Here is a 230686-nt window from a genome sequence, read left to right as displayed (position 1 = left end):
ATATGAATTTGAAAGGAAGTAAGTCCATCAAAGTCATCGGTATATATACGGAAGGTAAAAAAGCTACGCTGAGCAGTAAAGTGAAATGGACAACATCGAATGCTTCCGTAGCGATCGTAAAAGGCTCTTCCATTAAAGCCGTTGGAATTGGAAACGCAACGATTACGGGCACATATCAGGATAAGTCGTTTAACGTTGAGATCAAGGTCACACCTAAGCTGCTCAAACTGGTATTGAGCAATAAAAACCTGAAGCTACCTAAAGGTTCCTCTCAAGTGCTTAGTGTGAATGCAGTTTATGATTCAGGTGCAACTACCGATGTGACAAGCTCAGCGGTATGGACATCTTCCAAACCGTCGATCGTACAGGTTACTGGCGGTCAGGTGAAGGCGATTGATACCGGAAGTTCCAGTATCAAAGTAGTTTATGGTGGTAAGACTGTAGCGACATCGGCTAGAGTGTTAAAATAGTCTACGCATATTGCCACATCCACTTATATAAAATAACCCCCGGTCCAAAGACCGGGGGTTATTTTCAGCTTATTCTACGCCGTCCTGATAATGATTTTTCCAGTGCTTATCGCCTTTGTGTGCGAAGTCTTCAACTGTCTTTTCCAAAGTAGCTACCAGTTGGGCTTTAATCTCAGAAATTGTGTCTCGGAACAGTCTTTCTTCTGTACCATTGATTTTTTCACCATATAGAGCCTGAGCGGCTACAAATTGACGATGTTGCTCCACAAAACTGTCAATCGAATGCAATGCATGCTCCACGTATTGGGAAATGCTATGATGCTCGTTAGGCAGTTGCAATTTTAATTCATGAACTCTGTTTAATAATGCCATGATGATCACCTCGTGCGTTTTGTTATGTCAATAATTATACATCATTTTCGGAAAATTTTCATTAAATTTTGATTAAAATGTGACTTTTATTATGTCATGATTGCATTTTCACTGGTGATCAGGCATAATTTTCGGAATTATTTCGTTATTCCCTTTGTGTCGTGATTTTAAAATTTAATATATATGATACGAAGATGATATAAGAGCAAGCTGCGACAGCTGTCTTTCTGACATGTTATAATGGGGAAAAAGCCCAGTCGGAAAGGTTGTCAGTAAGGTATGAAGCTTTTTAAAGGTTTATTTTGGGGGATTCTGATCAGTCTTCTCCTGTGGTGTGCTTTGTTCGGGCTTGTCCACTGGATGTCTCATTAAGTCGCTCCCTGTATCTTATACAATAACTCTTGCGACCGTATCCACGTCATTAACGGAAATCGTATATACGTGTTCGTCATCGTAGAGCTTGAATTGCTGAGTTTCTTGGTCAGATAGGAGCTTAGGCCAGCCAATTAAGGTACTTCCATTCAGTAACCGGACTACAACGGCTTGCATTTGGCTCACGGCCAGTTTGATCTCATCGTTCATTCGTACAACCTCCTCTCTATACTATTTGTCGTCGAATATTCAACCTTTTTTTATAGTCAGTAAGGGGTTACAAAAAATAAAATCCGGGGATTACCTTAGTTGAAGGTATCTACTGGAATAGCTTGAAGGGAAGAGGGAAATTGAAGAAAAAATTGCTAAGTTTTATAGCTTTAGTGCTGTTAGCTGCGGGCGCGTACTGGTTTGAAGGAGGCAATCTTCTTACGAAAATGACAGGAGAAAACCCGCCTTCATCGGCTCAGGTTACGCTGCAATTCCCGTCAGGTCGTTACCCTGAAACGGCGCAGCATATTAAGGAAGCCATTCAGGCGGGAAAATCACCGGTATGCACAATTGACCGTGAAGGAGCCGAGCAAAATCGCAAGCATTCGCTTGCAGGTGTTCCCACTCGTAAAGGATACGATCGTGACGAATGGCCGATGGCTATGTGCTCAGAAGGTGGCAAAGGTGCAAATATCAAATACATAGCCCCTAAGGATAATCGTGGGGCAGGATCATGGGTCAGTCACCAATTGGATGAGTATGAGGATGGAACTCGTGTGAAATTTGTTGTGAAATAGTGCTATTACTTTTTATTACCTTGGGCTGTTTCCTGTCTGGCCTTAATCAACGCCAGAAAATCAAAAAAATCACCTAGTGTATTGAAGCCGGCACCTAAAATGGCCAAGTCTTCAGCGGATAGTTGGTCAAACCATTCCATTTGCTTAGCATCAAACATATTATCACCGCCAACCATTGATAATGTATAGTATGTACTGACGGCAACGAAGGTCAGGGCTCTGGCATACCATTTAAGTATGCCTGTTTTTTGTGCAGAGGATGTGTAGAACGCATGTTTAAATTTAATTTTTATACTAAAATCGTCTCCATCGTTATCGTATTGCTCATACCTGTGCTGATCCTATATGTCTATTCTAATCAGACAACGACAGGTGTATTACGTGAGGAGCTGAATCAATCTAATTATAACCAGCTGACTTTTTTTCAAAACCAGGTGAATACGAATATTGAAATGATTTCCTCCTGGCCGCATCTGCTGATTCATGATCCCGATGTAGCCAGTTTTCAAGCGATTTTTTTGAAGGACAAGGTTCTCAATTTGGATGGAATTAACCTGGTCAAACGGATTCAAACCAAGCTTGGGCTTCAGGAAAGCTCTTCTAATTGGAGAACAGGGCTGAGTATCTATTCTCCTTCGCTTGGACGAGTTGTATCGGAGAATGGAGCAGGTTTATATGACCAGAAAAAACTAAATCAGCTGATAAAAGACGGCTGGCAGGTATCCAAAAAAAGATCATACGGGAAAGACCAATTTATATTTTCATTGTATACATTATCCCCGTTTTCTTCGCTTGGTAATCCAGAAACCGCTAACACGATTATTAAAGTTGAATTTGACAGCAGTAATATTCAGGATATGCTTGACCGCTTCAAAGGTGATGGTCGAAAGGAGCCTTTTTATTATAAAAAAGGCGTAGGAGCGATCTATAATCGTACTGCCAATGAAGAGCTGTCTGGACAGCTGATTTCAAAATTAGAAAAAATGGGGCTCCATGAAGTTGATAATCTGACTGTGAAAATTGGAGAAGAAAGCTACCTGGTTCATGCCGTTCTTTCGCAAACGACGGGGTGGTATTTGATTGATTATATGCCTTTGTCCGATATGATGTCTCCGATTTACTCATCGAATCGCCTGTTTTATATAACTGTTGTTGGCTCGCTGCTGGTAGGCTTGATTGGCGCTTACTTGCTTCATTCACAGGTACAAGTGCCGATTCTTCAGCTTGTGCGGGCATTTCGGAGACTAAAGGATGGAGACTATGCTGTTCGATTAAGTCTAAGGGGGAGTCACGAGTTTGCTTTCCTGTCTAGTCAATTTAATCTGATGGTCGAACAGATTCAGGAGCTGTTTGAGAAGGTGTATGTTGAGCAGCTACATGTCAAGGAAGCGCGACTAAAGCAGCTCCAGTCACAAATCAATCCGCATTTTTTTTATAATTGTTTTTCGTTTATTACAAGTATGGCGAAGTTGCGCAATCATGAGGCGGTCGTGGCCATGGCCCATAATTTATCCAGGTATTATCGATATACAACCAGACAGGAGCGGGATTTGGTTCCATTGTCAGAGGAAGTCGAATTTGTTCAATATTATTTGAACATACAGCAGATGCGTATGCCAAGGCTAACGTTCTTAATTCAGGTTTCTTCACAGGCTAGCAGTCTGCTGATTCCGCCGCTTGTAGTGCAGCCACTGGTGGAAAATGCGGTGCTGCATGGGATAGAGCCTCAAGCGGAGGATGGTGTAATCCATATTTTAACCGAGCGTGTTGGCTCGTATATGTACCTGATTGTGGATGATAACGGACTCGGTTTGAGTAGAGAGGCTATAACTGCCCTGACATCAACGCTTGACAAGCCAGTGGAAGAGGAACATGGATATGGTCTATGGAATGTGCATCAACGCATGCGATTACATTTTGGGGAAGATGCAGGACTGGAATTCTCTTTGTCTCCATTGGGAGGATTGCGTGCAGTTTTAAAATGGTCGATCTCAACAGAAGGAGAGCATGCGAATGGTTTAATTGAGCCTTCGCCAAATTCGAATATAGTTAAAACGGAGGGACCAGATGGTTCAGATATTACTAGTAGATGATGAGAGTTATGTAACAGAAAGTCTGGCAGCTACCATCCCGTGGGAGACGCTAGGCATCGAGAGGGTTCATCAAGCGGCTTCCGCATTAGCAGCAGTGGATGTGCTGGAAGCGTACGATATTGATATTCTGGTTACGGATATTCGTATGCCTGGTATGACGGGACTGGAGTTGATTGTTGAAGTAAACGAGCGATGGCCACATATCCGGAGTTTGTTACTGACAGGCTATGCCGATTTTGAATATGCTAAAAAAGCGCTTCAGCTTAAGGCTTTTGATTACATTTTAAAGCCGGTGGATGATGAAGAGTTTATCAAATGTGTGTCAGCCGCCATGGATTCGCTAAAGGAAGAATGGGAAGCATTTGACAAGGTTCATCAATTACAATATAGCCGCAGAAACGATTTTGGTGTACTGCGGACCCATTTGATGCATGATTTGCTACTCGGGCGTGATTTACCAGTACCCAAAATAGAGAGCAAAATGTCCGAGTACGAAATCAAGCTACGCACGGGACATCCTGCCAGTATGCTGCTTATTCAGCTAGGAAAGCATTTTTCTGATATGGACTATCATTCAGTCTCCTTAATTGAGTATGCGATTGGAAATATTGCCGAAGAAGTGTTCGCACCTGATTTTCACGTTTGGCATTGCAAAGCGCCGCATGACTGCTTAATTGTATTAATAGAAGGGAATTGCAATTCATTTCCTGAACGGAGCGCGGATGAGCAGAATCGTTTTTTGAGTGCGGCGATTGAGACCTTTCGAAAAAATGTGAGCAATTACTTGAAAGGAGAAATTTACGTTGCATTAACTGGATGGTTTAATTTTCCAGAGGAGCTACCTAAGCAATATCAGACAGCAATTAGATCCTTATACTGGAACCATCAGGAGGAGACGGATACACTGCTATTCATAGAAGAACAGACAGAACAGCCACACAGTTCAGTTAAGTCACTGGAGGGGCTTTATATGCACCCTACGCTTACTCATCTGCTTGAATCCAGGCAATGGGATGAGGCCGAAGCGAAAGTGAGCCGTGTATTTGGAAAAATGGAAGAGGTAGGATATACACGCGAGCATTTATATGAGCTGTTTATTTCGGTGACGAGCGCCTTTATGTATACAGCGCACAAACAAGGACGTTTCATTACACAGATGGATCAAGTAGGCTTCGATCCGTTACATGCGCAGAAAATGGTTCATTCGTTCCCCAACCTCAAAGAGTGGATATTTTCCATGATGAACAAACTTAAATCTGAATGGTCCGCAAGCGAGCAAAGCGCTAAAAGCTATGTGGTCAAGCAGGTTCAGGAGCTCATCTCCCAGGATAAAGGCCAGGAGCTGTCTGTTAAGACGATTGCTGATCAGGTTTATCTTCATCCAGTCTATCTGTCTAAAATTTATAAAGCTGAAACCGGAGAAGGTCTGGGTGACTATATTATCCGAATGAGAATGGAGCGGGCTCTTTATTTGCTCAAATATTCCAACAAAAAAATATACGAAATTACGACAGAACTAGGCTACCAGAATCCCCAATATTTCAGTAAGATGTTCAAAAAGCATTACGGAATGACTCCGCATGAATTTCGGGACCAGTAAAGATGGGACCAGTAAGGACGAAACCAGCAAAGATCAGTTGGGAAAGGTGCAGAAATATTTATTTTGTGACATAGGCTGTGAAGAAAAGCCCTCTTATAATAAAAGAGTAGATAATGATTTTTAGAGGGGGAACAATATGCGAGTTCATTCGAAGAAAAAGCTGTTGTCGTTGCTCGCCGCAACTATGGTATTAGGAGTGGGCCTTGTGGGCTGCTCAGGTACGGGGAATGATGGAAATGCGGACAGCACAGCTAAAACTGAAAACGTATACAAAGAAAAATACAATCCAGAAGTCACAATTTCCACGGTATGGGGTGTAGATCCCGCCTTAAAATTTAAAAATGGTGAATCTATCGAAAATAACATTGCGACCAAATGGGCTAAAGAGAAATTCGGTATTAATATCAAATCACTCTGGTCCGTCACGGATACGAATGGCGCATTTGCTACGAAGCTGCGTTTGGCTATGTCCTCCGGTCAGGAGATGCCGGACGTCGTTGTACTGGGGACGGAGAATGAGCAACTGGCACAAGACATGATCGATTCTGGTATGTTTGCAGAGGTAGGCCCGTTGTTTGACAAGTACGCTTCGGATTCCTGGAAGCAGGCGATGAATCAGGATACAAACGTATGGAATCAGTATAGCCGAGATGGCAAAAAAATGGGTATTCCTGTGCTTGATTTTGCCTATAACCATGATTATGTATTGTGGGTACGACAAGATTGGTTGGATAAGCTGGGTATGAAGGCTCCAGAGACGATGGATGATCTGGAAAAAGTGATGGATGCCTTTAAAAATAAAAATCCGGACGGACTGGCTCCGAACAAAGTGATTCCGCTCAGCATCGGTTTTAAAACATCCATGAACACTTGGATGGGTGACCCATCCTGGATTTTCGGGGCATACGGCACTCTACCTCAGCAGTGGAACAAAGGCACGAATGGCAGTTTGGAATATGGCTCCGTGCAGCCTGGCATGAAGCCGGGTTTGCAAAAGCTGAGCGAGTGGCTCAAAAAGGGATATATTCCTCAGGAAGCAGCATTGTGGGATGAAAATAAAACGGCAGAACCTACAGTCGCAGGAACAGCCGGTATGATTCCTGGACCATATTGGATGAGCGGCTGGCCGCTTCAGGATACAGTCAAAAATGCGCCGGGTGCCGTGTGGAAGCCGATCAAGATTCCAGCGGGTCCTGACAACAAAGCGATGCGTCACGGAACGCAATACACCAATGGTGTCGTATTAATCAACAAACAAATGCAGCATCCTGAAGCTTTTTTCACTTATCAAAATTATTTGTTTGACCATTATGCTAATGCCAAACCGGACGGCGATTTGTCGAATGGGCTGTTTAAAGGCTACGATTATGATTTGGATGCGGACGGCAAGCTAATGTCTATCGATAAAATACCAGGCGGTTATGTAAACTCTATTCGTTATTTGCTGGTTCGTGATGGTGCGCGTATACCTGATGCCCAAATGAAGGCTTTGTTAAGTTTGGCTAACGGCGCAGAACCGAAGACCCGTCTGGAGAAAGATGTAATGGTGAACTACGGGAAAGATACTCCCGCAGCTGCCAAAGTGCTTATGGAACAGAAAGATATCTCCATGAAAGATCAGTTCACGGGCCCTACTACGCCAACTATGAAGGCTAAAAAGGACTATCTGGATAAGATTGAAAGTCAGACCTTCAATGAAATTATTTATGGCAAGCAGCCGATCTCTGCTTTTGATACCTTTGTGCAGACGTGGAAAACAGCTGGTGGCGAACAAATTACAAATGAAGTAAACGAATGGTATAAAAGCGTCGAAAAGTAAAAACCAATGATGTTGTAACAGAGTAGGAGGGCTGTCCCGAGGTGGGCAGCCTTTTTACTACAGCTTTACCCGTATCGAGTAGAAATGAATGCGCTATCATGGTGTATTTGAAAAAAAGTTTTATTCGTTTGGCGAGCTTAAAAAAATGATTGCTTTTGTGCCATGTATGTTGGTTTTTTGAACTGTTGGGACCGCGAAAACGCTTTTATAATTGAAGTATACCATGAGAGTTACAGGAGGAACTGCAATGAGAAGTCTGCAACGTACGTGGCCATTTCATATCATGCTGCTGCCAGCCATCATTTTTTTAATTGTATTCAGCTACATTCCGATGGGCGGCATCGTGATGGCCTTTCAAAATTACAAACCTTGGCTAGGCATAACTGGTTCCGAGTGGGTTGGACTGGATAACTTCCGTTTTTTGTTTCAACGGGAGGACAGTCTTCAAGTCGTCTGGAATACGCTAATTATTGCTGTGTTAAAGATGTTTTTCAATCTGGTGGTTCCGTTTGTTTTTGCTATACTGCTGAATGAAATTCGCAAGGTTGGACTTCAGCGATCCATTCAAACACTGGTTTATCTGCCACACTTTCTGTCGTGGGTCATCTTGGGCGGAATTCTGATTGACCTGTTGGCTACAGATGGATTTATGAACCGTATTCTCGGTAGTTTCGGGATTCAGCCTATCTTTTTTCTAGGAGATAATAACTGGTTTCGGTTTACTGTCATTGTATCGGATATATGGAAGGAGTTCGGATACAACACCATCGTATTTCTTGCTGCACTGGCGGGTATTAATCCTTCGTTGTATGAGGCTTCTGAAATGGATGGAGCAAGCCGCTGGAGACAGACGCTACACATCACTGTACCTTCGTTAATTCCGATGGTAGTCGTTGTTGGAACGCTTGCACTTGGCAATGTACTGAACGCCGGTTTTGACCAGATTTTCAACCTTTATAATCCGCTGGTTTACCAAAAAGGCGATATTATTGATACATTCGTCTACCGGACAGCGTTAATCAATGGGGAAATGGGCTTTGCCACTGCTATCGGGTTGTTCAAATCCGTTATCAGTATGATTCTCATTCTGATATCTTATCGACTTGCTTACAAATGGGCAGGTTACCGCATATTTTGATTCCACGAGGCTGAAAGAGGGAGAGTCATGTATCATAAAACAACGCCATACCGCATCTTTAATGTGTTTAATATTTGCTTGCTTGTGATTTTGTCCATCATGTGTATCGTTCCGCTGATTCATGTGTTAGCGGTATCATTTAGTGCTAAATCAGCTGCAGATGCCAATCTGGTTGGACTGTGGCCGGTACAATTTTCATTAGAAGCCTATAAGAAGACGATGAATAACCCGATTTTTCTGCACTCCATCTGGATTTCTGTCTGTCGGACTGTATTGGGAACCGGCTTAACACTGCTTATTACCTTTTTAGCTGCTTATCCACTTTCAAAGGAAACATCTGTGTTCCGTAGCCGAAACGTATATTCATGGTTGTTCGTATTCAGCATGATTTTTAACGGTGGTCTGGTTCCATTCTATATGGTTATTCAAAAGATCCACCTCATGGACAGTTTCTGGGTACTTGTTTTGCCAGGAGCGGTCAACACATTTCTGGTCATCCTTATGTTGAACTTTTTTAGAGGAATTCCCAAAGAGATGGAAGAGGCCGCATTGATCGACGGAGCAGGACATTTTCGGACATTGTTTAGTATCTTTTTACCGATATCCATGCCTTCCATTGCGACGATTGCGCTGTTTAGTATGGTATTTCATTGGAACTCCTGGTTTGACGGTCTGCTCTATTTGAGCAATGCAAAGGATTATCCGCTGGCGACGTTCCTGCAAACTGTAATTATTCAGAAGGACATGAGTTCCATGAGCATGAGTCCCAAAGAGATGGAATTACTTTCTCAAACGACGGTTAATGCTGCGCAAATTTTCATTGGTGCAGCGCCTATTCTAATTGTATATCCATTTTTACAAAAGTATTTTGTTAAAGGTATGACGCTAGGCTCCGTCAAAGAGTAACAGAAATTAAATTAATAGAAGGAGATGATTTGTAGTGACGAATCAAAACATAATCAAGTACCATCCCATTAGTGAGCGAGTTCCACGTATGCTGCATGGAGCGGACTATAACCCGGAGCAATGGCAGCATTACCCTGAGGTGTTAGCGGAGGATATCCGTCTAATGAAACTAGCCAAATGTAACGTGATGTCTGTCGGCATTTTCTCATGGGTTTCATTGGAGCCTGAGGAAGGTGTATTTACATTTGAGTGGCTGGACCGTATTCTGGATTCGTTTGCTGAGAACGGAATTTATGCGTTTTTGGCCACTCCGAGTGGAGCAAGACCAGCCTGGATGTCACAAAAATATCCTGAGGTGCTGCGTGTGGAGGCTAACCGTGTCCGTAATCTGCATGGGTTTCGCCATAATCACTGTTCTACGTCACCTGTTTACCGGGAAAAAGTGCGTATCATGAACACGAAGCTGGCTGAGCGTTATGCTAACCATCCTGCTGTTATTGGCTGGCACATTTCCAATGAATTTGGTGGAGATTGCCACTGTGATTATTGTCAGGAGGCATTTCGCGCTTGGGTCCAGGATAAATACGGTACGCTGGACAAACTCAATCACGCATGGTGGACGACCTTTTGGAGTCATACAGTTACAGATTGGAGCCAAATTGAGTCTCCGGCACCTCATGGTGAGACACAGGTCCATGCTATGAATTTGGACTGGAGACGGTTTGTGACCGATCAGACCGCAGATTTTATCAAACATGAGATTGTGCCGCTCAAGGCTGCCAATCCAGCTATTCCAGTCACAACCAATTTAATGGAGTTTTTTGAAGGATTGAATTACTGGAAGTTTGCTGATCTGCTCGATGTTATATCCTGGGATAGTTACCCGACGTGGCATGACCGTGAGGGAGATGATAGCCGTCAAGCTGCGAAAGTGGCTATGATGCACGATATTATTCGTTCAATCAAGGGAGGCAAGCCTTGGATGCTCATGGAGAGTACGCCGAGTTTGACGAACTGGCAAGACGTTAGCAAGCTGAAGCGGCCGGGAATGCATCTGCTATCGTCTTTACAGGCTGTGGCACACGGGTCAGACACCGTTCAATATTTTCAGTGGCGGAAAAGCCGGGGTTCGAGTGAAAAGCTGCATGGTGCGGTTGTCGATCATGTCGGACATGAGCACACTCGGGTATTCGGGGATGTGACCCATGTCGGTAATGCGCTGGAAAAACTGGAGGAGGTTATCGGTACAACTGTACCGGCGGAGGCCGCAGTCATTTTTGACTGGGAGAACCGTTGGGGAATCAACGATTCACAGGGACCGCGGAACAAAGGTGTGAAATATGAGGAGACAGCTGAAGCGCATTATTTGGCACTTTGGGAGCAGGGTGTGCCTGTAGATGTCATTCATATGGATGCAGATTTCTCCAAATACAAACTTTTGGTAGCTCCGATGTTGTATATGGTCCGCAGTGGTGTGGGGGAGCGTATACAGAAATTTGTTGAAAATGGCGGCGTTTTCGTAGCAACCTATTGGTCTGGTATCGTAGATGAACATGATTTGTGCTTCCTTGGAGGCTTTCCGGGCCCGCTTCGTAAGACGCTGGGGATCTGGTCGGAAGAGATTGACGGATTGCATGATCATGATCGTAATCACATTTTGCCGGTTGAAGGCAATGAGCTGGATCTGCATGGGGAGTATGAAGCTGTAGAATTGTGTGATCTCATTCATACGGAGGGTGCAGAGGTACTGGCTGTGTACGGCTCAGACTTTTATGCAGGACGTCCGGCTTTGACGGTGAACCGTTTGGGACAGGGAAAGGCTTATTACATCGCATCACGCAACATCGGACTATTCCACAGTCATTTTTACAGAAGTTTAATTGATGATGCAGGAATCAGTAAAGCGCTCAATGTGAAGTTGCCTCATGGAGTGAATACGGCGATTCGTACCGATGGGGTTCATGATTATATTTTTATACTGAATTTCACGCATGAGCCGCAAAAGATTACGTTGGATGGACGAACTTATGCGGATATGCTTGAAAATCCTGCGATAGAAGACGGTAGCGTTCAATTGGATGCCTACGCTGTTAAGGTTTTAAAGACAGAGCGCAATAAATAGAACATGATATTAAAGTGTGATCTCTATCGTTTTCCCGAGTGAGGGAGCTGGTAGATTGGTCAGAGGCAATGAGGAGTATACAATTTGAATGGAGGATGTACTTATGAAAACAGGTAACCGCATTATGGTATTTGCGATGTTGATCTTGTTATCCAGCTTATTGTATCCGTTGGGCTTTGTGGGGTTGGGTGCGGCTTCGGCCGCCCCTGCTTTCGCCAAAGGAGCAGATATAAGCTGGGTAGCAGGAATGGAAGCGCAAGGTATGACTTGGAAGGATAAAAAGGGTGTTCGTCGGGATATACTGCAAATTTTGCGGGATGACTATCAGATCAACTCGGTACGTATCCGTGTGTGGGTAAACCCTGACATGAAAGATTATGCAAGCGGATACATGAATGCCGAAAAGGCAGCAGAACTGGCACAGCGAGCTAAAAAATTGGGCATGAGCGTTATGCTGACTCTACATTATAGTGATTCCTGGGCAGATCCAGGGCAACAGAACAAACCTTATGCGTGGCGCAATTTCACATTTACACAACTTATGGATGCAGTCTGGTCTCATACGGTCTATGTTATGAACACGATGAAAAGCAAGGGGGTAACACCGGACTGGGTGCAGATCGGTAATGAGACGAACAATGGAATGCTCTGGGAAGACGGCAAAGCTTCGGTGAACATGAAAAACTATGCCTGGCTCGTCAATACAGGTAATAATGCTGTAAAATCGGTTAGCAGCAGTACTAAAACGATCGTACATTTAGCCAACGGGGATAACGGTTCCGTGTTGAACTGGAATATCGGTGGGCTGATTGATAATGGAGCTCAGTTTGATCTCATCGGGCTGTCTCTGTATCCGTCTCCTTCTGACTGGCAGGGTAAGGTGGACCAGACGATTACCAATGCCAATAACCTCATTGCCAAATACGGCAAAGGCATTGTCATCAGTGAAATCGGAATGGAATATAACGAACCTGCTGCTTCCAAGGCATTTATTTCTGCAATCAAAACAAAGGTTCGTAACATTGGAGGCGGCAAGGGTACAGGGGTATTTTATTGGGAGCCGGCTGCAACTCCAGGTTACAATCAAGGTTATAACAAAGGTGCTTGGCAGGCTGACGGTAAACCAACCTCAGCTTTGGAAGGATTTATAAATTAAGAAGTATGTAAGAGTAGATCAAAGAACCTCTAGTTCGCATTCTATGCAGACTAGAGGTTCTTTATTGTTATCTTGAGTTACTTGGAGTTATAAAATTAGGCTTCCCGGTTCACCTTGAAGAACGAAATGAGCTCTTCCAGCTCCCCAGACATCAATGTGAGTTTGTCAGAAGCTTGGACAATAGAAGCCATAGACTCAGCCTGTTCTCCAATGGTATGCTCGATTTGTTTGCTGCTGTCGACTGTTTTGCTAACTGTCGAAGACAGCTCGTCAGAGGTAGCTGACATTTCCTGCGTGCTGGCCGAGATCTGCTCCGTTGCGCTGGATACCTCTTGAATTTGTGACGACACTTTATTAGACGCATCTAAAATTTCAGAGAACATTTCGCCTGTTTGCTTCGTAACTTCTAGCCCAATGTGAACTTCTTTTGTACCAAGGCTGATGCCTTTTACAGTCTGCTCAATTTCTTTTTGGATTTCTTCAATAAGCTCTGCAATCTGTTTGGCAGACTCTTGAGACTGTTCAGCCAAATTACGCACTTCTCCCGCTACTACTGCAAAACCTTTACCTTCTTCACCGACTCTGGCAGCTTCAATAGAAGCGTTCAGTGCAAGCAGATTCGTTTGACTGGCAATGCCTGTAATGATGCTGACGATATTGCTGATTTCGTTAGAACGGTTCTGCAGCGCATTAACGGAATCAGCTGTACTTTCCATTGTAGTGGAGATGGAGTCCATTTGAGCGGAAAGCTTTTGGGCTACCTGGTTGCCTTCAACGGAGCGTTTTTCCATAGAATAAGCTTGATCGGCTACGGAAGAGGAGCTTTCGGCAATCGTTTGGATGACTGTCGACATTTCATTCATAGCTCTGGAGCTTTCATGTGCTGCGTGATCCTGAGCTTCAAGCCCCTGGGTTATTTCCTGAATATTGCTATTAATGACGTTCGTATTCGTACTGTTTTTCTCGCTAATACTTAACAATTCCTGGGCAGATCCCGTAACTTCTTGTGTCGTATCCTGTACTTTCACCATGGTATCGTTAAGGCGTTTGATCATAGAATTAAATTTTTGATTAATAATGCCAAGGTCGTCCTCGCCTGTCTTAATTTTTACATTCAGATTCCCCTCGCTGACTTCTTCAATGCCCTTCATCAAGCTACGAATCGGGGAGAGGGTACGTTTTACCAGTAAATATTGGACCGTTAAGAAGATCGCAAGGAACAGAATGAGCAATGAAACACCATATACAAGCAATTTATGAAGTCCGTTAGGTACAGAGCTCGCGTCTACGTCAAAGTATATCGCACTTGTGATTTTACCGCTTTCATCTGTAATTGGGTAAACAATGGTCGTCCATGTACCAAAATCGTCAGTATAAAAGCTGCTAAACGCTGAGTCTTTAGATTGAAGCATTTTATTTACACCTTGTACATTTTCGTCTGGAAGAGTGTACATATCCCCAATATTCATCTTCGAGTCTTGGAAAGCTTGGACTAAATTTGTAGGAACGCCAATAATGGAGGTTTGATTTCCTTCTGTTAGTTCTGTGCCAAATATGTAAGCTTGGGCAACATTAGGATAAAATGTGTGGATAGAATCTAGGAATTTGCGTAAATCCTGTTGAGCAGAACCGTTATAATCTTTTTCGCTTAATGCTTGTTGTACTTTTGTTTTGTCAACATCTTCTGCCCATTTTTTAGTCAATACTTTAACTTGGTCTTGCAGCTGCGTGGTGAGAATGTTCTTTTGAAGTATATAGCTGGATGTGATGAGAATAGCACCTATTAATACGATGTTAAGAAAAGAGATTAATAGATTTTTACCAAAAAAGGACATAGTTCTCCACTTCAAGTTTTTCACGTTTTCTTCTCCTTTGAATTAGCAATTTAGTTTCATATACAACCTACCCCATATATATTTCGACAATTTGCTTTCTAAATGTTAGGTATTTATTAAAAGGGAGAGTAGAAGGTTATTCAAAAAGAACGGCGGCCCCTAGTGAATGAAACGATGGGACCGCCGCTTGTCGGCAAAACTGGATTTTATGTTGTTTTTCCAACTCAATTCTTACTAAATCACTTTATTGTTCAAACAATATTTAAAAAATAAGATAAATGAGAGCAAACGGGTATGCTTTATACCTATAAATACCTGGATTGCATTAAGGGTTCTTAAGTTTCTGTCCCTATAAAAGAAGTGAAATGAGTAAGGGTAGTGAAATGAGCGATAAGACTGAGCTAATAACAAATGCAGATGCAGCTTCCGTTTCCAGTGTTTCATAACGGGTAGCAATCATAGCGGCCACAGCCGAGCCGGGAAAAGCGACAAGCAGTACGGCTTTGGTTACATCTTCATGGGATAGTCCTATTAGAACAGCAATACCGAGCATAACAATAGGCATCACGATGGCTTTCAGCACAGCGATGCTAAGTGCTTTTGGACTGAACGTAATCTTTTTGATACCAATGGTTACCCCGATGGCAAATAGGGCTGTACCAGCAGTAATATTGCCGATTTGATCAAACATGGATTGCAAAAGTTTCGGAGCGTGGAATCCACATAGAGTCAATACGACACCAAACAAGGGTACGCAGGCAAGCGGCTCGCTGAGTCCATGAAGGACTGATTTCATAGTGACTTTAAATAAGTTGCCTTTAGTGCCGTCGGATTCTGTTGTTTTGCGCTGACCGACCGTTCCCAAAATACTTGCAAGCGGATCAAGAATGGCATTAACGACGATCCCAGTAATCGCAATCGGGATGGCGACTGCCGCACTTCCGAACAAGCTGCCCAGAACCGGAATTCCCATGAATGCAAAAGAAGGCTGTGTTGAATTCAATGCGAACATGGAGGATTCAGTCAGGCCTTTTTTGGCAATTAAGCGATAAACAATGAGCAATACAATATAAAAGCCGATTACACCAAGTAGCAAAGCCACAAGAAAGGGCCACTTTTGAATCAACGTCTCTCTGGGTGTCGTCGTGATACCAATAAACAAGTGTGCAGGTAGAGCAAACTTCGTCACGAGTGTATTTAATCCCTTAGAAGAAGCAGGGTTAAAAGCCTTAAACAATCCTGCGAAATAACCAATTAAAATGACAAAGAAAATAGGAATTAAGATAATAAAAATATGACCTGTAGCCATGATGTCGCCTCCAATGAAGATGTCCGCCAAAAATGGCGGACATCAGTTAAATAATCACTTTGCATATGCAAGTACACATTTGATGTTGTTCGCTATTTTTTAAACCAGGACGGCTTCCTGACCATATTGTTTGATGGGTTTATATTTGCAGTCCCACATCGCATCTCGAACCGCTTGTGCGATATCGTCCGGTTGATGACGTGCTACTCCATCCTGAACTGCTGCCTTAGCTACAGCCACGGCTACCGCTTCAGATACTTCTCGTAGCTCGTTAATTTTTGGCAGCAGGGAAGCACCAGGCTGCGACAAATCAACCATTTGAGCTACTGCATGGGCAGCTGCTGCAAACATGCTATCTGTTATAATTTTGGATTTTACCACGATTGCGCCGAGACCCAGACCCGGGAATACGAAAGCATTGTTGGATTGCCCAATTTCAAACTTAATATTGTTATAGATCACTGGCTCGAAAGGACTTCCTGTTGCAATGAGGGCTTTTCCTTCGGTCCAGTGGATCAAATCTTGCGGAGTTGCTTCTGCAAGTGGAGTCGGGTTGGACATAGGCATAATAATAGGACGCTCTGTATGTTTGGCCATTTCTTTAACGATTTCCTCACTAAATGCCCCAGTAACACCGGAAGTACCGATCATAATCGTCGGTTTTACGCGGCGAATGACTTCAAGCAAAGGGATTTTGCCATCCTCAGCATGTTCCCAGTCACGGCATTCTGCAACATCACGCACATAAGGGACCTGGAATGGAAAAAGTCCTTCTGTTTCGTTGGTAAGCAGTCCACGGTAATCATAAGCCCAGAAGTTACGTCTTGCTTCTGCTTCTGACAGTCCTTCCAGCATCATGGCGGCGCTAATTTGGTCTGCATTGCCGATTCCAGCAGCTCCTGGACCAAAGACTAGGACCCGATGCTTGCTCAGTGGGATTCCGGACAATTGAACACCAGACATCACACCTGCGAGCGTAACCGCTCCAGTACCTTGAATATCGTCATTAAAAGTCAGAATACTATTTCCGTATTTATTGATAATGTTCCGTGCGTTGACATTGCCCAGATCTTCCCAGTGCAGCAGGGCATTCGGGAAAAAGGAAAGTGCAGCTTGAACATAAGTGTCAATAAATTGGTCATATTGTTCTCCACGTACACGTTTATGACGATTCCCCATGTATAAAGGATCTTCCAATAGCTTCTCGTTGTTTGTACCTGCATCAAGAACAACTGCCAGCACCCGGCTAGGATCTATACCAGCAGCAGCTGTATACACAGCAAGCTTACCAATAGAGATATTAATACCTCCGACTCCCCAGTCCCCGATTCCCAAAATACTCTCGGAATCTGTGGCTACGATCAGGTCGATATCATCAGGGTCTAGGTTCAAATTCTTAAAAGCCTCTCCAATACCCGCAAGATTATCGATAGATAAATACATACCACCAGGCTTGTGATATTCATGACTGTATTCCTGTATAGCCTGGCCTACTGTTGGTGTATAAACAATCGGGAGCATTTCGCTTAGGTGCTCAGAGAGCAAACGATAATAAAGAACGGTATTCCGATTAAAAAGATCATTTAACGCAACATTTTTACGCAAATTATCCGGTTGGCTCTGAAATTGCTCGTAAACCCGCTGAACCTGCTCCTCAATAGTTAATATCGTAGGAGGAAGGAGACCATCAAGTCCAAGCTGTTTCCGTTCTTCCAGGGTAAAAGCCACTCCTTTATTCAGCAGGGGGTTGGCAAGTAGATCTTTTCCGGTTAATTTAGTTTCGATAGATCCGTCTTCCGTAAAATGAAAAGCACGCATTTTCAATTCCTTCTTTCTAAAAAATTACATTTTGTTAATCCTTGAACAATTCGTGAACAAGTATACGCCTTATTTTAAACCAAGTGAACAAGTATGTTGTGTGAAAAATGGTTATATAAGTGTTTACATAAGAAAAATTATGAAAATGAAAGCGATTTTCAATGTTTTTCGAATGAAAATTTCATTTAATTTTCATAATATTTTCGAAAAATATTTATTTAATGTGATAATTATCATAGTTTTTATAGGTGTGATTCGATTGAGTGCGCATGAAAAATAGCTTAACTTCATTTTATATAAACGAAGTTAAGCTATTTTTTTGACTATAGGGATGGTTGAGGGACAATTCAATGCTTCGCAGCTCTATGTTTAATGAACATCAGATATTTAATTCTCCGATGCGATTGACGGCTTCATCAGTAACTGTATCAGAGCGTCGCATCCAGCTGTTACGCCATTTCAATTGCATTATGATGACGAGGGTAAAGGCACAGAATGTGATCAGGCTCAGACAGATAAAGCCTGGCATATAGGAACCTGTTGATTTGTATAGATGACCCAGTATAAGGGGAAGAAAGTACCCGCCTATGCCACCAGCAGCGCCGACGATACCGGTCATGAGCCCGATTTCGTTGCCGAACCGCTGCGGAACGAGCTGGAATACGGAGCCGTTGCCAGCGCCAAGGCACATCATGCCTACGAACAGCAGCACGACTACCACGGCAAGTGGCGGTAAAAACGCAATGCCGGCGAGCATAATCCCGGCTCCTGCATACAAGTACATTAACATAGTTGAACCACCAATCCGGTCGGACAAAAAGCCACCTACAGGACGAAAGAAGCTTCCGGCAATCACACAAATGGTCGCAAAATCGGCGGCATGTACCGCGGAGAGGCCATATTGGGTATTAAAGAAAATAGTCAAATAATTAGAAAGGCCAACGAATCCGCCAAACGTCACGCAGTAAAAGGCACAGAATACCCAGGCATCCCTCTGTTTGAGCACCGAAGCATATTGCGACAGACTTTTTGGTGCTGGGCGGTGAGGGCTGTTGCGGGCAAAAATACTGAACAGAACGAAGACGGTTAAGATGGGGAGGATGGCCAATCCGAAAACGGCTTCCCAACTGCCAAAATGTTGAGCAATGCGGTTGGCGAACAATGTCGCAAGGACGGTACCGCTATTCCCGGCACCGGCAATTCCCATAGCCAAGCCTTGATGCTCTTTGGGGTACCATTGACTGGCCAACGGCAGCGCAGCTGCAAATGATGCTCCAGCTACGCCCAGGAGCAGGGCAACAACGTACATGTGCTCTAGCGAATCAACCCACAGCCAGCCGAGCAAGAGAGGGATTATCGTGACAAGCATACCAATCTGTCCCGTGAGCTTCGGACCGATATAATCTGACATGAATCCGAGCACGAGCCGCAGCAGGGAACCACCAAGTATAGGTAGGGCGACAAGATTGGCTTTTTGTACAGGGTCCATTGGATAATCATTAGCAATTACAACGGCTAATGGTCCGATCATTCCCCAGATCATAAAACTGATATCAAAATACAGAAAGGAGCCAAATAGGGTGGGCTTGTGTCCGCTTTTCCAGAAACTTTTTTTGTTCATTCTCCATCTCTCCTGTTCTAATTGTTGTTCTTTGTCTGCAAAATGTAATTTGAACATGAAAAAGCCGCAAATCGCCCCTACATGGTATCTAGGAAACGGTTTGCGGCCTCATTGCCGTGGTTGACACACCTCATTGTGAGTCGACTTGGTATGATCACGTTGGAGTGATTTTAATCAAATTATAAAAAAGGATCTGTTTTATGTCAATATACATAACACAAAATCACAAAAAATTAAATATGAGGTGAAAAAATGCAGTTTTCATGTATTGAATATTGACATGACATTCACAATTCAGTAATCTTAGATACATATCGGCACAACGATGTGCCGACATTTACGGCAACGGTGCCCTTTTCCATGGAATGGAGAAGGGCTTTTTCTGTCTTATTTTATTCGGAGAATGGGGCTGGTTTAATATGATGAAAAAACTGGTCGTCGTCGGTAACGGTATGGCAGGCATTAAATGTGTGGAGGAAATACTTGATCTGGAGCCAGAGCGGTTCCAAATCACGATATTTGGTGCAGAGCCCCGTCCCGGGTACAACCGAGTGCTCCTGTCCAAAATGCTTCAGGAGGAGAGCTCATTTAAGCACATCGTTACCCATGACTGGGACTGGTATGAAGAGAACGGGGTAAAGTTGTACGCGGGTGAACGCGTCTGTCGTATTGATGTTGCAGCCGGGATGGTGGTAACGGAATCCGGCATCAAAGAACCTTATGACATGCTCATATTGGCAACGGGCTCATTGCCTTTCATGCCGCCCATTCCCGGAGCTCGAAAACAGGGGGTAATCGCTTTTCGTGATGTGAATGATTGTAAAACTATGGCAAGATATGCCAAAACATACCGTAAGGCGACAGTTATCGGAGGGGGGCTGTTAGGACTTGAAGCCGCTCAAGGCTTGCTGAATCTAGGGATGGAAACTGAGGTTGTTCATAATGCGCAGTATCTTATGAACCGTCAGCTTGATCGGACGGCGGCTGTGCTTCTGCAGCGAAAGCTGGAACAACAGGGCATGAGGTTTCATTTGGCGAAGGAAACGGTCAACATCATAGGCCGAAACAGGGCGCAAGGATTAATATTTGCGGACGGGAACAGGTTGGAAACGGATTTGGTTGTGCTGGCGGTTGGTATCCGACCGAATATCGAATTAGCTCAGGACAGCGGTCTGACCGTAAACCGTGCCATTGTCGTGGATGATTATATGCGCACGAGTATTCCCGGTATTTATGCCGTCGGCGAATGTGCTGAGCATCGCGGGATTTCATACGGGCTAGTGGCGCCGCTATATGAGCAGGGCAAAGTGCTGGCAAAAGTTATTTGTGGTCGTGAAACGGCTCCCTATGAAGGGACGGTTCCGTATGCGCAGCTCAAGGTAGCGGGGATTCATCTGTTTTCCGTAGGAGACATTCGCGAAGAGGGAAGCGAGATAGCGGTCATGGAGTATAACGGGATGCAGGAGGTTTACAAAAAAGTGATGATGCATGCCGGTGCTGTCACTGGTGCCATTTTATTCGGAGATACGGCGGAAAGTAACTCCCTGCTCGGTATGGTACGGCGCGGCGCGTCGGCTACAGAGCTTGCATCCCAGGATAACAGCGAGAGCAGAGCAGAGGATGCGGTAGCCGCACTGCCGGAAGAGGAGATGATATGTGCATGCAACGGCGTAAGTAAGGGGGCTATTTTGCGAGCGATTGCTACGGATAAGCTGAAGACGGTGGAAGAAGTGAAAAGCCGGACCAAAGCATCCGGTTCCTGTGGGGGCTGTCGGCCGCTGGTGGCTGCACTGGTCAAAAATAGTTTGTCCCGATCGACAGTTTCCGGGCCTGTAGTTACTCCGACCGCCCAAGAAGTTGTCCCTGTGTGTGGATGTACGCACTACGATCATGATTCGCTTAAGACAGCTATGGTGGACGCAGCCTGTCAGACACCAAAGGAAGTAGTGTCCCGTCTCGGTTGGACCAGACAGCAGGGGTGTGAATTATGTCGTCCAGCTGTACTTTATTATTTGGAATCTCTCGGATTGCGCGACAGATCTGCGACAAATCCATTAAGTTCTGGTGTTGCGGTTCAGGTTGCCGAGCGGTGCGGAGGAGAAGCGCCCTCTGCGGGTCTGCGCTTTACGAACCTAAATGCCGAGAATCAGGCTTTTGTTAAGTCGGACCTGATGGATCAGGCATTTGTAGAAGTAGCCTGGCTAAGAGAACGGTTGGCAACTTTATGGGGAAGTCTTGCATTGCCCTCGTTGGTTACAGTTTCTGTTTGTCCTGGATCGGAGTATCCCGGAGGTGTATTTGTCCACGATATTGGAATATCCCGATCTCCAGCAGGCTGGGAGGTTTATGCCGGTGGTCATGCAGAGCATCCGGTTCGCCAGGGGCAGCTGCTTGGATTGGAGGAGGACCCGACAGGAGCGGTCCTGCTGGCTGCAGTTTGCTTGCGAATATACCGACATAGTGCCCGGTACGGGGAGAAAATGTGGGAGTGGATTGAAAGGACTGGCGTTATGGCGCTACGGGAAAGTGTGCTTGATGCTGCTCTTCGAAGTGAACTGGCGGGCAGCCTACGGACCACAATGCTGACAGGATGACGGGTTGAGTTGGAGTTGTGGCGATATATCTAGCGTGTGCAGACAATAAAATCACGAAAAATGGCGAAGGGGAGGTGACTTTGATGTGTCAGTCAGGAGAAAGCAAACCGGAAGCTGGGCTACATGTATCGTCAGTAATGGATACGCAGTGCCCGTTTTGCAGCGTGCAATGTAAGATGACCGTTAGCACGGGTACAGAGACACTCGCGGGTATCATCCGTACAGTGTATAAGGCGGAAGGGAAGCCTAATGCAGCCTCGCAGGGTAGGTTGTGCATCAAGGGAATGAATGCGCATCAGCATGCGACTCATGCGGAAAGGCTGGTACAGCCTCTCATACGCAAAGAGGGCAAACTTGTTCCCGTCAAGTGGGAGGAGGCATTGGATACTATAGCTAGCAGTTTCTCTACGCTACTGTCCACACAGGGTGCCGATGCAATCGGAATTTACGGTGGAGGTTCACTCTCCAATGAAACGGCCTATTTACTCGGTAAATTTGCAAGAGTGGCTGTAGGTACGCGATATATCGATTATAACGGGCGCTTCTGCATGTCGGCAGCGGCATCCGCTGGTAGTAAAGTGTTTGGCGTTGATCGCGGACTGACCTGCAGATTGGCTGATATTCCATTAGCTCGTTGTATTGTACTCGCAGGTACAAATATCGCTGAATGCCAGCCGACGTTAATGCCTTATTTTCACGAGGCGAAGGAAAACGGCGCGTTTATCATCGTGATTGACCCGCGCGCGACACCAACGGCGGCGGCCGCCGATTTGCACCTGCAAATCAAGCCGGGTACGGATGCTGTGCTGGCCAATGCCATGCTAAAGGTCATTGTGGATGAAGGATTTGCGAATGAAGAGTTTATCCGCAAGCGGACCAACGCCTATGACCAGCTGTTGACTCATTTGAAGGGTGTGGATCTGAGCGAATCGGCTGCGTTGTGCGGAATTGAGGTAGAAATGATCCGGCAGGCAGCACGTGCCTTTGGCGGTGTGGAGACTGGCATCGTTTTTACGGCCAGAGGTGTCGAACAGCAGACAGATGGACATATGGCGGTGCGTGCATTTCTTAATCTGGTGCTGGCCACTGGCAAGATAGGAAGGGAAGGATGCGGTTATGGGGCTATCACAGGACAAGGAAACGGGCAAGGGGGGAGAGAGCACGGCCAAAAGGCTGACCAGCTTCCTGGCTACAGATCGATTGAGAATGAAGAAGATCGATTCTATGTGGCGTCCGTGTGGGGAGTTGAACCAAGCAGTTTGCCGGGAAAAGGGGTGTCCGCCTATGAAATGATGGAGCTTGTTCATCAGCGAGAAATCCAAGCTCTGTTCGTGATGGGCTCTAATCCTGTTGTATCTAACCCGAATGTCCGGCTGGTGGAGGAAGCCCTCAAAAAGCTGAATCTGCTGGTTGTGGCGGATATGTTTCTCACTGAAACCGCACGGATGGCCGACGTTGTTTTACCTGTGACGTCTTATTTGGAGAATACGGGGACGATGACCAATCTGGAGGGCCGCGTTCTGCTGCGGGAAGCGGCGAGGCCCGCACCGGGCGAGGCTAGAGATGACTGGAACATTTTGTGTCAGTTGGCTGCAAAGCTAAACAAGGGCAGCTATTTCTCTTACAGGGATGCTGAGCATATCTTTGAAGAACTGCGGCTCGCCAGCCGGGGCGGTCCTGCCGATTATTATGGGATCACATATGACAGGCTGCGTCGTGAAGAAGGAGTATATTGGCCATGCCCGTCTACGGACAGAGCCGGTATGGATATGATGTTTCGGGAAACCTTTGCCCATTCCGATCAAAAGGCTGTTTTTACGGTGGTTGAAAGCTGTGGAGCAGGAGAGGAGATATCAGAGGAGTACCCGCTTATTTTGACGAACGGCCGTGTACTGGCTCATTATTTGACCGGTGCACAAACGCGCAGAAGTCCGTCGCTGGCCGCGCGAGAGATTGAAAATTATGTGGAAATTCATCCGCGGACAGCGCGACGCTGGCATATCAGGGACGGGGAGTGGGTAGAAATAGCATCACAGCGCGGCAACTTCACTGTCCGCAGCCGAATCAAACCACATATCCGCGAAGACACGCTCTTCGTACCCATGCATTGGGGTGGGATACAAAATGTAAATCGGGCGACCCGACCCGATCTTGATCCGTTCTGCCGGATGCCTGGCTTCAAAACGGCAGCTGTACGTATTCGTCCCCTTCACCTAGCCGCAGCAGCAAGCAGTGCAGATAATGGGGAGTGGTCTGAGTTCTAGAGCAGGATGGAGTAAGTGACTTTTTCTTTGCATAAAAGACCAGCCCTCATTGTATGAATGAGGGCTGGTCTTTTTGGGTTGGACAGTTAATGGCCTGCAATCACAGACCGCGTGAGGCCGATATTATAATTGCAATCGGGTTTCGGATATGTTTGCTCCCGTTTTTATTTCTGTTCTGAGCATAGCTTCCCGCCAGTGTTTATACAAATTCCAGGCGTCCCCGTTTTCTAGCAGCGGTTTGCAGGTATACAAACCTTCCTCTATGGAGTCGACTCGTCCTGCAACGAACAGTCGGACCGCACTGTTGAGTAACACTTGATTCGAAAAGGCTATAGAAGCTGTACCTTGTAGCACTTCCTCCGTAATGCGCAGTTGTTCAGCGGGGGTCCAGTTATGCTCTGGTACCACCGAATCCAGCCCGTACATTTCTGGATCAATAACCTGTAGTGACACCTCGCCGTTAGCAAGCAGGTAAGTCCGGGTCGGCCGATCGATGAACAGGTCCTCCGATCCTTCGCTCCCCTGGACGATCAGAGCCCTGCGGTAATTGAGATTTTGCATGAGTTTCGCCGTCTTCTCGAACACAGTATTGTGGAAAACGCCGAATACAATATAGGGGGAAGAACCGTAATCAACCAGTTTCTCGGCAGTATTCAGCACCGTGCGAAGCCCCAGCTCTTCGCGAATGGACCGCAGATCTCGCAGGGGCGCGCACCACTGTTCGGAGGCTATGAATAGTACACCAGCCAGCTTCGCGGCATGAATGGCGGTTTCGCGTGTCATGTTCCCGGACGTAACCCCCATTTCCTGCAGTAAAAGCGGTAACGTAACCCCCCATTTGGGAGGGAGAGGTGCGCTGCCATGCATCGTTACAGGTATTCCGCATGAGGCGAGTACGAAGGCTGTTGCGAAGGTGGCGATAAACGATGACTTCCTGCCATCGTACGGACCGGCAAAATCAATACCTTCCTGCATCGGGAAGCGATGGGTATATTTACGGCAGACGTTTACGAATGCTTCCAGCTCGGCAACGCTCTCCATTTTAATGCGCTCCGCGGCAAAGAAAGCTCCGATTTGAGCAGGGGTTGCTGACTGGGTCATAATAAGTTCGGCAGCAGCTTCGGCTTCGGCGTAATTCAGATCCCGGGCGCCCCTTTTGCCACGACCCACTTCTTTTAATATTTCAATGATATTCATGTTCAGGCCCCTTTCAGATTTATGCTTTTAGCATTTGCTGTGCCTTGACGATGGAGATGGCCACATCAACGATACGTTTGCGTTCGTTCATTGCTTTTTTGCGTAGCACATCATATGCTTCCGCTTCCGGGATACCGTTTACTTCCCCCAGTATTCCTTTGGCCATATCAATCCATTTGCGTTCTTCCAGTCGAGCGGTCAGTTGCTTGCGTTCACTTTGCCAATGCTGGCGTTCAAAAAAGCGTTTGGCACTAAAATGAAGAGCCCAATTCAGTTCATGGGCTGCCATTGAAGGGGTTAGAATGCCATCGACAGTGACATCAGCTTCACAAGCCTCTGTCGATGATAGCGCTGATTCTGCGCTGCACCACCAGAGCAATGGGACCGCTTTGGCTTGCTCCAGCCTGTCACTCCATATGCTGATAGTGCCAACAGGTATGTTTAGTACCGCCGCATCTGCATTAAGGATTAGCTGTTTGATTTCGGATTCATTGCGGCAGGGCAGAGTTAGGTATCCGTTGGACTCTAAAAGGTACTCAGGTCCTGCTTGGCATGAGGAAACGGCGTGTGTCTGCTCAGATACATGGTCAGAATGTAAGTGAATTACCAACAAGGAACGCAAGCGGGCTCCTCCTCTCTGTAACATGAAGGGTGGTTAGGGATGAGATAGTATTCATTGATAACAAATATGACATGAAATTTTATCTGTCTGCTTATTTTTTTCACCATCATCAAATTAAAACGGACTTTTAAACCATTTTGGCGTGTTTTGGTCTGAAAATCAATCCTAATTTTGTAGGAGAGTGATATTTTATACGTCATAGATATGTTACATGGTGATAAAATATAATTTTTTATAAGATATTGCGTAAGGAATGTTGACATATCATTTGAACCATTATATATTAGCTACAGTACTTTTTAATTCCATACTCTGATGGATACAACGGCGTATTCGATGAAACGGCAATGGAGCCTGTTTTCTCATGTGAGGGATATTATGAATCCCCATATGTGAAGCAGGCTTTTTATGTTTTAAGGATACAAATGGAAGGGGAGTGACCTGATGAACGATATCCAAAAGTTAGTGTTGATCGGCAACGGAATGGCGGGAATACGCACTCTCGAACATTTGCTGAAGCTTGCACCAGGTAGCTATGAAATTACGGTATTCGGGGCCGAGCCCCATCCAAACTATAACCGGATCATGCTGTCCTCCGTTCTGGCGGGAGGGGCTGGTTTGCAGGATATTGTCATCAACGACTGGAGTTGGTATGAAGACAACAATATTCGATTGTATACCGATGATCCTGTCACAGCTATCGATACGGAAAAGCAGCAGGTGACGTCGCGCTCCGGCGTATGCATCTCTTATGATTTGTTGTTGTTGGCAACAGGTTCTAAAGCCTTTATTCTGCCGCTTCCAGGAGCCGACAAGGAAGGTGTTATCGGTTTTCGGGATATTCGTGACTGTGAAACGATGATGGAGACGGCAAAGACGCACAAAAAAGCAGCCGTCATCGGCGGCGGATTGCTTGGGCTAGAGGCAGCTAGGGGGCTGCTTAACTTGGGAATGGACGTCACCGTTATTCATATTAACGGATATATTATGGATCGACAGCTGGATGAGGCTGCTTCCCTTATGCTACGGCGTGAGCTGGAGGAGCAGGGAATGACTTTTCTGGTCAATAAGCGGACGGCGGCTATTACGGGGCGTCGCCGCGTGGAAGGGTTGAAATTTGCCGATGGCAGCGAGCTGGAAGCAGATCTGATCGTTATGGCGGTAGGCATCAAACCAGACATTGAACTGGCGGTGTCGGCGGGAATCCCTGTAAACCGCGGCATCATCGTAAATGATTACATGGAAACGAATATCCCCGGAATCTACGCCGTTGGAGAATGCGCAGAACACCGGGGAATCACTTACGGGCTGGTTGCTCCATTATATGAGCAAGGTGGTGTACTGGCTCAGCGGCTCGCGGGAATGGAGACTCCCGGCTACAGTGGTTCTGTTACCTCGACAAGGTTGAAGGTATCGGGTGTCGACGTGTTTTCAGCAGGGGATTACAAGGATGAACCGGGAACACGTTCCCTGCGGTATCAGGATGATATTGGCGGCGTCTACAAAAAAATCGTGATCAAGGAAGAAAAACTTATCGGAGCTGTTCTGTTTGGGGATACGTCTGACGGAGCCATGCTGTTTTCTTTGATCAAAAGTGGCGAGTCGGTGGTTGGCCGAGAGAAAGAGTTATTACTTGGCTTCAATCCCGGTCAACCTGAAGCTAGTGGCGCCATGATGCTAGAGCAGATGCCTGATGACGAAATTGTATGCGGATGTAATGGTGTATCCAAGGGTGACATTGGAGAGGCGGTTGCGGCTGGCTGCCGGAGTGTCGGGGAGATTAAGGCATGCACAAAGGCATCGGCATCATGTGGCGGCTGCAAGCCATTAGTGGAGGGACTCTTACAGCTATACGCAGGCGCAGAAGCCGGAGAAACGCTGAAAGAGGGAATTTGTAGTTGTACGACGCTTGACCGGGAAGCGATCATTGATGGCATTCGGGAGATGGGATTGAAGAGCGTCAAAGAAGTGATGAATGTGCTGGGCTGGAACGAACCGGAAGGTTGCACTAAATGTCGACCGGCCCTCAATTATTATCTAGGTATGCTATGGCCGCTGGATTATGAGGATGAGAAGGAATCCAGATTCACGAATGAACGGTACCATGCCAATATACAGAAAGATGGCACCTATTCTGTCGTGCCCCGCATTTATGGAGGAGTTACTTCACCTGCCGACTTGAAGAAAATTGCTGCTGTCGCAGAGAAATACAATGTGCCTCTGGTGAAATTTACGGGGGGCCAACGCCTTGACCTGCTTGGTGTGAAGAAGGAGGATTTGCCGGGGATCTGGGCTGAGTTGGATATGCCGTCTGGATATGCCTATGGAAAGACGCTGCGAACGGTTAAGACGTGCGTAGGTAACATCTTTTGTCGCTTTGGCACTCAGGATGCTATGGGTATGGGCATCCGGTTGGAAAAGGCATTTGAACGTCTGAATGCGCCATCCAAAGTCAAACTGGCTGTATCTGGTTGCCCGCGTAACTGCGCTGAAGCGACGATCAAGGATTTGGGCGTCGTTGCTATTGACGGTGGATGGGGGATCTACGTTGGAGGTAACGGCGGTATTAAGGTTCGGGCAGCTGAACTGCTTTGTACCGTTAAAACTGAGGATGAAGTGATGGAATGGACCGGTGCCTATCTGCAGTATTATCGCGAGCAGGCCAATTGGAACGAACGCACAGCCCATTGGGTGGAACGGGTCGGAGTTGAATCCATCAAACAGGCACTCGCGAATGCAGAGACGAGGAAGCAACTGGTGACCAGAATTGAGGAGACGTTAAGCACGACGACTGATCCGTGGCACGAAATTATTCACAACGAAGAGCTGCGCAAAAATTTTGTGCAACTGCCGGAACTTAAGCCAGTAATGGAATAGGGGGCTGACAAAATGGAGACTAATACGACAACCAACAGAATCAGAATAGCTGATCTGAACGAAATTGACCGACGTGGAGCAAGGACAGTTCGCATTCATAATACAGAGATAGCTGTATTCCGTCTGAGCGATGGCAGCGTGCATGCGCTTGAGAATCGTTGTCCGCACAAAGGGGGACGGTTATCTGAAGGAATGATATGTGGCTCAGCGATCCATTGTCCGCTCCATGACTGGAAAGTTGACCTTTCCACTGGCCAGGTGCAAGAGCCGGATACTGGATGTGTGACTGCTTACCCCACGGAGATTGACAGTGAGAGCGGGGAGGTTTATATCGTAATCTAAGAGTTCTATGCGTATTGTGCTGGAGGTTCTGCTTTTTTTCTTCTATATAATAGAAGGATCAATGTGAAAGGCTTTGTTGAAGAAGTAGGCATCATTTTGATTGAAAAATAGGTTATTGACTAAATTTTGGTCAATAACCTATTTTCTTTTCACAGGATAACTGGATTTATCTCGAGACAAACAAAAAAGCCTTGAGTATCAAGGCTTTTGACGAATAGGACGGATGGGGATCGAACCCATGACCCTTACCCTGTCAAGATAATGCTCTCCCGCTGAGCTACCGTCCTGCGGTTACTAGATAATATCATGTATTAACCATATATGTAAAGTGGAAAAATAGAAGTCAGCCTGTACTTCATGAGCATTTATATATATAATTCGAATTTAGTGAGTTTGCAATCTGGAATTAATGATAGGGGGAACAGATGATGGCCGCAGAAATTATAAGTGTAACAACAGAGGAGCAGCTACAGGAGGCAATATCGATCCGTACCAAAGTGTTTGTCGAAGAGCAAAAAGTTCCTCTCGATTTAGAAGTTGATCATTATGACAAGCTGGGAGATACGGCCCATCATTTGCTAATTTGTGAACATGGTGAAATGGTGGCCACTGGTCGGTTGACATACTATGAGGAAGATACAGCTAAAATGCAACGTATTGCCGTCCTCAAGGAGCATCGTGCCGCAGGCTATGGACGTGTATTACTACTAGCACTGGAGGAACGTGCACGTGAATTGGGGCTAAGATACTCGCTGCTAGATGCCCAATGTCAAGCCGAGAAGTTTTACGAAAAGCTCGGTTATGAGACGATCTCCGATGAACCTTTTGACGATGCGGGAATACCGCATGTACGTATGCGTAAAAAGTTGTAGTCGACAGCGTAAGGTGCATACAAATCTGTACAATGTGCATGCTAGTAAAAGTTCCTCCACTATACTATGGATAAGGAGCGATACAGCATGGCTAATACAGAACGGGAGCAAATTACAGCAGTACGTAAAAACGGAGATGGCGACCTTACGTCTTTTCAGACATCTACCGGTCGGATTTTAGATTATAGCCAAGCATTGAATGAGATTGAGGCAGGCTCAATTGCAGGCGTTAACGTGTTCAAGGCCAAGGATGGAAGCAAACGAATTCGGGGAGATGCCGATGGAGATCCTTCTAATAACCTGGATCAACTGCCATTGTTCTGACCTTAACTCGCAACATTAGAATGCAAGTTCATCATTATATTCAAGAACAGCAAGCCGCCTGGCTATCCTTTGTAGGAAAGCCAGGCGGCTTTTTGTTAATTGTTCAAGCTGTATTTAGTATGCTACTCTGCTACTCTGCACGTTCCAACTCTGTAAGTTGATATACTCGTTGCTGCTCCAGAAAGGACATGACCCCTGCCTTCTCCCTGAACTGTTCCATATCATCACTATAGTGCATTAGATGAATCCGTTCTTGAAGAGATGGCGCCAAGCTTAGCAGCTCGTCCAATGTCGTATGGACTTCTCCAGCGCCTTGTAATTGAACCTCATGGAGAATACTCCGACATCCTCGTTCATGCACCAGATGATGAAGCAAATTAGGGTCAAAAACCATATCTGCACTATAAAAAAGGCGGTCATTAATGAATATGGAATAACTGTTTTTACCAGGAATATGCCTTGTAGGGATTAGCTCCACCTGAATACCGGATACTAATGTAGTGGGTACACCAGGCGTTATTACGTTTACCTCGAATACATCTTCAAGCTTGTCAATCATACCCTGCTGTGACATTCCGCCCTTGAGTGTATGCTCCCATAAAGGGTAGATTAGTGGTTCGGCAATATAAAGTAGAGGCTTGCGACGATGGAGAATGTTCATTTGAAAACCGAATTCCTCCAAACCTCCGACATGATCTGCGTGAATATGTGTGATTAAAATTGCGTCAATATCAGGCAAAGGGACGTCCATTTGGTGTAATGCTAAAGAAGCGGTTGTACCGCAATCGATCAGCAGTTTGCCTTCTCCGCTGTCCAGCAGTGCGTTGTTGTTGTAATAATGCTTGGCAAAGGCACTGCCTGTGCCAAGCATTTGTATCGTTAGGCTCATTATGGATTTATCCTCCAGACTTTGTGTACTAGGACTTCTACAGTCGTATTTTATCACCTATGCTACCGGAACTAAAGATTTGGCTCCTTATGTAAAAACTTTGGACAATTTGTGAAACACAGCGCAACTTGTGCGGCTGAGCTAGGTATAAATGTACGACAGAAGGTTTTAAACAGATGACGATGGAGGGATTAGTAGTTATGAAATGGAGAAGAGTGATGGCCCTGATGATGGCCTTTTCAATAATGGGAGGGACCGCCATTTCGGCGGAATCCGCCAAGGACCAAGTGCAGTTGATTATTAATGGAGAAGTGTCAAAAGATGGTGCAGTTGTCATTGATGGGAAAACTTATGTGCCCATCCGTGATTTTAACGGACTTGTCAATTTTGATCCATCCGGTGGAAAAGTTGTTTTCGACCAGCCTAATGTGCATATGTTCCTGTTCAAGGGAGATACTGTGTTTGGTAACGTGAATAAAGGCAATAAAGTGAAATTTAATGTATTTAGTCAAATTGATACCTTGAAAACAGATATCTCCGGAGTGAAGGTAGCGATCACCGACCCTTCGGGCAACGTGAAGGATATTCAGTCTCAAGATATCAAAGGAGCGCAAAAGGATAACTTCTGGTTCCGTACGAACGACTTTACGTATGATTTCAAAACAGCAGGGAATTACCGGGTTGGTTTCTATATTAAAGAGAGCAAAGACGGCAGCTATACCTTGGTGTCCGAAAAAGTCATTACAGCGATAAATTAGGCATACCACAAATTGACCTGCACCCTTGATCATGTTACGATACGGGGGAAAATAAAACAATTTGAAGGTAGGTATTTCCATGAGTGATCACAAACATGAACACGGTGAAGCCTGCAACCACGATCATGACCACGAACATGAAGAAATGGTTCTTACGCTAACTGATGAAAATGGTAAAGATGTAGAAATGGTGCTGGTAGAGACCTTTGACGTAGAAGATCACATTTATGCTCTTCTGCTTGAGCGAGGCAATCCTGAAGCGGATGGCATTATTCTTCGTATGGAAGAAGAAAACGAAGAAATGGTGCTTTACAATATTGAGGACGAAGATGAGTGGAAACGTGTAGAAGCCGCATATAGCGAGCTTGTTGCCCAATACGAATAGAATTGGATGCAGCAGCTGTATAGCTCTTCAAGAAAAAAAGCCCCCGAATGGGGGCTTTTTTTCTTGACTATCAACATGTTTTTTAAGCATGTGTTGACAGTTCAATATTATGAAATAGCGTCAGTTTCGACGATAACCTTCACCTGATGTACTGTTCGGTCCTCAGGTCCTTTAACAGGCAGGCCTACTTCTACATGATCAACAATATAATCAATATTGTCCTGCGAAATAACTTCTCCTGGCAATAAGATTGGAATACCAGGTGGATACACATAGATGAATTCTGCAATAATACGACCTGCAGATTCTTTGAAAGGCACGATTTCCGTATCTCCATAAAAAGCGTCTCTTGGAATGAGGGAGAGCTGAGGGATATCCGGTATCTTTACAACTAGCTCATGCTCCTGACCTGTGGAATAGTGCAGAGAAGCCAGCTCACGCAGAGCTTTCAACAAAATTTCAATTTCCTCTTTGGTATCACCAGGGGTCACCAAACAGAGAATATTGTACATATCGCTAAGCTCAACCTCGATATTGTAGTGATCTCTCAGCCAATTCTCCACATCGTATCCGGTAAGGCCCAAATGGCGGATATGAACCGTAATTTTGGTTGGATCATAATCATAGGTAGCTTCCGTGCCAAGAATTTCGCTGCCAAAGCAATATAGCCCTTCAATCTTGTTGACCTCTGAACGACAATATTCAGCCAATTCCAGAGCGCGTTGTGCTATTTCATGACCGTTAAGGGCCAGATTACGTCGGGATGTGTCCAACGAAGCCAGCAGAATATACGAAGTCGACGTTGTTGTCAGCATACTGAAAATCGTTTGTACACGCTGTGGGTTAACGTATCCGTTTTTCGTATTTACATTCAGAATTGAGCTTTGAGTCAAGGAACCACCCAGCTTGTGAACGCTTGTAGCTGACATGTCTGCTCCCGCCTCCATGGCGGACATCGGTAGATCAGAGTGAAAATGAATCAGTACTCCATGAGCCTCATCGACCAGGACCGGCACATTATAGCTGTGAGCGAGATCTACAATTTCCTTCAAATCGGCGCACACACCGTAATATGTCGGGTTGATAACAAGGACGCCCTTGGCGTCAGGGTGACGTTCCAATGCCCGACGTACGGACTTGGTTGTAACCCCGTGGTGAATACCGAGATTCTCATCACTGACTGGAGAAATAAATACCGGCTTTGCACCAGCAAAGATAATGGCAGACATTATAGATTTGTGTATGTTTCGGGGTACAATAATTTTATCACCAGGTATGCAAATCGACATAATCATGGTGATGATGGCTCCGCTTGTCCCCTGTACACTGTAATACGTATAATCAGCTCCGAAGGCCTCTGCTGCAAGCTTTTGAGCTTCTTCGATGACGCCTGATGGCTGATGCAGATCGTCCAATGGAGCGATGTTGATCATATCTATGGAAAAGGCATTATCCCCCATAAATTCGCGAAATTCCGAATCAGCTCCCACTCCCTTTTTATGGCCTGGGATGTGAAATTGAACCGGGTTGCTCTGAGCATGCTTTTTCAAAGCAGTAAAAAGCGGGGTGTTGCTTTGATTCATTAGTGTTGTCACAACCTTTCGTGCAGGATTTCGACAATCCTGTGCAAGTGATAATAGAACAAAATTGAGTATAGCAGTTTGAAGTAGGAATGCAAGCGATTGAGGGCGCATTTATTTGCGAAAGAGTGGAGTAGGCTGATAACCCGGTCTATACAGCCAAAAAACGAAGGTGGAGGAAGTGGATTAGATGAGGCAAAATGGACGAAAAAAAGCTCCGAAGCGGCTGTGGACTCCTTTTTTTAGCAAATTGTGGGTTTTGGTATTTCTGGTCGAATTTATGAAAGGATCTCTTCTGGTATCCATCCTGCCGGTATATATGGGAGAAACGCTTGGTTTGTCGGCCGGGATTATTGGTTTGGCCTTTTCGCTTCAGTATTTTGGAGACAATGCGTTTCGGGCACCGGCGGGTTGGATGGCTGAACGGCTCGGCTACCGCGGAACGATGTCGACCGCACTGTTGTTTACGCTTGTAGCGATTATTATGCTGAGCGTATTGACAGAGCCCGTGTGGCTCGTCGTTGCGTGTCTGCTGCTCGGTCTGGGTACTTCTCCGCTCTGGCCTTGTGTTATGACCGGAACGACCGAAATGTCCGGGCCTAATAACAGCAATGGCGCGGCGATGGGCACACTGGAAATTGCGTCTATGGGTGGAACGGGATTGGGGCCGCTCATTATGAACTTTGCCATATCCCACTATGGGCATTCTTACGGCATGGTGTTCATGATTTTGATAGGATGCAGTATTGTACTGTTGTTGGTTGCTCTTATGCTGCCAGGACCGAAAAGGTCTCCTGATAAAGGTGACCTCAAACAGAGCGCTCTAGTGTCGTCTGATGGGTACACAAAGCAGAAACAGCAAATTCTGAAAGGAATCCAGGAGACGATCGGCGTGCTCAAAACAAAGCTTAACGTCAATCCGTTAATTTACCCGGCGCTGTTTTTGCAGTCTTTTGTTATCGGTTTAATCAGCCCGGTACTGACGCTATACGCTCGGACGGACCTCGGGATTTCACCAAACCTGTACAGCGTGCTTCTGATTGCAGGCGGTGGGGTGACTGTGCTGGCACTGATCCCTTGTGGCAAGTTGGTCGACAGACTTGGAACGGAGTATTTTCTACATGTTGGCTTTTTGCTAGCCGGAATTACGCTGTTTTTCTTCTCAATCGTTCGATCTATTCCGCTGGTGTTTGTATCCGTGGCGCTTATTGGTTTGGGATATGCGCTCATTTTGCCTGCATGGAACACCTTTCTTGCCCGATTGATTCCGGAAAGCGAGCGAGCAACGGTGTGGGGCTTTTTTTTAACACTTCAAGGCTCCGGCATGGTTATAGGCCCGCTCGTTTCAGGAGTGCTATGGGACCGTGCCGGACACACAGCTCCATTTATCATCAGTGGGGTCGTGATGCTGCTCATGTTTGGCTGCCACCTGGCTCTGGCGCGCAATCCACGCAGGAAGACTGTAGAGGCCTGAACAGCGCCTTGAAAAGCGGCGAGGGCTACTCTTTCGAGAAAGACATTCGGTACAGCGGCAGCAAATGCTCAAAGGTAGAACGCACTGCCTGTAATAATGCAGCCCCGTCGCTGGCAAGTGGATCTTCTCGGTCAATACGGATTCCACACATGACCTCCGCTTTTTTTACCTGTTGCAGCTTGCGGATGATCGTTTGAAAATCTTCATTATCCATATGTTGTTGTTCTGTGCCTTCCGGAGCCATATGATCCATGGACCAGTAAAAATGATCAGGCAGGTTAGAGCGCACATCGCTCAGATTGGCTTCGAGTGCCTGGGCAAATGTAGCTTTGTTAGGACTTTCATAAATAATTGCAAAAATAACGAATAGGTGGGAAGCGAACATACCTACCTCAAAATGCGGCAGCGCCTTGTACCCGCGCTTATTTGCCGCCCAGGCTACCCAAGTATCTTTGGGGGGATTGACTTTGCGTCGTGCATGCTTGGCGACGTGAACGTGCATAGGCTCTCCACATAAGTCCGTCAGAAATGGGGCTAATTCCTCGCCAATTGCCTCCAGCTTGGGCCGAACCTGCTGAATCAGCACTTCCATACGAGGCTCCAATCCCGGTATTTCAAAAACATCGAAGTCCTTTGCAGTAAATCCACTAAATGTCATTCCTTTTCCTCCTGTAACTGGGTTAAGCCATAACGTGTGGCGTAATATGTCCAATTATAGCATAATGCCGCCGGGCTTGGCCGACTTTAGACTAGGTTTGAAACAAGCATATAAGGCAAAAGTAGGATTGTTCGCTGTTACTCATAAAAATAGGTCAAATAACCAAGTACCCTTACATAAAATGAAGTATAAAATAGAGCAAGGGAAGATCAAGCGGGAAAGCCGCAGGCTTGCTGTAGCCGGACTTCTTGAATCGGACTTGAAAAAGGAGGGAATGCCGTGAACAAGGGCTGTGAGGTAGAATATTGCAATCTAGAGCTCCGGTTTAGCCGTCGGCATATCCATAATCTGATCAAGGATTTGATATCGGAAGGGTATTCGCTGTACTGGAGCGAGGATGAGTCGTACCTGGTTTTGTCGGTGAGAACCGGGCGTAAGCTGGTGAAGCTCCGTTTTCAACAGCTGCGCACAGGACACTACAAGTTGGCTGGAGATTATGTAATCCGCGATGCCAAGCTGGCTGAGTGGTTGGAGAAGCTGATTGGAAGTACCCGAGGTCATGCCATTGTCAAAAGAGTCAAGGATCATCATATTTTGGTAGAAAATATTTTGTTTGGTGAGGTCATTCGTCTGGTCGAGGTTACAGGCTTTAAGCAGCGTGTCATTTATCAGAAGGGACCGGTGCTGTCCGCACAGGAAATGGAGGATATGTACGCTTCCAATGAAGGAGAAACCCGACTGCTGCTGCTAAAAATGGAAGTGGACGATGAACTGGAGAAGCTGTTTATAGCGATGACAGACGGAGATAAGGTTAAAATCGGGAATTGCCATGAACGCCTGCAAACGCTATCCCACCAACTGCTGATGATGGAAGCGTAGTACATCTGAACACCTCATGTAAATGGGGTGTTTTGATCTGTGAATAGACAGGGGTTCACTTCTTACATCAAAAACGTTAAAATAGAAGTGCACGTGTTCCGATTCACATAAAGTGTAATGCGGTAAAGCGGCGATATAGAAGACAAAATATGTTGCAAAGGATGAGGAACCAGATGGCAAAACAGCAAATTGGTGTGATCGGCCTGGCGGTAATGGGTAAGAATTTAGCCCTTAACATTGAGAGCAGAGGCTTCACCGTCTCGGTTTTTAACCGCTCTCCAGAAAAAACGCACGATCTTATCAAAGAAGCAGAAGGTAAAAAACTGACGGGTACTTTCTCTATTGAAGAATTTGTGAACTCATTGGAATCCCCCCGTAAAATCCTGATCATGGTTCAAGCTGGTAAAGCAACAGATGCCACGATTGAACAGCTTGTGCCTCATCTGGACAAGGGCGACATTATTATAGACGGAGGCAATGCCTACTTCCCTGATACACAGCGCCGCAGCAAGGAGCTGGAGGAAAAAGGACTTCGCTTTATTGGTACAGGCGTATCCGGTGGTGAAGAAGGTGCCTTGAATGGTCCTGCTATCATGCCGGGTGGACAAGAAAGTGCCTATAAACTGGTAGAGCCGATTCTAACGGCAATCTCTGCTAAAGTGGAAGGCGACCCTTGCTGTACATATATCGGTCCTGACGGTGCTGGTCACTATGTAAAAATGGTGCATAACGGTATCGAGTACGGCGACATGCAATTGATCGGTGAAGCGTATCACTTGTTGAAATCAGTCCTGAATGTGAATGCGGAAGAGCTTCATGAAATCTTCACGGAATGGAATAAAGGGGAACTGGACAGCTACCTGATCGAAATTACAGCTGACATTTTCTCTCAGTACGATGCTGAAACAGGCAAGCCAATGGTAGACGTTATCTTGGATGCTGCTGGTCAAAAAGGTACAGGTAAATGGACGAGCCAAAGCGCGCTGGATCTGGGTGTGCCATTGTCCATGATCACCGAATCCGTATTCTCCCGCTTCTTGTCTGCTATGAAAGACGAGCGCATTGCGGCAAGTAAAGTGCTGAGCGGTCCTAATGCTGAGTCCTTCAGCGGCGACAAAAAAGAATTTATCGAAAGTGTACGTAAAGCACTGTTTGCAAGTAAAATCGTGTCCTATGCTCAAGGTTTCGCTCAAATGCGTGCAGCTTCCGATGAATATGATTGGGATTTGAAATACGGAAAAATCGCTATGATCTTCCGCGGCGGTTGCATTATCCGCTCGCAATTCCTGCAAAACATCAAGGATGCATATGACCGCGATCCTGCCTTGAAAAACCTGTTGCTGGATTCTTACTTCAAAAATGTAGTTGAAACGTATCAAGATGCATGGCGTCAAGTGATTTCCGTGGCTGTATCCCAAGGTATTCCAGTGCCTGGCTTCTCCAGCGCGCTTGCATACTATGACAGCTACCGCACTGAGCGTTTGCCAGCAAATCTGCTGCAAGCACAACGTGACTACTTCGGTGCCCATACGTTCAAACGTGTGGACAAAGAAGGCGTATTCCATCATCAATGGTTCTAATGAACGGACGGATATGCATGAATAGCATTATGTAATACAACGGAAGCTTTTTTGCCCTATGGGTAGAAGAAGCTTCCGTTTTTTAATTTATAATTATGGATACGATTATGATGGCAGTAGAGGATTGTGTAATCTTTTGGCGCTATGGTATGATAGGGACAAAAGATTTTAATGCATTACCGCGTCTAAGCTTTGAGTCAAAACAAAAAAGACGAGAAGGTTCCCGTCTCTTTTGTTAAGTAGGTTTTCTATTGCTCTTGTGACCATTGCAGCATGCCGCCAGTCATGTTAGTACAGCCTTCATAACCTAGCTGCTGTAGATATTCGCAGGCTCGTTCACTGCGGTAACCGCTCCGGCAAATAAAGATAATTTCACCGGTGCGTTCAATTTCTTCAAGACGCCCCGGAAGCTGTCCGAGCGGAATGTGCTTGGCACCTTCAATCATGCCTTCCGCTACTTCTTCCGCTTCGCGGACGTCGATTAATTGCAATTGCTCTCCTGCTTGCAGACGTGCGCGCAACTCAGAAGGTTCAATCAGGGCGATTTGCGTCATGGCCGGACCTCTTTTCTGATATATATTGGGTGCTACGTATGTTTTTGACGTGTGCAAAATGTCACACACACTCTATGTATGATAGCTAAGCTATCTCTAGGCTGTCAATCCGCTTAATCCTAAAGGCAGATAAAGATTAATTAACCGACGGAATTCAACTTGGGGGACTTAGATTAATATTTCTTATTTTTTGGGTGGAGAAATGAATGCTACAACTTGTATAATTAACGTAAAATAGGATGGTTTGAACCGAAAAGGAGCATGTACATTATGGATGTTATCGTTAGACCTACCCCTTCCTTGCAAGGAGAGATTGGGGCCCTGTCCTCCAAAAACTACACTACTCGTTATCTGCTCACTGCGGCACTTGCTGAAGGACAAAGTACCATTTATTATCCAGCCCATAGTGAAGACAGTGATGCTATGCGTCGTTGTATCGCCGATCTGGGTGCAGTACTGGAAGAGGATGATGAAAAAATAGTGATTACAGGTTTTGGTAGCCATCCTCAAGCTGTGAAGGAATTGAATGTGGGAAACGCAGGAGCGGTTCTCCGTTTTTTGATGGGTATTGCATCTCTATGTCCGGATGTTACATTTGTTAATACATACCCCGACTCATTGGGCAAGAGACCCCATGATGATTTAATCGATGCACTGGGGCAACTGGGCGTGAAAGTAGATCATCGTGAAGGTAAGTTGCCAATTCGTATTCAGGGTGGTCAGGCGAAGGGCGGTAAAATTCAGGTGTCCGGCTCGGTTAGCTCACAATATTTGAGCGCCCTGCTATTCCTTACGCCTTTACTGGAGGAAGACAGTGAAATCGAAGTGCTGCATGATTTGAAATCCAAGGTGGTCATTGGGCAGACCCTGGAGGTATTACAAGAGGCTGGTATTATCATTCATGCAAGCGATGATTACATGTCTTTCCGTGTCCCGGGGCGGCAATCCTATCAGCCACGTACGTATACAGTACAGGGAGACTATCCAGGGAGTGCAGCGGTGCTGGCGGCGGCTGCAGTAACGAATTCCGATGTTACCATCCATCGTCTTAAAGAGCAGAGCAAACAGGGAGAACGCGCTATTGTAGATGTGCTGCGTATGATGGAAGTGCCACTGACACATGAGAACGATACCGTCGTTGTGAAGGGCAATGGCCGATTGAAAGCTGTTGAGTTTGACGGTGATGCTGCAACAGACGCTGTGCTTGCAATGGTGGCTGCGGCTGTATTTGCTGAAGGCACGTCCCGTTTTTATAACGTGGAGAATTTACGGTATAAGGAATGTGACCGCATTACCGATTATTTGAATGAGCTGACCAAGGCTGGTGCTCGGGTAGAAGAACGTCAAGCAGAAATTATCGTACATGGCAGACCGGAGGGTGTCGAAGGTGGCGTGGAAATTAACGCGCACTTTGATCACCGTGTTATTATGGCCTTGACGATTGTAGGTTTGCGCGCACAGAAGCCGCTAGTAATCAAGGATGCACATCATGTCGCCAAATCGTATCCGCAGTATTTTGACCAACTAACGACGCTTGGTGCTTCTGTAGAATGGGTAAAATAAAAACAAACGAAGATGCGAATAGGAGGGAACAGAATGGCTTTTGAAAATCCGTCGAGAGAAGAGATTAAAAGCATTTTGGAACAAGTAGGCAATATTGCGGTTGTTGGTTTGTCTGATAAATCGGACCGTACTTCATACATGGTTTCTTATGCCATGCAGAAGCGGGGATACCGGATTATTCCGGTTAACCCTGCGGCGGCAGGGCAAACGATTCTTGGGGAGACTTGTTATGCCAGTCTTGCTGAAGTACCTGAGCCTGTGGAGCTGGTCAATGTATTCCGCCGCAGTGAATACTGTGCAGAGGTTGCGCGTGAAGCAGCTGCTATTGGAGCTAAGATTTTGTGGCTTCAACAGGGAATTATAAGCCAGGAAGCCGCTGACATTGCGCAGGAGCATGGAATGACGGTTATTATGGATCGTTGCATTAAGGTGGAGGACTCAGTGACCCAAGCTGTACGTAAAGGATAAACATGGATCAGTGATCTGTGCTATACGCAGATGAATAAAAACCTTCTTCCCTTGCTTCACAGGGTTGAAGGTTTTTGGTGCGAAACGAGGAATATGGTACAGTATATTATACTCTCAGGAATCCATATAATGTATGTATGTCTTGATGATGAAATAGCTCTAAACGGATTCATAGTGTTATCTGTTGTGATGATAAAGTTTTTGACCTGTAGTAGCGTAAATAAATATTTTTGCAGATGGAATCATTGCTTTGACAAAATTATTTATTCGGCTTACCATCAGGGATAGAAAGGAGAGGAATGCCATGAATTGGCTCGGATCCTTACAACAGCTCGGTCGTGCTGTCATGCTCCCGACGATGGTGCTACCAGCCGCTGCAATATTGCTAAGTCTCGGCAGCCTTCCTTGGTCCACATGGGGATTCCCTATGGTGTCTGATATGGCAAATGCGGCTGGACACGGGGTTTTTTATTTTTTGCCATATTTATTTGCGGTTGGTGTTGCCCTAGGTATGTCGAATCAGGCAGGTCAGGCGGGACTGGCAGCATTGGCTGGTATGGCTATATACGATCAGGTCACATTGAGATTTGGAAACGGACTCATTCAACCGGCGACGCTCATTGGTATCATTTTGGGGGTCATTTCAGGGGTGGCCTATAATCGCTTCAAAAGCATCAAATTGCCCGAGGTGCTTCAATTTTTTGGAGGTACCCGATTTGTTCTGCTGCTTATTGGCCTCTTCTCGGCTGTGTTTGCAGGACTCATGCTAATTATTGCCCCACTCATACAGAGAGGGCTGCAATTTATAGTAGGTCTGGAATCAAGCTTGGGCGGCTTTGGACTGTTTATCTACGGTATTCTATACCGGTTGCTGGCGGCCTTTGGTCTGCACCATCTGCTTAATAATATTTTTTGGTTTCAACTGGGTACATATAAAACGCCGTCTGGCAACGTTGTACAGGGCGATTTACCCCGGTTTTTTGCTGGCGATCCGACAGCGGGCTATTTCATGTCCGGGTTGTTCCCCATTATGATGTTTGCCATCCCTGCCATTGCGCTGGCGATCATTCAGGAAGCGCGTGAAGATTTGAAGCCAAAGGTGCAAAAAACATTTTTGACAGCTGCGCTTGTTTGCTTTTTTACTGGAGTGTCGGAACAGATTGAGTTTGCCTTTTTGTTTGCTGCTCCTTATTTGTTCCTCGTTCATGCAGTTATGTCTGGGCTGGCCATGTGGCTTACCTTTGAGCTGGATATTCATCACGGATTTTCCTATTCGGCGGGTTTTATAGATTATGTCCTTAATTTTCATCTCTCACATAACGCCTGGTTGTTAATTCCAGTGGGGGTGGCGTACGGGCTTGTGTATTATGTACTGTTTCGATGGGCTATCCGGCGGTTCCGTATTCCAACTCCTGGGCGCGAGGAAGGTTCGGTTCTGGAGGATTGGGCCGGCAATATTCCTTATAGTGCTCCGCTTATTTTGGAAGCACTTGGCGGGAAGGAAAATATTGTGCAGGTAGAGGCCTGCATCACACGTTTGCGGCTGACCGTCCACAATGACAGGCTGATTGATACCGGAGCGATGAAGGCTTTGGGATCGGCCGGGCTTATCAATCTGGGTGGGGGTAATTTGCAGGTTGTATTCGGAACGTATTCAGAACTGATTCGTGAGGAAATCGCGAAGCTGATGGAGCGTGATCTCCCTCAAATTTTGTTCAACGCTCCTGTACATGGAAAAATGCTACCGATTCATGAAGTGCCTGACAAAATTTTTGCGACGAAGCTGGTCGGGGACGGTGTTGCTTTTGTTCCCGAACGTGGTGAACTTGTGTCTCCAGTGTATGGTACTGTGATGCACTTGTATCCGACCATGCACGCTTTAGGCATCTCCACACGAGAGGGACTTGAGGTTCTGCTTCACATAGGGATTGATACTTCACAGCTAAAAGGGAATTTTACTGCTATGGTAGAAGCAGGCGATACGGTGGAACCGGGGCAATTGCTGATCAAATTTGATTTGCAGGCGCTGCGAGAGCAAGCTCCATCGCTGGTGACTCCTATGGTCATCACGAATCCAGATCGCGTCAAGTCGTGGAGCTTTGCTCCGTTTAAAACAGTGAAAAAAGGTCAGGCCTCGGTAATGTCCGTTGTGCTGCATGACAGGAATGTTGGAGGGGTAGAAACATGATAGAAGGCATCGGCGCCGCAGCAGGTGTGGCAATCGGGAAGGCATTTGTCCTGCCGAGCTGGGAGTGGGATTTACCTGATCAAAAAATGGATGCGGTAGATCTTGCAAAGGAATTTGAACGTTTGTATGAAGGGATACGCACATCCAAAAGTGAAATCCAGTTTATTAAGGATGAGTTTCGAGAGATGGTGGGGCCAGAAGAATCCAGCATCTTTGATGCTCATCTTGCGATATTGGAAGATCCGGAATTCATGAATGAAATTCGTGGAATTATTGAGCGTCAGTACAAGGCGGCCGAGGTGGCCGTGAAGGAAGCCATTGATCATTTTGTGACAATGTTTGATTTACTGGACGATGAATATATGAAGGAACGGGCAATCGATATCAAAGATGTGGGGAACCGGTTGCTCAAGCATTTGCTAGGTGCACCGGAGGTGACTCTTCCCAAGGACACACAGCCCTATATTCTGGTAGCCAAGGAGCTCTCACCCTCCCAATCGGCACACTTGAATCCTAGCTATGTTTTAGGGATTGTAACTATGAATGGTGGTAAAACTTCGCATTCTGCGATCATGGCCCGTGCACTTGGTATTCCACTTGTTTCAGGACTAGAGAGCAATCTGAATTTGCCCGTTCAAACGGGAGACATGATGGTTGTGGACGGAGACCTGGGCAAAGTTTATGTGAATCCGGAAAAAACGGTAACTGATCATTATAAAATTTTGCGCGACGAGCAGCGACGCAGAAAAGAGCAGCTTCAGGTACTTGCTTCTGTAGATGCCGTGACCAAGGATGGAACCACCCTGAGGCTGGCGGCCAATATTAGTTCGATTAAAGAGCTGGAGGCAGCTTTGAAGCATGGCGCTCAAGGTGTAGGACTGTTCCGCACGGAATTTTTATACATGGATCGCAAATCTGCTCCAGATGAAGAGGAACAGTATGAAGTATATCGGCTGATAGCGGAAAAGGCAGGAAACCACTCCGTAGTCATCCGTACATTGGATATCGGTGGAGATAAGCCGTTGGACTATCTTCAACTACCAGAGGAAGAAAATCCTTTTCTAGGTTACCGTGCTATACGGATCAGTCTGGATTGGAAGGAATTATTTAAAACCCAGTTGACTGCAATTTTGCGAGCCAGTGCAATGGGAAATATCAAGGTAATGTATCCGATGATTTCATCCGTGGAGGAGGTCCGCCAGGCAGATGCTCTTTTGAAGGAGGCTATGGCGGATTTGGATGCAAGAGGGCTTGCCTATAATCCGAACATTCAGCGAGGAATTATGATTGAGGTACCGGCTGCGGCGATGATCGCTGATCTATTGGCAGCTGAAACAGATTTTTTTAGTATCGGAACGAATGATCTGGTTCAGTATGTGCTGGCTGTAGACCGTATGAATGAGCAGATTGCACATATGTACCATCCATACCATCCAGCTGTACTTCGAATGCTGCGCATGACTGCACAAGCGGCACATCAAGCAGGAATTGATGTGAGTGTATGTGGTGAGATGGCTGGAGATGAACGGTCCGTTCCTCTTTGGCTGGAACTGGGGATACATCAACTCAGCATGTCTCCCCAATCTTTATTGCGGGTCAAGCATCGTGTGCTGAATACGACTGCATCTGAGGCAACGACAGTCGCTCAGGTTTGCTTCGGCATGTCCACTGGTGCAGCGATCGAAGACAAGCTCACTGCAGCTAATGTCAGCTGCACTCCGGCCGGGCCTGGACGGCAGTAATATGTAATGTCCGTGTACAGCTTCAGGAGGAGCCGAACTCCGTACTGTTAGGTTTGTCGTAGCAAACCTTAATGGCGTAGCATGGTTTAGACGAAAAAGAACCTTCAAAACCACTTTATTCATGGTTTTGAAGGTTCTTTTTTTCATCTTGTTGACAACCTCTTGTGATTATGGAAAATTCATAATTAGCAATTATCCTGATTCCATTAGATTGGGTTATTCAAGTTCTGAGTGTCAGGACTTATTCTGTTATTTCCGCGTGTTATCTGCTAACAAATCGCAGAACGCTTTTCCGTAAGGTGGAAGATCAGGCGGCCGACGAGCAGATACAATATGTCCATCCGTTACAACTGCCTCATCCTTCCAAATAGCTCCTGCATTCTCCATATCATCACGAATACCTGGTGTGGAGGTTACCGTAACACCATCCAAAATTTTAGCAGAGATCAGTACCCAGCCTGCATGGCAGATTTGTCCAATCGGCTTATGAGCAGCATGAAACTCCTGAACGAGTTGAATTACTTTAGGATAGCGGCGCAGTTTATCAGGTGCCCAACCGCCAGGGACGAGAATCCCGTCATAATCGCTGCTATTCAGTTCCTCAAAGGCATATTCCGCTTCAGCAGGTACGCCATATTTTCCAATATATTTTTTACCCTTTTCCGCACCGGCTAAATGCACTTCTGCGCCTTCTTCACGAACACGGTAAATCGGATACCACAGCTCCAGATCCTCGAATTCCTCATCCACTAGGGCGATAACCTTTTTTCCGGCAAGTCTTGACATCCAACCATCCTTTCGTGCGTCACATGATGACACCTCTGTTTTGTAATCTGTACTTTTACATCTTAAGAAAAAGAACGCCCGAAGTCCATTCCTTCGCAGATTCTTATCTTAGTAGTCTGCTCTTTGACAGCAATTGTCGTCATTTTCTGACCCGCCAAAGCTTTGGTAATTTGTTCATAGCTGCAATCTGTGGAAGGATTTGAGGTCCCAAAGTCGAAATAAAACAAGGTATGATAGATTTAATGGAGTTAACAAATATTTATTAGACTAGTAGATAGATATATTTGGATTCTGACGAGATCCTCGTATAGTTTGATCCTACGTAATGAGGTGGTTAAATGCATAAGCAATGTCAATGTGGCAAACCGATGGGACTGGAACTGCGAAAGGTAATCTATGCGGGCAAGGTTGAAATTTTGCACGTCCCTGTATTCTCATGCTCGTCATGCTTTTCCAGTGAGGTTTTGCAGCATGTGACGAAAGACATTAAAGCACTATTACAAAGTCTAGGGAGCAAACCTACGGCACGGAGAATATCTTTTGCTCGCAATAATGAACTGGCAGAAATCATTCGCAAGCTTGTACTGGAGGAAGCGGACAATCCCAATGTGGATTGGCAATCTGCTTTGGAGGAGCGGATGGAGCTTCGAATTAATCTCTTATTGGATCTTTATCGTTATGCGAGAAGTCTGGGAGACGAAGATTGGATGAATGATGTAGAGAGAAAATTGGTTCAATTATCCGGTTTTACCAGTAAATCGGTATTTACGAATACAAAAAACTAAAAAATATGAAAATTTTCATGGTCACCATTGGATTTTACATGTTCTTTTTGTTACGATGAGAATAGGCCATACGACAAGACACAGAAAGGAATGTATATCCAATGGCGACGATGACAAAAATGACTACTGTTCAACAATTAAATACGGCTCTGGAAGCGTCATCAGACAAGCCGTTGCTTCTCTTTAAACATAGCACACGTTGTCCGATAAGTGCAGGCGCATATCAGGAAGTGGAGTCCTATTTGCATGGCGCTCCCAACGAAAATATTGAATACGGTATCATTTATGTAGTAGAAGATCGGCCGGTGTCCAATGAAACCGCGGACAGGCTTCAGGTGAAGCATGAATCCCCGCAGGCCATTTTAATCAAGGACGGAGAGGCTGTTTGGCATACATCCCATTCGAATATTACAGCCCGTGCACTCCACGATCATCTCACATAGATAAATGTGTGCTGTCGTTGCATAAAGTAGTATTTTGTCGTATCATGGTTCTAATTAGTTGATCTAGGATTCGGTTGAAAATTTATTGGCAATGGAGAGAAGGAATGTGACGGTAACGATCTATGATGTAGCTCGCGAAGCTGGTGTCTCAATGGCCACAGTGTCCCGCGTAGTTAACAATAATCCTAATGTGAAACCTCAGACCCGCAAGAAAGTGTACGAAGCGATTGAACAATTGGGATATCGTCCAAATGCGGTCGCTAGAGGTCTGGCCAGCAAGAAGACAACGACCGTCGGCGTGGTTATACCGGATATATCGAACTCAATTTTTGCAGAAATTGCGCGCGGTATTGAAGATATAGCGAATATGTATCACTATAATATTATTTTGTGTAATGCCGACAAGCGAAAAGAAAAAGAGATTCGTGTCATCAACACATTGCTTGAAAAGCAAGTGGATGGTCTTCTGTTCATGGGTGGTACAGTAACGGACGAGCATATTCAGGCGTTCCATACAGCTGCGGTCCCTATTGTTCTATGTGCAACGAGTGATGAAAAAGGAAGCTATCCTTCGGTCGATATCGACCATGAAGCCGCTGCTTATGATGCAGTAAACACGTTGATCCGCCATGGACACCGTCAAATCGCAATGATCAGTGGTACGCTTCAAGACCCTGCAAACGGCTATGCACGTTTCCAAGGTTACAAGAGAGCACTGGAAACAGCCGGAATTGATTATCAGGAGGATCTCGTGCGAATCGGGAACTACCGTTATGAATCCGGTGTCGAGGCAATGAAATATTTTCTCGGCCTAAAGAAGAAGCCAAGTGCGATTTTTGCTGCTACGGATGAGATGGCAATTGGTGCAATCCACAGTATTCAGGATGAGGGATTGAAAGTTCCTGATGATTTTTCAGTAATCAGTGTCGACAATATTCGTATGGCCTCTATGGTTCGTCCTCAGCTGACAACCGTCGCGCAACCGATGTACGATTTGGGTGCGGTAGCGATGCGTTTGCTGACCAAGCTGATGAAAAAGGAAAACGTGGAGAACCCTCGCGTTATTTTGCCGCATGAAACTATTTTGCGGTTGTCAGTTAATTATTTAGACTAGACGCAGTGCTGAATAGGATATACCTTCGTTGAAAGCTCCTTTGATGGAGCTTTTTTCGCGGATATAAAGCTTCTTATGGACATCATCATCAAACCAAGAATAGAGGGATGCGTAATGAGCCGACTTTACGGATTAATGGGTGCTATGGATGAAGAAATTGAATTGCTGCTGGCAGCGATGACGGAAGCAAGCAAGACGGTCAAGGCTGGAATCACGTACACTACAGGAATCATTCACGGGCAAAGAGTCGTTGTCTGCAAATCCGGTGTAGGCAAGGTTAATGCTGCGGTAACAACACAAATCCTGATTGATCATTTTGGTGTAGAACAGATTATATTTACGGGAGTGGCAGGGGCAGTTCATCCCGATTTAAACATTGGGGATATTGTCATCTCATCAACATGTATGCAGCATGATATGGATGTAACGCCTTTGGGTTATGCCAGAGGGGTCATTCCTTATCAGGACACCTCAGAGTTTGTGGCTGATCCCGAGCTTGTAAGTCTAGCTGAGCAAGCCTGCAAATCATTTGGCGATCGTTATATTGTCGGCAAGGTACTTTCTGGCGATCAATTTGTTGCAAGTCGTGAGTTAGTGACTGCATTGCATCAGGAAATGGACGGTGCTTGTACCGAAATGGAAGGTGCAGCTGTGGCTCAGACAGCTCATATGAACGCTGTGCCTTATGTTGTCCTACGGTCTATGTCAGATAAGGCTGATGGATCGGCTCACGTTAATTATGCTGAATTTACGGTAGAAGCTTCACATCGTTCGCATCGTATTGTAGAGTTCATGCTCAAGCATTTGGGCTAATGGTATAATTTTTTAATACATGAATCTTCGGACAAACCGGATATGGTCAAACTGCTCCTGTGATGCAAGGGGCACATCCTTTCCCATTCGTACCATCAGACAGTTAGCAGGATGTGAACATATTTCAGGATCATCCGTGGCGTACCAGACCATATCTACAGTTTTCATCAGACGTTCCATCATGCGGCGGTATTCCCATACGGAGAGACCGCTGCCTTTTAAATCCCAATGCCAATAGTATTCGGTCGTAAAAATAATATAGGATTCAAGCTGGCCGTCCTCAAAGGCAATCCGAATCATTCGGCTACCCAGGCCCAGACCACGATAGTCATCGGCTACCTCAACAGCTCCAAGTTCCAGTAAATCCTTCATGCCAGCTTCCGACCAGCGCTCCATCTCATCTGGGTAATGAAAAGTAACATATCCCAGGAGAGTTTCCCCGTTGTGGGCAATGATAATTCTGCCTTCTGGCAGTTCCGAAATATCCACTAATGCATCGAACTGTTCCTTTGGTTTGCGAAAGGCATCTAATTGCTTGTGCATTTGAAATGAACGCAGTTGATCCGCGGATACGGGGCCTTCTACATAGATTGTTTGTCCGTTATGATCCAGCGTATCCAAGTGGTACAGTTTTAAATGCTGCATGCGTACGCCCTCCTTGTTCGCCATAAGCTCGTTCCTCATATCCCCTACTTATAGCAAAAAAACAATTAAATGAAAAGGATGGTCGTCACATCCTGACCTATGATATACTGTTTTAGACATAAAATGTTCACAATTTAAATCAATCAGTAAACCAAAGGGCTTCATCTGCTTTATTGATTTTGTAAGCGTTATCTTGTTCTGTGTGATTCTCATTAATCTATTGTGAGGAGGCTGAACGTATGAAGTTTGAAGAACTCCAGACTGTAGTTCCCACATCCAACATGGGCCCGTATGAACAAGCTTACAACAATTTTCAGTGGGAAGATGCAGAGCGTCATTTTACGTGGTATGAAACAGGCAAGGTAAATATGGCACATGAAGCCATTGATCGACATGTACAGGAAGGACGAGGGGAGAAAGCGGCACTATTGTATTGTGACGCAAACCGTCATGAAACCTACACCTTCTCTCAGCTTCGTGCTAGCTCTAACAGGTTCGGAAATGTGCTTCGCAAATACGGTATTGGTAAAGGGGAGCGGGTGTTTATTTTCATGCCGCGTTCACCCGAGCTGGTTATTAGTTTACTTGGTGTTCTAAAGGTAGGGGCTGTTGTCGGTCCATTGTTTGAGGCGTTTATGGAAACTGCGGTTAAGGATCGATTGGAGGATAGTGGGGCAGTAGCATTAGTGACCACACCTGCGCTTCTGTCACGGGTAAAACGTGAGGAGCTTCCTGAGCTGCGACATATTTTTGTGGTTGGTGATATGGATGAACGCGAGCAGGGAATTATCGATTTTGAGACAGAAATGCTCACATCCTCAGAGGAACTTGAGCCAGAATGGTTGAATCGTGAAGATGGATTAATTATTCACTATACATCAGGCTCAACAGGCAAGCCCAAAGGCGTGTATCATGTGCAAAATGCAATGATTCAGCATTACTATACTGGGAAAATGGTGCTGGATTTGCGAGAAGATGATGTGTATTGGTGTACTGCTGATCCTGGCTGGGTCACGGGAACATCATACGGTATTTTTGCTCCATGGCTAAATGGAGCGACGAATGTCATTCGTGGGGGGCGTTTCAGCCCGGAAGACTGGTACCGCACGATTGAGCGTCACGAAGTGACCATATGGTATAGTGCTCCTACAGCGTTTCGGATGCTGATGAGCGCAGGGGAGCAGGTTGTTTCCAAATATGATCTTAGCAGTCTGCGGCATGTTTTATCCGTTGGGGAACCGCTGAATCCAGAAGTGGTGCGATGGGGATGGCAAGTGTATACACAACGCATTCATGATACTTGGTGGATGACAGAAACAGGAGCACAGTTGATCTGTAATTACCCTGAGCTGCCGATTAAGCCAGGTTCGATGGGAAAGCCACTCCCAGGTATCCAGGCTGCTATTTTGGACGACAGAGGGCAGGTGTTGCCTCCTAACCGGATGGGCCACTTGGCGATCCGTACACCATGGCCATCCATGATGAATCGTATATGGAACAATCCGAACAAGTTTCAGGAATATTTCCGCTTTCCCGGTTGGTATGTATCGGGTGATTCAGCTTACATGGATGAGGACGGATATTTCTGGTTTCAGGGTAGGATTGATGATGTCATTAACTCCTCCGGGGAGCGCATCGGCCCTTTTGAGGTGGAGAGCAAGCTTCTGGAGCATCCTGCTGTAGCGGAAGCCGGAGTTATTGGAAAACCAGATACCGTGCGGGGAGAGATTATCAAAGCTTTTGTTGCACTGCGTGAAGGCTATGCACCGTCTGAAGCTTTAAAGCAGGACATCTATCGCTTCGTTAAGGAAGGGCTGTCTGCTCATGCTGCTCCACGCGAAATTGAGTTTAAGGAAAAGTTACCCAAAACCCGTTCCGGTAAAATTATGAGACGCGTGTTGAAAGCCTGGGAGCTTAACCTTCCTACAGGTGACTTATCCACCATAGAGGATTGAAGTGCTCTGCATATTAGAATTAAAAAAGGGAGTCTCCAAAGCCTTAATGGCTAAGGGGACTCCCTTTTTGTTAGGGCGAATCTCATTTCACCCAACCTATCACTTTCTGCTTTTGTTTTCAGTTATGGACGGACGGCTCCGGAAGGAGCCGATTCCCCCATGGCATTCATGGAAGTGACACGAAACCAACCTTTTAGCTTTTTCCCTGACTTATATTCAAAGCTGGTAGATGCGGTAGAGCCTATGTTTGTAAAAGGCTCCGCACCGTTTTCGCTGTAATACACGTTATAGCCTGTAATAGCGTCCGCAGATTTACCTGCGCTCCATTGGAGCGCTACGGATGAGCCAGCGGCTTTAGCTTGAGGCTGTCCAGGGGCAGTAGGAACCTCTGTAGGCTGCGCACCTGTTCCATCTCCCTCGCCCGGAACGTTTGGAGACTCAGAATCTGCAGGTGGCACCACAGGTGCTGCGCTTGCTTTCGTGCTTGGCCCGGACTCATGACCGCCCACATCAACGGCAGTCACGTAGTAGCTGGAGCTGCTGCCTCCAGGGCTGTCAGAGAACACCTTGGAGCTGTCAGCCATAACGACCTTGCCAAGCCGTTGGAAGCTACCCCCATCTGTAGAACGATACAGACGGTATCCTACGACGTCGCTGTTTCCGCTTGGGCTAAAGCTGATTATGGCTTTACCGTCACTATAGCTTACGTTGACGCTAGATGGAGCGTTAGGAGCTGCTCCATCGTCCTTGCGTGGATCAATCTGAGTAGGAGCTTCCTTATCTGCATCCTGAGGTAGATAGTAGGACAACGAATTATGTCGTCTCATCACCTTAAAGGCTTGCTGAAGCTCTTTAATCAATTCTGAGATTGACTTTTCCCGTTTCCTAACGGTCCGTTCATATAACATATCATCCGGTGTACCATCGCGTGGAATATAATTCACACCTTGGTAGGTAATATATTTCGCACGGCTCACACCATTTTCACTGTTTTTAGGTGGATACTTACTGTTATAAATGTCCGAACCATACGCGGATGCTGTACGGCTTACAATGCCGTCAGGTCTCTTGAAGCTGTCCGTTTGGAACAGCTGAGCATCTTTAGCTGTTACTTCATTCATGATTAGAGCCCATAAGCGGCGAGCCCGCTCTTTTTGGACTTTCGTTTCAAGCTTATTGACAGGTTGCTTGTAACCAACCCATACACCCAGTGTGACGTCAGGCGTAAAGCCCTCGAACCAAACATCAGTGTAGGATTGCGTAGTGCCTGTCTTGCCGGCAATCGGAATCTTACCGGATTGATCAAAGTTCCGCTTCACCAGTCTGCCTGTGCCTTCCGACACGGCTGTACGCAACATATCTGTCATCAGGTAGGCGGTTTGCGGTGAGAAGGCCTGCACAGGATTAGGCTGATGCTTATATACAATATTGCCTTGCGAATCCACAATCTTTTCGATCATATAGGCATCATTAAACACACCGCCATTTGGAATGGCTCCATATGCATTCGTGAGTTCCTCGACGGTCACCCCGTGGGCTAAGCCGCCAAGTACACCCGTTTGGGCGTTGTTATCACTAGACTCCAAGGTGGTAATACCCAGTTTTTTAGCAAAAGCCCAAGCATTGCTAATCCCTACTTTTTCGTTAAACAGCTTGAGTGCTATCGTATTTAGCGATTGATTCAGTGCATAACGCGCCGTGACCAATCCTTGATAGCGGTTGTTAGAATTTTTCGGAATGTGATATCCATTACTGCCATCTTTCAAAATAATAGGGGCATCATCCACGATACTACCAGGCTGCACAAGACCGCTGTCCAATGCAGGGAGATAGGCAGCAATCGGTTTCATTGCCGAACCCGGCTGACGTACCATCTGGGTGGCATAATTCATCTGCTCCTTTTGGAAGTCCCGACCTTCCATCATTCCAAGAATGGCGCCTGTTTTATGCTGAATCAGAATAGCCGCTGCTTGTTCGTCACCCTTGGTTTTACTAGTGGCAGAGAAGTTGTTTTTATTTTCTGCAATTTGACGCATAGATTTGTATACGCTCTTATCAATGGTGGTGTACACCATATAACCGCCTGTGCGAAGCTGCTGTTCGGCTTCCTTGAGTAAATCGTTATCATCCTTGGTCTTGGTATCTGCACTGGCATTAGCTGCTTGACCCGGATTGGTGACAGACATGAGTGCCTGCGCAGCTTGTCGTTCTGTTTCCATCATAAGGTATGGATAGGTGTTATAAGCTTTAACAGTGCGTGGTGCGAGAGATTTTTTGATATCAAAAGCCATCGCTTCATCATACTGTGCTTTATTGATTTTGTTTTCCTCCAGCATTCGACTGAGTACTAGGTGCTGGCGATTGATGGCTCTTTTAAAGCCAGCTTCATTAAACTCACCCTTACCGTTGAAAGCAGAATAAGAAGAAGGAAGCTGTGGCAAACCTGCTAGATAGGCAGCCTGGGCTATATTAAGCTCGTTCAGATCATTCTCATTAAAGATACCTTTAGCCGCTGCTTTAATGCCAAAGACGTTGTAACCGCTTGAACCGTTACCAAAAGGTACTTTATTGAGATAGGCCGTAATAATTTGTTGCTTGCTTAGGAAGCGCTCAAGGCGCAGAGACAGCAAAATTTCTTTGACCTTGCGGTCATCCGTGCGATCGAGATTTAGAAAGACACGACGCGCAAGCTGCTGGGTGAGGGTACTACCCCCGGTTTGTACGGATTCATGCAGCGCCTTTTGCTTCACAGCACGCAGCGTTCCCGACAGATCGACACCTTTATGCTCGTAAAAATGATTATCTTCAATGGCAATGACTGCGTCAATGACGAGTTGTGGAATCTCCTTAAACGTGACAGGTCTTCGATCTTCTTCTGTCCGAAGTTGTCCGATGGGAGAGCCATCATTGAAATAAGCGAAGCCTGTGATTGCATTCTTATCTACTTCCTGTAGGATCATGGATCTGGAACGCACGGGTTCGCTTTTTACAATAGAAGCAACATAGCCGGCGGCGGCTCCTCCTGCAAATAGTGCCCCCATAAAACCGATGATGACGACCCACTTTATGACACGGCCGAGCCTTCGCATGGTTGTCCGCAAGCGGGAAGGCTTTGGCTCTGATACATTGTTTTTTTCTTCAACCATTAAGTCTTCCTCCTTTATAACAGCCATTATTATAGCATAAAATTACAAAATGAACCCATATGCTAAAAAGCCTGTCTTTTGGTGTCGTTGACTACATAAAAGCAGTGTGTTATAAATAGGTCAAAGTAAATATCGTGAAAAGCAGAGAAAGACTTCAGTAGAAGGCGGATTCACGTTGTACAGAGAGCCGATGGGTGGTGTGAATCGGTAGCGTCCCTCCTTTGAATTACCGTCTGGAGCTGTCTGGATGAATGGAAAGCATTTGCAGGTTTGCGAAGCTATCATAGTAATCCAGTACCGGGTGTAGGCCCGTTATAGGAATGAAGTGAAAGAAATGTATGTCTTTGACATGCGTTTCTTTAATTAGGGTGGTAACGCGAGCAGCTCCTTCTCGTCCCTTGGGATGAAAGGGGCTTTTTGGTTTGTCTAATATGTAATATTTTGGATGAAAAATAGGAGGTATACAGGATGAAGTGGGAAGAATTGAAGCCGGAGCAACAGGTAGAGGTCGAGCGACAGCTAGAGGTGATACGTCGTGGAGTAGCGGAAATTGTACCTGAGGATGAGCTGAAGCGTAAGGTTATTAAATCGGTCGTTAGCGGCGAGCCACTCAAAATTAAGCTGGGTCTTGATCCATCTGCGCCTGACATTCACATCGGACATACGGTTGTTATGCACAAACTGCGCCAGTTCCAGGAATTAGGCCATCAAGTGCAACTGATTATCGGAGATTTTACAGGCAGAATTGGTGATCCGACAGGTAAATCGGAGACTCGCAAGCAACTGACTGAGGAAGATGTACAGCGTAATGCACAAACGTACAAGGAACAAATTTTTAAAATTCTCGATCCTGAAAAAACAAAGGTATTCTACAATTCCGAATGGTTAGGGCCAATGTCTTTTGCTGATGTAGTAACCCTGTCGGCCAAAGTAACGGTTGCCCGTATGTTGGAACGGGATGATTTTACAAAAAGGTACCAAAACGGATTGCCGATCAGCATCCATGAGTTCTTTTACCCGCTGATGCAAGGCATGGATTCCGTGGCTCTCCAAAGCGATATTGAATTGGGGGGGACGGATCAGAAGTTTAATCTGCTAATGGGCAGAACCCTGCAAAAAGAATACGGAGTTGAGCCGCAGGCTACGATTACATTACCATTGCTTGAAGGGCTGGATGGCGTCCAGAAGATGAGCAAAAGTTTGGGGAACTACATTGGTGTTGATGAGGAGCCGAACGAAATATACGGGAAGTCCATGTCCGTTCCTGACGAGCTGATGCTGAAATATTTTGAGCTTGCAACGGATATCAACAACGAGGAGCTGGCAGAGCTGGCGAAAGGTGTTAAGGACGGCTCAGTGCATCCACGTGATGCCAAAATGAAGCTGGCTGGAACGTTAGTGCGCATGTACCATGGTGAAGAAGCAGAGGAAGCAGCGAAGCAACATTTTGTGACCGTATTCCAGCAACGTGCGCTGCCTGACGATATTGAAGAGTTCACCTTGACGGCTGATCAGTTAGAAGAAGGTGGCATTCGTGTGATCCAGTTGCTGACTCATCTGGGCTTTGCAGCATCTAACGGTGAAGCCAAGCGCAGTATTCAGCAGGGTTCGGTCAAAATTAACGAAGAGAAATGGACCGATGTGAACGAAGCATACACGCCGAAGGAAGGCGACATTGTGCAGGTAGGTAAACGGAAATTTGCTAAAATCAAGCTTGGATAATGAAAATATATTCAAAAGCAGCGCTGAGATTGTATCGATCTCAGCGCTGCTTTTTTATTTCTGCAAAGTGAAAAGTCATGGTAAACTTAGCACAAATAATCAAACATGTAGGTAAAGAGTTATACATAATGAAAACGTGGGTTGCACAATTTGGGTGTAGGATCGATAACCAAAACAATTACAAGTGCGGGGAAGGATTATATGGACTACTTTAAACGAATTCAGTGTGCGATTGAGTTTATTGAATTGAATCTCCGGGAGGATCTAAAAATTGCCGATATTGCTTCACAGGCATGCTTTTCAGCTTTTCATTTCCAGCGGGTTTTTCAGGCCATTTCGGGTTTTACGGTTCAACAATATATAAGAAGGAGAAGATTGTCCGAGGCGGCTGAACAGCTAAAACAATCCAATCAAAAAGTGTTGGACGTTGCGATTGAGTATCAGTACAACTCACAAGAGGCTTTTACCCGCGCTTTTGAAAAGAATTTTGGGATCACCCCTGGGAAGTATCGTAACGGTGATATTGAGCTTCCTGAGCAAAGTAAAATCAATTTTCTGGATTACCAAAAAAATACGATGGGGGATTTGGATGTGAATAAGCCGGTGATATTGCAGCTCGAAACGGTCAAAATTGTAGGATATGAATATAAAACAAACCTGAATAATGAGCAGCACTATAAAGAAATCCCAGGATTTTATGGACACTTTGGAGCAAATGAATATTTTATGTGTATCCCGAACAAAATTGCACCGGGAATGTCATATGGGGTTGCCTGTCGATTTGAAGACAACGGTGCGTTTTCATTTGTGGTGGGCGAGGCAGTTGAAAAAGAGTCAGAAGAACTGGCAGAGGGTTTCATATATATGGAGATTCCAGCAGGGAAGTATGCTGAGTTTGACGCTTCGGGTTCAGATGGACGGGTTCAGAATATACGAGACTTTATCTATGGCACATGGCTTCCTAATTCTAATTTTGAACGGAGGGAGGGGCCGGATTTTGAAATTACAGACGTGATGAATTCCTGCTATCCAGATCATTTGAGTATGAAGGTATACATCCCCATTGAATAAAACCCTCAGGCTCGATGCATAGAGAATATAAAAAAGCACCCGAATAAATTCGGGTGCTTTTTGGTGCTAATGCAAGGATTAGCGGTTGTAGAATTCGACGATTTGTTTTTCATCGATATCTTGGGACAATTCGCCACGCTCAGGCAAACGAATGAATTTACCTTCCAGAGCTGCGTCATTGTACTCCAGGTAAGCTACCAAGTGGTTGCGGTTTTCCAAAGCTTCTTTGATGGAAGACAGGGAACGACTTCTTTCACGAAGACCGATCACGTCGCCAGGGCTTACTTGGTAAGAAGCGATGTCAACTTTTTTACCGTTCACAGTAACGTGACCGTGAGCTACCAATTGACGTGCGCCTGCACGGGAATTAGCAAAGCCAAGACGGAATACAAGGTTGTCCAGACGGCTTTCCAGCAAGAACATAAAGTTTTCACCAGCGATACCGTGCATGTGTTGAGCTTTGTTGAACAGGGTACGGAATTGTTTTTCACCCAAGCCGTACATGTGACGCAGCTTTTGTTTCTCTTGAAGCTGCATACCGTAGTTGCTGATTTTTCTCCGTTGGTTTGCACCATGTTGTCCCGGAGGGAAAGGGCGTTTCAATTCTTTACCTGTGCCGCTCAGGGAAATACCGAGACGACGGCTCAATTTAAATTTAGGACCAGTGTAACGTGCCATTATAGAGTTAACTCCTTCATAATTAAAATTTGAGTTGGGGCTCTCTTTGCGCTCCAATTTGTTCGGCGCTACCTATTAAGGTAAGACGCACTACTGACAGAAAAGTTCAGCCGCTGTCCTGTCAGCAACAAAAAAGATGAGGGTGACACAAACTGTTACGCCCAAAATTTAAGATCCGCACAGTAGATAGTTCTGCCGTACAGTCTTTTTCAATAATATATACTATATGTAAGAGTAGGTCAATGTCAAGAAGAGAAAAAGAATGAAAACGTCAAAATTTGTCGATAGGGCTTTAGAACTAAAAAAGTGGGACGAATTTCTGAAAAATGGATGCAAATTTCTAAAGTTGAGAGTAAAATAGATCATATTATGAGCTATAGTGGTGTATAGCCGCTGTCTTGGTACAGCTAACTTTGCTGTGAAGGAGCGCCTTAATATGTCGGAATTTTCAACAACGGATCAGCAAATGCTTGACAGTAAAACAGTCCAGGCTAGCGGTGCTCCGCTGTTTGATGATAAAGGATATACGTCTTTTGCCTGGCTCCAGAACATGGATATGACACCCTATGATTTCCCCTATATTAATCAGCTTCTTGTCCAAGGATATCGGAGTTGGTTACAGCAGAGCAATGGTATATCTTGGATTAACGAAGAGTATACTGCTGTTTTTAATTTTATAGGTGTTCGTGTTGCTGGTAGGGAAGAAGATGATGACGAGGATTTGGATTTGGTCGAACGTTGTTGCATATCTAGAGAGATGGAAGTGAGCCAGCGCAAACTTCGTGATGGAAGCCTTGCGTTTGTGTATATGGTTCCCATACTATGCCGTAATTATAAGAGGGAGCCCTTTGCCGCTCTTCGTTTTACACAGCCTGTTCAACATTCTGTCTCAAATCAGGACACATTGTTAGTAGCTGCTTTACATTTTAAATCCTGCTTTTACTCGAAGTTTGAGTACATATTTATGGAAGATATCCTTGGGATGCAGAATCGAAGCGATCGTGAAGGTAGACGCCGTTCTATTTTATTTCAGATTGTAAAACGGATGCATGACAAAATTGACGTGGAAGGCGTGCTGGATGAGGTATTCGGGAGCATCGCCTATTTGTTTCCCCATGTAGATATCACCTTGTACATGAGTCAGGATCGACACAGTCGCAATCCGCAGGTCAAACCTTTGCTGCTGCATGAACGGGATGAAGATGTATGTGTCCGTGCATTTATGAAAGGGCAAATGGCTGTGAACGAGCCTGTCGGTACACAAGATGAAATAACTGAAATCGCCATCCCATTACGTGGCAAGCAGGGTGTATACGGTGTTTTCCATATGATTCTTCCATCGGGTGCGGATAGTATGAAAAAAGTGGATGTAGAGCTGATTGCCATGATGGCGGATACGGCTGGTACTGCATTTGAAAATGCGAAGCTGCTTGAGCAATCGAATGTACTTATCCATGAATTGCGTCTCATTAATGAACTGGTTCAGCGCTTGAATCAGAGCCTGAAGTTAAATGAAATATTTGAATTTGCCGTGCAGGAGTTATTAAAAATGTTCATGGCGGACTTTTGTTGTATTGTACAGCTTGATCAGGATGGAAATTGTTTTAAAGTCATGTCGAGTAATGTGGAAAGCTTAAGACTGGAAAGTTACCCTCTTGAAGATGGATTTGCTGGGCTGATACGCTTAACAGGAGAACCAGTGATTGTGTCGGACTATAGAAAGGATGGAAAGATATCCTCTCATTTTATGGATGCGACAGACTCCCAGTCTTTGATGGCTGTACCTATGAAGACCAGCGATACTCCTAAAGGGGTTATACTATTGTCCAGCAAGCTTCCACACTTTTTCTCTTACGATAATTACAAAATGCTGCAAATGCTAGCCCCTCATATCGGATTGGCGGTAACTAATGCTATGCTGCACGCTGAAGTGCGGCGATTGGCTAATATGGATATGTTAACAGGTCTGTATGTACGTCACTATGTGGACCAAATCATTCAGCAACATCAGGAAAAGGATTTCTGTGGATCTCTTATTTTGGTAGATATTGATCAATTCAAACAGGTGAATGATACGCATGGGCATCAGACGGGTGACGAAATTTTGATAAGCGTCAGCAATATCGTTCGTTCGGCGACTCGCGATGAGGATGTATGTGCAAGATGGGGCGGCGAGGAGCTTGCCATTTATTTACCGCAGCTGGGGGTTCAGCAGGCGCTCGAATATGCAGAAAAAATACGTTACCGTGTGCAGCATGAAACCGAGCCTCAGGTGACTGTTTCTTGTGGGATTGCTGAATGGAACTGGCTGGATGAGCAGATCAGTATTGAATCTTTATTTTATAGGGCTGATATGGCCTTGTACGAAGCGAAAAATGAAGGACGCAATCGAATAGTTGTTGATCATGTAGCCAATGTGTAGAGAATATTCCATAGGGAATGTTCTCTTTTTGTCTTGCATAACCCATTGCAGACAGGTAATCCTAAACGTAGCTATACCGTGTGTATGATTGAATTATAGGGAAAACACGATAAAGTGAACCAGGTAGCATAACTGCCTTGAAGCAGGCTTATTGCTCATGAGTACAGTTATGTTCAGGATAGGACGGATGATGGATGCATTGGAGAAAGCAATGGGTGATGCAGGTTTGTGTGTTCCTTGTAATAGGTGTGTTAAGTGGTTGTGCACTGGATCGACAATATACTCCTGAGCAGATTTTTAAGAGAGCTGTTGCAGGAATGGCCGGCAAAGAGATGGTAACGTTTACTGGACGGACTGCAATTAGAGCTGACAGTGGTCTGCCGACGAATAAGCAGTTTGAATATCGCGGTAGACTAAGAAATCACGATGAATTGACCATGCACTGGGGCTCTGCAGTGGCTTTTCGTAAGCAAGTTGGCTACGCAGCTCTGAAACAAGGTAAGTCCGAGCATGATGTTACACAAGAACGTTTTCTTCGTCAGAGTGGAAAATGGGTTGCACTGACATCCGGTTATCCCCCTCTGGTTGGAAATGGTATGTTAAATCGCTTCAATCCGATTCAGGAGCTTGAGGAATTAAATACACTGAATAAGAGCATTCGTATGGAAACGGGAGCTGCCCGGGGAACTTGGGTGTTGAGGATTGAACCGGAATCTGCTTCGGCAAAGCGCTGGTTGAAAGATCGTTTAATAAAAGAAATGAATACTTTAAACCCTCAAAACGGGATATTAAAAACGCAGCATACAGGAACGAATCGAGAACTGCAAAAGAAGTTGAGCCAAATATGGGCACAAAGTTGTGAGGATATGAGCAACCAGCTGGAGCAATCCATTGTGCGTACTGTGTATCATCTGACCATAGATCGCCAAACAGGTTTACCCTTAAAGCTTTCATCGGAATGCAGGATTTCCCGACAGGGAGCGAATGAAGAGCTGCATCAAGAGGCTTTGATAACCAGAGTTACTTTTAAGGACTACAAGTAACGTGGCGGGCGTGATACAATGAATTTTGAATTAACCATTGTTCAAAAAGAATGAAATAGAGAAGGAGAGACACTACATGAAAGATCCTAGAATACTTAAGCTGGCGGAAAATCTGGTCGGTTACTCTGTTGAAGTGCAGCCTGGAGAAAATGTATTGATCGAAATGATTGGTACAGAGCGCGACTTGCTTAACGCCATCATTCATGAAGTTGGTAAAAAAGGTGGAAATGTTTTTGTACAACTTACAGACCGTAAGGTACAGAGCGCCATGCTTCGTCACGCGACAAAGGAGATGCTGGAGACCTGGGCTGAGATTGACCTTAACCGGATGAAGCAAATGCATTGCTACATCGGAATTCGTGCAGGTGAAAATGTAAATGACCTGTCAGATGTGCCGGAAGATAAAATGAAAATGTATAATTCCATTTATCAGCATGCGGTACATAGCGAACAACGGGTGAAACACACTAAATGGGTAGTGCTGCGTTATCCGAATGACAGCATGGCTCAATTGGCGAATATCAGCACAGAAGCGTTCGAAGATTTTTATTTCGATGTGTGTAATCTGGATTATGCAAAAATGGACAAAGCTCAAGATGCATTGGCAGACCTGATGAATCGGACGGACAAGGTACGGATCAGCGGACCGGGTACGGATTTGAATTTCTCTATTAAGCAAATCGGAGCTATCAAGTGTTCAGGTCAATGTAATATCCCGGATGGCGAAGTATACAGCGCGCCTGTACGTGATTCCGTTAACGGAACTATCAGCTATAATGCACAAACCCTGTATAATGGTATTACTTTTGAAAATGTTAAATTCCGTTTTGAAAATGGTAAGATCGTGGAAGCGACGAGTAACGATACGAAGCGGCTAAATGATATTCTCGATTCTGACGAGGGAGCACGTTATATTGGCGAGTTTGCCATCGGGTTTAATCCGCACATTTTACACCCGATGAAGGATATTTTGTTTGACGAGAAAATCGCCGGCAGCTTGCATTTTACACCGGGTCAAGCTTATGAAACAGCGGATAACGGTAATCGTTCATCGATCCACTGGGATTTGGTGTTGATTCAGCGTCCAGAATATGGCGGTGGTGAAATTTATTTTGACGATGTTTTGATTCGTAAAGACGGTATCTTTGTACTGCCTGAGCTGGAGCCATTAAACCCTGAGAATTTAAAATAACGATATCCGTTCTTGCTGAGAAAGCGATTTCAATGTATTATTATGGGTGAGTAACGATACATGACAATTCAGTAAAGCGAGGGATCTCTATGTCCAATAATAACGCGGCGGTTGTTGAAATTGCACAGACGGCGAGCAAGTTCACCTCTTCCATCGTCCTTCATTCCGAAAATAAGTATATTGATGTGAAAAGTATACTGGGCTTGTTTACGACCCTAGTCAGCAGCCATAGCTATGAACTACACGTTCATGGGCCAGATGCGGAGGAAGCTAAGAAAGCGATCATCGAGGTATTCAAGAAGCACGGACTTCATATTTCAGTAGCCAGCTAACTTTATTCTTGAAGCAAAAGCATCCCTACCTGTAACTGTAGGGATGCTTTTTTTGTCAGGTTCTTGTATTAGCCTGCAATTTGGTCTAATATTAAGGATAGGACGTCTTGTGCGACATTGAGACATAGGGGGGAAGAATCCATGACTTCATCTGATTTGCAGGAACAATTGAATATCAAGGCTATTAATCTGCTTCAGGAAGATGCAGATAAAATAAAGAAGCTTATTGAAGTACAGATGGAGAATCTGGCAACCCGTTATTGCCCTCTCTATGAGGAAGTGCTGGATACTCAGATGTACGGATTTTCCAAGGAAGTGGATTTTGCGGTTCGCGCTGGACTTCTTCCAGAAATGGTAGGTAAACAGCTGGTCAGTGAGCTGGAACGCAATCTGGCTATTCTATATGAGGCCATGAATAATAAGGCCAATTAGGAAGACGGTTGAATTGATGAGAGCATGCGGAGTTTGAGAGCATGCTTTTTTTGATGCCTTTTTTTAAAAAAATGTTCCTTTAGGATGGCAAAAGCGCCTCGCCCTTCCACCATCCTAATGCACATTTTAAAACCTTAAAAGCTACACAAGGAAGAAGGATACACCTAACAATACATACACTACCAGTAGCATGAGTCCCTCATACCAGTTGGTTGAGCCGTCCTGGGTGATGGATTTGGCGATAAATACAGCGACAGCAATGGCGACCAGCTCAATAGTGGTGAAAACAATATTCATCGTGTTTCCCATAAAGTAACTGACAAAAATCAGCACAGGGGCAACAAATAGTGCAATTTGCAAACTGCTGCCGACAGCTATTTCGACCGATGCACCAATTTTGTTTTTCATCGCCAGTAAAATAGCAGCGCTATGTTCTGCTGCATTACCAATAATAGCGACGAGGAAGGCACCTACGAACAATTCGCTGAGCCCAAATTGGGTCGTAAACACCTCCAGTGTACCTACCAGCCATTCGCTGACAAAAGCGACCATGACGGTAGCGAGTACCAAATAGGCAATGGATTTGTTTCTGGACCACACAGGGGCATGCTCATGTGGCAATTCTTCATCTTTTTGTTCGGTCACGTCAGCTAAATAGTCCTTATGCGTAATCATAGAGAAAATAAGCCACGCAATATACGCGACAATGAGCGTGCCTGCGACAATCAGGCTGAGCGTATCTGATTCGTTATCCGTGATAACGTGTGTGTTCAGAAAGACAGCTGGAACGAACAAGGCAATAACAGCCACAATCATCAGAGAACCACTTAATCCAGCCAGCGATATATTGAAATTTTGCACTTTGTACTTCAAACCGCCTGCGAACAGACTTGCTCCGAGCACCAGCAGCAGATTACCGATGATGGAACCGGTAAGACTGGCCTTTACCATATCGTAAAGACCTTCTTTAACGAGAAAGATGGCGATGATCAGTTCGGCTGCGTTACCAAAGGTGGCATTTAAGAACCCACCTAGACGTTGGCCAGCATAATGCGCGACACTTTCGGTCGCCCTGCCGAGAAAACCGGCTACGAATACAACAGAAATTGCACAAATGACAAATTGGGCTATAGCATTCCAATGGGTGTAATGAGCGACTGCGCTAAGAGCAAATGTCGCTATGAGCAAAGCGGGAGATAACCATTTTTTCAATGAAGAGCACCTCGATATCAATAGATGTGTACAAGTTTGGCGAAAGCTGTCACTTGTATGGATTTTCTAAATTAATATACCCAAAATGATATAGGTTGTAAACGAAAGTTGTTTTTCATACGTAGGGTTTGCATTTGGAGTGGCTGAGGCTTTACAATACAAATAAAGGATGGATGAAGGGGGACATAGGTCATGGCAGAGCAAATTCAACAACTGGAAGCAGGAAACATCAAGATTTCCAACGATGTCGTAGGTAAAATTGCCGGGATGGCCGCATTAGAGACACCGGGCATTGCTGCAATGTCAGGCGGTTTATCGGAAGGCTGGGCCAAAAGGCTGAGCGGTAAAAATGTACAAAAAGGCGTATCAGTGGAGGTTGGACAGCTGGAAGCTGCCATTGATCTACGTATTGTCGTGCTCTACGAAACACCTATTCATGAGGTGTCCCGAATTCTTCAGCAAAATGTGCGAGAAGCCGTCGAAAGTATGACGGGTTTGCGGGTTGTGGAAGTGAACGTAAAAGTGGAAGGTGTCGCGTTCAAGGACGACGCAGTGTAAAAGAATCAGGAACCGACAAATTGACGTTTTTAACCAATTGTATACATGTCGGGAAATTCCGTGGGATAACCCGAATAAAAACACGAAAACTGGTGGTTATAGAATCGCCAGTTTTCGTTTTGTGAATCAACAGTATAGCCATTTTGCAGAGGGCTCTCGTATTTTATACATAACCAAAAGAACTTCCAAAGCCACCGTTGTAAGTGGTCCTTGGAAGTTCTTTTTTTAGCGAAAACGGTTGGTTCTACGAGTTTGAAAGCGATTGGGTACTTCATTACGGACAGCTACCCCTGTGGTGCGTTCCTGCACCGCTTGTTTGGTGTTCTCACGAGAAATACTGAGCATAATACCCATGGAAAACATCATGACAAGTAGGGAGGAGCCACCAAAGCTGATAAATGGAAGCGTTACGCCAGTGATTGGAATCGTTTGGGTTACACCGCCGATATTAATGAAGGCCTGAATGGCGATCAAACCCATGATGCCGGTGCCTACCAACGTTCCGAACGGATCATGGCAACGAAGAGCAATGATCATGCCTCGCCAAATGAAATACAAATATAGCATCAGGAATATGGCTGTTCCGATAAATCCGAATTCTTCACCGATTACGGAAAAGATAAAATCATTAAATGAATTAGGAAGATAGTGAAGCTTGATAATACCTTTACCAAAGCCTGACCCGTTTAAGCCGCCTTCACCTATAGCTTGTAAGGACTGTACCAGATTGTATCCCGTTCCTTGTCTATATTTCTCGGGATTAAGAAAGGCTTGAAAGCGCCCGATTTTATAATCTTGCTGGGCAGCAGCTTGTCCCTCTGTGGTTCCAGAATCTCCTCCAAACAACGACCCAATACCAAACACGATGGAAGCACCTAGCACGAGCAGGACGATTGATGCTGTAATATGCTTGACACTGGCTCCCCCGGCATAAATAATCAGACCACTGGTGGCAACCAAAATGAAGCAGGAGCCTAAATCAGGTTGAAGCATGATGAGTCCTGCAACACAGCCTACAATGACTGTTACAGGTATGTAGCCAGTCCGCAGATCTCTAAAGCGATCACCTTTTTTGACGATGAGTGCGGATAAGTAAAGAATGATGGAAATTTTCGCAAGCTCCGTTGGCTGGAAGCCAACACTACCAAACCTGAGCCAGCTTTTTGCGCCGTTAAGTGAGCCTGTAAAAAGAACGATGATTAGCAGTAATATAGTTATGAAAAATAAAGGTACAAAAAGCTTTTTATATTTTTCCATCTTAATATTCATAGCTACCAACATAATAAAAAGTCCAAGTACAGCAAATGCAGATTGGCGCTTCACAAAATATAAAGAGTCAAAATTATATTCTTTATTCAGCAGAGCTACGCTGGAGCTGGAGCTAAATACCATAATTACACCGAATCCAACCAGTAACAAAGTGAGGATCAGCAATTGGAAATCCGGTGTGCCTCTTCTTCGAGTCTCCGGCTTCGTATTTCTCATATCAGCTTCCCCCGGTATTCGCCACAAGGTATATTCCTCGCAGACGGTTATCATTTTATCGTTTATCCATTTTATCATATTATGTTTGATGGGCTTCTGCAAGCTCCCTGGAGCAACAGATATCGCAACAATTCCATATCTGCTACAATAGGATAAAAATGAAGACTTGAGAGCAGCGGTGCATACGTGGTGACGCTGCATGTTTAATCGGGAACTTGCCCGATGCTTTAAAAGGAGAGGTGGAGCAGAATGACACAACATGTGATAGACGAGACCTGGTTTGATCGTTTGCAAGAAAACATGGTGGAATGGCGTAGACATTTACATAAGAATCCCGAAATTTCCTTTCAAGAAAGCAAAACTGCAGCTTTTGTAGCGGATAAGTTGGAGAGTTGGGGAATCGAGATTCGCCGTCAGGTAGGGGGACACGGTGTTGTAGGTACCATTCGTGGTGCTAAACCTGGGCCTGTCGTCTTACTGCGTGCCGATATGGATGCTCTTCCTATTCAGGATGAAAAGGAATGTGAATATCGCTCCAGCGTGGACGGAGCCATGCATGCTTGCGGCCATGACGGACATACATCCGCGTTGCTTGGAACGGCTTACTATTTTAGTCTGAACCGGGACGAGCTGCAAGGAGAAATTCGGTTGTTGTTCCAACCTGCGGAGGAACTGCTGCCTGGCGGAGCGGTCAGTGTAATAAAGTATGGTGTATTGGAAGGTGTGGATGTCATTTATGGCATCCATTTATGGACACCTTTTACGGTCGGGACGGCCGCGAGTTGCGCAGGGCCGCTGATGGCGGCGGCAGACGATTTTTATATTGAAATCACAGGTAAGGGTGGGCATGGTGGCATGCCTCAGTCCACTAATGATAGTGTGGTGGCGGGTTCAGCTCTTGTTATGCAACTGCAAAGTGTCGTAAGCCGTTCAGTCGACCCTTTGCGACCTGCTGTGCTGACGGTGGGAACCATCCAAGGGGGCTCTGCGCAAAATGTGATCGCAGAAACGTGTCGCTTGAGTGGGACGATTCGTACGTTTGATGAGGAGACACGAACGGTAATGAAGGAGCGACTGCATGAGGTGACAGAGCTTACAGCCGCAACATACGGTACAACAGCACAGGTTCGCTATATTATGGGATACCCACCAGTTGTCAATGACGCACATGAAGCATCTCGTTTCTTTAATGAAGCAAAATCTGTTTTTGGCGAGGAGAATGTACAGGAAGCGTCGAAACTGATGCCTGCTGAAGATTTTGCGTATTATTTGGAACGTGTGCCAGGTTGCTTCATGTTCGTAGGAGCGGGTAACCCAGTTAAAGGAGCAGTTTATCCACACCATCATCCGAAATTTGATTTTGATGAGGATGCTATGATTAACGCGGTTCGTTTGTTTATTGCGATGTCTACGGGATACGCTGCGGAACGAAAAGCAGGGGCAATTAAGGGCTAAAATGAGTTGAATTAGGAACGGTTCAATCTGGAGTATGAGCTGAATGAAATGGGGTACCCTACTCTTGAAAAGGAGGGAGTACCCATGAAAAAAGTTCAGGAAGTTATGACTAAAAAATGCGTAACGGTTACCCCGCAGGACAATATTTATGAAATTGCGGTCAAAATGAAGGACAATGATACTGGTTTTATTCCGGTTGTGGAAAGCGAAGGCAGTGATAAGTTGATCGGTGTAGTAACGGACCGTGATCTTGTCGTTCGCGGCTATGCGGCTAAAAATTCGGGTTCGGGTTCGGTCGATACAGTTATGACGACAGGTATTCGTACAGCTAGTGCGGACATGTCGGTGGACCAAGCAGCTGAGCTGATGGCAGAGCAGCAAATCCGTCGTTTGCCCGTGACGGAAGGAGACCGTCTGATCGGGATTGTCTCGATCGGGGATTTGGCTGTTCGTAATATTTTTGCAGACAACGCTGGAGAGGCGCTTAGCCATATTTCCGAGCAGGTCCACTAGAAGAATAATTAAGGTAGCATTAGTTTAGGGAGATCTTTACCCCGAGCTTCTAATCAGGAGTTCAACCCGAATATGGGTTGAACTCCTTGCTGTTCTGGTTGATATGCGAATAAACGGATAAGCTATTTATTATATAACTTTAAAATGATGTATGGTTAGATTATCAGGAGGTAGTTATGAATCCAGAACATCCTTGTATTGTACAACGTGATTTTACCGTTCTGCTGGAAATGGGCTTGCCCGGTTCAGAATGGGCTCGTTCACAGTTGCAGATTTATGCGGAGCTGGTTAAAAGCCCGTCCGCTTTTCATACATATCACCTCACCCCACTGTCTTTGTGGAACGCAGCTGCCCTCGGATGGAGTGCTGAGGACATTCAAAATAGTTTGAACTCCATGTCCCGTTGGGATATTCCACGTGATTTGTTGAAGGATATTGAACAGCTCGTTTCTCGTTATGGGACGTTGACGCTTTCAAGGGAGGGTACGGAAGAAGAGCGAACTTATAGCACAGATACGATTGGCGCATACCGTGCTGAACATGAGCCAGACGGAGGTATAAAGACAGGGAAAGCCAACAGCTATACAATAGGTGATCGCTTGATCTTGGGAGCAGAGACCCCCGCTTTACTGGATGAGCTACTGACCAAGCAAGAGCTAAAACAGCTTGGTTTACTTCGCGTTGACGAGGTAAGCACATCGGTCCCGCCCGAAAATCGGGGCTTGCTCAAGCAGGAATTAACGCGCTTGGGATATCCCGTTGTGGATACGGCAGGCTATCTTGAAGGGAATCAGCTTAGTTTTACCTTGGGAAAGGGACAAACGAAGTTGCAGCTTCGTGATTATCAAGTAAAGGCCGCTGATGCGTTTGAAGGGGCGGACGGCTTAGGGGGTAGTGGTGTACTGGTGCTTCCATGCGGAGCCGGAAAAACAGTGATAGGTATGGCCGTAATGAATCGGTTTCAGTGCGAGGTGCTTATTCTAACATCCAATACCACTTCTGTACGGCAATGGGTAGAAGAGTTAAAGCAAAAGACGGATATTCCTGCCGATTCCATCGGGGAGTATAGTGGTCAGAAAAAAGAGGTGCGTCCGATTACGGTGGCAACTTACCAGATTTTGACACACCGTCGTACCAAAGATGGGGATTTTGAGCATATGAAACTGCTGAGTGAGCGGAAGTGGGGACTCATTATATATGATGAGGTTCATTTGCTACCCGCGCCAGTATTTCGGGCGACGGCTGACATTCAGGCTACCCGTCGTTTGGGGTTAACGGCCACGCTGGTTCGAGAGGATGGTTGTGAACGGGATGTGTTCTCTTTAATTGGACCCAAACGATACGATATGCCGTGGAAGGAGCTGGAGCAGCAGGGCTGGATCGCTCAGGTCGATTGTGTGGAGCTACGGCTTCCAATGACAGCTGAACTCTTGGAGCGCAGTATGCGTGCGGAGGGCAGACAGCAGTACCGAATTGCAGCCGAAAATCCGGTCAAACTGGAGGCGGTGCGTAGCCTGATGCAGCAGCACAGCGGCTTGCCCACGCTTATTATTGGTCAATATTTGGACCAATTGCGAATATTGGCTCAGGAGCTGGGCGTCCCACTGATTACGGGTTCAATGAGCCAGACCGAGCGGGTGCGCTGGTTCGATGCGTTCCGCAAGGGTACAATTCAGACTCTATTGGTGTCCAAGGTTGCAAACTTTGCGGTGGATTTGCCAGATGCGGCAGTAGCCATAGAGGTATCGGGTAGCTTTGGCTCTCGCCAGGAAGAAGCGCAGCGACTGGGCCGTATTTTGCGACCAAAGTCGGGCGAGAATAAAGCTTATTTTTATGCGCTAGTGACGGAGAATAGCAAGGAGACGGATTTTGCAGCTCGTCGTCAGCTGTTTCTGATCGAGCAAGGCTATGAATATGCGGTTCGCAGATTTAGTGTGACAGAGGCTAACGGAGGCCGGAATGCTAAGCCTGATCGTGGGAAGAAAAAGGAGGCCTAATTAAGAATGGGCGTAACGAACACGCAAGACAGCTGGAATGAGCTTTCATCGGATGAGCTACTGGTGCTTAGACGATGCTTTATCTGGTACGCGGGACAGCCCATGAAGGAAGAAGAACCTATACAGCTTACCCGGGGAGTGTTAAGCGGAGTCGAAACGAAACTGGCACTACGTGGATTACGTGCCCGAGGCTGGCTGGAGGCTGTTACCAAATCGTGGGGCGAACGAATTTTATATATTCCGGTTCATCGGCTACCGGATCTGTACGATATGTTGTTAGAGCAAAATCCAATGAACATGATGCATTCGGATCATCCGATAACGGTACATGAATCAATGACAGGCCTGGAGTCGGAATTACTGCATGCGTTGTCACGTATTGCGGTACAAGGTGTCCCTTTGACGGCCAAAGGAACCATACATAAGCGATCATTGCAAAAATTGAATGAACTGACTCCCTTTCGCCCAGATAACCTGATGGGTCTTGGGTTGCATTATGCGCATGCAGAGCTGTATCCAGTGCAAACAGTGGTAATGATGGATTTGCTACTCAGTTTGGGGCTGTTAGTGAAAGAAACTGTGTCTTTTCGCATTCAGGAAACGGAACTGGCAACTTGGATTCGTTTGTCTGCTTGGCAAATGCGCAAGCATATTTTTGCTACACTCATGGAAAGATACGGCAAGGCCGAAGCGTCTATGCAGCATTTTCGCTATATGCTGTGTGCCGTCTCCCAGTATGTAGGAACAGAAGGGTGGATATCTATCAAGTTTCTGCTGCAATGGATGCTTCAGGTAGGCCTAATCCAGCATGAGAGTACGAGCAGAGCGGATTCCAAGAATGGTGCCCTTTTAGACCTTGTTCCTATAATCTCAAATCCGGAAGGGTTTGCGGGAGAAACGGGTTCTGATTTTAATTTCAATGAACCTTTCATGGAGGAATTGAAGGGTTGGCTGAAGGCTCTGACTGCTTTTGGAATGGGTGATTGGGGCCAGACTGTATTGGGCGAACTGTGTTTTCGCTGGAATGTATCTGTGATAGATATGCTTCGTCCCAATAATTATGAGGATACACATCCAGAGCAAGGTACTTTTTATGTACAACCTGATTTTGAAATATTGGTTCCACCAGATGTGGCATATGATGTGCGCTGGCGACTGGAATGCTGCTGTGAACGTGTGACAGGAGATCGGATGGTAGTATACCGGATCACCAGAGAAAGTGTTACAGAGGCAATCGAGTTAGGGATGGAAGCCAAAGCAATTCCTGCTCTTCTGGATAAATACAGCCGAACAGGTGTGCCTGATCATGTACGTATGACGGTAGAACAGTGGGCAGGTGATGTCGGACGGACCGCTTTTGCAAAGGTAACACTTTTGCGATGTGGCACACAGGAGGATGCAGACATAGTTGCACGCCATCCCGCGCTGGAAGGATTACTGGAACGGCTGGGCGATAGGGACTTTATTATTCCGGCAAGCTCTGCTGTCAAAATACGAAAAACGCTTGCTGCAATTGGATTAGGCCCACGTCGTGAACCGGAAGGTGTGGACGAGCCAACTCATCATTACCCATTGATTTCGGAAACAGAGAACATAAGTTCAGGCAGTCCCAACAGTGAAATGGAGTCCGACCCGATTCAGGCCCGTCCTATATTTTCCCAAGAGGGAAGAGCAGGTTTGGTTTATACAGGGCGCACGCTGCATTTTTACGAACAAGAGCACATGTTGCCTGATCCGTCTGACTATTTTCCGGAAAGATCTACAGTCCCCTCCTCATGGACAAAAGAATGGAGGAGTTACCATACTTCCACTGCCCGGCAGTTGATCGAGCAAGCGATACGTTGGCAGGCCGCTGTGGGACTGCGAATCGGTGGGAAAGAGGTTAAATGGATACCGGAGGCGGTGGTTCCCGGTGCACCATGGAGTGTCACAGGCTGGTATGCCTCAGGAATGGATGACGAAACACCTTCTCAAGCGAGCTTACAGCCAAGTGAATGGTCAGACATGCGGCTGCTGGTTCCTTTTACATAGTAGAGCCAGGAAGTGCATGAAACTCCTTCTTCTCAAAAGAAGGATGTGGTATGATAAATGAGTCTACTTTTACTGGGTAGAACTTTATATAAAGTGAGATGAACATTCATGAGCGTAGCCGAATTGAATACGGTCAATATGGCAGAAGTGCTTATTAACGCCTATGAATTGGGCGATATGGTCAACCGATCCTTTGAGGTATCGGATTATTTATATTGGAAACAGCGTGTGGAATTGAATCCGTCTATTCAGGCGTGTGTACGCAAGCTGGATGCCAAAAAGGAGCTATTCGCGGAAACGGAGCGTTTTGGGCATTTTCATCCGAACTATCATGAAGCGAAGGATGCAGTGCAGGTCGTCGAGCTGGAATTGGAACAATTCGTGGAGGTTAAGGAGTTCAAACGAGCCGAAAAGGCGCTGGATGATATGCTTCATGCCATGTCTGAAACGATTGCATATTCCGTGTCCGAGACCATTAAGGTGCCGAGCAATGATCCGAATGTGAAAAAGGGCGGATGTGGCAGCGGAGGGAAATGCTCCTGTGGATAGGTCATAGGAATGATACCGAGTGGAGGGGAGATGAAGCGAATGTTTGCCGAGCGGACAGGGTACATCATTTGGGTAAGCGATATCAAGGCTGCCCGCAATCTGGAGAAATACGGAAATGTCCACTTTATTTCAAAGCGTATGCATTATGTAGTTATATATATGAATGCGGATCGGGCAGAAGACACCGTTAAAAATATTCGCAGACTTTCCTATGTGCGTAAGGTCGAGCGTTCTTTTCGAAATGAGATTAGGACGGAGTACAACGACGATAAGGAAAAGATGAAAGAATATGAAATATAAGTTTCTAATATCTATATATTGTAAAATATTCTTAAAAGGTCAGCCTACGGGCTGGCTTTTTTTTGTAAAGTCAGGACTTTTGCATAATGGTCTTAATGCTGTTAGACCTAAAAAATCTTTAAAAACCGCCCATAAACTTCAATTTTGTAACTTGTAGTCCCGGGTCTGTTGAGGTAACATATGAATATATTGGTAGATATAAAGACCTATCTGGTGGGGAGAGTGATCCCGTGCGTGACAAAGCAATGCAGCGATGGAGTACATACGAACCGTTCTACGTGGAGATGGGCGATAAAAAAGTCGCCGATATCGTGATTACAAATCATGCGAAAACTCGCTACTTAGATCGGATAGAGCAGAAACAGTCCGAGACGAATCATATCGCCGCCTGGCTTTGGGAATGCCTGAAGCAAAACAGGATGGAGTCCTACTATCATAACGAAGAGGATGTATATTTAATTGATGGTGATCTGGTCGTCGTGGCCGAATTTGGAGAGTTGCCCGGCGAGATGGATATTGCGGGGAATCCGCTTCACAAGATGATTGTCATTACCTTTTTGGGTCGAATGTCGGAGACCATTGAATTAAGGGATTTGAAGTCATACTATTCATGGCTACGCCATTCGCGACGCATGACACTGATGAAAAGCACTCGTAAGCAAAAATAGACGGTGATTGGGCGGTCGGCTCTAGATGAAAAAATCTCCGAACTTATGATTACCGTCAATTTTGAGTAGAAAGTATGCAGTTATCAGCTGCATGCTTTTTTTATTTCCAGCAATAAAACTCCCCCAATTCAGTAAGTTTACTTGGAAATGCTTCGACAGATGTTTTTCTTATGGTAAAATAGAGAGATCAGAGGGGAGAGGGCTGTCAGTATGAACTTTCATCAGTTGCACATTTTTTATACCGTAGCGGAGCGTGGGAGCTTTTCGGCGGCGGCACAAGCGCTGCATATGACACAACCTGCGGTGACGATGCAAATTCAGTCTTTGGAAGATTATTTCGGCACGAAGCTGCTGCAACGTTCGACTAAAAAAATCGAGCTTTCAGAGGCGGGAGCGACACTACTACCTTTTGCGAAAAAAAGCATGCAACTGATTAGGGAAGCTGACGAGGCGATGTCTGCTTTTACTCACATGCTGGAGGGAAGATTGCATATTGGCGCCAGCCTAACAATTGGTGAGTATATTGTACCAAGAATGTTGGGGCCGTTTGGCCAGGAATACCCTCATATACGCATGGCAATGAATGTGATGAATACGACTCAAATTATGGATGATATACTAAAACATCAGTTGAATTTAGGACTGATTGAGGCCCCAGTCCAGCATCCGGATATCGTGGTAGAACCTGTAATGCAGGACGAACTGAAACTGATTGTGCCTTCAGGACATGCGCTGGCCAAGGCTAAAAAAGTGGTTCTGGAAGATGTGTTTAAGCATCCCTTTGTAGCCAGAGAAAAGGGATCGGGTACACGTCAAGTGATAGAAGATGAGCTGAAAAGTCGTGGTGTGGATGCCTCTCGACTTGGTATTGTAATGGAGATGGGGAGCACTGGAGCGGTTAAATCGGCGGTGGAGGCTGGACTGGGTATTACCATGCTATCACCTTCTTCGGTGAAGCATGAAGTTGCGCTCGGTTTGTTGAAAATTGTGAACATTTCAGATATCACGTTCAAACGAGAATTTTATGCAATTCATTTGAAGTCGGCGTTGTTACCGATTCCGGTAGTCACCTTCCTGTCTTACTTGCGTCGTCATGATCAGGGAACGGACGTGCTGAGGGACTCGCAGGACGAGCTGGCAAAGGTGAAAGAGAAGGAGGATGTATAATGAAGGAGCAGATTAACGTAAAACGATATGATTTACATACACACACCCAAGCATCTGACGGCATGCAGCCACCCGCAGATAATGTGCGCTGGGCCAAGGAAAAAGGACTGGCAGGTGTGGCCATTACAGATCATGATACGGTAGCTGGTCTGGAGGAAGCTCTGAAGGAGGGAAAACGCATAGGAATTACTGTGGTGCCAGGAGTGGAAATTAGTACTCGAGCTGGCGGTAAGGATATTCATATACTCGGTTATTTTATGGATTACAGCAATAAAGTGTTTTTGGAGCGGTTGGAAAAGCTTCGCCAGGCGCGGGATACCCGTAATGATTTGATTTTGAGTCAATTGCGTAGTCTGGGCGTGGAAATCACACTGGATGAAGTGGTGGCTACGATGGGCAGACCGCTGGCACCAGATGAAAGCATTGGACGTCCACATATGGCAGATACGCTGGTTCAAAAGGGATATGCGAAGGATATGCGGGATGCGTTTGACCGTTACTTGGCGGAAGGAGCACCCGGATATGTGTCTGTACCCCGTGTAGAGCCTGCGGAGGCCATAAACTGGATTCGTGAAGCAGGAGGGGTACCTGTGGTGGCCCACCCTGGCTTATACGGAAATGATGAGCTGGTTCGCTCTATTATAGAGGAGGCGAAGCCTGTGGGCTTGGAGGTGCGACATTCGGACCATGATGCTGAGGCTGAGAGCCGATATACTGCGATGGCGGCACAATATGGGCTCATTGCAACTGGCGGCTCGGATTTTCACGGTGCACGCCAAGGTGTTATTTTCCACGGTGATCTGGGTAGCCGTAGTGTGGAAGATCGGGTTGTCGAGGAATTGAGGAAGGCTGCTGTTGGACAAAAGTAAATAGAAAGCCCCTTGCCTTATGCATGGAACACAAGAAGTGTATCGTGCAAAGAACAAAGGGCTTTTTTTGTGGATTCAATAGGCTGGTGAGACTTAGCCGTTTTTGATGCGATTCGGCAGCTTTTTGACTAGTTCCTCATCGGGTGTAATGAAGAGCGTACGCTGATGGTCGTAGATGACAAAGCCGGGCTTGGCTCCGCTGGGCTTACGTACATGTCGAATCAGGGTGGCGTCCACAGGCACACTGCTGGACTGCTTGGCCTGGCTAAAGTAGGCAGCGAGTTGAGCTGCTTCCTCCAGCGTCGTATCCCCGAATTGCTCAGCACGAATAACGACGTGTGACCCCGGAATATCCTTTGTGTGCAGCCAGGTGTCATTTGGTCCGGCCAGTCGATTTGTCACATATTCATTTTGCAAGTTGTTTTTGCCGACCAGTAACTCGATACCTTCGGATGATGTATAGACGTGCAGGGTTGGACGGTTGTTTTTCTTCTTTTTCTTTCCTTTTTTGACCCGATCTCTGAGATAGCCCTGCTGAACCAGTTCTTCACGTATTTCCTCAATGTCATTCATAGAGGCGTGGGCTAGCTGCTGAAGAAGATTGTCCATATAACGGATTTCTTCGTGCGTTTTCTCCAGTTGTTCGTCAATGACAGCCAAGCTGTTTTTATATTTGTTGTATTTTTTAAAATACCGTTGTGCATTATCCGATGGGTTGAGTAGCGGGTCCAGTGGGATGGTCATTGGACGCTGTTCCTCATCATAAAAGTTGGTGAGCGTCACTTCTTTGTCCCCTTTTTTCACCTCATGCAGCGAAGCGAATAGCAGCTCTCCATAAATGCGAAATTGATCCGCATCTTCCGCCTCGGCCAAATCCTGATGGAGATAGTCGAGTTTTTTTACGTTTTTACTCCGCTCGTTTTGCAGAAACCGCAGTAGGTCACTGACCTTTTGCTTAACCGTATCCCGTTCTGCTTTTTCTCCGAAGAAGTCCTCCATACACTCACTGATAGTAGCGTACTCCTTACGTTCTTCTTGGATCAACGTCAGTGGAATGGCTGAGAATATCACTTTATCTTGTGCGTTTAGTCCAGATACTGGCTGAAAACGATGATTCCGCACGTCATCCATGATGTGACTGAATGTACTCCATAGTGAACGATCACTATCACCAGATACTTCATTAGTTACTCGAGTTAGTATCTCTTCAGCAACGAGGGGACTGAGTCCAGTAAAAGTGTTCACGATCCAGCGTTTGGGAGCTTCTTCGGCCTCGATCGCAGTTTGATACGAGGATATGAAGGCTGCCTCTTCCGTTTCTAATGGATTCAGCTTGTTTTGTGCAGGAGGCTCCGTGTATTGAAAGCCGGGCATAATGACCCGATAGCTGCTGATAGACGGTGTGACATGATGAATGCCATCCAGCATCACGCCTGTTTCCGGGTCAAGCAAAATAATGTTGCTGTGTCTACCCATCAGTTCAATGATAATTCGTTTGAGTGAAATATCTCCCAGTTCATCACGTTGACGTATATCCATGTGAATAATACGCTCCATGCCCACCTGCGTGATTTTCTCAATAACGCCTCCTTCGCAATGCTTGCGAAGGAGCATACAAAACATAGGGGCTTCTGTCGGATTAAGAAAGCTTTGTTCTGTAAAATGTACACGCGGAAAGGTCGGATTAGCCGACAGCAGCAGCTTTACGCTTCCGCCTTGTGCCCGCAGATTCAGCACGATATCGCGATCATTTGGCTGATGTATTTTATTAATGCGCCCGCCCCGGATTCCTTGCAGTTCGTGTACGATAGCGCGGGTTACGATTCCGTCCAATGCCATAATTATGTTCTCCTTTGAAGCAAATGTATTTTCGCCTTCCTTCTATGATACATAACTTTGGGACAAAACTTAAGCGGCTTTGTGATATTTCAGGTCCTGTCCGAATAGATTGAATCTAGAAAGTCTGTCCAGCTTATCAGCAATCGCGGCACAAAAATATAATAACGGGCAGCCATCCTACGCACAACCGACGGAAACGGACTATCTGACCGGGAGGGAATTGGGGAGAATGGAACAAGCACACTGGCACCAATTAAGCAATGAACAGCTTTCAACAAGTCTGGAAGTCGACCCGAAGCAGGGTCTTTCGGAGGAACAGCTTGCGGAACGAAGAGAAAGGTCAGGATGGAATGAGCTGAGCGAGGGGAAGCGAGTTTCGGCAATCTTGCTGCTGCTCAATCAGTTCAAGGATTTTATGATGCTTGTATTGATGGGAGCGACCCTGATATCCGGACTGCTTGGCGAATATTTGGACGCGATTACCATTATTGCTATTGTTGTACTGAATGGAATTCTCGGCTTTGTACAAGAATTCAGAGCTGAGCGTTCATTGCGAGCTTTGAGACAACTGTCGGCCCCAACCGCCAAAGTGTTGCGGGGCGGCAAACGAATTCAAGTTCAGGCCAGAGAACTGGTGCCGGGTGATATTGTGCTGCTGGAAAGTGGTGATCGCATTCCCGCAGATGTAAGGTGGTTGAGTACGAACGGCTGTGATGTAGAGGAGTCCGCCCTGACAGGTGAATCAGTTCCGGTGAGTAAGCATTGCCGCCCTATTCATGCCGCCGAAGTACCACTCGGGGATCAAAAAAACATCGGTTTTATGGGCACGATGATGACCAGAGGAACCGCACAAGGAATGGTTATACGTACAGGTATGAGTACCGAAATGGGTAAGATCGCAGACTTGATTGAAAATACGGAGTCGCAGGAGACACCGTTGCAGCACAGATTGGAGCAATTGGGCAAAATTTTGATTATCGTAGCGTTGGCGCTAACGGTGCTCGTTGTCGTAGCAGGCATTTTACATGGACAGCCAGCCATGAGCATGTTCTTGGCTGGAGTGAGCTTGGCTGTGGCGGCTATACCGGAAGGGTTGCCAGCTATTGTGACGATTGCGCTCGCATTGGGTGTGCAGCGTATGATTAAACGAAAGGCGATTGTGCGTAAGCTGCCTTCTGTTGAAACGCTCGGCTGTGCATCTGTCATTTGTTCCGACAAAACGGGTACCCTGACCCAAAATAAAATGACAGTCACCAAGCTATGGCTGGACGGTCGTTTCTGGGGAGTTACGGGAGAGGGCTATGACCCACACGGGCATATTATGGATAGAGACCTTCCTGCCGATCTTAAAAACGGACAATCTCTGCGTAGACTGTTGCAAGCCAGTGTGCTTTGCAACAATGCGGAAATTGTTCAAGCCGATACAGAGGAGCTACGTTCGAAAAAGAAAACCAAAGAGCCGACGCCGTCCGCCGTTTGGGAGCTGAAGGGTGATCCGACGGAAGGAGCGCTGATCACGTTAGCTGCCAAGGGCGGAGTCACGCGACAAGGGCTATATGAGCTGTACACAAGGGAGCGAGAATTTCCCTTTGACTCGGATCGGAAGCGAATGTCGGTACTCGTACGCCACCAGGGAGGACACATTGTCTTTGCCAAAGGTGCCCCGGATGTACTGCTGGGTCAGTGTTCCTACATTTTATGGGAAGGAAATGTCGTTCCATTAACGGGTACGTTGCGCCAAAAGGTACTGGCGGCTAACGAAGGAATGGCCTCGGAGGCGCTACGTGTACTTGGTGTCGCTTACCGCGATATTCGCTCGCATGAGCGTGTCTCCACGGTTGAGGAGGCTGAAGCACAGCTGATCTTTATTGGGCTGACAGGCATGATTGATCCGCCACGTCGTGAGGTTCGCGAAGCCATTGGCAAGTGCCGTCGTGCTGGCATTCGCACTGTGATGATTACCGGAGATCACGGTACAACTGCAGAGGCCATTGCACAGCAGCTTGGCATTCTTCAGCGCGGATCCCATGTGTTGACAGGACAGGAATTGTCTGCGATGGATGATGCGGCGCTGGACAAAGCCGTTGATACCGTCTCTGTGTATGCACGAGTTTCGCCGGAGCACAAGCTACGGATCGTTAAATCGCTGCAAAGACGCGGACATGTCGTAGCCATGACCGGAGATGGTGTCAATGACGCTCCAGCGATAAAGGCGTCGGACATCGGTATTGCCATGGGCATTACGGGGACGGACGTGACCAAAGAAGCGGCTGCGCTTGTTCTGAGTGATGATAATTTCTCAACCATTGTAGCCGCAATTGAGGAAGGACGGAATATTTACGAGAATATCCGTAAATTTATCCGTTATCTACTCGCCTCCAATGTTGGTGAGATTTTGACGATGTTCTTTGCCATGATGGCCGGGCTGCCATTACCTTTGTTACCGATCCAGATTTTATGGGTGAATCTGGTGACAGATGGCCTACCAGCGATGGCTCTGGGGGTGGACCAGCCAGAAAAGGATCTCATGGAGCACAAACCTCGTGGCGCAAAGGAAAATATTTTTGCTCGTCGATTAGGCTGGAAAATCATTAGTCGTGGCTTGTTGATTGGTTTATGTACGCTAGCGGCCTTCTGGCTGACATTACGTATTGCACCGGATGACGCAGGACAATTGATCAAAGCACAGTCTGTTGCCTTTGCTACGCTAGTCTTGGCACAGTTAATTCATGTATTTGATTGCCGCAGTTCCCGTTCTATTTTCCATCGTAATCCGTTTCAAAATAGTTATCTCGTGCTTGCCGTGCTCTCCTCCGTAGTGCTAATGCTGGTGGTTATGTACGTGCCTGTGCTGCAACCTATTTTCAAAACGGTACCGCTTGGATTGCGTGAGTGGGCGCTATCCATTGTGGCAGCCGGGATTCCTACGTTTCTTATGGGAGCGGGAAGTGTATGGGGCGGTCGACGCAACCGTCGTCGCGGCGGAAATACACACTTTTCAGCAGGACGTACGAAGTTTTCAGCCTAGTAATCGGGTCATGCATACCGCATCGCTTTCCCACTATTGCCCTGTATGATATCATGGGATCAAAGCTTCATGAGGAACATGATATCATCAGCAACGGCGGAGGTAAGCTATGGAATTCACAAAAATGAACGGTCTAGGTAATGATTTTATCGTTTGGTTTGGGCATCAGGATTTGCCGTCTGACGCCTCGGAATTAGCTGTTCGGCTATGTGATCGACATTTTGGTGTTGGCGCCGATGGGTTGGTATATATATTGCCGTCAGAAAAAGCGGATTTCTGCATGCGCATCATTAACTCGGACGGCTCGGAGGCCGAGCAATGTGGTAATGCTATCCGTTGTGCTGCCAAATACGTATATGACCGTAAACATATCAACCGTGAACAGATTACGATCGAGACCCTGGGCGCAGGTGTGCAGCAGGTGGAACTAACTGTAGAGAACGGACTTGTTTGTATGGTGAAGGTAGATATGGGAGAGCCGATTCTTGAGGGTTTGAAAATTCCAACTACACTAGAGCGGACTAGCGTAATTAACGAGCCTATTGAAGCTGGAGGAAGTGGTTTTCGCTTTACGGCTGTATCTATGGGGAATCCGCACTGTGTCATTTATGTGGAGGATGCGCCAAGCTTTGATCTGGAAGCCTGGGGGCCGAAGCTGGAATGCCATCCGTTGTTCCCTAAAAAAACAAATGTTGAGTTCGCCACGGTACGTAGCCGGAAGCATATAGATATGAGAGTATGGGAGAGGGGAGCCGGACCAACGCTAGCTTGTGGAACCGGAGCCTGTGCTACGCTTGTTGCTTCTGTACTAAACGGATACAGCGACCGTCACGCCATTGTAAGTCTAAAGGGCGGCGATCTGGATATCGAATGGAACGAGGAAGATAATCACATATATATGACGGGCCCGGCTGAGATCGTGTACGAAGGTCGTCTGTTCTGAATCATGTGAATTATAAAGATAGCGTGTAACTGGCCTATGAATCGTATAGAAGTGAGTGAAAAGAAGACCTTAGAGGTCTTCTCAGAGTGTCGAGAAAGTCCAGAGGACTTTTCGACACTTCTATTTTTATATGGGGAGACGCATCTTTTAAAACAAAAATCGATTTAAAACGATCTGAGGACCCTAGTTTTTAGACCACTAAGACAGTTTTAAACCCCCTGCAAAAAAACAGGGGGTTTCTCGACAATCTGAGAAGACCTTAGAGGTCTTCTTTTTTTGGACTTACATGCCCCTGTATACAAGGAATACGATGAAGAAGGCAATATTCTGTCTTTTTTTGGCGCCTGAACGATGTATAATATAGAAAATGAAAAAACAATAAGGAGGCCGTTCATAGTGCGGAAATTTCGTTGGATTTCAGCAGTTGCAGTCCTCATATTTGTAGCCACCGCGCTTCCGGTTCAGGCGGCGACCATTCCTGCTGCCGCGGAAACGACGGACAAGCAGGTTGGCTCGCTAACTCCGACAGTGGTAAGCCGTTTAGAAAAAGCGGTGCAAGAACTCATTGGTTCAAAGACAGCATTTCAATTTGACGATGTGACAGATATGGGGAAAACCTGGATTGTAGAGGGCGAACTGGAAGACGGAACTGCTACGTTGCAGACAGAATATAATAAAGAAAAAAACAGAGTGGATTCTACAACCATACGATATAAAATAAGCAGCTTGGGAAAGGCGATGAACGCACCACTCAAGACGAAAGTGCTAAACAGCGCCAAAGCGTTTGACAGCAAGCGTCCTCTGCAATTTGAAGCATTTTGGCGGGTCAAATCCCCTTATCAGTCCAACAAGCCTTCAAATTACTGGGTGTTTTGGGGTGCAGGAGAACAAGCTTCCTCGTTGTATGTGGATGTGGATCGAGGTAACGCTATTACCATCAACGCAGACTATGCCCTGAAGCAGGTGGACCCTGTGTTACTGAACCGTGCAATGAACACATTTAAGTGTGTGAGTGGACAGCGAATCAAGGTACAGCACGCTTCACGGTACAAGGACGAGACGAAGGGACTTTCATACTGGTCGTTTGAGGATGCAAACGAGGCGAGTGAGGTCAAAATTAGCGCGGTAACCGGTAAAGTGCTGGCCGTATCCACCTATGGGGTAGACTGGAACGATGACGCAGATTTCAAAAAAACATTTGCAAGCCCGAAATATACTGCTTCAGAAGCTTTGAAGCTAGTCAAGCCCAAGGCTCAGATGTTGTTTAATATCAATTTGACCGGCTATAAAGTGAAAGTTCAAGGGAATCAATATACGTTCTCCAAGCAGCAAAAGGGAACGGATTCTATTGTGGCTAAAGTGAATAAAAAAGGGACTTTTTACACTTACTCTCTCCATTCTTCCGATGGGAAAATGTAGTAGAAAATAGAAAAGATAAATTAAGCCGCTTTACTCCTGATATCATATTGTCGGGGAGTGGGGCGGCTTTTTTTGTTTTTGGCTTATGTTTGTAGTCTCTTTATGTTACATTAGTATGAAAATAAAGAGCGGGGTGGAGCAGAGGACATGAAACCGGATTTGCGTACTGTGCTGAATCGTGAAATTATTGTCGGAGACGGCGCAATGGGGACTTTTTTATACCAGCTAGGATTTCCAGTAAATACGTCTTTCGAAGAACTGAACATCACTTCGCCTGACGTTATATCAGACGTGCATGGTCAATATTTAAGTGCAGGAGCTCGATTGCTGGAGACTAATACATTTTCTGCAAATGATTATAAGTTAGCCCGGTTTGGACTGGAATCTAAGGTAGAAGAGATCAATCGTGCCGGTGTGAGAATTGCCAGAGCTGCGGCCGGACCTGAACATTATGTGGTAGGTGCGGTGGGTTCCATATGTGGGGGCAAACGGCTTAACATATCCAAGCTGGAGCTGGCAAGAAACTATGAGCAGCAAATTGATGCCCTTCTCTCCGAAGGGGTCGACGGCATTTTGTGCGAAACGTTTTATTCACTGGATGAAATACGCATTGCGCTTCACAGTGTACGTAAATACAGTGACATTCCGGTAATTTGTCAGTTTGCAGTTGATCAGGTTGGTCGTACCCAGGATGGTTTTTTAGTTGCGGAAGCTTTTTCGGTGCTGCGTAATGAGGGGGCAGACATCCTTGGATTTAACTGTCACTCGGGTCCGCAGGGAATTATGAGTGTAATGGAACAGCTGGATGGCCCTTTGTCTGTACCGCTGTCCGTATATCCGAATGCGGGACTAGCAGATTATGTGGACGGTCACTATGTATACGGTGCATCACCTGAATATTTTGGAGAATGTGCCAAGTCCTTTGTAGACCTGGGGACGAGGCTGCTCGGTGGTTGCTGCGGAACTACACCGGACCATATTGCAGCTATCTCCAAAGCCTTGAACCGTTTGCAACCGCCTCCGCTGGCTTCAAAAGAAGCTTTGTCGAAAGAGTCCTTTCAAGTGGCAGAGCAGATTGCAGATGAAGAGGAACGAGGAAATGGCAGACATACCAGCGAGCCCAATATTGTGGATCTGGTTAAGGAACGTCATACAGTCATTGTAGAACTGGATCCTCCGCGCGATCTGGACATTACAAGGTTTATGCAAGGTGCTCATGCATTGAAGAAAGCAGGGGCCGACGCGCTTACACTAGCTGACAACTCGCTTGCAGTCACTCGCATGAGCAACATGGCGCTTGGACATTTGGTCAGTATTGAAACAGGCTTGCGCCCATTAATTCATATAGCATGTCGTGATCGTAATCTGATTGGTACTCAATCCCACATGATGGGTTTTGACGCGCTCGGTATTGACCATGTACTGGCGGTTACTGGAGATCCGGCGCGGTTCGGTGATTTGCCAGGCGCCAGTTCGGTGTATGATATGACCTCTTTTGAAATCATACGCATGATCAAGCAATTAAATGATGGTGTCGCATTTTCCGGTAAGCCACTGAAGCAGAAAGCTAATTTTGTGGTAGGTGCCGCATTTAATCCTAATGTCAAGCATTTGGGTAAAGCCGTACAGCGGTTGGAGAAGAAGATTGCCTCCGGAGCCGATTATGTTATGACTCAGCCCGTATACGACCACGAGTTGATTGCAGCCATCGCGGAAGCGACACGACATTTGGAAGTACCGATTTTTATCGGTATTATGCCGCTGGCTAGTGGGCGCAATGCAGAATACTTGCACAATGAAGTACCAGGGATTCAGTTATCCGATGAGGTACGTGCACGTATGTCTGGTCTTGAGGGTCCGGAAGGACGAGCAATGGGCGTGTCTATTGCCAAGGAGTTACTCGATACGGCAATGGAACATTTTAATGGAATCTATTTTATGACTCCATTTATGTTCTATGAAATGACAGCTGAACTGACTTCTTACGTATGGCAAAAATCAGGCCGTGCACAGGCCCCCTTGTTTCGACTATAATAATCAATTACAATAGTATAATGGATGTGATGCCGATGTCATTGAGTATGACCGGATACGGTCAAGCCATCCTTCATTATGAGGGCTATAAAGTGCGCTTGGAATTGAAATCGGTGAATCACCGCTATTGCGAAGTGATGATGAGAATTCCGCGCGAATGGACTCGATACGAAGATGGCTTGAGAAGAACGGTTCAACAGCAGATTAAACGCGGTCGTATCGATGTCTTCATCCACAGGGAACGCGATGAAGAACAGATGCCCGCCGCGCGGTTGAATGACACTGTGGTGCAGGCTTACCTGCATGCAGCGGAGCAGCTGGCGGATCGTTATGGAGTGAAAGGAGCGTTAGGGATAAGCGATATTCTTGCTTTGCCTGACGTTCTGGGAGAGCCTGGAGAGGCTTGCCATGGAGATGAAGAGGACTGGGAAGAGCAACTACAGCGGGCTTTGAATGAAGCTTTGCAAGGTTTAATGGAGATGAGAAGACGAGAAGGCGGGCATTTGGCGCAAGATGTGGAATCCCGTATTTTACGTCTGGAATCTCTGCATCATGAAATGACGGTGCTGGCTCCTCATGTTGTGAGCGACTACCGTAACAGGCTGAAACACAGGCTTAAAGAGCTTCAGGACGGTTCATTTACGCTTGATGAACATAAGTTCGGAATGGAGATTGCGTTATTCGCGGATCGCAGCAATATTGACGAGGAACTTACCCGGCTTCAAAGTCACTTTGGACAGTGCAAGGGATTGCTGCTGTCAGACGAGCCGGCCGGTCGCAAATTAGATTTTTTAATCCAGGAAATGAACAGGGAAGTCAACACGATCGGCTCCAAGGCTAATCATCTCACATTGGTTAATTTGGTCGTTGAGATGAAAGCAGAGCTCGAGAAAATTCGTGAGCAGGCTGCAAATATTGAGTAGCTACCTGGTAGCGGCACGGCTGCAAGAGTCACATGTATAGGGGGAAAGACCTGAATATGGCAATCAAATTGATCAATATTGGTTTCGGCAATATCGTGTCGGCCAACCGAATTATCTCCATCGTCAGTCCGGAGTCTGCTCCGATCAAGCGGATTATACAGGAAGCCAGGGACCGTCATATGCTAATTGATGCTACCTATGGCCGCCGGACGCGGGCTGTTATTATTACAGACAGTGATCATGTAATCCTGTCTGCGGTGCAGCCGGAGACGGTCGCTCATCGCCTATCCACTAAAGATGATGACAATGACGAATAAAAATGGAGTGTACTATGGCTAAGGGATTATTATTTGTAATATCCGGACCTTCGGGTGTCGGTAAAGGGACGGTAGGCAACGCATTGCGTGACAAGCTACCAGAGATAACATACTCCGTTTCTGCTACAACTCGAACACCTCGTTCAGGCGAACAGGATGGAGTGACCTATTTTTTTAAAACGCGTGAAGAATTTTTGGGTATGATTGAACGAGATGAAATGCTGGAGTATGCTGAGTATGTAGGGAACTATTATGGTACTCCACGTGATTTTGTAGATCAGACCCTTGCGCAGGGAAAAGATATTTTTCTGGAGATTGAAGTTCAGGGAGCGCTAAAGGTTAAAGAAAAATTTCCAGAAGGCATATTCATTTTTCTGCTTCCGCCTTCGCTAGACGAATTAAAGGATAGAATCCGGGGACGGGGCACAGAAACTCAAGCGACCATAGACCACCGTATGTCGGTAGCTGTGGATGAAATGAATTTGTTGCGTCACTATGATTATGCGGTCGTCAATGATGAGATTGATTTCGCTTGTAAACGAATAGAATCCATTATTATCGCCGAACATTGTAAGGTTCATCCTTAAACGAGGGCTTTACATATGCCAAGCGTACTTAAAGAGAAATAATACTGTATAAGCTGAGCTTGAAGGTGTACACTGGAGTTCAGCTTATACAGTCCCAAAACTACATGAAGAGGTGTCTATTCGTGCTGTATCCTTCCATTGATGAAATGATGAAAAAGGCAGATAGTAAGTATTCGTTGGTTGTAGCGGCTTCACGTCGTGCCAGACAGTTGCGCGAGGGTGAAAAGACGACTCTCAAGAATCCTAAATCCCACAAACAGGTTGGAGTGGCGTTGGAAGAGATTTACGCGGATCATCTGCGTCTTGAAAGCGGCGAAGACGAGTAAGAATTATACACAACTATTATAACCGGGCGCAATGCCAATTCCTTTGACAACCGCAAGGTTGTTATTTTTTTAGGTCAGGGGGAGTTAACGATGTTGAAGGGAAAAGTTATTATTCTTGGTATAACTGGCGGAATTGCTGCTTACAAAGGGGCAGCGCTGTGTAGTAGGTTGACGCAAAAGGGCGCCGATGTTCATGTGATTATGACGGCCTCTGCCAAGGAGTTTATTACCGAACTTACGCTGCAATCGCTCTCTCGTAATCCGGTGTACAGTGACACATTTGATGAAAGAGAGCCATCAGTCGTATCCCATATTCATCTGGCGGATGCGGCTGATTTGGTGCTTGTTGCTCCTGCAACTGCGAATATTATTGGGAAAATGGCGCATGGTCTTGCTGATGATATGTTGTCTACAACGTTGTTGGCTACAACAGCGCCTATTATGGTGGCACCTGCGATGAATGTACATATGTACACTCATCCCGCAGTCATGCAAAATATGGAGACGCTTGTATCACGTGGCGTGAAGATGATTGAGCCTGGTGAAGGATTACTGGCTTGCGGTTACGTTGGCAAAGGACGTCTGGAAGAGCCGGACACAATTGTGCAAACCATAGAGCGTTTTTTTGATCAGCAAGCTCAGGAACAAAAAACCACCATCAAGTCTGAACCACGATGGTTTGGTGACGCATCTATGGAAGCTCAAATGCCTGAGTCACTTGTGAATGAGAATGAATCGGTGCTTTCAGGCAAAAAAGTCATTGTAACGGCTGGAGGCACGATCGAGCGAATTGATCCAGTACGTTATATCACAAATGATTCATCTGGCAAAATGGGCTTTGCCATTGCAAAAGTGGCTCAGGAGATGGGTGCAGAGGTGCACTTGATTGCTGCCAATACCAGCGCGGAACCGCCTACTGGTATTATGCTTGAAAGAGTCCAGTCAGCTGAAGACATGTACGACGCTGTATTAAAGCAATGGGAAACGAGCGATATGGTCGTTATGGCTGCTGCAGTTGCAGATTATCGACCACGTGAGATTGCACAGACCAAGATCAAGAAAAAAGATAGTGTATTTACGCTAGAGCTAGTGAAGAACGTCGATATTTTAGAATCACTCGGACGGAGTAAGAAACATCAATTTTTAATTGGCTTTGCAGCTGAAACCGAACATTTGGAGACGTATGCGATAGATAAATTAGAACGTAAAAATTGTGATTTGATCGCGGCAAACGATGTAACTGTGAATGGTGCTGGTTTTGGCGTCGATACGAATGCTGTTCAAATTTATGACCGAAGCGGGATCGTAGAGCGTATTCCTGTACAGTCAAAGGAAGAAGTCGCGCGTAAGTTGCTTACTATAGCCGCGGGACGCATGGGTGGGGTGCTGCATTAATGGAGACGGGCAATTTAGTTGCCAAGGTCATTGTCGATGTACCTGCCAAGGATACGGACCGCACCTTCGATTATCTGATACCAGACTCAATGAGACCTTGGATTGAGCCGGGTAGTCGGGTAGCTGTGCCATTTGGCAAACGGACGGTGCAGGCTTTTGTCATCTCGGTAGTCCCAGCTGATGATCCACCGAAATACAGAATGAGAGCGATCCAGGAACTGCTGGATTTGGTACCACCCTTATCTGCCGACCTAGTCGAACTGGGTAAATGGATGAGCGAACGTTATGCTTGTAATCAAATTATGGCACTGCAAGTGATGATTCCTACCGCGCTCAAGGGCAAAGCAGAACGTTATATCTCAATTGCGGAACAGCATGAGTTAACGCATCCACAACGTACTTTACAACCGAATCAGGGCGATGAACTCGAATGGGCACTTCTGACCGACGATGGTATGAGTGATCCGACGGAGCGTCGGATTGTAAGCTTCATTCAGGAGAAGGAGCAAGTCCCATTGCAGCAACTCAGTCGACGTTTCCCTGAGGAAGCGGAGGTTATTAAATCCCTGTTACGCCGGGGTGTGCTTCAGGAAAGTCAAGTTATTAAAGACAAACTTGGCAAAAAGACCATGAAATCCGTTGATCTGGCTATTGGCATAGACGAGGCATCAACGGCGCTGGAGCAATTTTCTGCCAAAGCGCAGCGTCAGCGGGAGGTACTTGCTTTTTTGCTGGAACGTAGCGAGTTTCTGCCTCTGTCGCTGAAGGAAGTCATGACCTCACTGAGTGTCTCGGCTGCAACGGTTAAGGCGCTGGAAGATAAGGGCTATGTGTTGCTGGAGGATGTCGAAGTGTTCCGCGACCCCTATCGGGGCAGACACTTCAAGCCTACAGAGCCACTCCCTCTCACAGCAGAGCAGCAGTCGGTATATGAACGGATTATTCGCCAGCTGGACACACGTGAGCAAGGAGCTTATTTGTTGCATGGAGTCACAGGGAGCGGTAAGACGGAAATCTATCTACAAACGATTCAGCGTTGTATCGAGCAGAATCGGCAGGCCATTGTGCTGGTACCTGAAATATCGTTAACCCCACAAATGGTTGAGCGTTTTAAAGGCCGGTTTGGCGATCAGGTAGCAGTGATGCACAGTAGGTTGTCCGGGGGGGAACGGTACGATGAGTGGCGCAAAATACGCGAAGGCCGTGTGAAAGTGGCGATTGGTGCTCGCTCGGCAGTATTTGCGCCTTTTCGTGAGTTAGGTCTTATTATTATGGATGAGGAGCACGAAACGTCCTATAAGCAGGAAGAGACACCTAAATATCATGCGCGTGATGTCGCCATTCGCAGAGCCCATCAGCATGGGGCTGTTGTTATTCTCGGCTCGGCTACACCGTCGCTGGAAAGCTATTATGCGGCTCGCTCACAAAGCAACGACGAGTTTGCGCCGTTGCTGCTTGAAATGCCAACTCGCGCATTGGGGAACACGTTACCTGAAGTACATATCATGGATATGCGTGAGGAGCTGCGTGCTGGCAACCGCTCTATGTTCAGCCGTGCGTTGCATAATGGAATTGCAGAGCGGTTGGAGCGTAAGGAGCAGACGGTACTACTGTTGAATCGGCGTGGGCACTCCACGTTCGTCATGTGCCGTAGCTGTGGCTATGTCGCGGGTTGTCCGCATTGTGATATTTCGCTTACGTATCATCAGCGGTCGAACAATTTACGTTGCCATTACTGTGGCTATTCCGAGCCCGTGCCTCAGACTTGCCCTGAGTGCGGTAGTGAGCATATTCGCTATTTCGGTACAGGTACCCAGCGAGTGGAAGAAGAGCTGGCGAAGCTATTCCCCGGTATACGTGTTGTTCGAATGGATGTTGATACAACAACAGAAAAAAATGCCCACGAAAAGCTCCTCAAGCAATTTCGTGATAAAAAAGCGGACGTGCTGCTCGGTACTCAAATGGTTGCCAAAGGCCTGGACTTTCCCGATGTGACACTGGTTGGTGTCATTACTGCGGATTCGGCTCTCAATTTACCGGATTTTCGGGCCGCGGAAAAGACTTTTCAACTGTTAACACAAGTAGCTGGACGTGCTGGGAGACATCAATTGCCAGGGGAAGTATTTGTACAATCCTATACTCCAGAGCATTATTCGGTGATTCACGCAAGTCGCCATGATTATGCTTCTTTTGTGAGGGAAGAATTGAAACACCGCCGCAATTTGCACTATCCACCATATTGTCGTCTTATTTTGGTGACCTTTTCTCATGAACAACTCCCGGTGCTGGTCCGACTGGCTGAGAATTATTCAGCAACACTACAGGGACGGGCCAGACAACGGGGCTGGTTCGGGAATATGGATCGTCTTACATCGGATGTACTCGACATTTTGGGACCAGTAGCTTCACCCATTTCGAGAATCAAGAATAGATACCGATTTCAATGTATGATAAAATGGCGTGGAAATATCGATGCGATTAGTTTGGCTCAGCAAGTAGCTGATGAAATGGCCGAATCCGCACAGGCACAAAAGTTGCTGATTAGTCTGGATGTTGATCCGCAAATGCTTATGTAGAGTGTTGCCACAAAAGTTATTAGCACAATTAATGCGGACAAGCCGTCCGTACATAGGATAATGTAGCAGTCGCGTTTGTGATGAATACAGTTAGGCCTAAATGAAGCATAAAGAGGAAGGTGTTCTGTTGTCATGTCAATTAGAATTATAGTGTTGGAGCCGGATGACGTATTGCACAAAGTAGCAAAGGAAGTCACTAAAATTACGCCTAACGTGCAAAAGCTGCTCGACGATATGGCAGATACGATGTATGAAGCGGAGGGAGTAGGTCTTGCTGCTCCGCAAGTAGGTATTTTGAAGCGTCTCATCGTTGTAGATGCTGGAGATGAGCATGGTTTGATTAAAATGATCAATCCAGAGATCGTGGCCGAAGAAGGGGAGGAATTGGGTCCTGAAGGCTGCCTGAGTATACCAGGGTTGAACGGGGATGTGCGTCGTGCCGAGAAGGTTACAGTCAAGGGAATGGACCGCGAGGGTAAAACCATTACCGTTACAGCGACAGGGTTGCTTTCTCGTGCTTTTCAGCATGAAATTGACCATTTAAATGGAATTTTGTTCACGGATATTGCAGAAAAAGTATATGAGGTTGCGCTGGAACAGCCAGGACCGAACCGTCAGATAGGAGAGTGAGGTTCGATGAGTCAAGACATTCGTATTATCTTTATGGGTACGCCTGAGTTTGCAGTGCCATCGCTGAACATGTTACTGGATAACGGTTATAACGTGGTTGGTGTGATTACACAGCCCGATAAGCCACAGGGACGAAAAAAAATATTGATGCCTACACCAGTCAAGGAAGCGGCAGAAAAACGCGGATTACCTGTACTGCAACCGACCCGCCTGCGCCAGCCAGAAGCGGTGGCTCAGGTGGCAGAGCTGCGTCCTGATCTGATCGTAACCGCAGCCTATGGGCAAATTTTGCCTAAGTCCGTACTAGACCTGCCTCGGTTCGGCTGTCTGAATGTGCATGGTTCGTTACTTCCCCGTTATCGGGGAGGTGCACCGATCCAGCGTGCGATTATTAATGGTGAAACTGTGACGGGTGTGACGCTGATGTATATGGCGGAAGGACTGGACACTGGCGATATGATATCGCGAGTTGAGGTTGCTATAGAGCCGGAGGATACCTCTGGTACTATTTTTGAGAAGCTAAGCGTAGCTGGAGCAAAGCTTTTGCAGGACGAGCTGCCTAAGTTGCTGGCAGGCCAATCAGACCGTACGCCGCAAAACGAGGACGAGGCAACTTATGCCCCGAACCTGAACCGCGAGGATGAGCGTATTTCGTGGAGTGACAATGCTCAGCAGATATACAACCGGATTCGCGGCCTGGTTCCTTTTTCCGGTGCGTTTACGCTTTGGGAGGAAAATGTTTTTAAAATTTGGGCTGCTGAGCAGCCTTTCATAAACAGTGAAGTGAGTGGCTCAAATGTTCCAGCACCCGGAACGGTTCTTCAATTGACTGCTCGTGGCATTGAGGTGCAGACAGGCGAAGGAACTCTTTGGCTGACTCAGGTTCAACCGGCTGGCAAAAAGGTTATGGATGCCGGAACCTTTGCACGCGGCGGACAGATGAAGCCAGGCACGGTGCTCGGATGAGCGGGAGTCACTCCCGCCAGGGAGGCCAAGGCAAGGGAGTGGGTGTCAGATCCGGCAAGACTCGCAATCAGACGGCGCGGGAAGTTGCACTTGATGTGTTGACCGGTGTGGAGCAAGAGGGTGCATATAGCAATCTTGAGCTAAATCGTCGGCTTCAACAGGCAGGTTTATCTGCAAGTGACGCTGGTTTGGCGACGGAACTTGTATATGGTACAATCGCACGCCGAAATACACTAGATTATTTCCTGAATAAATTTGTTCAAAAAGGAACGGCCAAGCTTCAGGCTTGGGTACGTTCGTTGCTGCGGATGAGTGTGTATCAGATGGTGTATCTGGATCGAGTTCCGGATCATGCAGTCGTTAGTGAAGCGGTGACCATTGCCAAACGTCGTGGGCATCAGGGGATTTCCGGTATGGTCAACGGCGTGCTACGCAGCATGTTGCGTGAGCCGGACAAGCTGCGTATTCCTGATGATTTGTCACCAGAGGAACGGATTTCATTAGAACATTCCCATCCACAGTGGCTGGTTAAGCGCTGGATTAAGCAATACGGTGCAGATACTGCTGAGGCTATCTGTCAGGCTAATAATGAGCCCCCTGCGGTCAGCGTACGGGTGAATACGACAATGACCAGCCGTGATCAGCTGCTGGACGAGATGCGCTCAAAAGGGCTTGATGCCGTTCCTTCCGCAGTTAGTCCCTATGGGATTGTTGTTCGTAGCGGTGGAAATATGGCGCTTACCTCGTGGTATACGGACGGCTTGCTGTCCGTACAGGATGAAAGCTCCATGCTCGTTGCCGAAGCAGTCGCTCCTGAGCCGGGCATGCTGGTACTGGATTGCTGTGCCGCTCCAGGTGGAAAAACAGCTCATATGGCCGAGCTGATGAAGGATCAAGGCCGGATCGTTGCGAATGATCTGCATGCCCATAAGCATCAATTAATCCGTGAACAGGCTAATCGACTTGGCCTGGATGCTGTGGAAACAGTCACTGGTGATGCGCTAGAACTGAAAGAACGCTATGCTCCAGCTTTTTTTGACCGTATTTTACTGGATGCGCCATGCTCTGGCTTTGGAGTAATTCGTCGTAAACCGGACCTGCGTTGGAGCAAAACTGCGCAGGATGTTCGCGACATTACACAGCTTCAGCATGAGCTGCTGGATAGTGTGGCGGGACTGTTGAAGCCAGGTGGTATTCTGGTATACAGCACATGCACGATTGAACCGGACGAAAATGAAGGACAATTGACTCAGTTTTTAAGCGAACATCCAGAGTATGAATTGGCAGAGGGTCATTCCTTCCCGGACGTGAGCCGCGAAAAGGATAGTATTCAGGGAGGCTCGGTACAGCTGTTACCGCAGCATTTCCACAGCGACGGGTTTTATATCGCGCGCCTGCGTCGGGTGAAATAGCGCGGAAGAGAATTCCAAGCAGCTGCCCACCAGTATTTCCACATTCCGCCGGAACATTTCCGGCGGTTTTTTGCATGAAGATGAAAAATTTTTACCCCTCCAGGGATTTGTGCTAAAATAGGAAGAATGAAAAATACGATCTACGATCAAACAGAACTTAATGAAGAAGGAACGGGTGCAAACATTGATGAAACCTTTTATATATGATTTAACTCTGGAGGAGCTTCAGGACTGGGCCAAGAACAATGGCGAGCCTGCTTTTCGTGGCGGACAAATTTTTGACTGGCTGTATGTGAAGCGGGTCAATGATTTCAGCGAGATGACGAATTTGTCCAAGGCGCTGAGAGAGAAGCTTGAGGAGCAATTTAGTTTTGTGACGCTTAGTGAAATTACAAAGTTGGAATCAAAGGACGGTACAGTAAAATTCTTGTTCGGTTTGCACGATGATCATGCTATTGAAACGGTCATTATGAGACACAATTACGGAAACAGTATTTGTGTAACGACGCAAGTGGGATGCCGGATTGGTTGCACTTTCTGCGCATCGACGCTCGGAGGCCTCAAACGGAACCTGACAGCTGGTGAAATTACTGCACAGGTAGTACAGGCTCAGAAAATTTTGGATAAAACGAATGAACGAGTGAGCAGCATCGTGATTATGGGCTCGGGCGAACCTTTTGAAAACTATGAAGCGACCATGACGTTTTTACGTACAATGGTTCATGAAAAAGGTCTGAACATTGGTCAACGTCATATCACGGTGTCGACTAGCGGTATTGTACCGAATATTTATAAATTTGCCGACGAGGATACCCAGATTAATCTGGCAATATCCATTCATGCGCCTAATGATGCGCTTCGTTCGAAGCTGATGCCTGTAAATCGGCGTTATCCCTTTAAAGATGTTATGGATTCTCTACGTTACTATCTTGCTAAGACGGGGCGGAGAATTTCGTTTGAATATGCCCTGATTGGCGGGGTAAACGATCAGGCAGAACATGCTGAAGAGCTAGCGGATGTGTTAAAGGACATGCTGTGTCACGTCAATTTGATTCCAGTCAACCATGTGCCTGAGCGCAAGTATGTGCGCACATCGCGTAGCGATATTTTTAATTTTCAACGTATACTTGCCGAAAAAGGCGTCAATGTGACGATCCGGCGTGAACAGGGTCACGATATTGCCGCTGCCTGTGGTCAGTTGCGTGCAAAGCATATGGAGTTGGGGTGAAACCATTTGATCAAAACAGTTCATGTCAGCCATGTCGGACGTGTACGTTCGGTGAATGAGGATTCTGCCTGGATCAGGCACTTAGAGCAAGGCTATATTCTTGGGATTGTTGCCGATGGTATGGGGGGGCATTTGGCCGGTGATACGGCCAGCCGCCTTGCGGTAGAGACACTTGCCGCTGATTTGGCGACGCTGGAGAGCGGATTATCCGCACATTCTTTGACGGCGGCGCTCAGCGACGCTATTTTGCATGCCAATGAAGTCATCTTCCAGACGGCTGCACGCGACGAAAAGTATCATAATATGGGAACGACAGTTGTTGCGGTTTTACTAAACGACGCATCCGGAATTATCGGACATATCGGTGACAGTCGCGCCTATGTCGTGTCTAAAGGAGCGGTACGTCAGCTTACAGAAGACCATACTTTGGTTAATGAGCTGTTCAAAAACGGTCAGATCAGTAAGGAAGAACGGGAGAACCATCCCCGTCGCAATGTGCTGACTCGGGCGCTGGGCACTGATTCTGAGGTGAAAGTGGATATTGACTCCATTGCGCTGGAAAAAGGCGATGTACTGTTACTGTGTAGCGACGGATTAAGCAATCTGGTAACGGAAGAACAAATCAGTAAAGTAGTAGGTGCCGCAGAGAATCCTTTGGAGGAGCGTGCGGATCGTCTGCTACATCTGGCGCTGCTTGCCGGAGGAGACGATAACATTACTGTGGCTTTGTTTGAATTGCCCGATGACACGGTTTCATTGAGTGAAAAGGGGTGTGACGCATGATCGGGCACCTGCTAGGGGGAAGATACGAAATTATTGAGCGCATCGGTGGCGGCGGTATGGCGCTGGTGTATAAGGCTCAAGACATTTTGCTGAATCGCAATGTTGCAGTTAAAGTGTTGCGCCAGCAATTTGTTCATGATGAGGAATTTATTCGCCGGTTTCGGCGTGAGGCGCAGTCTGCGGCCTCGCTTTCGCATTCGAATGTGGTCAGTATTTATGATGTCGGCCAAGAGGATGAAATCCATTATATTGTAATGGAGTGCATCGAAGGTAAAAATTTGAATGAGATTATTAAAGAACGTGCGCCATTGCAAGTGGATGAAGCAGTACGGATTGCATCCCAGATTTGTGATGCGCTGGAGCATGCCCATCAAAATCAGATTATTCACCGAGACATTAAGCCTCATAATATATTAATTGGACGTAATGGACGGGTTAAGGTAACCGATTTTGGGATTGCTAGAGCCGTTACGTCAACGACCATTACCCAGACGGGTTCTGTTGTAGGTTCTGTTCATTATTTTTCACCTGAGCATGCAAAGGGTGTCGTCACCGGCGAAAAATCGGACTTATATTCTTTAGGTATTGTCTTATATCAAATGCTGACGGCGCAGCTCCCTTTCCTCGGAGAAAGTCCAATTAGTGTAGCGCTCAAGCATTTGCAAGAGGAATTTGAGGAACCGCGTAAAATTAATCCGTTGATTCCGCAAAGTGTGGAAAATGTCATTCTAAAATCCATGCGCAAAAATCCAGAAGAGCGTTATCAATCGGCAGACGAGATGCTAAAAGATTTGGAAACCTGTTTGCTGCCGGGACGGCGTAATGAATCCAAGCTGGAGTTTACACATTTGGATGATGAGGATCAAACACGGGTTATTCCGGCTATTAAGCCTCAACAATTAGGGATGTCTTCTAGCGGGGATGATGTACCTGCTCAACCGCGTGAGTCTGAACAGCTTCCGAGCAAGCAATCGTCCAAGAAAAATAAAAAAAAAGCGATTTTGTGGGTAACACTAGTGTTGGTGTTACTTCTGTGCATGGGCGGAGTGGTGTACTATGTGCAAAGTGTACTGGTCGTGCCTGAGGTAAAAGTACCAGGTGTATTGACACAAACAGAAGACCAAGCGAAGGTTAATCTCAGTAAAGCGGGGCTACTCATTGAGGAGCCAATCCAGCATGAATACAAAGAAGGAATCGCGCCTGGAGTTGTATTTTATCAAAGCTATCCTGCAGATTCTTTAGTCAAGGAAGGAACCAAGATTAGTCTGAAAGTCGGGATTGCCAAGCCGCTCAGCCCGATGCCTGATGTCAAAGGCCAAAGCTACGAGAATGCTGTTAAGCTGCTGACCGCCCAGCAAATTAAGGAGACGCAGATTCAGCAAAATGAGCAGTTCAGTGATCAGGCCGCAGGGACCGTCCTTAGTCAGACACCCGCTGCAAATGAACCATTTGATAAGGATTCAGTCCAGGTTGTGCTTACAGTCAGCAAGGGAGCTGACACTGTAAAAATGCCAAGTCTCGTAGGGAAGACGCAGAGTCAAGCGGAAAATGAGGTCAAAAAGGCAGGACTGAAGGTTGGCTCGATTAAAGAAGAATTTAGCTATGAGCAGGAAAAAGGAAGAGTAACCAAACAATGGCCGTCAGAGGCAGGCAGTGAGCTGCCACCAAATACGGAAATTACGATTTATGTAAGTACTGGTTACCCGCCAGAAGCGATTACGCTGGCATTTAATGTGCCTGTTGCGCCCAAGGAAGAGGGGAAAAACAGCAAAATTCGTATCACTTATACGGATGCACGTGGAGAAAATCAGGAATGGGGAAGCCGTACGATTAATACGACACAGGTGTTCACTATCAACCTGCTAATGGCTCCGAACAAAGACAGTGTTGTCTCAGTATTTAGAGATGGCGACTTTATTGATACGTATCCAGTCTCATATATTGAGGCGAAAAATGGAACGGTGACGATGCCCCAAATTGCTCCGCCTGCCGGAACTTCACCAACGGATACACCTGATGGTACTTCCTCGCAGAATGGAAGTGGAAACGGCGAGGAAGGTGATAGCGGGGGAGCTTCTAATGATAGTGGTAATAGTGGAGGAGACTTGAACAATCAGGAGGGCACGGGAAGTAATGGTGACCCTTCCGCCTTTGTTCCTGGAACGAATTCCACGGGGGGGACGCGCAGTGAGTTGGCGGTTAGTTATAAAAACAACCCAGGCCACGCTTCCCACAAAAAGAAGGAAAAAGTGATTGAGGCTGTTCAGCATCAGTAAACTTGCAATAGGAAGATGCTCAACCTGCTATACGCAATGAAACTTGAACATTATGAAGGAGGACATCTTACACATGCCTGAAGGTCTGATCGTCAAGGCGCTTAGCGGATATTATTATGTCTCCAGCCTGGATCAGGATGGGCGTCCGGTATCTGGCGAAGCTACGGTACAATGCAGAGCACGCGGCATTTTTAAGAAAAAAGAGATTACGCCTCTTGTTGGTGATCGGGTCGTTTACGAACTGACTGAAAACGGGGAAGGTATGGTCAAGGAGATTAGAAAGCGTACGACGGAGCTAATACGTCCTCCGGTAGCCAATACCACGCTTGCCGTGCTGCTGTTTTCATTGCGTGAGCCGGATTTAAACCTGCCTTTACTGGACAAATTTTTAGTCCATATTGAGCACGCCGGGCTGGATACGATTATCTGTCTGACTAAGCGCGATTTGTATGAAGGCAGCCCTTCAGAGGATGACACCGTGCTGGCCGTTCAGGAAATATACCAGAAGATCGGTTATGAAGTGCTGGTAACCAGTGCCCGTACCGGAGAAGGGACGGCTGAGCTTAAGAAGCTATTGGCTGGTCAAATCAGCGTGTTTTCCGGGCAATCAGGTGTAGGAAAGTCTTCCATGCTTAATGCTCTAGAACCTGGGTTAACGCTGGAGACGAGCGCCATAAGCAATAAGCTGGGCCGAGGAAAACATACGACTCGTCATGTGGAGCTGATTCCTCTAGACAACGGAGGATTTGTAGCAGATACACCGGGGTTTAGCCAGCTGGATTTTCTGGAGCTGGGTGTGGATGAGCTATCTCCCTGTTTTCGTGAATTCCAGCAGTATGCGGAAGGATGTAAATTTCGGGGTTGTACCCATATTCACGAGCCTGGTTGTAAAGTAAGAGAGGCCCTGGAAGAAGGACATATTTCACAGGGACGGTATGATAGCTATTTGCAGTTCTATCAGGAATTAAAAGAAAAAAAGCGGAGGTACTGAGTATATGTTAAAAATAGCACCGTCGATTTTATCCGCTGATTTTGCTCGCTTGGGCAGTGAAGTTGCGGAAGCTGAGGCAGGAGGGGCAGACTGGATTCATGTGGACGTAATGGATGGACATTTTGTATCTAATATTACACTGGGCCCACCTATCGTTCAGGCTATTCGTCCGCACACGACTCTTCCCTTGGATGTTCATCTGATGATTGAGCATCCTGAACGCTATATTGGCGATTTCGTAAAAGCAGGAGCCGATATCATCACTGTTCATGCTGAGGCCTGTGTTCATTTGCATGGTGTCCTTCACTTGATCAAGCAGCAAGGCGCTCTGGCTGGAGTGGCTCTCAATCCAGGTACTTCACCATATGCGATCAAGGAAGTGCTGCCAAATGTGGATATGATTCTGGTAATGACGGTCAATCCTGGCTTTGGAGGTCAGTCCTTCATTCCAGAGACGTTAAATAAAATCAGACAAATCCGTGCTTGGTTGAACGAATTGGGTCGTCCAGACGTACATATCGAGGTAGACGGAGGTATTGCGGAGGAGACGGCACCAGCCGTATTTGAAGCGGGGGCTGACGTGCTGGTGGCTGGTAGTGCGGTATTCGGCAGAGCAGACCGCGCAGCGGCTATTGCTGCGATTCGGGACAGTGCAGCACGTTTGTCCAAGTGAAGCTGACCGAAGCATTGTGGATGACTGTAGCGAGCATGGCGACGGGGTTGACCCTTAGCTGCTTCTCGCTAGTGAAGGCTCCTTGGAATGCCGTTCTTTCACTATTGGCTGTTCTAATTGTCCTGTTTTATTTTCGAAAAAATGAACGGCGTGGTTTACGAATAGGTTTTGTGGTGTGCAGCGTACTTTATTATATCCTGTTTATTTTCATACTCTCAGCATATCTCTATGTTCGCGGACTTGTCTGATGGTATAGCCTGGGATGGTTGTGCATAAATATGGTTACATGAGCGGGATTCTCATGTAGCCTTTTTTTGTGGGGCAACAACCCTTGATAGGTTGCATAAACTACAGAGAACGGATGCAGGAGGATGATGGGGAGGGTGAGGCATGAAGTTTTACACAATCAAGCTGCCAAAATTTCTGGGTGGATTCGTTAAAGCCATTTTGAATACATTCCAGAAAAACTGAATTCAGCGTAATGTAAACACAGGATGTAGGATGAAAGCTAGTGGTACACAGGGCACGCTTCCCGGGCATAACAGAAGGTAGCTCGGTAGTAAAAGATTGGAACGCACGGGAAGGTGCCTGACATTTTGTGTTCCTGAACCAGATGGATATTACTTTTCGAATAACCAAAAAAGCACCCGTTTAAAACGAGGTGCCTTTTGTTTATAACGATATTTTTTTACGACTACACGCGAGTCACTTTACCGGCTTTCAATGCACGAGTGCTGACATAAACGCGTTTCGGTTTACCGTTAACGAGAATGCGAACTTTTTGTACGTTGACGCCCCAAGTACGGCGATTACGGTTGTTAGCGTGAGATACGTGGTTACCGCTGCCAGGCTTTTTGCCTGTTACAGAACATTTACGAGACATGATTCCACCTCCTATTCTGAAAATAACCAAATTCCATATGGAACGGGTCTCTCTTCAGGCCGACTGGGTCAGCCGGACTTTGTAAGTCACTAACCTGAACAAAACAATACTTAAATATAATATCATAGTCAAAAAAGCTCCGTCAACTGATTCAAAAACTTTATTTATTTCTCTTTCGCATTATAGTACAATATGGGATAGTTATTGCTGCGATTATTTTGTATTTAAATGGAATGCGAATTCTTATTCCAGTCATGCCGGCGGTTCAGAGGCGGGACTATAGTTATCATTCCAGCCGATGATTTATGTTGGGTAGTTGACTGGTTTTTCATTTTATATGACCTGTAGAAGAGCGACCAGACGTGAGTACAAGAGCTTATGAAAGTGTGACATTCGTATTCGTCGTCTGGCTTTAGTATAATTTAATTGAACCTGTAGGCACAGCTGGATAAGGTGTGGTGAAGGTTGATAGTAAAACAAGTGTATTAAGCTAGGAAGGGGAATTCTCTTGAGTAATCGTTCTTTGAATGGAACAGATTTTACCGCAATGGTTTTAGCCGGGGCGGAACAATTACAGCAGCATGCGGAACATGTCAATTCACTAAATGTATTCCCGGTGCCAGACGGTGATACGGGAACTAACATGAATTTGACGATGAGCGCGGGCGTAACGGAATTAAAGAGGGGGGATTCTTCCTCCATCGGTGTCATGTCCGGCATATTATCCAAAGGTTTGCTGATGGGAGCCCGCGGCAATTCAGGGGTTATCCTGTCTCAGTTGTTTCGTGGCTTCAGCCGTTACGCTGCCCCATACGAGGAATTGAATACCCTTCAGTTCGCATCGGCATTGCAGAGCGGGGTGGATGCGGCCTACAAGGCGGTGGTTAAGCCGGTGGAGGGTACAATTCTTACCGTGGCGAAGGAAGCGGCCAAGCATGCTGTATTTTTCTCGCGCCGGACGAACGACATCACGGAATTGATGGAAGAAGTGCTTGCCAAAGCGAAGGAAACGCTTGCCATGACGCAGGACATGCTCCCTGTACTGAAGCAAGTAGGAGTTGTAGATTCGGGTGGGCAAGGCCTTGTGTATATTTATGAAGGCTTTATGCAACATCTTGGAAGCGGCTTGGTGACGTCTCCAACTGCAAAAAATGATAATGTACGCCCGGTTTTTGCTCCTCACGTATCGGAGAGACCTACTGCTACTGCAGTTGTTCCTTCCCCAGATGCGCCGATTTCTGCGCAAGCGAAGCTCGAAACGGATAATATTGAATTTTTGTATGATATGGAGTTTTTTATTAATCGACAATTGGGCGAAGCGCAAGGTACCGATTTTGATGAAGAAGCCTTCCGGAAAGCGTTATCCGTAGATGGTGATTCTATTATCGTAATTTCAGACGATGATGTCATCAAGGTTCACGTGCATTCTAAGGCTCCTGGTGAAGTGCTGAATTTGGCACTGCGTTACGGAGAAATTACACAGATTCGTATTTTAAATATGCGCGAGCAGCATCGTGATTTGTTGTCTGCGGGTATGGATGTTGCTCCTGAGCCTGAGTGGTTTGCTGAAATACCAACAGAGCCTGCACGTGAGGAAGAGCCGTCTGAGCCCCCCGCTCATGAACTGGCATCCTTTGGTTTTATAGCTGTGGCTTCCGGTGAAGGAATTGCTGATATTTTCAGAAGTTTAGGCGTCGATGTTGTCCTTTCTGGCGGCCAGACAATGAATCCAAGCACAGAGGACTTCGTTAATGCGGCGCGCTCGATTGCGGCTCAACATATTTTTATTCTTCCGAATAATTCCAATATTATTTTGGCGGCAGAACAAGCGCGTGAACTGCTAGAGATGGAACGTATGGTGTCGGTTATTCCGAGCAAAACAATTCCTCAGGGCATTGCGGCAGCATTTTCCTTCCAGGAGGAAGAGGCTTTTGAGGTAAATCAGGACAATATGCGTGACGCAGTCACCCGGGTGAAGTCTGGGCAAGTGACCTACGCGGTACGGGATACGACGCTTGATGACCTGCATATTACAGCCGGGCACTACATCGGTATTCAGGATTCCAAAATTGTAGCGACCGAGGAACACTTAATGGCAACGTCCCGTCTTTTGCTAGCGAAAATGCTGGTGAATGGCGATGAAATTGTTACGATTCTCACAGGTTCAGACGCAAATCAAGAGGACACAGATCAGCTTGTTGCATGGCTTGAAGAAAATTATGCGGATGCTGAAGTGGAAGTTCATGAAGGTGGTCAGCCGATTTATCCTTATTTGTTCTCAGTGGAAACCTGATGTGCTTTAGCACGCCCATGGAAGTCCACAACAAAAGGAGGTCTGACTGATGAGCAGTACCATCATTTTGACGGATAGCACGGCTGATATTCCACAAGAATTAGCAGACCGTCTCGGTATAGTTGTTGTACCCTTGACAGTGATGTTCGGCAGCACAGCTTACCTGGACGGCATTGAGATGTCAGCGTCGCAGTTTTACAGCGAACTAGTACGGGCTGATGAGCTGCCTACGACGTCACAGCCTTCACCAGCCCGTTTTTTGGAGACATACACGACGCTGTTAGAGCAATACCCCGAGAGCCAGGTTATCTCTATCCATTTATCCTCGGGTGTGAGCGGAACGTATCAGTCTGCTCTGCTGGGCAAATCCATGCTGGAGAAGCATGAACATAGAGTGACTGTGGTGGATTCCAAATCAGCTTCATACGGATACGGCATGCTAGTGGTTTATGCGGCAGAGCTGGCGGCTGCCGGACACTCCCCGACTGATATTGTTCGGGCTGTGGAACGTCGTGGGGAGCGCCGTTGTTTATATTTCCTGGTGGATACCCTGGAATACTTAAAAAAAGGCGGACGTATTGGCAAGGCAGCGGCAATGGTTGGTACGTTGCTTAACATTAAGCCGATTCTTTCGATTGACAAAGAAGGCATTATTTATTCGGTTGATAAGGCGAGAGGGCATAAAAAAGCGACAGCACGAATTATTGAACTACTGGAGCGGGATTTAAAAGGCCAAAAAATTAATATTGCTGTGGGTCATACGGCAGATCGCTCAGCGGCAGAAGCGTTCGTGGCTCAGCTGGCAGAGCATTTTGAGCTGGGGGATCGAATATATACTGAACTTGGCGCTGTGATTGGGACCCATGTAGGGCCAGGAACGATTGGCATTTTTGTATGGCCGGCCGGAGATGAGAGGTAATATGCTGCAATTGGATCAAATACCTTTAAAACAAATACATGGCGTGAGTGCTCTCAAAGAGGGAGAGCTTCACGCTTTTGGCATTTCTAACATACAGGACATGCTGGAATATTATCCGTTTCGGTATGAAGATTACCGACTGCGCTCGCTAAGCGAAGTGAAGGACGGAGATAAGATTACGGTACAGGCCAAAATTATGGGCATTCCGGTGCTTCAGCGTTACGGGCGCAAATCAAGGTTGACTTGTAAATTGATGGCCGAGGATTGGATGTTTACCGCGACATGGTTTAATCGGCATTTCATGAAGGAGCAGCTAACCTCAGGTCGTGAAATTGTGGTGACTGGTAAATGGGATCTCAAACGTATGCAGATGACTGTTGCAGATTCTGAGTTTCCTGATAAAGGAGTAGCCCGCTCGGGGACGCTTCAACCGGTGTACTCTATAGGCGGCAAGATTACGCAAAGCTGGATGCGAAAAACGATGAATCAGACGCTCCAGCAGTTTGGCGAAATGATCCCCGAAATATTGCCTGAGTTGCTTGTACGCAAATATAGTATGATGCCGCGCAAGCAGGCTATTGCGGGTATACACCAGCCTCAGGACAACCGTGAGGGGCAAGAGGCTCGTCGGCGGATGGTGTATGAGGAGCTATTTTTATTTCAACTGAAAATGCAGGCATTCCGGGCGCTAAATCGTGGTCGAGCGGACGGAGTGGTACATACGGTGGATAACGCCACGATTCGTGAATTTGTAAGGGCTTTGCCTTTTGAATTAACGGATGCACAGAAGAAGGTAGAGCTTGAAATACTGCACGATCTACGCTCACCTTATTGTATGAACCGTCTGCTTCAGGGAGATGTTGGGTCAGGTAAAACAGTTGTTGCTGCCATCGGTTTATTTGCCACAGTACGTTCTGGTTTTCAGGGAGCGCTGATGGTGCCAACCGAAATATTGGCCGAGCAGCATATGCGGTCGCTTCACAAGCTGTTTGAGCCCTTTGGAATCAGTGTGGGCCTACTGACTGGGAGTACAACCGGGAAGAAGCGTAAGGAGCTGCTAGCTGCTCTCCAAATGGGTCTGCTGGACATTGTAGTAGGCACCCATGCTCTCATTCAGGAAGATGTATATTTTCGCCAGCTTGGGCTTGTTGTAACGGATGAGCAGCATAGATTCGGAGTGAACCAGCGTAGTGTACTGCGTCGCAAAGGCTATAATCCCGATGTGCTGACGATGACGGCCACACCGATCCCTCGTACGCTGGCCATTACTGCGTTTGGCGATATGGATGTTTCTACGTTGTCAGAGCGGCCGAAGGGGCGTATTCCAATTTCCACCTATTGGGTGAAGCACGAACTGATGGATCGGGTACTTGGTTTTATTTCCCGCGAGGTAGATCAGGGACGGCAGGCTTATCTGATTTGCCCGTTGATTGAAGAGTCGGAGAAGCTGGACGTACAGAATGCCATTGATTTGCATATTCAAATGCAACAGGCTTTTCCACATTACCGCGTTGGGCTATTACATGGACGGATGACTCCCGCAGAAAAGGAAGAAGTTATGCGTTCTTTCTATGCGAATGAGGTTCAGTTGCTCGTTTCAACGACGGTTGTGGAGGTGGGGGTAGACGTCCCCAATGCGACGCTAATGATCATTATGGATGCGGATCGTTTTGGGCTGTCCCAGTTACATCAATTACGTGGACGTGTCGGACGGGGAGCACATGCCTCGTATTGTGTACTGATCGCTGATCCTAAGTCGGAGGTTGGTCAGGAGCGGATGAAGGTTATGACCGATACGGACGATGGTTTTGAGGTGGCTAGACGCGATCTGGATTTGAGAGGGCCGGGTGACTTTTTTGGCACCAAGCAGAGTGGGCTACCCGAGTTTCGTTTAGCAGATATGGTAGCGGATTTTGAGGTGCTGGAAAAGGCGCGTGAGGATGCAACTGATCTGATCAAGGATGCGTCCTTTTGGACATCTCCGCAGTATGAAGCACTGCGCGGTTATTTGCAAAAAGAGCAGATTTTCCAGGGGGATCTCATCGACTAATCCACCATGAATCATGAGGTTGTTCTAAACGTTTTAAACAGATAGGCACAATGGACAGGCTGGCCGTCATATATTTGGGAATGACCGAATGATATGGGAGGTGTGGCAACATTGAGCTATCAGCAATATGGAATCAGTCCGCAACTGGTGGAGCGGATTAAGTTGAAAATGAAAAATCGTGCGCTCAAGGATCGGGTTAAGCAGCAGATCGAAGGTGTGACTAAAGCGGACCTGCAAAATAAAGCTAAGGTGCGTCATCTTGTGAAGACCACTTCTGCTATTTTAAACGAGCGTTTGACGGCTGCGCAGGAGGAGCAATTGACCGCCTTCGTATTGGCACAAAAAATTGATCCGTCCAATACATTCCATCTAATCAAGCTGTGGGGAATGTTCCGTTGATTGCTATTTGAAGAGGTGCTTCGAAGCGCTCTCCATGTTTTTTGTGAAGCACAGATAAAAAAAGGATTGCCTGATATCAGGCGATCCTTTTTGGTTTGTTTTAGTTAGTTCATTCCCCGGGCAATAGCTAGTGTGAGCTTATCATGAGATTTTTTATTTGTAATGACCGCCAATTTTGATAGACCGTTCCATGGCCTGCCCGGCATCTGTTAACGACGACGCGCGCATAATGATGGACTGACCGTACCGATCCTTTAAAGTGTCCGTCACCTTTTCCAAAGCACGGGATCGCTCCTGGTCCTCAAAAAAATCCAGTTGATACAGTTGATCATCCACCAATCCGCTTAAAGTAACTCCTGCGCGCTTCACAGGCATATGATTCCAAAAAGTATAAAAGATTTTTTTAACGGTTTCATATACCTTTTGGGTATGGTTTGTAGGATCGGGTATCTTCATTTGTCGGGAGAATCCGGTTGGTGCCTCGTAGGGACTGCATATACAATGAACAGTCACAACCGAGCCCATATATCCTTTGCGGCGGGCGTCCCGACACACCTCCTCTGTTAGTTCAAGCAGGATGGTTTCCACTTCCGTAGGCTGGAGATAGTCTCGAGGAAGAGTCATCATATGACCGATGGATTTGGGAGGTGTATTAAATGTTTCCGGCTTGACCGGGCTGTGATCGATCCCGTTAGCAGTTCGCCATATTACCTCTGCCTGAATATCGGACTGCTTACCGAAATGAGACCGGAATTTGTCCTGTAGCCGAGGTAAGGGAGTACGTGCGATATCTCCAATGGTGTGTAGTCCAAGCTTCTCCAAATGCCGTTCCATTCGTGAACCGATGCCGAACATAAGACGTACTGGCTGGGGCCATAGCAACGCTGCAATATCGGATGCAGGTAACAAGAAAATGCCACTGTCATTTTTTTTAGCCCATATATCTGTTGCGGTTTTAGCCAGCATTTTGTTGGAGCCGATACCAATTCGAATCCATACTCCTGTTTGTGCCAGTACCTTTTGCTGAATTTCACTTGCAATACTCACCGGATCCCCGAACAGAGAGAGGCTTCCGCTCATATCCAGAAACTGTTCATCAATGCTGAAAACCTCAACCAAATCCGTATATTCATTATAAATTTCTGTTATTTTTAATGAGACATCGATATAATGCTGCATACGCGGACGTACAATGATAAGGTCAGGACATTTTTTCACCGCTTCTCCCAGACGTTCTGCTGTAGATATACCGTATTTTTTGGCCAGCGGACACGCAGCTAAAATAATGCCTGAACGAAGTGCAGGGTCACCGGCCACAACGAGTGGTTTATGTTGGTATTTGGGTTCATCTGCTTTTTCGATGCTGGTATAAAAACTTTGGCAGTCCGATAAGAATATGGTTCTATTTCTGCGTTCCTCCAAAAATAAGACCTCCTTTCCTGATATGTGTGGATCATCCTTCCAAAATATTCTTGAATGTATACTCTTATAGTAGTATTATATACAGAACAAGTGTTCCTAATACAAATGTATTTTTTGGAACGTTACAGTTTACGGAAAACCTAACATGGCGTATCATAATATCTTGAGCAAAAACAAGTGGAAATGAATGAATATTGAGGGGAGAAAACCATTTTTATGAACCCAAAACGTCGACCATCATCTCAAAAACGCAGTAGGTGGCGTATTTTTGGCAGAGTTTTGCTGATTAATATCAAGTGGTTCTCGTTTGCGGGTGTACTTGGAGTGCTATTTGCTGGAGGTCTTATATCCGGTTATGTAGCGGCACTGGTTCATGATGAACCTGTACGATCACGTCAGTTGATATATGAAAAGGTAAATGAGAACGCTCTGACCAGCTTTGTATTTTTTAATGATCAGGTAACTCCGGTTGGAAGAATGCGCATGGAGGAGGATCGACAGCTCGTTGATCTGAAGGATGTCCCTCAGTCTATTGTGGACGCCCTCATTTCAACGGAAGACAGCCAATTTTATGAGCATCGTGGTGTGGATTTAAAGGGAACAGCGCGTGCTGTTAAACAGAAGCTTTTGAATGAAAACCGCCAAACAGGCGGCAGCACACTGACGCAGCAGGTAGCCCGAAGGGTTTTTCTCAGTCTGGATAAGACGGACAGCCGCAAGGTGAAGGAAATGCTGCTGGCACTGCGTATGGAGCGTTTTATGGGTAAGGATAAAATATTAACGGCTTACTTAAACAAAATGCCCTTTGGTAATGGTTCCGCTGGTTACAATTTATATGGAATCAAGTCTGCTTCTTTAGGGATTTTCAATGTAAGTGATCTACATAAGCTTCATATTGCTCAGGCGGCTTATTTGGCAGGCCTTCCCCAACTGCCATCTGTTTATTCCGCTTTTGATGGTAAAGGGAACTTTGATGAAGAAGGCTTCAATAAAGCGATGGAGCGCCAACGTGTCGTGTTGGGAAGAATGCTGGCAACAGGTAAACTTACGCTATCCGAATATAACGAGGCGCTTCAATTTGATGTGAAAGCCACTCTTGCGCCACATCGCGAAAAAAGTTATAACACATTCCCTTATTTAATGCTGGAGACAGAGCGGGAAGCCGCCCAATTGTTAGCGCTCCAGCAAAATCCGGATATCACGGCATCCGAGATTTCCAAGCCTGAGCATGCCGAGCTTCTTCAAAATACGCGAGAAGAGTTGCAACGGTCCGGATATCGAATTTATACAACGATAAATAAGAGAATTTATAACAATATGCGGCAGATTGCAGCCAATCCACAAAACTTTTCTCCATACAGTAAGAAGAAGGGATTAGAGCAGATTGCAGCAATCATGATTGATCATAAAACAGGGGCTATACTCGGTATGATCGAGGGCAGGGATTTTAATACCGAGCAAATGAACTATGCAACTCAAATGACACGTCAGCCCGGTTCTGCCATGAAGCCTATTGCTGCTTATTTACCTGCTTTGGAAAAGGGCTACACTCAGCCAGCCGGTCTTATTGATGATTCACAAATCATATTGAAAGACGGGCGTAAAGGTTATCATATTCCTAAAAATTATAACAGACGGTACGAGGGGCTTATGACAGCCCGTGAAGCACTCAATCGGTCAATCAATATCCCTGCACTGAGGCTGTTCTTATATGAAGTTAAAATTCCAAACGCTTGGAATTTTGTGCGTTCTCTTGGAATTACGACGATTCAGCCGCAGGATGAACATGCTCAGACAGGGGTTCTAGGTGGACTAAGCAAAGGGGTATCCGTCGAGGAACTGACCGCAGCATATGGAACGATTCCCAATATGGGTGTATATAATGCACCTCATCTGATTAGCAAAATTACGGATGCCAACGGGAAGATCATATATGAATTTAAACCGCAGACGAAGCGTGTATATTCGCAGCAAACCGCATTTTTGATGACGGATATGCTTAAAACTGTTATATCAGATCCGAGGGGAACTGGTAAACGCCTGCAAAATGCTTTTAAAAGCTACGGTGCCATTGATATCGCCGGTAAAACCGGTACAACACAAAACTTTGGTGATGTGTGGTTTATGGGGTACACACCTGACGTTACACTAGGCGTCTGGGCTGGTTACCGCCAACAGGTTAATACATTATCTCAAGAAGGCCATTCCAGAGCACAGTCAGTGTGGGCACTGATCATGAATGAGGCGGTCAAGGACCAGCCTGAACTTTTTAAGAATAAGCACTTTATACGGCCGGAAGGTGTTGTAAGAGTTACGGTTTCTAGCCTTACAGGTAAGCTGCCAGGGCGTTATTCCCGTCAATCGGGTCAACTTGTGACTGACTGGTTTAATCAAAAGTATGTGCCTACTGAAGTTGGAAGAGAACGGCTTCCGCGTTCTGCTAGACCAGTGGTCCCGTCCAAACCAGATATCAAGGAAAAAGAAGTCCCAGAGGTTGAGGTACCTGCAATAGATCAAGAGAAAATTCCACCAGAGGAAACGGATCCTGCTGTTCCTGAAGCAGACACAGAGATAGAAATGCCTGATGAGAATAACGATGTGCCATCAACAGATACTTCGCAACCTTCTGTTGAAAACGAACAGGGGACTCCTTCTGAATCGGAAAGCCAGAGTGAGACTCCCAAAACCCAATCTGATGAAGTTATTTATCCAGAAATAATATCTGATCAACCCAAAAACTAAACGACAGGAACGGCTTAGTTTAAAATGCCGTTCCTGACAATGTCTACAGTGACCTGCGGATGAAAACGGACATTGGGATATTCTTTATTCCAATCTACACTTTTCCATACTGCTGGATGATGAGCGATCAACTGTCTGCCTACGCCAAAGGCATCACATCCATTTTCCTGAAGTGTACGGATAATTTGTTCCGCATCCTGGGTCATGATTTCGGAAAGTTGACGGTTTAGACGCCGTACGTTAGCTTTATCTTGAAGATGATTACGTGCATATTCAACAATATCGACAGGCAATTTCAGGTTAAGCTCCACATCAATTTGTCCATCGCGCTGAACTTTCACTTTAAGGCTACGTTTGACATTCTGAATGTTAGCCTGATACGTAATAAAGTTTTGCACATCACCGACAGATCCTGGATGTATCCTTTTTACAAAGCGAGCTGTATTTTTCCACTTTCCAGTCATCAGGACATATAAAACACCTTGCTCATTACTTAGGCTTCCTGTGAATTTTTGTCCGTGAAATAAGGCAATTCCACGTGCTGTAATATCTTCTCCTTCTTTGGAAAGATAGGGAAGCACAAAATCTTGACCCGGATCAAGCATTGGGGGGAGCAGTGTCTCCAGTGTCATTTCCGGGAACAAACACATTTCCTCAAGGCTTCTGATTTTTTTGGTTATAAATTCGCCAATTAAGAGGTTACCTATGCCTTTTTGATCTATTATTTCTCCAGCTAATCCATCTACAATAGCTACCTTGACATGGGAAGTCGGATGGTCAGGCTCACGATACAACACATCCAGATAGGGATATAGATCTTTTCGGGCCAAGCTTGTACCATACAGAATAACTCCGTATTTGAAAAAGCGGATATCCCCGGTTACTTTGGCTCGGATTTTGTCTGTACTTTGCCGAACGGAATGGCCGGTGCCTGAGTGAATTTCATTGGTGCTTTTACCTTGATTGCTTTGAGAATCGTCTACAACCTCTAGCGTTTGTAGCAACATGCCTTCAGGAGTGAGATCATAAGCCGATGCATTTGCCAATCGGGCATCCTTCAAATTGTCCTGATCCCAGCAGCCTGTTATAAAAATGAGTAGAGTTAGCATTCCAAGCGTTCTGCTCTTTTTTTTCATGTTTCAGGTCCCTCCTTTTTTTTGAAGAGATACGATAGGATCAGCAGCAGAAAAGGGAACACAATTAGGAAAAGATAAGCAGAGTTATTAGCTATGGAACCAATAAGCTCGAAATCTTCTCTTCGTTGAGGCAAATAGGCAATACAACATGAGGCGAGCACAACAAAGGGAACCGCCTTTTTGTGACTCTTTTGCTTGAATAGATAGCTTATTCCGTAAGACGCCGCATAATAATAACCACTTATAGCACCAAAGATCGAAATGAGCCAAATCGGCAGAAAAATAAAATCGACCCGATCCATCGTTCCCAGTGGAATGGATCTGAGCAAATAAATGACTGGCTCCGGCATTAATTCAAGCTGTTGGGGGCTGAATACGGTTGTACAGGTAAATACAGTAAAACAATACAATAGTACCACGATCGCGTTAGCTGCCAAAATTGACTTGAGCTTGCCTATACTTTTGCCCTCAACCATGGGAAAGACGACAAGAATGAACTCAAAACCAAACATCGCTAGGAGCGTTTCTTTTGAACCGACAATAATACGGGGCCATCCCGCCTCAGTCAGAGGTAGCAGATAAAGCGGGTTGGACTGCTTTATACCATAGCTAATTAACAGCATCATGGGAAAAATCAGAAATGAAATTAAAACAAGCACTCGAGCAATTGTTCTTAAATTTTCGCGAACCAGATATATGCTACTGAACAAAAACAGGGCAAGTATAGCCCAACGGGGAGTATATTGCAGCATCCAGCGATTGATGACGTCATATGCGTTCACAAGAACGGAGGTACCCATAAGCAGATAGTAAGCAATGTAAGCCACAGTCAATGCTTTTCCAATCCAGCAACCAGTAATTTGGGTTATATTTGATAAATCGAAGAGGAGGGAAAACGTCTTAGCAGAAGCCAGCACATCAAAATAATGAGTTGAATCAAAAGGCCGCCAATAATGACAGATATCCAACCCCCTCCTTTAGCTGAAAGGTGCATCTGATAGGGAAGTGACAAAATGTCTACGCCAATCTCAAACTTGATGATGAGAAAAAAAAGTTGACCCGATGCAATGGTACTTTCTTTATTCACGTCGTTTCCAGCTCCTAGAGTCGTTCTGCTGCTTCAATTTTTGGGCTTGGGAATCATATGGTCGCTGATGAAATGTCCAAATTGGAAAGCGGATAAAAACATCTTTCATATCACCGAGCCGGAATGGTGCAAGAGGAGCAAAGTAGGGCGTACCAAAGGTCTCCAGCTTGCAAAGGTGGATAGTAAGAAAAAGTAAACCGAAAGCAATGCCAATGTATCCAAACAAGGCTGCAGCAATCATCATCGGAAAACGAAGGATACGAACCGCTGAGCTCATTTCATGAGAAGGCACTAAAAAAGAAGAAATGGCTGTTAACGAGACGACGATGATCATCGTATACGACACGAGACCAGCCCGAACGATAGCATCTCCGATGACGAGGCCACCAACGATTCCAATAGTTTGGCCAACCCGACTGGGTAGACGGACCCCGGCTTCTCGTAGCACCTCAAAGATCAATTCAAGCAGCATAGCCTCCACAATCGCTGGGAATGGAACATTTTCCAGCGATTTTTTAATGGTATGCGCCAACTCTAGTGGCAAAATAGCTGGATGAAAAGCAATCGTCGCAATGTAAATGGCAGGCAGCGTAAAAGCGATCAAAAAGCTCATCATTCGAATCGTTCTTAGAAATGAACTAATAATCCAACGGCCGTGATAATCATCTGGACTTTGGTAAAATGCAAAAAAAGAGACGGGAGCTATTAGAGCAGTAGGGCTACCTTCAGCCAAAATCGCTATCCGTCCCTCCATTAGATTGGCGGTCACACGATCCGGTCGTTCCGTGCTGAGCTGTTGAGGGAAGAGGGAAAAAGGGTTGTCCTCAATAAACTCTTGAATAAAACCGGGGGGGGGAGCACCATATCGGAGGAGATCGCTTTAATTCTCGTTTTCACTGCTTCCACTAGCTCAGGATTAGCCAAGTCTTGAACATAGACAATAGCGATTTTAGTCCGGGTTTTAGATCCCACATAGAAGTAGCGTACAACCAGCGACGGTGTGACAATTTGTTTGCGAATCAGATTCAGATTGATGGATAACTGCTCAATGAATCCATTGTGCGGTCCGCGAATAACCCCTTCGTTTTCTGGTTCGTCCGTACTGCGAGTATATGTCTTTTCGGAAGAAAGGATAAAAAATTCTTCCGCCCCATTTATCATAAAAATGCAATATCCCTGAATAAGTGAGTCAGCAGCATTTTGAAGGTCGGTGTCTTTTTGACTGCTTAAGGTGGTGAACATTTGATGAGAGACTGCATCGATTTTCTCATATAAGGCACTCAGGATATGAGTTTGAATCATCTCCTGATCTACGAGCGAATCAATATAGAGCAGCATACCGTCTTTGCCGTCAACGGAAATTGCCTGTTTTTTTAAATCATCCGTATAAAAAAGGGCTTGCTCAATAAAGGAAACATTTCTGTTTAATTCAACGGAAGCTGCGTCATGTCCAGCCAAGAGAGCCCTCCTTTTTTGGATGAGATAGGCATAATGTGTGCCATATGGATTGAATTTATCCATGATCTGGTGACTTATCCATTCTTGAATCACCTTCACTTCGCGTAATGCAATAGTTTTATACTAGAATTTAGGTTGAAAATGGGAAATGGGTTGGTTATTTTGCAAGGAATGAAATTTAATCGTGCAAGAACTAGAGACTAGATTACAAGGGGGCTTAATCTTGCGTCGGATCAATTCCTAGATAGTGTCCCAGTTTCCGCCGGACCTCGCTGCGGGCAAAGGATGAAAGCATGAAAAATCGTCTTTGATAGCCGCGGCATATATACAAAACCTCTACGCCTTCATGATTTCGGATTTCGCTGTATATTTTAACCCCTAGTGTTTTCATTCGCGCCTTTGTCTCTGCTAATTGAACAGCTACACGCTGTTGTACTCCAGTCAGGCTACGAACATACAAATCAGGCATTTTTAGAGGGGAGGTATGTATAATACGAATGTCTCGTTCCAGCACATCCAGCACAAGAGTTAGAAGTACACAGATCTTGACTAGCCCTGCGTCTTCTTCAGAAGGCAAAGGAGCTTTATTCTTGTGGTTCAGTGTCTTTTGGCTTGGCATAAAAATCTCCTTTACTCCGAGTAAGAATACAATATATAATCATTATATAGAACGTATGTTCTGTTTATACCTCATCATAGGGATTTTTCCAAGGCAAAAGCAATCCTCAATTATTGGAAAAGTGGTAGAGAGCGATACCCATGTACCATTGTGTAAAGAATTCTTGAGTTTATCGCCAATGACAGTCAAACAGAGTTTATGTTAAGCTAATGGATAAAAACTTACATAAAAGAGGAGATCGTTCTGACTGCGGTCAGCCTCTACTATTTAACTTAAGAAAGTGGAGAAAGAAGGTATACATATTGTCACGTTCGTTATATGCAGCTTTATTATTGTTGAGCCTCATTTGGGGCGGTTCGTTTATGTTTATCAAGGTGTTGTTGCTACATCAAGTAGGACCGTGGACTATTGTATTTCTTAGATCCAGCTTTGGACTTATTTTTATCGTCTTATTAATGCTACTTATGCGCAGGCCGTTTAAAATTAAAAGCATTCCGTGGAAATCGGTTACTCTGGTAGCTTTGGTCAACATGGTTTTGCCATGGACATTGATCGGTTTTAGCGAGACCAAAATAGCTAGCAGTATGGCTTCTGTATTGAATGCCACCACGCCAATATGGACCATGTTGGTGGGGCTTGTTTTTTTCGGGGCTATTTTTCATCGGATGCAGTGGTTAGGAATGGGGCTCGCTTTTATAGGAATTATTATTTTATTGGGTATTAATCCTGCATCTATTATTTCTGTTGATCCTGTAGGTTTTGGGTGTATGCTGCTTGCGACTCTCTGCTATGGATTTGGAACACAGCTCTCCAAACGTTTTCTCTCCAATCTTTCCATGTATCAGGCTACCTTTGCGACACTGTTTGGTGCGGCGGTAGGGGGGGGTATTATGATGGCAATTGTGGAGAGACCTGATTTGTCGATTGTTTCTGATCCAGGTGTATTGGGTTCCCTTATAGGGCTGGGAGTTTTGGGATCAGGAGTAGCATATATTTTGTTCAATTACATGATTTTGCGGGGGAGCGCGGAATTTGCTTCTTCGGTGACGTATTTTGTGCCAGTAAGTGCCATCGTATGGGACTTTTTGCTCCTGAATGAACATATCGGCTGGAATGTTCTTACAGGACTTGTCCTTATACTTGGAGGGGTGTTTATGGCCAACCAGCGTAGAACCGCCAAATTAAGTGGATAATAATCTAAACAGAAATAAAATACGCTTTGGGCTATATTAAATGTACATTCGCCAAACCTTCGGTATAATACGTTAATTCGCACATACAATAAAGCATGCTCACACATAAAATAAAATATGGTGCAGCAAAAAAGCAAGCTGTTTAGCAGGTGACAAGGTGTGGTATAATAAATTATAGAATTATATGCACCACAGAAATGTCGGAGTTTTATTCCACAAAAGAAAGGATCAGGATACCATGTGTCCCCGAAGGATACTTCCCCAAAGGACGATTTGGAAACGATTTGATCTGTCTTATACTTAGCTTTTCCGCGGAGTAACGTCAAGTTGCGAAAGCCAACTCTGCGGAAGAGGGGATTGTACATGCGAAGGACCAAGTCCTCCAGGCACATCTTATCCGGTAGCTTCCGTAAGAGTGGGTTCATCCACATCAAACTTACGAGAAACCGAGGGAGCCTGTATGAGGAAAACTTACGAATCTATCGTGAACAATGGAGCATTGAGACAGATTGCTGTCATGTTGCTCGGAACATGCATTTTAGCTTTTACGTACTATCACATTAATGCTCAAAATCATTTGTCAGAAGGCGGATTTGCAGGCTTGGCCCTGCTGGGACATTACGCGTTTGGCATATCTCCAGCATGGAGTATGTTGCTGCTTGATATTCCCGTCATATTGCTGGCATGGGTACTGAAGGGCAGAAGATTTATGCTGCTTGCGTTAATCGGAGCCGTCGCTTTTTCACTGTTTTATGCAGGATTTGAGAAGTATTCGACTCTGGTTATAGATCTACATGGAAATCTGCTGATAGCTGCTCTACTTTGTGGGGTGCTTACAGGTTTGGGAGCCGGAATCGTATTGCGTTTCGGTGGAGCAACCGGGGGCGATGATATCTTATCTCTGCTGATCAGTGAGTGGCGCGGGTGGAAAATCGGCAACGTGTTTATTGTCAGTGACATCATCGTATTAGGATTATCACTGTTGTATCTGCCTATGAAGGAAACAATGTTTACAATACTGGCTGTGTGGCTTGCCGGAAAAATAATTACATGGACGACCACGTTCCAACTGCACCGACCTGTGAAAAAGGTACTGCCAGCGGCTATTCCCGCTAAAAAGGTAGTTGCCAAAACAGTGCCGGTCGTCCACAGCCTTCGTCAATAAGGAAAGGGTGTTACGTCAGGAGAGAAATCTTCTTTCGTAACACCCTTTCGCTGTATTCAGCTTCTATCAGGAAGGCTTTAAAGTAGAATGGATGCGTCCATCCCGGTCATGAATAATTGCAGAAATCTGTTGGCGTTCTACAAAACTTTGAGCCTCATCAATCGCCTCGTTTTTGTGTTTAAAGGTTGAAATGGGCTGGTTGTATCCCTCTTCTTTGATTGCCCAGCGATCCTCGTACGGCACCACATGAATGGGTTCCTTCTCATCGGAAGAAGCGGAAGGATGGTCGTGTACATTTTCGCTTGAATGCTGTTTTTCATGTTTTTTAGGTTTCTCATCTTGCTCGGCAGGATGATTATCGTTCCATTCCTCGGCTTGGGAAGTGGCAATCGCAATCGAGCGTCCTTCTTCATAGCCGTCACGGAGTAGAGCGTTAGCAATATCAACGGCTTTTTCTCGCACCCGAGGTTCCAGGTTTTTCATGGATGGAGGGTAATCATGTTTGTTCCAAGGCATAGTTGCACACTCCTTATAGCAGATGATGTATTATGTATTACCCGTTGTCAGCTTAAACAAACGGAAATCAAAGAAATGAATATATTGTAAAATGTATCTTGAAAAAAAGCGTATAATGGTGTGCAGAATACGAGGAAAAGGAGTGAAGCATTTGCTTGCCTGGGGTTTTGTTTTTTTGCTGACTATCATCATTCATACTACAGATAGCTTGTCCTATGCTCTCCGGCTTGGTGGTTTGCGAGCGCGTCGGATTGGATTGGCGTTAACCGTTGCGGGAATGCTGCTGTTGGTTTCACGCACCTCTAACATGGCGCAGGGGCCTTTACTCGGAGGGATGGTCGATCAGGCTAAAGCTGCAGCACAAGTGGGCGTAACGGATATTAGACTGGAACTATATATGCATGCGGTACTGCTGGCAGCAACCGTTGGAACCATGCTTGCTATTTTACTGTATCCAACAGTGGTACGCATGTCAGCCAGATGGATTGTGCATTTGGAGCATACCGGATCTATTCCGGCTTTGGTGCGTCATTTAATGCTGCGAAGTCGCTGGAAGCATGCAGGCTACTACATAAAGCGCCCTACCTGGTCCATGCTAACCTCACTGATTGGCGGAGCGATACCCAAGCGTCTAATTATTCTGAATATAGCTGTTACTGCCATTTATACAACTGGAGTAGTATCTGCTTTATATGCATCATTCCTGTGGCCTGCTCAAGGTACAGCCATGTCAATGTCGTCAGGTCTAATCAATGGCGTCGCAACGGTATTACTGACCTTGTTAATTGATCCAAGATTGGCGGTTCTGTCGGAGAAAACGCTGCGAGGGGAGCTACCCTTAACTCGGATGAACAGCATGTACGGTTGGATGATCATCTCGCGTTTGGCAGGTACTTTATTAGCTCAGCTATTGCTAGTACCGCTAGCCATTTGGCTTGGATGGGTAATGAGTTAAATTGCTAGCTTACGTAATGATGTGCGGCCATTCCAAAAAAAGGCTGGCCCGTGATCATCTATTAAAGATAGATCGCGGGTCAGCCCCAATGATTCTATGGCTACTTACTTTTCAAATAATGACTTATATGCTCCGTATCCTTCACGCTCCAAATCTTCTTGAGGCACAAAGCGGAGCGCGGCAGAATTGATGCAATAACGCAAACCATCTGGACCTGGACCATCATCGAATACATGCCCTAAATGAGAGTCAGCTTCACGACTTCGCACCTCGGTACGGATCATAAAATGGCTGAGATCGGTTTTTTCTTTGACATTGTAGCTGTGCAGCGGACGGGTAAAGCTGGGCCAACCGCAACCTGCATCATATTTGTCCAATGAACTGAACAAGGGCTCTCCTGATACGATATCCACGTAAATGCCTTCACCCTCATGATCCCAAAACTCATTTTGAAAAGGGCGCTCGGTCGCGTTTTTTTGTGTTACTTCGTATTGAATAGGCGTCAGCCGATCTTTAAGATCGGATTTATCAATCTTGCCGGACCAATTTTGCTCGATAAAATCTTCACGTCCCGAACCTTTGCGGTAGCGTTTGTAATGAGCGGGGTTCTTCTTATGATAGTCCTGATGATATTCTTCTGCTTCATAAAAAGTGGCCGCAGGCAGAATCGGTGTAGCAATCGGCTTGTCGAAGCGGCCACTTTGAGCCAAAGCTTCTTTAGAAGCTTCTGCCTTGATTCGCTGCTCTTCATTATGATAGAAAATAGCCGTTTGGTAGGATGAACCTCTATCGTGAAACTGTCCACCTTCATCCGTCGGATCAATCTGCTGCCAGAAGAGCTCCAACAGTTTTTCATACGGGAATACTTGTGGGTCAAATGTAATCTGTACGGCTTCCACATGTCCCGTTGTTTCAGAACACACCTCTTCATAGGTAGGATTTTCGGTATGTCCCCCTGTGTATCCAGATCTAACCTTCAAAATACCGGGTAATTCCTCAAAAGGGGAAACCATGCACCAGAAGCAGCCACCTGCAAAAGTTGCTTTTTCTACCGTGTGTGGATTGTTGGTGCTCATATTTGTCACTCCAATCTGAGAATGTTTAATTAGTTGTTATTTAAATAGCTTACAATTAAATTATATACGAGATTTTTGCAAAATCCAACGAAATGTCAGAAACCAATCCGTAGTGTAAATGGCTATGTCCTCAAAAATCGCAATGAAACCTCCTACAGAGACGGTGGCAAACTCATCGCATTATGTTCTGTTGGCGCGTTGAAACCTTTTTCGGTAGAGTATAAAGGCGCCGCCCACCAGTGCAGTATATAGCACCAAAATGAGCAAACCGGTGATTGGGTGTTCTGCAAAGGTGCCGCCAGCATAAGCATACACCGCAATTGCGGGAAGCTTGCCAATAGCTGTACCTAGGATAAAGCTCCAGAACGGAAACCCTGCTACTCCAGCGTATACATTTACCGCTGCTTGGGGGATGACTGGAATCAGGCGAGCCAGCAGAATAGCAGCAAAAGTTTCCCTCTCCATGACTCGATTGAAGCGCTCCAATGCGGGAACCCGCTTCAAATAGGCACGTCCTTTGTCACGGAACAGGGTACGTACTGCAGTGAAAACGACCAACGCAGCCAATGTAGTGCCCAGCCAGCAAATCAGAGCACCTTGCCAGGGGCCTGCGGCATAAGCAATGGAGGCGATAATCAGCTTGTAAGGCACAAACGGAATTAGCGCGAATAAAAATGCGAGTAGTAGCAGAACTGGAAAGGAGGTCTGCTTGTCCGCCCAGGCGAGCCAATTATATCTGTAGATAAACGCGATGCAAAGCAGCGAAACATAAGCCGCAGCGAGTAGCCATTTTTTCATTTACATACCTCTTTCAATATCCCTGTTCGGCTTATCGCTTATACAGAAAAAAATAGGGTTCACATTCCCAATAATGTGTGCTATACTGCCACTAACAGAATAGTTCCCAAAGGGGAGTAGCTCAACGAGTAAAGTCGTCATTACGGGATTTTTAATCCCCGGCTTTATTGGCAACGTAATGTTGTAAGCGAGACCTTTGCCAGGATTTTAGGAATCCGGGTAAATGGTCTTTTTTTGATGCCGAATTTGGGTCAAGCGCCGTTTCCGGATTCCGTGAAATGGCGCTTTTTTAGTATAAAGCGCTGAACTATGTACAGTATAACAAATAAATAAAAAAAGGTGGGAGAAACGTATGGATTTTTTGTCAATTGAGTTTTTAACCGCATTAGTATCCATCATTATCATTGATCTGGTGCTAGCTGGTGACAATGCGATCGTAATCGGTTTGGCGGCTCGCAATGTTGATAAGGCCAATCAAAAGAAGGTCATTATTTGGGGGACGGTCGGAGCGGTCATCATTCGGGTGATTGCTACAGTGCTGGTCACGTATTTATTGCAAATTTACGGATTGCGTTTGATTGGGGGACTCGCACTTATCTATATTGCCTATAAGTTGCTGGTCGAAGAGAAAAAACATGAAATTTCGGCTACGAATCAAATGTGGGCAGCGATCCGCACGATTATTATCGCGGATACGATGATGGGCCTCGACAATGTACTTGCTGTTGCGGGAGCAGCTCATGGAAACATGCTGCTTGTTATACTGGGTCTGGCAATCTCCGTTCCAATCATGGTGTGGGGAAGTACGATTATCTTGAAGCTGACTGAACGTTACCCAGTAGTTATTACGATTGGTGCTGCTGTACTGGCTTATACTGCTGCCAAAATGGTGGTGGCGGAACCGCTGATTGCGCACTGGTTTATGAACGGGGTCGTTAAATACGGCTTTGAGGTTCTGGTTGTGGTTCTGGTTGTAGCCATTGGGATGCGTGTTAAAAAAATTAAAAGTGAAAAAACAAGAAAGCAAGCACAGCACGCCTAAGCTAACTTACACTGAAGTAAACTTAGCTGAAGCTGAACGTTCATGCCATAGAGGCTGTTCCGTTAGGTCCTCCAACTGGACCGGGAGCAGTCTCTTTTCTTTGCTTGTCAGCAGACTTCCATGTAAACTAGACAACAGATGAATGAGTGATTAGAGGTGGGAACGATATGGACAAGCAAACGAAGACAAGAGTAGCTATTGCAGGACTGGGTGGTATTGCTCGAAAAGTATACTTACCGTTACTGGCAGCACACCAAGGTGTAGATATTGTAGGTGTCATGAACCGTTCACAGGAGCCGGTGAGTTCCATTATGGAGCAATATAGGTTGCCAAGAGGAACGACAGATGTGAAGGAGCTGCTAGCATGGGAACCGGAAGCTGTATTTATACATGCTGCGACCGAAGCTCATTTTGATCTGGTTATGGCGTGTATTGAAAAAGGGATTGCCGTGTATGTCGATAAACCGTTGTCCTATGATGTTCGTCAGAATCTGGAAATGACCGCTTTTGCGGAAGCGCAGGCCGTGCTGCTGGCGGTGGGCTTTAATCGACGTTTTGCCCCGCATTATGTAGCTGCTAAAGCATGGTTAGAAGAAGCAGGTGGATTCAGTCAATGTGCGGCCATTAAACACCGTACTGGATATGACCGAAGACCGGCGGCACAGACGGTTTATGATGATTTAATTCACATGCTTGATTTGCTTTTGTGGCTGGGTGGCGATGATTATGAGCTGCTGCATAGTAGTCTGAATACGACGAGTGAAGGATATATGGAAGCTGCGTTCGGGACCGTACGTCTGGGGAATGCTACCGGAAGCTACAGTATGAGTAGACAGGCAGGAGCTGACATAGAGAAGCTGGAGCTTCACGGGGCAGGACGGTCTGTTGAAGTAACAAATATGGAACAGGCTGTTTTTATGCAAAAAAATCATTCACCACTAACGCAAGCTTTTGGAAGCTGGGATACGATTTTGGAAAGACGGGGATTCACCGGAGTCGTAAATCATTTTCTGGAGCATATTCATCGTCCAGAGGAGTGTGCTGTACGGGCTGGAAAAGTATTGGATAGCCATATGCTGGCTGACGAGCTGATCAGCCGTTTGAGTAATTAATATGGAACGTCCGAACGTGATCTTAACAGTCCAGACAGACATCAAGAATTAGGTTGAAGGAGAAATGAATGAATGGAAGAAGATAACCGTGGTAAGCAGCTAGAAGAAGCCATCATTGAAAACTATAAGCAAGAAGAAGATATGATGATCCTTGTGTTTGCGCAATGGTGTATCAATCATGGGTTGGAGCCAGAGGAACTATATAGTGAAGCATATCCGCATCAGGATAGCAACGAGCGTCTGCTACGAGTACGCAAGTTGACTGTATCGCGTGAAGAAGCGGGTGATATTCCGCTGGATACGGTATTAGGGGTACTGTCCATGTTCGGAAATGAGGACTTGGCAATGGTCGTATCTGAGGCGGCTGCGAGCCTTCCGTCGGAACGGAAATAAGACTAGCCAGAATAAAGAATATACTGTTATCATTTATGGCATCATGGACTCCACTATATTTACTTAAGACATTGTTGATGGGGAGGGTAAGCTTACGATGGAAGATATACCTGTGCCAAGTACCTGTAAAGGCTGTGAAAGAGATATCTCGATATCGGAAGAGCAAATTACCAGAATTCTAACCAACATGAGACCCAAAATGGAATGTGTAAATGATGAAGTGTACGAAGCCAGACTGCTGGCCTGCTCACAATGTGAAGAGTTAATGTCCGGGCATACATGTGGTATCAGCGGAAGTATTGTTCGTGTACGTGCTTTGGCGGCAGCTCAAAATTGTCCCAGTTACCATGGTTCACGCTGGATAGGTACAGCCTAAAAGCTACAATGCTCAGGCTCGGCTGAACCTGGATTACGGGTTAAAATAGTCATACCTTGGTCTGCCTTAATGGCAGGCTTTTTGGTTTGATTGGACATTATCTTAACGATTGACAAAAAGTAGACAATAAAATATATTAAACACGTGAAATGTTTTTGTTTAATTATTAATATTTATATTAATGTTTACTAAAAGTAATGATGCGTAAAAATTATGATCGAAAGAAAATCTTGTTATGAGTGATATTTAGGCCAAAATGAAAGCGCAAACATTTGTATGGGTGTTCCAACAATTTTAATATTTTTGGGGAGGGTTTGTTGTGAAGGGTTCTATTGTTGTTAATACCGATTGGAAACAAGGCATTATTAATAAAAACATTTATGGACAATTTGCTGAGCATCTTGGACGTTGCATTTATGAAGGCATATGGGTTGGAGAGGACTCACCGATTCCGAACACAAACGGAATTCGTAATGATGTGGTGGAAGCCTTGAAAAAGCTGAACATTCCTGTGCTGCGCTGGCCGGGAGGCTGTTTTGCCGATGAATATCATTGGAAAGATGGTATCGGGCCAAAAGAAAACCGTAAAAGAATGGTAAATACGCATTGGGGCGGTGTGGTTGAAAATAATCATTTTGGCACACATGAGTTTTTTCAATTGTGCGAACTGTTAGATGCAGAGCCTTATATTTGTGGAAATGTCGGCAGTGGTACAGTTCAGGAAATGTCGGAGTGGGTAGAGTACATGACCTTCGATGGAGAGTCCCCTATGGCTGCATGGCGTCAGGAAAACGGTCGTGAGAAACCATGGAAGCTCAAATATTTTGGAGTGGGTAACGAAAACTGGGGTTGTGGCGGTAACATGCGTCCAGAATATTATGCCGACCTGTATCGCCGCTATCAGACATATGTCCGTAACTATGGCGAGAACCGCATTTATCGGATTGCAGGTGGGGCGAATGTGGATGATTATCGTTGGACAGAAGTGTTGATGCGTGAAGCTGGGCATCTTATGGACGGTTTGAGCCTGCATAACTATACGATCCCGGGAAACTGGGAAGGGAAACGGCAAGCAGTCGGTTTTGATGAAGCGGAATGGTTCGAGACGATGAAAAAATCATTGCATATGGATGAATTGATTACTCGTCATTCAGCCATTATGGACCAATATGATCCTGACAAAAGGGTCGGACTGATCGTCGATGAATGGGGAACCTGGTTCCTGACTGAACCGGGAACCAATCCAGGCTTCCTGTATCAGCAAAATACGATGCGCGATGCACTGGTAGCTGGGCTGCACCTACACATTTTCCATAATCACCATGATCGAATACAGATGACGAATATTGCTCAAATGGTTAATGTATTGCAAGCCATGGTTCTGACTGAAGGCCCTGCTATGCTGTTGACGCCGACATACCATGTATTTGAAATGTTTAAGGTGCATCAGGATGCGCAAGCACTGGCTGTTCATGTAAAGGTAGGCGATTATGAATATGACGGAGATTCTATTTCACAAGTTAGCGTGTCCGCCTCCAAGGCGCAGGACGACAATATTCATATTAGCTTTTGCAACGTCCATCCGGGCGAGTCGGCAAACTTGAATTTGGAGCTAAGAGGACTGGAAGAGATTAAAAAGATCAGCGGTGTTGTCCTTGCCAGCGACGATATGCAGGCACATAATACGTTTGATCAGCCAGAGCGTGTGAAAAAGGAAGCTTTCACATCCTATCAGCTGCAAGGTCAGCATTTGGATGTTACACTGCCACCAATGTCGGTAGTGATGCTGACAATTGCTCCGTAAAAAACTGGGTCGTGGTATGTAAGCATTATTCACTATTATTGGTTATGAACAAAGAGAGCGTTCAGGTGAACGCTCTCTTTGTCCTACAATTGTTCGCGGTGAATCACCCTAAATTCCTTGGGTGACATACCGAAGCGGGAACGAAATACACGGTGAAAATACGTGTAATTTGCAAATCCTGACGATTCGGCGGCTTGTTCCAGTGACATGGGACTGAAAATGATTCGTTCTCTCGCCATGTTAAGCCTGATGTCCAGCGTGTACTGCATAATGCTCGTATCGAATGTTTCCTTAAACAGATGTACTGCTCGGGATACGCTGATACCGACGTGTGAAGACACGTCATCCAGTTTGAAGTTAGAGGATGCGTTTTCTTCAATATAATTTTTAATCTGATACGCAAGATAGTTATGATGAGTAGCGATAGGATGATCGGATAGCATACGGTCAAACTCCAAACATAAAATGCGTATGTAATAACTTGATATTTCCGGGTAAGGATTAGAAATACGTCGTTGCTCCATCACAAGCTGACGAAATAGGCCAAGCAGGGCTTCTGTGAGCTGAACCTTAATTCTGTTGGGTCGTTTATGATGGTTCCACCACTCATCTACCCAGGAACCACCGAAAAAAATGTGATAATCTCCACTTTCCACGACCTGCTCTCCCATGGGGTTCAACTCACTATGAATATCCAGTTCATAAGGCTCGGTAGGATTGAATAGCAGTAGGTCACCCGCCTCAATCCGTGTCATTTCCCCGTTAATGCGGGCCTGGCAGCGTCCATCTGTTTGCAAACGGAATAAATAATTTTTGATCCCATCAGGCTGGTTCGAATAAAAGGGCTTTCGATGGAAGGAATAGCCTGCGGTAAGAACCTGACAAGGCTCGACGATAGACATGATGATGACTCCTTTGGGCATATGGCTGTTTCAAATATTGACCAGATTGTTCATGTTTTAATCATATTATTCATTTTAAACGAAACAGAAATAGAATACTATGTGAACTGTAAGGCTTACATGTTAGATGAGAAAGTACATGTTGGAGGCCAAGGAGTGTGACGCGTGGAACGAATGAAGGCCGGGATTATCGGATGCGGTACTATTAGCTCGGTATATCTTGAAAATCTCCAAAAGAGCCCACTTATTGAAGTGGTGGCCGTCGCTGATTACTGGATGAGAGGGCCAAGGAGAGGGCCGATGAATTCAACATTGAAAACGTATACAAAGTGGATGAATTGCTTCGCCAGCCTGAGATTGAGCTTGTATTTAATCTGACCGTGCCTGGCAGCCATGCACGGTCAGATGTGGCGATACTAGAGGCAGGCAAGCATGTGTACAGTGAAAAGCCTTTGGCGCATTGAAATTCACGGACCATCGTGCCAATGCTGAACTGGCCTACCATGTGTTAGAAGCCATGTATGCTTTTCAGCGCTCACCATTGGATGGCAATCACATTACGATTGAAAGCACGTTCAAACCGGACGAGGATTTGTATTATGGAACAGATATAATGGAAAACTCATCTAATTAAAGAGGTGAAGGGGAATGGCTAAAGTAGGATTGCAATTGTACACAGTAAGGGAAGAGCTTGAACAGGATTTTGAAGGTACATTGCGCAAGGTAGCTGAGCTTGGCTATAAAGGGGTAGAATTTCATACCTTTTTCGGACGCAATGCCAAGGATGTCAGAGCGCTTTTAGATGAGCTGAATCTGGAAGTTGTCGGAACTCATATACAATATTCTCGTTTGCTGGATCATTTGGATGAGGAGATCACATACCACAAAGAATTGGGAAATAAATACCTAATCGTTCCTTATTTAACCGAAGAACAGCGACAGTGGGATGAACTTTTTGCTAATTTGGATCGTATTGGTGAAAAAGTGAAAAAACAGGGCTTGATACTGGCTTATCATAATCATGATTTTGAATTGACAGAAAAAATCAATGATCGCCCGGTATTCGATGCTTTATATGATGCGGTTTCCGATGATTTGTTACAGGTCGAAATGGATACTTGTTGGGTATACTATGGGGGCTATGATCCAGTGGAATACATCGGACGTTATAATGGACGCCTGCCTATCATTCACTTAAAGGATATGGCACGTGACGAGCAACAAAAAGCAGTGACTGTAGAGCTTGGCAAAGGCGAAGTGCAGCTTCAGGCCATTACAGACGCCGCTATTCAGGCAGGTGTGGATTGGATCGTCGTAGAACAGGATTTCTGCTCAAACCCTCCAATCGAAAGCATTGAAACCAGCATTAAATGGCTCCAACAATACGCAGCTCAGGGAGGAAATATTCATGTCTAAAACACTCAAAATCGGGATTATTGGTTGTGGAGGAATTGCCAACGGCAAACACTTGCCGAGTCTTGCCAAGCAGAAACGTGCAGAAATCGTCGCATTCTGTGACATCATTCAGGAGCGCGCTGAAGAGGCAGCAGAAAAGTTTGGAGTTGAAGGCTCGCAAGTTTATAGCGATTACCGTAAGCTGTTAGAAAATAAAGACATTGAAGTCGTACATGTATGTACACCCAACGACTCGCACTCGGAAATTACCGTAGCGGCGCTTGAGGCAGGTAAGCATGTGCTGTGCGAAAAACCGATGGCTAAAACTGCAGAGCAGGCACGGGAAATGCTTGATGCGGCCAACCGTACAGGTAAGAAGCTGTCTATTGCGTATCAAAACCGTTATCGTGATGATAGTTTGTATCTGAAGCAATTGGTCGAACAAGGAGAGCTTGGAGACATTTATCTGGGCAAAGCCATTGCTCTACGCCGTCGCGCGGTTCCGACTTGGGGAGTATTCTTGGATGAAGAGAAGCAGGGCGGTGGCCCCCTTATTGATATTGGCACGCATGCACTCGACCTGACACTCTGGCTGATGGATAATTACAAGCCTAAAAGCGTACTAGGTTCAACCTTCCATAAGCTAGGGGATCGTAAAGATGCAGCAAATGCCTTTGGACCTTGGAATCCTGAGGAATTTAAGGTAGAGGACTCAGCTTTTGGTTTTATTACGATGCAAAATGGAGCTACGATTGTACTAGAGTCCAGCTGGGCATTGAACGTTGTAGAATTTGGCGAAGCGAAGACGCTGTTATGCGGTACCGAAGGCGGAGCCGATATGCAGGATGGATTGCGCATTAACGGGGAAAAGAACAGCCGCTTGTTTGATACGAAAATAGATCTGGATGCAGGCGGTGTTGCCTTTTACTCTGGAGAAACGGAAAATGAAGCAGACCGCGAAGCCCGTCTGTGGATCGAATCTATTCTGGACGACAAAGAACCTCTTGTGAAACCGGAACAGGCACTGGTTGTTACTGAAATTTTGGAAGCTATCTATGAATCGGCTCGTACGGGGAAAGCTGTCTATTTTGACTAAGCCCGTAATTATCCCGAATAGACCATCATTATAATGAAAGCAGCTTTTTTCACATATGATACAGGGAGGGATTTCTTTTGAAACTTGGAGTATTTATGGTGTTGTTTGGCGGACGTTCGCTGGAGGAGGCGCTGGATTATGTGGCTTCTCAAGGATTGGATGCTGTAGAAATCGGTACAGGCGGCAACCCTGGGGATAAGCATTGTAAGCCGGATGAGTTGCTGGAGAATGATACAGCGCTCAAAAATTTCAAAAAGGCAGTAGAGTCCCGCGGACTAACGATTAGTGCGCTTAGCTGTCACGGCAATCCTCTCCATCCGCAAAAGCATTTGGCCCAGGCTGATCATGATGCGTTTCTTAAAACCGTTCGATTGGCTGAAAAGCTGGAAGTTCCAGTTGTGAACACTTTCTCTGGCTGTCCGGGTGATCATGAGGATGCGAAATATCCAAACTGGCCTGTGGCTCCGTGGCCTAATGATTTTCAGGAAGTGTTGAAGTGGCAATGGGAGAATAAAATTATTCCTTACTGGACCGAGACGGGGAAATTTGCAGCAGATCATCATGTTAAAATTGGGCTGGAGCTACACGGGGGCTTCTCCGTTCATACACCAGCGACCTTGCTTCGTTTGCGTGAAGCTGCGGGAGAGGTTATTGGTGCTAATCTGGATCCGAGCCATATGTGGTGGCAGGGAATTGACCCAGTGCAGGCGGTTCAAATTTTGGGCCGAGAGGGAGCCATTCACCATTTTCATGCCAAGGATACGACGATTGATCCGATCAATGTAAATAAATATGGACTTACCGATATGCAGGAATATACGAAAATGCTAGATCGTGCTTGGCAGTTCCGAACTGTGGGCTATGGGCATGATGTAAAAACCTGGGCAGATATTATCAGTGCCCTGCGTCTGGTGGGATACGATTATGTAGTGAGTATTGAGCATGAAGATGGTCTGATGTCCGTGGAGGAAGGCTTTACTAAGGCTGTCCACAATCTTCGCCAGGTACTAATTGAAGAACCGCTGAGCGAGATGTGGTGGGTCTAACCTAATAGGGGGAAATGTTGATGATTAACGTCACCATTTGGAATGAATTTTTGAACGAAAAGTTGAATGATGAAGCCAAACAGATATATCCTGACGGGATACACAAAGCGTTGGCTGATGGCCTGGCAGGAGAGGGATTTGCCATTCGAACAGCTACTCTGCGTGATGATGCCGAGCATGGTTTGGGAGAAGATATTCTGAATTCCACAGATGTGCTGCTGTGGTGGGGGCATAAAGCCCACGATCAGGTGAGCGATGAAGTTACGGCGCGTGTTGTCAAGCGAGTGCAGGAAGGAATGGGGTTGATCGTGCTGCACTCAGGCCATTTTTCCAAGCCATTCAAAGCCCTAATGGGCACTAGCTGTGACCTGAAATGGAGGGTGGCAGGTGAACAGGAGATTATTTGGTCGGTGAATCCGTCACATCCCATTGCAGAAGGCATAGATGCCAAAATTTTGTTGAAGCAGGAAGAGATGTATGGCGAGTTCTTTGATATTCCTACGCCGGATGAACTGGTATTTGTTAGTAACTTTGAAGGCGGCGAAGTATTTAGAACCGGATGTACCTTCCGCCGAGGTAGCGGTAAGATATTCTATTTCCGCCCAGGTCATGAGACCTATCCGACTTATTACCAGCCTGATATTTTGAAAGTTATCGCCAACAGCATTCGTTGGACTTCTCCGACAAGTATTAACAAACCAATATATGGTAGAAGTGAACCTGTAAGACCTCTCGGTGGAGTGTTGGTATAATGACAATCATCACATATGGATGAGTGTATAATGAACAGATTGATAGGCGGAACCTCTTTGGGATTCCGCCTTTTTGTATTTAACGATTTAGACATATACCTGCTGTGTTGGTTTGTTGTATAATCAGTTTTGGTCATGGCAACTTTATCGGCGCAGGTATTTAATTTAAGAAGAAAGTGTTTTCTTTCGGGATAAAGTATGCTAAAATGATATATACTAACAAAAGGAAAGCTTTATCAAACCGAAATGCAAAAGAAGGTGAAAAATTTGGAGAGTCAACCGCAATGTGCAAAAATGTGTCCGCGTTTTGAAACCGCCTTTTCATGTTTGGGCAAGCGTTGGAATGGATTAATTATTCAATCCATGATGAGCGGTCCTAAGCGGTTTAAGGATATTTCCAATCTGATTCCCACAATGAGTGACAAAATGTTATCAGAGCGGATGAAAGATTTGGAAAATGAAGGAATTCTTACACGTCATGTATATCCGGAAACTCCTGTCCGCATTGAATACGAGCTAACAACCAAAGGCCGTGCACTTCAGCCGGTTATGGAACAGATTCAATTTTGGGCTGAGGAATGGATTAGATGAGCACCAAACTAAATAAGCGTTTCTCATAGCAAAACAGCCTTTTCCTAGGAAAAAGGCTGTTTTTTTATTTTGTGTATAGGACTACTTATCCATATCACAGAAATGATGTGCATAGGTAGCACGGCTTAATAGCCTTTGACGCGCCCTGCAACTGAGAATAATGCTGCTGTTGCACGGCGGGGCACACGGGTTTGAATATCCAGCGCGGCCGAACGGAATGTACCCAGACAGGAATGGCAAAGTCTTCCTGCATAAATAGGGGAACGGCAGGACTCACAAGGATAATCGAGCTGACTGTATGTGGAGGGAAACTTGCCTGCTCTTACCCAGTCTGTGAGTAATTCTATAGGTGTGCCGGTTACATCACTGAGCTGGCGGGTATGAGTAGAAGGATGCTTCCATAGATAGTTAGAACAGCGGTCTAAGAATATATTTTCTTCCTGAATACAAGTACTACACAGGTTTCTAAGGTTCTGACGAAAAACGGAACCACATTTTGGGCAATTAGAAGTATGTATCTCCATAGAAACCAGTCCTTTGTATCGAAGTGTAGTGAAATTTTAAAATTTATTAGTTACATATTACTATGACTTTATACCTATATCAATCTTTATTTATGGAATCACTGATCTAAGTGTATGTTGGAGTCTGTGTTGACATAACTCTGTTACTTATGTACTATTACTTACATAAAGTTACTTAATGAATAAAATAAATTATTGATGACAAGGGGATCTTTATATGATGCCATCTTTATTTTTGGCCCACGGCTCACCGATGCTTGCTATTGAACAGACGGACTATACTTCATTTTTAGAGCAACTGGGGAAAAGTATTCGTCCTAAAGCGGTTGTTATCTTTACTGCTCATTGGGAAGCGCAAACGTTGACGATCAGTTCGATGGATGACGTGTACGATACCATTTATGATTTTGGTGGTTTCCCACCGGAACTGTACGCGGTGAAATATCCAGCACATGGCTCTGTCGAACTGGCCAATAAGCTGAAAAAATTATATGAACAAAAGGGTATTGACGTACAAACTGATCGGGTGAGGGGACTGGATCATGGATCCTGGACATTGTTGCATCGTATGTATCCTGAGGCAGACATTCCGGTAGTTCAGATCTCTGTAAATCCATATCTCTCGCCCAAAGCACAATATGTCATTGGTGAAGTGCTACGTGGACTGGGAGAACAGGATATTCTGGTCATTGGCAGTGGCGTGACTGTTCATAATCTGCGTATCGTCAAATGGGGAGAAACGAAAACAGAACCTTGGGCTATAGATTTTGATAATTGGATTATTGAAAAAGTGCAAAGTAGAGATATAGAGGCTTTGGATCACTATAAAAGCAAAGCACCGTATGCTCGTCAGGCTGTACCAAGAGCAGAGCACTTTGTACCGTTGTTTATTGCGATGGGGAGTGGAAATCCTGCAAACAAAGCCAAGGTCATCCATAGAAGCTATGAGATGGGGAATTTAAGTTATCTATGCTTACAGTTTTAAAAAGTGTGTTGCCAGAAGAAGGACTATTGTTAAAATGCTTCGCTACTGCTCCTGTATTAAGTAGGGAAGTGGAAATAAATTAGGGAGTGTTATAAGCTATAATGGCTTATAACACTCCCTTTTACATAAATAACGATTTATTATATCCGGCAAATCTCACGAGGGCACAATTCACAATGACATACGCCTTGCAGCATTTCCAAATCCTTGACAACAATCATGCCGTTATCGTATTCTACTGCATTTTTCTTACGTAGATCACTAAGCATCCGGTTTACGCTTTCCCGAGTCGCACCGATCATATTAGATAAGTCAGTATGAGTAATTTTCTTATGAATCAGGATATGTTCGCCGTGAGGCTCACCATAGGTATTGCATAGACGGATGAGTGTTGAACATAAAGCACCTGGCTTGCCGTACATCATCAAATCGCGGAACTTAGTCTGAGTAATACGGTGATGCGAACCCATCCATTTCATAAAGTCAATCGCAAAATCACAATGCTGGCAAATAAGCAGTTCCAGATCTGTATGATCGATTACGCCAATATCACTGTCTTCCAGAACCTCAGCAGAAAAGGAATGCTTAGTACCGAAAAATGGATCAGCTTGACCAACAAGATCGCCGCTTTGATACATATATAGAATAAGTTCCTTACCTTCATCCGTTGTTTTGGTTACTTTCACGCGTCCACGCTTAATATAAAACAGCTTATCCGCTGTATCTCCTTCCCAGAACAGATGCGAGCTTTCAGGCATAACTCGATCTTTCATCATCACTTGCAACCGGTTGAAGCTGGCCTCCGAGAAGCAACAGGTGTTGCCGCGGGCTTCCATTACATTTGTAGGGTTTCTCATCGTCCATTTCCCCTTTGTATCCTATGTTTTTTATCTGCAACTTGATCAATTCAAATTCATTATATACCTGCGCAATGCGTTTTTGGGGCAAGAAGAGGGGGTAAAAGTGGCAGAATTCCAAACTTTGTGATTTAATTCACTTCATAAAATAAAATTTTAAATAGATTGTGAAAAAAATCACAATATATCTTAGAAAGCTGTGTTACGATCAGTGCGTGAACAAGAGATAGTACACGAGATAACAGGAGGATGAGGGAAATGGCTGTTAAAAACGAGGTTATCCAAAAAGAGCAAAGCGCAGAGCAGTATATTCAAACGCTGATTGACCGGGGGAACCGGGCACAGCAAGCTTTCATGAGTATGAATCAGGAACAGATTGACGAAATCGTACAAGCTATGGCACTCGCAGGGATGGATAAACACATGTACCTAGCGAAGATGGCTGTTGAAGAAACAGGACGCGGTGTGTACGAGGACAAAATCACCAAAAACATGTTTGCAACAGAATATATCTATCATAGTATCAAAAATGAAAAAACCGTCGGTGTCATTGAGGACAATGATTTTGACAGTTTTCAAAAGATAGCAGAGCCAGTCGGCATTATCATGGGGATCACTCCAGTGACAAACCCGACTTCGACTACGATGTTCAAAGCGCTGATTGCCATTAAAACACGTAACCCAATCATTTTCGGTTTCCATCCATCTGCTCAATCGTGTAGTGCGGAAGCAGCCCGCGTCTTGCTCGAAGCAGCTGTTAAACATGGTGCTCCAGCTGATTGTATTCAATGGATTGAAGCACCTTCGATGGATAAGACCAATGTACTGATGAACCACCCTGATGTGGCGCTGATTCTGGCAACTGGTGGATCAGGCATGGTTAAGGCGGCATATAGCTGCGGTAAACCTGCTCTGGGTGTAGGCCCAGGTAACGTGCCTTGCTTTATTGAAAAAACAGCAGACATCAAGCAGGCTGTGAACGATCTCATCCTCTCTAAATCTTTCGACAACGGTATGATTTGTGCTTCCGAGCAAGCGGTTATTATCGAAGAGCCAATCTTCGAACAAGTGAAAAAATTGATGATTGCTAACGGCTGCTATTTTGTAAATAAAGAAGAAGCAGCTAAGCTCACTCAAGGAGCTATGAATGTCGAGAAATGTGCAGTGAACCCAGCTATCGTCGGGCAGTCTGCTGTGAAAATTGCTGAAATGAGTGGTATTACAGTACCAGCAGGAACTAAAATTTTGGTCGCTGAGATTGAAGGGGTAGGAACAAAATTCCCATTGTCTGCGGAAAAATTGAGTCCTGTATTGGCTTGCTATAAAGTAAAAAATGCGGAACAAGGTATTCAACGTGCTGCTGAAGTCGTGGAATTCGGGGGCATGGGCCACTCGTCCGCTATTCATTCGAACGATGAGGACGTTATCGCTCGCTTCGCAAACCGTCTGCAAACAGGACGTATCATTGTAAATGCACCTTCCACACATGGTGCGATTGGCGACATTTACAACACCAACCTTCCTTCGTTGACACTCGGTTGCGGTTCGTATGGTCGTAACTCGACTTCGTCGAACGTATCGGCAGTCAATTTGATTAATGTGAAAAGGGTGGCGAAACGGACGGTGAATATGCAATGGTTCAAAGTACCTTCCAAAATCTATTTTGAGAAAAACTCGACACAGTATCTTGCTAAAATGCCTGATATCACACGTGTAGCCATTATCACAGACCCTATGATGGTACAACTGGGATATGTAGATCGTGTTATTCATTATCTGCATCAACGCCAAACACCAGTAGCTATCGAAGTGTTCTCTGAAGTAGAGCCAGATCCATCGACAGTTACGGTAGAACGTGGTACTGAAATGATGAGACGTTTCCAACCGGATTGCATCATCGCACTGGGCGGCGGTTCCCCAATGGATGCTGCTAAAGGCATGTGGATGTTCTATGAATATCCAGATACTGATTTCAATAATTTAAAACAAAAATTCATGGATATCCGTAAACGGATTTACAAGTACCCACGTCTGGGCCAAAAAGCACAATTTGTAGCTATCCCTACAACCTCGGGTACAGGTTCCGAAGTTACATCGTTCGCAGTAATTACGGACAAAAACCTGGGCGACACGAAGTACCCACTGGCTGACTATGAGTTGACTCCTGATGTGGCAATTATTGACCCAGTGTTTGTATATTCGCTACCTAAAACAGCTGTAGCGGACACAGGTATGGATGTTCTGACACATGCTATCGAGGCTTACGTGTCCGTAATGGCTAATGACTACACAGATGGTCTGGCAATTAAAGCCATTCAATTGGTATTCCAATACCTAGAACAATCGGCTCTGACTGGTGATAAGCTGGCTCGTGAAAAAATGCATAATGCTTCTACACTTGCTGGTATGGCATTTGCTAATGCATTCTTGGGCATTAACCACAGTCTTGCACATAAATGGGGTGGACAATACCATACAGCGCATGGCCGCACGAATGCCATTTTATTGCCGCACGTCATTCGCTATAATGCGAAAAAACCGACAAAATTTGCTTCGTTCCCTAAATATTCGCACTTTGTTGCGGATGAGCGTTATGCAGAAATCGCGCGCATACTGGGACTGCCTGCACGCACCACCGAAGAAGGGGTTAACAGCTTGATCGAAGCGATCCGTAAAATGAACAAAACACTTGGTATCGAGGAATCGTTCCAACAAATCGGTTTCGATGCAAAGGATTTCGAATCACGTGTAGACTATCTGGCTGACCGCGCATTTGAAGATCAATGTACAACTGCGAATCCGAAGTTGCCACTGGTTACTGAGTTGGCTGATGTCTATCGCAATGCCTTCTACGGACGTTTTGACCAATAATATAATAGGTACGAAGAGGCTTGTGAAAAAGCATTTTCTCGTTCAATACCGATGCAGGCTCTCTATATAGAGGGCCTGTTGGTTTGGGAAGGGAGGTGAACGGCAAGGCTAAGGATATAGGCGTGAAGCTAGGGAAAATAAAGTGACAAAAATCACTCATATTGTGATTTTTGTCACATACTACACTCTATCATTATTCTACAATAAGGGTGTAAGAAAGGTCCCGACACTGAGCGTAAGGCATCGGTGAAAAGGCCGGGCTCAAGAAATAGCTTTATCGTGAAAAAAATCACAAGTCCGGAAGACCAAACAATTTGGAGGGATTTACATGTCGGTGATTGAGAGAGAATTACAAGAGCAACAATCTGGCTGGAGAGGTTTTAAAAAAGGCAAATGGACTAAAGAAGTCAACGTCAACGATTTTATTGAAACTAATATCTTACCTTATGTTGGCAATGAAGAATTTTTGGTTGGTCCTACCGCCAACACAACTGCATTGTGGGATATTGTATCCGATCTTACTAAAAAAGAGCTGGCAAACGGCGGCGTGCTTGATGTAGACGTGAATACGCCATCCACTATTATTTCACATAAACCGGGTTATCTAGACCGGGATAAAGAGCAAATTGTCGGTGTACAAACAGATGCTCCATTCAAACGCTCTTTGCAGCCGTTTGGTGGAATTCGGATGATGATCGACGCTTGTAAAGCCTATGGTTTTGAAGTACCAGAAAGTATCATTGATATCTTCACTCATATTCGTAAAACTCACAACCAAGGTGTATTTGACGCTTATACAGATGAAATGAGAGCAGCCCGTAAAGCTGGTATCATTACTGGTCTGCCAGATGCATACGGTCGTGGTCGTATTATCGGTGACTATCGTCGTGTAGCTTTGTATGGTGTAGCCTTCTTGATCCAAGATAAAAAGCTGCAACTGAAAAGCCTTGAAGTTGATTCCATGGAAGAAGACGTAATTCGTCTTCGTGAGGAAATTTCCGAACAAATTCGTGCTTTGAATGAACTGAAACAAATGGCTGCTGAGCACGGTTTTGATATTTCCAAACCTGCTAACAATGCGAAAGAAGCTTTCCAATGGGTATATTTTGGATATCTTGCAGCAATCAAAGAACAAAATGGTGCAGCAATGTCCTTAGGACGTGTATCTTCCTTCCTTGATATTTACTCTCAACGTGATATGGAAGAGGGTACAATGACAGAAGAACAAGCTCAAGAACTGGTCGATCATTTTGTTATGAAATTGCGTATTGTTAAGTTCTTGCGCACACCTGACTATAATGAACTGTTCAGTGGAGATCCAACTTGGGTTACTGAGTCCATTGGTGGTATGTCCGTAACTGGAGAAACTCGGGTAACTAAAAACAGCTTCCGTTTCCTGCACACCCTCTACAATCTGGGACCTGCACCGGAGCCGAACCTGACTGTACTGTGGTCGGAAAAATTGCCTGAAGGCTTCAAAAAGTATTGTGCGAAAGTTTCTATTGAGACTAGCTCCATTCAGTACGAAAATGACGATCTGATGCGTCCAATTTATGGAGACGATTATGGTATTGCTTGTTGTGTATCGGCAATGAAAATCGGTAAGCAAATGCAATTCTTTGGTGCTCGTGCCAACTTGGCTAAAGCTCTGCTGTATGCAATTAACGGTGGTAAAGATGAAAAATCTGGCGTTCAAGTAGGGCCTGAATTCCCAGCCATTACAGGTGAAGTTCTGGATTATGAAGAAGTGTTGAGCCGCTTCAAACCTATGATGGAATGGTTGGCAAAACTGTACATGAACACTTTGAATGTTATTCACTACATGCATGATAAATATAGCTACGAACGCATTGAAATGGCGTTGCATGATCGTGATATTCTCCGTACCATGGCTTGTGGTATTGCGGGTCTGTCAGTTGCTACCGACTCCTTGAGTGCCATTAAATTTGCAAAAGTTAAACCAATCCGTAACGAAAAAGGGATTGCTGTTGACTTTGAAATTGAAGGCGAATACCCTTGCTACGGTAACAACGATGACCGTGTAGATAACATCGCTGTGGAACTGGTAGAAAGCTTCATGAGCATGATTCGCAAGCATAAAGCTTATCGTAATGCGGTTCCTACTCAATCTGTACTGACTATTACTTCCAACGTGGTGTACGGTAAGAAAACAGGTACAACACCGGATGGACGTAAAGCAGGCGAACCGTTTGCACCAGGGGCAAACCCAATGCACGGCCGTGATAAAAAAGGTGCTTTGGCATCTCTGAGTTCCGTAGCCAAATTGCCTTATGAACACAGTCTGGATGGTATCTCGAACACCTTCTCCATCGTGCCTAAAGCACTGGGTAAAGAAGAAGAAACACGTAAAACAAACCTTGTTTCGATGATGGATGGCTACTTTGGAAGCCACGCACATCATCTGAATGTCAATGTGTTTGCTCGCGAACAACTGTTGGATGCAATGGAGCACCCAGAAAACTATCCACAGCTTACGATTCGTGTTTCCGGCTATGCCGTTAACTTTATCAAGCTGACTCGTGAACAACAATTGGATGTTATTAACCGTACTTTCCACGGTACAATGTAAATAAGTATTACAATGACGCACGCATAGCGGATGCGGGAAGGATGATGCAACATGTTGAAAGGTCACATACACTCATTGGAAACCTTCGGGACCGTCGATGGTCCCGGCATCCGCTTCGTGCTCTTTATGCAAGGATGCTTGTTGAAATGTCAATATTGCCATAACCCGGACACTTGGGCCTTGAATGAAGGTAATCCGATGACGTTGGAGGAGGTATTGGCTGAGATTGAGCCGTATTTAGCCTATTACCGTTCTTCCGGAGGCGGATTGACCGTATCCGGTGGAGAACCGACGCTGCAAGCTCATTTTGTCGCAGAGCTGTTCAAAGAAGTGAAACGTCGGTGGAATTTGCACACGACACTGGACAGTAACGGATTTAATGACGCGGGCCGCATCCATGAACTGCTGGACGTAACAGACTTGGTGCTACTGGATATTAAGCATATTGACAATGACAAGCATATTAAGCTTACAGGCAAGTCTAACGACCGTATGCTGAGTACGGCTCGCTGGTTGTCTGAGCAAGGGCGCAAAATGTGGATTAGACACGTATTTGTACCGGGTATTCATGATGACGAGCAAGATTTATTGAATTTGGGACGGTTTATCGGAACGTTGAACGGAGTCGAGAAATTCGAAATTTTACCTTACCATCAAATGGGTGTTTACAAATGGGAAATGCTTGGTAAGGAGTATCCGTTGGAGGGAGTTCCATCTCCTACAGATGAAGAAGTTCAACGTGCTTACCGACTCATTGAAGAGGGTCGTCTGGAGACTGCTGGAAAGAATGCTGTCTGTCGTCCATCATAATGTAAATGGCTCAAAAGCTATTTCCTAGTAATGAAGCCGCCGCCACATCAGGTCAGATGGGCGGCGGTTTTTTGTTGTTGAATTTTTTGCAGTCACAGGAGAAAGTTCCCTTTTTTTCATGATCAGCAAAATTTCCAGAAACTTTTTAACAACTGACGCGTCTAATAGTATGACTTTTTACGGGAATGATAATAATTTGGTGATAGAAGGAGACAGACAATGAATTTCAAGAAATGGACCATGCTCACCGCCCTTGCGGTAGCTCAGGTGGCCGCAGTAGCCCCTGTAGGAGCAGAAGCAGCATCAACAACCGTTCAATCCACCGATTCGGTTAGCGCACAGCAGGCTCAGGCCAATGTTGCTGATTCAGGCGTTCAGAATAGCATCGGAGATCAAGATGGAACTAGCACACGAAATGACACGGTGACACCTAATAACACAGGCGTATCCAATGATCCATTGACTGGCCTGCCTACGGATACAACCAACGGATCGAACGTTTCCAATGATGTATACGGTGGAGACGGAACGATCACCAATCCTGGTGGAGCTCCAACATCCATGGGTGCTAATCAATTGATTTTGTACTTAAACAGCGCGAAAATGGAACAAAACGGACAGGTGTACACAGCAACTCAGCCGATGACCGTGAAGGACGGAGTTTCCTATGTAGCTATCCGTTCACTTGTCAGCCGTGTCGGATTGCAGTTTAGTTATGACACTGCCACCAAAGAAACCGTAATCACACAAGGAACAAATGTCATGCGCTTCAAAACAGACAGCAAGGTTTATACGGTTAACGGTGAAGCCAGACAAATGAAGGGACCGGCTTTTCAGCAAAAGAACGTATTTATGGTGCCATTGACCTCGATTACACAGGCCTTAAATATTCCTTATACTGTGAATAATACGACTAAACAAGTTATCATGGATTTGAATCAGAAACCTAAAGCTTCCTTCACGGTTCAACAAAAAGATATCTATGCGGGCGAAACCCAAGTTACGTATTTGACGAAGGAATCTTCTCCTACAGGTCTTCCGATTGTGAACCAACGTTGGGAAGGTAAGCAGGACGTATTTCAGGAGCCGGGTACATATGTAGTTACCTATTCTGTTCTTGACTCTGCTGGGAACTGGAGTGATCCTTACTCAGTTACAATTACAGTAAGACCACCAAATCAGCCGCCAGTGGCTCTGTTTACAACTGATAAAAAAGAGTACAAAATGGGTGAGAAAATCACCATTACCGACCTGAGTACAGATGATGAGAATGCAATCACTAAGCGTGATTGGGAGAATAAGAAACTTGCCTTCTTCCAACCAGGTGATGTAACAATCACACTCACCGTGACTGATAAACACGGCGCAACAGGTACCAAAAGTGAAACAATTAAAATTACGAATGAATTGCTGTACAACGAAGATGATTTCAATAAAATCTTCACACCATATGGTGATAAATATACAGTAGACGGCAGTCAGGTGCCTACCATGGCTACCATTCCTTTGACTAGTACATCTTCTCCGCGTCTTTTGATCCGTGCTAACAGCCCGGAACGTGTATTCCAGGACGGAATTGTGTATCAGGAAACCGGATCAGGCAGCACGCGCATACTCGTCCATCATGTGAATGAAACGGGTCGAGATGTGAAAATGTACGTGATTGCAACTAACAACAATATTACTCCTGCCAACATGAATGTCGAAAATTCTGGTTTTGCTGGACCATCTGAATTTGCCACGGCTGCGGGTAAAGTCTCAATTCAACGATATTTTCAATCCATGCAGGATGGAAGCAAGCGTTCTAGCTCAGTTCTAAATCCTGGCGAAAGCCGCATTATTTTAGAGGATTTGAATGCACAAAAAATCAAGCAAAAACAAGTCATATCTTTGTTATCTGATTTGTATACGGATCAACCGATTCAATACACGGTTATTGTGTTAGATGCAAATGTAGATCCGTTAACCGTGTTGCCTACTCTAGCTAAACTGCCTAAGGACGGTATTCATAACCGTGGAACATACGCTAATGCAGATATCTCGCTCAATTATACCGAAGAGGTTGGTAAAACAGCTCAACGTATCGTTCTTGGTGATAATAAGGTAGATCCGAACCTGATTGGTACGGACGGTCTGGACGGCTCTTCTGCTTCCAATGCCGGTAATTTTGGTGTTGTATATAAAGTTAAATTGGATCATGTAGCGCCGTATTCACTGATTACGTTCAACCCGCGTGGAGGCGAATATTCCGGCTATGCGATGGTAAACAATCAGGTTGTGGGTATCCCGACGAACGGCGCAGTATGGGCTCCAAATGAGATGAGTGTGCTGTATCGCACAGGGCATATCGAGGAAAGTGTAGAGATGTATTTCACTGCTGCTGCAGGAAGTAACTTGCCGGTTTCCGTAGTAGTTATGCCTTTGCCAGCTATTAAAAATTAATATGAAATAACCGGTGCTGTTTACCGGCTTAGACCTTGAGTCTCGTCATTCACCGTTTAAAAGTCGATGTCACTTGCAGAATATAGGCGTTCTCCTGCTGCGAATTTAATCGTAGCGCCGGAGAGCGTCTTTTTCTTATGTATAGATACGAATATCTCTTATAATATTGACTTTAATCGTGGTATAATAAATAGATGCAAGCCTAAGCCTGCATCAGAAAACCTGAAACTACAGACAGGGGAGGGTGAAACGCATGCTGACAAAGGATGAGATTATTGCAACAATGTCCGCTCAGGGGCTGCGTATTACAGATCAGCGCAAGACGTTGGCCACGTTATTTTCCGAGAATGAAGGGTATCTGTCCCCCAAAGACGTTTATGAATATATGGGTAAGAAGTACAGTGGACTTAGCTTTGATACGGTTTATCGTAATCTGCGTGTAATGCAGGAATTGGGTGTGTTGGAACAGGTATCTTTTGAGGATGGAATGAAGTTTAAGGTGAGCTGTAATGAGCATCATCACCATCACCATATGATTTGCTTGAGCTGTCAGAAAACATTACCGATTTCTTTTTGTCCAATGCAAATGACAGATACAACGGATCAATTCCAAATCGTCGAGCACAAGTTTGAAATTTTTGGTTATTGCAAAGATTGTCAACAGAAGAATGGGCATACTGATAGTAATTCGGATGGGGGATTCAGACAGACGAGCAGTCACACTCACAGCCACGGGGGCTACTGAAATGAAAATCACCACACGCAGAGTGGCACAGGCTCCGATTAAGTTTTATCGTTCCTATATTTCACCGTTAAAGCCGGCTACCTGCCGATTCTATCCAACGTGTTCGGCGTACGCGTTGGAGGCGGTAGAGGTGCATGGTGTACTCAAAGGTTCATGGCTTGCTGCTAAGCGTATAGCCAAGTGCCATCCCTTTCATCCGGGCGGCGTAGATTTGGTCCCTCCTGCAAAAAAGGGAACAGATAGGTCTAGCGAAGATCGTTTGGCTACCCACTCCAAGAAGGGTCTGACTTGACAGCGCTATGCGGATTTGGTTATATTTTGGTTAATATTGTTTTCCTGCGAAGGGATGAGTAGGGTAAACCGTCCAGTACAGAGAGCCGGGGTTAGCTGCAAACCGGTCTGGAGCGAAGCCTGAATATGGTCCTGGAGGAACCTTTTTCGAGCGTATTTGCCACAGTTATTAGTGCTTGGGAGGCAAGCGTAAGAGGGAGGCGTGTTCCAGCGTTAATGGGCGGTCAGATGTGACCGGTGAAGCCTGTAGTCTGCGAGGATACAGGAAAATTGGGTGGTAACGCGTGAGGTGACTCTCGTCCCATAGGGGCGGGGGTCTTTTTTGTGCCCAATTTGTGCCAAATTCATGAATTGGAGTACCATCATGTCAGCAGATCTTATCGAGCTGCCGTGAACAAAACAGGAGGCAACATACATGTCCAATGAGAACACATTTTACATTACGACACCGATCTATTATCCGAGCGACAAGCTACATATAGGTCATGCTTACACGACGGTTGCGGGAGATGCAATGGCCCGTTACAAGCGGCTACGTGGTTATGAAGTGCGCTATTTGACAGGAACGGATGAGCATGGTCAGAAGATAGAGCAGAAAGCGAGTGCAGCAGGCAAAACGCCGCAACGTTTCGTAGATGATATTGTGGCAGGTATTCAAGAACTGTGGCGGAAGCTCGACATTTCCAATGACGATTTTATCCGTACTACGGAGGAACGTCATAAGGCTGTCGTACAGGAAATTTTTGATCGTTTGTTGAAGCAAGGCGATATTTACAAGGGAGAATACGAAGGCTGGTACAGCATCCCTGACGAGACGTACTACACAGAAACTCAGCTGGTTGACGTGGTGAAGGACGCCGAAGGCAATGTGGCTGGAGGAAAAAGCCCGGATAGTGGACACCCTGTAGAACTGGTCAAGGAAGAGTGTTACTTTTTCCGTATGAGCAAGTATGCTGATCGGTTGCTGCAATTTTATGAAGAGAACCCACAGTTTATCCAGCCGGAATCACGTAAAAAAGAGATGATCAATAACTTCATCAAGCCGGGTCTGGAGGATTTGGCTGTATCACGTACTACCTTCGATTGGGGCATTAAGGTGAAGGGGGATCCGAAGCATGTCGTGTATGTGTGGATTGACGCACTTTCCAACTACATCACAGCCTTGGGTTATGGCTCTTCCAATACCGAGTTGTATGATAAATTCTGGCCTGCAAATGTGCATATCGTAGGTAAAGAGATTGTAAGGTTCCACACGATATATTGGCCGATCATGCTGATGGCGCTGGATTTACCGTTGCCTAAAAAAGTATTTGCACATGGTTGGCTGCTCATGAAAGACGGTAAAATGTCGAAATCAAAAGGCAATGTTGTAGACCCGGTGACATTGATTGACCGTTATGGTCTGGACCAGCTTCGTTACTACTTACTGCGCGAGGTGCCTTTTGGGGCAGACGGAACATTTACACCAGAAAGTTTTGTAGATCGAGTTAATTCGGATTTGGCAAATGATCTGGGCAACTTATTGAATCGTACCGTGGCGATGGTAGATAAATATCTTGATGGCAAGGTTCCGGCTTATGAAGCGAATGTAACAGCATTCGACGGAGCTTTGGAAGACATGGCAACATCGACTTATAGCAAAGTAGAAGAAGCTATGGAAAACATGGAGTTTTCCGTGGCATTAACGGCGATTAGCCAATTTATTAGCCGCAGCAACAAGTATATTGACGAGACGCAACCATGGAACTTGGCTAAGGATGAGGGAAAACGTCGCGAATTGTCATCTGTTATGTTGCATTTGGTAGAAAGCTTGCGCATCGCTTCCATCTTACTCCAGCCATTCTTAACCCGTGCTCCTCATAAAATTTGGGAACAGCTCGGTATTAGCCAAGGTGAGCTGACTACATGGGATAGTGGCAAGGAGTTTGGTCGTATTCCGGAAGGAACGCAGCTGGTCAAAGGTAATCCGATCTTCCCGCGTCTGGATTCAGAGCAAGAGGTTGCTTTTATCGTGGAAGCAATGACCGGGGGGAAGAAACCGGAAGAAGCTACAGCACAAGTTCAACCGCAAAATGCATCTGAGGCGAGCCAGGAAGCCCCGGAGGCAAAGGAAGAGATTGGCATTGAGGATTTTGCCAAGGTAGAACTGCGCGTTGCTCAGGTCGTCGCCTGCGAGCCTGTGAAGAAGGCCGATAAACTGTTGAAGCTCCAACTTGATCTTGGTTATGAGCAGCGGCAAGTTGTATCAGGGATTGCGAAGTTTTATACGCCTGAAGATATCATTGGACGCAAGGTGATCTGTGTGACCAATCTGAAGCCAGTAAAACTTCGGGGAGAGCTGTCGCAAGGTATGATTTTGGCAGCATCACATGGAGATCAGCTTACGCTGGCCACCGTACCGGAAGGTATGCCGAATGGTGCAGTTGTAAAGTAGTACGCTATATAAAAATAAAAGAACGTAACGAGCGTATGTCCGGGAATCATTCTTCCTGGGCATGCGCTTTTTGGCTTGCATCATATTTTGCTCCCGCTACACGTATGTTTTAGTAGGCAGGGCTTGTTTGTTCGTGTTCACTTAAGACAGGTGGGAGGGTATATGATGACAAATATCAACGCCGGGTTGGCGATCGTAGCCGGACTGGTTTCTTTTTTTTCACCGTGTTGTTTACCGCTGTATCCATCTTATTTATCGTATATGACAGGGATGTCTGCTCGTGAACTGGCTGAAGGACGGCACAAGGCCGAGGTTCGTTATCGTACGATGGGACATACACTTGCTTTTGTATTGGGCTTTTCGGTCGTTTTCTATTCACTGGGTGCAAGTGTGGGGTTGCTTGGAGAATGGTTTGCTAATTATGGGGATACGCTAAGAGTGGTAGCAGGGTTACTTATTTTACTAATGGGACTGGTATCTCTTGGTGTGGTGCGTCCTTTGATTCTAATGAGGGAGCATAAGTTTCGCTGGACATGGAAGCCTGCCGGGTACGCCGGTTCCTTTGTGATCGGAATTGGGTTTGCGGCAGGCTGGTCGCCCTGTATCGGTCCCATGCTAACAGCTATTATCGCTTTGGCGGCAGTAGAGCATCGCATTTGGTTCAAGCTGATTACAGGCTATGCGCTTGGCTTTGCGATTCCATTTTTTGTATTAGCTTTGCTGGCAGGCTCTGTTCGACTATCCTCTCGCTATACCTCCATCCTAATCAAAACAGGTGGCATACTACTTGTTATCACTGGCATTTTACTGGTAACAGATCATATGACTGATGTAACGCTATTTTTACAACGGATTACCCCAGATTGGATGCTAGTTATGTGAAATATTCAATACGACTTAAAGGGAAATGTTCAAAAATGCGCTCTGTGATAAACTCTCGTAGTGCATTTTGTTGTTCATCGGGATAAACATATTTGTTTTGTCCCCAGCGGCCCCATTTTTTCTTGCGTTTCTCTATGTCCATCTCCAGCTTGGTTTTCGGATAACGTTTCTCGATGACAGCTTTGGATGTTTTGGTGAAGCGATGCTGAATTAATTCGAACGTCAAATCTTTTGTAGCATGCTGGGGCAAGGAATCTCCCAATTTACGCAGCAACTCGCCGTAGCCTTCTTCCCAGCCGTCATACCAGATGATGGGTGCAATGATGAACCCCAGTGGATAACCTGCTCGTGCGATTTTGCCCGCGGCTTCAATACGTTCCTCGAAGCGTGAAGTTGCAGGTTCAAACTGTTTAATAACATAATCGGAATTAATGCTAAAGCGGATGCGAGTATGACCATTATGTTTAATATCCAGCAATGGATCAACATGATGATATTTAGTAACAAAACGCAGACGACCAAATTCCTCATCTGCCATGAAACGAATCAAGTCTCCAAGCGTTCCGGTGATATGCTCCAAACCAACCGGATCGGAGGTACAAGCTGCTTCAAAACGGGTAATTTCAGGCGCACGCTCCTCGATATAAGCTTTAGCTGCTGATAAGATATCGTCAGTGTTGACATATACACGAATATACGGTTTTGCTCCCAAGGTTGTTTGTAAATAACAGTAGTGACAGTGCCCCATGCAGCCAGTCGAAATGGGGATAGCGTATTCGGCAGAGGGCTTGGATTGGTCAAAAGTCAACGTTTTACGGATACCGACTACCAAAGTTTTTTTTGCCATTCGGTACTTTTCAACTTCAGTTTCACCTGGTAAATTGGTAATTCGGTTGTGAGAGGTAGTCATCCGATACGGAATATCCTTGGCTTTAACCCAATCCATAATACGCTGGCCCTTGGGATAATTCAGTGCGTCTGGCTCAAAAAACACCAGGTCAGGCAAAAATGGCTTGGTTCCTCTGGTTTGGACAGGAGTACGCTCAAGCGTAGACATGGCTAACGCTCCTTTCGAAATAAATCCACACTGCTCTGGTGTCCAACTTTAACATTTTGCCGCAGAAATAAACGATACAGGACGACGATATTAGTGTGCCCGGCTTAAATTGAACAAATCGTGGCAATAGCTGTGAGTGAAGGGATGAGACTTGCCAATGGGCAATGATAACATGTATCATTACATAGTAGGTTTAACGCAGGAAATGAAGGCGGTAAGCGCCCGTTCAATAACAGAAAAGAGGGAAACAAGTGCCAACGCCAAGCATGGAAGATTATTTGGAACGCATTTACCAACTGATTGATGAGAAGGGCTATGCTCGTGTCTCGGATATCGCAGAGGGGTTAGAGGTGCATCCTTCGTCTGTCACCAAAATGATTCAGAAGTTGGATAAGGACGATTATCTTGTATATGAGAAGTATCGGGGACTGATTTTGACACCGAAAGGGAAAAAGGTCGGCAAACGGTTGGTTGATCGCCATCAGTTATTAGAGCAATTTCTGGATATGATTGGGGTTGACAAGGACCTGATATATAAAGATGTGGAAGGTATTGAGCATCATCTGAGCTGGGATTCCATCACCCGTATCGAAACATTGGTCGAATATTTTCGCCGGGATGAAGATCGCTTGCGCCAGCTTCATGACATACACAAGGAATTGAGTGGAGATTCCTAAAAGCATCTGTCCTTACGGACGATGCTTTTTTATTTGTCCTGACCGCAACAAATATCCGGTTATTAGCGTCTATCCATTATATAGCAGGACAAGATAGGGGTTAAAATTAACAGGGTTAGCGGAGGATTGTAATAATATGAATCGAAAGAAAATAGTGGCGTTGGCTGCTGGTCTACTCTTAGCAGTGCAGACTGCCATCGTTCCTGGAGTTCAAGCAGCTCCAACTGGTGATATTGAAATTATATTGGACGGACAGTCCCTGCAAAGTGACGCGTCACCGTATATTGTACAGGGAGCCAATGTTACGATGGTTCCTTTGCGAGTGATTAGTGAGGGATTGGGCGCTCAGGTCAACTGGTCGGAATCGTCCGGTACGGTAACGATTACAGCACAGAACAAAAATATATCTATGGAGAACGGTGCACAAAGCGCTACAGTGAATGGCAAGTCAGTTCGACTGGATGCCTCTGCCCGTATGACAAGCGGGAGAGTCATGGTGCCACTGCGTTTTGTTGGGGAAGAGTTGGGATTAAAAGTGGATTGGCAAGCTTCAGAGCGAGTCATTACGTTAAGCAGTGGTAAGGAAGGTGTCTCTACTGGCGGGAACACTTCTGCGGGAAGCAGCGGCTCCATATCAGATACGTCTGCATCTGGCAATCAGGGCAGTGTAAGTACAGATCAGGGAGCTATCGATGATGAGCAGGCGGTTGTCACTTCACCGTCAACGTCTACTAGTGAGGAGGGTTCAAGTTCTTCGCAGGCAAATGTTGTTCAGGTAAAGGCTTCAACTTCCATGCGTGGAGCATGGATTTCTACCATTAATGGAGATTGGCCTTCTTCCGCTGCCCGAAGCAGCTCCGAGAAGCAAAAGCAGGAGTTTACTAAAATGCTCGATGATTTGCAGGGGATGGGCATCAATGCGGTATTTGTTCAGGTTCGTGCCAGCGGTGATGCGCTCTATCCGTCGAGTCTCGTACCATGGAGCAAGTATTTGACCAACACCCAAGGTAAAAATCCAGGCTATGACCCCTTGAAATTTATGATTAGCGAATCGCATAAGCGAGGGATGGAATTTCATGCTTGGTTTAATCCATTCCGTGCGAATTCCACAGGAACAACCAGCGGTTTGGCTACAAACCATGTGGCTAATCAACACCCGGACTGGATTGTTAAGAATGGTAGCCAATTGTACATCAATCCAGGAATTCCGGCTGCACGTCAGCATGTCATTGCGGCGATTATGGAGGTCGTGAACGGATATGATATTGACGGCGTGCATTTGGACGATTATTTTTATCCTTACAGCGGGACTTTTGATGATGATGCGACCTTCAAAGCATATAATGCCAACAAAATCTCTAACAAGGGCGACTGGCGGAGAGACAATGTGAACAGTTTTGTCCGCGATTTGGGCAAAAGTATTCATGGCAGCAAGTCTAAAGCTCAATTTGGAATTAGTCCTTTTGGGGTATGGCGTAACAAATCTCAGGATTTAACGGGTTCAGACACGAAGGCAGGCGTTACAGCGTATGATACGACGTTTGCGGATGTAAGAACCTGGATTAACAAAGAATGGATTGATTATGTAGCTCCACAAATTTACTGGAGTATCGGTTTCCCGGCGGCGGGATATGACAAGCTTGTCGCATGGTGGTCCAATGAGGTCAAAAACACAGATGTTAAGCTGTATATCGGTCATTCTCCGTATAAGATCGGCACCCCTGAAAAGGGCTGGCAAACGGCTCAAGAGCTAATTAAGCAGCTTGAACTGAACGAAGATTATAAACAGGTCAGAGGCGATATTTACTTTAGTGCACAGCATTTGCGTAAAAATCCATACGGACTCATTCAGCTTCTTCAAAATTATTATCAAATGTGATATAAATTGGATCATATAGGTTCTATTTGGGCCTCCGTTCTCATACATAAGCAGTAGAACTGCTTACTCCCAAGAGAACGGAGGTTTTTTGATCTATGCTGATCAATGCTGTGTTCCAGGGTGGAGGGGTTAAGGGAATTTCGCTGGCGGGTGCAGTTAAGGCTGCGGAGGAGCATGGAATTGTATTCAATCGTTTGGCAGGTACATCATCAGGTTCTATTGTAGCTGCTTTATTGGCGGCGGGATACTCTGCGGATGAAATGAAAGCCGTAATTGAGAAAACCCCCTTGGTCAAGTTGTTACGACGTTCTCCAGTGTTCAATATTAAGTGGGTTGGACCAGCAGCTCGTATCTTTCTTAAAAAAGGGCTCTACTCAGGGGAGGCACTGGAGCACTGGGTACGTGAGCTGTTACGAGCTAAGGGAGTGCGTACGTTCGCGGATTTACCTCCTGGCAAATTGCGCATTATTGCATCAGATATTACGAATGGACGCATTCTGGTGCTTCCTGAGGATATCAAACGTTTTGGTATCAATCCCTCTTCACTGGAGGTAGCTAAAGCCATTCGGATGAGCACAAGTATCCCTTATTTTTTTGATCCTGTTATGTTAAGGCTTGATTCTGCACTTGCCAAGGGAAAGACTTTTTCTCAGCAATTTGTATTTGTAGTTGATGGGGCTTTACTAAGCAATTTGCCTTTGTGGCTTTTTGATGAGCCTGTAAATGAACGTGAGGCCAAAACGATTCCAACGGTAGGGTTTCAAATGGTGGGCAAAACGGGTACGGAGACCAAAGTTTCTTATATACGGGGTCCATTGACCATGCTGCAGGCTATTTTTGATACCATGCTATCAGCACACGATGAGCGATATATTGAGCAGGAGAATCGGTATCGGACGATTAAGATTCCAACATTGGGTATCCGCACTGCACAATTTAATATTTCTACAGAGCAAAGTGATTTGTTGTATGCTTCCGGTGTGCAGGCAGGGGATGCTTTTTTCCACAAATGGAGCATTACTTCTTACCAGCAGCAGTATAGCAAGTATCAATTGATGAAGGATACCATGTACGCTATGAAATAAACACTAACTCGCAGTTAAAGTTAATTTAAAAGGGTGTAAAAAGGAGCCTTTTCCCGGTCATATTTGAATACGCGGGTGATGGCTCCTTTGTGCTACATTTTAAAGGATGTGATTATCATTAATGATATTTAGGTTGTTCTTCTTCATTTTTTCCCTTGGAACCCTCAATCACATGAAAAGGATACGCTTTGCGCTTGCCTGTAGTTTGCTGCTTACGTGCGTTGGCTGTTTTGGCCATGGTGCGCACAGAGGGTTTGATTTTGGGAGTACGGCTACGTTGTCCTGGTAGGTATTTGTATAGCAGAAATATAACTGCAAAAACAAGGACGGGAATTAGTAAACTTATAAGAAAGCCCCAGCTTCCTCTCCATAGCATATCCACAATTCCATATGCACCCAAAGCAAGGGTAAGCCAGAAAATAACGGCATGTCTGTTCATTATTCATTCATCCTTTCACAGGATCAAGGACCGGACTGTTGAAGGTCTCCTTTACAGGTACATTTTCCAACTCAGCATCCAATTCAAGCATACGCTTAAATGAGGCAATAGATACCTCCACTTGATCATCAGTCGGTTCTTTGGTGGTAAGTAGTTGCAACCACAGACCGGGGTAACCTAAATAACGAAGTACCGGAATTTCACGAAGGGCATTGGTTAGCTTGAGGAATTCAAAAGAAAGCCCCAGTACGATCGGAAGTAGTAAAAGCCGTTGCCCCATACGTTCCCACAGACTATCGTAGGTAAATAAGGAATAGACAAGCACCCCGATGATCACAGTCAGCATAATAAAGCTACTACCACAGCGGTAATGTAGACGACTGTATTTCTGTACATTGGCCGGAGTTAGTTCTTCCCCAGCTTCGAATGCAGTAATTACTTTATGCTCTGCACCATGATATTGAAACAATCGTTTAATTAACGGAGTTTGGGAAATACCCCACAAATAAGCCAGTAACAGAATCAGCTTAATAGCTCCTTCTGCGAGGTTATGCAAAATTTGGCTGTGAAACAAGCTACCGAACAGGAAATTCTCTACAATAACCGGAACGAGAGTCAATACAATTTTGCCAAACAGGAATGACAAAATACCGACCGCCGCCACACCGATCATCATACTCAGACTCCAGCGAGATTCTTCTTTTTTCTTTTGCTCAGCGCGTTCTTCCGGATCTACTTCATCATCAGCATACGCATCGGCTGAATAGTTTAAATGCTTGGTACCTTTGGCGCTGGAGTCGATGATGCTTACAATCCCCCGCAATAAAGGAATTCTGCGGAATTTGGATACCCAGGATTGCTCCTTGCGTGGTACTTCCAAATATGTGATTTCGCCAGTTTTGCGGCGAACTGCCGTGACATTGACACGCTTGCCGCCGAACATGACACCTTCAATGACTGCCTGACCACCATAGCTCACAGGCTTGGATGCTTGTGACAACCGTCTCACCTCTCTTAATACATGCTTTTTTGTATATTGTATCGAATTTGGAAGGGAATATCTAGTTAGATGAAACTGGTGTAACCACAGGCTTATAAAAAAAGCATTTATGGAGCGTCAGACTGCTCACATAAATGCTAATCATTATAAAACCGAATGAATATTTGGAAACAACCTATTGCGTAATCGCCCCGACAACCTGGTCAACCAGCCCTTTTGAAGAGAGAGGGCCGCCAAACGTCCATGTCGTACCGCTCAGTGAATAGGTACGTTTTTCTTTAACGAAATTTAGACCGTTCCAGACCGAATTATTTTTCATGGGTGCACCGAAAACATTATCGTCCGGCTGCACAATATAGATAAAGTTGCTATCCTGAACGGCAGACAGAGCTTCAATGCCTACAGTTGAAAAGCCATACTGTTCAACTTTGCTCGGTTTCCAATCATTAATCATACCGATCTTCGCCAGTGTTGCCACGACGACTGAATTATCCGAAAACATACGGAGGCTGGCCGCATTTTGCGAAGTGAAAGCCTGTGTCAGTATATAATGATAATCTGACTTGCCAGCAGCGGCGAGCTTTTCTTTGGCTTCAGCATAATGCTGATCCAGTTCGGCAAGCACCTGCTTAGCTTTGTCTTCTTTTCCAAGAGCGACTGCGATGCTATTAAAAATTTCTACCATTTTATCATGATCGTAGCCGTTACCATCGTTCAGATTATATTCGATCGTCGGAGCGATGGCCTTGAGTTGATCATAGATAGCTTCATTCCCATCAACATTGGAAATGATCAGATCCGGCTTCAATGCAGCAATCGCCTCCAGGTTCGGCTCGTTACGCGTACCGACATCGACCACGCTGCTGTCCAGAGCCGCCTCCGGTGTTACATACACCTTGTAGTTGGCATTGTCAGCATTACCAACCGGCTGAACGCCCAATGCAATCAAATCCTCTGTAAATGTCCATTCCAGTACTACGACACGCTGTGCGGGCTTGTTGAGCGTGATCTCACCACGATTATGCTTTACCGTCACAGGACCGGTCGCTGTGTCAGTCGGTTTGCTACCCGACGTGGGTGCCTGATCTTTATCCGATGCTTTGTCGGCTGCTCCGCAACCTGCCAAAGTGAGCGTAAAAACCATTAATAATAAAATGCCAATGAGTCCCTTTTTCATAGAAGCATTCTCCCGTATATATGTTTTTAGAAAATGATAATGATTATCATTTTCATCATTATATTATGATAGAGGATTGAAATTTTGTCAATGCAAAAAACGGGTCCGAACGCTTAACTGGTAAGCTGCTATTATTCTGCATTCCGGTTCATTGTTAAAATATCCTCCTTTTGAGCATACTACCTAGCAAAATGGGAATGCAGAATCCCATGGAAGTACATGCATCTTCGATTGCAATAGTCTTTACCATGAAAAAAGTTTGCATCTTGAAAGGGGATTAAACAACATGAGTGAAACCTACTCTATACCCAAGATAGGCCATGAACAGGAGCAGTCTCGCGAATCTCAGGATCAACGTAATCATAACGACAGTGGTGGAGGCAGACAGCAGTCAGGCAAAATACATACGCCTCTCATTCCTTTTGCACTTGAGTTGGGTTTTTTTGCGGGTGTGCTCTGGGGATTGCTGCGCTGGCTGTTTTATAAGTTGCACTTTACGGTAGTAGCGCCTGGCTTTCTCGCAGAGCCTTTTTTCAAGCATTCGTTTATGAACACCATGGCGGGGCACCTGGTAGGGCTACTGTTTTTTATTGCATTATCCGTCGTAGCTTCACTGGTGTACACTCTGTTGCTGCGCAGATTTAAGGGTCCTTTACCCGGAATTGTATATGGCCTGATTTGGTGGGTTGTTTTATTTGTATTAACAGGTCCTAAGCTAGGGATGATGAATCCCCCTAATCGGTTAACATGGAATTCCTTATATACGGAAATTTGTGTGTTTATGCTGTGGGGACTATTTATCGGATATACGGTTGCTGTCGAGTATACGGATGAAAGAAAGCGCGAGCCTGAGAAAGCTGAGGGCTGAACGTAACAAAAACTTCTCAAGCGCCTATTCCCTGTGTTAAAATAGCATTTGGTTATTTGACAGAGGGGAGCGGAATGAAAGATGAAGAATGACCGGGTGTTAAAGCTGCGGCAGGCGCTGGGCGAGCATAATCTGCGGGCTATGCTAATTACTAGCCCTGTCAATCGTCGATATTTGACAGGCTTCACAGGTTCGGCGGGTTATGTGCTGATTACGGAATCCCATAGCTATTTGCTGACTGACTTTCGCTATATGACGCAAGCGACCGAACAAGCCGAAGGCTTCACGGTGGTGCAGCACGCTGCACAGGTCATGGAAACGGTGAAAGAATTGCTGTCTTCCCATCAGATCAGCGAAACAGGCTTCGAGCAAGATGCGGTAACTGTTGCGACGCATAAAGCTTATAGCGAAGATTTGTCACCTATTTCACTGGTTCCGGTGTCGGGCATTGTGGAGAAGTTAAGAGTGTACAAGGATGCAGAAGAGCTGGAAGTGATGCAGCGGGCAGCGGATTTGGCAGATGCTACATTTGCGCACATTTTACCTTACATCAAGCCAGGTGTCAGCGAGCGTGAGCTGGATCTGGAAATGGAATTCTTCATGCGCAAGCAGGGAGCTACATCCTCTTCATTTGACACAATTGTGGCTTCCGGGGTTCGTTCGGCATTGCCCCATGGCGTAGCCAGTGCTAAGTTAGTACAAGCAGGCGAGCTGATTACGTTTGATTTTGGTGCGTTGCTGGATGGCTATTGCTCTGATTTGACACGTACAGTGGCTACACAAGGGGATTTGGCGCCCCAGTTGCGCGAAATCTACGATATTGTACTTAAGGCGCAGCTTCACGCACTCGAACATATTAAGCCGGGCATGACAGGCCGTGAAGCGGATGCACTGACCCGGGATATTATTGCGAGCCATGGCTATGGAGACAATTTCGGGCACAGTACAGGTCATGGTCTGGGTCTTGAAGTACATGAATCTACACGTCTGTCGAAGGCGAGTGATGATATTCTGGAGCCGGGTATGGTGGTAACGGTCGAGCCAGGTATCTATGTCCCTGGATTGGGCGGTGTACGGATCGAGGATGATATCGTTATTACAGATAGCGGCATCAAAGTATTAACACATTCGAGCAAAGAATTTACAGTCGTTTAATAACGATAACAGTCCTGTAGGAGGGGTATTTTAGTGATTAACGTTAATGATTTTAAAACAGGTTTGACCGTCGAGGTAGACGGAGATATTTTTACGGTGCTGGATTTCCAACACGTAAAACCGGGTAAAGGTGCAGCATTCGTACGCTCCAAGTTGAAAAACTTGCGTAACGGTAACACCGTTGAACGTACATTCCGTGCGGGTGAAACGATCGGTCGGGCGCAAATCGAAAATCGTGGTGTGTCCTATCTGTACGCTAGTGCAGACGACCATACATTCATGGATAATGAAACATATGATCAATTCACATTGTCCAGCGATCAACTGAAATGGGAGCTTAACTTCCTGAAAGAAAACATGAATGTAAATATCGTCAGCTATAACGGCGAAATTCTGGGTATTAACCTGCCTACCAGCGTGGAACTGAAAGTAATCGAAACAGAGCCAGGCATTAAAGGTAATACGGCTACAGGTGCTACCAAAAATGCCAAACTGGAAACGGGTTTGAATGTTCAAGTTCCTTTGTTCATTAACCAAGATGACGTATTGTTGATTGATACACGTGACGGCAAATACATGTCTCGCGCATAAAATTTGCAACTTTTAGATTTCCTCTGTCCTTGTTAAGGGCAGGGGATATTTTTATAAGCACTAATATTAAAAAACATTGGCTCCACACAGCACTTTCGTATTATACTGTACTAAAGTTATGCCGCAGGATGTCACGTTCAGTCGTTTGGTGCCATCTCAAGGTTACATACTGTTGAGTCTGAGGGAGTGAATAACGTTGTCTTTGTATGTCATGAAATTCGGAGGCAGTTCCGTCGGTGACACGGAGCGCATGAAGCGCGTGGCAAAACGCGTTGTTGAGAAACAGAGTGAAGGGCATCAATGTGTAGTGGTCGTTTCCGCAATGGGAGACACGACAGACGAACTGATTGACCAGGCCAAATTGTTGAATGAGCAGTTGCCTGCACGTGAGTTGGATATGTTGATGACGACAGGTGAGCAAATTTCAATCGCCTTATTGTCGATGGCTATTCAGCAGTTGGGTCATGAAGCGGTATCGTTTACGGGATGGCAGGCTGGTTTCCGTACTGAATCTGACTTTGGTCGAGCACGAATTACGGACATTCAACCTCAGCGTGTGCTGGATGCACTGAGCAGCAATAAGATCGTTGTTGTAGCTGGTTTCCAAGGGATGTCTGCAGAGGGAGACATTACGACGCTGGGACGTGGTGGCTCTGATACGACGGCCGTTGCGCTGGCGGCGGCGATTCAAGCGGATGCCTGCGAAATTTACACGGATGTGGACGGTATATATTCAACAGATCCACGGATCGTGAAAGTTGCTCGTAAGCTAAAAGAAATTTCTTATGATGAAATGCTGGAATTAGCCAATCTGGGTGCAGCTGTATTGCATCCTCGTGCGGTAGAATATGCCAAACATAACCGGGTACCGCTGATTGTGCGGTCCAGTTTTAACCATAATGAAGGAACGGTCGTAAAGGAGGATGCAGTAATGGAACAGGGCGTTGTAGTCAGTGGGATTGCATATGATAAAAATGTAGCAAGAATCAGTATTTTGGGCGTCGCCGATATCCCCGGTGTACTGGCGAAAGTATTCGGAACACTGGCGGCAGCTAAAATTGATGTAGACATTATTGTACAGAGCGGGGTCGAAGCTGGTAAAGCAGATTTCTCCTTTACCGTAGCTCTGACGGATCGTGAAGCAGCACTGAAGACGCTGGAAGGTATTCGTGGAGAGCTTCCGTACCGTGAAGTAACGTCTGAGGAAAACCTGGTGAAGGTATCCATTGTAGGTGCAGGAATGGTTAGCCATCCAGGTGTCGCTGCGCAAATGTTTGCCGTACTGGCAGAGCAAGGCGTTAGCATTAAAATGGTAAGCACATCTGAAATCAAAGTATCGTGTGTAATTGAAGCGGGTAAGCTTCATGAGGTTATTCAGGCGTTGCATACAGCTTATAACCTGGACACCGAGGAGCAAGCGTTTGTGGGTGGACCGCAAGACCGTCGTTAATAACTGCAACGTGATCTAGACATGAATATGTCTAATGTGAACGATGCTATGACAGGTAAAGGTTGATACATTATAAGTCCTCTATTTATAGTTTGATAAATCATAGAATACAGCAGTAGGTTAAGAGGTTGTTCCATCAGTGAGAGTTAGACTGAGGGGCAGCCTCTTTTTTGCTGAATCTATCTTTTCTACCCAAGGGTATCCCTTAGCCGACAAGGCTTTGAGAGGCCCTTTTTTATTTGTGCGAATTAGAGAATGGTGCTTTAACAAGCGGGGGAAAGGTCTGTTGAGCGTTGATAGGAGTTAGCAAAAGTTTGCCTAGGCTTTCAATATATTTTCGGCATAAAAAGCGAGAGTCAACCATAGACTTGTCTTAAAGAAAAAGGACAACTGTGAGGGGGCGGCATCGGTATGGAATGGCTGGAGTTATTTCCTGAACCGTTGCACGGTATACTCGGAAGGCTTCCGGAAACGGTATTTAAGCAACTGGAAGAAATCCGGGTTAGGGAAGGAAGGCCGTTGGAAATTAATGCAAATGGTGATCATCATTTTGTAACGTCTGCGGGTCGGCTGACTTTGAACCATGTAGAAGCCTATAAGCCTGACCGTGAGGATGCCCACCGACTGCTGGATTTTATCAGCAATCATTCCCTGTATACCATGGAAGAGGAGCTTCGTAAAGGGTTTATTACGATCCCTGGCGGTCATCGTATTGGCTTGGCAGGGAGAACCGTGCTCAACCGAGGACGAGTGGAACATTTGAGGGATATAAGCAGCTTTAATGTAAGAATTGCTCGTGCAATTCCCGGCATAGCTGATCGGATATTGCCTTATGTAGCAGATCGAATGTCCGGGAAAATCCGGCACACCCTCATTTTGTCCCCTCCTCAGCATGGCAAAACGACACTGCTTAGGGACTTAGCTCGGCAACTCAGTTACGGAGGGATGGAAAGCAATGGGGGGCGACGGAATGGACTCAAGGTAGGCATTATAGACGAACGCTCTGAGATCGCTGGCAGTCACAAAGGTATCCCCGGTTTTGATGTCGGGCCTCGCACCGATGTATTGGACGGATGTCCGAAAGCAGAAGGCATGATGATGATGATCCGCTCGATGTCACCGGATGTCCTCATTGTTGATGAAATCGGACGACCGGAAGATGCGGAGGCGGTGCGCGAAGCGCTTCATGCAGGCATTGCAGTCATTGCTTCCGCACATGGTCGCGATGTGGCTGAAATGGCGACCCGGCCTGCTTTTGCTGGATTAACTACAGGGCAAGAGCTGTTTCAACTCTACGTCATGCTGGAGCGGACGAGCCGGGGCGTCTCATTCCGGCTGGCAGATGCCAAGCAACGCAGGATTACACTGCCTGGAGAAGGGCAGAATGGGGGCATCTCCTATGCTTAAGTTGCTGGGTGCCGCCTTGGTTATACTGGCCGCTACGCTTGCAGGCTGGCAGCGGGCAAGGCAGTTTGCGATGAGGCCGCGGCAAATCAGGGAGTTGATTCTTGCGCTGCAAAGACTGACCACCGAGGTTTCCTACGGGGTGTCTCCGCTACCAGATGCTTTCGCCAAGACAGGAGAGCCCTTGCGAGAGCCGCTGCGCACTCTGTTTCAGCAAGCCTCACGCTGGATGCACCCTTCTTTTGGCCTGACTGCCAGAGAAAGCTTGCATAAAGCCATCGAAGACTCGTGGAGCCGTTCCTCTATGAAGCAAGCCGAGAAGGAAGCGATGCGGCAGCTTGCTTACAGTCTTGGAACCAGCGACCGTGAAGACCAGATCAAGCACATTGCGCTGACCATCCAGCAGTTATCCCATGAGGAAGCGCAGGCGCAGGCAGATCAGGTGAGGTACGAGCGTATGAGCAGGAGCCTGGGACTGCTGATCGGAGCATTGATCGTCATTTTGATCTATTAGCGGGGTGCTCGAATGAATTTAGAAGTGAATGCGATTTTCCAGATTGCCGGAATTGGCATTATTATCGCTATGATTCATACCGTATTAAAGCAAATGGGCAAAGAAGACATGGCCCACTGGGTAACGGTCATCGGTTTCGTCGTGGTCCTGTTCATGGTGGTGCGAATGCTGGATAACCTTCTGCAAGAGATCAAATCTATCTTTCTTTTTCAGTAGGTGGACACATGGAAATCATTCAGGTGGTGGGCTTCGCCCTCATTGCCACAGTCCTCATTTTAGTCATTAAGGAACAGAAGCCGATGTTTGCCTTTTTGATTGCAACAGCTGCGGGAATCATCATTTTTTTGCTGCTGATTGGCAAGATCGGATCTGTGGTTTCTGTACTGGAGCGACTGGCTCGGTCTTCGGGCATGGATATGATCTATTTTAAAACCGTATTGAAAATAATCGGTATCGCTTATATTGCTGAATTTGGAGCGCAAATCGTTCGGGATGCAGGACAAGACGGGATTGCTTCCAAAATTGAGCTTACCGGAAAGGTACTCATTATGGTGCTCGCAATCCCGATTATCAGCATTATTATTGATACCATTCTGAAGCTGATGCCCGCCTGAGGGGGTGATGCCATGAAAAGGCTAGGGGGCATGCCGAATCTCAAAGTAATTGCGATGTTGTTGCTATGTCTTTGGTGTGCCTCAGCTGCGGTCCTCTTTGCAGATACACCGACTAACGAATGGATCAGACAGCAGGCGGAGCAAATGCCCAAAGATGAAGTAGAACATTATTGGGACGGGCTCATGCAGGAATACGGCGGATTTTTCCCTGATCAGAAAACGCCTTCCTTCATGGACATGCTGCTTCCAGGCGGTGAAGGATTCAGCATAAAGGGTGTATTGAGCGCTATAGCTGATTTTTTCATCCATGAAATTCGAGTAAATGCCAAGTTGCTCGTCACCATCGTCATGCTCAGCATTATGAGTATGGTGCTGGAAACGCTGCAAAGCGCTTTTGAAAGCAAACAGGTCAGCAAAGTGGCCTACGCTATCGTATACATGGTCATTATCATTCTGGCGATTAATAGCTTTAGTGTAGCGATTGGTTATGCCAAAGAAGCGATTGATAGCATGATTCACTTCATGATGGCAATGTTGCCCTTGTTGTTTACCATGTTAGCCTCGATGGGGAACGTCGTAACAGTTTCGGTGACCCACCCGCTGATTGTATTTATGATCAACACAGTCGGAACAGTCATTCATACGCTGGTTTTCCCGCTACTGTTCTTCTCGGCTGTGCTGTACTTGGTCAACTCGCTGACGGGCAAATACAAACTGACCCAGCTAGCCGATCTGATGCGGAACGCTGGAGTAGCAGTGCTGGGAGTGCTGCTGACCATATTTCTGGGAGTCATTTCGGTACAAGGCTTGACTTCGTCAGTTACTGACGGATTAACGATCCGCACAGCCAAATATATTACGGGTAGCTTTGTTCCGGTGGTCGGCAAGGCGTTGGCAGATGCGACAGATACAGTCATTTCAGCTTCGCTGCTCGTTAAAAATGCCATTGGTCTGGTAGGAGTCATTATTATATTGTTCCTGTGTGCCTTTCCCGCCCTCAAGATTCTGACACTGGCTCTCATTTATAAAGTGACAGCAGCGATCATGCAACCTTTGGGGGATACGCCTATCGTGGAATGTCTGGATGCAATCGGCAAGAGCATGATTTATGTTTTCGCGGCGCTGGCGGCAGTGGGATTAATGTCTTTCCTTGCGATTACAGTCATGCTCGCAGCAGGCAATATGACGGTCATGATGAGGTGAACCAATGCATGTAAACCAACAAGGGGGGAGGGGAGTGAAGTGACCTGGCTGGGAGGCTGGCTTAAGGAACTGGTGCTAATCGTGTTGCTGGCTTCTTTTGTCGATATGATCTTACCGAGCCGATCTATGGAAAGGTATGTCAAACTCGTTCTCAGCTTGCTTGTTTTGCTGACGTTGCTGTCTCCGGTCGTGCGCTTACTGAGTAGCAGCCCCTCCGAGGTTCTAGGGCGAGCATTGGATCTTCAACGTCAGGCTGAGACAGGCAAGAGGGAACCGACATTGGAGGAGATTTTAGCAAAAGGCAGCCAGTTGAAGCAACAGCAAGAACAAAGCTCCATGCAATGGGCCGGCAAAGAGGTAGCTAAGGAAATGAAAGGACAGTTGGAACAATATACTGGGTTAGCAATTCAGTCGGTCCAGGTTACCCTTGCAAAGATTCAACAGAAGGAATCGGAGCTGGAGGCAGGAACGGGTGTCCAGTCGGTAGTGGTCAAATTGGCAGAGCAGCAGCCAGAAAAAGAAAAGAACAACACAGACGTCTCGCCTGGTGCAGATGCCAAGCCGATAATGGTGGAGCCTGTAGCCGAAAAGACAGTGAATATTCGTGTGGAACCGACACATACAAAAAATTCAGAACTTAATGAAGGAACGCGAGAAGAAGATCGTAATCCTGATAAAACTGCTGAGGACGGAAAGCCAACGGATACGAAAGCTTTTGGTTTAATTACAGGACTTCTACGTGAAAAATGGGGGATAGACAGCAAAAATGTTCAGGTGGTTTCTTCGCAGGATGGAACACATGAATGGTAACAGGAGGTGAGCAGAAATGAGCAAATGGCTGAAAAAGCTGGAGCAATGGCTGGGTGGAGGGGCGGATGGGGCGAAAAGATTCAACTCATTTCGTTGGCTGCTTATACTTGGCCTTATCGGTGTAGCGATCATGCTTTTTAATTCATTCGTTAATGTGAAAAAGGTTGATCCAGAAAACGTAGGCCGTGAGCCGCCTGGCGTGATGAAAAATGAGCCTACGTTAGAGACAACAACAGGTGAAGAAAGTTCCTTTGCCGGGATCGAGAAGGTTTTTGAGGACAATATGAAACAGATGCTGGAGCAGATTGTTGGCGTAGGAACCGTCGATGTCATGGTTACGGTAGATTCCACCGAAGAAGTTATCGTTCAACGCAATGTAAAGGACATGCAAGAAGAGAACAACGAGACGGACGCCAATGGCGGACAACGGCACACTACTCAATATACACGTGATGGCGAGATTGTCACCTATGAGTCATCAGGTGGCCAGCACACCCCGATTGTGACAAAAAAAGTAAAACCGCAGGTGAGGGGAGTGCTTGTTGTGGCTATGGGGGCAGAAAACCCTACAGTGAAGCAGCTAATTGTCGATGCTGTACAGAAGGGACTAAATGTACCTTCCTACAAAATTTCAGTCGTACCGCGCAAGCAGGGATAATTTGGGATTTAGGAACAAAGAAGTTTATATTTTAAACCATTAATGAATATGGAGGACGGAACATGAATAACAAAAGACAAACCGTTTGGCTGGTGTCCATGCTGAGTTTAATGGTCGTGCTGTCTGCGTATTATTTGTTTACGGAGGACTCAAGCCCTGCCAATCCACCAGTAGCCGATAGTGAGCAAGTGAGCAAGGTTAAGCAGGATGCCGCACAGGAAGCAACGACGAAGGCAGAGGAACAATTGAACGAACTGAAGGTAAATGAAGTAGTGACGAATGGAGAAGTAACTGATGGAGCATCAGCAACTTCCACAAAATCGGATACGGCTTCCACAACTGACCCAGCAACAGAAAACTCAAAAGGCGATAAAGATACGGCAGTTACCCCTACTACTGAACCAGCGACATCCGATCAAAACACAACTGCGACTAAGACGGACGCGACAGCACAAAGTGACGACAAAGCAGCCTCTACAGCCAAAACCGACCAGCAGGTACTGGATCAAGTGGCAACCGATCAAGCTGCCCAACCTACAGCAGCAGCTGTGATTGACAACTATTTGCTGGAACGGGACGTGGAAAATCAGAAGAAAAATGATGAACTGACTACCGCAATGAACGACAGCACACCCAAGAAAGCCGCGGAGGCTCAAAAGGAATTACATGTACTTGAAGATAAGCAGGCTAAAATTACTGGAATTGAAGAAGAGCTTCAGCAGCAGTTCGCCAATGCGGTCGTCCGTGAGGAAGATGCTGATAAATACAAAGTAGTGGTTCTGAGTGAAAAATTGGATGCTAAGCAAGCGGTAACAATTGTTGATAAAGTCATGAAGGAACTGAACGTAACGCAGGATAAGATCAGTGTCCAGTATGTTACACAATAAGACAAAAAACGCGAAAAAGCCCGGATTTCTGCATTATTCCGGGCTCTTTCTATTTTTAATGATTGTGATATAATACATAAAGCTGTTTCAACAATGTAATCAGCAACCGGCAAAATGCTGAAGGAGTGATTAATAGAGATGTTTAAATTAAGCGAGATTAAGGAATTGATCAAGCTGGTGGATGAAACGTCTGTGCATGAGCTTGAAATTGAAAATGAAGGAACTCGCCTGTTGATCCGAAAACCTGGCAAAAGCGAGATCGTTACGGTACAGGCTCCTGTGGCAACACCTACTTATGCAGTGGCACCACAAGCTGTTATTCCAAATCCACAAGTACAGTCCGATGTTGGACCTGCAACTGCTGGGGAACCGAGGGAATATGCAAGCAATCTACATAAAATCGTATCTCCGATGGTAGGAACTTTCTATAGTTCTTCATCCCCGGATACGGCTCCGTATGTGAGTATTGGCAGCAAAGTGGGCGAAAAAACAACGGTATGTATCATTGAAGCGATGAAGCTGATGAATGAGCTGGAAGCTGAAGTGAAGGGCGAAATTGTGGAAATTTTGGCCGAAAACGGACAGTTGGTCGAGTATGGCCAGCCATTGTTCCTTGTGAAACCGGAGTAAAAAGCTTGTTTGAACCCTCTTTTGAGGGTTCGGCAGGACTGCTCCCAGGGAGGTAAAGTCATGACATTTCAAAAAGTATTGATTGCAAATCGTGGAGAAATTGCGGTTCGTATCATTCGCGCTTGCCGCGAGATGAATATTTCGACAGTTGCCGTATATTCGGAAGCTGACAAGGATTCGTTACATGTGCGTCTCGCAGATGAGGCTTACTGTATCGGACCGACGCTATCTAAGGACAGCTACCTTAATTTTACGAACCTGATGAGCGTTGCTACATTGACTGAATGTGATGCCATTCATCCAGGTTACGGATTTTTGGCGGAAAACGCAGACTTCGCTGAAATTTGCGAATCGTGTAATATTACGTTTATTGGTCCTTCTCCTGAAGCCATTAACAAAATGGGAGATAAGGCCGTAGCCAAGCAGACCATGAAGGATGCCGGAGTTCCGGTTATTCCGGGTTCAGACGGGCTGGTTGAGGATTTGCAGGATGCGATCAGCATCGCACGTGATATCGGATATCCGGTAATTATCAAGGCCACAGCAGGTGGCGGAGGTAAAGGTATTCGTATCGCCGAAGATGAGGATAACCTTATTCAGCAAATCACTACCGCTCAGCAGGAGGCGCAAAAAGCATTTGGCAACGCGGGTGTGTACCTAGAAAAATATTTGACCGGTATGAAACATGTGGAAATACAGATCATAGCGGACAAGCATGGTAATGTTGCCCATTTGGGCGAACGGGACTGCTCTGTGCAGCGTCGTCGTCAGAAGTTGTTGGAGGAAGCACCATGTCCTGTAATATCGCAGGATGTTCGTGAAGAAATGGGTCAGGCAGCTGTTCGTGCAGCTTTGGCCGTTCAATACTCTGGTGCAGGTACTCTCGAATTTTTGCTTGGCCCGGACAATAATTTCTATTTCATGGAAATGAATACACGTATTCAGGTAGAACATCCCGTAACAGAAATGATTACCGGTGTAGACCTGATTAAGGAAATGATTTCTGTCGCTGAAGGACATCCGCTTTCCTTTACGCAGGAAGAAGTCACCATCAATGGTTGGGCGATAGAATGCCGTATTAACGCTGAGGACCCGGATCGCAATTTTATGCCTGCACCGGGTAAAATCGGATTTTATCTGCCTCCAGGCGGTCCTGGAGTACGGGTAGACAGCGCAGCATATCCAGGTTATAGCATTCCTCCTTATTATGACTCTATGATCGCCAAGCTGATTGTGTGGGCACCTACACGGCAAGATGCAATTGCCAAAATGAAGCGGGCTTTGTCTGAGTTTGCTATTGAGGGCATACCCACAACGATTTCTTTTCATCAGCGCTTGCTAGAGCATCCGACCTTTATTAGAGGCGATTTTGATATTAAATTTTTGGAGGAAAACGAAGTTTAATCGGTATATTTCCTCAGTTTGTCATAATGAACGCCAAATGATATAGTATGGATAATAAGTGAGCATGTCTGCTTTGAAATCCAAAGCTGGAATGAAACTTATTTTGACCGAAAGGTGTTGAAGGTATGAGCACAGTGCCAACCGAATTCGAACGTACAGAAATTGGGGAGATTCAAATCGCCCCAGAAGTTATTGAAGTCATTGCCGGACTGGCTACCGTTGAGGTACCAGGCGTAGCGGGAATGAGTGGCGGATTTGCTGGTGGGTTTGCCGAACTGCTAGGCCGCAAAAATTTATCTAAAGGTGTAAAAGTGGAAGTCGGACAGCGTGAAGCTGCTGTAGACGTCTCCGTCATTATTGAGTACGGTAACCGTCTGCCTGAGGTGGCTGCTGCTATTCAGCATAATGTTAAGCGTTCGATTGAGAACATGACAGGTCTTAACGTTGTTGAAGTGAATGTGCAAATTCATGATGTTCAATTCAAAAATGCCGAAAAAGTAGAAGAGCCGGAAGTGCTGGGCGCCGGACGGGTTAAATAGAGCGATACTTTGTACAAACCCCCGACCCTTATGGGTCGAGGGTTTACTCTAATTTAAGGAGGCTGTGCGTTTCGTGGCTAAAGTTATGGACAGACTTCTGCTGTTCTTGTACAGCTTAAGTATCGGAATTATTTCCATTCTCGCCATCCTCCTCCTGAGCGGGGCCATTCCGTATGTTTTAAGTATTGAGGATGAGCGAGTGGTGTGGTTTACCAGCCTGATTATTGCAGGGGTTCTGTTGTTATTGAGTCTTCGTTTTTTTTATATCTCTATTCGACGGAACCAAACCGTACAGCATTCTATTGATCAACGAACGGAATATGGTGACATTCAGATTTCAGTGGACACCATTGAAAATCTGTGCCTCAAAGCAGCTTCCCGATTTCGCGGGATGCAGGATTTGAAAGCACGCGTTCGCGTGTTGGAATCGGGACTTGATATTACGATTCGGGCGGTTGTAGACGGGGAAAGCTCCATTCCGGTGTTAACCTCCGAGGTACAAAAGGGGGTACACGATCATGTGGAAGAAATTACAGGAATTCCTGTGTCCAATGTGTCGGTGTACATCGCTAATGTTTCTCAGTCACCCAGCTTTAAGAGTCGTGTGGAATAGAGGTGATTTTCCCTGATGCCCTGGAAAGAAATATGGGGAAGTTACAAGGGCCGGATCATGGGGATCACGGCTGGTATTTTTTTCGGTTTTATTTATTTGTGGGCAGGCTTTTGGAATATGTTGTTCTTTGCATTGATGGTGTTCATCGGATATACGCTAGGAAGACGTAGCGATTCAGCGCTTGGTTCATTTCTCCCTTGGAAGGAATGGGGCGATTGGTTGTCGCAGCGTTGGCGTCCTTTTAAATGAACCCTGTGATACGTGTTCTCCAAAATAGAGCTGTAGCTTCTTTGCGCCCAACGTTTTGGAGGATGCGTTCACAGGTTTTTTTGTGGAAATTGGTTAGAATGAAAAATAGATATAGGCAAGCGTAGGAGGCAGGGCATGAAAAGACGTCTGGCGAGGGAATTAGCGGTACAGAGTATGTACCATATGGAAATGAATGAAGTGGATGCGGCAGCAGCCGTGGACATGTTGCTTCAGGAAGCCGCTGAGGAAAACGAAGCGGAAGTTGTCGTTAAAGACGCGGCAGTGTTAAGAGCGTATGTTTTAGAGCATGTGCGGGGTACGTGGGAGCACAAGGAAGCCATTGATGGGCTGTTGGTGGATTATCTTAAAGGCTGGCAGATCAGCAGACTTTCACGTGTAGATCGTCAAATTTTGAGACTTGCGGCATATGAGATGATTTTCCGTGAGGATGTTCCAGCCAAGGTAGCTGTTAATGAAGCGATTGAGTTGTCGAAGCACTTTGGTACCGAGGAATCCGGTAAATTTGTTAATGGTGTACTGGGACGAGTGATTCAAGAACTGGAGCAATTGAAAGCACGTTTTTAAGTAGAGACTACTGAATCAGGTTGGAGAGTGGTTAAACATGTCAGCACCGATCATTGATGGTAAACAAATCTCTCAGGATATTCGCGCAAGCATTCAACAAGAGGTCATTCGTCTGAAAGAGCACCGCTTTCAACCGGGACTGGCTGTTGTATTGGTAGGCGAAGATCCCGCTTCGCAGGTGTATGTTAAAAACAAGGAAAAGGCGTGCCATGATCTCGGCTATTACTCAGAGGTTCACCGGTTGTCAGCAGATACTTCGCAGGAAGCATTACTGGAACTAGTGGACAAGCTGAACCATCAAAGTACTATCCATGGGATTTTGGTTCAACTGCCATTGCCAAAGCATATTCATGAAAAAGCTGTCATTGACGCAATTGCAGTGGAGAAGGATGTGGATGGATTCCATCCGGTGAACGTAGGGAATTTGGTCATCGGTGACGATAGTCTATTGCCTTGTACTCCTGCTGGAGTCATTGAGTTAATCAAGCGTGCTGGAGTGGAGATTGCTGGTAAACATGCGGTAGTTATTGGTCGCAGTAATATCGTAGGCAAGCCAGTGTCTTTATTGTTGCAACGTGAAAATGCTACGGTTACGATGTGCCACTCCCGTACAGCGAATATCGGGGATCTAAGTCGACAAGCGGATATCTTAGTCGTTGCGATCGGCAAAGCCAACTTTATTGATGCTTCGTTCGTGAAGCCCGGAGCGGTTGTGATAGATGTGGGGATGAACCGTCTGGAGAACGGAAAGCTGGCGGGGGACGTTGATTTTGAGAGCGTGAAGCAAGTGTCTGGTCCGATTACGCCTGTTCCCGGCGGAGTAGGCCCGATGACGATTACGATGCTGATGCAAAATACGCTTGTAGCGGCCAAGCGGTCGCACGGTTTGGCATAAGGGCAGTTGCCTATGGCTGAACAACGTATTTACTCTATAAAGGACCTGAATCGTTATATCCGGATGAAACTGGAATCGGATCAGGTGCTGTCTGATGTATGGATACGCGGGGAAATTTCTAATTTCACGCATCATTCGAGTGGTCACATGTACTTTACGCTCAAGGATGAGGGGAGCCGCATACGTTCGATTATGTTTGCAACCCATAATCAGCGGCTTCCCTTCGTACCGAAAGAAGGTACGCGTGTTATTGCCCGGGGAAACGTATCCGTGTACGAACGAGATGGACAATATCAGTTTTATGCGACTCAAATGCAGCCTGATGGTATAGGAAGCCTTTATTTGGCTTACGAACAGCTCAAGCAAAAGCTGGATGCAGAGGGAGTGTTTGATACTGCTCGTAAGCGTAATCTCCCTGCCCATCCGGCAACCATTGGCGTGATTACGTCACCGACCGGAGCGGCTGTGCGTGATATTATTACGACACTTCAACGGCGATACCCGCAGGCTGGAATTGTGTTGTATCCTGTGCTTGTACAAGGAAAAGGTGCCGCACCCTCGATCGTCAGGGCAATTGAAGCTATGAATCGTATGCAAGAGGTTCAGGTGATGATCGTCGGACGGGGAGGTGGCTCGTTGGAAGAACTGTGGGCGTTTAATGAGGAAGCGGTTGCGCGCGCTATTTACGCATCGGTCATTCCGGTTATTTCGGCAGTTGGACACGAAACGGATTTTACCATTGCCGATTTTGTGGCTGACTTGCGTGCAGCAACGCCAACCGCAGCAGCTGAGTTGGCTGTGCCTAATCAGGCAGAGCTACGGGATCAGCTGCTCCAGCGTGAGCAACGCCTGCGCAACGCCCTCCGGCAGCGGCTGGAAACCAGCCGTGAACGCTTGGTGAGGCTTCAGCGTTCACCAGTCCTGCTGCACCCACGCCGCTATATGCTACAGCATGCAGAGCGAATGGACATGCTGCATCAGCGGCTAATCCGCGCAGTGGGTAACCGTTCACGCTTAAACGCAGAAAAGAATGCACGTATGCGTCAGGTACTAGAGCGGTTTAATCCACGTGAACAAATTCGTTCGGCACGCAAGCAGGCGGATATGGCGCAACGTCAGCTGGAGTCTGCGATGCGTGCTATTACGAAAACGGGACGGCAGCAGTTGCACACGGGAATTCGTCAGCTGGATGCGCTGAGCCCACTCAAAGTCATGGCCCGAGGCTATAGCTTGGTATACGATGAGCAGGAGAAACGGCTGATTAAGTCGCTCAAAGACGTACAGCCGGGAGATTCCATCAAGATTAAAGTGAGTGATGGGCAGTTGGACTGCCAAGTATGGGGAATGAAGGAGGACGCGAAGCACGGTGGCGAATGAAACGGAATTGAATTTTGAAGCGGCTATGGCCGCTCTTGAAGAAATTGTCGGACAACTGGAGCATGGAGACGTTCCTCTGGAGCAAGCCATTGATTTGTTCCAGCGGGGGATGAAGCTGTCTCAGCTTTGCAGTCAAAAGCTGGAGCAGGTTGAACGTAAAATTGAAATGATCGTGGAAGAGGATGGAGATTTGCGCAAGAAGCCTTTTGGCGGCGGATTAGATGAAAACGGCGGTGAAGGGCTTGAATAGACCGTCGTTCAAGGAATATTTGACCGGGACGGCGGATGCGGTTTCGTCTGCACTGGCCGAGCAGTTCCCGGCCGATTGGAACATTCCCGATGTTCTTCGAGAATCTATGAATTATTCACTCACCGCAGGCGGAAAACGGCTGCGGCCTCTGCTTGTGATCGCTGCTGCTGAAGCATTCGGTGGAAGCAGGGAAGCTGCGTTGCCAGTGGCATGTGCGGTAGAAATGGTACATACGTACTCTCTCATTCATGACGACTTGCCAGCCATGGATGATGATGATTATCGGCGAGGTAAGCTGACGAATCATAAGGTATACGGCGAGGCGGTTGCCGTCCTTGCGGGTGATGCTTTGTTGACCCATGCCTTTTACAGCATTGTGCAAGCAGGACGACGTCACGGTGTTTCATCCGATTCGCTGTTGTCCATTGTTGAGGATTTGTCCGAAATGAGTGGCGCGCGGGGCATGGTAGGCGGACAGGTCGCCGATATGTCAGGCGAGCAAGGAATGACGGGGATCGAGGAACTGGAATATATCCATCTTCATAAAACTGCTGATTTGATTATTTTCTCGCTCTTGGCAGGTGGACGGATTGGTGGGGCGGATAAGAGTCAATTAGAGGCGCTTCGCCGCTTTGGACGAGACTTGGGGCTGGCTTTTCAGATACAGGACGATATACTGGACCTCATAGGCGATGAGAGCAAAATGGGTAAGAAAACGCAAAGTGATGTTGAGCAGGAGAAGGTTACCTATCCGTATTTCATTGGTATGGACGCATCTTTGCGGCAGGTGGAGGAACTCACCGCATCTGCTAAAAAAGTGATAACAGAGAGCGGTATTCCCGATTCTTCTCGTTTGCTGGAGATAGCGGATTACCTGATGAAGCGTGATCATTAGTTGCGTTAGAGCTGTTTTGACTTGTCTGCGTTTAAGCACAGTTAAAAAGTGTGATATAATACTTGTTAACTTTACACACAAACTTGAAGGAAAGCGGGGAGATATGCGTGCTGCTTCCACACATAAAGCAACCAGGCGATCTGAAATCACTGTCGGTTGAGGAGTTGGCTTCTCTAGCCGAGGAAATCAGGAGCTTTTTGATTGAGAAGCTGTCCGTGACTGGGGGGCATCTGGCATCGAATCTGGGAGTGGTTGAGCTCACGATCGCCCTGCATTATTGCTATAACAGTCCAAAGGACAAGATGATTTATGACGTTGGGCACCAAGCCTACGTACACAAAATATTGACAGGGCGAATGGACCGTTTTGATACACTTCGTCAGCGTGATGGACTTTGTGGTTTTGTAAAAAGAAGTGAGAGCGAGCATGATGTTTGGGAAGCCGGTCATAGCAGCACTTCTCTGTCGGCGGCAATGGGAATGGCCTTGGCTCGAGATTTGAAGGGCGAGGACAATAAAGTCATTGCAATGATCGGAGACGGAGCGTTGACTGGGGGGATGGCCTTCGAAGCGTTGAATCATATCGGTCATGAGCGCAAAAATTTAATGGTCATTCTGAATGACAACGAAATGTCCATAGCACCTAATGTAGGGGCCATGCATAATTATTTGAGCAAAATCCGCTCGGACCGTCATTATTTGCGAGCAAAAGATGAGCTGGAAGTTTTGCTGAAAAAAATACCCGCGATCGGCGGTAAACTTGCCAAATCGGCTGGCCGTGTCAAGGACAGTCTTAAATATATGATGGTGCCTGGTGTACTGTTTGAGGAACTGGGACTTACGTATCTCGGTCCAGTGGACGGACATGATTTGCCGAAGCTAATCGAAACCTTCCAGCAGGCTGATAATGTCACTGGCCCTGTATTGGTGCATGTCGTAACAACCAAGGGCAAGGGCTATAAACCTGCGGAAGCAGATTCACACAAATGGCATGGAATCAGTCCTTACAAAATTGAATCGGGTCAGGTACTCAAAGCTGTAGGTAATCCGATGTATACGGAAATTTTCGGTCGAACGTTGATTGAACTGGCTGAGCAGGATGAGCGCATCGTTGCGGTCACCCCCGCTATGCCTGGCGGATCAGGATTGGTACCGTTTAGTAAAGAGTTTCCTAGCCGTATGATTGACGTCGGCATTGCTGAACAGCATGCAGCTACCATGTGTGCTGCGTTGGCAATGGAAGGGATGAAGCCGGTGTTTGCGGTGTATTCCACTTTTATGCAGCGTGCTTATGACCAGATTGTGCATGATATCTGTCGTCATAATGCGAACGTAATGTTTGCGATTGACCGTGCAGGTTTTGTTGGGGCTGACGGGGAAACTCATCATGGCGTGTTTGATGTGGCATTCTTGCGTCATATCCCGAATCTTGTGCTTATGATGCCAAAGGATGAGAACGAGCTACGCCATATGATGAAAACAGCGCTCGACTATGAAGATGGTCCAATTGCTTATCGTTACCCGCGTGTTAATGTGGTTGGCGTGCCGATGGATAAAGAATTACAGGCTATTCCCATCGGCAGTTGGGAGCTCCTGCGTAAAGGCGAGGGCTTTGCTGTAATCGCATCAGGACCGATGCTCCAGGTGGCGACAGAGGCTGCGGAGGCGATGAAACGGGAAGGTTTGCAAGTGGGCGTCGTGAATGCCCGTTTCCTGAAGCCTTTGGACGAGGATATGTTGCGTGAGCTGGCTCGTCAGCATACGAAGCTGATCGTATTGGAAGAAGCTTCTGAAGCAGGAAGCTTGGGTAGCGCTGTACTGGAATTTTACGCTAAAGCCGAAATACAAGAGGCACAGGTGCGCCTAATGGGGATTCCCGATCTGTTCGTGGAGCATGGCTCCATCAAAGAGCAGCGTGCTGAAGTAGGTCTTACCATTGAAGATGTATGCTTAAAGCTGCGTAAATGGGCTGCTGAGCCAGCATATGGCATGGGACAATCCGTATAGGGTAACTTGAAGTGAAGACCATGACGTTTATAAAAAGTATGACAAGAGCAGCCTGGCTGCCTAAAGGGAGATTAACATGTCTGTTCCGAAGGAACGCATTGATGTATTACTTGTAGAACAAGGCTTTTTTGAAAGCCGTGAAAAAGCTAAAGCTGCGATTATGGCTGGGCTAGTGCTGGCGGACAGCGAACGGATCGAGAAGGCGGGGATGAAGGTACCACGCGCCAGCGAGCTTAAAGTTAAGGGTTCGGTGCATCCGTATGTAAGCCGTGGAGGATTGAAGCTGGAGAAGGCCATCCGTCAATTTGAGCTGGATATGAAGGGCAGGACAATGCTGGATATTGGCTCGTCCACTGGAGGTTTTACGGATTGTGCGCTTCAGCATGGAGCTGAATACGTATACGCCATTGATGTGGGTTATAACCAGCTGGATTGGTCCCTTCGTAATGATGAACGAGTATGCGTAATGGAGAAAACGAATTTCAGATATATGACACCCGCGGATTTGAATGGTTCCGTGCCGAATTTCGCTAGTATTGACGTTTCCTTTATTTCATTACGTATTATTTTGCCCCCGTTGTTTGCCTTGTTGCATCAACCTGCTGATATTGTAGCTCTAATCAAGCCGCAATTCGAAGCTGGACGCGAAAAGGTCGGAAAATCCGGTGTGGTCCGTGATCCTGCTACGCATAAAGAAGTGTTGCAGACCATTCTGATGTTTGCACATGAGCTTGGACTTACGCTGCAAGGTTTGGCTTATTCGCCTATTACAGGTGGAGAAGGCAATATTGAATTTTTAGCGCATTGGCGTTTGGATGGGCTTCCTGCTGCAGAATCGCAGCTGGAGAAGATGGATTTCAGACCACTGATTGAACGTACCGTTCAGGAAGCAGGTCAGACTTTTAATAATGGTCCATCGCGTAAGTAACATTCAGGGGTTCTCCATGAGTTCTGTGAACTTAAGGGAACCTCTTTTTGGTGTGAGGGATTGATTATAGAACTCACGTTCGCCTATAATGAGATGTACAAAGGAAAAGGGATTTTACATCTTGTCCTAGAATATGTCCATGAGGTGATCGGTCCATGGACACAAGATATGATACGGTTATCATCGCTGTAATCGGGGTGATATTAGGGATATGGGCTTTGTATAGCCTACGTGCCTGGTTGAAGGAGCCAGGGCCGCTTGTACTAAAGACGATACCGATTAACGAGGACTTGGACGAAGGGCCTGTCACAGACCTACTCGAAGAAGCAGGATATGAAGTAGTGGGCGGGAAGATGAAAATACCGCTTGCTTTTAAAGTGAATGGACATACCGTGTATAGCCGTTTGTTTATAGACTACGTGGCTGTACGAAACGGTTCGACATATATGGTCAAAACGTCACGCCGCAAGAAACCAATGGAGTGGAGTGGTCCTGATTTAAGGGACAGGCTCATGCCGTATTTATTGCTCTATCCGGGTTGCGCGGGTGTATTGTACGTTGATACGGACGAGCGAAGTATTCGCCTTATTACATTAGTGGAAGACCTCGAAGAAGAGGAATATGAAGGTTAATCGGAGGATTATATGAAGGGTCAACGACATATTAAAATCAGGGAAATTATTTCACAACATGAGATTGAGACGCAGGATGATCTGGTGGAAGCATTGCGTAAGGCTGGTTTTCAGGTCACGCAGGCGACCGTATCGCGTGATATCAAGGAGTTGCTGCTCATTAAGGTTCCAATGGACGATGGCAGATATAAATATTCGATGCCTTCAGATCAGCGCTACAATCCGGCCCAGAAACTGAAACGTACGTTGGTCGATAACTTTTTGCATATTGACTACACAACCAACCTGATTGTGATGAAGTGTCTGCCGGGAACAGCCAACTCGATTGCTGCTTTATTGGACAATATTGAATGGTCTGAGATTATGGGTACGATTAGCGGAGATGACACCATTTTGATTATTTGTCGATCAGAAGAAAACAGCGAAGCTATCGTGAATCGTCTTATGGGCTACATTTCCTAATTATAATGGCTACGCATATTAGGCGTTTTAATTTGTACATCATAGAGGTGAAAGAACGATGCTGGTCACTTTGTCTATACGGAATTTGGCGGTTGTAGAGGCCGTCGATGTTCATTTTTATAAAGGGTTTCATGTGTTGAGCGGGGAAACAGGTGCTGGCAAATCCATTATTATCGATGCGCTTGGGCTGATTGCAGGCGGTAGGGGCTCTGCTGATTTAGTGCGTTACGGTTGTGATAAAGCAGAGATGGAAGCCTTATTTGAACTGCCGGTGAAACATCCAGTTTGGAATACACTTGAGGAACAAGGGATTAAGGCTAATGCAGAGGAGCATTTGCTGATTCGTCGCGAACTTACGGTTCAGGGGAAAAGCTCTTCACGAATTAACGGCCAGATGGTTAATTTAACGATGCTGCGTGAGGTAGGTGAGCAACTCGTCAATATCCACGGGCAACATGAGCATCAAAGCCTGCTACGTGCAGATCGCCATCTGGCGCTACTGGATACGTTCGGTGATTCGGTCATTGGTCCGGTCAAAACGCTTTATCGGGAGCGTTACAATGCTTTTGTCAAAGCGGAAAAAGAAGTAAGAGAACTGCAAAGCTCCAGTCAAAAGGCTTATCAGCTTTTGGATATGTACCGATTTCAATTAGAAGAGATCGCTGCGGCGGAGTTGAAATTGGGAGAAGATGAATTATTGGCAGAGGAACGGGTCAAGCTATCCCATAGTGAGAAAATGATGGATGGGATATCAGGAGCATACGAACTGCTAAGCGGCAGAGGTGGACTGGATACGATCAATAACGTGTTGTCCAGATTAAACGATGTCCAAAGCTATGATAGCAAAAGCCTTCAGCCCATTGCGGAGCAGATTCAATCTGCTTTTTACCAGTTGGAGGACGCAGCATTCCAATTACGTTCTTATCGCGAGGATATTGAATTTAATCCAGGCAAGCTGCATGAAGTGGAGCAACGTTTGAATCAAATTACCGGATTACAGCGAAAATATGGTGATAGTATAGAGCTGATTTTGGAATACTATAGCCGTATTGAGCAGGAAACCGATCTGCTGGAAAATAAAGATGAGCGGCTGGAGCAGCTCATTGCAAAACGGGATGAGTTGCTTTCCGATTTGTTGGAGATTTCAGAAGAGCTTACAGAAGCACGTGAAATTTGTGCTGAAGAGCTTGCAGAGCAAGTGGAGCAGGAGTTAAAAGACCTGCAGATGGAAAGAACGTCACTCAAGGTGCGCATTGATCCAATTGAAGATCCACGCGGATATGAGTATAAAGGTCTGAAGGTAAGACCTACCAAGCAGGGCATTGATAATGCGGAATTTCTTATATCCCCCAATCCAGGTGAGCCATTACGTCCACTTGGTAAGATCGCTTCAGGCGGTGAGCTATCACGTATCATGTTGGCGATGAAAAGTATTTTTGCGCGTCATGATCAAATTCCAGTACTCATTTTTGACGAGGTGGATACCGGGGTGAGTGGTCGTGCAGCTCAATCCATTGCCGAGAAGCTATATCGTTTATCTTCCGTTTGTCAGGTCTTTTCCATTACTCATTTGCCACAGGTGGCATGTATGGCAGATCATCAGTACCTTATTGAGAAAAATGTCCATGATGGACGGACCATGACTCAAATTGAGGGACTTACGGAGGATGGGCGTGTCAAGGAATTGGCACGGATGCTGGGCGGCGTGGAAATTACCGAAAAAACTTTGCATCACGCACAGGAAATGCTGAATTTGGCGGAAGGAAAGAAAGCCTGAAAAGAGCGGCTGGCGTAATGTTTAACAGTTATAAAAGCCTGGGGGCAAGGTTACCTTATAGGTACGCAATTGGCGACCACCTTTACTCGTCAAGCGAAAGAAGCAAAGGGAGCGTGACAGCCATTGAATTTTTACTCCAGGATCAAATTGCTCGGTCTTTTGCTTGTTTTTCTTATGTGTTCTATCGGTAACGCTCAGCATGTGCAAGCTGCGCTGCCTCCACAAGCTTCTTTGGATTTGTTCGGCTCTAAAAGCATGAGGACAACCCAAGAAAGTGTAGTTCCCGATTTAAAAGTATACCCGGGGGGGCAGACGATTGGGGTCAAAGTAAAATCTTCAGGAGTGCTTGTCGTCGGTCACCATATCATTCAGGAAAGTAATGATCGTAAGGTGTCACCTGGTGAAACAGCGGGGATTCGCCTAGGGGATCGGATCACACACATGAACGGCAAACCACTCAATAGCCTGGCAAGGGTTGCTGAGGCAGTAGACGAAGCAGGTAAGAATAAAAAGCCACTCGACATTACACTTTGTCGAGGAGAGCAGACGATTTCCACGAAGTTAACACCAGCATATGATCAAGATGATAAAGCGTGGCGGCTTGGGTTGTACATTAGAGACTCGGCTGCAGGTGTAGGTACATTAACGTTTTACGCACCGGACCAGGGTGTATACGGGGCATTGGGCCACGTAATTACCGATATGAATACCCAAACCCCTATTGTCGTGGGGAGCGGAGAGATTGTGCAGTCCAATGTGACGTCAATTGCGAAAAGCCAAAGTGGGGAACCAGGAGAAAAACGCGCTCATTTTCTCAAAGATCATCGGGTATTAGGAAATATTGAACGAAATACGAATTTCGGAATTTTTGGGAAAATGTCAGATGAGCCGCAATATGGATTGTATTCGACTCCTATTCCGGTGGCTCTTGCGAATGAAGTAAAGGAAGGACCTGCAGAAATTTTGACTGTACTGGAAGGTCAACAAATTCAGCGGTTTCAGGCGGAAATTGTACACATTTCTCAGCAGGACAAACCAGCAACCAAAGGACTTGTGATTCGCATTGTAGATCCAAAGCTGTTGGATAAGACCGGGGGAATCGTGCAAGGAATGAGCGGTAGTCCGATTATTCAAAATGGTAAGCTTATCGGGGCTGTGACACATGTATTTGTGAATGATCCTAAATCAGGTTACGGTTGTTTTATCGAATGGATGCTGCGCGATGCAGGAATCATGCAGAATAACGTAAGCTTGAAATCATTTTCTAATCTTAAGGCGAGCTAGTGGCCTTAAGATTTTTTTGTCGAAAAGCAGGGGAATAACTCATATTTGCAAGATAAAGAATCAATTATAATAGAAATTATAAAAAAAATAAATAAAAATAATTTTCGACAGAAGGAATTCATAATTCGATGTCGAAATCATATACTCCGACAAGAAATATTTATATACTGTAAACAGATATCACAATGGAATATCACTCAATGAGGAGGAAGTACATTGCAAAAAATTGAGGTATTGTTGGCTGATGACAACCGGGAATTTACGAATTTGCTTGCTGAATATATTTCCGATCAGGAGGATATGGAAGTTACAGGAATCGCCTATAACGGCGAAGAAGTGCTCCAACGCATCGCAGAATCCCGCAACATACCTGATGTACTTATTTTAGATATTATTATGCCTCATCTGGATGGTCTCGGTGTATTGGAGCGTTTAAGAGAAATGAACCTGACTCCACAGCCGAAAATCATTATGCTGACTGCATTCGGTCAAGAAAATATTACACAGAGGGCCGTACAGCTCGGGGCATCTTATTATATTTTGAAGCCGTTTGACATGGAAGTGCTGGCTAACCGTGTTCGCCAATTAGTGGGGCCGCAGTTAGTTAGCAGCAGTCCGGTGACCATTTCATCCATGCGGTCCAACGTTGTACCTATGGGTAAGACGAAAAACCTGGATGCCAGTATCACGGCCATCATACATGAAATTGGTGTACCAGCTCACATCAAGGGCTATCAATATTTACGCGAAGCCATTACGATGGTGTACAATAATATCGAAATTTTGGGAGCCATCACCAAAACGTTATATCCGGCAATCGCCGAAAAGTTCAAAACGACGGCATCTCGCGTAGAACGCGCCATTCGTCATGCTATCGAGGTAGCATGGACCCGTGGAAATATCGACAGCATTTCACACCTGTTCGGGTACACCATTAATATCAGTAAGTCCAAACCAACCAATTCAGAGTTCATAGCGATGGTAGCAGATAAGCTGAGAATTGAGAACAAGGTGTCCTGAAAGGGTCAGAATGATTGATGAAGCAAGGGATTTTTGTGGTTTTACGTTTATCAATGATAATTGCAGGGATGGCTATTATATTTCCAAAACAGCCGACCCGATCCGATAAACTTCTGAATAGTAGACAACTAATACCGCCTATTTATTGGTTCTTCCAAGAACCAGTAAATAGGCGGTATTTTTTATAAACGATTTTGAATTTCAATTGGACAATTTAAAGTTTTCTTCAATTATCATCATTTTCATTACTTTCAGTAGTCGTTCTATTAAGGTAGAAAGTTGTAAAGAAATATTATTGAACTATTGCTTGATCGACAAGCTCTATTAGAAATATAATTAAAACAATCTTTCAAATGAGGTGAATCGGATGTCTTTCCGTATTGTTCGAGGTATTTAGTTTCCGGGCTGGAAAAAACGCGTACCAGCCGTCAAGGGGAAAGTCTATCCTTTTGACTACAAAACTAAAATAATGAATGATATCGGTCTGCTATCCCGTAGTATTTATCCCTAATTGGAAGGTGGAAAGAAAATGAATTCAATAGAGTATAAAGAGTTTTATAATAAGATTGGAAAAATCAACGGCTGGAATTTCAGCAATGTGAAATGTATCTCCAAAGGAGTAAAATGGGACTTCTACAATGAAGTAGCGAAGACATGCAAGAAGTCGGATATATTGCTTGATATCGGTACTGGCGGCGGGGAAGCAATTTTATCAATAGCAGATTCTGCATTACTTTTAGTTGGGATTGACCATTCCACCGGAATGATTGAAACAGCAACCAAGAATTCTGCTGAATCAGACATAGCAAATGTTCGTTTTCTCCAGATGGATGCTGAAAATCTAAATTTTCCTGAGAACTTCTTTAATGTAATCTCTTCTCGACATTCATGTTTTTATGCAAAAGAAATAGCAAAGGTGTTAGTAAAGGATGGTATGTTCCTGACACAGCAAGTAAGCGAAAACGACAAATTAAATATTAAAGAAGCGTTTGGAAGAGGACAGGCATGGGGTGCTAAGAAAGACTCGTTAAAAGCTCAATATATTACCGAATTAAGTGACGCGGGCTTTAAGGACATACAGTCATTTGAATTCAATGCAACCGAATATTATCAGACTCCTGCAGACTTAATATTTCTCTTGAAACACACACCAATTATTCCCAACTTCGGAGAAGAAGAAATTGATTTTCAAATACTCCAACAATTTATTTTGGACAATCAAACCGAATTAGGAATAAGGACAAATTCAGAACGATTTATGGTGAATGCTAGGAAGTAAAACATAAAGGGATACCCGTTTTTGGGTATCCTTTTTTTAAGTTTGATGGAATAAGTGAATAAAGATTTTCAGCATCTCCCTCCCTATATGACGGTACAATTGTTGGGGATTATAAAACATAATGCTCTCCACGAGGTTATAAAATAAACCTGAATCAGTTGCACTAACCATCACGAAGAAAAAGTTCCCTTTTGTAAACAGTTCTGAAATTCTCTTTAAATTTGATATAAACAATGTGTCGTTTCTTGTCGATATAGTATCTAATATAAAGAGAACTGAGGAGCGAATATATGAAATTTAACATTCGAACAAAATTGATATTGGGTTTTCTTGCAGTAATAATATTATTGATTGTCATTAGTACAACATCTATCTCAAAAATGAAAAATTTAGGCGACACTTCGATGGAAATAGATAGCCATTGGATGCCAAGTGTGACTATCCTGGGAACACTAAATGGTGATATATCTGATGTAGAGCGGATCTCATTAAACATTATTGTAGAACGTGACCCAGAAGAAATGGAGAAGGTTCAGGCCGAATATGATAAGGTTTTAAAAAAGGTTGAGGACGATCGAAAAATATACGAAAAATTAATTGCTACCCCTAAAGAACGTGAAATGTATGAAGAATTCTCCAAAAATTATACGGAGTATTTGGCTAAGTTGCCAGAAATGATTGAAGCGGGGAAAGCTAATGATTACACTCAATCAAGCATCCTTCATCAAGAGTCCTATAAGTTATGGTATAGTTCAAACGATATGATCAGCCAGCTCATTAAATTGAATGCAGATGGATCTAAACAGACTACGAAGGAAGCTGTTGACAACTTTATTTCAGGTAGACAATTGGTCATCGTTTTGAGTATAGCAGCCGTTATATTAGCATTGATCATGGCAATCATCATAGCCCAAATTATTTCTAAACCTATCTTGCGAATCAGTCGTGCTGCTGAAAATATTGCATCGGGTGATCTTACAAGTGAGGCTATCATTGTGAAGGGCAAGGACGAGATCAGTACGTTGGCACATTCCTTCAATGTCATGGTTGAGAACCTTCGTGAACTGATTCAATCTGTGAGTAAGACGACTGAGTTGGTAACCACTTCCTCAGAAGAATTGACGGCCAGCGCAGAGCAAAATAGCCAAGCTTCTGCACAAATAACCGAAACGGTGCAAGAAGTAGCTACTGGAACAGGAGACCAGGTAGATATGGTGACGAAATCGTCCCAAGCTATTGAGGAGATGTCTATCGGTGTTGAGCAAATCGCCATCCGCGCGCAAAATGTATTCGCATCTGCGCAAGATGCGGCCCATAAATCGGCTGAAGGTAACCAGATGATTCAACAGGCAGTTACGCAGATGAATGCCGTAAATGATTCGATGAATGGATTGGCAGATCTCATGGCTGGATTGGGAGAGCGCTCAGACGAAATTGGCAAGATCATTGATGTTATCACCAATATTTCTAGTCAGACCAACCTTCTTGCCTTGAACGCTGCGATTGAAGCGGCCCGTGCAGGAGAACATGGTCGCGGATTTGCTGTAGTTGCAGGCGAAGTTCGCAAGTTGGCTGAACAATCCGCTCATTCTGCTCAACAAATTACGGAGCTTGTGGGATTGATTCAAAAGGATACTACCCATGCTATTGAAGCGGTAGCGTCCAACGGGAAGGATGTCATGACAGGTCGTGAAGTTGTACAAAATGCAGGCGCATCCTTTGAACTCATTCAGGAAACCGTAAATAAAGTGGCCAGTGAAATTGAAGAGGTTTCTGCCGGATCAGAACAAATGTCTGCAAGTACTGATGAGATTGTTGGTTTTGTCAGACAAATTTCAGCGATTGCTGAAGAAGCCGCAGCAGGGACACAACACGTATCTGCCGCAACTCAGGAACAGCTGGCATCTATGGAGGAAATTGCTTCTTCTGCAAGAAATCTGTCCCAAATGGCGGAAGACCTGCAAGGGCAAATTGGTAAATTCAAAGTATAATTCGTATACTGCTTTTTATGTTTAAGAGGAACTAGCTGCTCTATTGTGAGCGGCTTTTTTCTGTTTTTTTTATTAATATATTGTTGATTAAAGGGTGGAGATATGAGGAGCCTGTAATTGGAACGATATGATATAATGGTGTGAAATTCTTTGGGTTGGAGTGACATGATGGATAATAAGACTGAACTTAAAGCAAGTGAACTACGTCAGTTAGCGATAGACAAAATCATAGCTACACCATTTTTGAGTGATTTTAAATATCTGAAAATCAGAAAAGTTTTGAAAAAAGAAACCAAGGAATTTATATTTGAAATTAGTTTTGGTGCGACTAAATATGATGCATTAAAAGTTTATATTGTCGTAGAATCCAAAAAAATAAAAAAGAAGTATAGTACTGGGGCTTGTTTTCACAGTGAATTGATTGCTCTGACCAAGAAATATACGGAAAACAGGGATTACCTTGTGTCCACAGAAGCAGAAAGAGAACGAGTGATCCAAGAGATCGTTGAAGATATCTACGCTTTTGCGTTGCCCTTTTTCAAGCGATTCGAACATGTAGAAACACTAGCAGAACAAGTACATAAGTCAGGTTTTTTACCGCATCGCAAACGCTTTGATAAGTTTAATCCGTTGACGAAAAGATTCATTGATTTTTATTATCAAGGGGAGTAATGTAGCCATCTGGGCCATTTTTATTCTCACCATTGGGCTATGATAAGGAGAACGATCTTCATAGAGGGGATATTATCGTTTTTCAAAAGGATGATGTACAATTTGTAAAACGGGTCAATGTACTCCTCAGGAGAAGATGATTTACCTAATATGCTCAGTTAGAGGCGAGTCGGATGTTGCACGGGAGGGTACGATTTTTATATGGAGACAATCGGATGAACAGCACAGAGGCTGTATACACGGGTATATTTCAATGAATAAAGCTATAGGCTAAGTCATCGCAATGAACGGGCTAGTGGTATTAACCCAATTGATTCTAAAGCAAAGGCGGGAATGAGAGCATGTGGAATAGTCTGACTTGGGTGTTCTTCGGCGTGTTGTTGGTGGCATTGGGTTGGATTGTTAAAGTAAGGCGTAGTCGCAGCAGCAACAAACAATTGAATGAACAGCGGAGCAGTAATGTCGTTGAATTTCGTCCTCGTAAGTCCGCTCGACAATCCCGTACCGGTAATGAATCTAAGTCTAAAATTTCTTCCGGTCCACGCGCAAATACAAAAGCAGCAGGTATTCAGGCCCAAACTGGATTTGGACTATCTGACTCTATCCAGGACACAGGCAAGCAAAAATGCTCCTTTTGTAAAAAAGAAGACAAATTAACCTTCTATGCGGATGACAATGGATCGTTGTATGGGGTATGCAAAGAGTGTAAGCATAAGGCGGAAAGACGGGATATGTTGCCACTTTAGTCTATACAGACGATTGAGGACCATCATTAAAGAAATCTTTTTATTAATAAAAACTCCCAACCGATGTAGTAAATTGGTTAGGAGTTTTTTGTTTGTATTTTACATTGTTATCTAATTTGCCTGTCAATTAGTTCCTCGAGTGCATCCGCTATGTGATCTGGTCCATAGGAGAGCTCTTCCCGGCTTAAGCTCAACCAGGCATGGCGCTCATCCATATCAAATGCAGTCTCAAGCCAACCAGATAACCCTCTGCCCCTGCGGTCTACTTCTACAAGCACATGCACACCCTCGGGTTCTAACTGCATAATCAGCTCTAGCTCCTCGATATCACGTGCATATTCTGATCCGGGCGTAAATTCAAATTCCTGTACGTACGGAACGCCGCGTCCCAGCTTAGGATGACGTTCGCAGGTGGAGGAGCGGAATCGGAAGCCCAACAGGTGAACCGCCTCAAACACTGTATTCATATAGGGATGTGGCTCGATTTTGAGTGAATCACGATCGGTCGGGTCCAAAGCCATGCCAATATCTAATGCTGTTTCCAGCCAGACGGGCTGTTTGGCGTGAGTAACAGGAGTTTCCAACGGCAATCTGAAGGAAAAAGGAATTTCAAGCTCCTGTCCTTGCTCTAGATGAAAGCCGTCAGATACCTTAATCCGTGCAATGCAGCAGGTGCTGATAGTTTTTTTATCATCGTGCTCCACGATATATTCTGTCTTGAGCTCGATGTCAATTTTGCCGATTTCCTGATCAATTTTGCCGCCTTTGATGCGCATGATGCCACTAAGTTCTTCCCCAGGCACATATACAGCTTGATCCACCAACGTATCGACTTTAGCTGAACCGATTCCTGCGCTTGCTAAGATTTTGTTAAAAAAACTCATTATTCCGTCCCCCCAGATAATCTCATGGTCATGATATACAAACGAAAACTAAAAACTTGTACAGCTTAACCGGATATACGGGGCAATGGTTCGATTCGTTCCAAAAAAATGCAAGAAAAAAAAGTTACTGGTACTCACGTAGGCATATTGCAGCTTGTCGATCTATCTGTCCACTAATCGCAGTTCACTTTATGAGGAGGTATAAAGCAATTTCGACAACGAGGCTCATAAGCCTCAGAGTCGCCGATCATCACAATAGGTCCCACAGTGGAAGGTTTACCATTTACCATACGTTGCGTAAATACTGCTTCCGAGCTACCGCAGACAGCGCAAAAGGAAGTCAGCTTCTCGATGTCATCCGCCATGGCGAGCAGACCACCGACATAGCCGAACTCCTTGCCTCGATAATCCAGATTCAGCCCATCGGCAATTACATGCTTGCCGCAATAAGCTAGCTCTTGTACAAGCGACATAATATGACGACTGAAAAACTGGACTTCGTCAAAGGCAACCACGTCGGCATCTTTTGTTTCTTGCAAAATACGCTGAACGAGCTCATCTGTAAGTTTTCTTGGGATAGAGATAGCGGGCAGACGATATCCGATCCGGCTTACTATTTCGTCCTCGGCATAGCGGTTATCTTCAGCGGGTTTGTAAGCGACCACTTTACGATGCCCGTATTGGATTAGTTTTTGACAGCGGCGAATCAATTCGCCGGATTTTTCACTGAACATGGGGCCTGTAATAATCGTAATTCGTCCTGTAGGCAAAGCGAATTCCCCTCTCTGTAACATGTACATAACACTGTAAATCTTCTTCTCCGAAAGAAAACGCCATTATAGATTACCATAACCAGCCGTATACAGACTAGAGAAAATATATTGATTTTCGACATGTTTTTGTATGTCCATTCCTAAAACGTAAATGTGGTCGTCATTGCTCTGCCGCCGCGGGCATGATATGGTGAAGCGTAGTGGAATGAAGGGAAGAGTGAAAGGCATGGACGAGAAAAATACGGATTATAGTGCCAAAAAAGGAGCATTACTGGAGCAAGGGCTAATCAGCCCGCAAGCTCTAGAACTCATCACTGAGCTGGAGACAGAGCTGAACTTTCTGCGCAAGCAAAATGAATCATTTCGCAAGGCGCTGCGAGCCAAATCAGCACAAAGTCCAAGGATATCTACCAAATTACGAGATGCGCTGTATGAATGATATGGAAAGATATCTGGATTAAAGGGTTAGCTTTTTTGTAGCCTATGCCTAAACGCTATATTTTGTACAGTGAAATAAAGAGAGTACAATAAGCTATATATAATCAATTGTTAATGGAGGAGAAACATGACTATACATTGTGATGTCGCTATTTTGGGTGGAGGAACCGGGGGGTATGTAGCAGCCATTCGTGCCGCCCAGCTAGGCAAAGAAGTGGTTATCATCGAAAAGGACAAGCTTGGCGGAACCTGTCTGCACCGTGGTTGCATTCCGAGCAAGGCCCTGCTACGCAGTGCGGAAGTATATGCCACGATTAAAGAAAGTGCACAATACGGTATCGAGACATCGGGAGCACAACTTGTATTTCCCAAGGTTCAGGAGCGTAAGGAAGCCGTTGTGGAACAGCTGCATCAGGGCGTTCAATTTTTGATGCGTAAAAATAAAATTACGGTACTGAGCGGTAAGGGGCGCGTGATTGGTCCGTCTATATTTTCTCCAAAAAGCGGGGCAGTTGCCGTGGAACTAGAAGATGGTGAGATGGAAACGATTGTTCCTGCACATCTCATTATTGCAACAGGATCACGCCCACGTGTGCTGTCCGGACTAGAGCCAGATGGCGAATTTATTCTGAGTAGTGACGAAGCGTTAACTATGGAGGAGCTGCCAGCATCCCTGATTATCGTGGGCGGTGGTGTTATTGGCGTGGAGTGGGCTTCCATGCTAAATGATTTTGGCGTGGAGGTTACGGTGGTTGAAGCTGCGAATCGACTTATTCCCACGGAAGACGAAGACGTTTCGCGTGAAATGCAGCGCTTGTTAACCAAGCGTGGTGTCAAGGTGCTGACGGGTTCACAAGTGCTGGCTAAAACATACGGCAAAGATGAGGAAGGTGTGCAGATTGACGTGCAAAAAGGGGAAGAAACCGAAACCCTCAGCGCTTCCAAACTGCTCATTTCTGTAGGGCGTCAGGCAAATGTGGAAAATATAGGGCTGGAAAATACGGATATCCGCGTAGAGCGTGGCTTTATCTCAGTTAATGAACATTTGCAGACGAATGAACCACATATTTACGCCATTGGGGATTGCATCGGCGGCTTACAACTGGCGCATGCAGCGAGCCATGAAGGTTTGCAGGCGGTTCATCATCTGGCGGGCGAAGATTTTCACAGTGTACCTAACCATCTGATTCCGCGGTGTATTTATACACGTCCTGAAGCCGCAAGCGTCGGCTTAACGGAGCAAGAAGCCCGCGAGCGTGGACATCAGGTGAAGACAGGGAAGTTCCCTTTTCAAGCTATCGGAAAATCGCTAGTATACGGCAGTCGGGACGGCTTCGTCAAAGTAGTGGCCGACGAGAAGACCAATGATATTCTCGGTGTACATATGATCGGTACGCATGTGACGGACCTGATCAGCGAGGCGGCTCTTGCGCAACTGCTGGATGCTACGCCGTGGGAAGTCGGACAGCTTATTCATCCGCATCCGACGTTGTCGGAGATTTTGGGAGAAGCGATGTTGGCCGTTGATGGACAGGCGATTGGCATATAAACGTTTCAAATAAATCGGTGCTTTTCTTTTTGGGGAGAAAAGGATTATAATGGGGTTAGTCAGAGTTTAGTACCAGGTTTTAAGACAAGATGGTACTAGGTACTGGAAGTAGGATGTTTGACACTTAAGGAGGTGCCTCAATGAGTTCTAAAGGCGCTGTAGACGCTGGCTTCAGACATGAACAGCTGGGACTTACTCACGGACAAGTTATTGATATGTACAGATATATGTTGCTTGCAAGAAGATTTGACGAGCGCAACATGCTCCTGCAACGGGCAGGGAAAATTAATTTCCACGTTTCCGGCATTGGACAGGAGGCGGCACAAGTAGGTGCAGCTTTCGGCCTTGACCGGGAAAAGGACTATTTTCTTCCCTATTATCGGGATTATGGATTCGTGCTTGCGGTAGGAATGACGCCGCGCGAACTGATGCTGTCGGCATTTGCTAAAGCAGATGATCCCAATAGCGGTGGTCGCCAGATGCCAGGACATTTTGGTAGTAAACGGCTGCGTATTGTGACAGGCTCCAGCCCAGTAACAACACAGGTTCCGCATGCAGTAGGTGTAGCTTTGGCTGCCAAAATGCAGAAAAAGGATTTTGTATCGTTTGTTACGTTTGGAGAAGGCTCCAGCAATCAGGGAGATTTTCACGAAGGCTGTAACTTTGCTGGTGTACAAAAGCTGCCAGTCATCATTATGTGCGAGAACAATCAATATGCGATATCGGTTCCGATTCATAAACAGTTGGCAGGCAAGGTAAGCGACCGTGCTTTGGGATATGGATTTCCAGGGATTCGAGTCGATGGTAATGATGCATTGGCGGTATATGCGGCGGTGAAGGAAGCACGCGAACGTGCTGTCCGCGGTGAAGGTCCTACGCTGATCGAAGCCATGATGTACCGACTGTCTCCTCACTCCACCTCGGATAATGATCTGGCTTACCGGACCAAGGAGGAAGTGGATGAGAACTGGGCCAAGGATGGCGTAGCCCGTATGAAAAGCTACTTGATCGAATGCGGCATTTGGGATGAGGCCAAGGATGCGGATCTGTCGGCTGAACTGCTGCTCGAAGTCAAGGAAGCGATTGAATATGCAGATAAAGCGCCTTTTCCAAAGCCCGAAGATACGCTGCTGCATGTGTATGCAGATAGCGATGGGGAGGGCCGGTAACGATGGCGATTATGGAATATATTGATGCGATTCGTCTTGCCATGAAAGAAGAGATGGAGCAGGATGAAACGGTTTTTGTATTAGGTGAGGATGTCGGGGTGAAGGGCGGTGTCTTTACAACGACAAAGGGGCTTATGGACCAATTCGGTGAGCAACGTGTCATGGATACGCCATTGGCTGAGTCGGCTATTGCCGGGGTTGCGATTGGTGCGGCCATGTACGGAATGAAGCCAATTGCCGAAATGCAATATTCGGACTTCATGCTTCCGGCGACCAATCAGATTATTAGTGAAGCTGCTAAAATCCGCTACCGTTCTAACAACGATTGGAACTGTCCTGTGGTAATCCGCGCGCCAATCGGTGGTGGGATCTTTGGCGGTTTGTATCACTCTCAGTGTCCAGAATCTATCTTTTTTGGTACGCCGGGTTTGAAAATTGTTGCTCCATTTACCCCTTATGACGCAAAAGGATTGCTGAAAGCAGCCATTCGTGACCCTGATCCGGTGTTGTTTTTTGAAAATAAAAAATCCTACAAGCTGATCAAGGGTGAAGTGCCTGAGGATGATTATATCGTTCCGATTGGCAAGGCTAATCTATTACGTGAGGGTGACGATATTACGGTCATCGGTTATAGCCAGCCTTTGCATTTTGTCATGCAGGCTGCTGAGGAATTGGAGAAGGAAGAGGGCATTACCGCACATGTTGTGGATTTGCGCACACTCCAACCGCTGGACCGCGAAGCCATTGTTGAGGCTGCACGACATACAGGTAAGGTATTAATCGTGCATGAGGACAACAAAACGGGCGGCATCGGTGCCGAGGTATCGGCTATTATTAATGAGGAGTGTCTGTTCGAGCTGGATGCGCCGATTGAGCGTCTATGTGCTCCTGATGTACCAGCCATGCCGATCAGTCCACCGATGGAGAAGTTTTATATGTTAAACAAGGATAAAGTTAAGGAAGCCATGCGCCGTCTTGCAATGTATTAATATAGGGCAGATTGGACGAAAGCATTCCAAAAGTATAGCGGGGGTAGCGGAAAAACGCGCCCTCCTATGATGTTAAGGAGTTGAAAAAATGTCAGACCAAACACAATGGAACGACGTGACCATGCCACAATTGGCAGAATCGCTCGTATCGGCGACAATTGCCAAATGGCTCAAACAACCTGGTGAAACGGTAGAGCAATTCGAGCCGATTTGCGAGGTTATTACAGATAAAGTGAATGCAGAAATCCCATCCACGTTGGACGGCATTATGGGTGATCTGTTGGCAGAGGAAGGTCAGACAGTAGCGGTAGGAGAATTGATTTGCCGTATCCAGACGAAGTCGGCTGCACCTGCGGCGGCATCAGGGGCGACACCTGTTGCACCAGCATCTCAAAGCACCGTACAAACACAATCTCAGCAGAGTGCTGGATCGGATCAGTCCATGAGAGGACGTTTTTCCCCAGCGGTGCAAACCCTGGCTGCTGAACATAATGTGGACTTAAGCCAAGTACCAGGCACGGGCATGGGGGGAAGAATTACCCGCAAAGACGTACTGAATTATGTGCAGCAGGGCGGTTCTGCTCCCACTGGAGTATCTGGACAGCCGACTGCGGCGACATCAGGACAAGGCTCTCCTTTTGCAGGAAGACAGCAGTCTGCCACTCAGCAAGGTACACCGATTCAAAATATGGACCCTGCTATTCCGGTTCGTAACAGTGGGATTCATTTGACGGAGGCTCCAAAAGCTCCTGTGATCGAAGTTGAAGGTGGCAACAACAACAGATCCGAGTATTTTATTGATGTTACACCCATTCGCAGTGCAATTGCTCGTAATATGCGACAAAGCGTTTCCGAAATTCCACATGCTTGGACGACGATTGAGGTGGATGTGACCAACCTGGTGATGCTCCGCAACAAGATCAAAAACGAATTTAAGCAAAAAGAAGGCATTAATATTACGTATCTAGCTTTCCTCATGAAAGCAGTCGTGAATGCAATCAAGGAATATCCGATTATGAATTCGGTCTGGGCAGTGGACAAAATTATCGTCAAAAGAGACATCAATATTTCGCTAGCCGTAGGTACGGAGGACTCCGTTCTTACCCCTGTTATTAAAAAAGCGGATCAGAAAAATATTGCTGGATTAGCTCGTGAAATTGACGATTTGGCACGTAAAACCCGGGAAGGCACGCTCAAACTGGACGACATGCAAGGCGGAACGTTCACTGTAAACAACACAGGCTCCTTTGGTTCAATTTTATCTTATCCGGTGATTAATTATCCGCAGGCTGCAATTCTTACCTTTGAATCCATTGTCAAAAGACCCGTGGTTATTGATGATATGATTGCGGTCCGCTCGATGGCTAATTTGTGCTTGTCGCTGGATCATCGCATTTTGGACGGAGTGATTTGCGGACGATTCTTGCAACGGGTTAAAGAAAATCTAGAAGGCTACACTTTAGATACGAAGCTGTACTAATCATCCGAACAATGGGGGAAATGTACGGAGAGGAAGTGACAGGCCGTGAACAGACGACCGCTTGATGTAACCTATACGAATAGGATGGAATATGCCCATGCATGGGATGTCCAGAAGGAGATCGTGGGAAAGCTGGATGCAGGAGAGGCAAGAGAAACGCTTATGCTTCTCCAGCATCCGCCGACCTATACGATTGGTTCTCAGCGGCATCCTGAACATTTGCTCCTCACACCAGAGCAACTGAAGGAGCAGGGAATCAGCGTCTTTCAGATTGACCGTGGGGGAGACATTACATATCATGGGCCGGGGCAGCTTGTCGGATATCCTCTCCTTATGCTCGGCAACCGGGAGGCGCTGAATCTGCACGGATACCTTCGAAGTCTGGAAGAAGTGATCATCCGGTTGTTGGCATCTTATGGAATTGAGGGAAGCCGTAAGCCTGAATATACGGGGGTATGGATCGGGAATCTTAAAATTGCGGCCATTGGCGTCAAATTCAACAAGTGTAAGCACCGTCGGGGCTTCGTAACCAGCCATGGCTTTGCCTTTAACATCAAATCAGGGATACAGCATGAGGGCTTTGAGGGCATTGTCCCGTGCGGAATTCAGGAATACGGTGTGACATCATTGGAGGACTGCATACAGAAGCCTATATCGGTGGAGCAGATTGCGAAGGAAATTGTACCGTACTTTGAACAGCAATTTTCATTTGTTGCGCAATGGCAAACGCATTCTTTCCAATAAAGTAAGGCGGGCTATTGTGTATCTACACGTAAGCCCGCCTGTTTGCTTTACGTAACAGCTCGTCCACTCGAGGCCTCAATAGTGCCTTAGAGCAGCCGGATACCTTGAGCGATAATTTATTATAGTGGCATAATAAACGGCTCAATTACCATGAACAGCGTAGAACCAATCATAGCTGCGAGCATAATGTAGACGAAAAAACGAACCCATTTTTTGTTCGACATGTGTAACTCCTTTAGGATAGGTTTAAGTCATAAATAAGAACATCTATCCGTATTGTAGCGTAATCGGGAAAGAGAGGGAAGTTTAATGACAGTAAAAGTAGTAAAAGACCGAATCGTACAGGAATTTATGGAACTCGTACAGGTGGATAGCGAAACGAAAAATGAGCAGGAAATATCACGTGTTCTAAAAGAAAAGTTTAATGCACTCGGGCTGGAAGTAATGGAAGACGATTCTCGTGAAAGAACTGGACATGGCTCAGGCAATCTGATCGTCACCTGGAAAGCGGAAGGTGTGGAGCAAGCACCCAAATTGTTTTTTACCTGCCACATGGATACCGTTACTCCGGGTAAAGGCATTAAGCCACAGTTGGGTGAGGATGGCTGGATTCGTAGTGACGGTTCAACGATTCTGGGGTCTGACGACAAGGCGGGAATTGCTGCTTTGTTCGAGGCGATTCGTGTCGTGCGCGAGCAGAATATTCCCCATGGTCAAATCCAGTTCGTGATTACGGCTGGCGAGGAATCTGGATTGATGGGTGCACGGGCGATGAAGCCGGAAGTGCTAGATTCTGATTTCGGATATGCTTTGGATTCAAATGGTGAGGTCGGCTCTATTTGTATAGCTGCCCCAACGCAGGCACGTATTGAAATGAAGATAACTGGGAAGTCCGCTCATGCGGGGGTAAATCCCGAAGATGGCATTAGTGCCATTCAGGTCGCTTCTAAAGCAATTTCTAAAATGAAACTAGGACGGATTGATAAGGAAACGACCGCTAACATCGGCAGTTTCGAGGGCGGCGGCGCGACAAATGTGGTATGCGATTTTGTATTGATCCGTGCAGAGGCACGTAGTATTGTGCAAGAAAAGGTTAATCATCAAATCCAGCATATGCGTGAAGCACTGGAAACCACCACACGTGAATTTGGTGCACAGGGAGAGTTCCGCAGTGAAGTCATCTATCCGGCATTCAGCTTTACGGAGCATGATGAAGTTGTACAGGTTGCTCAGCGTGCGATTCAAAGACTGGGACTGGCAACGCCAACCTTTCATTCCGGTGGTGGCTCAGATGCTAATGTATTCAACGGGCTTGGAATTCCAACGGTAAATTTGGCTGTGGGCTACCAGAACATCCATACAACAGAGGAAAAGATTAAGGCCGATGACCTGGTGAAGGTTGCTGAAGTTGTCGTAGCTCTGATTCAAGAAACCACAAAATAAATTTGTATTATACACTTGCAACATACTGAAAAAAGGTTCAGGTTAAAGACAGGAACAGCGTTCCTTCGTCTTTAGACCTGAACCTTTTTTGGAACAGCTAGCGAAGCGATGGTGGCTGTAGGTCCATGTTCCTTTTGCCATTGACGCAAGAGTGCTTGAATCTGCCAGGCTTTACCAACGATATGGAGGGTGCTTTCAGTACGGTAGCTTTTCATTTCTGCATCTCCTCAGGACAGGAAGTTTGTTATTCTACCACCAGCATATGTACAAAGTGGACAAGTTAGACTAACTTTGGTGATAATTAATAAAGAAAGATAGATATGAAGGAGGAAACTTACCGATGAACGAGCAAACGAACGGACAATTGAACAATCCAACAAACGATGCACATCGCAAGCCTTATTCCAATCCTGCGCTGGAGGAAAAGACCGTGTCCACACAGCCTATCTTTGAGGGAAAGGTCATTACATTACAGGTAGACACGGTAGAGCTTCCCGACGGCTCCACTGGCAAGCGTGAAATCGTAAAGCATCCAGGAGCGGTGGCTGTTTTGGCTCTACATGAAGGGAAAATGCTGGTCGTGGACCAGTACAGACAGGCGATGGGGCGCTGTGAGGTAGAAATTCCTGCAGGTAAGCTAGAGCGGGGTGAAGACCCGATGGAAGCAGCGGGGCGTGAGCTGAGAGAAGAGACAGGTTATACTGCTAAGTCGTTGAAGCTGCTGCACTCCTTTTATACCTCTCCTGGCTTTGCGGATGAAATCATTCATCTGTATGTGGCCGAAGAACTGGAGTTAGGTGAGATGGAACCGGATGAGGATGAATTTCTGGAGCTGTTTGAGGTGACGCTGGAAGAAGCACAGACGCTCATTCGTGAAGGACGGATTAGTGATGCTAAAACGATTCTGGCCGTCTATGCATGGCAACTCCGCCAACTTACAGGGAGCTTCTAAGCGTATGGATGAAAATATAGTAGAACTTAACGACTACTTTGCAGACTTGCATATTCATATTGGCAGGACAGAGAAGGGAAATCCGGTCAAAATTAGTGGCAGCCGCGATCTGACCTTTGCCAACATAGCTAAGGAAGCCTCCGGTCGCAAAGGAATTGGGCTGATCGGTATCATTGACTGCCATGCACCTAATGTACAGGAGGATATTCGTACCTATTTACATACGGGTGAAATGAAGGAAATCAGCGGCGGGGGTATCGCATACCGGGATACGGTCATTCTCCTTGGCACGGAGCTGGAAATACGTGCTGAAGGTCGTCCTGAGGCGCACGTACTGGCCTATTTTCCAGATCTGGCGGCGATGGAGGATTTTACCCAATGGCTGGCCCGGCATATGAAAAATGTTAATCTCAGCTCACAACGAATCTATGCACCGCCACGCGAGTTGCAGCAGCAAGTTTACGGACGTGGAGGCATTATGGTGCCTGCGCACGTCTTTACTCCTCATAAGGGCATATACGGCAGTTCAGCGGCTCGTATGGAGGAACTGCTGGATATGGAGCTCATTAGTGGGGTGGAGCTGGGGCTGAGCGCAGATTCATCTATGGCCGGTTTGATTTCGGAACTGGATCGCTTCAGCTTTCTCACGAATTCAGATGCCCATTCACTTGGGAAAATCGGACGAGAATACAATAAATTATCACTGGCAAAGCCGTGTTTTGATGAATTCAGAATGGCTTTAGAGCGTCGGGAAGGACGAGGGGTGCGTGCCAATTACGGATTAAATCCGAAACTGGGCAAATACCATCGTTCATACTGTCAAAGCTGCGGTACGATTATTGACGAGCAACAGATGGCGGATGAACGTTGTCCTGACTGTGGTCATACCAAGCTGGTGCGAGGTGTGTTGGATCGAATATGGAGCATTGCCGACCGTGAGCAACCCATGATTCCGTCCCATCGTCCGCCGTACATTTACCAGATTCCACTGGAGTTTATTCCAGGTCTGGGCAAAGCCAAGCTGAACCAGCTATTGGCTGCATTTGGAACAGAAATGAATATTTTACATGAGGTTACACAGGAGGAGTTAGCAGCAGTCGTCGGAAAAGTGCTGGCAGAGCAAATTGTGCTTTCACGCGAGGGGCGACTGTCGCTTGTATCCGGTGGTGGTGGAACATACGGCAAAATAGCTAAGTCCTAGTAAAGTCTTGTCCCTCTAAAGGCATATCAGCGTCTGCTTGTTCATAACCATAAATTATCTATGCCGCTGGCCTGGCACATCATTCGTGATGTTTGATCTGCAGCGAAAGCTGCCCCATTTCTAGCCATCAGCCGTCGGATTACGGTTGTTTTTTGGACAAACAAGCAGATGAAAGGGGCAGGACGCCGATGCAATGGTTTCGTCATACGTTAAAGGATCAGACGCCGTATTATGTTTTCTTGGCTGTGCTGTTTCTGGTGGGAGTCGTCTTTGGCGCACTTATGGTAAACGCACTCTCGTTGGAGCAGTTACAGGATTTGTCCCGTTACCTGAAGGATTTTTTTGTAACGGTCAATCAAAACGAACAGGGCTTCGCTGATTCGCAGGCGGCCTCGACCTTTTGGGATAGCGTATCTTTACATCTGAAATGGGTCGGCCTAATTTGGGTGTGTGGCCTTTCGGTTATTGGTCTACCGGGCATTCTTGTATTGAATTTCCTCAAGGGTGTGCTAATCGGATTTTCAGTAGGTTATATGGTGGGGCAATATTCGTGGAAAGGACTGCTATTTTCTTTGGTTTCAGTTGCTCCCCATAACCTGCTCGTGATTCCGGTACTGCTCGTCTGCAGCGTGGCTGCGATGACTTTTTCCATCCATATGATCAAAACCAAAATACTCGCTACCCGGCCGTCAGACGGAATGCTGCGTCCGTTGCTGTCTTACGCAGGATTGACTGCTGTGATGATGGTGCTTCTTATTGGTAGCGCGTCCTTTGAAACTTGGATCACCCCGGTTATGATGCAATGGGTCACTCCTATGCTGACAGCTTCCGCGTCATCTTGATCCGTTTCAAAATGTTTGACTTTATTTGTATAGACCCCCTATAATAATAGGAGTGAAAAAAGTGCAGTAGGCAGTAGCTTTGCAGGGGGAGGGAGACACATGGAAGCACGGATCGAAAAAATTAAGCAGCAACTGCAATCCCAGGGCTACAAACTAACGCCTCAGCGGGAAGCCACCGTCAGAGTTTTACTTGAGAACGAAGATGATCATCTGAGTGCGGAAGATGTATTTATGCTCGTCAAAGAGAAAGCTCCCGAAATCGGTCTGGCAACCGTATACCGTACCCTAGAACTGCTAAGTGAACTGCATGTCGTGGAGAAAATTAATTTTGGTGATGGCGTTGCGCGTTATGATTTGCGCGGCGATACAACCAAACATCACCATCACCATTTGATATGTGTGCAGTGTGGCAGTGTAGATGAAATACTGGAAGATTGGCTTGGACCATTGGAGGAGCGCCTGGAACGGGAATATAATTTTACCGTAGTGGATCATCGTTTGGACTTCCACGGTATTTGTTATCGTTGTAAGGCGAAGAACGATACGACCGCTCAGAAATCTTTGGGCAAATCCAAAAAAAACAAATCTCAGGACTAAAAGCTGACTACCCAAGCTCTCACCGACGAAGATGCGTTCGGGAGAGCTTTTTTGGTTCGGGATCTGTTGTTCGGGATTAAGCGGTATAAAAAGGAATAGCTTGTCATACCCTTCCATAGAGAGTCCTAATTAGGGCCATATTCTGGGGAAAAGGCGGCTGATTCACATGGTACTATCGTTGCGGAGAGGACTAAAATGGCTGCGTTTGGTAATCTTGTTCGGGGTGCTGGCATGTATGCTCTTTTTTAGCCTCAGGCTCTTTACAGATTGGATAACACCTGTAGATCATTACCGAATACCGGAAGGACATGCAGTTAAGGTATTTGGCGGACAAAAAGTAAATGAAGGGTCCGAGCATCGAATAGCAGTGTTGGAACGTTTACGTTTCTTTTACTGGTATGGTGAATAGTCTAAGTAATCGGTCTTGATGAGCTTATGAAATGAAGGCAGCACACGAAGAAGCAGACGCTGAGACTGAACCGCTGTATGCAGAACAAGGAGACTTTTGGAACTCATGAAAATGTACATTCAACCTTTCGCTCAATATATGGAAGAGGAAAAGGGTTTGTCGCGCAGCACTTTGGAAGCGTATCAACGAGACGTACAGCAGTTTGTCGAGTTCGCAGAAAGCTGTGGTATTGAGCAGCCGGATAATGTCCAACGGTCACATCTGGTACTGTATTTGGGCCATTTGAAGGAACAGGGAAAAGCTGCGGCGACGATATCACGTAGCGTCGCCTCCATTCGCTCCTTTTTTCATTTTCTTATTCGGGAGGGAATTACGATCCATGATCCGTCCGTTCTGCTGGAGTTGCCTAAAGCGACTAAAAAGAAGCCCTCGGTGCTAACGCAGGATGAGGTAGAGCGTTTGCTGGCCGCGCCAGATGTGACTGCCCCGCAAGGGGTGCGAGACAAGGCGATGCTGGAGTTGTTATATGCGACGGGCATTCGCGTATCGGAGCTGATTGCCCTTAACGTGCGTGATGTGCGCACCGATCTGCGCTTTGTGCACTGTGGCGGTGAGGCAGGCAAGGAGCGTGTTGTACCGATCAGCCGTGAGGCATCACAGTGGGCACAAGCCTACATGGACGAGCAGCGTCTATTATTGCTGAGATCCGGGCAGGGTGAAGAAGCTCAGGTAGAGCAGGAAGCCATGTTCCTGAACGTATCTGGACAGCGTCTCAGTAGACAGGGCTTCTGGAAAATGATTAAGAAGTACGGCCAGGAAGCAGGCATAAGCGAGGATATCACGCCCCACACGCTGCGGCATTCCTTTGCGGTACATATGCTGGAGGGCGGAGCGGACTTACGCTCTGTACAGGAAATGCTGGGTCATGCTGATCTGTCAACGACGCAGGTATATGCGCAGACGGCAAGACGGAATATGAAGGAAGTATATGAAAAGCATCACCCGCACGGCGGCAACCGCACTTCTCATGAAAGCAAAGATCGAACGTAACGATACTTTACTTTTATAGAAAATGTGATAATGACTATAACTTTACGATTGTACAAGTCAGGAGAGATACTAATGTCAACAGCCAACCAAGCTACAATTCAGGAAGCAGCAGAATATATCCGTGCCAAAAGCGGAATACGTCCAGAGATTGGTCTTATTCTGGGATCGGGTCTCGGTATTCTGGCCGATTTAATTCAGGATGGAATTAGTATTCCTTATCAGGATATTCCCCATTTTCCTGTATCGACGGTAGAGGGTCATGAGGGAGAATTACTGTTAGGCACGATTGAAGGTCGCGCTGTCGTCATGATGAAAGGGCGCTTCCATATGTATGAGGGCTATGGCCCGCAACTGACGGCTTTCCCAGTTCGGGTGATGAAGCAATTGGGGATTCAAAGTCTGCTGGTGACGAATGCAGCAGGTGGTGTAAATACTTCCTACGAAGCAGGCGATCTGATGGTTATCTCGGATCATCTTAATCTGACAGGACAAAATCCGCTGATCGGACCGAACGATGCCGGTCTGGGCGTTCGTTTTCCAGACATGTCGGAGGCGTACAGCCGCCGCTTGCGTGAAATTGCCAAGCAAACGGCTAACCAACAGGGCTTCAGCCTGCAAGAAGGTGTATATGCTGGATTGCTGGGCCCTAACTATGAAACGCCTGCTGAAATCGTTATGCTGCGTACACTGGGCGCAGATGCGGTGGGTATGTCGACCGTATCTGAGGTTATTGTAGCCCGTCATGCAGGTATTGAGGTACTGGGCTTCTCCTGTATCACGAATATGGCCGCAGGCATTCTGGATCAACCTTTGTCCCATGGTGAAGTGATGGAGACGGCAGAGAAGGTACGTGAGCAATTTTTAAAACTTGTGCTAGCGATTATTCCACAAATGTAGATTGGGGATCATGTTCAACCGAAGCGGTGGACATATATCCCAAGAACCCCGTATCCGAACGCCTTTTGTTGGCGTGGGTACGGGGTTCTTTTTCACATACAGCGGTTGAGCTGAGTATGATCTCCTAATGAAGAGGGTGTGTGCTCAATGCAGTTGAATTCGCTTTTTCTGCTACAGCCAGTTTATGTCGTTCTTGCACCTTGATCACAATAACCATAAAAATAATCCAGTAAATAGATAGCGAGTTCAGGAAACGGCTGTCCGTTATATTGTTCAATACGATAAAAAGGAAAAAGACCGCTGCCGTCAGCCATGTATACATATCTGCTTTACCAATTCTGAATTTAAATAAAGTGGTTATGGCGAGTGTAATGGTTGCCAGTAGTCCTGTAAGGCCCACATCGATCCACAGATCTCGGAAACCGCTATGGCTGCTTGTCAGATCAAATCGAATTCCATTCGCATAGATACTGGGCCGGGCTGCCCAGTAGGAGCCGTAACCATGTCCGAACCAGTAATGGCTCTGAATAGCACCACCAATCCCCTGCCAGATTTCCGTTCTTCCAGTTAAGGTCGTTGTTTTTCCAAATTCCGACGCAATCGCATCTCCATAAGTAAAGATGAATACCAAACCCAAAAGAACGAACAAGCAGGAACAGCTAATGAAGAAACCGCGTAATGCAATGCTTCGGATTCTCTTGAATAGCAATATAAACAATATAAATACGAAGAGCGAAGATGTCAGCACCAAAGAGGTGGTAGATTGGCACTCGATGAGCAATAAGGCATTGAGTAAGATGAAGCCAATATGCAAAACTTTATGTTTACCCCTGAAAAAGTAAATAACATGTGAAACAAAACTTAACAGAGAGAGAGTTCCAAGTGTATTTTTATGACCAGAGATGCCCTTCCATAGCCCAGTATGTTCTACGCCACCATGAATAGCAAAGGAGGGAACGAGCAAAACGGCGAGTAGATTGAGTATGCTCAAAATACTTAACGTAACGACTAAGAGGCGAATGCAGCCCTGTGTTGTATAATGGGTGACCAAATAGAGCCCAAAGGTAGAGAAGGCAAGAAATTTGAGAACCATCAGCAAGGAAGAGGTCTGCTCTTGTTCAGCCCATAAACAGGAGGCAGCGATGTACAGCATGAGTAAAGTCAGCAACGGATTGTCGACTAAGGTTGCGATCAATGACTTGAGTGAAGGTAGTAGCATGGTATAGCTGAACAACAGAATAAGCAGGGAAATCGTGATAACTCTGGGGGACAAACCCTGACAAGCATAAGGAATCGAAAAAGCCAGTAAACCAGCTACGGTAAGTACATGTTTCACGATTTCACCACCTAGATACATTATGTATCTATAATATACAAAACGTATCTTCTTGTACAATAATAATAAAATATTTATTTTCATTTTTCTCAAGCCTAGAGCAAGCCCTATTGTGCATATACTCAGTCCATGCTAAGAAAATGAAGAATTCTTCGGCTTGGTTGAAAAGGAACTTTTTACGTTTTTAAACCTGGGGGTGTTCGGGTGGCGGATCATTTTACAGACCGTTTGAAGTTGAATTTGAGTGGTACAGGCAAAGACTTAACGCCGCAGCAATTAAATGAAAATTTTAAAACCATTGAAAAAGAATTCATTGAACGCAGTGTAAACGTAAGTTGGTTTGGAGCTGCTGGTGATGGTATTCAGGATGACACGGCAGCTTTGCAGGAGTTGATTAATAAGACCCCCGATTATTCCATTCTTCACATCCCCAGTGGACGGTACAAAATAACCTCTACCCTACAGATTCGCAAGCAGGGTGTGCGCATTTTTGGCATTCATAAGGGCAGATACCGACAAGGCAAAGGTGTTACGTCGATTGAATATTATGGTACGGGTCCTTGTTTTCAAATTGGAGATGAAAGTCTACCATCGTTTAGCGGATTTCAAAATGTGCAGTTTCATGACTTATCGATCCGGTACGAGGGGGCTGACAGATCCACATTAAATAATCCGTTTTCGCAGTCAGTGAAGCGTGGATATTATGGCAAAGGTACTTTAGGTATTCAGGATTGGAAGGGCGGCGGAGTTGCCCTAGATAACGTCCTAATTGAGCATTTTGAAACGGCTTTTTGGGGCTACGAAAGTGATGTGAATTTATTTAAATGCACGGAGATTAATTACAATAAAACAGGGATTCACTTACAGAATAGAAGTTCACAGTTTACTAGCATAGCGCTTTTTACATTGGGGAACGATACGGCATTGGATTTGAACAGCTCCAACGGAGCCAGATTTTTGGCTAGCCAGCACATTAAGGATGGAAGTTCCAATGATATTCCCATTCTAATTAATGATTTTATGAACGCTGAATTTATAGGCTGCTGGTTTGAGGGACTAAGCAGAGAGCATAAGATGACAGTGCCTTCTTTTATTCAAATTGGTGCTACCAAAGAAACGAAAAATGTGGCCTTGCGTGACTCCATTTTAGCGATAGCGGACAAATTCGATGACACCCAATCCGTATGTAACTATTTTGTGGATGTGGTCATTGGCAAAAAAGTTTTGGTGGACGAGGTGGGAGGGTATCCCCGTAATCTAAAGCAGCTTATTTCTTTCTCTGGCAGCTCTTCCACACAGCAGGTGACACTTCGCTCACATTTGGATTTTAGCTATAGCAATAATCGTTATGACGAGAACAATGGGACAGGGCAGGCTTTGCTGCTGGTCGAGAAATACTCGAACAACGGAATTGAGCATTTGGACGAAACCTTTGTTAAAGCCTACCTGGGAGCAAGGCAAAATCTCCCCGCAGGTAGCTGGCAGAAGGTAAAGTTCAATCAAATCAACCATGATGAGCTGATTGAATTCGACGCGGCGAATAGCCGATGGCGAGCCAAGCGAGCTGGGAAATACAGAATACAAGTCTACATTTCGACCGATCCTCAAGTGGATGGTAATCGCACACGGCTGGCACTTCACCTGAATGATGAGCAGCTTGCCGGGAGCTCCGCCTATGCCTATCTCGATGATAGGGTTATCGGCGGACTGAACTATAGTGCATTGAGTGGAGCAATGGAACTTAGGCTGGAAGCGAATTCTTTTATTGATATACGGGTGTTTAGTCAATATACAATGGATATTTTACCGGGTGGCGGTATCACATATCTCACCGTAAGCCGAATTTAAACCATTATTTCACAGACGATAGATGTTCTGTCTTTTTATATATTGGAAAATGTGCACCATGCTGACTCAGCTTGGTGCTATTTGATGTTTTTATCCATATGGAATATTTTTCTTTCATTCTGACGACAATGGTTAGCAGCACGCGAATAGGCCGGAGGGTTAAGTAAATGGGCTCCGGTGCTTTACGCCAATATGTTGAGGAGGGAACCGATTGTGAAGAAAAAAGTGGTGGCGTTCATCCTGGCTTGCCTGGTAGCCTTGACTGCCGTCCCTGTCGGCGGTTGGGCCGAAGAAAGCATACCTGAAAGCAAAACCAAAGAGGGATCAGCGGCTGAGCTAGCTCCCCAGGCTCTCTCGGCGATCCTGATGGATGCAGATACGGGCACAGTCATCTATGAAAAAAACAGTCGTGAAAAGCTTCCTCCAGCGAGCATCACCAAGATTATGACGATGCTGCTGACCATGGAGGCCATTCAGGATGGCAAGCTTAAGCTGACCGATAAAGTTCGTGCCAGCGAATATGCATCTTCAATGGGGGGCTCGCAAATTTTCTTGGAGCCGGGAGAAGAAATGACGGTCGATGAGATGCTGAAGGGAATCGCGATGGCTTCCGGCAACGACGCTTCTGTGGCGATGGCTGAGAAAATTGCAGGGTCTGAGCAGGCTTTTGTCGACATGATGAACGCCAAGGTGCAGCAGCTCGGGCTTAAGGATACCCATTTTGCCAATTGCAACGGTTTGCCTGTCGAGAATCACTATTCTTCTGCGCATGATATTGCGGTTATGAGCCGGGAGTTGTTGAAATACCCGCAAATTACGAAATATACGGGAGCCTATCAGGACTATTTGCGCAAATCCTCGGTAAAACCCTTTTGGCTGGTGAATACGAATAAGCTTGTCCGTTTCTATACTGGAGCAGACGGGCTGAAAACAGGCTATACGGGAGAAGCAAAGTTCTGTCTTTCCGCTACTGCGAAGCGTGATGGCTTGCGTGTCGTAGCTGTCGTGCTTGGGGAGCCGAATACGAAGATACGCAACAATGAAGTATCTTCCATGTTCGACTATGCGTTTTCTCAATATACAATGAAATCCATATACAAGCCGGGTGAATTGCTGGGTAGTGTAAAAGTTGAAAAAGGCGTATTGCCAGAGCTGAAAATTCAGGCTGAGCGTTCTTACAGCGTGTTGGTGAAAAAAGGTGGCAACAAACAAACGTTGCGTCATGAATTACAACTGGCCCCAAGCCTCAAAGCTCCTGTCCGGGCTGGTGACCCAGTCGGTAAGCTGGTCGTCTATCAGGATGGACAACGTCTTAAGGAGTTTAATATCACTTCGCCTGTGGCTATCGAAAAGGCCGGATGGTGGAAATTGTTTAAACGTACCATGTCGAACCTATTTTCTTTGTAGATTTTACGGGGTTTTCTTCTAGTTTTGTCGGAGGGCAGGAATCGTCTGCGGCTACGTAGAAATCCTTGTCCAAGACCGGGAGGAGAGTGAGTAAGCATGAACCTGCAAATTGAAATGGAGCATCACCGGGGGGTACTGATTGTAAGGCTGTCTGGTGAGCTTGATCACCATACGTCGGACATGGTCCGTATGCAAATGGATGAGGCGATTCAGCGTCGGCAATGCGAGCATATTGTGCTCAGCCTGAAGAATCTTCAGTTTATGGATAGCTCCGGCCTTGGCGTTATCTTGGGACGGTACAAACTGATCAAGCAAAAGGGCGGGAAAATGGCAGTCTGTGATGTCAATCCGCCAGTACACCGACTGCTGGATATGTCAGGGCTGTTCAAAATCATGCCCATATATGACAATGAGGGAAATGCGCTCACGGAACTGGAGGTAGTGTCATGAGAGAAGGCACGGGTAACAATTTCATGAGCTTGCAGTTTGCTGCCAAATCGGAGAATGAGGCATTTGCTCGTGTGGCTGTCGCGGCATTTATTTCCAGGCTTGATCCCACAATGGATGAGCTAAGTGATTTGAAAACCGTGGTGTCTGAAGCGGTGACAAACAGTATTATTCACGGTTATGACAGCGACCCGTCAGGTGTCGTAACGATCAAAGTCGGGATTGAAGCGGACGTGATTACGTTGGTTGTTGAGGACGCAGGCCGAGGAATTGAGGATCTGGAACTTGCCAAGCAACCTCTATATACGTCCAAACCTGAATTGGAACGCTCCGGCATGGGCTTTACGATTATGGAAAATTTCATGGATGAGTTTGAAGCAGTCAGTGAGCCGGGCGGAGGCACGTCGGTCCGGATGAAGAAAAGGATTGAATCCAAGAAAGCTTTATATAATTAGGAGTTGATCCTATGGAAGCAGGAGGAAAAAAAACTTCGCACAGCTATTTGGAGGATGCGGAAGTCAAGCGGCTTATTGCACTGAGTCAATCCGGTGATAATGAGGCTCGTGAGACACTGGTCAATAGTAATATCCGGCTCGTCTGGTCTGTCGTGCAGCGCTTTATGAACCGGGGGTATGAACCTGACGATCTTTTTCAAATTGGTTGCATCGGCTTGTTAAAATCGGTGGATAAATTCGATCTCAGCTACGAAGTCAAATTTTCAACATATGCAGTACCGATGATTATCGGTGAGATTCAACGGTTCCTGCGTGATGACGGTACACTCAAAGTTAGCCGTTCCTTGAAGGAAACGGCCAATAAGGTCCGCAAAATGAAAGACGAGCTATCCAAACGGCTCAACCGTCTGCCTACAGTCAAGGAAGTTGCTGATGAGCTGGGAGTGACACCGGAGGATGTTGTTTTTGCGCAGGAGGCCAATAAGCCGCCTACCTCCATTCACGAAACGGTGTTCGAAAATGACGGTGATCCGATTACACTTATGGATCAGATTGCTGACGAATCACAGGAAAGGTGGTTCGACAAGCTGGCACTCAATGAAGCCATTGGCGGACTATCTGAGCGGGAGCGGTTGATTGTGTACCTGCGCTATTACCGGGATCAGACTCAATCAGAGGTTGCAAGTCGGCTTGGTATTTCTCAGGTGCAGGTATCACGGCTGGAAAAAAAGATTTTACAACTGATCCGCGATCAGATTGCCCAATAATAACAGTCAGGATCTTAGTGAAATCCTTATGCTTACGTATTTAAAAAGGGTATTCCAAAGCCATTTTAATGGCCAGGGGTACTCTTTTTTGCGTGGGATAAAAGACAATACACAGAATAGGTTTCCTCGCTTCGTTCCATACTAATCGATAATTACGAGGATAAGGAGGGGATCGGATGACTCATAGTCCGGCTCCTACAGTAGCTCCTATTGTCTACTTGCGGCTCCGTAGCCGTGTCCGCATGATACAAGGGCAGGATTTACATTTGGGTGATGTAGCCCATCTGCTGACTAATCCTGAATGGGAAAAGGATCTGCTTGAGCTTGTTCTCAAGCGCCCGCAGCACCAGGACGGTAATCTGATACTGATAGACATGCTGCAGATCATAGCAAAAATTAGAGATCATATTCCGGGGGTCGTAGTTGAATCTCTCGGGAAGCCACATGTACTTGTGGAACTCGTGGAGAAACCCCGTAAGCCGTCCAAAATACTGTTTGTTTTGGTATGGGTGCTTCTGTTTTTTGGCTCTGCGCTGACAATTATGAATTTTCATGCCGACGTTAGCATGATGGAGGTACAGGTTCGGATTGTGGAGATGATTACGGGACATAAAGATGAACATCCGTACCTGTTTCAAATTGCTTACTCGATCGGCATCGGCTTTGGCATGATCGTTTTTTTTAATCACTTGTTCAAGAAAAATTGGAACGAGGAACCGACGCCGCTGGAGGTGGAAATGTATCTGTACCAGGAAAATGTGGATCAGTATGTTGTGGCAGAGGAGTATGAAAAGATGGCCCGTTTGCACACAAAGGATAAGAAACCATGATATTTGTACAGGCTGCACTTCAGATTATTTTAGGTATTGCTGGGGGCCTTGCGGTGGGTAGTGGTGTAATTGCTTTTTTTATTGTGCTGGATATCATGCCGCGATTAGCACAACTCACCCGTACGTATAAAAAATCACGTGCATACGAAAAGGCAATGATTATAGGTTCAGTGCTGGGGACTGTGGTCGATTTTTGGAACATCTGCTTGCCGCTACCGGGCATATTTACATGGATACCTGGGTTATTTTGCGGAGTGTTTATTGGTTTGCTCGCCGCGGCTTTAACGGAGGTATTGAATCTCCTGCCTATACTCGCCAAGCGACTCCACATGACCGTGTATATGTTTGGCCTATTAATGGCAATGGTGCTTGGCAAGGTGACGGGTTCCTTATTTGACTGGTTTGTATACAACCGTTAACAACGAAAGCGAGGGGGCAAGGAATATGGATCACAGAGCGGATCAAGAGCAACATCAAGAAGACGGGGGAATCGGAAAGGAATATCATACTGACGGAGAAGAGTTAAGTCCATGGAAGGAAAAGCAGGCGCAGGAATCTGCACGTTTTAAACACAAAAAAGAGAGTGAGCGGTCTGATAACGTAGAGGAGTCCGTTCGCTACTGGCAGGCCGAAGATGATATATCGCCGAGGATGAAGGATAATAAGAATACACTTGAAACAGTATTAGGTTTGGGGGAGACCTTTGATGTGGTATTCAGGGAAATGACACTGGGTGGGCGTCATACCGGATATCTGTTCCTAAATACTTTTGCGAAAGATCAGATCATGCTTGAAGTGCTAAAGCGTCTCACCTATCTGACGCCGGATAATCTCTCTTCGGATGGACTACAAGCGTATTTCGAAAATTTTATTCCACATATTCAGGTGGAGAAGACAGATAAGATGTCTGTCGTCATTAACAAGGTGCTGACAGGAATGAGTGCCTTTTTCATGGAAGGTGAACGTTTTTCCCTTATTCTGGATACTCGTAATTATCCGGTGCGTAGTCCGGAGGAACCTTCTTTGGAGCGGGTTGTGCGCGGTGCCCGCGACGGGTTTACTGAAACAATGCTTACAAATGTAGGTTTGGTGCGCCGACGTTTGCGGGACCCAGGACTTAAATTTGAGGCTATGCAGGTCGGGCGTCGAACCCGAACAGACGTATGTTTGGGCTACATTGACGATATTGTGGATAAGGTGATGGTGGATACTGTACGAGACAAAATTAAAAATGTTAATTTGGATGGTATTCCGCTGGCCGATAAGCAATTAGAGGAGACGATTATCAATAAAGGTTGGAATCCATATCCATTAGTACGATATTCGGAGCGACCAGATGTCGTGGCTTCGCATATTATGGAAGGAAGGCTCGTTATTTTCGTCGATACCTCACCCAGCGTGATGATCTTACCTACCACTTTTTTTGACTTGTGTCAGCATGCAGAAGAAAATCGGCAAACCGCTTTTATGGGAAGTTATTTGCGCTGGGTACGTTTTTTAGGCATATTTGCCTCGATGTTTCTGCTTCCCATGTGGCTGCTAATGGTCATCAATCCCGAATTAAAACCGGCGTTTCTCGATTTTATCGGTCCTCAAAAGGAAGCACATCTTCCGCTGATTGCACAGTTTATCATCGTGGAACTAGGGGTCGATCTCATGCGAATGGCGGCTGTGCATACTCCGACACCACTGGCTTCCGCTATGGGCTTGATCGCAGCCATTCTGGTCGGTGACATAGCGGTTCAGACGGGACTTTTTGTGAATGAGGTCGTGCTGTATATGGCTGTCGCTGCCATAGGAATGTTCGCAACACCGAGCTACGAGCTAGGGCTGGCGAATAGACTGATTCGACTATTCCTGCTGGTTGCTGTTGCAATTTTTCACGTACCGGGCTTTGTCGTGGGTACGACACTGATCATTTTGATGCTGACGCTGCATCGGTCATATAATTCTTCGTATTTGTGGCCGTTCATTCCTTTTAATGCCAAAGCGTTAGCTTCCATCTTGTTCCGCATGCCTGTACTAGATGCACCTAACCGCCCGTCATCTAACAAAACGAGGGACAATACGCGTATGCCCCATACGGATGCCGACACAGATTCGAACTCAGGCAATGGACAGGAGCATTAATATAAATGATCTGCATAAAAATCCATTGTTCTTGATGTTTTTTTTGCTATACTGGTGTAAACATTCGATGGAATATGACTAGCTTGTTCCAGAAAGAGAGGCGCCAGAACATGTATTTGCATGGAAGCAGTAAAATTAACAGCAATGGACATTTGGAAATCGGCGGTTGTGATACAACACTTTTGAAAGAGCGTTTTGGCACACCGCTATATATTGTTGACGAACAGTTAGTCCGCCGGCGCTGCCGGGAGTATATAGAAGCTTTTCGTGAAACCGGATTGAAGTTTCAAGTCGCTTATGCAAGCAAAGCGTTTTGTGTTATGGCGATGTGCGCTTTAGCTGCTGAAGAAGGGATGTCGCTTGACGTAGTTTCCAGTGGAGAATTGTTTACTGCGCTACAAGCAGGGTTCCCGGCAGAGCGAATCCATTTCCACGGCAATAACAAAACACCGGAAGAAATTGAAATGGCGTTAGATGCGCAAATTGGCTGCTTCGTCGTCGATAGCGAAATGGAGTTGCATTTGTTGCAGGCCCTTGCCTCCGAGAAAGAACAGCAGGTGAATATCTTACTGCGGGTTACACCAGGGGTTGAGGCGCATACGCATGAATATATGGCCACAGGTCAAGAAGATTCGAAATTTGGCTTTGACATTGGAAACGGTACAGCACGCCAAGCAGTGGAACAGGCTATCAAGCTAGACCATCTTAACCTGCTGGGGGTACATTCTCATATCGGTTCGCAAATATTCGAAGTGAATGGCTTCCAAATGGCTGCTGAACGGGTTGCAGCTTTTTCCAGAGAAATTAAGGAACAGCTTCAGTTTTCTTTCAAAGTGATTAATCTGGGTGGGGGATTTGGCATTCGCTACACAGAAGAGGACACACCACTGAAAGTATCAACCTATGTACAGGCTATCGGCGAAGCGGTGAAAACTTATTTTTCAGGACTTTACGATGAACTTCCAGAAATTTGGATTGAGCCGGGACGCAGTATTGTAGGCGATTCAGGCACGACCTTATATACGGTAGGAAGCATCAAGGATATTCCGCAGGTACGTAAATATGTCTCGGTAGATGGCGGGATGACAGATAATCCACGCCCTGCACTGTATCAGGCCAAGTATGAAGCGATGCTGGCTAACCGAGCGCAGGATACGAACGAAGAGACGGTGTCCATTGCGGGCAAATGCTGTGAAAGCGGCGATATGCTGATTTGGGATGTAGAGCTGCCTCGTATAAATAGCGGCGATTTGCTCGCTGTTGCCTCAACCGGAGCCTACAATTACTCCATGGCGAGTAATTATAACCGAATACGTCGACCAGCAGTTGTATTTGTCAACAACGGTGAGGCCGAGTTGGTAGTGCGTCGGGAAACCTACGAAGATATCGTACGCAACGATGTTGTGCCACAGCGCTTGATTCGTGATCAAGCTAGTCCAGTGGTTCAGCCCAACGCCAAGATTACCGTTTCGTCCTGATTTTAGAATTGTAAGATCATGCAGGCCATTGAGTCGGTAATAATACACCGGGGACAATGGCTCTTTTTTTTGGACAAGACTTTGCTAAGCGCGGCAATTCATAGTAAACTGGAACTTGATGTTATTTAGTTCTCAAAACAGGTTGAAAAGGAGATACAAACAATGAAAAAAGGTAGAATAGATCTTGAAAACGGCGGTATCGTTGAAATTGACTTTTTCCCAGAAGAAGCTCCAAACACCGTTGCTAACTTTGAAAAGCTGGCAAACAGCGGTTACTACAACGGTTTGAGCTTCCACCGTGTCATTCCGGGCTTTGTTGCTCAAGGTGGTTGTCCAATCGGTAACGGTACAGGCGGTCCTGGTTACACGATTGACTGTGAAACAGCTACGAATACAACAAAGCATGCCAAAGGCGTTCTGTCCATGGCTCATGCAGGTCGCAACACAGGTGGCAGCCAATTCTTTATCTGCTACGCTCCACAACCACATTTAGATGGAGTACATACTGTATTTGGTAAAGTAACCAAAGGTATGGAATTCATTGATGCTGTAAAACAAGGCGACAAAATGAAAGAGGTTAAAGTATTTGACGTGTAATTTTACCGTTAATTACATGATCTTTTTCAAATAGCGTTGCACCTAAGCCGTTCTGTCTTTGGACAGGGCGGCTTTTGTTGTCTTTTGTTTGACGGTTTATTGATTTTCGCAATCACGTAGGCATTACAGTGCGTTAGATCACATTCGAAAAGTAAGTGTTGTGATAGCCTTTCGATAAGAATGCATTTTCCATTTATTTTATATGAGTATTCAAACTCAGTAAGGATTGGAAAAGAAGGGGGCTTATCACATTGTCTATTTTAACGCGCACAAATCGACTCGGATTTTTTGAAATCCGGCTGGAATCCATTGGTGGACTCGGCGCTAATCTGGCTGGCAAAATGTTGGCCGAAACCGGGGTGCTTGGTCTGGGGCTGAATGCTTCAAATTTTTCGTCCTACGGTTCGGAAAAAAAGGGAACTCCGGTTAAAAGCTTCGTCCGCTTCTGTGAGCCGGAGGTCGATATTCGGGATCACAGTCCGATTGAGCAACCGCATGTGGTAGGCATTTTCCATGAAACGTTATACAAAACGGTAAATGTAATCAGCGGACTGCCAGCGGATGGGATTGTAGTGGTTAATTCCACCCGTCCAGCAGAAGAAATACGGGCTGATTTGGGACTGGTATCCGGTACACTAGCGGTGGTGGATGCGATGGGCATCGCACTGGAAGAGCGAACCAAACTAAATACGTCCATGCTCGGTGCCTTGTTCCGTGTCTGTGATTTCCTGGACCCGGAAGCGATGAGATCGGTTATACGCAGTACCTTTGAAAAGAAAAATCCGCTGTTAGTGGAACCTAATCTCCGTACGTTTAACCGTGGTTATGAGGAGATGGAACTGCACGAATATCCAGTTACTGATGACGCAGAGGATCGGGTTTTTGAACGTCCGCAGCCATTGATGGGATACGAAACGCAACTACTGGGGGGCGTTATTGCAACTCAGGGAAACAGCATGACGAGAGATGTTAGTGGTTCACGTCAGGGGTATGTGCCTGAATATGAAGCTGATAAATGTACCCACTGTGCCAAGTGTGATTCGATTTGCCCCGATTACTGTTTTGTATGGGAAGAGCAAGCTGACAAACGCGGAAGAATGATGCCATTTTTGCAAGGGATTGATTACCAGTATTGCAAAGGATGTCTGAAATGTGTAGATATTTGCCCATCGGGGGCATTAAGCTCGCGCCGTGAGCAATGGGGATGGGCGGAACAGAATCGAGTTGCCCACCAATTTCCGGTATATGAAGGAGGGCGTGCGTAATGGCAAAACTAGAGGAAGAACTCAAACAGACAGGCGCCGCGCAAGTGACAACGTTCGAATCCGGTAATGAAATGGCAGCTACAGCGGCTGCGCAGATTAATTATCATATGATGGGATATTTCCCGATTACTCCATCTACTGAGGTAGCGCAGTATTTGGATCAGATGAGAACGAGAGGTCAGCATAATATTAAGCTGGTTGCAGCAGACGGAGAACACGGATCGGCAGGGATTTGTTATGGAGCTGCCGCAGCGGGAGCGAGGGTTGTGAACGCCACTAGTTCGCAAGGTTTCCTGTACATGCTGGAGCAGTTACCTGTTCAGTCAGGTACCCGTTTTCCAATGGTTATGAATCTGGTGACACGAGCTGTCAGTGGTCCCCTGGATATTCGCGGGGATCATTCGGACCTGTACTATGGTTTGAATACAGGCTGGGTCATTTTGACGGCAAGTACACCACAGGCTGTGTATGATATGAACATCATGGCACTAAAAATCGCAGAGCATAGCGATGTTCGGCTACCTGTAATGGTTGCATATGACGGTTTTTATACGTCCCATCAAAAACGTAAAGTGCAATATTTTGCAGATGCTGAGACCGTGCGCGGTTTTGTAGGTCCTAACCCGAACTTAAATTATCCGAATATTACTGATTTTGATCATCCTGTTACCGTAGGTGCGCATATGAACGGTGATGACCTGACGAATAATCATGTTCAGCTGTCCGAAGCACTGAAGCTGTCAGAAGGAGTATATGAGCAGGTAGCAGCAGAATATGCCGCTTTATCCGGTCGGGAATACCCGATTTTAGATCTGTATCAAATGGAGGATGCTGAGGTCGCGGTATTCCTGTTGAATTCGGCGGCTGAATCGGCTAAGGATGTGGCGGATCAACTCCGTGCGCGCGGGATTAAAGCTGGTGTGATACGTCCGAATATCATCCGACCGTTCCCAGCCGCACAACTGCGGGAAGCCTTACGTGATGTCAAGGCGCTGCTGGTAGGTGAACGTGCAGACTCGTATGGGGCAGACGGCGGGAATTTAACGCATGAAATTAAGGCGGCCTTGCAGGAGGACCCACTGAATCGGACACTCGTGTTGAGCCGTATCTTTGGCTTGGGCGGCAAGGATTTTTATGCGGAAGATGCAGAGGCGTTCTTCCAGCTTGCGATTGAGGCGGCAGAGGCCGGACGAGCGGAGAAGCCCTTTGATTATTACGGTATTAATCCGGGTTCACCGGACAAGGTGATGCCGCAAGTTATGCAGCCGCCACGTGGCAATGCATACCGTACGGGCCTGATTCAGGTTACGCCGGACGAGGCGACCGGGAAGCTCAAAGTCAAGGTGCCACCCCTGCGGTCGTTGACAACCAAACCACGCCGTCTTACACCAGGTCACGGGGCTTGCCCAGGATGTGGGGCATTGTCTGCGCTGGAACTGTTTTTCAAAGGTATTGAAGGGGATATTGTCGTGTTGTTCCAGACAGGCTGCGTTTATGTGACGACGACAGGGTATCCATATACATCACACAAACAACCGATGATCCACAATCTTTTTCAAAACGGGGCCGCTACACTTTCAGGAGCGCTGGAAGCTTATATGGAAATGAAGCACCGTAATGAAATTGAAATGTCGGACGATCCGACCTTTATCATGATCAGTGGTGACGGTGGGATGGATATAGGTATGGGTTCTGCGATTGGTGCGGCTCTGCGTAATCATAAGCTGATCATGCTGGAATATGATAACGAAGGGTACATGAATACAGGTTCACAGCAATCATACTCCACTCCGGTTGGTCACATGACCAGTACGTCGGGTGTAGGGAAAATGCAAAAAGGAAAGCAAGGACATCACAAGGATACCGTGCAAATCATGGCTGCTTGTAACATTCCGTATGCTTTTACAGCAGCTGAAAGTCATCCGCAGGATATGCTGCGCAAAGCAGCCAAGGCTCAATGGTATGCGAACAACGTGGGTACGGCCTATGGTAAGATCCTGTGCGCCTGCCCGCTGAATTGGAAATCCGAAGACAGACTGGGCACCAGCATTGTGGGCGCTGCAGTCGAGTCTTGTTTCTTTCCTTTGTACGAAATAGAGCAAGGCAGTACGACGATTACGTACAATCCGGAAGACAAGGGAAAACGGATTCCAGCTGCTGAATGGTTGAAATTAATGGGTAAAACGAAGCATCTTCTCAAGGAGGAGGCTACGCTGGCTACCTTTGAGCAGGAGATTGAGCGTCGCTGGACTATCCTGAAAAAGAAACATGAAATTTCAGAGCTATAATTACGTTTTTTGCATAATCATCGATTAACATTGTTAGCCGCTGTTACTGTAGTGGTTCAATCAAGATTCTTTGCGTTTATTGCGCAAAGAATCTTTTTTGTCGTTTATGGGTTGAAGCATAAAAAAACAGGTAATGATTTCCGATATAGGAGTGGAGGCCTATAAGAGGCACGTTAAAAAGTTTTCTTCTGAATTTTAAGATGCAATGAGGTGCAGGTAATGATTAAGCTGAATACAGTTGAAATAATCGAAATTATAAAGAAGCAGATCCCTAAGGTTATGAACATCCAGCCAGTGGAGCTAAAGTTCACGGATGATTTTGGACGGGCATCGTTGGCAGCGACAGAACACAAATTCACGCTGACGAACCAGCATTATTCTGCCAAGGTGATGGATTGCGTGTTAGAAACACAGGTACGCCCCATTTTAATGTGCGAAATTATTTATTTTCTGAAATGCGAGTTTATTGACGGACATGTTGATGTGCGACTGGATTATGAAGCAAGTTCTGAGGAAGGACGGGGACCGGTTGCTTCAGCCGTAATTACCTTTGATCATGCAACAGAGTTGGGAGTCGAGGAACTGGCTGATCTGATTGACTTGGCGCTTCATATGAATGATAAAACCTGGTTTGAAGAACTCTCCAGCCAATATGTCAAAACCAAAGCAGGAGCTTCTATTAGATAACTTGCTTTTTTTAGAAGTCGGTGCTAATATACGTAACAAGTTTAATGTTAATTCAATTAAATAAGAGCAAGATCCTTCGGGGCGGGGCGAAATTCCCCACCGGCGGTGATGACATGTTTGTGGACCGTTTTTGTGAGAAACAGCATGGCTTAGTCCGTGACCCGGATGCTGAATGATCGGCAGAAGGTGGACCTGGTGCAAATCCGGGACCGACAGTATAGTCTGGATGGGAGAAGGATACGAAGCGCATGTGCATGACGTGACATGTGCCGATTTTTAGCATACCCAATTGTGCGTACGGCTTATTTCGTTGTAGGACAGCATCGGGCGATAGCTTGCTTAAGCTTTCTTTTTGATGGTGTTCAGAGCGTATTTGGTTGTATCCTCAGTCATGCTTTCTATTGGCAAACCTATGATTTCATGTCGTCTTAAGATGCATATGAACTGCGCTTGTATACTACAAATGTGACTCTCATCACCCCCATGACGGATTGAATCCGAACTGGGGGTTTTTTGCGCTTATAGCTGATGAATTAGGGATAAACTGAAATGTAGTGGAAAGGAGTGAAGGCATGTTTACCGGATTGGTCGAGGAAGTGGGTCGCATTCAAACTATTTCCAAAAGCGGTGAAGCGATGGTGCTGGGGATTTCGGGTTCCGTGGTGTTGGGCGATTTGAAAATAGGAGACAGTGTCTCAGTGAATGGCGTTTGCCTGACGGCGATACAGATCGGTACGAAAGACTTTAAGGTTGATGTGATGCCGGAAACCTTTCGCAGCAGTAATCTGAAAGAGTTGAGATCAGGCAGCCGAGTCAACCTGGAGCGAGCGATGGCGGCGAGCGGAAGGTTCGGAGGACATATCGTGCAAGGACATGTGGACGGGACGGGAACGATTCGCGGGGTAACATCAGATCAGAATGCAGTTGTGTTCGAAATTGAGCCTAAAAATAAAACATTATTTAAATATATTCTTCTCAAAGGGTCAATCACAATTGATGGTATCAGCCTCACAGTCGCACAGCGTACGAGAGATACCTTTGCCGTATCCATTATTCCCCACACCTTATCCGAAACGGCCTTACAAGCCAAACGTGAGGGAGATACCGTCAATATCGAATGCGATATTTTGGGCAAATATGTAGAACAGCTTTTAAATTACAGAGGTGCAGCGGAGGCGGAGAGAGTAGAAGAAGCTCCTCTCAGTTTGGACTATTTGGCGAAACACGGCTTTGCCTGATATTGAAGGGTAAGCTTGTTTAGGAGCATTCGTGGCACAAGACATAAGGAGGAAAGTGTTATGGATAGAGGTAGCCAAACAAGTGCAATGGCAAACGTCATAGAGCATGGCGAGTTGGAACATGACGAAGAGATTCGTTTGGATTCCATCGAAGAAGCGTTGGAGGACTTAAAAAACGGTAAAGTTGTTATTGTAGTGGATGATGAACAGCGCGAAAATGAAGGCGATTTTATCGCTTTGGCTGAAAAAGCGTCGCCTGAGGTCATTAATTTCATGATTACAGAAGGTCGCGGGTTGGTCTGTGTGCCAATCACACGACAAAGAGCCGAGGCCTTGGAATTGCATCCTATGGTAGAGCAAAATACAGATTTCCACGGTACTGCCTTTACGGTATCGGTAGATCATATGGAGACAACAACGGGTATTTCAGCGGCCGAGCGCTCCTTGACTGTACGCGCCTTGGCAGACGAAGCGGTCACAGGAAGTGATTTCCGTAAGCCTGGTCACATGTTCCCGCTGATTGCTCGCGATGGTGGTGTCTTGCAGCGTGCTGGTCACACTGAAGCGGCTGTTGATCTGGCCCGACTCAGTGGCTTCAAGCCTGCTGGGGTCATTTGCGAAATTATAAAGGAAGATGGCTCAATGGCCCGCCTGCCTGATCTGGCAGTGGTCGCCAAGCGGCATCAATTAAAGCTGATCAGTATTCAGCATTTGGTGGACTACCGTCGTCGTTTGTCATTGTAAAAATACATCTCGGTTCCAAGTAAATCTGAAGTATTGTCCGAAGTCCCTAAATAATTAAACTAAGAGAGGTTGATTAAACATGGCACGTTTTCTAGAAGGTAATCTCGTATCGAACGGTTTGAAATATGGTATTGTGGTAGGCAGATTTAATGAGTTTATTACGAGCAAGCTGTTAAGCGGCGCAATTGACGCACTTCAACGACATGGTGCACAGGAAGATGAAATTGATGTAGCTTGGGTTCCGGGTGCATTTGAAATTTCACTGATTGCACAAAAAATGGCTGCAAGCGGCAAATATGATGCCGTAATTACGCTAGGTACGGTCATCCGTGGTTCTACTTCACATTATGATATCGTCTGCAATGAAGTGGCCAAGGGTGTGGCAGCGAGCAGCCTGAAAACGGGAGTGCCCGTTATTTTTGGTGTAGTGACTACAGAAAACATTGAACAGGCTATTGAACGAGCAGGCACGAAGGCTGGTAATAAAGGTTGGGATTCTGCATTGGCTGCGATTGAAATGGCCAATCTCGGCAAGCAATTTTAATTATAGGAATAGCTGAATAGAACGCTATAAACTGCAAGGTGAAAAAGGGATTGGATTGTTAAGCAAGGCGATGACGTATATACTACAGAAAGAGGGATTGATAACGTAGAGCATAAGTGCTATAGGGAAAGGTATTGTTGAATGATGATTGGAGTAAGGCAGGGGGAAGCACATTGACAGTCGTAAATTACAAGCTGGAAACATTCGAGGGTCCGCTGGATCTACTGTTGCATCTGATTGATAAAGCCGAGATCGACATTCAGGATATCCCGATTAGCGATATTACTGATCAGTATATGGCTTTTTTGCACAGTATGCAGGAGCTGGAACTGGACATTACGAGCGAGTTTCTGGTGATGGCGGCGACGCTCTTATCTATTAAGAGTAAATTGTTGCTTCCCAAGCCACCTGTGATGGAATATGACGATTTGGATTTTTATGAGGAAGAGGATTATGATCCACGTGAGGAACTGGTCCGCAAGCTGGTGGAGTATCGTAAATATAAAGGGATTGCTCGCCATCTAAGTGAACGTGAGTGGGAGCGGAGTCTAATTTATGGCAAGGAGCCAGAAGATCTAAGCGCATTCCTGCCCACTGAACCCGCAAATCCGGTGCATGGGCTGCATGCAAGCGATTTGGTTGCGGCCTTTCAGCGTGCTTTGCGCAAAGCAGAACGACGTACGACGGTAACCCGTGTTCATCGGGATGAAATATCAGTCAAGGATCGTATCCGGCAAGTTATTGGAGCTTTAGAGATGGTGGGGAATGGAGGACGGCTGCTGTTCTCCAAGCTGATGCATGAGGATATGTATCGGCATGAAGTGGTTGTGACCTTTTTGGCTATCCTTGAACTGATGAAAATGAAGCGAATTTTCTGTTATCAGGAGAAGCTTTTCGATGATATTGTAATGGAGTGGAGAGGGGATTTACGGGTTAATGGATTATCTGAAGCTGAAATCAATTATTGAGGGACTGCTGTTTCTCGCAGGAGAGGAAGGGTTGTCCACCAAGCAGATCGCCGACATTGTAGAGCAGCAGCAAGAGCTGGTTGAACAGTGCCTGGAAGATATGAAGCAGGACATGGAGCAGGGGGGAAGAGGCCTGCAACTTGTCCGTATTGCCGGTCATTATCAGCTTGCAACTTTATCCGAACATGCACCTTACTTTGAAAAGCTCGCATACTCTCCGGCACGTGCCTCACTGTCTCAAGCTGCTTTGGAGACGCTGGCCATTGTGGCCTACCGCCAGCCCATTACAAGAGTTGAAATCGAAGAGATTCGGGGGGTCAAATCCGAGCGGGCCATACATACACTGGTCAACAAGGAGCTCATTGAAGAGAAAGGTCGAGCTGAAGCCATCGGACGGCCAATATTGTACGGAACGACGAAATCATTTTTGGATTATTTCGGTCTGGGCTCTTTGGCAGATCTACCACAACCGGAGTTGTTCGAAGATTCGGACAATTTGGAGGAAGAGACTCAATTATTGTTCGAGCGTCTGGAGAGCAGCCAGCCTGCAGCCAACGATCTGGATCTTGAATCCCAATAAAGTTCATCCGGATCTTGCGGCTCACTTATGTAAAATTTCAAATAGACAGCCAGTCCTCAAGTATTTAGGGGCTGGCTGTTGGTATTTAAGATGCATGATTTTCCGGCGAACGGTCATACTATTTTTGCCATGATATTTATAGCAAAAAGGTAGGGAGGACTCGCCAGTGTGGAAATGGATCAGTATCGCCATCATCGTCGTTATATTACTTGTGCTGGCTATTCTGCTCTCTCGTATTCGATTGAAGCTGGATATTGCCAAACATGACAATGATGATCGGGCGCATCTAGAGATCAGATTTCTATACGGGATGATTAAAATAAATTACGATGTTCCGGCCATTCTCATAACAGGTTTGAAAAAAGGGCTTCTCTATCGGCTTGATCGCAACAAAAACATACATAAAACGGATGCTTCCGTGGATAGCGGTAATATTGATACAGAAAAAATCAAGCAATTTATATATGATATACGGGTTTTGCTCAAGGGAACGAAATCCTTCAATCGATGGTTGCGACATACATTGGCACATGTGACGATGTCCAAAATGGAGTGGTCCACCAACATTAGTCTTGCTGACGCGGCTTATACAGCTACCTCAACCGGTATTTTGTGGGGATTAAAAACGACCTTGATCGGTTTTGCTTCCAGCTTTGTGCGCATGGATTGTACCCCTAAGCTGTATGTTGTGCCGTATTGGGTGGATCGCTTGCGTTTTACCACCACTTTGAACTGTGAAGCAAACGTATCGCTCGGCTATTTAATTTTCTCCATGCTCATCTTAGCTTACCGCATATGGCGCGTTCCGGGTGGACCCGAGGCATGGAAGCGGGTTTTTTTCAAAAAAAATGAAGATCTTCAAGCTAACAATGAAAGATAAACAATGAAGTGTGGTGAAACTTAATCTTTCTGAACTTTGGGATCTCAGTGTCCTCCAGATTAAGACATAACCGAATCGGATGACATACATATTTCCTTGAACCCCTGCGCACAATAGCGAAAGAAAAGGCAATCTACGCTTGAGATAAGCAGAGGAGGAATTAATCATGTCAGATCACCCGATTCAAGGGCTCATGCAAACCGCAATGGAAAACATCAAAGCCATGGTAGACGTGAATACGATTGTGGGAGACGCGGTGGAAACACCCGATGGTTCCGTTATTTTGCCAATCAGTAAGGTAGGATTTGGTTTCGCTGCCGGGGGAAGTGATTTTAACGTAGACGAAGAGGCACTTGATACTTCCTCGGCTTCCGGTAATCATAGCGGGAAGGAAGTTCATCCTTTTGGTGGCGGTAGCGGTGGTGGTGTATCTATTCATCCCATTGCTTTTCTGGTTGTTGGCAAACAGGGGGCACAAATCGTTCCATTGGACAATCAAACGCATCTGATTGAGAAACTCATTGACTCTACCCCATACCTGATTGATAAGGTTCAGTCTATCTTCCAGAATACAGGCGGCAACGTGCAGACTCCACCTCCACAGGTACCTGTAGATATTAATATTGATCAAAGTAATTCTGGACCGGCTTACTTGTAAAAGTCATTGGAAATGAAATGCGTTCTCTCCGGAAGGTATCCCAAAGCCGAGTATAGGCTAAGGAATACCTTCTTTTCTGCTTACACTTGGTCCTATCCCAGAATATACTGCCTTCCCCCAATGACAGCATGTATACGGTGACTGTATTCCTGGTGATACAAAGTATGCAGCGACAATTCATTTTTCCGAATTCCTTCGGTAGCGAACTGCGATAAGTAGATGAAGTCCGGATAGACCACTTCATTCGTCAAATAAGCAGATACCGTGGCTTCCGGCCGACGATGTTGATTCAGGGAATCGATAATACCCTTCGCCGGCAAGATGCCAATCCCATGTCCATAAAACAAGTCTTCCTTCAGCTTAACGACATTTTCTCCTTTCCATTCCAATGTTTCAGATGACACATCTGGATTGTTGAAATACAGAATATCGCCAGGAGCTGCTTTATGACTCCCTTGCTGCTGTATGAGCCTGAGGTCACTGTCATAATGCCAGTCATACAGCAGCATACCTGCAAAAATCCGATTAAACTCACTTTCCAGAATGGAATCCAGCACTCCTTTGTACAGCACAATAACCATAGCTGTTGCACATTCAAAAGCGTATTGATGACCGTTTAAAAAAATGTCTCTGATCCCCTCTGCCGGAGTGACACCTGCTTTGATCTGAAAACCACCCTTTTCCGTTAAATCCCAAAATTGCTGGTTGCAACGTGCGGTAGCAAAAGTGGCAAAGGATACACCGCTTCGATGCAATGCTTCTGCGGACTCTACAATCCGCGATCTTAAAATCATTTCAAACTGGAGACGCAGCATGATGTAACCCCCGATCCATATTTAACTTTGGTAACTAATATATATGTACTCGGGAGGGCAAGTTGCTTGGTTTATGCAGAAAGAAAGCAAAAAGAGAGCAGCTAATGGCTGTCCCGTAAAGGAATTTTCTGTTATAAAGGTGGACATACTTTGAACAGCTTGGACATAGAATGGTACAAGACTTGCTCAAAACCGGAGGAATCCAAATGTTTAAAAAAAAGCAACACATTCACGCGGACCACAGCCATTTCTTGAACAAGGCACGCGCATTTGTTTTGCCGCTGGTGCTTCTGCTTATTTTGTCATTGCCGCTTACCTTGCTGAGTCCACAGCCCGTTCGGGGAGCGATAAAAACAGAAGTAGCGCCGCCCGCAATAGGAACCCATGCACAGGCTGCTTCTTTAATTGATGTCACATCAGGAAGAATCATTTATTCTACCCAGGGTGACCGGGAGCTACGTATTGCCAGCCTGACCAAGATTATGACTGCAATCGTGGCCATTGAACATGGACGCTTGCAGGACCGGGTAAAGGTGAGTCCAACCGCGTATGCCAAAGAAGGGTCCTCGCTTTTTCTGCAAATGGGTGAACAAATGTCGCTGGAAAATATGCTGTACGGCTTAATGCTCCGTTCTGGTAATGATGCCGCTTCTGCCATTGCTGAGCATGTGGGGGGGACGGAAGAGGGATTTGTCCATTTGATGAATGACAAGGCGGTTCAGCTTGGGCTAAGCCACACACATTTTGCTAATCCTCACGGACTGGATGCCGAGGGACATTATTCCTCAGCCAATGACATGGCCCGACTTACTGCTTATGCGCTGCATAATCCAACTTTTGCCCGTATCGTAAAAACAGAACTAAAAAAAGCACCGAATCCCAACGATTCTTGGGACTACTCATGGCACAACAAAAACAAAATGCTGCGGCTGTATGAGGGAGCTGACGGTGTGAAAACCGGCTTTACCAAAAAAGCGTTTCGTTGTCTGGTCAGCTCGGCCACACGGGACGGTCGCCAGCTCGCTGCCGTTACCTTGAATGACGGGGACGATTGGAACGATCATGCACGTATGCTTGATTACGGATTCCGATATTATCCGCTCATTCCAATTACGGACAAGCAGCAACCTATCGATGGTTACCCACTACTAACAGGTACAAGCTTTGCCTATCCTTTACATGATGGTGAGAAGACCCAGTTGCACAAAAGACTGGTGTTGTATAAAAATTCTGCTTCTGCAGACAGAGCGGACGTATCTTTTGGCTTACGAGGGCGGGTCGAATTCCTATTGGAAGGTAAACTTATCGGTTCTGTTCCTGTGTATGAAAAAGGTAGTAAGCTGCCTGCTCAAAGTACCGTACAGCCACAGCAAGAGGCTCCAACTGCACAAGATCCTGCGAACAATACTCAGCAACGAGGTTGGACGAGCAGGTGGAACGAAATCCTAAAAAATTTGTTTGGAGCCTAGGGCAAGCAGGAAATTAGAGCTGGGACGTGTCACATCATTGGGAAAAGGAGGAATCAGCCATGATTCATCTCATATGGGTGGCTTTGATTTGTATTGGATTTGTATTTGCTGCCGCGCAGGGAAATATTGAGGTGGTGACGAAAGCAGCTTTTGACGGGGCAACTACGGGGGTTACAGTGTGCTTTGGACTGATAAGTGTGCTGGTGTTTTGGATGGGCATGATGAGGCTGGCTGAAGATGGTGGGCTCTTACAGAAAATATCCAAGCTGCTTTCTCCTTTGGTTGCCTTTCTCTTCCCTGATGTTCCGCGTAATCATCCCGCTATGGGTTACATTTTGTCCAATATGAGCGCCAATTTGCTGGGTCTGGGGAATGCAGCCACACCGATGGGAATCAAGGCTATGCAAGAGTTGCAGACGCTCAATCCAGATAAGCAAACCGCCACACCAGCCATGTGTACGCTGCTCGCCCTGAATACGGCCAGTATTACGCTTATTCCTACGACGTTGATCGCGATACGGCTTAATTTTCATTCCGCACATCCGGCAGAAATCGTCGGTACGACACTGGTAGCGACCGCAATAGCCACCTTTGCCGCAATTGCGGCGGACCGTTGGTACCGTAGTCGAGAATTGCGCCGCCGTCCTCCAGCGATTCCGCCGTCCCAGACATCCTTGGCATCACTCACCTCATCAGCACCAACATCTGCTGCCTCTTCAACGACGCTGCCCGCATCTTCACCTGCCGTTCCGCGAACGGGAATCACGGCTGCCAAGGGCAGGGACACCACTTGGAAAGGATGAGGGAGGCATGCTTAATTTTATAAACCTCGTATCGACTTGGGCCATTCCGGTTATTCTCGCTTTTATTCCTTTATATGCATATGCTAAAAAGGTACCTGTCTACGATTCTTTTGTAGATGGAGCCAAAGACGGCTTTTCTACCGCCATCAGCATTATTCCTCATCTTGTAGGCATGATGGTGGCGATTAGCATTTTTCGAGCATCCGGCGCTTTAGACTATTTGATCTCCTGGGTAACCCCATGGATTAAACACTGGGGTGTACCCGGTGAGGTACTGCCTTTAGGCTTGCTTCGTCCATTGACGGGGACCGGTTCACTTGCGTTCACGACGGATCTAATTCGCACTTATGGCCCGGATTCCATGATCGGTCGGATCGCCTCAACGATTCAGGGCAGCACAGACACGACGCTATATGTGCTAACTGTATATTTTGGTGCGGTAGGTATCCGCAATGGACGGTATGCTTTGAAGGTAGGACTATTTTCAGATGTGGTTGGTTTTGTGGCAGCCATTGCCATTTGCCTGCTTGTATTTTAATTTCTGCATCGTTTTTTGAACGGGGGTTGTGATTTTGCTCATGGATGGGTATCATTAGCATGAGGTGAATTAGCGAACATGGAAAGATTGCAGAAAATATTGGCCCAAGCTGGTGTAGCTTCCAGACGTAAATGTGAAGAGCTTATTCAGGCGGGCAGCGTGGAAGTGAACGGGGTTGTCGTAACTGAACTGGGAACGAAGGCAGACCCTGATCAAGATATGATTACGGTAAAGGGACGCCCGATCAAAACCGAGAAAAAAATCTATCTGATGATGAACAAACCTAAAGGAGTCATTACGAGTGCTTCCGATCCGGAAGGCCGTAAAATCGTGTCAGACTATCTGAAAGGCGTTAAGGAACGCGTATATCCGGTAGGGCGTCTCGATTACGACACCGAAGGACTGCTGTTGCTTACCAATGATGGCGAGTTCGCCAATCTGCTCACCCATCCCAAGCATCATGTGCCCAAGACATATGTGGCAACTGTCAAAGGCGTTCCGCATGGTACTGAGCTGGACAAGCTGAAAAAAGGAATCGTGCTGGAAGATGGCATTACTGCACCAGCCGAGGTAGAATATAAAGATGTAGATCCGAATGGTAAGGAGTCTGTGATCCAGATTACCATTTATGAAGGTAGAAATCGCCAGGTAAGACGGATGTTTGAGGCCATTTCACACCCGGTCATCAGACTCAAGCGGATTGCCTTCGGTGATCTTTTGCTACAAAACTTGAAGCGCGGTCTGACCAGACCCTTAACCAAGGACGAAATCAACCGTCTCATTCAACTTGCCAAATCAGACAACACGAAAAAGAAACGGACAGGACGGGGGTCATAACCCCGGCCTTTTTGGTGTAAAGAGACTGTTGGATGAGAGTAAAGTTTGACCAAGCACGGGAAAATAGTAAAATAGAGAGAATGGTTTTTTTAGCGAAGGGGCTGGGAATATGTCAGAACAAAGCAACCGCATATTAATTGTAGATGATGAAGAACGCATTCGCCGCCTTCTGCGGATGTATCTGGAAAAAGAAGGATATGCAATTGACGAAGCTGAGGATGGTGAGATTGCCCTCCAAAAAGCGACTGCAAGCGATTACAGCATTATTTTGCTCGATGTGATGCTTCCGGGGATGGATGGGATTGAGGTGTGTACACGGCTGCGTCAGACTAAATCTACACCTGTAATTATGCTGACTGCCAAAGGTGAGGAAGTGAACCGTGTACAAGGCTTTGAAGTCGGAGCCGATGATTATGTGGTTAAGCCCTTTAGCCCGCGAGAAGTCATTTACCGGGTGAAGGCGATTTTACGCCGTTCGTCTGAAACTGCCTTTTTAACGAAAGAGGTGGTACCAAGCAATAGTATTGTTTTTCCGAATCTTATCATTGAGCATGATGCGCACCGGGTAACTGCGGGCGGGATTGAAATCAGTCTCACGCCTAAAGAGTACGAGCTGTTGCACTATTTGGCGGTGTCGCCAGATAAAGTCTTCTCGCGCGAAGAACTGCTGAAAGACGTTTGGAATTACGAATTTTTTGGTGATCTGCGTACTGTGGATACGCATGTGAAACGGCTTCGTGAAAAGTTGAATAAAGTATCGCCAGAGGCAGCGGCTATGATTACGACCGTGTGGGGCGTAGGTTATAAGCTGGAGGTTCCAAAATAACGTGAACTTCTGGAGATCGCTGGTAGGCAAGCTGTGGATCACCATCATTTGTCTTGTAGGCTCTGTGCTTATTTTTTTAGGGCTTTTTTTATTGCCGTACATCAACAGAAATTTTGCGGCGTATGAATCGACGGAAATTAAGCATTTGTTCACCTATACATGCATTGTTGGATTTTTATTGACGACCTTTTTTGCCTTATTCCTTTTTACTAAAATCACACAGCCTATGCAGCTGTTGATTCAGGCGGCGAATGCGATTCGTGAGGGAAGGTATGATACTCGGCTTTCGCTGGTGACCAGTGACGAAATTGGAGAACTGGCGAAAACTTTTAATCATATGTCTACGGAACTGGAAGCAACGATCCGCAGTCTGAATGAGGAGAAGAACCATTTATCCAGCGTACTGCGAAGCATGTCTGATGCCGTAATCACCTTCGACAGAAGCGGACAAATCATCTTGACGAATCCGCCGGCACAAAGTCTGTTGGATATCTGGAAAAAGCTGGAGTGGCAGGAGCGTGATCTGGAGGAGTTTGGAGCTTCTGTACCTGAGCCTTTGCAGTCTCTGTTCCATACCGTTATGGACAGGGGGGAAGATGTCGGAGACTATATCCATGTCAAGAAGGGCTCCTGGTCGGTGCAGATGGCGCCTCTGTATACGGATAATGCAATCCGCGGTGCAGTAGCTGTGCTTAGAGATATTACGGAAGAAGTGAAGCTGGAGAAGATGCGGAGCGATTTTGTGGCCAACGTATCTCACGAAATCCGTACACCTTTATCTATGATGCAGGGCTACAGTGAGGCGTTGCTGGATGGCATGGCGGGTTCCCCTGAAGAATCCGAGGAGCTGGTACAGGTCATCCATGATGAATCATTACGCATGGGAAGGTTAGTCAAGGATCTGCTTGATCTGGCCCGAATGGAGGCTGGTCATACAGACATGCACCGACAGGAAGTGGATGTGAATGAGCTGATCGAGCGTGTTCACCGTAAATTTACGGTACGTTCAAAGGAACAGGGACTGACACTCGATTACCATGAGCAAGGCCAACGTTTACTGCTGCCTGAGGCAGATGAAGACCGACTGGAGCAGGTATTGACCAACTTGCTGGATAATGCATTCAGACATACACCCGGCGGGAAAAAGGTTACTATTGCGGCGGATCGAATTTTGGGAGAACGGCATGAGTTAATCCGTATTCGGATTAAGGATGAAGGTGTAGGCATTGCCAGCGAGGATCTACCTTATATTTTCGACCGCTTCTACAAGGCAGATAAGGCCAGAGTACGTGGTGAGGATAAAGGGACTGGTTTGGGGCTTGCTATTGTCAAGAACATTGTAGAGGCTCACGGAGGCTCTGTCTCTGCTGCCAGCGTATTGGGGGAAGGGACGGAATTTACTATTTTGCTGCCGATCTCCAACAAAACAAAGCTGGGTCTGTAACAGAATTATAAGCCCCAGCTGATGTACCCCGGTTTGCAGGCATCCTCGGAAGAGGGTGCTTTTTGTTGAAAAATCAACATTTATCTTGTTCAACGTGGAACATCCTGTTCATGCATGATGATTGCTTTCATGACAGATAACGGTATAAGAGAAAAAGACGCCTGGATAGCCAGGCGCCTCTCTTTATTATAAAACCATGGACTTCTCAATATTGTCTGGAACTAATTTAACACTACTTCTTGGGCGGTATTTAGTTCTGGCAAACCAACGAGTTGAATCAGCACGTCTTTTGGTACAGCTTTATCAACGGTCAGGATCATGATGGCTTCACCGCCGACAATTTTACGCCCTACTTGCATGGAAGCGATATTGACGCCGTTCTCCCCAAGCAAGGTGCCGACACGACCGATAATGCCTGGTTTATCATTGTGGGAGATGAGCAGGAAATGAGCTTCCGGTGCCACGTCTACCGGGAACTGGTTCAACCGAACAATACGTTCGCCATAGCCTGCCAGCAGGGTGCCAGATACACGTTGCTCTTCGCCGCTCTGTGTCTTGAGTGTAACGGTAATCAGGTTGGTAAAACCCTTGGTGGCGGGCGCCTGAGATACGACAAGATGGATGTCACGTGTTTTGGCCAGATGTACAGAGTTTACAATGTTCACATCGCTGCCCAGATGACGGCTAAGAACACCTTTCAAAATATACCGTGTCAGCGGCTGTGTATCCACAGAGGACAAATCGCCAGCGTAATCTACCTGAATTTCACGTACAGCCTGATTCGTGATCTGAGCGGCAAAGCTGCCCAGCTTTTCTCCAAGCGAGAAATATGGCTGCAATTGCGTCATGACGTTGGATGGTACTGGAGGCATGTTGACCGCATTTTTAAAAGGCTCATCACGCAAAATATGCAGCACTTGCTCGGACACATCGATAGCTACATTCTCCTGAGCTTCGACAGTCGAGGCACCCAGATGTGGTGTGACGATAATTTTCGGATGACTCAGGAATGGGTGATCCTGTGCTGGCGGCTCTGACTCGAATACGTCAAAGGCTGCACCGGCAACGATACCTTCATCAATGGCTTCAACAAGAGCCATTTCATCGATAACTCCGCCCCGGGCACAGTTGATGATGCGCATTCCTTTTTTCATCACTTCAAACTGTGGACGAGCAATCATATGTTTCGTTTCCGGTGTTAATGGTGTGTGTACGGTCATAAAATCTGCGTTGCGGATAATTTCGTCCACGCTCGCCAGCTTAATGCCCAGCTTCTCAGCGCGTTCTTCCGTTAGAAATGGATCATAGCCGAGGATGCTCATGCCAAATGCTTTAGCACGTTTAGCCACCTCACTGCCGATACGTCCCATGCCGAGGACTCCAAGTGTTTTGTTACGCAGTTCGACACCGAGGAATGTTTTACGATCCCATGTACCGCCAATGGTTTTGGCATATGCCTGTGGAATATGACGTGCTAGAGCCATCATCATCGCAAAAGTGTGCTCACAAGTCGTAATCGTGTTGCCGTCAGGAGCGTTAATAACGATAATCCCGCGTTGTGTTGCTGCTTCGAGGTCGATGTTGTCCACTCCGACCCCAGCTCGCCCTACAACCTTGAGGTTCTTACCTGCCGTCATGATGCGTTCGGTTACCCGAGTTTGGCTTCGAACGAGTAATGCGTCATAGTCACCAATAATTTGAACCAATTCATCCTCGCTGAGACCTGTGTTCTTGTCCACCGTGACATCGTCTGCATCCATCAGCTGCTGGATGCCCAGGTCACTGATCGGATCGGATACTAACACTTTAAACATTTGGTTTCCTCCTCAAAGTTAACTTCTTTTATGGACAGGATGTACTTCAAACTGAAATACATTCCATAAAGAACATGAAAAAACTTGAAATGCTTCTAAAAGTACAGGAGAGCGGTGTGAAATACTAGTGTGATAACGCATTGACGCAGAAAAGGGATAAAATAGTATTATGCACCAAACTGACGATCAAAAGTCTTATGCGGAGGCGCTTTGCGGTTTTCGGGCATCAAAAAAACCCCCGAATCACATACTATCTCCATAGTAA

Annotated in this window: 209 protein-coding genes, 1 tRNA gene, 3 pseudogenes, 1 riboswitch and 2 other annotated features (2 of these 216 cut by a window edge); of the genes and pseudogenes, 170 read left to right on the top strand and 43 right to left on the bottom strand. The window is 45.9% G+C overall.

Features of this window, described 5'->3' with window-relative positions; translation table 11 throughout:
- On the top strand, positions 1–470 hold the 3' end of the coding sequence (locus tag ACYCSE_RS25945) for an Ig-like domain-containing protein (RefSeq protein WP_459700635.1). 1417 nt of this gene lie to the left of the window's left edge; only the last 470 of its 1887 coding nucleotides appear in the window; the start codon falls outside the window, past its left edge; the stop codon is at positions 468–470.
- A gap of 69 nt (positions 471–539) precedes the next feature.
- Here the strand turns inward: ACYCSE_RS25945 and ACYCSE_RS25940 are convergent, their stop codons facing one another.
- Both ACYCSE_RS25940 and ACYCSE_RS25935 read right to left on the bottom strand, forming a co-directional pair.
- The gene (locus tag ACYCSE_RS25940; RefSeq protein ID WP_061828458.1) at positions 540–842 is read right to left on the bottom strand and encodes a hypothetical protein; all 303 of its coding nucleotides are present in this window, start codon (positions 840–842) and stop codon (positions 540–542) included.
- A 387-nt stretch (positions 843–1229) separates the two neighbouring features.
- Positions 1230–1424, bottom strand: a complete 195-nt coding sequence (locus ACYCSE_RS25935) for a hypothetical protein (RefSeq protein ID WP_061828457.1) — start codon at positions 1422–1424, stop codon at positions 1230–1232.
- Between the two features lie 140 nt (positions 1425–1564).
- Here ACYCSE_RS25935 and ACYCSE_RS25930 point away from each other — a divergent pair, with 140 nt between their 5' ends.
- A complete protein-coding gene (locus ACYCSE_RS25930; protein WP_302057298.1) occupies positions 1565–2002 on the top strand; it encodes a NucA/NucB deoxyribonuclease domain-containing protein in 438 nt (145 codons plus the stop codon).
- A gap of 5 nt (positions 2003–2007) precedes the next feature.
- Here the strand turns inward: ACYCSE_RS25930 and ACYCSE_RS25925 are convergent, their stop codons facing one another.
- Entirely contained in the window at positions 2008–2160 is a 153-nt protein-coding gene (locus ACYCSE_RS25925) for a hypothetical protein (RefSeq protein WP_172828254.1), read from the bottom strand.
- Between the two features lie 114 nt (positions 2161–2274).
- Between ACYCSE_RS25925 and ACYCSE_RS25920 the strand changes: the two genes are divergently transcribed.
- From ACYCSE_RS25920 to ACYCSE_RS25890, 7 genes are all read left to right on the top strand, one after another.
- On the top strand, positions 2275–4095 hold the full coding sequence (locus ACYCSE_RS25920; RefSeq protein ID WP_459700631.1) for a sensor histidine kinase: 1821 nt from the start codon (positions 2275–2277) through the stop codon (positions 4093–4095).
- The gene (locus ACYCSE_RS25915) at positions 4070–5695 is read left to right on the top strand and encodes a response regulator transcription factor (RefSeq protein ID WP_459700629.1); all 1626 of its coding nucleotides are present in this window, start codon (positions 4070–4072) and stop codon (positions 5693–5695) included. The genes ACYCSE_RS25920 and ACYCSE_RS25915 overlap by 26 nt, the downstream gene beginning before the upstream one ends.
- Positions 5696–5831: 136 nt before the next feature.
- The gene (locus ACYCSE_RS25910; protein WP_459700627.1) at positions 5832–7514 is read left to right on the top strand and encodes a type 2 periplasmic-binding domain-containing protein; all 1683 of its coding nucleotides are present in this window, start codon (positions 5832–5834) and stop codon (positions 7512–7514) included.
- 247 nt (positions 7515–7761) lie between these two features.
- The gene (locus ACYCSE_RS25905) at positions 7762–8652 is read left to right on the top strand and encodes an ABC transporter permease (RefSeq protein ID WP_029517681.1); all 891 of its coding nucleotides are present in this window, start codon (positions 7762–7764) and stop codon (positions 8650–8652) included.
- A 27-nt stretch (positions 8653–8679) separates the two neighbouring features.
- Positions 8680–9558 (top strand): carbohydrate ABC transporter permease, encoded by an 879-nt coding sequence (locus ACYCSE_RS25900; protein ID WP_069010559.1) that lies wholly within the window; start codon positions 8680–8682, stop codon positions 9556–9558.
- Positions 9559–9592: 34 nt separating this feature from the next.
- On the top strand, positions 9593–11680 hold the full coding sequence (locus tag ACYCSE_RS25895) for a beta-galactosidase (RefSeq protein ID WP_459700624.1): 2088 nt from the start codon (positions 9593–9595) through the stop codon (positions 11678–11680).
- Positions 11681–11783: 103 nt separating this feature from the next.
- The gene (locus tag ACYCSE_RS25890) at positions 11784–12836 is read left to right on the top strand and encodes a glycoside hydrolase family 53 protein (RefSeq protein WP_459700622.1); all 1053 of its coding nucleotides are present in this window, start codon (positions 11784–11786) and stop codon (positions 12834–12836) included.
- A 95-nt stretch (positions 12837–12931) separates the two neighbouring features.
- Here the strand turns inward: ACYCSE_RS25890 and ACYCSE_RS25885 are convergent, their stop codons facing one another.
- The 4 genes from ACYCSE_RS25885 to ACYCSE_RS25870 form a co-directional block, all read right to left on the bottom strand.
- The gene (locus ACYCSE_RS25885; RefSeq protein WP_459700620.1) at positions 12932–14695 is read right to left on the bottom strand and encodes a methyl-accepting chemotaxis protein; all 1764 of its coding nucleotides are present in this window, start codon (positions 14693–14695) and stop codon (positions 12932–12934) included.
- A gap of 325 nt (positions 14696–15020) precedes the next feature.
- Positions 15021–15980 (bottom strand): AEC family transporter, encoded by a 960-nt coding sequence (locus tag ACYCSE_RS25880; RefSeq protein WP_025718424.1) that lies wholly within the window; start codon positions 15978–15980, stop codon positions 15021–15023.
- Positions 15981–16079: 99 nt separating this feature from the next.
- Positions 16080–17798 (bottom strand): NAD-dependent malic enzyme, encoded by a 1719-nt coding sequence (locus tag ACYCSE_RS25875; RefSeq protein WP_023989354.1) that lies wholly within the window; start codon positions 17796–17798, stop codon positions 16080–16082.
- A 379-nt stretch (positions 17799–18177) separates the two neighbouring features.
- Positions 18178–19419: a nitrate/nitrite transporter gene (locus tag ACYCSE_RS25870; protein ID WP_459700618.1), complete on the bottom strand. Its 1242-nt coding sequence runs from the start codon at positions 19417–19419 to the stop codon at positions 18178–18180.
- A 419-nt stretch (positions 19420–19838) separates the two neighbouring features.
- Between ACYCSE_RS25870 and nirB (ACYCSE_RS25865) the strand changes: the two genes are divergently transcribed.
- Both nirB (ACYCSE_RS25865) and nasC read left to right on the top strand, forming a co-directional pair.
- Entirely contained in the window at positions 19839–22013 is a 2175-nt protein-coding gene (gene nirB / locus ACYCSE_RS25865; protein ID WP_459700616.1) for a nitrite reductase large subunit NirB, read from the top strand.
- Between the two features lie 83 nt (positions 22014–22096).
- Positions 22097–24277 carry an assimilatory nitrate reductase catalytic subunit NasC gene (gene nasC / locus ACYCSE_RS25860; RefSeq protein ID WP_459700614.1) on the top strand — a complete coding sequence of 727 codons (2181 nt, stop codon included), beginning with the start codon at positions 22097–22099 and terminating at the stop codon, positions 24275–24277.
- Positions 24278–24400: 123 nt separating this feature from the next.
- On the opposite strand, the gene ACYCSE_RS25855 is transcribed toward nasC, so the two are convergent.
- Together ACYCSE_RS25855 and ACYCSE_RS25850 are read right to left on the bottom strand one after the other, a co-directional pair.
- Positions 24401–25474 (bottom strand): anthranilate phosphoribosyltransferase, encoded by a 1074-nt coding sequence (locus ACYCSE_RS25855; protein ID WP_459700612.1) that lies wholly within the window; start codon positions 25472–25474, stop codon positions 24401–24403.
- 19 nt (positions 25475–25493) lie between these two features.
- On the bottom strand, positions 25494–26096 hold the full coding sequence (locus tag ACYCSE_RS25850; RefSeq protein ID WP_254325321.1) for an ANTAR domain-containing response regulator: 603 nt from the start codon (positions 26094–26096) through the stop codon (positions 25494–25496).
- Positions 26097–26540: 444 nt separating this feature from the next.
- On the opposite strand from ACYCSE_RS25850, the gene nirB (ACYCSE_RS25845) reads away from it, so the two are divergent.
- Together nirB (ACYCSE_RS25845) and nirD are read left to right on the top strand one after the other, a co-directional pair.
- On the top strand, positions 26541–28973 hold the full coding sequence (gene nirB / locus ACYCSE_RS25845; RefSeq protein WP_459700610.1) for a nitrite reductase large subunit NirB: 2433 nt from the start codon (positions 26541–26543) through the stop codon (positions 28971–28973).
- 12 nt (positions 28974–28985) lie between these two features.
- On the top strand, positions 28986–29315 hold the full coding sequence (gene nirD, locus ACYCSE_RS25840) for a nitrite reductase small subunit NirD (protein WP_061828981.1): 330 nt from the start codon (positions 28986–28988) through the stop codon (positions 29313–29315).
- 215 nt (positions 29316–29530) lie between these two features.
- Here nirD and ACYCSE_RS25835 read toward each other — a convergent pair.
- A tRNA-Val gene (locus ACYCSE_RS25835) sits at positions 29531–29602 on the bottom strand.
- 141 nt (positions 29603–29743) lie between these two features.
- Here ACYCSE_RS25835 and ACYCSE_RS25830 point away from each other — a divergent pair.
- Positions 29744–30187 carry a GNAT family N-acetyltransferase gene (locus ACYCSE_RS25830; RefSeq protein ID WP_069289898.1) on the top strand — a complete coding sequence of 148 codons (444 nt, stop codon included), beginning with the start codon at positions 29744–29746 and terminating at the stop codon, positions 30185–30187.
- Positions 30188–30274: 87 nt separating this feature from the next.
- Entirely contained in the window at positions 30275–30511 is a 237-nt protein-coding gene (locus ACYCSE_RS25825; RefSeq protein WP_013371899.1) for a DUF3892 domain-containing protein, read from the top strand.
- 130 nt (positions 30512–30641) lie between these two features.
- Here ACYCSE_RS25825 and ACYCSE_RS25820 read toward each other — a convergent pair whose 3' ends face one another.
- The gene (locus tag ACYCSE_RS25820) at positions 30642–31400 is read right to left on the bottom strand and encodes an MBL fold metallo-hydrolase (RefSeq protein WP_459700606.1); all 759 of its coding nucleotides are present in this window, start codon (positions 31398–31400) and stop codon (positions 30642–30644) included.
- A gap of 200 nt (positions 31401–31600) precedes the next feature.
- On the opposite strand from ACYCSE_RS25820, the gene ACYCSE_RS25815 reads away from it, so the two are divergent.
- Together ACYCSE_RS25815 and ACYCSE_RS25810 are read left to right on the top strand one after the other, a co-directional pair.
- Positions 31601–32158: a hypothetical protein gene (locus tag ACYCSE_RS25815; protein WP_013310940.1), complete on the top strand. Its 558-nt coding sequence runs from the start codon at positions 31601–31603 to the stop codon at positions 32156–32158.
- A 79-nt stretch (positions 32159–32237) separates the two neighbouring features.
- A complete protein-coding gene (locus ACYCSE_RS25810) occupies positions 32238–32543 on the top strand; it encodes a DUF1292 domain-containing protein (protein ID WP_061828984.1) in 306 nt (101 codons plus the stop codon).
- 107 nt (positions 32544–32650) lie between these two features.
- Here the strand turns inward: ACYCSE_RS25810 and ACYCSE_RS25805 are convergent, their stop codons facing one another.
- Positions 32651–34126, bottom strand: coding sequence for an aminotransferase class I/II-fold pyridoxal phosphate-dependent enzyme (locus ACYCSE_RS25805; RefSeq protein ID WP_061828985.1), 1476 nt, complete (start codon positions 34124–34126; stop codon positions 32651–32653).
- 187 nt (positions 34127–34313) lie between these two features.
- Between ACYCSE_RS25805 and ACYCSE_RS25800 the strand changes: the two genes are divergently transcribed.
- Positions 34314–35597 carry an MFS transporter gene (locus tag ACYCSE_RS25800; RefSeq protein WP_459700603.1) on the top strand — a complete coding sequence of 428 codons (1284 nt, stop codon included), beginning with the start codon at positions 34314–34316 and terminating at the stop codon, positions 35595–35597.
- Between the two features lie 25 nt (positions 35598–35622).
- Here ACYCSE_RS25800 and ACYCSE_RS25795 read toward each other — a convergent pair whose 3' ends face one another.
- Entirely contained in the window at positions 35623–36255 is a 633-nt protein-coding gene (locus tag ACYCSE_RS25795; protein ID WP_235309488.1) for a YktB family protein, read from the bottom strand.
- A gap of 279 nt (positions 36256–36534) precedes the next feature.
- Here ACYCSE_RS25795 and ACYCSE_RS25790 point away from each other — a divergent pair, with 279 nt between their 5' ends.
- Positions 36535–37134 carry a hypothetical protein gene (locus ACYCSE_RS25790; RefSeq protein WP_103048617.1) on the top strand — a complete coding sequence of 200 codons (600 nt, stop codon included), beginning with the start codon at positions 36535–36537 and terminating at the stop codon, positions 37132–37134.
- A 173-nt stretch (positions 37135–37307) separates the two neighbouring features.
- Positions 37308–38714, top strand: a complete 1407-nt coding sequence (gene gndA, locus ACYCSE_RS25785) for an NADP-dependent phosphogluconate dehydrogenase (protein WP_013310934.1) — start codon at positions 37308–37310, stop codon at positions 38712–38714.
- Positions 38715–38962: 248 nt separating this feature from the next.
- On the opposite strand, the gene ACYCSE_RS25780 is transcribed toward gndA, so the two are convergent.
- Positions 38963–39268 (bottom strand): rhodanese-like domain-containing protein, encoded by a 306-nt coding sequence (locus ACYCSE_RS25780; protein WP_010345522.1) that lies wholly within the window; start codon positions 39266–39268, stop codon positions 38963–38965.
- Positions 39269–39538: 270 nt separating this feature from the next.
- Between ACYCSE_RS25780 and aroA the strand changes: the two genes are divergently transcribed.
- The 4 genes from aroA to ptsP all read left to right on the top strand — a co-directional run bounded on the left by aroA (position 39539) and on the right by ptsP (position 45229).
- Positions 39539–40831: a 3-phosphoshikimate 1-carboxyvinyltransferase gene (gene aroA / locus ACYCSE_RS25775; RefSeq protein ID WP_459700599.1), complete on the top strand. Its 1293-nt coding sequence runs from the start codon at positions 39539–39541 to the stop codon at positions 40829–40831.
- A gap of 33 nt (positions 40832–40864) precedes the next feature.
- Entirely contained in the window at positions 40865–41299 is a 435-nt protein-coding gene (locus ACYCSE_RS25770; RefSeq protein ID WP_061828991.1) for a CoA-binding protein, read from the top strand.
- 304 nt (positions 41300–41603) lie between these two features.
- The gene (locus tag ACYCSE_RS25765) at positions 41604–43487 is read left to right on the top strand and encodes a glucose PTS transporter subunit IIA (protein WP_250261020.1); all 1884 of its coding nucleotides are present in this window, start codon (positions 41604–41606) and stop codon (positions 43485–43487) included.
- Complete coding sequence (gene ptsP / locus ACYCSE_RS25760; RefSeq protein WP_254325327.1) at positions 43484–45229, top strand: phosphoenolpyruvate--protein phosphotransferase; 1746 nt, start codon at positions 43484–43486, stop codon at positions 45227–45229. The genes ACYCSE_RS25765 and ptsP overlap by 4 nt, the downstream gene beginning before the upstream one ends.
- A 249-nt stretch (positions 45230–45478) precedes the next feature.
- Here ptsP and ACYCSE_RS25755 read toward each other — a convergent pair whose 3' ends face one another.
- Entirely contained in the window at positions 45479–46015 is a 537-nt protein-coding gene (locus tag ACYCSE_RS25755) for a type 1 glutamine amidotransferase domain-containing protein (RefSeq protein WP_023989335.1), read from the bottom strand.
- Positions 46016–46353: 338 nt separating this feature from the next.
- Here ACYCSE_RS25755 and ACYCSE_RS25750 point away from each other — a divergent pair, with 338 nt between their 5' ends.
- The 4 genes from ACYCSE_RS25750 to ACYCSE_RS25735 all read left to right on the top strand — a co-directional run bounded on the left by ACYCSE_RS25750 (position 46354) and on the right by ACYCSE_RS25735 (position 49170).
- Complete coding sequence (locus tag ACYCSE_RS25750; RefSeq protein ID WP_322171410.1) at positions 46354–46800, top strand: hypothetical protein; 447 nt, start codon at positions 46354–46356, stop codon at positions 46798–46800.
- A 101-nt stretch (positions 46801–46901) separates the two neighbouring features.
- Positions 46902–47243, top strand: a complete 342-nt coding sequence (gene ytxJ, locus ACYCSE_RS25745) for a bacillithiol system redox-active protein YtxJ (protein ID WP_061828995.1) — start codon at positions 46902–46904, stop codon at positions 47241–47243.
- 106 nt (positions 47244–47349) lie between these two features.
- Positions 47350–48357, top strand: a complete 1008-nt coding sequence (ccpA, locus tag ACYCSE_RS25740) for a catabolite control protein A (RefSeq protein WP_061828996.1) — start codon at positions 47350–47352, stop codon at positions 48355–48357.
- A 114-nt stretch (positions 48358–48471) separates the two neighbouring features.
- Positions 48472–49170 (top strand): 5'-methylthioadenosine/adenosylhomocysteine nucleosidase, encoded by a 699-nt coding sequence (locus tag ACYCSE_RS25735; RefSeq protein ID WP_061828997.1) that lies wholly within the window; start codon positions 48472–48474, stop codon positions 49168–49170.
- A 12-nt stretch (positions 49171–49182) separates the two neighbouring features.
- Here ACYCSE_RS25735 and ACYCSE_RS25730 read toward each other — a convergent pair whose 3' ends face one another.
- Complete coding sequence (locus ACYCSE_RS25730) at positions 49183–49815, bottom strand: GNAT family N-acetyltransferase (RefSeq protein WP_061828998.1); 633 nt, start codon at positions 49813–49815, stop codon at positions 49183–49185.
- Positions 49816–50054: 239 nt separating this feature from the next.
- Here ACYCSE_RS25730 and acsA point away from each other — a divergent pair, with 239 nt between their 5' ends.
- Positions 50055–51770: an acetate--CoA ligase gene (gene acsA / locus ACYCSE_RS25725; RefSeq protein ID WP_165177400.1), complete on the top strand. Its 1716-nt coding sequence runs from the start codon at positions 50055–50057 to the stop codon at positions 51768–51770.
- A 122-nt stretch (positions 51771–51892) separates the two neighbouring features.
- On the opposite strand, the gene ACYCSE_RS25720 is transcribed toward acsA, so the two are convergent.
- Complete coding sequence (locus ACYCSE_RS25720; RefSeq protein ID WP_459700593.1) at positions 51893–54916, bottom strand: transglycosylase domain-containing protein; 3024 nt, start codon at positions 54914–54916, stop codon at positions 51893–51895.
- A gap of 135 nt (positions 54917–55051) precedes the next feature.
- Positions 55052–55318, top strand: a binding site (T-box leader).
- Between the two features lie 66 nt (positions 55319–55384).
- On the opposite strand from ACYCSE_RS25720, the gene tyrS reads away from it, so the two are divergent.
- On the top strand, positions 55385–56638 hold the full coding sequence (gene tyrS / locus ACYCSE_RS25715) for a tyrosine--tRNA ligase (protein ID WP_165177396.1): 1254 nt from the start codon (positions 55385–55387) through the stop codon (positions 56636–56638).
- A gap of 201 nt (positions 56639–56839) precedes the next feature.
- Positions 56840–57709, top strand: a complete 870-nt coding sequence (locus tag ACYCSE_RS25710) for an AraC family transcriptional regulator (protein WP_165177394.1) — start codon at positions 56840–56842, stop codon at positions 57707–57709.
- Positions 57710–57787: 78 nt separating this feature from the next.
- Here ACYCSE_RS25710 and rpsD read toward each other — a convergent pair whose 3' ends face one another.
- Positions 57788–58387 (bottom strand): 30S ribosomal protein S4, encoded by a 600-nt coding sequence (gene rpsD / locus ACYCSE_RS25705; RefSeq protein WP_013310919.1) that lies wholly within the window; start codon positions 58385–58387, stop codon positions 57788–57790.
- Between the two features lie 436 nt (positions 58388–58823).
- Here rpsD and ACYCSE_RS25700 point away from each other — a divergent pair, with 436 nt between their 5' ends.
- The 5 genes from ACYCSE_RS25700 (at position 58824) to ACYCSE_RS25680 (ending at position 63808) form a co-directional block, all read left to right on the top strand.
- The gene (locus tag ACYCSE_RS25700; RefSeq protein WP_336078367.1) at positions 58824–60809 is read left to right on the top strand and encodes a sensor domain-containing diguanylate cyclase; all 1986 of its coding nucleotides are present in this window, start codon (positions 58824–58826) and stop codon (positions 60807–60809) included.
- Between the two features lie 218 nt (positions 60810–61027).
- Positions 61028–61852 (top strand): hypothetical protein, encoded by an 825-nt coding sequence (locus ACYCSE_RS25695; protein ID WP_459702570.1) that lies wholly within the window; start codon positions 61028–61030, stop codon positions 61850–61852.
- Between the two features lie 76 nt (positions 61853–61928).
- A complete protein-coding gene (locus ACYCSE_RS25690) occupies positions 61929–63044 on the top strand; it encodes an aminopeptidase (RefSeq protein ID WP_013310916.1) in 1116 nt (371 codons plus the stop codon).
- Between the two features lie 89 nt (positions 63045–63133).
- A complete protein-coding gene (locus ACYCSE_RS25685; protein ID WP_061829006.1) occupies positions 63134–63376 on the top strand; it encodes an HPr family phosphocarrier protein in 243 nt (80 codons plus the stop codon).
- Positions 63377–63517: 141 nt separating this feature from the next.
- Entirely contained in the window at positions 63518–63808 is a 291-nt protein-coding gene (locus ACYCSE_RS25680) for an Fpa/YlaN family protein (RefSeq protein ID WP_007431028.1), read from the top strand.
- Positions 63809–63949: 141 nt separating this feature from the next.
- Here ACYCSE_RS25680 and cax read toward each other — a convergent pair whose 3' ends face one another.
- Positions 63950–65020 (bottom strand): calcium/proton exchanger, encoded by a 1071-nt coding sequence (gene cax, locus ACYCSE_RS25675; protein WP_069289890.1) that lies wholly within the window; start codon positions 65018–65020, stop codon positions 63950–63952.
- A gap of 192 nt (positions 65021–65212) precedes the next feature.
- Here cax and ACYCSE_RS25670 point away from each other — a divergent pair, with 192 nt between their 5' ends.
- Entirely contained in the window at positions 65213–65578 is a 366-nt protein-coding gene (locus ACYCSE_RS25670; protein ID WP_235309494.1) for an Asp23/Gls24 family envelope stress response protein, read from the top strand.
- Positions 65579–65803: 225 nt separating this feature from the next.
- On the opposite strand, the gene ftsW is transcribed toward ACYCSE_RS25670, so the two are convergent.
- Positions 65804–67063: a putative lipid II flippase FtsW gene (gene ftsW / locus ACYCSE_RS25665; RefSeq protein WP_250261026.1), complete on the bottom strand. Its 1260-nt coding sequence runs from the start codon at positions 67061–67063 to the stop codon at positions 65804–65806.
- 249 nt (positions 67064–67312) lie between these two features.
- On the opposite strand from ftsW, the gene ACYCSE_RS25660 reads away from it, so the two are divergent.
- From ACYCSE_RS25660 to ACYCSE_RS25620, 9 genes are all read left to right on the top strand, one after another.
- Positions 67313–68518, top strand: coding sequence for a M20 family metallopeptidase (locus ACYCSE_RS25660; RefSeq protein WP_459700585.1), 1206 nt, complete (start codon positions 67313–67315; stop codon positions 68516–68518).
- An 84-nt stretch (positions 68519–68602) separates the two neighbouring features.
- Complete coding sequence (locus tag ACYCSE_RS25655) at positions 68603–69031, top strand: CBS domain-containing protein (RefSeq protein ID WP_023989320.1); 429 nt, start codon at positions 68603–68605, stop codon at positions 69029–69031.
- A gap of 176 nt (positions 69032–69207) precedes the next feature.
- Positions 69208–71028, top strand: a complete 1821-nt coding sequence (locus ACYCSE_RS25650; RefSeq protein WP_459700582.1) for a DNA repair helicase XPB — start codon at positions 69208–69210, stop codon at positions 71026–71028.
- Positions 71029–71034: 6 nt separating this feature from the next.
- Entirely contained in the window at positions 71035–73059 is a 2025-nt protein-coding gene (locus ACYCSE_RS25645; protein WP_459700580.1) for a helicase-associated domain-containing protein, read from the top strand.
- 108 nt (positions 73060–73167) lie between these two features.
- Positions 73168–73608 carry a YlbF/YmcA family competence regulator gene (locus tag ACYCSE_RS25640; protein WP_061829012.1) on the top strand — a complete coding sequence of 147 codons (441 nt, stop codon included), beginning with the start codon at positions 73168–73170 and terminating at the stop codon, positions 73606–73608.
- A 39-nt stretch (positions 73609–73647) separates the two neighbouring features.
- On the top strand, positions 73648–73908 hold the full coding sequence (locus tag ACYCSE_RS25635; protein ID WP_023989316.1) for a YlbG family protein: 261 nt from the start codon (positions 73648–73650) through the stop codon (positions 73906–73908).
- 230 nt (positions 73909–74138) lie between these two features.
- On the top strand, positions 74139–74576 hold the full coding sequence (locus ACYCSE_RS25630) for a hypothetical protein (RefSeq protein ID WP_023989315.1): 438 nt from the start codon (positions 74139–74141) through the stop codon (positions 74574–74576).
- Between the two features lie 210 nt (positions 74577–74786).
- The gene (locus ACYCSE_RS25625) at positions 74787–75743 is read left to right on the top strand and encodes a selenium metabolism-associated LysR family transcriptional regulator (protein ID WP_322171418.1); all 957 of its coding nucleotides are present in this window, start codon (positions 74787–74789) and stop codon (positions 75741–75743) included.
- Complete coding sequence (locus ACYCSE_RS25620; protein WP_446674645.1) at positions 75743–76612, top strand: PHP domain-containing protein; 870 nt, start codon at positions 75743–75745, stop codon at positions 76610–76612. Before ACYCSE_RS25625 ends, ACYCSE_RS25620 begins: the two co-directional genes overlap by 1 nt.
- A 93-nt stretch (positions 76613–76705) precedes the next feature.
- Here the strand turns inward: ACYCSE_RS25620 and ACYCSE_RS25615 are convergent, their stop codons facing one another.
- The gene (locus ACYCSE_RS25615) at positions 76706–78451 is read right to left on the bottom strand and encodes an Rqc2 family fibronectin-binding protein (protein WP_459700575.1); all 1746 of its coding nucleotides are present in this window, start codon (positions 78449–78451) and stop codon (positions 76706–76708) included.
- A gap of 229 nt (positions 78452–78680) precedes the next feature.
- Here ACYCSE_RS25615 and ACYCSE_RS25610 point away from each other — a divergent pair, with 229 nt between their 5' ends.
- The 19 genes from ACYCSE_RS25610 (at position 78681) to spoVM (ending at position 101429) form a co-directional block, all read left to right on the top strand.
- On the top strand, positions 78681–81479 hold the full coding sequence (locus ACYCSE_RS25610; RefSeq protein ID WP_254325341.1) for a calcium-translocating P-type ATPase, SERCA-type: 2799 nt from the start codon (positions 78681–78683) through the stop codon (positions 81477–81479).
- Positions 81480–81588: 109 nt separating this feature from the next.
- Positions 81589–82422 (top strand): diaminopimelate epimerase, encoded by an 834-nt coding sequence (dapF, locus tag ACYCSE_RS25605; protein WP_348620019.1) that lies wholly within the window; start codon positions 81589–81591, stop codon positions 82420–82422.
- Between the two features lie 396 nt (positions 82423–82818).
- Complete coding sequence (locus ACYCSE_RS25600) at positions 82819–83841, top strand: hypothetical protein (protein WP_459700572.1); 1023 nt, start codon at positions 82819–82821, stop codon at positions 83839–83841.
- A gap of 147 nt (positions 83842–83988) precedes the next feature.
- Positions 83989–85875 carry a bifunctional homocysteine S-methyltransferase/methylenetetrahydrofolate reductase gene (locus tag ACYCSE_RS25595; RefSeq protein WP_348620017.1) on the top strand — a complete coding sequence of 629 codons (1887 nt, stop codon included), beginning with the start codon at positions 83989–83991 and terminating at the stop codon, positions 85873–85875.
- 35 nt (positions 85876–85910) lie between these two features.
- Positions 85911–86798: a YicC/YloC family endoribonuclease gene (locus ACYCSE_RS25590; RefSeq protein ID WP_459700569.1), complete on the top strand. Its 888-nt coding sequence runs from the start codon at positions 85911–85913 to the stop codon at positions 86796–86798.
- 56 nt (positions 86799–86854) lie between these two features.
- Positions 86855–87115: an extracellular matrix/biofilm regulator RemA gene (gene remA, locus ACYCSE_RS25585; protein ID WP_005548256.1), complete on the top strand. Its 261-nt coding sequence runs from the start codon at positions 86855–86857 to the stop codon at positions 87113–87115.
- 14 nt (positions 87116–87129) lie between these two features.
- Positions 87130–87702: a guanylate kinase gene (gene gmk, locus ACYCSE_RS25580; RefSeq protein ID WP_013310894.1), complete on the top strand. Its 573-nt coding sequence runs from the start codon at positions 87130–87132 to the stop codon at positions 87700–87702.
- Positions 87703–87824: 122 nt separating this feature from the next.
- Positions 87825–88028 carry a DNA-directed RNA polymerase subunit omega gene (gene rpoZ / locus ACYCSE_RS25575; RefSeq protein ID WP_013310893.1) on the top strand — a complete coding sequence of 68 codons (204 nt, stop codon included), beginning with the start codon at positions 87825–87827 and terminating at the stop codon, positions 88026–88028.
- A gap of 90 nt (positions 88029–88118) precedes the next feature.
- Positions 88119–89423, top strand: a complete 1305-nt coding sequence (gene coaBC / locus ACYCSE_RS25570) for a bifunctional phosphopantothenoylcysteine decarboxylase/phosphopantothenate--cysteine ligase CoaBC (protein WP_061829022.1) — start codon at positions 88119–88121, stop codon at positions 89421–89423.
- Complete coding sequence (priA, locus tag ACYCSE_RS25565; protein ID WP_459700563.1) at positions 89423–91999, top strand: primosomal protein N'; 2577 nt, start codon at positions 89423–89425, stop codon at positions 91997–91999. The genes coaBC and priA overlap by 1 nt, the downstream gene beginning before the upstream one ends.
- 132 nt (positions 92000–92131) lie before the next feature.
- Positions 92132–92629 carry a peptide deformylase gene (def, locus tag ACYCSE_RS25560; protein ID WP_452567113.1) on the top strand — a complete coding sequence of 166 codons (498 nt, stop codon included), beginning with the start codon at positions 92132–92134 and terminating at the stop codon, positions 92627–92629.
- A gap of 6 nt (positions 92630–92635) precedes the next feature.
- Complete coding sequence (fmt, locus tag ACYCSE_RS25555) at positions 92636–93595, top strand: methionyl-tRNA formyltransferase (protein ID WP_452567112.1); 960 nt, start codon at positions 92636–92638, stop codon at positions 93593–93595.
- The gene (rsmB, locus tag ACYCSE_RS25550) at positions 93592–95007 is read left to right on the top strand and encodes a 16S rRNA (cytosine(967)-C(5))-methyltransferase RsmB (protein ID WP_459700560.1); all 1416 of its coding nucleotides are present in this window, start codon (positions 93592–93594) and stop codon (positions 95005–95007) included. Before fmt ends, rsmB begins: the two co-directional genes overlap by 4 nt.
- Positions 95008–95194: 187 nt before the next feature.
- Positions 95195–96235 (top strand): dual-specificity RNA methyltransferase RlmN, encoded by a 1041-nt coding sequence (gene rlmN, locus ACYCSE_RS25545; protein ID WP_013310887.1) that lies wholly within the window; start codon positions 95195–95197, stop codon positions 96233–96235.
- 6 nt (positions 96236–96241) lie between these two features.
- Positions 96242–97018 carry a Stp1/IreP family PP2C-type Ser/Thr phosphatase gene (locus ACYCSE_RS25540; RefSeq protein WP_452567110.1) on the top strand — a complete coding sequence of 259 codons (777 nt, stop codon included), beginning with the start codon at positions 96242–96244 and terminating at the stop codon, positions 97016–97018.
- Entirely contained in the window at positions 97015–99294 is a 2280-nt protein-coding gene (gene pknB / locus ACYCSE_RS25535; protein ID WP_452567109.1) for a Stk1 family PASTA domain-containing Ser/Thr kinase, read from the top strand. Before ACYCSE_RS25540 ends, pknB begins: the two co-directional genes overlap by 4 nt.
- 73 nt (positions 99295–99367) lie before the next feature.
- Entirely contained in the window at positions 99368–100285 is a 918-nt protein-coding gene (rsgA, locus tag ACYCSE_RS25530; RefSeq protein ID WP_348620009.1) for a ribosome small subunit-dependent GTPase A, read from the top strand.
- Positions 100286–100289: 4 nt separating this feature from the next.
- Positions 100290–100958 carry a ribulose-phosphate 3-epimerase gene (gene rpe / locus ACYCSE_RS25525; protein ID WP_061829029.1) on the top strand — a complete coding sequence of 223 codons (669 nt, stop codon included), beginning with the start codon at positions 100290–100292 and terminating at the stop codon, positions 100956–100958.
- 390 nt (positions 100959–101348) lie between these two features.
- Positions 101349–101429, top strand: coding sequence for a stage V sporulation protein SpoVM (gene spoVM, locus ACYCSE_RS25520; RefSeq protein WP_010345573.1), 81 nt, complete (start codon positions 101349–101351; stop codon positions 101427–101429).
- A gap of 223 nt (positions 101430–101652) precedes the next feature.
- Here the strand turns inward: spoVM and rpmB are convergent, their stop codons facing one another.
- Positions 101653–101841 (bottom strand): 50S ribosomal protein L28, encoded by a 189-nt coding sequence (gene rpmB / locus ACYCSE_RS25515; RefSeq protein WP_013310881.1) that lies wholly within the window; start codon positions 101839–101841, stop codon positions 101653–101655.
- A 508-nt stretch (positions 101842–102349) separates the two neighbouring features.
- On the opposite strand from rpmB, the gene ACYCSE_RS25510 reads away from it, so the two are divergent.
- From ACYCSE_RS25510 to ACYCSE_RS25495, 4 genes are all read left to right on the top strand, one after another.
- Positions 102350–104134, top strand: coding sequence for a DAK2 domain-containing protein (locus ACYCSE_RS25510; RefSeq protein ID WP_452567108.1), 1785 nt, complete (start codon positions 102350–102352; stop codon positions 104132–104134).
- 49 nt (positions 104135–104183) lie between these two features.
- Positions 104184–105053 carry a DegV family protein gene (locus ACYCSE_RS25505; RefSeq protein WP_069289871.1) on the top strand — a complete coding sequence of 290 codons (870 nt, stop codon included), beginning with the start codon at positions 104184–104186 and terminating at the stop codon, positions 105051–105053.
- Position 105054: 1 nt separating this feature from the next.
- A complete protein-coding gene (gene recG / locus ACYCSE_RS25500; RefSeq protein ID WP_069289870.1) occupies positions 105055–107103 on the top strand; it encodes an ATP-dependent DNA helicase RecG in 2049 nt (682 codons plus the stop codon).
- A 111-nt stretch (positions 107104–107214) separates the two neighbouring features.
- Positions 107215–107502, top strand: coding sequence for a stage VI sporulation protein F (locus ACYCSE_RS25495; RefSeq protein ID WP_061829033.1), 288 nt, complete (start codon positions 107215–107217; stop codon positions 107500–107502).
- Positions 107503–107655: 153 nt separating this feature from the next.
- Here ACYCSE_RS25495 and ACYCSE_RS25490 read toward each other — a convergent pair whose 3' ends face one another.
- Positions 107656–108924: a DNA polymerase IV gene (locus tag ACYCSE_RS25490; RefSeq protein ID WP_459700554.1), complete on the bottom strand. Its 1269-nt coding sequence runs from the start codon at positions 108922–108924 to the stop codon at positions 107656–107658.
- 216 nt (positions 108925–109140) lie between these two features.
- Here ACYCSE_RS25490 and ACYCSE_RS25485 point away from each other — a divergent pair, with 216 nt between their 5' ends.
- The gene (locus ACYCSE_RS25485; RefSeq protein WP_459700552.1) at positions 109141–111666 is read left to right on the top strand and encodes a transglycosylase domain-containing protein; all 2526 of its coding nucleotides are present in this window, start codon (positions 109141–109143) and stop codon (positions 111664–111666) included.
- 14 nt (positions 111667–111680) lie between these two features.
- Here ACYCSE_RS25485 and ACYCSE_RS25480 read toward each other — a convergent pair whose 3' ends face one another.
- The 4 genes and pseudogenes from ACYCSE_RS25480 to ACYCSE_RS25465 all read right to left on the bottom strand — a co-directional run bounded on the left by ACYCSE_RS25480 (position 111681) and on the right by ACYCSE_RS25465 (position 115966).
- On the bottom strand, positions 111681–112802 hold the full coding sequence (locus ACYCSE_RS25480; protein ID WP_459700549.1) for a Ger(x)C family spore germination protein: 1122 nt from the start codon (positions 112800–112802) through the stop codon (positions 111681–111683).
- Positions 112799–113889: pseudogene (locus ACYCSE_RS25475) on the bottom strand (GerAB/ArcD/ProY family transporter). Before ACYCSE_RS25475 ends, ACYCSE_RS25480 begins: the two are co-directional and overlap by 4 nt.
- Positions 113882–115347, bottom strand: a pseudogene (locus ACYCSE_RS25470) (spore germination protein). The pseudogenes ACYCSE_RS25475 and ACYCSE_RS25470 overlap by 8 nt, the downstream one beginning before the upstream one ends.
- 217 nt (positions 115348–115564) lie before the next feature.
- Positions 115565–115966: a hypothetical protein gene (locus ACYCSE_RS25465; protein WP_069289864.1), complete on the bottom strand. Its 402-nt coding sequence runs from the start codon at positions 115964–115966 to the stop codon at positions 115565–115567.
- Between the two features lie 302 nt (positions 115967–116268).
- Here ACYCSE_RS25465 and ACYCSE_RS25460 point away from each other — a divergent pair, with 302 nt between their 5' ends.
- Both ACYCSE_RS25460 and ACYCSE_RS25455 read left to right on the top strand, forming a co-directional pair.
- The gene (locus ACYCSE_RS25460) at positions 116269–117159 is read left to right on the top strand and encodes a DMT family transporter (RefSeq protein WP_459700547.1); all 891 of its coding nucleotides are present in this window, start codon (positions 116269–116271) and stop codon (positions 117157–117159) included.
- A 460-nt stretch (positions 117160–117619) separates the two neighbouring features.
- Positions 117620–118324, top strand: coding sequence for a YitT family protein (locus ACYCSE_RS25455; protein WP_013310869.1), 705 nt, complete (start codon positions 117620–117622; stop codon positions 118322–118324).
- Between the two features lie 66 nt (positions 118325–118390).
- On the opposite strand, the gene ACYCSE_RS25450 is transcribed toward ACYCSE_RS25455, so the two are convergent.
- A complete protein-coding gene (locus ACYCSE_RS25450; protein WP_069289863.1) occupies positions 118391–118840 on the bottom strand; it encodes a DUF2188 domain-containing protein in 450 nt (149 codons plus the stop codon).
- 151 nt (positions 118841–118991) lie between these two features.
- Here ACYCSE_RS25450 and ACYCSE_RS25445 point away from each other — a divergent pair, with 151 nt between their 5' ends.
- The gene (locus ACYCSE_RS25445) at positions 118992–119795 is read left to right on the top strand and encodes a lipid II flippase Amj family protein (protein WP_069289862.1); all 804 of its coding nucleotides are present in this window, start codon (positions 118992–118994) and stop codon (positions 119793–119795) included.
- A 104-nt stretch (positions 119796–119899) separates the two neighbouring features.
- On the opposite strand, the gene msrA is transcribed toward ACYCSE_RS25445, so the two are convergent.
- Positions 119900–120871 carry a peptide-methionine (S)-S-oxide reductase MsrA gene (msrA, locus tag ACYCSE_RS25440; RefSeq protein ID WP_459700545.1) on the bottom strand — a complete coding sequence of 324 codons (972 nt, stop codon included), beginning with the start codon at positions 120869–120871 and terminating at the stop codon, positions 119900–119902.
- A 180-nt stretch (positions 120872–121051) separates the two neighbouring features.
- Positions 121052–121669, bottom strand: a complete 618-nt coding sequence (locus ACYCSE_RS25435) for a TVP38/TMEM64 family protein (protein WP_459700543.1) — start codon at positions 121667–121669, stop codon at positions 121052–121054.
- 352 nt (positions 121670–122021) lie between these two features.
- Here ACYCSE_RS25435 and ACYCSE_RS25430 point away from each other — a divergent pair, with 352 nt between their 5' ends.
- From ACYCSE_RS25430 to ACYCSE_RS25410, 5 genes are all read left to right on the top strand, one after another.
- Positions 122022–122711 (top strand): TerC family protein, encoded by a 690-nt coding sequence (locus ACYCSE_RS25430; protein WP_025722249.1) that lies wholly within the window; start codon positions 122022–122024, stop codon positions 122709–122711.
- Positions 122712–122878: 167 nt separating this feature from the next.
- Positions 122879–123823 carry a Gfo/Idh/MocA family protein gene (locus ACYCSE_RS25425; protein ID WP_254325360.1) on the top strand — a complete coding sequence of 315 codons (945 nt, stop codon included), beginning with the start codon at positions 122879–122881 and terminating at the stop codon, positions 123821–123823.
- A 72-nt stretch (positions 123824–123895) separates the two neighbouring features.
- The gene (locus tag ACYCSE_RS25420) at positions 123896–124216 is read left to right on the top strand and encodes a hypothetical protein (RefSeq protein WP_061829046.1); all 321 of its coding nucleotides are present in this window, start codon (positions 123896–123898) and stop codon (positions 124214–124216) included.
- 97 nt (positions 124217–124313) lie between these two features.
- The gene (locus tag ACYCSE_RS25415; protein ID WP_029517224.1) at positions 124314–124592 is read left to right on the top strand and encodes a hypothetical protein; all 279 of its coding nucleotides are present in this window, start codon (positions 124314–124316) and stop codon (positions 124590–124592) included.
- 319 nt (positions 124593–124911) lie between these two features.
- Complete coding sequence (locus ACYCSE_RS25410; protein ID WP_459700539.1) at positions 124912–126396, top strand: alpha-N-arabinofuranosidase; 1485 nt, start codon at positions 124912–124914, stop codon at positions 126394–126396.
- Between the two features lie 83 nt (positions 126397–126479).
- On the opposite strand, the gene ACYCSE_RS25405 is transcribed toward ACYCSE_RS25410, so the two are convergent.
- Positions 126480–127298, bottom strand: a complete 819-nt coding sequence (locus ACYCSE_RS25405; RefSeq protein ID WP_061829048.1) for an AraC family transcriptional regulator — start codon at positions 127296–127298, stop codon at positions 126480–126482.
- Between the two features lie 165 nt (positions 127299–127463).
- On the opposite strand from ACYCSE_RS25405, the pseudogene ACYCSE_RS25400 reads away from it, so the two are divergent.
- From ACYCSE_RS25400 to ACYCSE_RS25365, 8 genes and pseudogenes are all read left to right on the top strand, one after another.
- Positions 127464–127756, top strand: a pseudogene (locus ACYCSE_RS25400) (Gfo/Idh/MocA family protein); the annotation flags it as partial.
- A gap of 2 nt (positions 127757–127758) precedes the next feature.
- The gene (locus tag ACYCSE_RS25395; RefSeq protein ID WP_459700537.1) at positions 127759–127932 is read left to right on the top strand and encodes a hypothetical protein; all 174 of its coding nucleotides are present in this window, start codon (positions 127759–127761) and stop codon (positions 127930–127932) included.
- 14 nt (positions 127933–127946) lie between these two features.
- The gene (locus tag ACYCSE_RS25390) at positions 127947–128714 is read left to right on the top strand and encodes a sugar phosphate isomerase/epimerase family protein (RefSeq protein ID WP_459700535.1); all 768 of its coding nucleotides are present in this window, start codon (positions 127947–127949) and stop codon (positions 128712–128714) included.
- Positions 128707–129789, top strand: a complete 1083-nt coding sequence (locus ACYCSE_RS25385; RefSeq protein ID WP_061829050.1) for a Gfo/Idh/MocA family protein — start codon at positions 128707–128709, stop codon at positions 129787–129789. Before ACYCSE_RS25390 ends, ACYCSE_RS25385 begins: the two co-directional genes overlap by 8 nt.
- A gap of 77 nt (positions 129790–129866) precedes the next feature.
- Complete coding sequence (locus ACYCSE_RS25380; RefSeq protein ID WP_348622913.1) at positions 129867–130835, top strand: sugar phosphate isomerase/epimerase family protein; 969 nt, start codon at positions 129867–129869, stop codon at positions 130833–130835.
- 20 nt (positions 130836–130855) lie between these two features.
- Positions 130856–131587, top strand: a complete 732-nt coding sequence (locus ACYCSE_RS25375; protein ID WP_322171439.1) for a ThuA domain-containing protein — start codon at positions 130856–130858, stop codon at positions 131585–131587.
- Positions 131588–131833: 246 nt separating this feature from the next.
- Positions 131834–132178: a winged helix-turn-helix transcriptional regulator gene (locus ACYCSE_RS25370; protein ID WP_071641521.1), complete on the top strand. Its 345-nt coding sequence runs from the start codon at positions 131834–131836 to the stop codon at positions 132176–132178.
- A 741-nt stretch (positions 132179–132919) separates the two neighbouring features.
- On the top strand, positions 132920–133687 hold the full coding sequence (locus ACYCSE_RS25365; RefSeq protein WP_250261059.1) for a DODA-type extradiol aromatic ring-opening family dioxygenase: 768 nt from the start codon (positions 132920–132922) through the stop codon (positions 133685–133687).
- A 140-nt stretch (positions 133688–133827) separates the two neighbouring features.
- On the opposite strand, the gene ACYCSE_RS25360 is transcribed toward ACYCSE_RS25365, so the two are convergent.
- Complete coding sequence (locus ACYCSE_RS25360; protein WP_013310849.1) at positions 133828–134544, bottom strand: Crp/Fnr family transcriptional regulator; 717 nt, start codon at positions 134542–134544, stop codon at positions 133828–133830.
- A 258-nt stretch (positions 134545–134802) separates the two neighbouring features.
- Here ACYCSE_RS25360 and adhE point away from each other — a divergent pair, with 258 nt between their 5' ends.
- The 8 genes from adhE to ACYCSE_RS25320 all read left to right on the top strand — a co-directional run bounded on the left by adhE (position 134803) and on the right by ACYCSE_RS25320 (position 147609).
- The gene (gene adhE, locus ACYCSE_RS25355; RefSeq protein ID WP_235309532.1) at positions 134803–137415 is read left to right on the top strand and encodes a bifunctional acetaldehyde-CoA/alcohol dehydrogenase; all 2613 of its coding nucleotides are present in this window, start codon (positions 134803–134805) and stop codon (positions 137413–137415) included.
- Positions 137416–137743: 328 nt separating this feature from the next.
- Positions 137744–140005 carry a formate C-acetyltransferase gene (gene pflB, locus ACYCSE_RS25350; protein WP_061829055.1) on the top strand — a complete coding sequence of 754 codons (2262 nt, stop codon included), beginning with the start codon at positions 137744–137746 and terminating at the stop codon, positions 140003–140005.
- 51 nt (positions 140006–140056) lie between these two features.
- A complete protein-coding gene (gene pflA, locus ACYCSE_RS25345) occupies positions 140057–140815 on the top strand; it encodes a pyruvate formate-lyase-activating protein (protein WP_013310845.1) in 759 nt (252 codons plus the stop codon).
- 219 nt (positions 140816–141034) lie between these two features.
- Positions 141035–143257, top strand: coding sequence for a copper amine oxidase N-terminal domain-containing protein (locus ACYCSE_RS25340; protein WP_446674667.1), 2223 nt, complete (start codon positions 141035–141037; stop codon positions 143255–143257).
- Positions 143258–143510: 253 nt separating this feature from the next.
- Complete coding sequence (locus ACYCSE_RS25335; RefSeq protein ID WP_013310843.1) at positions 143511–144002, top strand: Fur family transcriptional regulator; 492 nt, start codon at positions 143511–143513, stop codon at positions 144000–144002.
- Position 144003: 1 nt separating this feature from the next.
- Entirely contained in the window at positions 144004–144294 is a 291-nt protein-coding gene (yidD, locus tag ACYCSE_RS25330; protein WP_459700527.1) for a membrane protein insertion efficiency factor YidD, read from the top strand.
- Between the two features lie 414 nt (positions 144295–144708).
- Positions 144709–146727, top strand: coding sequence for a methionine--tRNA ligase (gene metG, locus ACYCSE_RS25325; RefSeq protein WP_250261062.1), 2019 nt, complete (start codon positions 144709–144711; stop codon positions 146725–146727).
- A gap of 165 nt (positions 146728–146892) precedes the next feature.
- On the top strand, positions 146893–147609 hold the full coding sequence (locus tag ACYCSE_RS25320) for a cytochrome c biogenesis CcdA family protein (RefSeq protein WP_459702569.1): 717 nt from the start codon (positions 146893–146895) through the stop codon (positions 147607–147609).
- Here the strand turns inward: ACYCSE_RS25320 and splB are convergent.
- Entirely contained in the window at positions 147602–148666 is a 1065-nt protein-coding gene (gene splB, locus ACYCSE_RS25315; protein ID WP_459700525.1) for a spore photoproduct lyase, read from the bottom strand. The genes ACYCSE_RS25320 and splB overlap by 8 nt on opposite strands.
- Before the next feature lie 251 nt (positions 148667–148917).
- Between splB and mntR the strand changes: the two genes are divergently transcribed.
- From mntR to ACYCSE_RS25300, 3 genes are all read left to right on the top strand, one after another.
- Positions 148918–149343, top strand: coding sequence for a transcriptional regulator MntR (gene mntR, locus ACYCSE_RS25310; protein ID WP_007430946.1), 426 nt, complete (start codon positions 148918–148920; stop codon positions 149341–149343).
- Between the two features lie 136 nt (positions 149344–149479).
- Positions 149480–151222 (top strand): family 10 glycosylhydrolase, encoded by a 1743-nt coding sequence (locus ACYCSE_RS25305; protein ID WP_459700522.1) that lies wholly within the window; start codon positions 149480–149482, stop codon positions 151220–151222.
- Between the two features lie 95 nt (positions 151223–151317).
- On the top strand, positions 151318–152307 hold the full coding sequence (locus tag ACYCSE_RS25300; RefSeq protein WP_039270925.1) for a patatin-like phospholipase family protein: 990 nt from the start codon (positions 151318–151320) through the stop codon (positions 152305–152307).
- Between the two features lie 118 nt (positions 152308–152425).
- Here the strand turns inward: ACYCSE_RS25300 and ACYCSE_RS25295 are convergent, their stop codons facing one another.
- The 3 genes from ACYCSE_RS25295 to ACYCSE_RS25285 form a co-directional block, all read right to left on the bottom strand.
- The gene (locus ACYCSE_RS25295) at positions 152426–152746 is read right to left on the bottom strand and encodes a hypothetical protein (protein WP_039270926.1); all 321 of its coding nucleotides are present in this window, start codon (positions 152744–152746) and stop codon (positions 152426–152428) included.
- Positions 152747–152753: 7 nt separating this feature from the next.
- Positions 152754–153746 carry a DUF1385 domain-containing protein gene (locus ACYCSE_RS25290; protein ID WP_039270928.1) on the bottom strand — a complete coding sequence of 331 codons (993 nt, stop codon included), beginning with the start codon at positions 153744–153746 and terminating at the stop codon, positions 152754–152756.
- Between the two features lie 175 nt (positions 153747–153921).
- Positions 153922–154923 (bottom strand): ABC transporter substrate-binding protein, encoded by a 1002-nt coding sequence (locus ACYCSE_RS25285; RefSeq protein WP_250261065.1) that lies wholly within the window; start codon positions 154921–154923, stop codon positions 153922–153924.
- Positions 154924–155209: 286 nt separating this feature from the next.
- Between ACYCSE_RS25285 and ACYCSE_RS25280 the strand changes: the two genes are divergently transcribed.
- The 33 genes from ACYCSE_RS25280 to ACYCSE_RS25120 all read left to right on the top strand — a co-directional run bounded on the left by ACYCSE_RS25280 (position 155210) and on the right by ACYCSE_RS25120 (position 185311).
- The gene (locus tag ACYCSE_RS25280) at positions 155210–155791 is read left to right on the top strand and encodes a YqhR family membrane protein (protein ID WP_039270930.1); all 582 of its coding nucleotides are present in this window, start codon (positions 155210–155212) and stop codon (positions 155789–155791) included.
- 81 nt (positions 155792–155872) lie between these two features.
- Positions 155873–156946: a M24 family metallopeptidase gene (locus ACYCSE_RS25275; RefSeq protein ID WP_061829060.1), complete on the top strand. Its 1074-nt coding sequence runs from the start codon at positions 155873–155875 to the stop codon at positions 156944–156946.
- Between the two features lie 33 nt (positions 156947–156979).
- Positions 156980–157537: an elongation factor P gene (gene efp / locus ACYCSE_RS25270; protein ID WP_029517249.1), complete on the top strand. Its 558-nt coding sequence runs from the start codon at positions 156980–156982 to the stop codon at positions 157535–157537.
- A gap of 196 nt (positions 157538–157733) precedes the next feature.
- Positions 157734–158987, top strand: a complete 1254-nt coding sequence (locus ACYCSE_RS25265) for an aspartate kinase (protein ID WP_028540593.1) — start codon at positions 157734–157736, stop codon at positions 158985–158987.
- Between the two features lie 411 nt (positions 158988–159398).
- The gene (gene spoIIIAA, locus ACYCSE_RS25260; RefSeq protein ID WP_013310828.1) at positions 159399–160394 is read left to right on the top strand and encodes a stage III sporulation protein AA; all 996 of its coding nucleotides are present in this window, start codon (positions 159399–159401) and stop codon (positions 160392–160394) included.
- The gene (spoIIIAB, locus tag ACYCSE_RS25255) at positions 160387–160905 is read left to right on the top strand and encodes a stage III sporulation protein SpoIIIAB (protein WP_029517252.1); all 519 of its coding nucleotides are present in this window, start codon (positions 160387–160389) and stop codon (positions 160903–160905) included. Before spoIIIAA ends, spoIIIAB begins: the two co-directional genes overlap by 8 nt.
- Before the next feature lie 12 nt (positions 160906–160917).
- Positions 160918–161121, top strand: a complete 204-nt coding sequence (gene spoIIIAC / locus ACYCSE_RS25250; RefSeq protein ID WP_010345636.1) for a stage III sporulation protein AC — start codon at positions 160918–160920, stop codon at positions 161119–161121.
- Between the two features lie 8 nt (positions 161122–161129).
- Complete coding sequence (gene spoIIIAD, locus ACYCSE_RS25245; protein WP_452567090.1) at positions 161130–161519, top strand: stage III sporulation protein AD; 390 nt, start codon at positions 161130–161132, stop codon at positions 161517–161519.
- 12 nt (positions 161520–161531) lie between these two features.
- Entirely contained in the window at positions 161532–162722 is a 1191-nt protein-coding gene (gene spoIIIAE, locus ACYCSE_RS25240; RefSeq protein ID WP_039270939.1) for a stage III sporulation protein AE, read from the top strand.
- Between the two features lie 39 nt (positions 162723–162761).
- Entirely contained in the window at positions 162762–163532 is a 771-nt protein-coding gene (gene spoIIIAF, locus ACYCSE_RS25235) for a stage III sporulation protein AF (protein ID WP_459700514.1), read from the top strand.
- Between the two features lie 16 nt (positions 163533–163548).
- Complete coding sequence (gene spoIIIAG, locus ACYCSE_RS25230) at positions 163549–164190, top strand: stage III sporulation protein AG (RefSeq protein ID WP_029517255.1); 642 nt, start codon at positions 163549–163551, stop codon at positions 164188–164190.
- 62 nt (positions 164191–164252) lie between these two features.
- On the top strand, positions 164253–165077 hold the full coding sequence (locus ACYCSE_RS25225) for a SpoIIIAH-like family protein (protein WP_039270942.1): 825 nt from the start codon (positions 164253–164255) through the stop codon (positions 165075–165077).
- A 138-nt stretch (positions 165078–165215) separates the two neighbouring features.
- Positions 165216–165707, top strand: a complete 492-nt coding sequence (gene accB / locus ACYCSE_RS25220; RefSeq protein WP_039270944.1) for an acetyl-CoA carboxylase biotin carboxyl carrier protein — start codon at positions 165216–165218, stop codon at positions 165705–165707.
- Between the two features lie 60 nt (positions 165708–165767).
- Positions 165768–167111: an acetyl-CoA carboxylase biotin carboxylase subunit gene (gene accC / locus ACYCSE_RS25215; RefSeq protein ID WP_039270945.1), complete on the top strand. Its 1344-nt coding sequence runs from the start codon at positions 165768–165770 to the stop codon at positions 167109–167111.
- A gap of 125 nt (positions 167112–167236) precedes the next feature.
- Positions 167237–167650: an Asp23/Gls24 family envelope stress response protein gene (locus tag ACYCSE_RS25210; protein ID WP_013310820.1), complete on the top strand. Its 414-nt coding sequence runs from the start codon at positions 167237–167239 to the stop codon at positions 167648–167650.
- Between the two features lie 73 nt (positions 167651–167723).
- A complete protein-coding gene (amaP, locus tag ACYCSE_RS25205) occupies positions 167724–168263 on the top strand; it encodes an alkaline shock response membrane anchor protein AmaP (protein WP_013310819.1) in 540 nt (179 codons plus the stop codon).
- A gap of 15 nt (positions 168264–168278) precedes the next feature.
- Positions 168279–168512 (top strand): DUF2273 domain-containing protein, encoded by a 234-nt coding sequence (locus ACYCSE_RS25200; protein ID WP_023989248.1) that lies wholly within the window; start codon positions 168279–168281, stop codon positions 168510–168512.
- Between the two features lie 135 nt (positions 168513–168647).
- Positions 168648–169097, top strand: a complete 450-nt coding sequence (nusB, locus tag ACYCSE_RS25195) for a transcription antitermination factor NusB (RefSeq protein WP_039270947.1) — start codon at positions 168648–168650, stop codon at positions 169095–169097.
- A gap of 37 nt (positions 169098–169134) precedes the next feature.
- The gene (gene folD, locus ACYCSE_RS25190) at positions 169135–169992 is read left to right on the top strand and encodes a bifunctional methylenetetrahydrofolate dehydrogenase/methenyltetrahydrofolate cyclohydrolase FolD (RefSeq protein ID WP_250261069.1); all 858 of its coding nucleotides are present in this window, start codon (positions 169135–169137) and stop codon (positions 169990–169992) included.
- Positions 169993–170004: 12 nt separating this feature from the next.
- Complete coding sequence (gene xseA, locus ACYCSE_RS25185; RefSeq protein ID WP_459700509.1) at positions 170005–171369, top strand: exodeoxyribonuclease VII large subunit; 1365 nt, start codon at positions 170005–170007, stop codon at positions 171367–171369.
- The gene (gene xseB / locus ACYCSE_RS25180; protein WP_013310814.1) at positions 171359–171619 is read left to right on the top strand and encodes an exodeoxyribonuclease VII small subunit; all 261 of its coding nucleotides are present in this window, start codon (positions 171359–171361) and stop codon (positions 171617–171619) included. The genes xseA and xseB overlap by 11 nt, the downstream gene beginning before the upstream one ends.
- Entirely contained in the window at positions 171591–172514 is a 924-nt protein-coding gene (locus ACYCSE_RS25175) for a polyprenyl synthetase family protein (protein WP_250261071.1), read from the top strand. Before xseB ends, ACYCSE_RS25175 begins: the two co-directional genes overlap by 29 nt.
- A 107-nt stretch (positions 172515–172621) precedes the next feature.
- Positions 172622–174520 (top strand): 1-deoxy-D-xylulose-5-phosphate synthase, encoded by a 1899-nt coding sequence (dxs, locus tag ACYCSE_RS25170; RefSeq protein WP_039270954.1) that lies wholly within the window; start codon positions 172622–172624, stop codon positions 174518–174520.
- Between the two features lie 76 nt (positions 174521–174596).
- On the top strand, positions 174597–175448 hold the full coding sequence (locus ACYCSE_RS25165; protein WP_459700506.1) for a TlyA family RNA methyltransferase: 852 nt from the start codon (positions 174597–174599) through the stop codon (positions 175446–175448).
- A gap of 155 nt (positions 175449–175603) precedes the next feature.
- Positions 175604–176080: a hypothetical protein gene (locus tag ACYCSE_RS25160; RefSeq protein WP_235309554.1), complete on the top strand. Its 477-nt coding sequence runs from the start codon at positions 175604–175606 to the stop codon at positions 176078–176080.
- Positions 176081–176092: 12 nt separating this feature from the next.
- A complete protein-coding gene (gene ahrC / locus ACYCSE_RS25155; RefSeq protein ID WP_013310809.1) occupies positions 176093–176542 on the top strand; it encodes a transcriptional regulator AhrC/ArgR in 450 nt (149 codons plus the stop codon).
- Between the two features lie 58 nt (positions 176543–176600).
- Positions 176601–178319: a DNA repair protein RecN gene (gene recN / locus ACYCSE_RS25150; protein WP_250261072.1), complete on the top strand. Its 1719-nt coding sequence runs from the start codon at positions 176601–176603 to the stop codon at positions 178317–178319.
- 123 nt (positions 178320–178442) lie between these two features.
- Positions 178443–179603, top strand: coding sequence for a SpoIVB peptidase (gene spoIVB / locus ACYCSE_RS25145; RefSeq protein WP_446674676.1), 1161 nt, complete (start codon positions 178443–178445; stop codon positions 179601–179603).
- A gap of 216 nt (positions 179604–179819) precedes the next feature.
- Positions 179820–180623, top strand: coding sequence for a sporulation transcription factor Spo0A (gene spo0A / locus ACYCSE_RS25140; protein ID WP_023989239.1), 804 nt, complete (start codon positions 179820–179822; stop codon positions 180621–180623).
- Positions 180624–181152: 529 nt separating this feature from the next.
- Positions 181153–181902, top strand: a complete 750-nt coding sequence (locus ACYCSE_RS25135) for a class I SAM-dependent methyltransferase (RefSeq protein ID WP_061829255.1) — start codon at positions 181153–181155, stop codon at positions 181900–181902.
- A 290-nt stretch (positions 181903–182192) separates the two neighbouring features.
- Complete coding sequence (locus ACYCSE_RS25130) at positions 182193–183893, top strand: methyl-accepting chemotaxis protein (RefSeq protein WP_459700502.1); 1701 nt, start codon at positions 182193–182195, stop codon at positions 183891–183893.
- Positions 183894–184058: 165 nt separating this feature from the next.
- A complete protein-coding gene (locus tag ACYCSE_RS25125; protein WP_459700500.1) occupies positions 184059–184565 on the top strand; it encodes a hypothetical protein in 507 nt (168 codons plus the stop codon).
- A gap of 341 nt (positions 184566–184906) precedes the next feature.
- Positions 184907–185311 carry a hypothetical protein gene (locus ACYCSE_RS25120; RefSeq protein ID WP_039270967.1) on the top strand — a complete coding sequence of 135 codons (405 nt, stop codon included), beginning with the start codon at positions 184907–184909 and terminating at the stop codon, positions 185309–185311.
- A gap of 107 nt (positions 185312–185418) precedes the next feature.
- Here the strand turns inward: ACYCSE_RS25120 and ACYCSE_RS25115 are convergent, their stop codons facing one another.
- Entirely contained in the window at positions 185419–186195 is a 777-nt protein-coding gene (locus tag ACYCSE_RS25115) for a sporulation protein (protein WP_250268730.1), read from the bottom strand.
- A 173-nt stretch (positions 186196–186368) separates the two neighbouring features.
- Positions 186369–186965, bottom strand: coding sequence for a thymidine kinase (locus tag ACYCSE_RS25110; protein ID WP_023989232.1), 597 nt, complete (start codon positions 186963–186965; stop codon positions 186369–186371).
- A gap of 208 nt (positions 186966–187173) precedes the next feature.
- Here ACYCSE_RS25110 and ACYCSE_RS25105 point away from each other — a divergent pair, with 208 nt between their 5' ends.
- From ACYCSE_RS25105 to lipB, 6 genes are all read left to right on the top strand, one after another.
- The gene (locus ACYCSE_RS25105; RefSeq protein ID WP_459700497.1) at positions 187174–187407 is read left to right on the top strand and encodes a hypothetical protein; all 234 of its coding nucleotides are present in this window, start codon (positions 187174–187176) and stop codon (positions 187405–187407) included.
- Positions 187408–187533: 126 nt separating this feature from the next.
- Entirely contained in the window at positions 187534–188955 is a 1422-nt protein-coding gene (gene lpdA, locus ACYCSE_RS25100; protein ID WP_134904810.1) for a dihydrolipoyl dehydrogenase, read from the top strand.
- Between the two features lie 140 nt (positions 188956–189095).
- Complete coding sequence (locus tag ACYCSE_RS25095; protein WP_025723034.1) at positions 189096–190124, top strand: thiamine pyrophosphate-dependent dehydrogenase E1 component subunit alpha; 1029 nt, start codon at positions 189096–189098, stop codon at positions 190122–190124.
- A 2-nt stretch (positions 190125–190126) separates the two neighbouring features.
- Positions 190127–191113 (top strand): alpha-ketoacid dehydrogenase subunit beta, encoded by a 987-nt coding sequence (locus tag ACYCSE_RS25090; RefSeq protein ID WP_039270974.1) that lies wholly within the window; start codon positions 190127–190129, stop codon positions 191111–191113.
- 88 nt (positions 191114–191201) lie between these two features.
- Complete coding sequence (locus tag ACYCSE_RS25085; RefSeq protein WP_446674681.1) at positions 191202–192593, top strand: dihydrolipoamide acetyltransferase family protein; 1392 nt, start codon at positions 191202–191204, stop codon at positions 192591–192593.
- Between the two features lie 45 nt (positions 192594–192638).
- On the top strand, positions 192639–193337 hold the full coding sequence (gene lipB, locus ACYCSE_RS25080) for a lipoyl(octanoyl) transferase LipB (RefSeq protein ID WP_459700493.1): 699 nt from the start codon (positions 192639–192641) through the stop codon (positions 193335–193337).
- A 119-nt stretch (positions 193338–193456) separates the two neighbouring features.
- Here lipB and prli42 read toward each other — a convergent pair whose 3' ends face one another.
- The gene (prli42, locus tag ACYCSE_RS25075) at positions 193457–193561 is read right to left on the bottom strand and encodes a stressosome-associated protein Prli42 (protein WP_023989226.1); all 105 of its coding nucleotides are present in this window, start codon (positions 193559–193561) and stop codon (positions 193457–193459) included.
- 85 nt (positions 193562–193646) lie between these two features.
- On the opposite strand from prli42, the gene ACYCSE_RS25070 reads away from it, so the two are divergent.
- Positions 193647–194780 carry a tripeptidase T gene (locus tag ACYCSE_RS25070; RefSeq protein WP_039270980.1) on the top strand — a complete coding sequence of 378 codons (1134 nt, stop codon included), beginning with the start codon at positions 193647–193649 and terminating at the stop codon, positions 194778–194780.
- Positions 194781–194851: 71 nt separating this feature from the next.
- Here the strand turns inward: ACYCSE_RS25070 and mciZ are convergent, their stop codons facing one another.
- On the bottom strand, positions 194852–194995 hold the full coding sequence (gene mciZ, locus ACYCSE_RS25065; RefSeq protein ID WP_076159536.1) for a Z-ring formation inhibitor MciZ: 144 nt from the start codon (positions 194993–194995) through the stop codon (positions 194852–194854).
- 125 nt (positions 194996–195120) lie between these two features.
- Between mciZ and ACYCSE_RS25060 the strand changes: the two genes are divergently transcribed.
- The 7 genes from ACYCSE_RS25060 to ACYCSE_RS25030 all read left to right on the top strand — a co-directional run bounded on the left by ACYCSE_RS25060 (position 195121) and on the right by ACYCSE_RS25030 (position 200728).
- The gene (locus ACYCSE_RS25060) at positions 195121–195732 is read left to right on the top strand and encodes an NUDIX domain-containing protein (protein WP_061829249.1); all 612 of its coding nucleotides are present in this window, start codon (positions 195121–195123) and stop codon (positions 195730–195732) included.
- 4 nt (positions 195733–195736) lie between these two features.
- On the top strand, positions 195737–196933 hold the full coding sequence (locus ACYCSE_RS25055; protein ID WP_459700489.1) for an endonuclease Q family protein: 1197 nt from the start codon (positions 195737–195739) through the stop codon (positions 196931–196933).
- A 188-nt stretch (positions 196934–197121) separates the two neighbouring features.
- Complete coding sequence (gene spoIIM, locus ACYCSE_RS25050) at positions 197122–197775, top strand: stage II sporulation protein M (protein WP_459700487.1); 654 nt, start codon at positions 197122–197124, stop codon at positions 197773–197775.
- 99 nt (positions 197776–197874) lie between these two features.
- Positions 197875–198372, top strand: coding sequence for a ferric iron uptake transcriptional regulator (gene fur, locus ACYCSE_RS25045; protein WP_039270985.1), 498 nt, complete (start codon positions 197875–197877; stop codon positions 198370–198372).
- A gap of 166 nt (positions 198373–198538) precedes the next feature.
- On the top strand, positions 198539–198781 hold the full coding sequence (locus tag ACYCSE_RS25040; RefSeq protein WP_069289838.1) for a YqzK family protein: 243 nt from the start codon (positions 198539–198541) through the stop codon (positions 198779–198781).
- A 105-nt stretch (positions 198782–198886) separates the two neighbouring features.
- Positions 198887–199831, top strand: coding sequence for a site-specific tyrosine recombinase XerD (gene xerD / locus ACYCSE_RS25035; RefSeq protein ID WP_459700484.1), 945 nt, complete (start codon positions 198887–198889; stop codon positions 199829–199831).
- A 72-nt stretch (positions 199832–199903) separates the two neighbouring features.
- Positions 199904–200728 (top strand): purine-nucleoside phosphorylase, encoded by an 825-nt coding sequence (locus ACYCSE_RS25030; RefSeq protein ID WP_209947348.1) that lies wholly within the window; start codon positions 199904–199906, stop codon positions 200726–200728.
- A gap of 124 nt (positions 200729–200852) precedes the next feature.
- On the opposite strand, the gene ACYCSE_RS25025 is transcribed toward ACYCSE_RS25030, so the two are convergent.
- Entirely contained in the window at positions 200853–202064 is a 1212-nt protein-coding gene (locus ACYCSE_RS25025; RefSeq protein WP_459700481.1) for an O-antigen ligase family protein, read from the bottom strand.
- A 204-nt stretch (positions 202065–202268) separates the two neighbouring features.
- Here ACYCSE_RS25025 and ACYCSE_RS25020 point away from each other — a divergent pair, with 204 nt between their 5' ends.
- The 20 genes from ACYCSE_RS25020 (at position 202269) to ytfJ (ending at position 221875) form a co-directional block, all read left to right on the top strand.
- Entirely contained in the window at positions 202269–203912 is a 1644-nt protein-coding gene (locus ACYCSE_RS25020; protein WP_430151130.1) for a glycosyl hydrolase family 28-related protein, read from the top strand.
- Positions 203913–204125: 213 nt separating this feature from the next.
- Complete coding sequence (locus ACYCSE_RS25015; protein ID WP_442435851.1) at positions 204126–205319, top strand: D-alanyl-D-alanine carboxypeptidase family protein; 1194 nt, start codon at positions 204126–204128, stop codon at positions 205317–205319.
- Positions 205320–205415: 96 nt separating this feature from the next.
- Positions 205416–205769: an anti-sigma F factor antagonist gene (gene spoIIAA, locus ACYCSE_RS25010; RefSeq protein WP_013310782.1), complete on the top strand. Its 354-nt coding sequence runs from the start codon at positions 205416–205418 to the stop codon at positions 205767–205769.
- The gene (gene spoIIAB / locus ACYCSE_RS25005; protein ID WP_013310781.1) at positions 205766–206221 is read left to right on the top strand and encodes an anti-sigma F factor; all 456 of its coding nucleotides are present in this window, start codon (positions 205766–205768) and stop codon (positions 206219–206221) included. Before spoIIAA ends, spoIIAB begins: the two co-directional genes overlap by 4 nt.
- A gap of 11 nt (positions 206222–206232) precedes the next feature.
- Positions 206233–206988 carry an RNA polymerase sporulation sigma factor SigF gene (gene sigF, locus ACYCSE_RS25000; protein ID WP_023989213.1) on the top strand — a complete coding sequence of 252 codons (756 nt, stop codon included), beginning with the start codon at positions 206233–206235 and terminating at the stop codon, positions 206986–206988.
- A gap of 176 nt (positions 206989–207164) precedes the next feature.
- Positions 207165–207818, top strand: a complete 654-nt coding sequence (locus tag ACYCSE_RS24995; protein WP_039270998.1) for a stage V sporulation protein AA — start codon at positions 207165–207167, stop codon at positions 207816–207818.
- Positions 207815–208237, top strand: a complete 423-nt coding sequence (locus ACYCSE_RS24990) for a stage V sporulation protein AB (protein ID WP_039271000.1) — start codon at positions 207815–207817, stop codon at positions 208235–208237. Before ACYCSE_RS24995 ends, ACYCSE_RS24990 begins: the two co-directional genes overlap by 4 nt.
- A 25-nt stretch (positions 208238–208262) precedes the next feature.
- Entirely contained in the window at positions 208263–209948 is a 1686-nt protein-coding gene (locus ACYCSE_RS24985) for a spore germination protein (protein ID WP_061829241.1), read from the top strand.
- 110 nt (positions 209949–210058) lie between these two features.
- Complete coding sequence (gene lysA / locus ACYCSE_RS24980; RefSeq protein WP_061829240.1) at positions 210059–211426, top strand: diaminopimelate decarboxylase; 1368 nt, start codon at positions 210059–210061, stop codon at positions 211424–211426.
- Positions 211427–211588: 162 nt separating this feature from the next.
- Complete coding sequence (locus ACYCSE_RS24975) at positions 211589–212023, top strand: peptidylprolyl isomerase (protein ID WP_013310775.1); 435 nt, start codon at positions 211589–211591, stop codon at positions 212021–212023.
- 251 nt (positions 212024–212274) lie between these two features.
- On the top strand, positions 212275–213288 hold the full coding sequence (locus ACYCSE_RS24970; RefSeq protein ID WP_459700475.1) for a 2-oxoacid:acceptor oxidoreductase family protein: 1014 nt from the start codon (positions 212275–212277) through the stop codon (positions 213286–213288).
- Positions 213288–215576, top strand: a complete 2289-nt coding sequence (locus ACYCSE_RS24965; RefSeq protein WP_459700473.1) for a thiamine pyrophosphate-dependent enzyme — start codon at positions 213288–213290, stop codon at positions 215574–215576. Before ACYCSE_RS24970 ends, ACYCSE_RS24965 begins: the two co-directional genes overlap by 1 nt.
- Positions 215577–215795: 219 nt before the next feature.
- Complete coding sequence (locus ACYCSE_RS24960) at positions 215796–216263, top strand: IDEAL domain-containing protein (protein ID WP_039271008.1); 468 nt, start codon at positions 215796–215798, stop codon at positions 216261–216263.
- Between the two features lie 68 nt (positions 216264–216331).
- A riboswitch (FMN riboswitch) is annotated at positions 216332–216505 on the top strand.
- Positions 216506–216835: 330 nt separating this feature from the next.
- Positions 216836–217501 carry a riboflavin synthase gene (gene ribE, locus ACYCSE_RS24955; protein ID WP_322171466.1) on the top strand — a complete coding sequence of 222 codons (666 nt, stop codon included), beginning with the start codon at positions 216836–216838 and terminating at the stop codon, positions 217499–217501.
- A 60-nt stretch (positions 217502–217561) separates the two neighbouring features.
- Positions 217562–218245 carry a 3,4-dihydroxy-2-butanone-4-phosphate synthase gene (ribB, locus tag ACYCSE_RS24950; protein ID WP_029517303.1) on the top strand — a complete coding sequence of 228 codons (684 nt, stop codon included), beginning with the start codon at positions 217562–217564 and terminating at the stop codon, positions 218243–218245.
- Between the two features lie 79 nt (positions 218246–218324).
- Positions 218325–218789, top strand: coding sequence for a 6,7-dimethyl-8-ribityllumazine synthase (gene ribH / locus ACYCSE_RS24945; RefSeq protein ID WP_023989205.1), 465 nt, complete (start codon positions 218325–218327; stop codon positions 218787–218789).
- A 173-nt stretch (positions 218790–218962) separates the two neighbouring features.
- Positions 218963–219757 carry a segregation and condensation protein A gene (locus ACYCSE_RS24940; protein WP_459700468.1) on the top strand — a complete coding sequence of 265 codons (795 nt, stop codon included), beginning with the start codon at positions 218963–218965 and terminating at the stop codon, positions 219755–219757.
- Positions 219726–220337 carry an SMC-Scp complex subunit ScpB gene (gene scpB / locus ACYCSE_RS24935; RefSeq protein WP_013310766.1) on the top strand — a complete coding sequence of 204 codons (612 nt, stop codon included), beginning with the start codon at positions 219726–219728 and terminating at the stop codon, positions 220335–220337. The genes ACYCSE_RS24940 and scpB overlap by 32 nt, the downstream gene beginning before the upstream one ends.
- A gap of 166 nt (positions 220338–220503) precedes the next feature.
- Complete coding sequence (locus tag ACYCSE_RS24930) at positions 220504–221217, top strand: DUF2953 domain-containing protein (protein ID WP_061829235.1); 714 nt, start codon at positions 220504–220506, stop codon at positions 221215–221217.
- Positions 221218–221383: 166 nt separating this feature from the next.
- Complete coding sequence (ytfJ, locus tag ACYCSE_RS24925) at positions 221384–221875, top strand: GerW family sporulation protein (protein ID WP_459700464.1); 492 nt, start codon at positions 221384–221386, stop codon at positions 221873–221875.
- 92 nt (positions 221876–221967) lie between these two features.
- On the opposite strand, the gene ACYCSE_RS24920 is transcribed toward ytfJ, so the two are convergent.
- A complete protein-coding gene (locus tag ACYCSE_RS24920) occupies positions 221968–222690 on the bottom strand; it encodes a protein-glutamine gamma-glutamyltransferase (protein ID WP_459700462.1) in 723 nt (240 codons plus the stop codon).
- 206 nt (positions 222691–222896) lie between these two features.
- Between ACYCSE_RS24920 and ACYCSE_RS24915 the strand changes: the two genes are divergently transcribed.
- From ACYCSE_RS24915 to ACYCSE_RS24890, 6 genes are all read left to right on the top strand, one after another.
- Entirely contained in the window at positions 222897–224159 is a 1263-nt protein-coding gene (locus tag ACYCSE_RS24915; protein ID WP_459700460.1) for a D-alanyl-D-alanine carboxypeptidase family protein, read from the top strand.
- 59 nt (positions 224160–224218) lie between these two features.
- Positions 224219–224962 (top strand): nucleoside recognition domain-containing protein, encoded by a 744-nt coding sequence (locus tag ACYCSE_RS24910; protein ID WP_446674691.1) that lies wholly within the window; start codon positions 224219–224221, stop codon positions 224960–224962.
- Between the two features lie 7 nt (positions 224963–224969).
- Positions 224970–225500, top strand: a complete 531-nt coding sequence (locus ACYCSE_RS24905) for a spore maturation protein (RefSeq protein WP_013310760.1) — start codon at positions 224970–224972, stop codon at positions 225498–225500.
- Positions 225501–225578: 78 nt separating this feature from the next.
- Positions 225579–226337 (top strand): pseudouridine synthase, encoded by a 759-nt coding sequence (locus ACYCSE_RS24900; RefSeq protein ID WP_023989197.1) that lies wholly within the window; start codon positions 225579–225581, stop codon positions 226335–226337.
- A 109-nt stretch (positions 226338–226446) separates the two neighbouring features.
- A complete protein-coding gene (locus ACYCSE_RS24895; RefSeq protein ID WP_459700457.1) occupies positions 226447–227163 on the top strand; it encodes a response regulator transcription factor in 717 nt (238 codons plus the stop codon).
- A gap of 1 nt (position 227164) precedes the next feature.
- Positions 227165–228607, top strand: coding sequence for an ATP-binding protein (locus ACYCSE_RS24890; protein WP_071641423.1), 1443 nt, complete (start codon positions 227165–227167; stop codon positions 228605–228607).
- 221 nt (positions 228608–228828) lie between these two features.
- On the opposite strand, the gene serA is transcribed toward ACYCSE_RS24890, so the two are convergent.
- Positions 228829–230421: a phosphoglycerate dehydrogenase gene (serA, locus tag ACYCSE_RS24885; protein WP_039271025.1), complete on the bottom strand. Its 1593-nt coding sequence runs from the start codon at positions 230419–230421 to the stop codon at positions 228829–228831.
- 261 nt (positions 230422–230682) lie between these two features.
- Positions 230683–230686 (bottom strand) — a binding site (T-box leader) (it continues 246 nt past the right edge of the window).

Source organism: Paenibacillus sp. SEL1, from assembly GCF_054602535.1.
This window is presented reverse-complemented; position numbering and strand designations above follow the sequence as displayed.

What these genes read in the sequence shown, in the direction of transcription:
- ACYCSE_RS25710 (WP_165177394.1), top strand. Translation starts at nt 56,840, where the DNA reads ATGGACTACTTTAAACGAATTCAGTGTGCGATTGAGTTTATTGAATTG.
- ACYCSE_RS25825 (WP_013371899.1), top strand. Translation starts at nt 30,275, where the DNA reads ATGGCTAATACAGAACGGGAGCAAATTACAGCAGTACGTAAAAACGGA.
- ACYCSE_RS25335 (WP_013310843.1), top strand. Translation starts at nt 143,511, where the DNA reads ATGCTGACAAAGGATGAGATTATTGCAACAATGTCCGCTCAGGGGCTG.
- coaBC (WP_061829022.1), top strand. Translation starts at nt 88,119, where the DNA reads ATGTTGAAGGGAAAAGTTATTATTCTTGGTATAACTGGCGGAATTGCT.
- ACYCSE_RS25795 (WP_235309488.1), bottom strand. Translation starts at nt 36,255, where the DNA reads ATGACATTTAGTGGATTTACTGCAAAGGACTTCGATGTTTTTGAAATA.
- ACYCSE_RS24895 (WP_459700457.1), top strand. Translation starts at nt 226,447, where the DNA reads ATGTCAGAACAAAGCAACCGCATATTAATTGTAGATGATGAAGAACGC.
- ACYCSE_RS24995 (WP_039270998.1), top strand. Translation starts at nt 207,165, where the DNA reads ATGACTCATAGTCCGGCTCCTACAGTAGCTCCTATTGTCTACTTGCGG.
- ACYCSE_RS25085 (WP_446674681.1), top strand. Translation starts at nt 191,202, where the DNA reads ATGTCAGACCAAACACAATGGAACGACGTGACCATGCCACAATTGGCA.
- def (WP_452567113.1), top strand. Translation starts at nt 92,132, where the DNA reads ATGTCAATTAGAATTATAGTGTTGGAGCCGGATGACGTATTGCACAAA.
- ACYCSE_RS25030 (WP_209947348.1), top strand. Translation starts at nt 199,904, where the DNA reads ATGTCAACAGCCAACCAAGCTACAATTCAGGAAGCAGCAGAATATATC.
- ACYCSE_RS25305 (WP_459700522.1), top strand. Translation starts at nt 149,480, where the DNA reads ATGAATCGAAAGAAAATAGTGGCGTTGGCTGCTGGTCTACTCTTAGCA.
- ACYCSE_RS25730 (WP_061828998.1), bottom strand. Translation starts at nt 49,815, where the DNA reads ATGCAGCATTTAAAACTGTACCACTTGGATACGCTGGATCATAACGGA.
- spoIIAA (WP_013310782.1), top strand. Translation starts at nt 205,416, where the DNA reads ATGAACCTGCAAATTGAAATGGAGCATCACCGGGGGGTACTGATTGTA.
- ACYCSE_RS25920 (WP_459700631.1), top strand. Translation starts at nt 2,275, where the DNA reads ATGTTTAAATTTAATTTTTATACTAAAATCGTCTCCATCGTTATCGTA.
- ACYCSE_RS24905 (WP_013310760.1), top strand. Translation starts at nt 224,970, where the DNA reads ATGCTTAATTTTATAAACCTCGTATCGACTTGGGCCATTCCGGTTATT.
- ACYCSE_RS25925 (WP_172828254.1), bottom strand. Translation starts at nt 2,160, where the DNA reads ATGTTTGATGCTAAGCAAATGGAATGGTTTGACCAACTATCCGCTGAA.
- ACYCSE_RS25640 (WP_061829012.1), top strand. Translation starts at nt 73,168, where the DNA reads ATGAGCGTAGCCGAATTGAATACGGTCAATATGGCAGAAGTGCTTATT.
- spoIIIAE (WP_039270939.1), top strand. Translation starts at nt 161,532, where the DNA reads ATGAAAAGGCTAGGGGGCATGCCGAATCTCAAAGTAATTGCGATGTTG.
- nirD (WP_061828981.1), top strand. Translation starts at nt 28,986, where the DNA reads ATGGAGACTAATACGACAACCAACAGAATCAGAATAGCTGATCTGAAC.
- ACYCSE_RS25415 (WP_029517224.1), top strand. Translation starts at nt 124,314, where the DNA reads ATGGAAGATATACCTGTGCCAAGTACCTGTAAAGGCTGTGAAAGAGAT.
- ACYCSE_RS25615 (WP_459700575.1), bottom strand. Translation starts at nt 78,451, where the DNA reads ATGGCATTGGACGGAATCGTAACCCGCGCTATCGTACACGAACTGCAA.
- dapF (WP_348620019.1), top strand. Translation starts at nt 81,589, where the DNA reads ATGGAATTCACAAAAATGAACGGTCTAGGTAATGATTTTATCGTTTGG.
- folD (WP_250261069.1), top strand. Translation starts at nt 169,135, where the DNA reads ATGTCAGCACCGATCATTGATGGTAAACAAATCTCTCAGGATATTCGC.
- ACYCSE_RS24960 (WP_039271008.1), top strand. Translation starts at nt 215,796, where the DNA reads ATGATTAAGCTGAATACAGTTGAAATAATCGAAATTATAAAGAAGCAG.
- gmk (WP_013310894.1), top strand. Translation starts at nt 87,130, where the DNA reads ATGGCTAAGGGATTATTATTTGTAATATCCGGACCTTCGGGTGTCGGT.
- priA (WP_459700563.1), top strand. Translation starts at nt 89,423, where the DNA reads ATGGAGACGGGCAATTTAGTTGCCAAGGTCATTGTCGATGTACCTGCC.
- splB (WP_459700525.1), bottom strand. Translation starts at nt 148,666, where the DNA reads ATGTCTACGCTTGAGCGTACTCCTGTCCAAACCAGAGGAACCAAGCCA.
- ACYCSE_RS25815 (WP_013310940.1), top strand. Translation starts at nt 31,601, where the DNA reads ATGAAATGGAGAAGAGTGATGGCCCTGATGATGGCCTTTTCAATAATG.
- spoVM (WP_010345573.1), top strand. Translation starts at nt 101,349, where the DNA reads ATGAAGTTTTACACAATCAAGCTGCCAAAATTTCTGGGTGGATTCGTT.
- ACYCSE_RS25620 (WP_446674645.1), top strand. Translation starts at nt 75,743, where the DNA reads ATGAAGGAGCAGATTAACGTAAAACGATATGATTTACATACACACACC.
- spoIIIAG (WP_029517255.1), top strand. Translation starts at nt 163,549, where the DNA reads ATGAGCAAATGGCTGAAAAAGCTGGAGCAATGGCTGGGTGGAGGGGCG.
- xseA (WP_459700509.1), top strand. Translation starts at nt 170,005, where the DNA reads ATGGCTGAACAACGTATTTACTCTATAAAGGACCTGAATCGTTATATC.
- ACYCSE_RS25105 (WP_459700497.1), top strand. Translation starts at nt 187,174, where the DNA reads ATGAAGGGAAGAGTGAAAGGCATGGACGAGAAAAATACGGATTATAGT.
- ACYCSE_RS25385 (WP_061829050.1), top strand. Translation starts at nt 128,707, where the DNA reads ATGTCTAAAACACTCAAAATCGGGATTATTGGTTGTGGAGGAATTGCC.
- ACYCSE_RS24985 (WP_061829241.1), top strand. Translation starts at nt 208,263, where the DNA reads ATGGATCACAGAGCGGATCAAGAGCAACATCAAGAAGACGGGGGAATC.
- ACYCSE_RS25375 (WP_322171439.1), top strand. Translation starts at nt 130,856, where the DNA reads ATGATTAACGTCACCATTTGGAATGAATTTTTGAACGAAAAGTTGAAT.
- pflB (WP_061829055.1), top strand. Translation starts at nt 137,744, where the DNA reads ATGTCGGTGATTGAGAGAGAATTACAAGAGCAACAATCTGGCTGGAGA.
- ACYCSE_RS25275 (WP_061829060.1), top strand. Translation starts at nt 155,873, where the DNA reads ATGAAGAATGACCGGGTGTTAAAGCTGCGGCAGGCGCTGGGCGAGCAT.
- spoIIAB (WP_013310781.1), top strand. Translation starts at nt 205,766, where the DNA reads ATGAGAGAAGGCACGGGTAACAATTTCATGAGCTTGCAGTTTGCTGCC.
- spoIIM (WP_459700487.1), top strand. Translation starts at nt 197,122, where the DNA reads ATGCAATGGTTTCGTCATACGTTAAAGGATCAGACGCCGTATTATGTT.
- ACYCSE_RS25095 (WP_025723034.1), top strand. Translation starts at nt 189,096, where the DNA reads ATGAGTTCTAAAGGCGCTGTAGACGCTGGCTTCAGACATGAACAGCTG.
- ahrC (WP_013310809.1), top strand. Translation starts at nt 176,093, where the DNA reads ATGAAGGGTCAACGACATATTAAAATCAGGGAAATTATTTCACAACAT.
- ACYCSE_RS24920 (WP_459700462.1), bottom strand. Translation starts at nt 222,690, where the DNA reads ATGCTGCGTCTCCAGTTTGAAATGATTTTAAGATCGCGGATTGTAGAG.
- rlmN (WP_013310887.1), top strand. Translation starts at nt 95,195, where the DNA reads ATGAAACCTTTTATATATGATTTAACTCTGGAGGAGCTTCAGGACTGG.
- ACYCSE_RS25320 (WP_459702569.1), top strand. Translation starts at nt 146,893, where the DNA reads ATGACAAATATCAACGCCGGGTTGGCGATCGTAGCCGGACTGGTTTCT.
- ACYCSE_RS25685 (WP_061829006.1), top strand. Translation starts at nt 63,134, where the DNA reads ATGTCCAATAATAACGCGGCGGTTGTTGAAATTGCACAGACGGCGAGC.
- ACYCSE_RS25625 (WP_322171418.1), top strand. Translation starts at nt 74,787, where the DNA reads ATGAACTTTCATCAGTTGCACATTTTTTATACCGTAGCGGAGCGTGGG.
- ribH (WP_023989205.1), top strand. Translation starts at nt 218,325, where the DNA reads ATGGCACGTTTTCTAGAAGGTAATCTCGTATCGAACGGTTTGAAATAT.
- ribB (WP_029517303.1), top strand. Translation starts at nt 217,562, where the DNA reads ATGGATAGAGGTAGCCAAACAAGTGCAATGGCAAACGTCATAGAGCAT.
- ACYCSE_RS25435 (WP_459700543.1), bottom strand. Translation starts at nt 121,669, where the DNA reads ATGAAAAAATGGCTACTCGCTGCGGCTTATGTTTCGCTGCTTTGCATC.
- ACYCSE_RS25590 (WP_459700569.1), top strand. Translation starts at nt 85,911, where the DNA reads ATGTCATTGAGTATGACCGGATACGGTCAAGCCATCCTTCATTATGAG.
- ACYCSE_RS25160 (WP_235309554.1), top strand. Translation starts at nt 175,604, where the DNA reads ATGGACACAAGATATGATACGGTTATCATCGCTGTAATCGGGGTGATA.
- mciZ (WP_076159536.1), bottom strand. Translation starts at nt 194,995, where the DNA reads ATGAAAAGCTACCGTACTGAAAGCACCCTCCATATCGTTGGTAAAGCC.
- ACYCSE_RS25280 (WP_039270930.1), top strand. Translation starts at nt 155,210, where the DNA reads ATGAGTGAAACCTACTCTATACCCAAGATAGGCCATGAACAGGAGCAG.
- ACYCSE_RS25940 (WP_061828458.1), bottom strand. Translation starts at nt 842, where the DNA reads ATGGCATTATTAAACAGAGTTCATGAATTAAAATTGCAACTGCCTAAC.
- nasC (WP_459700614.1), top strand. Translation starts at nt 22,097, where the DNA reads ATGTGTCAGTCAGGAGAAAGCAAACCGGAAGCTGGGCTACATGTATCG.
- ACYCSE_RS25635 (WP_023989316.1), top strand. Translation starts at nt 73,648, where the DNA reads ATGTTTGCCGAGCGGACAGGGTACATCATTTGGGTAAGCGATATCAAG.
- xerD (WP_459700484.1), top strand. Translation starts at nt 198,887, where the DNA reads ATGAAAATGTACATTCAACCTTTCGCTCAATATATGGAAGAGGAAAAG.
- ytxJ (WP_061828995.1), top strand. Translation starts at nt 46,902, where the DNA reads ATGGCGACGATGACAAAAATGACTACTGTTCAACAATTAAATACGGCT.
- ACYCSE_RS25780 (WP_010345522.1), bottom strand. Translation starts at nt 39,268, where the DNA reads ATGACGCAAATCGCCCTGATTGAACCTTCTGAGTTGCGCGCACGTCTG.
- ACYCSE_RS25805 (WP_061828985.1), bottom strand. Translation starts at nt 34,126, where the DNA reads ATGAATCAAAGCAACACCCCGCTTTTTACTGCTTTGAAAAAGCATGCT.
- ribE (WP_322171466.1), top strand. Translation starts at nt 216,836, where the DNA reads ATGTTTACCGGATTGGTCGAGGAAGTGGGTCGCATTCAAACTATTTCC.
- ACYCSE_RS25655 (WP_023989320.1), top strand. Translation starts at nt 68,603, where the DNA reads ATGAAAAAAGTTCAGGAAGTTATGACTAAAAAATGCGTAACGGTTACC.
- ACYCSE_RS25935 (WP_061828457.1), bottom strand. Translation starts at nt 1,424, where the DNA reads ATGAACGATGAGATCAAACTGGCCGTGAGCCAAATGCAAGCCGTTGTA.
- ACYCSE_RS25285 (WP_250261065.1), bottom strand. Translation starts at nt 154,923, where the DNA reads ATGAAAAAGGGACTCATTGGCATTTTATTATTAATGGTTTTTACGCTC.
- ACYCSE_RS25505 (WP_069289871.1), top strand. Translation starts at nt 104,184, where the DNA reads ATGAGCAGTACCATCATTTTGACGGATAGCACGGCTGATATTCCACAA.
- spoIIIAA (WP_013310828.1), top strand. Translation starts at nt 159,399, where the DNA reads ATGGAATGGCTGGAGTTATTTCCTGAACCGTTGCACGGTATACTCGGA.
- ACYCSE_RS25770 (WP_061828991.1), top strand. Translation starts at nt 40,865, where the DNA reads ATGGCTTTTGAAAATCCGTCGAGAGAAGAGATTAAAAGCATTTTGGAA.
- lpdA (WP_134904810.1), top strand. Translation starts at nt 187,534, where the DNA reads ATGACTATACATTGTGATGTCGCTATTTTGGGTGGAGGAACCGGGGGG.
- ACYCSE_RS25610 (WP_254325341.1), top strand. Translation starts at nt 78,681, where the DNA reads ATGGAACAAGCACACTGGCACCAATTAAGCAATGAACAGCTTTCAACA.
- ACYCSE_RS25900 (WP_069010559.1), top strand. Translation starts at nt 8,680, where the DNA reads ATGTATCATAAAACAACGCCATACCGCATCTTTAATGTGTTTAATATT.
- ACYCSE_RS25870 (WP_459700618.1), bottom strand. Translation starts at nt 19,419, where the DNA reads ATGAACAAAAAAAGTTTCTGGAAAAGCGGACACAAGCCCACCCTATTT.
- ACYCSE_RS25660 (WP_459700585.1), top strand. Translation starts at nt 67,313, where the DNA reads ATGACACAACATGTGATAGACGAGACCTGGTTTGATCGTTTGCAAGAA.
- ACYCSE_RS25040 (WP_069289838.1), top strand. Translation starts at nt 198,539, where the DNA reads ATGGTACTATCGTTGCGGAGAGGACTAAAATGGCTGCGTTTGGTAATC.
- spoIIIAC (WP_010345636.1), top strand. Translation starts at nt 160,918, where the DNA reads ATGAATTTAGAAGTGAATGCGATTTTCCAGATTGCCGGAATTGGCATT.
- prli42 (WP_023989226.1), bottom strand. Translation starts at nt 193,561, where the DNA reads ATGTCGAACAAAAAATGGGTTCGTTTTTTCGTCTACATTATGCTCGCA.
- ACYCSE_RS25810 (WP_061828984.1), top strand. Translation starts at nt 32,238, where the DNA reads ATGAGTGATCACAAACATGAACACGGTGAAGCCTGCAACCACGATCAT.
- ACYCSE_RS25485 (WP_459700552.1), top strand. Translation starts at nt 109,141, where the DNA reads ATGAACCCAAAACGTCGACCATCATCTCAAAAACGCAGTAGGTGGCGT.
- ACYCSE_RS25130 (WP_459700502.1), top strand. Translation starts at nt 182,193, where the DNA reads ATGAAATTTAACATTCGAACAAAATTGATATTGGGTTTTCTTGCAGTA.
- nirB (WP_459700616.1), top strand. Translation starts at nt 19,839, where the DNA reads ATGATGAAAAAACTGGTCGTCGTCGGTAACGGTATGGCAGGCATTAAA.
- spoIIIAB (WP_029517252.1), top strand. Translation starts at nt 160,387, where the DNA reads ATGCTTAAGTTGCTGGGTGCCGCCTTGGTTATACTGGCCGCTACGCTT.
- ACYCSE_RS24910 (WP_446674691.1), top strand. Translation starts at nt 224,219, where the DNA reads ATGATTCATCTCATATGGGTGGCTTTGATTTGTATTGGATTTGTATTT.
- ACYCSE_RS24915 (WP_459700460.1), top strand. Translation starts at nt 222,897, where the DNA reads ATGTTTAAAAAAAAGCAACACATTCACGCGGACCACAGCCATTTCTTG.
- ACYCSE_RS25125 (WP_459700500.1), top strand. Translation starts at nt 184,059, where the DNA reads ATGATGGATAATAAGACTGAACTTAAAGCAAGTGAACTACGTCAGTTA.
- ACYCSE_RS25405 (WP_061829048.1), bottom strand. Translation starts at nt 127,298, where the DNA reads ATGTCTATCGTCGAGCCTTGTCAGGTTCTTACCGCAGGCTATTCCTTC.
- adhE (WP_235309532.1), top strand. Translation starts at nt 134,803, where the DNA reads ATGGCTGTTAAAAACGAGGTTATCCAAAAAGAGCAAAGCGCAGAGCAG.
- recN (WP_250261072.1), top strand. Translation starts at nt 176,601, where the DNA reads ATGCTGGTCACTTTGTCTATACGGAATTTGGCGGTTGTAGAGGCCGTC.
- rpmB (WP_013310881.1), bottom strand. Translation starts at nt 101,841, where the DNA reads ATGTCTCGTAAATGTTCTGTAACAGGCAAAAAGCCTGGCAGCGGTAAC.
- ACYCSE_RS25890 (WP_459700622.1), top strand. Translation starts at nt 11,784, where the DNA reads ATGAAAACAGGTAACCGCATTATGGTATTTGCGATGTTGATCTTGTTA.
- ACYCSE_RS25650 (WP_459700582.1), top strand. Translation starts at nt 69,208, where the DNA reads ATGAATCCAGAACATCCTTGTATTGTACAACGTGATTTTACCGTTCTG.
- ACYCSE_RS25875 (WP_023989354.1), bottom strand. Translation starts at nt 17,798, where the DNA reads ATGCGTGCTTTTCATTTTACGGAAGACGGATCTATCGAAACTAAATTA.
- ACYCSE_RS25720 (WP_459700593.1), bottom strand. Translation starts at nt 54,916, where the DNA reads ATGGTTGAAGAAAAAAACAATGTATCAGAGCCAAAGCCTTCCCGCTTG.
- ACYCSE_RS24990 (WP_039271000.1), top strand. Translation starts at nt 207,815, where the DNA reads ATGATATTTGTACAGGCTGCACTTCAGATTATTTTAGGTATTGCTGGG.
- serA (WP_039271025.1), bottom strand. Translation starts at nt 230,421, where the DNA reads ATGTTTAAAGTGTTAGTATCCGATCCGATCAGTGACCTGGGCATCCAG.
- ACYCSE_RS25340 (WP_446674667.1), top strand. Translation starts at nt 141,035, where the DNA reads ATGAATTTCAAGAAATGGACCATGCTCACCGCCCTTGCGGTAGCTCAG.
- ACYCSE_RS25695 (WP_459702570.1), top strand. Translation starts at nt 61,028, where the DNA reads ATGCAGGTTTGTGTGTTCCTTGTAATAGGTGTGTTAAGTGGTTGTGCA.
- ACYCSE_RS25700 (WP_336078367.1), top strand. Translation starts at nt 58,824, where the DNA reads ATGTCGGAATTTTCAACAACGGATCAGCAAATGCTTGACAGTAAAACA.
- ytfJ (WP_459700464.1), top strand. Translation starts at nt 221,384, where the DNA reads ATGTCAGATCACCCGATTCAAGGGCTCATGCAAACCGCAATGGAAAAC.
- gndA (WP_013310934.1), top strand. Translation starts at nt 37,308, where the DNA reads ATGGCAAAACAGCAAATTGGTGTGATCGGCCTGGCGGTAATGGGTAAG.
- rsmB (WP_459700560.1), top strand. Translation starts at nt 93,592, where the DNA reads ATGAGCGGGAGTCACTCCCGCCAGGGAGGCCAAGGCAAGGGAGTGGGT.
- ACYCSE_RS25670 (WP_235309494.1), top strand. Translation starts at nt 65,213, where the DNA reads ATGGCAGAGCAAATTCAACAACTGGAAGCAGGAAACATCAAGATTTCC.
- ACYCSE_RS25800 (WP_459700603.1), top strand. Translation starts at nt 34,314, where the DNA reads ATGAGGCAAAATGGACGAAAAAAAGCTCCGAAGCGGCTGTGGACTCCT.
- rpsD (WP_013310919.1), bottom strand. Translation starts at nt 58,387, where the DNA reads ATGGCACGTTACACTGGTCCTAAATTTAAATTGAGCCGTCGTCTCGGT.
- rpe (WP_061829029.1), top strand. Translation starts at nt 100,290, where the DNA reads ATGTTAAAAATAGCACCGTCGATTTTATCCGCTGATTTTGCTCGCTTG.
- pflA (WP_013310845.1), top strand. Translation starts at nt 140,057, where the DNA reads ATGTTGAAAGGTCACATACACTCATTGGAAACCTTCGGGACCGTCGAT.
- ACYCSE_RS25830 (WP_069289898.1), top strand. Translation starts at nt 29,744, where the DNA reads ATGGCCGCAGAAATTATAAGTGTAACAACAGAGGAGCAGCTACAGGAG.
- acsA (WP_165177400.1), top strand. Translation starts at nt 50,055, where the DNA reads ATGAAGTTTGAAGAACTCCAGACTGTAGTTCCCACATCCAACATGGGC.
- nirB (WP_459700610.1), top strand. Translation starts at nt 26,541, where the DNA reads ATGAACGATATCCAAAAGTTAGTGTTGATCGGCAACGGAATGGCGGGA.
- ACYCSE_RS25425 (WP_254325360.1), top strand. Translation starts at nt 122,879, where the DNA reads ATGGACAAGCAAACGAAGACAAGAGTAGCTATTGCAGGACTGGGTGGT.
- rsgA (WP_348620009.1), top strand. Translation starts at nt 99,368, where the DNA reads ATGCCTGAAGGTCTGATCGTCAAGGCGCTTAGCGGATATTATTATGTC.
- ACYCSE_RS25090 (WP_039270974.1), top strand. Translation starts at nt 190,127, where the DNA reads ATGGCGATTATGGAATATATTGATGCGATTCGTCTTGCCATGAAAGAA.
- metG (WP_250261062.1), top strand. Translation starts at nt 144,709, where the DNA reads ATGTCCAATGAGAACACATTTTACATTACGACACCGATCTATTATCCG.
- ACYCSE_RS25390 (WP_459700535.1), top strand. Translation starts at nt 127,947, where the DNA reads ATGGCTAAAGTAGGATTGCAATTGTACACAGTAAGGGAAGAGCTTGAA.
- ACYCSE_RS25175 (WP_250261071.1), top strand. Translation starts at nt 171,591, where the DNA reads ATGAAAACGGCGGTGAAGGGCTTGAATAGACCGTCGTTCAAGGAATAT.
- ACYCSE_RS25420 (WP_061829046.1), top strand. Translation starts at nt 123,896, where the DNA reads ATGGAAGAAGATAACCGTGGTAAGCAGCTAGAAGAAGCCATCATTGAA.
- ACYCSE_RS25915 (WP_459700629.1), top strand. Translation starts at nt 4,070, where the DNA reads ATGGTTCAGATATTACTAGTAGATGATGAGAGTTATGTAACAGAAAGT.
- lysA (WP_061829240.1), top strand. Translation starts at nt 210,059, where the DNA reads ATGTATTTGCATGGAAGCAGTAAAATTAACAGCAATGGACATTTGGAA.
- ACYCSE_RS25480 (WP_459700549.1), bottom strand. Translation starts at nt 112,802, where the DNA reads ATGAAAAAAAAGAGCAGAACGCTTGGAATGCTAACTCTACTCATTTTT.
- accB (WP_039270944.1), top strand. Translation starts at nt 165,216, where the DNA reads ATGTTTAAATTAAGCGAGATTAAGGAATTGATCAAGCTGGTGGATGAA.
- ACYCSE_RS25070 (WP_039270980.1), top strand. Translation starts at nt 193,647, where the DNA reads ATGACAGTAAAAGTAGTAAAAGACCGAATCGTACAGGAATTTATGGAA.
- ftsW (WP_250261026.1), bottom strand. Translation starts at nt 67,063, where the DNA reads ATGAGAAATACGAAGCCGGAGACTCGAAGAAGAGGCACACCGGATTTC.
- ACYCSE_RS25765 (WP_250261020.1), top strand. Translation starts at nt 41,604, where the DNA reads ATGAATTGGCTCGGATCCTTACAACAGCTCGGTCGTGCTGTCATGCTC.
- fmt (WP_452567112.1), top strand. Translation starts at nt 92,636, where the DNA reads ATGAGTCAAGACATTCGTATTATCTTTATGGGTACGCCTGAGTTTGCA.
- ACYCSE_RS25455 (WP_013310869.1), top strand. Translation starts at nt 117,620, where the DNA reads ATGAGGAAAACTTACGAATCTATCGTGAACAATGGAGCATTGAGACAG.
- nusB (WP_039270947.1), top strand. Translation starts at nt 168,648, where the DNA reads ATGAAAAGACGTCTGGCGAGGGAATTAGCGGTACAGAGTATGTACCAT.
- ACYCSE_RS25225 (WP_039270942.1), top strand. Translation starts at nt 164,253, where the DNA reads ATGAATAACAAAAGACAAACCGTTTGGCTGGTGTCCATGCTGAGTTTA.
- ACYCSE_RS25165 (WP_459700506.1), top strand. Translation starts at nt 174,597, where the DNA reads ATGTCTGTTCCGAAGGAACGCATTGATGTATTACTTGTAGAACAAGGC.
- ACYCSE_RS25210 (WP_013310820.1), top strand. Translation starts at nt 167,237, where the DNA reads ATGAGCACAGTGCCAACCGAATTCGAACGTACAGAAATTGGGGAGATT.
- msrA (WP_459700545.1), bottom strand. Translation starts at nt 120,871, where the DNA reads ATGAGCACCAACAATCCACACACGGTAGAAAAAGCAACTTTTGCAGGT.
- accC (WP_039270945.1), top strand. Translation starts at nt 165,768, where the DNA reads ATGACATTTCAAAAAGTATTGATTGCAAATCGTGGAGAAATTGCGGTT.
- ACYCSE_RS25755 (WP_023989335.1), bottom strand. Translation starts at nt 46,015, where the DNA reads ATGTCAAGACTTGCCGGAAAAAAGGTTATCGCCCTAGTGGATGAGGAA.
- ACYCSE_RS25430 (WP_025722249.1), top strand. Translation starts at nt 122,022, where the DNA reads ATGGATTTTTTGTCAATTGAGTTTTTAACCGCATTAGTATCCATCATT.
- ACYCSE_RS25450 (WP_069289863.1), bottom strand. Translation starts at nt 118,840, where the DNA reads ATGCCTTGGAACAAACATGATTACCCTCCATCCATGAAAAACCTGGAA.
- ACYCSE_RS25370 (WP_071641521.1), top strand. Translation starts at nt 131,834, where the DNA reads ATGCAAAAGAAGGTGAAAAATTTGGAGAGTCAACCGCAATGTGCAAAA.
- tyrS (WP_165177396.1), top strand. Translation starts at nt 55,385, where the DNA reads ATGAAGTGGGAAGAATTGAAGCCGGAGCAACAGGTAGAGGTCGAGCGA.
- ACYCSE_RS25300 (WP_039270925.1), top strand. Translation starts at nt 151,318, where the DNA reads ATGCTGATCAATGCTGTGTTCCAGGGTGGAGGGGTTAAGGGAATTTCG.
- ACYCSE_RS25055 (WP_459700489.1), top strand. Translation starts at nt 195,737, where the DNA reads ATGGATGAAAATATAGTAGAACTTAACGACTACTTTGCAGACTTGCAT.
- ACYCSE_RS25750 (WP_322171410.1), top strand. Translation starts at nt 46,354, where the DNA reads ATGCATAAGCAATGTCAATGTGGCAAACCGATGGGACTGGAACTGCGA.
- ACYCSE_RS24900 (WP_023989197.1), top strand. Translation starts at nt 225,579, where the DNA reads ATGGAAAGATTGCAGAAAATATTGGCCCAAGCTGGTGTAGCTTCCAGA.
- yidD (WP_459700527.1), top strand. Translation starts at nt 144,004, where the DNA reads ATGAAAATCACCACACGCAGAGTGGCACAGGCTCCGATTAAGTTTTAT.
- ACYCSE_RS25645 (WP_459700580.1), top strand. Translation starts at nt 71,035, where the DNA reads ATGGGCGTAACGAACACGCAAGACAGCTGGAATGAGCTTTCATCGGAT.
- ACYCSE_RS25465 (WP_069289864.1), bottom strand. Translation starts at nt 115,966, where the DNA reads ATGCCAAGCCAAAAGACACTGAACCACAAGAATAAAGCTCCTTTGCCT.
- ACYCSE_RS25060 (WP_061829249.1), top strand. Translation starts at nt 195,121, where the DNA reads ATGAACGAGCAAACGAACGGACAATTGAACAATCCAACAAACGATGCA.
- ACYCSE_RS25910 (WP_459700627.1), top strand. Translation starts at nt 5,832, where the DNA reads ATGCGAGTTCATTCGAAGAAAAAGCTGTTGTCGTTGCTCGCCGCAACT.
- remA (WP_005548256.1), top strand. Translation starts at nt 86,855, where the DNA reads ATGGCAATCAAATTGATCAATATTGGTTTCGGCAATATCGTGTCGGCC.
- ACYCSE_RS25365 (WP_250261059.1), top strand. Translation starts at nt 132,920, where the DNA reads ATGATGCCATCTTTATTTTTGGCCCACGGCTCACCGATGCTTGCTATT.
- ACYCSE_RS25295 (WP_039270926.1), bottom strand. Translation starts at nt 152,746, where the DNA reads ATGAACAGACATGCCGTTATTTTCTGGCTTACCCTTGCTTTGGGTGCA.
- fur (WP_039270985.1), top strand. Translation starts at nt 197,875, where the DNA reads ATGGAAGCACGGATCGAAAAAATTAAGCAGCAACTGCAATCCCAGGGC.
- ACYCSE_RS25200 (WP_023989248.1), top strand. Translation starts at nt 168,279, where the DNA reads ATGCCCTGGAAAGAAATATGGGGAAGTTACAAGGGCCGGATCATGGGG.
- ACYCSE_RS25735 (WP_061828997.1), top strand. Translation starts at nt 48,472, where the DNA reads ATGAGCCGACTTTACGGATTAATGGGTGCTATGGATGAAGAAATTGAA.
- ptsP (WP_254325327.1), top strand. Translation starts at nt 43,484, where the DNA reads ATGATAGAAGGCATCGGCGCCGCAGCAGGTGTGGCAATCGGGAAGGCA.
- ACYCSE_RS25135 (WP_061829255.1), top strand. Translation starts at nt 181,153, where the DNA reads ATGAATTCAATAGAGTATAAAGAGTTTTATAATAAGATTGGAAAAATC.
- ACYCSE_RS24975 (WP_013310775.1), top strand. Translation starts at nt 211,589, where the DNA reads ATGAAAAAAGGTAGAATAGATCTTGAAAACGGCGGTATCGTTGAAATT.
- sigF (WP_023989213.1), top strand. Translation starts at nt 206,233, where the DNA reads ATGGAAGCAGGAGGAAAAAAAACTTCGCACAGCTATTTGGAGGATGCG.
- ACYCSE_RS25595 (WP_348620017.1), top strand. Translation starts at nt 83,989, where the DNA reads ATGAAACCGGATTTGCGTACTGTGCTGAATCGTGAAATTATTGTCGGA.
- ACYCSE_RS25880 (WP_025718424.1), bottom strand. Translation starts at nt 15,980, where the DNA reads ATGGCTACAGGTCATATTTTTATTATCTTAATTCCTATTTTCTTTGTC.
- recG (WP_069289870.1), top strand. Translation starts at nt 105,055, where the DNA reads ATGCTGCAATTGGATCAAATACCTTTAAAACAAATACATGGCGTGAGT.
- ACYCSE_RS25680 (WP_007431028.1), top strand. Translation starts at nt 63,518, where the DNA reads ATGACTTCATCTGATTTGCAGGAACAATTGAATATCAAGGCTATTAAT.
- ACYCSE_RS25820 (WP_459700606.1), bottom strand. Translation starts at nt 31,400, where the DNA reads ATGAGCCTAACGATACAAATGCTTGGCACAGGCAGTGCCTTTGCCAAG.
- ACYCSE_RS25120 (WP_039270967.1), top strand. Translation starts at nt 184,907, where the DNA reads ATGTGGAATAGTCTGACTTGGGTGTTCTTCGGCGTGTTGTTGGTGGCA.
- ACYCSE_RS25115 (WP_250268730.1), bottom strand. Translation starts at nt 186,195, where the DNA reads ATGAGTTTTTTTAACAAAATCTTAGCAAGCGCAGGAATCGGTTCAGCT.
- scpB (WP_013310766.1), top strand. Translation starts at nt 219,726, where the DNA reads ATGGATTATCTGAAGCTGAAATCAATTATTGAGGGACTGCTGTTTCTC.
- ACYCSE_RS25360 (WP_013310849.1), bottom strand. Translation starts at nt 134,544, where the DNA reads ATGAGAAACCCTACAAATGTAATGGAAGCCCGCGGCAACACCTGTTGC.
- aroA (WP_459700599.1), top strand. Translation starts at nt 39,539, where the DNA reads ATGGATGTTATCGTTAGACCTACCCCTTCCTTGCAAGGAGAGATTGGG.
- ACYCSE_RS24965 (WP_459700473.1), top strand. Translation starts at nt 213,288, where the DNA reads ATGGCAAAACTAGAGGAAGAACTCAAACAGACAGGCGCCGCGCAAGTG.
- ACYCSE_RS25855 (WP_459700612.1), bottom strand. Translation starts at nt 25,474, where the DNA reads ATGAATATCATTGAAATATTAAAAGAAGTGGGTCGTGGCAAAAGGGGC.
- pknB (WP_452567109.1), top strand. Translation starts at nt 97,015, where the DNA reads ATGATCGGGCACCTGCTAGGGGGAAGATACGAAATTATTGAGCGCATC.
- spoIIIAD (WP_452567090.1), top strand. Translation starts at nt 161,130, where the DNA reads ATGGAAATCATTCAGGTGGTGGGCTTCGCCCTCATTGCCACAGTCCTC.
- ACYCSE_RS25690 (WP_013310916.1), top strand. Translation starts at nt 61,929, where the DNA reads ATGAAAGATCCTAGAATACTTAAGCTGGCGGAAAATCTGGTCGGTTAC.
- ACYCSE_RS25905 (WP_029517681.1), top strand. Translation starts at nt 7,762, where the DNA reads ATGAGAAGTCTGCAACGTACGTGGCCATTTCATATCATGCTGCTGCCA.